At 62.9% G+C, this 230686-nt stretch carries 229 protein-coding genes, 4 pseudogenes and 2 riboswitches (2 of these 235 only partly in view); of the genes and pseudogenes, 91 read left to right on the top strand and 142 right to left on the bottom strand.

Annotated elements, in window-relative coordinates; genetic code table 11:
* Window positions 1-727, top strand: the 3' portion of a protein-coding gene (locus E5720_RS13385; protein WP_247595952.1) for an MOSC N-terminal beta barrel domain-containing protein. It extends 80 nt beyond the left edge of the window; 727 of the gene's 807 nt are visible here — the last part of the coding sequence; its start codon lies off the left edge, out of view; the stop codon is at window positions 725-727.
* On the opposite strand, the gene E5720_RS13380 is transcribed toward E5720_RS13385, so the two are convergent.
* The 5 genes from E5720_RS13380 to groL all read right to left on the bottom strand — a co-directional run bounded on the left by E5720_RS13380 (window position 687) and on the right by groL (window position 5693).
* The gene (locus E5720_RS13380; protein ID WP_136171058.1) at window positions 687-1346 is read right to left on the bottom strand and encodes a cytochrome b/b6 domain-containing protein; all 660 of its coding nucleotides are present in this window, start codon (window positions 1344-1346) and stop codon (window positions 687-689) included. The genes E5720_RS13385 and E5720_RS13380 overlap by 41 nt on opposite strands.
* Complete coding sequence (locus E5720_RS13375) at window positions 1330-2055, bottom strand: molybdopterin-dependent oxidoreductase (RefSeq protein ID WP_136171057.1); 726 nt, start codon at window positions 2053-2055, stop codon at window positions 1330-1332. Before E5720_RS13375 ends, E5720_RS13380 begins: the two co-directional genes overlap by 17 nt.
* A gap of 18 nt (window positions 2056-2073) precedes the next feature.
* Complete coding sequence (locus E5720_RS13370) at window positions 2074-2949, bottom strand: asparaginase (RefSeq protein WP_247595951.1); 876 nt, start codon at window positions 2947-2949, stop codon at window positions 2074-2076.
* Between the two features lie 46 nt (window positions 2950-2995).
* Window positions 2996-3952 carry a non-homologous end-joining DNA ligase gene (gene ligD / locus E5720_RS13365; protein ID WP_136171056.1) on the bottom strand — a complete coding sequence of 319 codons (957 nt, stop codon included), beginning with the start codon at window positions 3950-3952 and terminating at the stop codon, window positions 2996-2998.
* A 115-nt stretch (window positions 3953-4067) separates the two neighbouring features.
* Entirely contained in the window at window positions 4068-5693 is a 1626-nt protein-coding gene (gene groL / locus E5720_RS13360; protein WP_136172681.1) for a chaperonin GroEL, read from the bottom strand.
* A gap of 360 nt (window positions 5694-6053) precedes the next feature.
* Here groL and E5720_RS13355 point away from each other — a divergent pair, with 360 nt between their 5' ends.
* Window positions 6054-6401 (top strand): DoxX family protein, encoded by a 348-nt coding sequence (locus E5720_RS13355; protein WP_136171055.1) that lies wholly within the window; start codon window positions 6054-6056, stop codon window positions 6399-6401.
* A 23-nt stretch (window positions 6402-6424) separates the two neighbouring features.
* Here the strand turns inward: E5720_RS13355 and E5720_RS13350 are convergent, their stop codons facing one another.
* Window positions 6425-7099: a GPP34 family phosphoprotein gene (locus E5720_RS13350; RefSeq protein ID WP_136171054.1), complete on the bottom strand. Its 675-nt coding sequence runs from the start codon at window positions 7097-7099 to the stop codon at window positions 6425-6427.
* A 124-nt stretch (window positions 7100-7223) separates the two neighbouring features.
* The gene (locus E5720_RS13345; RefSeq protein ID WP_136171053.1) at window positions 7224-7574 is read right to left on the bottom strand and encodes a UBP-type zinc finger domain-containing protein; all 351 of its coding nucleotides are present in this window, start codon (window positions 7572-7574) and stop codon (window positions 7224-7226) included.
* Window positions 7575-7969: 395 nt separating this feature from the next.
* Between E5720_RS13345 and E5720_RS13340 the strand changes: the two genes are divergently transcribed.
* From E5720_RS13340 to E5720_RS13310, 7 genes are all read left to right on the top strand, one after another.
* Window positions 7970-8779, top strand: coding sequence for a DUF1206 domain-containing protein (locus tag E5720_RS13340; protein WP_136171052.1), 810 nt, complete (start codon window positions 7970-7972; stop codon window positions 8777-8779).
* 175 nt (window positions 8780-8954) lie between these two features.
* Entirely contained in the window at window positions 8955-9800 is an 846-nt protein-coding gene (locus tag E5720_RS13335) for a DUF559 domain-containing protein (protein WP_136171051.1), read from the top strand.
* Window positions 9801-9944: 144 nt separating this feature from the next.
* Window positions 9945-10400: an SRPBCC family protein gene (locus E5720_RS13330; protein WP_136171050.1), complete on the top strand. Its 456-nt coding sequence runs from the start codon at window positions 9945-9947 to the stop codon at window positions 10398-10400.
* Between the two features lie 75 nt (window positions 10401-10475).
* Entirely contained in the window at window positions 10476-10745 is a 270-nt protein-coding gene (locus E5720_RS13325; RefSeq protein ID WP_136171049.1) for a GlsB/YeaQ/YmgE family stress response membrane protein, read from the top strand.
* 102 nt (window positions 10746-10847) lie between these two features.
* On the top strand, window positions 10848-11564 hold the full coding sequence (locus E5720_RS13320; protein WP_136171048.1) for a phosphatidylserine decarboxylase: 717 nt from the start codon (window positions 10848-10850) through the stop codon (window positions 11562-11564).
* Window positions 11565-11575: 11 nt separating this feature from the next.
* Window positions 11576-12433, top strand: a complete 858-nt coding sequence (gene pssA / locus E5720_RS13315; protein ID WP_136171047.1) for a CDP-diacylglycerol--serine O-phosphatidyltransferase — start codon at window positions 11576-11578, stop codon at window positions 12431-12433.
* A complete protein-coding gene (locus E5720_RS13310; protein WP_136171046.1) occupies window positions 12430-14568 on the top strand; it encodes an AAA family ATPase in 2139 nt (712 codons plus the stop codon). The genes pssA and E5720_RS13310 overlap by 4 nt, the downstream gene beginning before the upstream one ends.
* A 35-nt stretch (window positions 14569-14603) precedes the next feature.
* Here E5720_RS13310 and E5720_RS13305 read toward each other — a convergent pair whose 3' ends face one another.
* Window positions 14604-15356 carry an isocitrate lyase/phosphoenolpyruvate mutase family protein gene (locus tag E5720_RS13305; protein ID WP_136171045.1) on the bottom strand — a complete coding sequence of 251 codons (753 nt, stop codon included), beginning with the start codon at window positions 15354-15356 and terminating at the stop codon, window positions 14604-14606.
* Between the two features lie 69 nt (window positions 15357-15425).
* Entirely contained in the window at window positions 15426-15785 is a 360-nt protein-coding gene (locus tag E5720_RS13300) for an NUDIX domain-containing protein (protein ID WP_247596330.1), read from the bottom strand.
* 358 nt (window positions 15786-16143) lie between these two features.
* On the opposite strand from E5720_RS13300, the gene E5720_RS13295 reads away from it, so the two are divergent.
* The 6 genes from E5720_RS13295 to mnhG are packed head-to-tail and all read left to right on the top strand — an operon-like array spanning window position 16144 to window position 22480.
* Entirely contained in the window at window positions 16144-18987 is a 2844-nt protein-coding gene (locus E5720_RS13295; protein WP_168708352.1) for a Na+/H+ antiporter subunit A, read from the top strand.
* Entirely contained in the window at window positions 18984-19619 is a 636-nt protein-coding gene (locus tag E5720_RS13290; protein WP_136171043.1) for a Na(+)/H(+) antiporter subunit C, read from the top strand. Before E5720_RS13295 ends, E5720_RS13290 begins: the two co-directional genes overlap by 4 nt.
* Window positions 19616-21244, top strand: a complete 1629-nt coding sequence (locus E5720_RS13285; RefSeq protein ID WP_136171042.1) for a Na+/H+ antiporter subunit D — start codon at window positions 19616-19618, stop codon at window positions 21242-21244. Before E5720_RS13290 ends, E5720_RS13285 begins: the two co-directional genes overlap by 4 nt.
* A gap of 5 nt (window positions 21245-21249) precedes the next feature.
* The gene (locus E5720_RS13280; RefSeq protein WP_168708427.1) at window positions 21250-21885 is read left to right on the top strand and encodes a Na+/H+ antiporter subunit E; all 636 of its coding nucleotides are present in this window, start codon (window positions 21250-21252) and stop codon (window positions 21883-21885) included.
* On the top strand, window positions 21882-22139 hold the full coding sequence (locus tag E5720_RS13275) for a monovalent cation/H+ antiporter complex subunit F (RefSeq protein ID WP_136171040.1): 258 nt from the start codon (window positions 21882-21884) through the stop codon (window positions 22137-22139). Before E5720_RS13280 ends, E5720_RS13275 begins: the two co-directional genes overlap by 4 nt.
* Window positions 22136-22480 carry a monovalent cation/H(+) antiporter subunit G gene (gene mnhG / locus E5720_RS13270; RefSeq protein WP_136171039.1) on the top strand — a complete coding sequence of 115 codons (345 nt, stop codon included), beginning with the start codon at window positions 22136-22138 and terminating at the stop codon, window positions 22478-22480. Before E5720_RS13275 ends, mnhG begins: the two co-directional genes overlap by 4 nt.
* Here mnhG and E5720_RS13265 read toward each other — a convergent pair.
* The 5 genes and pseudogenes from E5720_RS13265 to E5720_RS13245 all read right to left on the bottom strand — a co-directional run bounded on the left by E5720_RS13265 (window position 22443) and on the right by E5720_RS13245 (window position 26813).
* A complete protein-coding gene (locus E5720_RS13265) occupies window positions 22443-23780 on the bottom strand; it encodes a phosphatase PAP2 family protein (protein ID WP_168708351.1) in 1338 nt (445 codons plus the stop codon). The two genes, mnhG and E5720_RS13265, sit on opposite strands and share 38 nt — an antisense overlap.
* A gap of 46 nt (window positions 23781-23826) precedes the next feature.
* Window positions 23827-24944: pseudogene (locus E5720_RS13260) on the bottom strand (glutamate--cysteine ligase).
* A gap of 189 nt (window positions 24945-25133) precedes the next feature.
* Complete coding sequence (locus E5720_RS13255) at window positions 25134-25832, bottom strand: superoxide dismutase family protein (RefSeq protein WP_210729863.1); 699 nt, start codon at window positions 25830-25832, stop codon at window positions 25134-25136.
* 84 nt (window positions 25833-25916) lie between these two features.
* A complete protein-coding gene (locus tag E5720_RS13250) occupies window positions 25917-26450 on the bottom strand; it encodes a LytR C-terminal domain-containing protein (protein WP_210729862.1) in 534 nt (177 codons plus the stop codon).
* A gap of 33 nt (window positions 26451-26483) precedes the next feature.
* The gene (locus E5720_RS13245) at window positions 26484-26813 is read right to left on the bottom strand and encodes a DUF3263 domain-containing protein (RefSeq protein WP_136171036.1); all 330 of its coding nucleotides are present in this window, start codon (window positions 26811-26813) and stop codon (window positions 26484-26486) included.
* Between the two features lie 246 nt (window positions 26814-27059).
* On the opposite strand from E5720_RS13245, the gene E5720_RS13240 reads away from it, so the two are divergent.
* The 3 genes from E5720_RS13240 to E5720_RS13230 are packed head-to-tail and all read left to right on the top strand — an operon-like array spanning window position 27060 to window position 29440.
* Window positions 27060-27653 (top strand): peptide deformylase, encoded by a 594-nt coding sequence (locus E5720_RS13240; protein ID WP_136171035.1) that lies wholly within the window; start codon window positions 27060-27062, stop codon window positions 27651-27653.
* A 31-nt stretch (window positions 27654-27684) separates the two neighbouring features.
* Window positions 27685-28587 (top strand): GNAT family N-acetyltransferase, encoded by a 903-nt coding sequence (locus E5720_RS13235; RefSeq protein WP_136172678.1) that lies wholly within the window; start codon window positions 27685-27687, stop codon window positions 28585-28587.
* A 52-nt stretch (window positions 28588-28639) separates the two neighbouring features.
* Entirely contained in the window at window positions 28640-29440 is an 801-nt protein-coding gene (locus tag E5720_RS13230; RefSeq protein WP_136171034.1) for an exodeoxyribonuclease III, read from the top strand.
* A gap of 8 nt (window positions 29441-29448) precedes the next feature.
* Here the strand turns inward: E5720_RS13230 and E5720_RS13225 are convergent, their stop codons facing one another.
* Both E5720_RS13225 and E5720_RS13220 read right to left on the bottom strand, forming a co-directional pair.
* On the bottom strand, window positions 29449-29775 hold the full coding sequence (locus E5720_RS13225; protein ID WP_179142241.1) for a GNAT family N-acetyltransferase: 327 nt from the start codon (window positions 29773-29775) through the stop codon (window positions 29449-29451).
* 78 nt (window positions 29776-29853) lie between these two features.
* Complete coding sequence (locus E5720_RS13220; protein WP_136171033.1) at window positions 29854-30180, bottom strand: GNAT family N-acetyltransferase; 327 nt, start codon at window positions 30178-30180, stop codon at window positions 29854-29856.
* Window positions 30181-30450: 270 nt separating this feature from the next.
* Between E5720_RS13220 and thiD the strand changes: the two genes are divergently transcribed.
* Entirely contained in the window at window positions 30451-31305 is an 855-nt protein-coding gene (thiD, locus tag E5720_RS13215) for a bifunctional hydroxymethylpyrimidine kinase/phosphomethylpyrimidine kinase (RefSeq protein WP_136171032.1), read from the top strand.
* Between the two features lie 216 nt (window positions 31306-31521).
* Entirely contained in the window at window positions 31522-32937 is a 1416-nt protein-coding gene (locus tag E5720_RS13210; RefSeq protein WP_136171031.1) for an amidase family protein, read from the top strand.
* Between the two features lie 112 nt (window positions 32938-33049).
* On the opposite strand, the gene E5720_RS13205 is transcribed toward E5720_RS13210, so the two are convergent.
* The 6 genes from E5720_RS13205 to thiO form a co-directional block, all read right to left on the bottom strand.
* Window positions 33050-34528, bottom strand: coding sequence for a M28 family peptidase (locus E5720_RS13205; protein WP_136171030.1), 1479 nt, complete (start codon window positions 34526-34528; stop codon window positions 33050-33052).
* A gap of 24 nt (window positions 34529-34552) precedes the next feature.
* Window positions 34553-35350 (bottom strand): ABC transporter permease, encoded by a 798-nt coding sequence (locus E5720_RS13200; protein WP_136171029.1) that lies wholly within the window; start codon window positions 35348-35350, stop codon window positions 34553-34555.
* Window positions 35350-36312 (bottom strand): ATP-binding cassette domain-containing protein, encoded by a 963-nt coding sequence (locus tag E5720_RS13195; protein ID WP_136171028.1) that lies wholly within the window; start codon window positions 36310-36312, stop codon window positions 35350-35352. Before E5720_RS13195 ends, E5720_RS13200 begins: the two co-directional genes overlap by 1 nt.
* 83 nt (window positions 36313-36395) lie before the next feature.
* Window positions 36396-37097 carry a thiazole synthase gene (locus E5720_RS13190; protein ID WP_247596329.1) on the bottom strand — a complete coding sequence of 234 codons (702 nt, stop codon included), beginning with the start codon at window positions 37095-37097 and terminating at the stop codon, window positions 36396-36398.
* A 43-nt stretch (window positions 37098-37140) separates the two neighbouring features.
* On the bottom strand, window positions 37141-37356 hold the full coding sequence (thiS, locus tag E5720_RS13185) for a sulfur carrier protein ThiS (protein WP_136171026.1): 216 nt from the start codon (window positions 37354-37356) through the stop codon (window positions 37141-37143).
* The gene (thiO, locus tag E5720_RS13180; protein ID WP_136171025.1) at window positions 37353-38414 is read right to left on the bottom strand and encodes a glycine oxidase ThiO; all 1062 of its coding nucleotides are present in this window, start codon (window positions 38412-38414) and stop codon (window positions 37353-37355) included. The genes thiS and thiO overlap by 4 nt, the downstream gene beginning before the upstream one ends.
* Window positions 38413-38525: riboswitch (TPP riboswitch) on the bottom strand. Its footprint overlaps the gene before it by 2 nt.
* Window positions 38526-38550: 25 nt before the next feature.
* Between thiO and thiE the strand changes: the two genes are divergently transcribed.
* Window positions 38551-39243: a thiamine phosphate synthase gene (thiE, locus tag E5720_RS13175; protein WP_136171024.1), complete on the top strand. Its 693-nt coding sequence runs from the start codon at window positions 38551-38553 to the stop codon at window positions 39241-39243.
* A gap of 52 nt (window positions 39244-39295) precedes the next feature.
* Here the strand turns inward: thiE and E5720_RS13170 are convergent, their stop codons facing one another.
* Entirely contained in the window at window positions 39296-40135 is an 840-nt protein-coding gene (locus tag E5720_RS13170; RefSeq protein WP_136171023.1) for an NUDIX domain-containing protein, read from the bottom strand.
* 67 nt (window positions 40136-40202) lie between these two features.
* On the opposite strand from E5720_RS13170, the gene E5720_RS13165 reads away from it, so the two are divergent.
* The 3 genes from E5720_RS13165 to E5720_RS13155 all read left to right on the top strand — a co-directional run bounded on the left by E5720_RS13165 (window position 40203) and on the right by E5720_RS13155 (window position 44814).
* The gene (locus E5720_RS13165; protein ID WP_136171022.1) at window positions 40203-41507 is read left to right on the top strand and encodes a hypothetical protein; all 1305 of its coding nucleotides are present in this window, start codon (window positions 40203-40205) and stop codon (window positions 41505-41507) included.
* 32 nt (window positions 41508-41539) lie between these two features.
* Window positions 41540-42499, top strand: coding sequence for a glutamate ABC transporter substrate-binding protein (locus E5720_RS13160; RefSeq protein WP_136172677.1), 960 nt, complete (start codon window positions 41540-41542; stop codon window positions 42497-42499).
* Window positions 42500-42588: 89 nt separating this feature from the next.
* Window positions 42589-44814, top strand: a complete 2226-nt coding sequence (locus tag E5720_RS13155) for a serine/threonine-protein kinase (protein WP_247596328.1) — start codon at window positions 42589-42591, stop codon at window positions 44812-44814.
* Here the strand turns inward: E5720_RS13155 and E5720_RS13150 are convergent.
* Both E5720_RS13150 and pta read right to left on the bottom strand, forming a co-directional pair.
* On the bottom strand, window positions 44803-45987 hold the full coding sequence (locus E5720_RS13150; RefSeq protein WP_136171020.1) for an acetate kinase: 1185 nt from the start codon (window positions 45985-45987) through the stop codon (window positions 44803-44805). The two genes, E5720_RS13155 and E5720_RS13150, sit on opposite strands and share 12 nt — an antisense overlap.
* Window positions 45984-48059 (bottom strand): phosphate acetyltransferase, encoded by a 2076-nt coding sequence (gene pta, locus E5720_RS13145; RefSeq protein WP_136171019.1) that lies wholly within the window; start codon window positions 48057-48059, stop codon window positions 45984-45986. The genes E5720_RS13150 and pta overlap by 4 nt, the downstream gene beginning before the upstream one ends.
* Before the next feature lie 61 nt (window positions 48060-48120).
* Between pta and E5720_RS13140 the strand changes: the two genes are divergently transcribed.
* Window positions 48121-48639, top strand: coding sequence for a nitroreductase family deazaflavin-dependent oxidoreductase (locus E5720_RS13140; RefSeq protein WP_136171018.1), 519 nt, complete (start codon window positions 48121-48123; stop codon window positions 48637-48639).
* A 166-nt stretch (window positions 48640-48805) separates the two neighbouring features.
* Here the strand turns inward: E5720_RS13140 and fgd are convergent, their stop codons facing one another.
* From fgd to E5720_RS13125, 3 genes are all read right to left on the bottom strand, one after another.
* Window positions 48806-49819 (bottom strand): glucose-6-phosphate dehydrogenase (coenzyme-F420), encoded by a 1014-nt coding sequence (gene fgd, locus E5720_RS13135; protein ID WP_136171017.1) that lies wholly within the window; start codon window positions 49817-49819, stop codon window positions 48806-48808.
* A 79-nt stretch (window positions 49820-49898) separates the two neighbouring features.
* On the bottom strand, window positions 49899-50240 hold the full coding sequence (locus E5720_RS13130; RefSeq protein ID WP_136171016.1) for a DUF202 domain-containing protein: 342 nt from the start codon (window positions 50238-50240) through the stop codon (window positions 49899-49901).
* Window positions 50241-50288: 48 nt separating this feature from the next.
* Entirely contained in the window at window positions 50289-50996 is a 708-nt protein-coding gene (locus E5720_RS13125) for a GNAT family N-acetyltransferase (RefSeq protein WP_136171015.1), read from the bottom strand.
* A 174-nt stretch (window positions 50997-51170) separates the two neighbouring features.
* Here E5720_RS13125 and E5720_RS13120 point away from each other — a divergent pair, with 174 nt between their 5' ends.
* Complete coding sequence (locus tag E5720_RS13120; RefSeq protein WP_136171014.1) at window positions 51171-51377, top strand: dodecin; 207 nt, start codon at window positions 51171-51173, stop codon at window positions 51375-51377.
* Window positions 51378-51654: 277 nt separating this feature from the next.
* Here E5720_RS13120 and E5720_RS13115 read toward each other — a convergent pair.
* The 3 genes and pseudogenes from E5720_RS13115 to E5720_RS13105 all read right to left on the bottom strand — a co-directional run.
* A pseudogene (locus E5720_RS13115) lies at window positions 51655-51837 on the bottom strand (alpha/beta fold hydrolase); the annotation flags it as partial.
* A 118-nt stretch (window positions 51838-51955) separates the two neighbouring features.
* On the bottom strand, window positions 51956-52279 hold the full coding sequence (locus tag E5720_RS13110) for an SMR family transporter (protein ID WP_136171013.1): 324 nt from the start codon (window positions 52277-52279) through the stop codon (window positions 51956-51958).
* On the bottom strand, window positions 52279-52641 hold the full coding sequence (locus tag E5720_RS13105) for an SMR family transporter (protein ID WP_136171012.1): 363 nt from the start codon (window positions 52639-52641) through the stop codon (window positions 52279-52281). The genes E5720_RS13110 and E5720_RS13105 overlap by 1 nt, the downstream gene beginning before the upstream one ends.
* A gap of 330 nt (window positions 52642-52971) precedes the next feature.
* Between E5720_RS13105 and E5720_RS13100 the strand changes: the two genes are divergently transcribed.
* The 3 genes from E5720_RS13100 to E5720_RS13085 all read left to right on the top strand — a co-directional run bounded on the left by E5720_RS13100 (window position 52972) and on the right by E5720_RS13085 (window position 56456).
* Complete coding sequence (locus E5720_RS13100) at window positions 52972-54348, top strand: MFS transporter (protein ID WP_247596327.1); 1377 nt, start codon at window positions 52972-52974, stop codon at window positions 54346-54348.
* 195 nt (window positions 54349-54543) lie between these two features.
* Complete coding sequence (locus tag E5720_RS13090) at window positions 54544-55341, top strand: HAD-IIA family hydrolase (RefSeq protein WP_136171009.1); 798 nt, start codon at window positions 54544-54546, stop codon at window positions 55339-55341.
* On the top strand, window positions 55341-56456 hold the full coding sequence (locus E5720_RS13085) for an isochorismate synthase (RefSeq protein WP_136171008.1): 1116 nt from the start codon (window positions 55341-55343) through the stop codon (window positions 56454-56456). The genes E5720_RS13090 and E5720_RS13085 overlap by 1 nt, the downstream gene beginning before the upstream one ends.
* A gap of 30 nt (window positions 56457-56486) precedes the next feature.
* Here the strand turns inward: E5720_RS13085 and E5720_RS13080 are convergent, their stop codons facing one another.
* From E5720_RS13080 to E5720_RS13065, 4 genes are read right to left on the bottom strand one after another with little or no spacing between them, the layout of a single operon-like run.
* Window positions 56487-57725 carry an O-succinylhomoserine sulfhydrylase gene (locus tag E5720_RS13080; protein WP_136172676.1) on the bottom strand — a complete coding sequence of 413 codons (1239 nt, stop codon included), beginning with the start codon at window positions 57723-57725 and terminating at the stop codon, window positions 56487-56489.
* Window positions 57726-57742: 17 nt separating this feature from the next.
* A complete protein-coding gene (locus E5720_RS13075) occupies window positions 57743-58156 on the bottom strand; it encodes a rhodanese-like domain-containing protein (RefSeq protein WP_136171007.1) in 414 nt (137 codons plus the stop codon).
* A 37-nt stretch (window positions 58157-58193) separates the two neighbouring features.
* A complete protein-coding gene (locus E5720_RS13070) occupies window positions 58194-58721 on the bottom strand; it encodes a hypothetical protein (RefSeq protein WP_136171006.1) in 528 nt (175 codons plus the stop codon).
* 20 nt (window positions 58722-58741) lie between these two features.
* On the bottom strand, window positions 58742-59632 hold the full coding sequence (locus E5720_RS13065) for a TauD/TfdA family dioxygenase (protein ID WP_136171005.1): 891 nt from the start codon (window positions 59630-59632) through the stop codon (window positions 58742-58744).
* Between the two features lie 441 nt (window positions 59633-60073).
* On the opposite strand from E5720_RS13065, the gene E5720_RS13060 reads away from it, so the two are divergent.
* Window positions 60074-61459, top strand: a complete 1386-nt coding sequence (locus E5720_RS13060) for an FAD-dependent oxidoreductase (protein WP_136171004.1) — start codon at window positions 60074-60076, stop codon at window positions 61457-61459.
* A gap of 76 nt (window positions 61460-61535) precedes the next feature.
* On the opposite strand, the gene E5720_RS13055 is transcribed toward E5720_RS13060, so the two are convergent.
* Entirely contained in the window at window positions 61536-62405 is an 870-nt protein-coding gene (locus E5720_RS13055; protein ID WP_136172675.1) for an SMP-30/gluconolactonase/LRE family protein, read from the bottom strand.
* 38 nt (window positions 62406-62443) lie between these two features.
* On the opposite strand from E5720_RS13055, the gene E5720_RS13050 reads away from it, so the two are divergent.
* A complete protein-coding gene (locus tag E5720_RS13050) occupies window positions 62444-63178 on the top strand; it encodes an amidohydrolase family protein (RefSeq protein ID WP_136171003.1) in 735 nt (244 codons plus the stop codon).
* 8 nt (window positions 63179-63186) lie between these two features.
* On the opposite strand, the gene E5720_RS13045 is transcribed toward E5720_RS13050, so the two are convergent.
* The gene (locus E5720_RS13045; RefSeq protein ID WP_136171002.1) at window positions 63187-63669 is read right to left on the bottom strand and encodes a DUF456 domain-containing protein; all 483 of its coding nucleotides are present in this window, start codon (window positions 63667-63669) and stop codon (window positions 63187-63189) included.
* On the bottom strand, window positions 63666-64853 hold the full coding sequence (gene purT, locus E5720_RS13040; RefSeq protein WP_136172674.1) for a formate-dependent phosphoribosylglycinamide formyltransferase: 1188 nt from the start codon (window positions 64851-64853) through the stop codon (window positions 63666-63668). Before purT ends, E5720_RS13045 begins: the two co-directional genes overlap by 4 nt.
* Before the next feature lie 117 nt (window positions 64854-64970).
* Between purT and E5720_RS13035 the strand changes: the two genes are divergently transcribed.
* The gene (locus tag E5720_RS13035; RefSeq protein WP_136171001.1) at window positions 64971-66047 is read left to right on the top strand and encodes a CaiB/BaiF CoA-transferase family protein; all 1077 of its coding nucleotides are present in this window, start codon (window positions 64971-64973) and stop codon (window positions 66045-66047) included.
* Window positions 66048-66058: 11 nt separating this feature from the next.
* Here E5720_RS13035 and E5720_RS13030 read toward each other — a convergent pair whose 3' ends face one another.
* On the bottom strand, window positions 66059-67537 hold the full coding sequence (locus E5720_RS13030) for a PLP-dependent aminotransferase family protein (protein ID WP_136171000.1): 1479 nt from the start codon (window positions 67535-67537) through the stop codon (window positions 66059-66061).
* A gap of 75 nt (window positions 67538-67612) precedes the next feature.
* Here E5720_RS13030 and E5720_RS13025 point away from each other — a divergent pair, with 75 nt between their 5' ends.
* Complete coding sequence (locus tag E5720_RS13025; RefSeq protein ID WP_136170999.1) at window positions 67613-68131, top strand: methylated-DNA--[protein]-cysteine S-methyltransferase; 519 nt, start codon at window positions 67613-67615, stop codon at window positions 68129-68131.
* Between the two features lie 145 nt (window positions 68132-68276).
* On the opposite strand, the gene E5720_RS13020 is transcribed toward E5720_RS13025, so the two are convergent.
* From E5720_RS13020 to E5720_RS12980, 9 genes are all read right to left on the bottom strand, one after another.
* A complete protein-coding gene (locus E5720_RS13020; protein WP_136170998.1) occupies window positions 68277-68717 on the bottom strand; it encodes a hypothetical protein in 441 nt (146 codons plus the stop codon).
* A 409-nt stretch (window positions 68718-69126) separates the two neighbouring features.
* Window positions 69127-69618: a hypothetical protein gene (locus E5720_RS13015; protein WP_136170997.1), complete on the bottom strand. Its 492-nt coding sequence runs from the start codon at window positions 69616-69618 to the stop codon at window positions 69127-69129.
* A complete protein-coding gene (locus tag E5720_RS13010; RefSeq protein ID WP_136170996.1) occupies window positions 69615-70214 on the bottom strand; it encodes a signal peptidase I in 600 nt (199 codons plus the stop codon). Before E5720_RS13010 ends, E5720_RS13015 begins: the two co-directional genes overlap by 4 nt.
* Before the next feature lie 151 nt (window positions 70215-70365).
* Window positions 70366-71508 carry a hypothetical protein gene (locus tag E5720_RS13005; protein WP_136170995.1) on the bottom strand — a complete coding sequence of 381 codons (1143 nt, stop codon included), beginning with the start codon at window positions 71506-71508 and terminating at the stop codon, window positions 70366-70368.
* A complete protein-coding gene (locus E5720_RS13000; RefSeq protein ID WP_247595950.1) occupies window positions 71505-72065 on the bottom strand; it encodes a signal peptidase I in 561 nt (186 codons plus the stop codon). Before E5720_RS13000 ends, E5720_RS13005 begins: the two co-directional genes overlap by 4 nt.
* A gap of 7 nt (window positions 72066-72072) precedes the next feature.
* Window positions 72073-72702, bottom strand: a complete 630-nt coding sequence (locus tag E5720_RS12995; RefSeq protein ID WP_136170994.1) for a TasA family protein — start codon at window positions 72700-72702, stop codon at window positions 72073-72075.
* Between the two features lie 138 nt (window positions 72703-72840).
* Complete coding sequence (locus tag E5720_RS12990; RefSeq protein WP_136170993.1) at window positions 72841-73407, bottom strand: hypothetical protein; 567 nt, start codon at window positions 73405-73407, stop codon at window positions 72841-72843.
* A 118-nt stretch (window positions 73408-73525) separates the two neighbouring features.
* Entirely contained in the window at window positions 73526-74074 is a 549-nt protein-coding gene (locus tag E5720_RS12985) for an alternate-type signal peptide domain-containing protein (RefSeq protein WP_136170992.1), read from the bottom strand.
* A gap of 421 nt (window positions 74075-74495) precedes the next feature.
* Window positions 74496-75785, bottom strand: coding sequence for an adenylosuccinate synthase (locus E5720_RS12980; protein WP_136170991.1), 1290 nt, complete (start codon window positions 75783-75785; stop codon window positions 74496-74498).
* Window positions 75786-76008: 223 nt separating this feature from the next.
* Here E5720_RS12980 and E5720_RS12975 point away from each other — a divergent pair, with 223 nt between their 5' ends.
* The 3 genes from E5720_RS12975 to E5720_RS12965 are packed head-to-tail and all read left to right on the top strand — an operon-like array spanning window position 76009 to window position 77928.
* Window positions 76009-76674, top strand: a complete 666-nt coding sequence (locus E5720_RS12975; RefSeq protein WP_168708349.1) for a hypothetical protein — start codon at window positions 76009-76011, stop codon at window positions 76672-76674.
* Window positions 76671-77414, top strand: coding sequence for a site-2 protease family protein (locus E5720_RS12970; protein ID WP_136170990.1), 744 nt, complete (start codon window positions 76671-76673; stop codon window positions 77412-77414). The genes E5720_RS12975 and E5720_RS12970 overlap by 4 nt, the downstream gene beginning before the upstream one ends.
* A gap of 46 nt (window positions 77415-77460) precedes the next feature.
* Complete coding sequence (locus E5720_RS12965) at window positions 77461-77928, top strand: pyridoxamine 5'-phosphate oxidase family protein (RefSeq protein ID WP_136170989.1); 468 nt, start codon at window positions 77461-77463, stop codon at window positions 77926-77928.
* On the opposite strand, the gene E5720_RS12960 is transcribed toward E5720_RS12965, so the two are convergent.
* From E5720_RS12960 to E5720_RS12950, 3 genes are all read right to left on the bottom strand, one after another.
* Window positions 77918-78844 (bottom strand): cation diffusion facilitator family transporter, encoded by a 927-nt coding sequence (locus E5720_RS12960; RefSeq protein ID WP_136170988.1) that lies wholly within the window; start codon window positions 78842-78844, stop codon window positions 77918-77920. The two genes, E5720_RS12965 and E5720_RS12960, sit on opposite strands and share 11 nt — an antisense overlap.
* Window positions 78845-78914: 70 nt before the next feature.
* Window positions 78915-80012, bottom strand: coding sequence for an FUSC family protein (locus E5720_RS12955; RefSeq protein WP_136172671.1), 1098 nt, complete (start codon window positions 80010-80012; stop codon window positions 78915-78917).
* Window positions 80013-80049: 37 nt separating this feature from the next.
* A complete protein-coding gene (locus E5720_RS12950) occupies window positions 80050-80466 on the bottom strand; it encodes a DUF3151 domain-containing protein (RefSeq protein WP_136170987.1) in 417 nt (138 codons plus the stop codon).
* A 101-nt stretch (window positions 80467-80567) separates the two neighbouring features.
* Between E5720_RS12950 and E5720_RS12945 the strand changes: the two genes are divergently transcribed.
* Window positions 80568-81359, top strand: a complete 792-nt coding sequence (locus E5720_RS12945) for a hypothetical protein (protein WP_136170986.1) — start codon at window positions 80568-80570, stop codon at window positions 81357-81359.
* A 121-nt stretch (window positions 81360-81480) separates the two neighbouring features.
* On the opposite strand, the gene fbaA is transcribed toward E5720_RS12945, so the two are convergent.
* Window positions 81481-82521 (bottom strand): class II fructose-bisphosphate aldolase, encoded by a 1041-nt coding sequence (gene fbaA / locus E5720_RS12940; RefSeq protein ID WP_084345862.1) that lies wholly within the window; start codon window positions 82519-82521, stop codon window positions 81481-81483.
* 215 nt (window positions 82522-82736) lie between these two features.
* Here fbaA and E5720_RS12935 point away from each other — a divergent pair, with 215 nt between their 5' ends.
* Both E5720_RS12935 and E5720_RS12930 read left to right on the top strand, forming a co-directional pair.
* Window positions 82737-83465 (top strand): VTT domain-containing protein, encoded by a 729-nt coding sequence (locus E5720_RS12935; protein WP_136170985.1) that lies wholly within the window; start codon window positions 82737-82739, stop codon window positions 83463-83465.
* 51 nt (window positions 83466-83516) lie between these two features.
* A complete protein-coding gene (locus E5720_RS12930) occupies window positions 83517-84176 on the top strand; it encodes a DedA family protein (RefSeq protein ID WP_210730055.1) in 660 nt (219 codons plus the stop codon).
* 4 nt (window positions 84177-84180) lie between these two features.
* Here E5720_RS12930 and E5720_RS12925 read toward each other — a convergent pair whose 3' ends face one another.
* From E5720_RS12925 to E5720_RS12910, 4 genes are all read right to left on the bottom strand, one after another.
* Window positions 84181-85296, bottom strand: a complete 1116-nt coding sequence (locus E5720_RS12925) for a glycoside hydrolase family 76 protein (protein ID WP_136170984.1) — start codon at window positions 85294-85296, stop codon at window positions 84181-84183.
* 43 nt (window positions 85297-85339) lie between these two features.
* Complete coding sequence (locus E5720_RS12920) at window positions 85340-86014, bottom strand: RNA methyltransferase (protein ID WP_136172668.1); 675 nt, start codon at window positions 86012-86014, stop codon at window positions 85340-85342.
* Window positions 86015-86019: 5 nt separating this feature from the next.
* Window positions 86020-86634 carry a DUF6636 domain-containing protein gene (locus E5720_RS12915; RefSeq protein ID WP_210729860.1) on the bottom strand — a complete coding sequence of 205 codons (615 nt, stop codon included), beginning with the start codon at window positions 86632-86634 and terminating at the stop codon, window positions 86020-86022.
* An 84-nt stretch (window positions 86635-86718) separates the two neighbouring features.
* A complete protein-coding gene (locus E5720_RS12910; RefSeq protein WP_168708348.1) occupies window positions 86719-87507 on the bottom strand; it encodes an SDR family oxidoreductase in 789 nt (262 codons plus the stop codon).
* An 87-nt stretch (window positions 87508-87594) separates the two neighbouring features.
* Between E5720_RS12910 and E5720_RS12905 the strand changes: the two genes are divergently transcribed.
* The gene (locus E5720_RS12905; protein WP_136170983.1) at window positions 87595-88047 is read left to right on the top strand and encodes a hypothetical protein; all 453 of its coding nucleotides are present in this window, start codon (window positions 87595-87597) and stop codon (window positions 88045-88047) included.
* Here the strand turns inward: E5720_RS12905 and E5720_RS12900 are convergent.
* Window positions 88015-88683 carry a lysoplasmalogenase gene (locus E5720_RS12900; protein ID WP_136170982.1) on the bottom strand — a complete coding sequence of 223 codons (669 nt, stop codon included), beginning with the start codon at window positions 88681-88683 and terminating at the stop codon, window positions 88015-88017. The genes E5720_RS12905 and E5720_RS12900 overlap by 33 nt on opposite strands.
* A 542-nt stretch (window positions 88684-89225) precedes the next feature.
* Between E5720_RS12900 and E5720_RS12895 the strand changes: the two genes are divergently transcribed.
* Both E5720_RS12895 and E5720_RS12890 read left to right on the top strand, forming a co-directional pair.
* Window positions 89226-91013 (top strand): hypothetical protein, encoded by a 1788-nt coding sequence (locus tag E5720_RS12895; protein ID WP_136170981.1) that lies wholly within the window; start codon window positions 89226-89228, stop codon window positions 91011-91013.
* Window positions 91003-91602: a class F sortase gene (locus tag E5720_RS12890; RefSeq protein WP_136170980.1), complete on the top strand. Its 600-nt coding sequence runs from the start codon at window positions 91003-91005 to the stop codon at window positions 91600-91602. The genes E5720_RS12895 and E5720_RS12890 overlap by 11 nt, the downstream gene beginning before the upstream one ends.
* A gap of 15 nt (window positions 91603-91617) precedes the next feature.
* Here E5720_RS12890 and pyrE read toward each other — a convergent pair whose 3' ends face one another.
* From pyrE to E5720_RS12850, 8 genes are all read right to left on the bottom strand, one after another.
* The gene (gene pyrE, locus E5720_RS12885) at window positions 91618-92166 is read right to left on the bottom strand and encodes an orotate phosphoribosyltransferase (protein WP_084345867.1); all 549 of its coding nucleotides are present in this window, start codon (window positions 92164-92166) and stop codon (window positions 91618-91620) included.
* A 64-nt stretch (window positions 92167-92230) separates the two neighbouring features.
* Window positions 92231-92806, bottom strand: coding sequence for a LemA family protein (locus tag E5720_RS12880; RefSeq protein ID WP_136170979.1), 576 nt, complete (start codon window positions 92804-92806; stop codon window positions 92231-92233).
* Between the two features lie 61 nt (window positions 92807-92867).
* The gene (locus tag E5720_RS12875; RefSeq protein ID WP_210730054.1) at window positions 92868-93656 is read right to left on the bottom strand and encodes an SDR family oxidoreductase; all 789 of its coding nucleotides are present in this window, start codon (window positions 93654-93656) and stop codon (window positions 92868-92870) included.
* 103 nt (window positions 93657-93759) lie between these two features.
* Window positions 93760-94581, bottom strand: coding sequence for a hypothetical protein (locus E5720_RS12870; RefSeq protein WP_136172666.1), 822 nt, complete (start codon window positions 94579-94581; stop codon window positions 93760-93762).
* A gap of 67 nt (window positions 94582-94648) precedes the next feature.
* The gene (locus E5720_RS12865) at window positions 94649-95626 is read right to left on the bottom strand and encodes a DUF5666 domain-containing protein (protein ID WP_247595949.1); all 978 of its coding nucleotides are present in this window, start codon (window positions 95624-95626) and stop codon (window positions 94649-94651) included.
* A 76-nt stretch (window positions 95627-95702) separates the two neighbouring features.
* Window positions 95703-98249, bottom strand: a complete 2547-nt coding sequence (clpB, locus tag E5720_RS12860; protein WP_136170976.1) for an ATP-dependent chaperone ClpB — start codon at window positions 98247-98249, stop codon at window positions 95703-95705.
* Window positions 98250-98345: 96 nt separating this feature from the next.
* Window positions 98346-98969 carry a response regulator transcription factor gene (locus tag E5720_RS12855; protein WP_136170975.1) on the bottom strand — a complete coding sequence of 208 codons (624 nt, stop codon included), beginning with the start codon at window positions 98967-98969 and terminating at the stop codon, window positions 98346-98348.
* The gene (locus E5720_RS12850) at window positions 98966-100150 is read right to left on the bottom strand and encodes a sensor histidine kinase (protein WP_168708347.1); all 1185 of its coding nucleotides are present in this window, start codon (window positions 100148-100150) and stop codon (window positions 98966-98968) included. Before E5720_RS12850 ends, E5720_RS12855 begins: the two co-directional genes overlap by 4 nt.
* 155 nt (window positions 100151-100305) lie before the next feature.
* Between E5720_RS12850 and E5720_RS12845 the strand changes: the two genes are divergently transcribed.
* The 3 genes from E5720_RS12845 (at window position 100306) to E5720_RS12835 (ending at window position 103338) form a co-directional block, all read left to right on the top strand.
* Complete coding sequence (locus E5720_RS12845) at window positions 100306-101418, top strand: FtsX-like permease family protein (protein ID WP_247595948.1); 1113 nt, start codon at window positions 100306-100308, stop codon at window positions 101416-101418.
* Window positions 101415-102101 (top strand): ABC transporter ATP-binding protein, encoded by a 687-nt coding sequence (locus E5720_RS12840; RefSeq protein WP_136170974.1) that lies wholly within the window; start codon window positions 101415-101417, stop codon window positions 102099-102101. Before E5720_RS12845 ends, E5720_RS12840 begins: the two co-directional genes overlap by 4 nt.
* A gap of 73 nt (window positions 102102-102174) precedes the next feature.
* Window positions 102175-103338, top strand: coding sequence for an FAD-binding oxidoreductase (locus tag E5720_RS12835; RefSeq protein ID WP_136170973.1), 1164 nt, complete (start codon window positions 102175-102177; stop codon window positions 103336-103338).
* On the opposite strand, the gene E5720_RS12830 is transcribed toward E5720_RS12835, so the two are convergent.
* Complete coding sequence (locus tag E5720_RS12830) at window positions 103335-104894, bottom strand: acyl-CoA synthetase (RefSeq protein ID WP_136170972.1); 1560 nt, start codon at window positions 104892-104894, stop codon at window positions 103335-103337. The genes E5720_RS12835 and E5720_RS12830 overlap by 4 nt on opposite strands.
* A 22-nt stretch (window positions 104895-104916) precedes the next feature.
* Window positions 104917-105945 carry an LLM class F420-dependent oxidoreductase gene (locus E5720_RS12825; RefSeq protein WP_136170971.1) on the bottom strand — a complete coding sequence of 343 codons (1029 nt, stop codon included), beginning with the start codon at window positions 105943-105945 and terminating at the stop codon, window positions 104917-104919.
* Between the two features lie 67 nt (window positions 105946-106012).
* Between E5720_RS12825 and E5720_RS12820 the strand changes: the two genes are divergently transcribed.
* Genes E5720_RS12820 through E5720_RS12805 form a run of 4 tightly spaced genes read left to right on the top strand, consistent with a single transcriptional unit; the run spans window position 106013 to window position 110063 of the window.
* Window positions 106013-106975 (top strand): OB-fold nucleic acid binding domain-containing protein, encoded by a 963-nt coding sequence (locus E5720_RS12820; protein ID WP_136170970.1) that lies wholly within the window; start codon window positions 106013-106015, stop codon window positions 106973-106975.
* A gap of 11 nt (window positions 106976-106986) precedes the next feature.
* Window positions 106987-108036, top strand: a complete 1050-nt coding sequence (locus tag E5720_RS12815; RefSeq protein ID WP_136170969.1) for a thiolase domain-containing protein — start codon at window positions 106987-106989, stop codon at window positions 108034-108036.
* Window positions 108037-109206 (top strand): thiolase domain-containing protein, encoded by a 1170-nt coding sequence (locus tag E5720_RS12810; RefSeq protein WP_136170968.1) that lies wholly within the window; start codon window positions 108037-108039, stop codon window positions 109204-109206. It abuts the gene before it with no gap.
* The gene (locus tag E5720_RS12805) at window positions 109203-110063 is read left to right on the top strand and encodes a TIGR03619 family F420-dependent LLM class oxidoreductase (protein WP_136170967.1); all 861 of its coding nucleotides are present in this window, start codon (window positions 109203-109205) and stop codon (window positions 110061-110063) included. Before E5720_RS12810 ends, E5720_RS12805 begins: the two co-directional genes overlap by 4 nt.
* Window positions 110064-110135: 72 nt before the next feature.
* On the opposite strand, the gene E5720_RS12800 is transcribed toward E5720_RS12805, so the two are convergent.
* The gene (locus tag E5720_RS12800) at window positions 110136-111404 is read right to left on the bottom strand and encodes a cytochrome P450 (RefSeq protein ID WP_136170966.1); all 1269 of its coding nucleotides are present in this window, start codon (window positions 111402-111404) and stop codon (window positions 110136-110138) included.
* A gap of 229 nt (window positions 111405-111633) precedes the next feature.
* On the opposite strand from E5720_RS12800, the gene E5720_RS12795 reads away from it, so the two are divergent.
* The gene (locus E5720_RS12795) at window positions 111634-112764 is read left to right on the top strand and encodes a steroid 3-ketoacyl-CoA thiolase (protein WP_136170965.1); all 1131 of its coding nucleotides are present in this window, start codon (window positions 111634-111636) and stop codon (window positions 112762-112764) included.
* A 16-nt stretch (window positions 112765-112780) separates the two neighbouring features.
* On the opposite strand, the gene E5720_RS12790 is transcribed toward E5720_RS12795, so the two are convergent.
* Window positions 112781-113458 carry a hypothetical protein gene (locus tag E5720_RS12790; RefSeq protein WP_136170964.1) on the bottom strand — a complete coding sequence of 226 codons (678 nt, stop codon included), beginning with the start codon at window positions 113456-113458 and terminating at the stop codon, window positions 112781-112783.
* Between the two features lie 179 nt (window positions 113459-113637).
* The gene (locus E5720_RS12785; RefSeq protein WP_136172663.1) at window positions 113638-114057 is read right to left on the bottom strand and encodes a helix-turn-helix domain-containing protein; all 420 of its coding nucleotides are present in this window, start codon (window positions 114055-114057) and stop codon (window positions 113638-113640) included.
* A gap of 259 nt (window positions 114058-114316) precedes the next feature.
* Here E5720_RS12785 and E5720_RS12780 point away from each other — a divergent pair, with 259 nt between their 5' ends.
* Genes E5720_RS12780 through ipdC form a run of 4 tightly spaced genes read left to right on the top strand, consistent with a single transcriptional unit; the run spans window position 114317 to window position 117718 of the window.
* Window positions 114317-115081: an enoyl-CoA hydratase family protein gene (locus tag E5720_RS12780; protein ID WP_136170963.1), complete on the top strand. Its 765-nt coding sequence runs from the start codon at window positions 114317-114319 to the stop codon at window positions 115079-115081.
* The gene (locus tag E5720_RS12775; RefSeq protein WP_136170962.1) at window positions 115078-115911 is read left to right on the top strand and encodes a CoA-transferase; all 834 of its coding nucleotides are present in this window, start codon (window positions 115078-115080) and stop codon (window positions 115909-115911) included. Before E5720_RS12780 ends, E5720_RS12775 begins: the two co-directional genes overlap by 4 nt.
* On the top strand, window positions 115908-116654 hold the full coding sequence (locus tag E5720_RS12770; RefSeq protein WP_136170961.1) for a CoA-transferase: 747 nt from the start codon (window positions 115908-115910) through the stop codon (window positions 116652-116654). The genes E5720_RS12775 and E5720_RS12770 overlap by 4 nt, the downstream gene beginning before the upstream one ends.
* A complete protein-coding gene (ipdC, locus tag E5720_RS12765; RefSeq protein ID WP_136170960.1) occupies window positions 116651-117718 on the top strand; it encodes a (3aS,4S,5R,7aS)-5-hydroxy-7a-methyl-1-oxo-octahydro-1H-indene-4-carboxyl-CoA dehydrogenase in 1068 nt (355 codons plus the stop codon). The genes E5720_RS12770 and ipdC overlap by 4 nt, the downstream gene beginning before the upstream one ends.
* Before the next feature lie 56 nt (window positions 117719-117774).
* Here the strand turns inward: ipdC and E5720_RS12760 are convergent, their stop codons facing one another.
* The 3 genes from E5720_RS12760 to E5720_RS12750 form a co-directional block, all read right to left on the bottom strand.
* Complete coding sequence (locus E5720_RS12760; RefSeq protein WP_136170959.1) at window positions 117775-118053, bottom strand: DUF2277 domain-containing protein; 279 nt, start codon at window positions 118051-118053, stop codon at window positions 117775-117777.
* 33 nt (window positions 118054-118086) lie between these two features.
* A complete protein-coding gene (locus tag E5720_RS12755) occupies window positions 118087-118662 on the bottom strand; it encodes a TetR/AcrR family transcriptional regulator (protein ID WP_136170958.1) in 576 nt (191 codons plus the stop codon).
* An 89-nt stretch (window positions 118663-118751) separates the two neighbouring features.
* Window positions 118752-119861, bottom strand: a complete 1110-nt coding sequence (locus tag E5720_RS12750) for an ABC transporter permease (protein WP_247595947.1) — start codon at window positions 119859-119861, stop codon at window positions 118752-118754.
* A gap of 135 nt (window positions 119862-119996) precedes the next feature.
* Here E5720_RS12750 and E5720_RS12745 point away from each other — a divergent pair, with 135 nt between their 5' ends.
* The 3 genes from E5720_RS12745 (at window position 119997) to E5720_RS12735 (ending at window position 122488) form a co-directional block, all read left to right on the top strand.
* Window positions 119997-120599 (top strand): TetR family transcriptional regulator, encoded by a 603-nt coding sequence (locus E5720_RS12745; RefSeq protein WP_136170957.1) that lies wholly within the window; start codon window positions 119997-119999, stop codon window positions 120597-120599.
* A 223-nt stretch (window positions 120600-120822) separates the two neighbouring features.
* Window positions 120823-121047, top strand: coding sequence for a hypothetical protein (locus tag E5720_RS12740; RefSeq protein ID WP_136170956.1), 225 nt, complete (start codon window positions 120823-120825; stop codon window positions 121045-121047).
* A 52-nt stretch (window positions 121048-121099) separates the two neighbouring features.
* Window positions 121100-122488: a cytochrome P450 gene (locus tag E5720_RS12735; protein ID WP_136170955.1), complete on the top strand. Its 1389-nt coding sequence runs from the start codon at window positions 121100-121102 to the stop codon at window positions 122486-122488.
* On the opposite strand, the gene dinB is transcribed toward E5720_RS12735, so the two are convergent.
* From dinB to E5720_RS12705, 6 genes are all read right to left on the bottom strand, one after another.
* A complete protein-coding gene (gene dinB, locus E5720_RS12730) occupies window positions 122474-123655 on the bottom strand; it encodes a DNA polymerase IV (protein WP_136172661.1) in 1182 nt (393 codons plus the stop codon). The genes E5720_RS12735 and dinB overlap by 15 nt on opposite strands.
* 110 nt (window positions 123656-123765) lie before the next feature.
* On the bottom strand, window positions 123766-124914 hold the full coding sequence (locus tag E5720_RS12725; protein WP_136170954.1) for an acetyl-CoA C-acetyltransferase: 1149 nt from the start codon (window positions 124912-124914) through the stop codon (window positions 123766-123768).
* A gap of 12 nt (window positions 124915-124926) precedes the next feature.
* Window positions 124927-125556 carry a TetR/AcrR family transcriptional regulator gene (locus tag E5720_RS12720; RefSeq protein WP_247595946.1) on the bottom strand — a complete coding sequence of 210 codons (630 nt, stop codon included), beginning with the start codon at window positions 125554-125556 and terminating at the stop codon, window positions 124927-124929.
* A 46-nt stretch (window positions 125557-125602) separates the two neighbouring features.
* Window positions 125603-127468, bottom strand: coding sequence for a Na+/H+ antiporter (locus tag E5720_RS12715; protein ID WP_136170953.1), 1866 nt, complete (start codon window positions 127466-127468; stop codon window positions 125603-125605).
* 51 nt (window positions 127469-127519) lie between these two features.
* Window positions 127520-128317, bottom strand: coding sequence for an SDR family oxidoreductase (locus E5720_RS12710; protein WP_136170952.1), 798 nt, complete (start codon window positions 128315-128317; stop codon window positions 127520-127522).
* Complete coding sequence (locus tag E5720_RS12705; protein ID WP_247595945.1) at window positions 128314-129510, bottom strand: acyl-CoA dehydrogenase family protein; 1197 nt, start codon at window positions 129508-129510, stop codon at window positions 128314-128316. Before E5720_RS12705 ends, E5720_RS12710 begins: the two co-directional genes overlap by 4 nt.
* A 55-nt stretch (window positions 129511-129565) precedes the next feature.
* On the opposite strand from E5720_RS12705, the gene E5720_RS22285 reads away from it, so the two are divergent.
* Genes E5720_RS22285 through E5720_RS12685 form a run of 5 tightly spaced genes read left to right on the top strand, consistent with a single transcriptional unit; the run spans window position 129566 to window position 133723 of the window.
* The gene (locus E5720_RS22285) at window positions 129566-129700 is read left to right on the top strand and encodes a hypothetical protein (RefSeq protein ID WP_281727910.1); all 135 of its coding nucleotides are present in this window, start codon (window positions 129566-129568) and stop codon (window positions 129698-129700) included.
* The gene (locus E5720_RS12700) at window positions 129697-130533 is read left to right on the top strand and encodes an enoyl-CoA hydratase (RefSeq protein ID WP_084345462.1); all 837 of its coding nucleotides are present in this window, start codon (window positions 129697-129699) and stop codon (window positions 130531-130533) included. The genes E5720_RS22285 and E5720_RS12700 overlap by 4 nt, the downstream gene beginning before the upstream one ends.
* Window positions 130534-131676: an acyl-CoA dehydrogenase family protein gene (locus tag E5720_RS12695; RefSeq protein WP_136170950.1), complete on the top strand. Its 1143-nt coding sequence runs from the start codon at window positions 130534-130536 to the stop codon at window positions 131674-131676.
* Window positions 131673-132647: an acyl-CoA dehydrogenase family protein gene (locus E5720_RS12690; RefSeq protein WP_136170949.1), complete on the top strand. Its 975-nt coding sequence runs from the start codon at window positions 131673-131675 to the stop codon at window positions 132645-132647. The genes E5720_RS12695 and E5720_RS12690 overlap by 4 nt, the downstream gene beginning before the upstream one ends.
* Complete coding sequence (locus E5720_RS12685; RefSeq protein ID WP_210729859.1) at window positions 132644-133723, top strand: acyl-CoA dehydrogenase family protein; 1080 nt, start codon at window positions 132644-132646, stop codon at window positions 133721-133723. The genes E5720_RS12690 and E5720_RS12685 overlap by 4 nt, the downstream gene beginning before the upstream one ends.
* Window positions 133724-133823: 100 nt before the next feature.
* On the opposite strand, the gene hsaB is transcribed toward E5720_RS12685, so the two are convergent.
* The 4 genes from hsaB to hsaA are packed head-to-tail and all read right to left on the bottom strand — an operon-like array spanning window position 133824 to window position 137350.
* On the bottom strand, window positions 133824-134390 hold the full coding sequence (hsaB, locus tag E5720_RS12680; protein ID WP_136170947.1) for a 3-hydroxy-9,10-secoandrosta-1,3,5(10)-triene-9,17-dione monooxygenase reductase subunit: 567 nt from the start codon (window positions 134388-134390) through the stop codon (window positions 133824-133826).
* On the bottom strand, window positions 134391-135290 hold the full coding sequence (gene hsaC / locus E5720_RS12675; protein WP_136170946.1) for an iron-dependent extradiol dioxygenase HsaC: 900 nt from the start codon (window positions 135288-135290) through the stop codon (window positions 134391-134393).
* A gap of 3 nt (window positions 135291-135293) precedes the next feature.
* Window positions 135294-136172 carry a 4,5:9,10-diseco-3-hydroxy-5,9,17-trioxoandrosta-1(10),2-diene-4-oate hydrolase gene (gene hsaD / locus E5720_RS12670; protein ID WP_136170945.1) on the bottom strand — a complete coding sequence of 293 codons (879 nt, stop codon included), beginning with the start codon at window positions 136170-136172 and terminating at the stop codon, window positions 135294-135296.
* Window positions 136169-137350: a 3-hydroxy-9,10-secoandrosta-1,3,5(10)-triene-9,17-dione monooxygenase oxygenase subunit gene (hsaA, locus tag E5720_RS12665; RefSeq protein ID WP_247595944.1), complete on the bottom strand. Its 1182-nt coding sequence runs from the start codon at window positions 137348-137350 to the stop codon at window positions 136169-136171. Before hsaA ends, hsaD begins: the two co-directional genes overlap by 4 nt.
* Before the next feature lie 155 nt (window positions 137351-137505).
* On the opposite strand from hsaA, the gene E5720_RS12660 reads away from it, so the two are divergent.
* A complete protein-coding gene (locus tag E5720_RS12660; protein ID WP_136170944.1) occupies window positions 137506-138648 on the top strand; it encodes a Rieske 2Fe-2S domain-containing protein in 1143 nt (380 codons plus the stop codon).
* Window positions 138645-138968, top strand: a complete 324-nt coding sequence (locus E5720_RS12655) for a hypothetical protein (RefSeq protein ID WP_136170943.1) — start codon at window positions 138645-138647, stop codon at window positions 138966-138968. Before E5720_RS12660 ends, E5720_RS12655 begins: the two co-directional genes overlap by 4 nt.
* A 66-nt stretch (window positions 138969-139034) precedes the next feature.
* Here E5720_RS12655 and E5720_RS12650 read toward each other — a convergent pair whose 3' ends face one another.
* Window positions 139035-140666, bottom strand: coding sequence for an FAD-binding protein (locus tag E5720_RS12650; RefSeq protein WP_136170942.1), 1632 nt, complete (start codon window positions 140664-140666; stop codon window positions 139035-139037).
* 115 nt (window positions 140667-140781) lie between these two features.
* On the opposite strand from E5720_RS12650, the gene kstD reads away from it, so the two are divergent.
* The 6 genes from kstD to E5720_RS12620 all read left to right on the top strand — a co-directional run bounded on the left by kstD (window position 140782) and on the right by E5720_RS12620 (window position 149159).
* Complete coding sequence (gene kstD / locus E5720_RS12645; RefSeq protein WP_168708346.1) at window positions 140782-142449, top strand: 3-oxosteroid 1-dehydrogenase; 1668 nt, start codon at window positions 140782-140784, stop codon at window positions 142447-142449.
* A complete protein-coding gene (locus tag E5720_RS12640; RefSeq protein ID WP_136170940.1) occupies window positions 142446-143306 on the top strand; it encodes a MaoC/PaaZ C-terminal domain-containing protein in 861 nt (286 codons plus the stop codon). Before kstD ends, E5720_RS12640 begins: the two co-directional genes overlap by 4 nt.
* A 40-nt stretch (window positions 143307-143346) precedes the next feature.
* Window positions 143347-145080, top strand: coding sequence for a cholesterol oxidase substrate-binding domain-containing protein (locus E5720_RS12635; protein WP_136170939.1), 1734 nt, complete (start codon window positions 143347-143349; stop codon window positions 145078-145080).
* A 122-nt stretch (window positions 145081-145202) separates the two neighbouring features.
* On the top strand, window positions 145203-147506 hold the full coding sequence (locus E5720_RS12630; RefSeq protein ID WP_136170938.1) for a GGDEF domain-containing phosphodiesterase: 2304 nt from the start codon (window positions 145203-145205) through the stop codon (window positions 147504-147506).
* Window positions 147496-148140 carry a 5,6-dimethylbenzimidazole synthase gene (gene bluB / locus E5720_RS12625; RefSeq protein WP_136170937.1) on the top strand — a complete coding sequence of 215 codons (645 nt, stop codon included), beginning with the start codon at window positions 147496-147498 and terminating at the stop codon, window positions 148138-148140. The genes E5720_RS12630 and bluB overlap by 11 nt, the downstream gene beginning before the upstream one ends.
* Entirely contained in the window at window positions 148137-149159 is a 1023-nt protein-coding gene (locus E5720_RS12620; RefSeq protein ID WP_136170936.1) for a hypothetical protein, read from the top strand. The genes bluB and E5720_RS12620 overlap by 4 nt, the downstream gene beginning before the upstream one ends.
* Before the next feature lie 3 nt (window positions 149160-149162).
* On the opposite strand, the gene E5720_RS12615 is transcribed toward E5720_RS12620, so the two are convergent.
* The 9 genes and pseudogenes from E5720_RS12615 to E5720_RS12580 all read right to left on the bottom strand — a co-directional run bounded on the left by E5720_RS12615 (window position 149163) and on the right by E5720_RS12580 (window position 158177).
* Window positions 149163-149660, bottom strand: coding sequence for a DUF427 domain-containing protein (locus E5720_RS12615; RefSeq protein WP_136170935.1), 498 nt, complete (start codon window positions 149658-149660; stop codon window positions 149163-149165).
* Between the two features lie 75 nt (window positions 149661-149735).
* Complete coding sequence (locus E5720_RS12610) at window positions 149736-150431, bottom strand: DUF2637 domain-containing protein (protein ID WP_136170934.1); 696 nt, start codon at window positions 150429-150431, stop codon at window positions 149736-149738.
* A 137-nt stretch (window positions 150432-150568) separates the two neighbouring features.
* The gene (locus tag E5720_RS12605; protein ID WP_136172658.1) at window positions 150569-151063 is read right to left on the bottom strand and encodes a gluconokinase; all 495 of its coding nucleotides are present in this window, start codon (window positions 151061-151063) and stop codon (window positions 150569-150571) included.
* Window positions 151064-151238: 175 nt separating this feature from the next.
* Window positions 151239-152414 carry a lipid-transfer protein gene (locus tag E5720_RS12600; RefSeq protein WP_136170933.1) on the bottom strand — a complete coding sequence of 392 codons (1176 nt, stop codon included), beginning with the start codon at window positions 152412-152414 and terminating at the stop codon, window positions 151239-151241.
* Window positions 152411-152809 (bottom strand): MaoC family dehydratase, encoded by a 399-nt coding sequence (locus E5720_RS12595; protein ID WP_136170932.1) that lies wholly within the window; start codon window positions 152807-152809, stop codon window positions 152411-152413. Before E5720_RS12595 ends, E5720_RS12600 begins: the two co-directional genes overlap by 4 nt.
* Entirely contained in the window at window positions 152806-153726 is a 921-nt protein-coding gene (locus E5720_RS12590) for a MaoC family dehydratase N-terminal domain-containing protein (RefSeq protein ID WP_136170931.1), read from the bottom strand. The genes E5720_RS12595 and E5720_RS12590 overlap by 4 nt, the downstream gene beginning before the upstream one ends.
* Window positions 153723-154886, bottom strand: coding sequence for an acyl-CoA dehydrogenase family protein (locus E5720_RS22045; protein WP_247596326.1), 1164 nt, complete (start codon window positions 154884-154886; stop codon window positions 153723-153725). Before E5720_RS22045 ends, E5720_RS12590 begins: the two co-directional genes overlap by 4 nt.
* Window positions 154887-155027: 141 nt before the next feature.
* Window positions 155028-155825, bottom strand: a pseudogene (locus tag E5720_RS22040) (acyl-CoA dehydrogenase family protein); the annotation flags it as partial.
* A gap of 210 nt (window positions 155826-156035) precedes the next feature.
* A complete protein-coding gene (locus E5720_RS12580; RefSeq protein WP_136170929.1) occupies window positions 156036-158177 on the bottom strand; it encodes an acyl-CoA dehydrogenase in 2142 nt (713 codons plus the stop codon).
* A gap of 94 nt (window positions 158178-158271) precedes the next feature.
* Here E5720_RS12580 and kstR point away from each other — a divergent pair, with 94 nt between their 5' ends.
* The gene (gene kstR / locus E5720_RS12575) at window positions 158272-158964 is read left to right on the top strand and encodes a cholesterol catabolism transcriptional regulator KstR (protein WP_247595943.1); all 693 of its coding nucleotides are present in this window, start codon (window positions 158272-158274) and stop codon (window positions 158962-158964) included.
* Window positions 158965-159016: 52 nt separating this feature from the next.
* Entirely contained in the window at window positions 159017-161566 is a 2550-nt protein-coding gene (gene otsB, locus E5720_RS12570) for a trehalose-phosphatase (RefSeq protein ID WP_136170928.1), read from the top strand.
* An 83-nt stretch (window positions 161567-161649) separates the two neighbouring features.
* Here otsB and E5720_RS12565 read toward each other — a convergent pair whose 3' ends face one another.
* Window positions 161650-162738 (bottom strand): LacI family DNA-binding transcriptional regulator, encoded by a 1089-nt coding sequence (locus tag E5720_RS12565; RefSeq protein ID WP_168708345.1) that lies wholly within the window; start codon window positions 162736-162738, stop codon window positions 161650-161652.
* A gap of 217 nt (window positions 162739-162955) precedes the next feature.
* Here E5720_RS12565 and E5720_RS12560 point away from each other — a divergent pair, with 217 nt between their 5' ends.
* From E5720_RS12560 to E5720_RS12530, 6 genes are all read left to right on the top strand, one after another.
* On the top strand, window positions 162956-163894 hold the full coding sequence (locus E5720_RS12560; protein ID WP_136172655.1) for a zinc ABC transporter substrate-binding protein: 939 nt from the start codon (window positions 162956-162958) through the stop codon (window positions 163892-163894).
* Window positions 163895-164033: 139 nt separating this feature from the next.
* Entirely contained in the window at window positions 164034-164852 is an 819-nt protein-coding gene (locus E5720_RS12550) for a metal ABC transporter ATP-binding protein (RefSeq protein ID WP_136170927.1), read from the top strand.
* Window positions 164853-165731, top strand: coding sequence for a metal ABC transporter permease (locus E5720_RS12545; RefSeq protein WP_136170926.1), 879 nt, complete (start codon window positions 164853-164855; stop codon window positions 165729-165731).
* Between the two features lie 11 nt (window positions 165732-165742).
* Window positions 165743-166501, top strand: coding sequence for a 5-oxoprolinase subunit PxpA (locus E5720_RS12540; RefSeq protein ID WP_136170925.1), 759 nt, complete (start codon window positions 165743-165745; stop codon window positions 166499-166501).
* Window positions 166501-167103, top strand: coding sequence for an allophanate hydrolase subunit 1 (locus tag E5720_RS12535; RefSeq protein ID WP_136170924.1), 603 nt, complete (start codon window positions 166501-166503; stop codon window positions 167101-167103). The genes E5720_RS12540 and E5720_RS12535 overlap by 1 nt, the downstream gene beginning before the upstream one ends.
* Window positions 167100-167993 (top strand): biotin-dependent carboxyltransferase family protein, encoded by an 894-nt coding sequence (locus E5720_RS12530; protein ID WP_136170923.1) that lies wholly within the window; start codon window positions 167100-167102, stop codon window positions 167991-167993. The genes E5720_RS12535 and E5720_RS12530 overlap by 4 nt, the downstream gene beginning before the upstream one ends.
* Here the strand turns inward: E5720_RS12530 and rlmB are convergent.
* The 5 genes from rlmB to E5720_RS12505 all read right to left on the bottom strand — a co-directional run bounded on the left by rlmB (window position 167978) and on the right by E5720_RS12505 (window position 172029).
* Window positions 167978-168955 (bottom strand): 23S rRNA (guanosine(2251)-2'-O)-methyltransferase RlmB, encoded by a 978-nt coding sequence (gene rlmB, locus E5720_RS12525; protein ID WP_136170922.1) that lies wholly within the window; start codon window positions 168953-168955, stop codon window positions 167978-167980. The genes E5720_RS12530 and rlmB overlap by 16 nt on opposite strands.
* Window positions 168955-170370 (bottom strand): cysteine--tRNA ligase, encoded by a 1416-nt coding sequence (cysS, locus tag E5720_RS12520; protein ID WP_136170921.1) that lies wholly within the window; start codon window positions 170368-170370, stop codon window positions 168955-168957. Before cysS ends, rlmB begins: the two co-directional genes overlap by 1 nt.
* A gap of 23 nt (window positions 170371-170393) precedes the next feature.
* Entirely contained in the window at window positions 170394-170858 is a 465-nt protein-coding gene (gene ispF, locus E5720_RS12515) for a 2-C-methyl-D-erythritol 2,4-cyclodiphosphate synthase (RefSeq protein WP_136170920.1), read from the bottom strand.
* Complete coding sequence (gene ispD / locus E5720_RS12510) at window positions 170855-171463, bottom strand: 2-C-methyl-D-erythritol 4-phosphate cytidylyltransferase (RefSeq protein ID WP_247596325.1); 609 nt, start codon at window positions 171461-171463, stop codon at window positions 170855-170857. The genes ispF and ispD overlap by 4 nt, the downstream gene beginning before the upstream one ends.
* Before the next feature lie 77 nt (window positions 171464-171540).
* Entirely contained in the window at window positions 171541-172029 is a 489-nt protein-coding gene (locus E5720_RS12505) for a CarD family transcriptional regulator (RefSeq protein WP_084345496.1), read from the bottom strand.
* A gap of 357 nt (window positions 172030-172386) precedes the next feature.
* On the opposite strand from E5720_RS12505, the gene E5720_RS12500 reads away from it, so the two are divergent.
* From E5720_RS12500 to disA, 3 genes are all read left to right on the top strand, one after another.
* Entirely contained in the window at window positions 172387-173046 is a 660-nt protein-coding gene (locus E5720_RS12500) for a copper chaperone PCu(A)C (RefSeq protein ID WP_247595942.1), read from the top strand.
* A 35-nt stretch (window positions 173047-173081) separates the two neighbouring features.
* Window positions 173082-174491, top strand: a complete 1410-nt coding sequence (radA, locus tag E5720_RS12495) for a DNA repair protein RadA (RefSeq protein ID WP_136170918.1) — start codon at window positions 173082-173084, stop codon at window positions 174489-174491.
* A gap of 112 nt (window positions 174492-174603) precedes the next feature.
* Window positions 174604-175701: a DNA integrity scanning diadenylate cyclase DisA gene (disA, locus tag E5720_RS12490; RefSeq protein WP_136170917.1), complete on the top strand. Its 1098-nt coding sequence runs from the start codon at window positions 174604-174606 to the stop codon at window positions 175699-175701.
* 24 nt (window positions 175702-175725) lie between these two features.
* On the opposite strand, the gene E5720_RS12485 is transcribed toward disA, so the two are convergent.
* Together E5720_RS12485 and E5720_RS12480 are read right to left on the bottom strand one after the other, a co-directional pair.
* Entirely contained in the window at window positions 175726-176478 is a 753-nt protein-coding gene (locus tag E5720_RS12485) for a hypothetical protein (RefSeq protein WP_136170916.1), read from the bottom strand.
* A gap of 97 nt (window positions 176479-176575) precedes the next feature.
* Window positions 176576-177199 carry a carbonic anhydrase gene (locus tag E5720_RS12480; protein WP_136170915.1) on the bottom strand — a complete coding sequence of 208 codons (624 nt, stop codon included), beginning with the start codon at window positions 177197-177199 and terminating at the stop codon, window positions 176576-176578.
* Between the two features lie 68 nt (window positions 177200-177267).
* Between E5720_RS12480 and E5720_RS12475 the strand changes: the two genes are divergently transcribed.
* Entirely contained in the window at window positions 177268-178164 is an 897-nt protein-coding gene (locus E5720_RS12475; protein WP_136170914.1) for an A/G-specific adenine glycosylase, read from the top strand.
* A gap of 15 nt (window positions 178165-178179) precedes the next feature.
* On the opposite strand, the gene E5720_RS12470 is transcribed toward E5720_RS12475, so the two are convergent.
* The gene (locus E5720_RS12470) at window positions 178180-178986 is read right to left on the bottom strand and encodes an alpha/beta hydrolase (protein ID WP_136170913.1); all 807 of its coding nucleotides are present in this window, start codon (window positions 178984-178986) and stop codon (window positions 178180-178182) included.
* A gap of 5 nt (window positions 178987-178991) precedes the next feature.
* On the bottom strand, window positions 178992-179729 hold the full coding sequence (locus E5720_RS12465; protein WP_136170912.1) for an alpha/beta hydrolase: 738 nt from the start codon (window positions 179727-179729) through the stop codon (window positions 178992-178994).
* A gap of 44 nt (window positions 179730-179773) precedes the next feature.
* Here E5720_RS12465 and mhuD point away from each other — a divergent pair, with 44 nt between their 5' ends.
* Window positions 179774-180082, top strand: a complete 309-nt coding sequence (gene mhuD, locus E5720_RS12460; RefSeq protein WP_136170911.1) for a mycobilin-forming heme oxygenase MhuD — start codon at window positions 179774-179776, stop codon at window positions 180080-180082.
* Window positions 180083-180246: 164 nt separating this feature from the next.
* On the opposite strand, the pseudogene E5720_RS22035 reads toward mhuD, so the two are convergent.
* From E5720_RS22035 to ftsH, 18 genes and pseudogenes are all read right to left on the bottom strand, one after another.
* Window positions 180247-181500 (bottom strand): annotated as a pseudogene (locus tag E5720_RS22035) (bifunctional diguanylate cyclase/phosphodiesterase); the annotation flags it as partial.
* Between the two features lie 996 nt (window positions 181501-182496).
* Window positions 182497-182934 (bottom strand): OsmC family protein, encoded by a 438-nt coding sequence (locus tag E5720_RS12450; protein ID WP_084345513.1) that lies wholly within the window; start codon window positions 182932-182934, stop codon window positions 182497-182499.
* 63 nt (window positions 182935-182997) lie between these two features.
* The gene (locus tag E5720_RS12445) at window positions 182998-184587 is read right to left on the bottom strand and encodes an MFS transporter (protein ID WP_136170910.1); all 1590 of its coding nucleotides are present in this window, start codon (window positions 184585-184587) and stop codon (window positions 182998-183000) included.
* A gap of 249 nt (window positions 184588-184836) precedes the next feature.
* A complete protein-coding gene (locus E5720_RS12440; protein ID WP_136170909.1) occupies window positions 184837-187377 on the bottom strand; it encodes an ATP-dependent Clp protease ATP-binding subunit in 2541 nt (846 codons plus the stop codon).
* Between the two features lie 309 nt (window positions 187378-187686).
* Entirely contained in the window at window positions 187687-189207 is a 1521-nt protein-coding gene (gene lysS, locus E5720_RS12435; protein ID WP_136170908.1) for a lysine--tRNA ligase, read from the bottom strand.
* Between the two features lie 39 nt (window positions 189208-189246).
* The gene (locus E5720_RS12430; RefSeq protein ID WP_136170907.1) at window positions 189247-189669 is read right to left on the bottom strand and encodes a rhodanese-like domain-containing protein; all 423 of its coding nucleotides are present in this window, start codon (window positions 189667-189669) and stop codon (window positions 189247-189249) included.
* On the bottom strand, window positions 189666-190214 hold the full coding sequence (locus E5720_RS12425) for a cysteine dioxygenase family protein (RefSeq protein ID WP_136172653.1): 549 nt from the start codon (window positions 190212-190214) through the stop codon (window positions 189666-189668). Before E5720_RS12425 ends, E5720_RS12430 begins: the two co-directional genes overlap by 4 nt.
* A 147-nt stretch (window positions 190215-190361) precedes the next feature.
* On the bottom strand, window positions 190362-191162 hold the full coding sequence (locus tag E5720_RS12420; protein ID WP_136170906.1) for a type III pantothenate kinase: 801 nt from the start codon (window positions 191160-191162) through the stop codon (window positions 190362-190364).
* A 2-nt stretch (window positions 191163-191164) separates the two neighbouring features.
* Window positions 191165-191596: an aspartate 1-decarboxylase gene (gene panD, locus E5720_RS12415; protein WP_136170905.1), complete on the bottom strand. Its 432-nt coding sequence runs from the start codon at window positions 191594-191596 to the stop codon at window positions 191165-191167.
* Between the two features lie 11 nt (window positions 191597-191607).
* Window positions 191608-192510 (bottom strand): pantoate--beta-alanine ligase, encoded by a 903-nt coding sequence (gene panC, locus E5720_RS12410; RefSeq protein ID WP_136170904.1) that lies wholly within the window; start codon window positions 192508-192510, stop codon window positions 191608-191610.
* Window positions 192507-193415: a DUF2520 domain-containing protein gene (locus E5720_RS12405; RefSeq protein WP_136172652.1), complete on the bottom strand. Its 909-nt coding sequence runs from the start codon at window positions 193413-193415 to the stop codon at window positions 192507-192509. Before E5720_RS12405 ends, panC begins: the two co-directional genes overlap by 4 nt.
* 191 nt (window positions 193416-193606) lie before the next feature.
* Window positions 193607-194842, bottom strand: a complete 1236-nt coding sequence (locus E5720_RS12400) for a DUF6779 domain-containing protein (protein WP_136170903.1) — start codon at window positions 194840-194842, stop codon at window positions 193607-193609.
* Between the two features lie 100 nt (window positions 194843-194942).
* Complete coding sequence (locus tag E5720_RS12395) at window positions 194943-195410, bottom strand: DUF3180 domain-containing protein (RefSeq protein WP_136170902.1); 468 nt, start codon at window positions 195408-195410, stop codon at window positions 194943-194945.
* Complete coding sequence (folK, locus tag E5720_RS12390) at window positions 195407-195925, bottom strand: 2-amino-4-hydroxy-6-hydroxymethyldihydropteridine diphosphokinase (protein WP_136170901.1); 519 nt, start codon at window positions 195923-195925, stop codon at window positions 195407-195409. Before folK ends, E5720_RS12395 begins: the two co-directional genes overlap by 4 nt.
* Window positions 195922-196284, bottom strand: coding sequence for a dihydroneopterin aldolase (gene folB, locus E5720_RS12385; protein WP_136170900.1), 363 nt, complete (start codon window positions 196282-196284; stop codon window positions 195922-195924). The genes folK and folB overlap by 4 nt, the downstream gene beginning before the upstream one ends.
* On the bottom strand, window positions 196281-197135 hold the full coding sequence (folP, locus tag E5720_RS12380) for a dihydropteroate synthase (RefSeq protein ID WP_210729858.1): 855 nt from the start codon (window positions 197133-197135) through the stop codon (window positions 196281-196283). Before folP ends, folB begins: the two co-directional genes overlap by 4 nt.
* The gene (folE, locus tag E5720_RS12375) at window positions 197132-197737 is read right to left on the bottom strand and encodes a GTP cyclohydrolase I FolE (protein ID WP_136172650.1); all 606 of its coding nucleotides are present in this window, start codon (window positions 197735-197737) and stop codon (window positions 197132-197134) included. Before folE ends, folP begins: the two co-directional genes overlap by 4 nt.
* A 116-nt stretch (window positions 197738-197853) precedes the next feature.
* A complete protein-coding gene (ftsH, locus tag E5720_RS12370; protein WP_136170899.1) occupies window positions 197854-200535 on the bottom strand; it encodes an ATP-dependent zinc metalloprotease FtsH in 2682 nt (893 codons plus the stop codon).
* Window positions 200536-200868: 333 nt separating this feature from the next.
* On the opposite strand from ftsH, the gene E5720_RS12365 reads away from it, so the two are divergent.
* Window positions 200869-203187 (top strand): serine/threonine-protein kinase, encoded by a 2319-nt coding sequence (locus E5720_RS12365; protein WP_136170898.1) that lies wholly within the window; start codon window positions 200869-200871, stop codon window positions 203185-203187.
* Between the two features lie 230 nt (window positions 203188-203417).
* Here the strand turns inward: E5720_RS12365 and E5720_RS12360 are convergent, their stop codons facing one another.
* From E5720_RS12360 to dacB, 6 genes are all read right to left on the bottom strand, one after another.
* Window positions 203418-205574, bottom strand: a complete 2157-nt coding sequence (locus tag E5720_RS12360) for an acyl-CoA dehydrogenase (RefSeq protein WP_136170897.1) — start codon at window positions 205572-205574, stop codon at window positions 203418-203420.
* Window positions 205575-205584: 10 nt separating this feature from the next.
* Complete coding sequence (locus tag E5720_RS21700; protein ID WP_168708344.1) at window positions 205585-205737, bottom strand: hypothetical protein; 153 nt, start codon at window positions 205735-205737, stop codon at window positions 205585-205587.
* Window positions 205738-205960: 223 nt separating this feature from the next.
* Window positions 205961-206515 carry a hypoxanthine phosphoribosyltransferase gene (hpt, locus tag E5720_RS12355; protein ID WP_136172649.1) on the bottom strand — a complete coding sequence of 185 codons (555 nt, stop codon included), beginning with the start codon at window positions 206513-206515 and terminating at the stop codon, window positions 205961-205963.
* A 47-nt stretch (window positions 206516-206562) separates the two neighbouring features.
* Window positions 206563-207561, bottom strand: coding sequence for a tRNA lysidine(34) synthetase TilS (gene tilS / locus E5720_RS12350; RefSeq protein WP_136172648.1), 999 nt, complete (start codon window positions 207559-207561; stop codon window positions 206563-206565).
* A complete protein-coding gene (locus E5720_RS12345) occupies window positions 207558-208625 on the bottom strand; it encodes a zinc-dependent metalloprotease (RefSeq protein WP_136170896.1) in 1068 nt (355 codons plus the stop codon). Before E5720_RS12345 ends, tilS begins: the two co-directional genes overlap by 4 nt.
* Window positions 208622-210031, bottom strand: coding sequence for a D-alanyl-D-alanine carboxypeptidase/D-alanyl-D-alanine-endopeptidase (dacB, locus tag E5720_RS12340; RefSeq protein ID WP_136170895.1), 1410 nt, complete (start codon window positions 210029-210031; stop codon window positions 208622-208624). The genes E5720_RS12345 and dacB overlap by 4 nt, the downstream gene beginning before the upstream one ends.
* Window positions 210032-210164: 133 nt before the next feature.
* Between dacB and E5720_RS12335 the strand changes: the two genes are divergently transcribed.
* Together E5720_RS12335 and E5720_RS12330 are read left to right on the top strand one after the other, a co-directional pair.
* Window positions 210165-210656 (top strand): inorganic diphosphatase, encoded by a 492-nt coding sequence (locus E5720_RS12335; RefSeq protein ID WP_136170894.1) that lies wholly within the window; start codon window positions 210165-210167, stop codon window positions 210654-210656.
* Between the two features lie 116 nt (window positions 210657-210772).
* The gene (locus E5720_RS12330) at window positions 210773-211243 is read left to right on the top strand and encodes a PAS domain-containing protein (protein ID WP_136170893.1); all 471 of its coding nucleotides are present in this window, start codon (window positions 210773-210775) and stop codon (window positions 211241-211243) included.
* Window positions 211244-211311: 68 nt separating this feature from the next.
* On the opposite strand, the gene E5720_RS22030 is transcribed toward E5720_RS12330, so the two are convergent.
* The 4 genes from E5720_RS22030 to E5720_RS12310 all read right to left on the bottom strand — a co-directional run bounded on the left by E5720_RS22030 (window position 211312) and on the right by E5720_RS12310 (window position 213495).
* Window positions 211312-211764 (bottom strand): MarR family winged helix-turn-helix transcriptional regulator, encoded by a 453-nt coding sequence (locus E5720_RS22030; RefSeq protein WP_136170892.1) that lies wholly within the window; start codon window positions 211762-211764, stop codon window positions 211312-211314.
* 6 nt (window positions 211765-211770) lie between these two features.
* On the bottom strand, window positions 211771-212598 hold the full coding sequence (locus tag E5720_RS22025; RefSeq protein WP_136170891.1) for a crotonase/enoyl-CoA hydratase family protein: 828 nt from the start codon (window positions 212596-212598) through the stop codon (window positions 211771-211773).
* A 65-nt stretch (window positions 212599-212663) separates the two neighbouring features.
* Complete coding sequence (locus E5720_RS12315; RefSeq protein WP_136170890.1) at window positions 212664-212885, bottom strand: DUF6480 family protein; 222 nt, start codon at window positions 212883-212885, stop codon at window positions 212664-212666.
* A gap of 28 nt (window positions 212886-212913) precedes the next feature.
* Window positions 212914-213495, bottom strand: a complete 582-nt coding sequence (locus E5720_RS12310; protein WP_136172647.1) for a TetR/AcrR family transcriptional regulator — start codon at window positions 213493-213495, stop codon at window positions 212914-212916.
* Window positions 213496-213623: 128 nt separating this feature from the next.
* On the opposite strand from E5720_RS12310, the gene E5720_RS12305 reads away from it, so the two are divergent.
* Window positions 213624-214616, top strand: coding sequence for a hypothetical protein (locus tag E5720_RS12305; protein WP_136170889.1), 993 nt, complete (start codon window positions 213624-213626; stop codon window positions 214614-214616).
* A 39-nt stretch (window positions 214617-214655) separates the two neighbouring features.
* Window positions 214656-215129 carry a YbaK/EbsC family protein gene (locus tag E5720_RS12300; RefSeq protein WP_136170888.1) on the top strand — a complete coding sequence of 158 codons (474 nt, stop codon included), beginning with the start codon at window positions 214656-214658 and terminating at the stop codon, window positions 215127-215129.
* 53 nt (window positions 215130-215182) lie between these two features.
* Here the strand turns inward: E5720_RS12300 and E5720_RS12295 are convergent, their stop codons facing one another.
* Window positions 215183-215710, bottom strand: a complete 528-nt coding sequence (locus E5720_RS12295) for a hypothetical protein (protein ID WP_136170887.1) — start codon at window positions 215708-215710, stop codon at window positions 215183-215185.
* Window positions 215711-215851: 141 nt separating this feature from the next.
* A complete protein-coding gene (locus E5720_RS12290) occupies window positions 215852-217264 on the bottom strand; it encodes an aminotransferase class V-fold PLP-dependent enzyme (protein WP_136170886.1) in 1413 nt (470 codons plus the stop codon).
* Between the two features lie 54 nt (window positions 217265-217318).
* Window positions 217319-217434: riboswitch (SAM riboswitch) on the bottom strand.
* 251 nt (window positions 217435-217685) lie between these two features.
* On the opposite strand from E5720_RS12290, the gene E5720_RS12285 reads away from it, so the two are divergent.
* Complete coding sequence (locus E5720_RS12285) at window positions 217686-221585, top strand: Pls/PosA family non-ribosomal peptide synthetase (protein ID WP_136172646.1); 3900 nt, start codon at window positions 217686-217688, stop codon at window positions 221583-221585.
* Window positions 221586-221611: 26 nt separating this feature from the next.
* Window positions 221612-222925, top strand: a complete 1314-nt coding sequence (locus tag E5720_RS12280) for a M1 family metallopeptidase (protein WP_168708425.1) — start codon at window positions 221612-221614, stop codon at window positions 222923-222925.
* A gap of 114 nt (window positions 222926-223039) precedes the next feature.
* On the opposite strand, the gene E5720_RS12275 is transcribed toward E5720_RS12280, so the two are convergent.
* The 5 genes from E5720_RS12275 to E5720_RS12255 all read right to left on the bottom strand — a co-directional run bounded on the left by E5720_RS12275 (window position 223040) and on the right by E5720_RS12255 (window position 226120).
* Window positions 223040-224275, bottom strand: coding sequence for an MFS transporter (locus E5720_RS12275; protein ID WP_136170884.1), 1236 nt, complete (start codon window positions 224273-224275; stop codon window positions 223040-223042).
* Entirely contained in the window at window positions 224272-224934 is a 663-nt protein-coding gene (locus E5720_RS12270; RefSeq protein WP_247595941.1) for a GntR family transcriptional regulator, read from the bottom strand. Before E5720_RS12270 ends, E5720_RS12275 begins: the two co-directional genes overlap by 4 nt.
* Window positions 224935-224970: 36 nt before the next feature.
* The gene (locus E5720_RS12265; protein WP_136170883.1) at window positions 224971-225168 is read right to left on the bottom strand and encodes a hypothetical protein; all 198 of its coding nucleotides are present in this window, start codon (window positions 225166-225168) and stop codon (window positions 224971-224973) included.
* 130 nt (window positions 225169-225298) lie between these two features.
* Window positions 225299-225748 (bottom strand): DUF2752 domain-containing protein, encoded by a 450-nt coding sequence (locus E5720_RS12260; protein ID WP_136170882.1) that lies wholly within the window; start codon window positions 225746-225748, stop codon window positions 225299-225301.
* A gap of 18 nt (window positions 225749-225766) precedes the next feature.
* A complete protein-coding gene (locus E5720_RS12255) occupies window positions 225767-226120 on the bottom strand; it encodes a plastocyanin/azurin family copper-binding protein (protein WP_247595940.1) in 354 nt (117 codons plus the stop codon).
* An 83-nt stretch (window positions 226121-226203) separates the two neighbouring features.
* On the opposite strand from E5720_RS12255, the gene E5720_RS12250 reads away from it, so the two are divergent.
* Complete coding sequence (locus E5720_RS12250) at window positions 226204-226638, top strand: hypothetical protein (RefSeq protein ID WP_136170881.1); 435 nt, start codon at window positions 226204-226206, stop codon at window positions 226636-226638.
* Between the two features lie 126 nt (window positions 226639-226764).
* On the opposite strand, the gene E5720_RS12245 is transcribed toward E5720_RS12250, so the two are convergent.
* The 4 genes from E5720_RS12245 to E5720_RS12230 all read right to left on the bottom strand — a co-directional run.
* A complete protein-coding gene (locus tag E5720_RS12245) occupies window positions 226765-228852 on the bottom strand; it encodes an FUSC family protein (protein WP_136170880.1) in 2088 nt (695 codons plus the stop codon).
* 70 nt (window positions 228853-228922) lie between these two features.
* Window positions 228923-229615, bottom strand: a complete 693-nt coding sequence (locus E5720_RS12240; protein ID WP_136170879.1) for a (2Fe-2S)-binding protein — start codon at window positions 229613-229615, stop codon at window positions 228923-228925.
* On the bottom strand, window positions 229612-230379 hold the full coding sequence (locus E5720_RS12235) for an ABC transporter ATP-binding protein (RefSeq protein ID WP_136170878.1): 768 nt from the start codon (window positions 230377-230379) through the stop codon (window positions 229612-229614). The genes E5720_RS12240 and E5720_RS12235 overlap by 4 nt, the downstream gene beginning before the upstream one ends.
* Window positions 230376-230686, bottom strand: the end of a protein-coding gene (locus E5720_RS12230; protein ID WP_136170877.1) for an iron ABC transporter permease. It continues 778 nt past the right edge of the window; 311 of the gene's 1089 nt are visible here — the last part of the coding sequence; the start codon falls outside the window, past its right edge; its stop codon occupies window positions 230376-230378. The genes E5720_RS12235 and E5720_RS12230 overlap by 4 nt, the downstream gene beginning before the upstream one ends.

Genomic DNA, 230686 nt, shown 5'->3' with positions numbered 1-230686 from the left:
TCTCCGCACCGCGTCGATGACGTTCCGGGGACTCGAACACGATCGCGAGTTCATGATCGTGGGTGCAGACGGATCGTTCCGCAGTCAACGCAGCAATCCGGTTCTCGCCGTCGTCCACCCCTCGATCGTCGACGACGTCCTCACCCTCTCGCACGTCGATTTCGGATCGATCGCCGTCGAGGTCGATCGACATTCCCAGCTACGAGATGTCACGATGTTCGACGAACCGTTTCACGGCATCGACCAGGGCGACGACGTTGCACGCTGGCTCGGTGAGATCCTCGGCGAGGAGTGCCGGCTGGTCGGAATCACCGCGACTGCCCCGAGCTTCGCGGACAGCACCGCAGTCCACATCCTGTCCGATGCGTCGATGCGCGGCCTGAACGACCGGCTCGACGCACCGATTCCGTTCGGTCGGTTCCGGCCCAACATCCTCGTCACCGGTTGGGCCGATGCGCACCGGGAAGACCGGGTCCGCCTGGCCTCCGTCGGCACCTGCGAACTCGCGTTCGACAAGATTGCCATCCGGTGCGCCGTCACGACCGTCGAGCAGACAACCGGCATTCGGACAGGCCCCGAACCACTGCGTACCCTCGCCTCCTACCGCCGCGGCCCCACCAAGGGCGTCGTCTTCGGCGCGAAGTTCTCGGTGAACACCGTCGGTCGGGTGTCGGTCGGGGACGAGTTCACCGTTCTCGCGGAGGAATCTCGGGGTCTCGACCACTAGTCACGGGCCGCTCCGCTGCCTCGACTTCGCGAGCCCATTCCGGATGCTCGTTCTCGGCCCACGCACGCAGAACCGACCCGCCGCGCATACCGCGCATCGCTTCGGAATCCTTGAACGCGTAGAAGATGTGGCCCACTACGAGAAGCCCGAAGGCGAGAGCGAACCAATCGTGGACGAACGTCGCTCCTGTCCGCCAGTTCAGCGGACTCCACTCGGGAAAGAACATCACCGTCCCCGTGAGCAGCAGTACCAAAATCGATCCGCCACTCAACGCACCGTTGAGCTTCTGGCCGGCATTGAACTTCCCGACGCCCACTGCGCGGAGCCGAAGAGTCTTGGACCGCAACCACTTCCAGTCCTCCACGACGAACCGATCGAGGCGCTGCAGATCCCGCCGATAGGCCCGCGAGACAAGACCGAGAATCAGCGGTATCGGTATACCGAACCCTGAATAGACGTGCACCAATTCGACCAAGTGCCGATTGCCGACGAGGACCGCCAACGAACCGTTGTACAGAATCGCCGCCGTCGCGATGCATACGAGGGTCAGCGCGCCGACGGACCAGTGCACCCAACGTTCGACTCGGTGGAAGCGCAGCAGTTCAGCTCGTGGCGTCATCGTCACGTCCATTCGACGCGCCGACCCAGCCGTCTATCGAGTATCCCCGCGGCTCCCAGTAACCGGGGACCACATCCGAAGTCAACTCGATTCCGCCGAGCCATTTCAGACTCTTGTAGCCGTACATCGGTGCAACGTAGAGCCGAACTGGACCGCCATGATCATGAGTGACCGGGCCGCAGAGCATGGTGAGGGCGACGATGACGTCGTCGCGACGTGCCTGCTCGAGCGTCAGGCTCTCGGTGTACGTGCCGTCGAACGAGGTAAATCGGACTGCCGTCGCATCGGCCGTCGGCGAGGCTGCATCGAGGATCTCCGACAGGCGCACGCCGCTCCACGGGACCTGCGGAACACGCCATCCGGTCACGCATTGGAAGTCTCGCACCAGAGATGTCTGCGGCATCGCCCGCAAATCCTGTAGTCCGAGAGTGCGCGGTGTTGTAACCAAACCATCGACGGTCAATTCGTAACTGCTCTCGTCCTTGCGCGGCGCACCCGTGGTCACCGAATAGAATCGAAAGTTGTTGCCCAGCGGGATCAGGCCGACCAGTCCGGTGGGATCGTGGTTGCCGATCGGGCCCATCACGGTCGCCAGCCCATTTTGAATGGCGCCGCCGCCCAGAATTCCTGCCGCCCCGGCGACGACCAATCCGAGGAAGATGCGTCGACCTACCGGTGAACCGGGAATGTCGGGCTCGTTGCGACGCATCACTCCACTGTCCACGAATTACCTCTCACGTGTCGCTATCTGCACGGCGAGCAGAATCCGTGCCTGACCCGCTCGCAGTGGTGAGAACGCTGCGCCGGCATCGACAAGGTCCGCACCGCCCCCTCCGCCGCCGTAGCTGGGTTCGACAGAGCCGAGCGGAACCCTCGTCGTGACGACGACAGGGATCCCTGCGGCCGTGGCACGCTTCACCGCCGCCACGACCATGCTGTTCGTGTTCCCCGAACCGAGTGCCTGCAGCACGAGCCCCTGACTTCCTGCGCCGAGGTACGCATCGATGGCGACCGCATCCACCCCTGGGTACAGCGCAACGATGTCGACTCTGGTGTTCGAAATTTTCCGACGGTCGAAGACGGAGCGTTCCTGCGCCGATCCGAAAAATGCGTCCAGGTCTGATGTATGCCATTTCATCAAGCCGCGCGCAGGCAACGTTCTGCCACCGAAGGAAACGAGGACTCCCCTTCCCCTGCTACTCGGGTTCCGCACTGCTTCGATCGCTGCCGTGACGTTGTAGGGCCCATCGGGCTCGCTGTGATCCGAAGTCCGCTGCGCACCGGTGAACACCACCGGCCTCGGATCATCGTGGAACAGGTCTACGAGAAGTGCCGTCTCCTCCATGGTGTCCGTACCATGCAGAACCACGACGCCGACGCAGTCATGATCGGTCAGCGCATTCGCAACAGCGTCGGCGACGGCGTCCATGTCGGCGAAGTCGAACGCCGAGCTGTCCTTGGACAAGACCTCACGAACCTCGACATCGGCGGCCAACGAGAACCCGAGCGGATCACTGCCCGGACGGCTGATGCCGTTCTCGTCACGGCTACTGGCAATGGTTCCGCCAGTGGTCAGCAGGGCGATGTGAGACACAGAAGTCATACCTCTCGTTCGGGTGAAGGCGTGCGAGTCTTGGGTCGAGTCCGGGCTATTCCTCCGGTTCCTTCAATCCCTGCCGCTCGTCGCGTTCAGCCCATTCCAAGAGCGGGTCGATGGAGAACACGGCATCGTCGATGCCCTCGTGCAGGTCGCCCAGTTCGGCGAACCTCGCCGGGACGGTGAACATCGTGAATTCTCGCGGATCGACGTCGACTACCTCATCCCAGGAAATCGGTGTCGAGACAGTTGCTTCCGCGTTTCCACGTACCGAGTAGGCGCTCGCGATCGTGTGGTCGCGGGCATTCTGGTTGTAATCGACGAAGAGTTTCTTCGGGTCACGGTCCTTGCGCCACCAGGTGGTCGTCACGTCCTCGGGTGCCCGGTGCTCGACTTCCCGCGCGAAAGCCAGTGCGGCCCTTCGCACGTCCTTGAAACCCCAGTCCGGCTGAATCCGCACGTAGATGTGAAGACCATGTCCACCAGAGGTTTTCGGCCAGCCGACGGCTCCGAGGTCTTCCAAAACCTCGCGCACGACGCCTGCCACGCGTCGAACTCGATCGAACGGGCAGTCCGGCATCGGGTCGAGGTCGATACGCCACTCGTCGGGACTCTCGACATCCGCCCGCCGCGAGTTCCACGGATGGAACTCGACCGTCGACATCTGGACTGCCCAGGCCACATGCGCCAATTCCGTTACGCACAGTTCGTCGGCCGTCCGGTTGTAGCGCGGAAACTTCACCTGCACCGTTTCGATCCAGGGTGGTGCTCCGTTCGGCACACGCTTCTGGTGAACTTTGTCGCCGGAGAGACCGGACGGAAATCTGTGCATCATGCAGGGACGTTCCCGCAGCGCGCGGACGATCCCATCTCCGACGCTCAGGTAATAGTTCACCAAGTCGATCTTGGTCGCCCCGCTCTCGGGGAAGTACACGCGATCAGGGTTGGAGATGCGCACCGTACGTTCGCCCACCTCGAGTTCGATCGACGGTGACGCTGCGCGGGCCATGCTCGACAGCCTAGGTGCCGCTCCGCCGCATCGCTGCAGTTTCTCCGCGCACACGAAAAAGCCCGACTCCACGAGGGAGTCGGGCTTTTTCAGCGGTGAAGCGGGGGGAACGGACTCAGAAGTCCATGCCGCCCATGCCACCGGTCGGATCGCCACCGGGCGCTCCGGCCTTTTCGGGCTTGTCGGCTACGACGGCCTCGGTGGTGAGGAACAGAGCCGCGATGGACGCTGCGTTCTGCAGTGCCGAGCGGGTGACCTTGACCGGGTCGTTGATGCCTGCAGCGAGCAGGTCCTCGTACTCGTTGGTCGCGGCGTTGAGGCCGTGACCTGCGGGCAAGTTGCGGACCTTCTCAGCGACGACGCCAGGCTCGAGGCCTGCGTTGAACGCGATCTGCTTCAGCGGTGCTTCGAGGGCGACGCGAACGATGTTCACGCCGGTCGCCTCGTCGCCGTCCAGCTTGAGGGAGTCGAGTGCCGGGGACGCCTGCAGCAGCGCGACGCCACCTCCTGCAACGATGCCCTCTTCGACAGCAGCCTTGGCGTTACGCACAGCATCTTCGATGCGGTGCTTGCGCTCCTTGAGCTCGACCTCGGTTGCTGCTCCGGCCTTGATGACTGCAACGCCGCCGGCCAGCTTGGCCAGACGTTCCTGCAGCTTCTCGCGGTCGTAGTCGGAATCGGAGTTCTCGATCTCGGCACGGATCTGGCTGACGCGACCGGCGATAGCGTCGGAATCGCCCGAGCCCTCGACGATGGTGGTCTCGTCCTTGGTGATGACGACCTTGCGTGCCTGGCCGAGCAGTTCGAGTCCAGCGGTCTCCAAGGAGAGGCCGACCTCTTCGCTGATGACCTCGCCACCGGTGAGGATGGCAATGTCGGCGAGCTGTGCCTTACGACGGTCACCGAATCCGGGAGCCTTGACGGCGACGGACTTGAAGGTGCCACGAATCTTGTTCACCACGAGAGTGGAGAGAGCTTCGCCCTCGACGTCCTCGGCGATGATGACGAGCGGCTTGCCGGACTGGATAACCTTCTCCAGCAGGGGCAGCAGGTCCTTGACGGTGCTGATCTTGGAGCTGACGAGCAAGATGTACGCGTCTTCGAGGACGGCTTCCTGACGCTCTGCATCAGTGGCGAAGTACGCCGAGATGTAGCCCTTGTCGAAGCGCATGCCCTCGGTGAGCTCGAGCTGCAGGCCGAAGGTGTTGGACTCCTCGACCGTGATGACGCCTTCTTTGCCGACCTTGTCCATTGCCTCGGCGATGAGCTCACCGATGGCGGGGTCGCCCGCAGAGATACCAGCGGTAGCAGCGATCTGCTCCTTGGTGTCGATCTCCTTGGCGGAAGCGAGCAGCGACTCGGTGACGGCTGCAACAGCCTTCTCGATGCCGCGCTTGAGGCCGAGCGGGTTGGCGCCGGCTGCGACGTTACGCAGGCCTTCGCGGACCAGAGCCTGGGCGAGAACGGTGGCGGTGGTGGTGCCGTCGCCTGCGACGTCGTCAGTCTTCTTGGCGACCTCCTTGACGAGCTCGGCACCGATCTTCTCGTAGGGATCTTCGAGCTCGATCTCCTTGGCGATGGAGACACCATCGTTGGTGATCGTGGGAGCTCCCCACTTCTTTTCGAGCACGACGTTGCGACCCTTGGGTCCCAACGTCACCTTAACTGTGTCAGCGAGGGCGTTGAGGCCTCGCTCGAGGCCACGGCGTGCCTCTTCGTCGAACGCGATGATCTTGGCCATTACGAAGTGATCCTCCGGATTGGGGGTGACACATTTCTGGCCGAGTTGGGTGCCCGCGACGGACGACCAGGGGTGTCCTTGATCCCCAGCCTCACCGTGTCCCGACCTGGCACTCACGTATCGAGAGTGCCAACTGCATTTCTAGCACTCGACCATGGCGAGTGCAAGGTCGACGGGCACTGCATGGTCGATTTGCTGGCCCGACTTGCTCAGCGTTCGCTCAGGGCGCACCCGCCCAGCGTCGACGGGGACAGAAACTCATGCTCGCAACTCTCCCGCGACCACCGCCGTCGACCCTATTCTGGTTCTCGACAACGGACGCCCGGTGAGAGCTCGGGCGACACAATAGATTGGGCACCGATGTTCATTGCGACAGTCGCAGTATCGATTTTTCTCGCTGTATCGCTGACCTTCTCGGCGGTCGGAAAGTTGACCAAGAATCCGAAGGTCATCCCCATCATGGAACAGGTCGGCGTGCCTGCCGACAAGATCCCATGGCTTGCCTACCTAGAAATTCTCGGCGCGATCGGCCTGATCGTCGGACTGTTCGTCTGGCCCATCGGGGTCGCCGCCGCAGTCGGAGTGATCTTGTACTTCGTGGGCGCGGTCATCGCTCACCTCCGAGTGAAGGACAGTGGTTTCGGTCCCGCTGCATTCCTCGCCGCTGTCGCCATTGCCGCGCTGGTTCTTCGACTACTGTCTGCGTGAGCAGTCGATGGCCGGCAGGTCCGCTAGGAGCCGGTCGAAACGATGATGGGGACCATGACGGCGGCCATGACCGCGACATTGACATCCTCGACGGCCTTTCGGACCGCTGAACTGGCCCAATCGCCCTCGGCAATCTCCTTTGCGCGCTTTTTTGCTGCCTTCTTGTCCACTCCTGGTAACACCTTCGGTACGGCGTCGATGGCGGACACCAGCGAGATCAACGCCGAAATCTCGGGGGCCGGTGTCGTGCCGTCGATAATCGCGCTTCCGATCCCCTGACGCGCCCAGCTCTTGCGAGTCACCTCGCGCGCCGGCCAGGACACCGTAGGGAAGAGCCCGAGCACTTTGTCGTGACGTTCGAGAACCAGGCCCTGCTGGGCGAGCCTGGACCCCACCTCCTTGTTCAAGTTCCTCTGGAGTTTCTCGATCACCCGCTGCGGCTTCAGCCGACCGTTTCGAGCGCCGATCAAGGCATGCGCACGCGCAAGCAGGGGATCGGAGGGAGCAGGGCCACTCACCAAGAGCCGTCCTGCCTTGAAGGACTCGCCTTTCGAGGTGATGCGCACACAACCCTCGACGGCCAATTCCAGAACGACCGCACCGGCCAGCACGCGGGGAAATTTGGTGCTGTCGACGATCGGCTTACCGGTGACGTCGTCTACCAGTAGCAGAAACAGGTCCTCGGCAATCAACGTCATACGCCGAGATTACCGACCGCGTACTCATGCGACACGGCAATCATCGCCTGCAACACCGTGACGTCGACGTCGGACAACTTGTTGATAGAGGCAACCCGCGCCCGTCTCGCTCTCGGCAACCACGTCAGTTCAGCAGCTGCTGCCAGTTCGACGGCACCAGCCCAGCCGGACCGGGCGTCGATTGCTCGAGCGGATGGTGCTGCGGCTCAGCCAAATTTGGGCCGTCGTACATTTGCTCATCGGTGTAGTTGTAGAACCAGTTTTCACCGGGTTCGTAGCTACGAATGAATGGATGATCGGCACTGCCCGCATGCTTGCTCGCATGCTGGGACGGTGACGAATCGCAACAGCCGATGTGTCCGCACTGCGCACAACGCCGCAGATGAAACCACCAGCCGCCGCTTTCGGTGCACTCCTTGCAACCAGGGCCGGAGGGCGCAGCGGAAGGGTCGACATAGGGCGTTGCCTCGCTCATAGATCCTCCCACGCTGTCACTTGCCGGCAAGTATGCCGCTCGGGAAGTCGGTGCGCAGGACTTCCGGCCAGAGATCAGATCTGGCCGCGTCTTATCAAGTCGATTTCCCGTGGCGTCAGCAGCCGTTCCAACTGCTCACTCGGCCACTTACGGGGCCGCCCACTCATCCGGGCAGACTCGAGCAGTGGCACATCCGCGCTGGTACGTCGCAACATCGAATGAAGATTCACGATCGATCACTCCGTCGAACTGAATTGGCTGATTCCTCGTTTGTTCTATCGCCAGTGTTCGCCCCTTGTTACCCGTTGTGGGTGAGGCGCGCTGAGGCGTTTCGGATCCGTCGACCATGGGTAAAGTTCCGCCAAACAAGAAGTCACAATCGATCGGGGCCGTAAGTGAACAAAACCGGGGATTCATCTGCATCCGACGTCGTCGAGTCGGTGCAGAACAACGGCGCATTCGAGAAGGCCGCACGCGCCGGCCATTTCGTCAGCGGCGTGCTCCATATTCTCATCGGCTACATCGCCATCAGGTTGGCGTTCGGGCAAGGTGGAAACGCAGACCAATCCGGCGCGCTCGCCGAACTCGGCAGCAAGCCCGGCGGATCCGTCGCCCTATGGGTTGCCTTCGTCGCCTTCGTGGCATTGGCTCTGTGGCGGATCGTCGAAGCTATCGTCGGCAAGAAGTCCGACGACGATGCGGGCAGCGTGATGGACCGGTTGAAAGCCGGTGCACTTGCCGTCGTGTACATCGCCTTCGCGTGGACGACCTTCGGGTTCGCCAGCGGATCCGGCAAGTCGAGCGGCAAGCAGAACGCATCCATGACATCGGAGTTGATGGGTAATAGCTTCGGCAAGTTCGTTCTCGTCGTCGTCGGACTCGTCATCATCGGCGTCGGCGGCTATCACGTCTACAAGGGCGTATCCAAGAACTTCCTCGACGACCTCGAGGGCTACACCGGCAAAACCGTCGAGCGCCTCGGGATCGTGGGTTACTGCGCCAAAGGCATCGCCCTGATCGGTGCAGGAGCGCTCGTCGTAGCTGCGGTCTTCACCTCGGATCCGAGCAAGGCGACGGGTATGGACGGCGCGCTGAAGACCCTCGGCCAACAGCCGTTCGGTCAATTGTTGTTGATCGTGGTCGGCGTGGGCATCGCGCTGTACGGGCTGTACGCCTTCGTGCTCGCACGGTACGCACGAATGTAAAAATCCGGCTGCCGATATGGGCATGGCGTTCCCGTTGCACCTCTACCAGGCGGGATGCCGTCTCATTCGAGCGAGACCGGAACACCATGCCCGGGGTTGTCCACAATCCTGACCTTCGTCCACAAGGTTTCTGTAGCCCCAGCTCGCATCGATCGAACGCGTCCAGGCGTCGGCGATGCTCACCGCCGTGCATCCCCACGGAATCACCACCCGTAGCGAACTCCTCGCCGAGGGCATACCCAACAGCACGATCACCCGCAGATACGAACGTGTACTGCCAGGGATCTACAGCGCCGACCAGCCGACCACCATCGCGCGCTGCTACGCCGTCACCTTGTGGCAGCCGAACGCACTTCTCAGTCACCGCACAGCAGCATGGCTGTACGGGTGGATGGACGAGCATTCGATGATCGAAGCGACGCTGCCCGCGGTATCCAAGGCTCGAACCCCTTGCTGGCTCAGGATGTATCGCCGAGACCTGCCCGCATCCGATACCACCGAGGTCGTGAGGCTCCCCGTCGTCGCCCGCGAACGAACTCTGATCGATTGCATCGCCGTGATGACACCGGAAGCTGTCGCTCGAATCGTCGACGAACGCCTCGCGACAGACATCGATGCGCAAGACCTGGCCGCGAAAATTCGAAGTACCCCCAGACGCCGAGGCAACTCCCGCGCATCCGTTCAGCTTCGTAGTGCCGCGTCGGGATTCGCCTCGGAGCCCGAGCGTGTATTGAATCGCGCGCTCATCGCGTGCGGTCTCCGCCTCGCGACCAACCATTGGGTTGGCAACTACGTGTGCGACTTCGTCGACGAACTCGCACGGGTCGTCGTCGAGGTGGACGGCCGTGAGTTCCACAGCGCGCCCGAGGTGTTCAGCAAGGATCGGCGTCGGCAGAACGATCTGGTCCTCGACGGTTGGCTCGTGCTGAGATTTTCGGCATTCGATGTGATGGCGAACCCGGAAAAGACTGCGCGACAGATTGCCGGAGTGGTGCGCCGGCGCCGGCGTTCACGGAGTTGATGGGCATGGCGTTCCAGTTCCGCCCTCCCGGAACGAAATCCCGCTTGGTGTGTGCACAATCGGAACAGCATGCCCACACCCCGGTATACGATCCTGCCCAACTGCATGTGACGCCAGGTTGCACGCATCATCACGGAGGTAGATGTGAGCAAGACTCTCGAAGCCACGATCGACATCGACGCCAACCCTGAGCAGGTATGGAAAATAATCTCCGACCTGAAGCGGATGGGCGAGTGGAGTCCGCAGTGCAAGCTCATGAAGGTCTTCGGCGGCGATGTTCGACGCGGCACCACCACTCTCAACATCAACCGCAAGGGACTTCTCGTCTGGCCGACCAGGTCGAAAGTGATCGAGTTCGAACCGAACAAGAAGATCGCCTTCCGAGTCCTGGACAACAAGACGATCTGGTCGTATTCACTGACCCCGAACGGGACCGGCACCTCGGTAGTCGAAAAGCGCGAGGCGCCGAGTGGCACCACCGCGATTTCGTCGTTCCTGGTCAAGAACGTGCTCGGCGGTAGCGATCAATTCGACATCGAATTGGTCGACGGCATGAACAAATCGCTCCAGCGCATCAAAGCGGAAACCGAAAAGGGCTGACATGTTTGGTTGGTGATTCGCCTGGGAATGCTGGACGAGCACTATCCATTGCTTATTAGTAAGAGGGGGCACCATATGTTGGGCCTAGGAATAATCGGCTGGATCATCATCGGCGGTCTCGCCGGATGGATCGGCAGCAAGCTCATGAAGACCGACGCCTCGATGGGCATCATCTTGAACATCGTCGTCGGAATCATCGGTGGACTTCTCGGTGGCTGGCTACTGAAGGTATTCGGAGTCGACGTCGAAGGCGGCGGACTCATCTTCAGCTTCATCACCTGCCTGCTGGGCGCAGTCATCCTCTTGTTCCTCGTCAAGTTGGTCATGGGCCGCAGCAAGGTCTGATCGACTCACACTTACCGGCTGCCGGGGCTTCCACGTACTGTGTGAGGCCCCGGCAGTCGTCTGTGCCGAGGCCTTGGTATACCGACAGTCATAAGGAGCGAAGTGGCACGCCGTCCCACCCCGATCGGTCAACCTCCCCGAACTGGGGTCGCGCACGTCATCGACCTGGTCCGAGAGACAGTCCCGCCCCTGCACCCGGCAGGGCTTCCGTTCGTTGCAGGCCCTCTTGCAGTGGCCGTTCTCGGCCGTAAGTACAAGTGGGTGCGACTGGCCGGCCTCACCGCAGCCGGCGCTTGCGCCACATTCTTTCGGCATCCGAGCCGCGTTCCACCGAACCGCCCCGGTGTCGTTGTCGCTCCGGCGGACGGGCTGGTGACACTGGTCGATACCGCAGTGCCCCCTTCCGAACTCAGCCTGGGTAGCGATCCGGTGCCGCGCGTGAGCATCTTCCTTTCCGTCCTGGACGTACACGTGCAGCGGGTTCCGGTCGGCGGCGAGGTGCTCGGGGTCGTGCACCGCAGCGGACAGTTCAAGTCTGCTGATCTGGCCGAAGCAAGCGAGGTCAACGAGCGAAACAGCATGCATATTCGTACCGCTGCGGGCCAGGACATCGCGGTCGTGCAGATCGCCGGCCTCATCGCGAGGCGCATCATCAACAACGCCAAGATCGGCGACAAGCTCACCATCGGTGACACCTACGGTTTGATCCGATTCGGTTCGCGCGTGGACACCTATTTCCCACTGGGCACCAAGCTGCTCGTCGAGCGTGGCCAACGCGCAGTAGGCGCCGAAACTGTGCTCGCCGAGCTTTCCCAGTAAGGGTCCGGGCGATGATCACCAGACGCTCGCGGCCACCTGCCGCCGTCAGACTTCTGCCGTCGATCGTGACAATTCTCGCTCTGTGCGCAGGTCTGTCCGCGGTCAAATTCGCACTGAGCGATCAGCTGGGCGTTGCACTGGCCATGATCGGAGCGGCAGCGGTGCTCGACGCCCTGGACGGACGCATCGCGCGTCTCCTCGACGCGACGAGCAAGATCGGTGCCGAACTGGACTCACTGGCCGACGCGATCTCGTTCGGTGTTGCACCTGCGCTCGTGTTGTATGTGACGCTGCTCGACGGCAGTAGCTTCGGCTGGATCGTCGCACTGACCTACGCAGTGGCCATGGTTCTGCGTCTCGCTCGTTTCAATACCCTGTTGGACAACGACACCCCGACCTACGCCGCGGAGTACTTCACCGGTGTTCCTGCTCCGGCGGGGGCGCTCATCGTGTTGGTGCCGATTGCAGCGTTCGAAGAGTGGGGCGACGGCTGGTGGGCGTCGTTCTACGTCGTCGTCGGATGGACATTGTTCACTGCAACCCTTGCGGTGAGCCGGATTCCCACGCTCGCGCTCAAGTCAGTGTCGGTGCCTCCGCGGATGGCCGCGGCACTCCTGATCATGGTGGCGCTGACCGCTGCTGCACTGATCACCTATCCGTTGATCCTGTTGATGGTGCTCGTGTTGGTGTACCTCGCGCACATCCCGTTCGCTGTTCGCTCGCAAAGATGGGTTGCCGCGCGGCCGTACACGTGGGATGCCAAGCCGTCCGAGCGCCGGGCCGAGCGCCGGGCGATTCGACGCGCGCCCAACACCGCGCGTAAGTCCGCCGCCCGCCTGGGTCTTCGCCGGCCGCGGGGCCCGAGGTGAGTGCCCCCGAACTGGTCCTGACCGCCCGCCTGAACACTTCTGCAGCCGATGCACGCCGCGGCGTGGTGCGACTGCACCCCGAGGTGCTCGCGGCACTCGGCATTCGGGAGTGGGACGCAGTGGCGCTCATCGGATCTCGTCGGACCGCAGCGGTTGCGGGACGGGCACCGGAGGGCACCCCGCAGGGCACTGCTTTGCTCGACGACGTCACGCTGTCCAACACCGGCATCAAAGAAGATGGGTCGGTAGCCATCGCCCCGGTGACCGTCTATGGGGCGAAGTCCGTTCGACTCTCCGGGTCAGCTCTCGCCGCGGGCTCGATCTCCGATACCACCCTCCGTCAAGCACTGCTGGGCAAGATTGTGACCGTCGGCGACACGGTGTCACTGCTCCCCCGCGACTTGGGACCGGGGACCAGTTCCAGCGCTGCCACGCAAGCACTCTCGCGCACCTTCGGTGTTGCATGGACCACCGAACTGCTGACCGTCTCCGCCGTCGAACCATCCGGAGGGCCAGTGAGCGTCCAACCCAACTCCGCCGTCGGATGGGGACAGGGCCGACCACCGACGGTCCCCGAGGTGATCCCGGCGATTTCGCCCGCCGAACTGGTGGGCGTGTCGGTCCAACAGGCGAAGTTGCTCGAATGGCTTCGCCTCGCTCTCGACGAGTCCGAGTTGCTCGCCAAGCTCGGTGCATCGCCGCACCTCGGAGTTCTCGTGACCGGTCCGGCAGGCGTCGGGAAGGCAACTCTGGCGCGCGCCGTACTTTCCGGACGTACTGTCGCCGAACTCGACGGTCCTTCGATCGGCGCACTGGAAGCATCCGAGCGAGTGGATGCGGTAGCTGCTGCCACCGACAGTCTGGCAGGCAAAGGCGTACTGCTGGTCACCGATATCGACGCTCTCCTGCCCTCGCTCGCCGAGCCTGCGTCGACGCTGATCCTCGATCATCTGAGGCGGGCCGTGGCTACCGAGGGGATTGCTTTCATCGCCACCACTGCTCATCCCGAGAGCACGGACAGTCGAGTGCGCGCCCAGGATGTGTGCGACCGCCAGTTGACTTTGACCCTTCCGGACAGCGCGGTCCGCGAGGCGCTGCTGGAGCATCTACTCCGCAAAGTCCCGACAGACTCCCTCGAACTGAATGAAATAGCCTCACGGACACCAGGTTTCGTTGTCGGCGATCTAGCAGCGCTGGTGCGCGAAGCCGCGCTGCGTGCAGCGTCTCGGGCCAGCGACAACAAGAGCGACCCCGTCATCGTGCAAGCCGACCTTCTCGCCGCGCTCGATGTGATCAGACCGCTGTCACGTTCGGGCACAGAGGAACTCGCCATCGGCACCATCACCCTGGACGACGTCGGGGACATGGTGGAGACCAAACAAGCGCTGACCGAAGCGGTGCTGTGGCCGTTGCAGCATCCCGATTCTTTTGCGCGGCTGGGCATCGATCCCCCACGCGGAGTATTGCTCTACGGGCCACCCGGGTGCGGGAAGACCTTCCTCGTGCGCGCACTGGCCAGCTCCGGTCAACTCAGCGTCCACGCAGTCAAGGGCGCCGAGTTGATGGACAAGTGGGTCGGATCCTCAGAGAAGGCTGTGCGCGAGCTGTTTCAGCGCGCCCGTGACTCCGCCCCGTCGCTGATCTTCTTGGACGAGGTCGACGCGTTGGCGCCTCGACGCGGTCAGGGTTCGGACTCGGGCGTCGGCGATCGCGTCGTGGCGGCGTTGTTGACCGAGCTGGACGGCGTGGAGCCGCTGCGAGATGTGGTCGTGCTGGGTGCAACCAACCGGCCCGATCTGATCGATCCGGCTCTCCTTCGTCCAGGACGCCTCGAGCGACTGGTCTTCGTGCCGCCGCCGGATGCCGATGCTCGCAAGGACATCCTGAAGGCGTCGGGAAAGTCGGTTCCACTGGCTGCCGACGTCGATCTCGACGCGCTGGCGGAGGGGCTCGATGGTTATTCGGCTGCGGACTGCGCGGCACTCCTGCGCGAAGCAGCGTTGACCGCGATGCGTCGGTCGATGGATGCCGCCGACGTCACTGCCGCCGACGTCGAGGCTGCCCGAAAGACGGTGCGCCCCTCACTCGATGCAGCACAAGTAGCGCATTTGAAGGCCTACAGCGCCATGCGCTAGCGGGATGGCCATGTCCATCCCGCCGGCGAGGAGCCTTACTTCCAGCGCGCGAGGATTCCTTCTGCATGCTTGCCGAGCGAGGCTTGGAACAGCGGCCCGAAGCTGATGCGGCCGACACCTAGTTCGGCGAAGTGCGCCAGGTCGCCGTCCACCGGATGTGCGATCGCATTGATCGGGAGCGGCAGTTCGGATGCGAGACGCTTGTAATCGGCGTCGTTGTGGAATCCGACGGGGTAGAGCGAGTCCGCACCTGCGGCTGCAGCGAGCTTCAGTCGTGCGATGGCCCGGTCGACGCGGTCGTTTTCGTCACCGATCTGCTTGACGAACAGGTCGGTGCGGGCATTGATCACCACATGTACGTCGGTCGCGTCCGATGCAGTGCGCAGCGCGCCGACGAAATCGGCATGCTCCTGTGCTTCGCGGAGTCGCCCACCTTCACTGTGGACGGTGTCTTCGATGTTGAGGCCTACGGCGCCTGCCGAGATGAGACCGTCGATGAGCCGCTTGGGGTCCTGCCCGTAGCCTGCTTCGATATCGACGGAGAGCGGCACGTCCACGGCAGAGGTGATCTGCGAGACGCGGGTCAGCAGTTCTTCGAAGGTGATTCCTTCGTTGTCCGGCTTGCCGAGTGAGTCGGACACTGGATGACTGCCGACGGTGAGCGCGGTGAACCCGGCCGAGACGGCGAGGTTCGCAGACCATGCATCCCACACGGTCGGGAGTACGACGGGATTGCCCGGCTTATGGAGTTCGAGAAGTGCGGTGGCCTTCTGGGACAGGTTCGTCATGGGTGTGGCTCCTATACGATCGGGAGAACGTACGTTCTCGCCCCAACGTACCCGAAGGGTGGATTCCCCTCAATCGATCAAATCGAGTTCACGCATTCGGTCGAAGACCAACATCGACCCGGGTGCGACATCGGGCATCGCCGCATACTCGTCGCGGGTGAAGTACCGGATCTCCGCAATCTCGCTGGTCGCGACCGGTTCCGACGCCAACTCGGCCAGAAAGCAATTCATCCGCAAGCCGGTGCCCTGCGGGTGCCCCCAGGCCGCGCATTCGAAGACGCCGAGCAACTCCAGCGAACCGTCGAGGACGGCTGCATCGAGTTCCTCACGAACCTCCCGATGCAGCGCGTCCTCGGCGCTCTCACCTGGATCGATCTTTCCGCCTGCCATGTAGAACACCGACTTCCCTGCCGACCTGGCCTGGATCATCCGACGATCCCGCACGAACGCCAGCGCAGCAGTTCTGATCACACTTCCACTCACACTTTGCCCATCCCATTCATGCTCGCTCCACATCCAGTAGTCCCACTCATGCCATCACAAACCAGCCGTCACAGACCAGCCAGAATCTGCTGACTACAGAACTAGGGTTCCTCGAACCGTCTAGACCCTTCTGCACCGGGTAACGGCGCCACGCCCGTGCAAAGTAAGATTGGAGCCAATCCATATCGTCGGCCGCGAACGCGGCTCACGAGTGTTCCCGATAATTGCTCGACTACTCGACGCCGCCCCACGACCACCGTGTCTCCTTCTTCAGCGACACGACCCGAGACGACGGAGTGAATTTTTGCTCGCTATCTTGTTGGCGCACACGGTCGCTGCCGTGTTTGCGCCCCTTGCGGTCCGGTATTGGGGCCGCAACGCTTTCTTCCCGCTCGCACTGGTTCCGTTGGCGAGCCTCATCTGGGTATTCGCGAATTGGAATACCGAGCAGACGCTGAGCATCCAATGGGTTCCCGGACTGTCGATGAACTTCGACATGCGGTTCGACTCCCTTGCCGCGATCATGTCGCTACTGGTCCTCGGCATCGGGGCGCTGATTCTGCTCTACTGTGCGCGCTACTTCGAGGACGACGAACCTCGCCTCGGCATCTTCGCTGCGGAGATGGTCGCTTTCTCCGGCGCGATGTTCGGGCTCATCACCAGCGACAACATGTTGGTGCTGTATGTCTTTTGGGAAATCACGACAGTCCTGTCGTTCTTGCTCGTCGGCCACTACGCCGAGCGTGCCTCGTCTCGACGTGCGGCGACGCAGGCTTTGCTCGTCACCACCGCAGGCGGCCTTGCGATGCTCGTCGGCATCATCATTCTGGGTCAGGTCGCCGGAAGCTACAGCCTCTCCACCGTCATCGCCGACGCGCCCGGCGGGTGGCTTGCGGGTGTGGCCGTCGTACTGATTCTCATCGGTGCGCTCAGCAAATCGGCCATTGTTCCGATGCACTTCTGGCTGCCAGGGGCAATGGCAGCACCGACTCCGGTCAGTGGCTATCTGCATGCCGCGGCAATGGTGAAGGCCGGCATCTACCTCGTAGCTCGCATGGCCCCCGGTTTCGCAGACTCAGGGCCCTGGCGGGCGACGGTCATCTCACTCGGTCTGGTGTCGATGATCCTCGCGGGCTGGCGTGCGCTACGCGCCTTCGACCTCAAGCTCATCCTCGCATTCGGTACGGTCAGCCAACTCGGATTCCTGATGGTCCTCGTCGGGATCGGCACCGAACAAGCGATGCTCGCAGGCCTGGCCATGGTCCTGGCTCACGCCATGTTCAAAGCGACGCTCTTCATGGTCGTCGGCGTCATCGACCACACCACCGGCACACGCGATATCCGCAAGCTCGCTCACCTCGGTAAGAAGGTGCCGATACTGGCAGGCATCGCCGCACTCGCCGCAGCCAGCATGGCCGGACTGCCACCGTTCCTCGGCTTCGTCGGCAAGGAAGCGGCCCTGTCCGCAGTGATCGGCACCCCTGTTCTCGATCCGACCGTCCGCATTCTCGTCGTCACCGCCATGGTGATCGGGTCGATGCTGACGGTGACGTACAGCATCCGCTTCGTGTGGGGCGCCTTCGGCCGAAAGCAGCTCAAGCGTCCGAGCCCGGCGGTCAAGAAAATGCACCAACCCACCGCTCTCTTCCTGGCCGCTCCAGCATTCCTTGCCGTCCTCGGACTCCTCGCAGGCATCTTCTCCCCGGTCGTCGACGCCATCGTGAGCCCCTACGCTCGCACGACGCCGTCCTACGGGCAGGCGTCTTACCACCTTTCTCTGTGGCACGGATTCAATCTGCCACTCGGACTGACGGTGATCGTCGTGAGCGGTGGTGTGGCTCTGTTCATCGCACACCGAATTCTGAACCGGCTCAAGTTCGAGCATCCACCGCTCGGCAACGCCGACCGCGTCTACGACGCCGTACTCAAGGGGATGGACACGCTGTCCATCCGACTGACCGGTTCCACCCAGCGCGGATCCCTGCCGGTCACACAGGCAACCATCCTTCTCACCCTCGTGCTGCTGCCGATGATCGTGCTGGCCGTCGGGGACGTGCCGGGCCTGAACTTCAAGCTTTTCGACAACCCGCTGCAGATGGTGGTGGCACTGATCATGATCGCCGGGGCGCTCGGCGCGACAGTCATGCGAAACCGCCTCGCCAGCGTGCTCCTCGTCGGCGTCGCCGGATACGGCTGCGGCATCATCTTCGCCATCCACGGCGCTCCCGACCTGGCCCTGACACAGTTCCTCGTCGAGACACTGACCCTCGTCGTCTTCGTTCTGGTACTGCGCAAGCTGCCTGCCGAAGTCGACGACCGCGGATCTGCCGGTTGGCGCATCCCACGTGCACTGCTTTCAATCGCCGTCGGCGCCGCCGTGACGATTCTGGGCGCGTTCGCGATGAACGCCCGCAACACCGAGCCGCTGTACCTGCAACTACCGGACGCCGCCTATCTACTCGGCGACGGTAAGAACATCGTCAATGTTCTGCTGGTCGATATTCGCGCCTGGGACACCCTCGGGGAGATTTCGGTGTTGCTGGTGGCGGCCACCGGCGTCGCGAGTCTGGTGTTCCGGAACCGGCGGTTCGGAACCGCTCCACGCGTGGCCGACGCACCGGCCAGCAGTTCCGAAGGCGGATTCGGCTCGGACACGACCTGGTTGCTCGGGGGAGATCTGATCGACCCGCGGCATCGTTCACTGATTCTCGAAGTCACCACCCGCCTGGTCTTCCCGACGATCATGGTGATGTCGGTGTACTTCTTCTTCTCCGGCCACAACGCGCCGGGCGGTGGTTTCGCCGGCGGTCTGACGGCCGGTCTGGCGCTCGTACTCCGATACCTTGCCGGTGGGCGATACGAGCTGGGCGAGGCGGTGCCGATCGACGCAGGCAAGATCCTCGGCCTCGGCCTCATCTTCGCCGCGGGCACTGCCGTGACTTCCTTGTTCCTCGGCGCACCGGCATTGTCCTCTGCGACACTGGAATTGACGCTGCCGATCCTCGGTGACATCAAACTTGTCACTGCCTTGTTCTTCGATCTCGGCGTCTATCTCATCGTCGTCGGTCTCGTGCTCGACATACTGCGCAGTCTCGGCGCTCGTCTCGACGCTCAGGTGGAAACCAAGAAGCAGGTGAACGCGCGATGACCGCAAATCTCGGAATGCTGATCATCGTCGGGGTACTCGTCTCGTGCGGGGTGTATCTACTCCTCGAGCGCTCTATCACCAAGATGCTTCTCGGGCTGCTTCTGTTCGGCAACGGGGTCAACATCCTGATCCTCACCGTCGGCGGCCCCCCGGGCAACCCACCGATCGTGGGGCGCGGCACGATCATTCACGACGAGATAGCAGATCCGTTGGCGCAGGCGATGATTCTGACGGCGATCGTCATCACGATGGGCATTGCCGCGTTCGTGTTGGCGTTGGCGTACCGCTCGTTCACGCTCAATACCAAGGACGACGTCGAGAACGACCCGGAGGACACCAAGGTCTCCAAGCGTCGATCGGTCGCCGACGCACCGGACCGCGACCGTTCCGACGACCCTGTCACCGGCGAGCCCAGCTTCAGCGGCGACGCCTTCGACTCACAGGGAAACCCGATACCCATCGACGAATTGAAGAATATCGAAGATCTGGAATGTTATGAGGACCTGCACGAAGGCGATTTCGACGATGATGACGACGAACCCGAGGTGCAAGGTTTGGACGGGATCGACAGTGCCGTCAAAGATACGACCCCAGTAGAGAAAAGGACGAAAAAGAAGGGGAACGCGACATGACCCTTCCCGCGGGCACAACCGACGTTCTCACCCCTCTCCCCGTCCTCATCCCGATGATTGCTGCGGCCTTGACGCTCGTGCTCGGCCGTCGTCCACGGGCCCAGCGTTTCATTACCGTCGTCGCGCTGACCGCGGTCGTCCTGATCTCCGGTGCACTTCTCTACCTTGCCGATCGAAACGGAGCCACCGCGCTGCAGGTCGGTGGCTGGGACTCGCCCATCGGCATCTCGCTGGTGGTCGACCGATTGGCTGCGATGATGCTGGTGGTCAGCTCGATCGTGTTGCTCGCCGTGATGGTGTACTCGATCGGTCAGGGCATTCGGGACGGCAGCGAAAACCAGCCGGTGTCGATTTTCCTGCCCACCTACCTGGCGTTGACAGCAGGGATCTGCAACGCTTTCCTCGCGGGCGACCTGTTCAATCTCTATGTCGGATTCGAGGTTCTGCTCGCCGCCTCGTTCGTGCTGTTGACCCTCGGTGCCAGTGCGGACCGCGTCCGCGCCGGCGTCTCGTACGTCATGGTTTCGATGGTGTCTTCGTTGATCTTCCTAGTGGGAATCGGGCTCGTCTATGCCGCCACCGGCACGCTCAATCTTGCCCACATGGCGACGCGTCTCGAAGACATTCCCACTGGAACCAGGACTGCGATCTTCGCCGTCCTCCTCGTTGCCTTCGGGATCAAGGCCGCGGTATTCCCACTGTCGACATGGCTTCCTGATTCGTACCCGACAGCTCCGGCCCCGGTCACCGCAGTCTTCGCCGGCTTGCTCACCAAAGTCGGTGTGTACGCGATCATCCGCGCGCATACTCTGCTGTTTCCCGACGGCAGTCTCGACAATGTGCTCATGGTGTGTGGTCTGCTCACGATGCTGGTCGGTATTTTGGGCTCGATTGCCCAGAGCGACATCAAACGTCTGCTCTCGTTCACCCTCGTCAGCCACATCGGATACATGATCTTCGGTGTCGCACTGTCGACTCAGTCAGGCCTGTCCGGCTCGATCTACTATGTAGCGCACCACATTATCGTGCAGACGACGCTGTTCCTCGTAGTCGGACTCATCGAGCGTCAGGCCGGATCCTCGTCGCTACGACGGCTCGGCGGACTGGCCGCGGCGAGCCCCGTTCTTGCCATCGTCTTCCTGGTCCCGGCATTGAATCTTGGTGGAATTCCACCGTTCTCGGGTTTCATCGGCAAGGTCGCGCTACTACAGGCAGGTAGCGCAGACGGCAGTGTTCTCGCCTGGATCCTTGTCGCGGGTGGCACGGTCACCAGTTTGCTGACGCTCTACGTCATCGCTCGTGTCTGGACGAAGGCATTCTGGCGAGCGCGGGCCGACGCACCCGAAGGGGACCTGGCCGATCACAGCCCTTCGGCGCTGCTGGACGATTCGACGGATATCGCTTTCGGTGACCGCGAGGATGTCGGACGCATGCCGGCGTTCATGCTCATCCCGACGATCGGTTTGGTCATCGTCGGTTTGGCATTGACAGTGTTCGCGGGTCGGATCATCGACATCAGCGATCGCGCGGCAGCGGATCTACGAGACCGCTCGGTGTACATCGACGCGGTACTCGGAGCGGAATACGCGGGCGATCGCGCTGCCGAAGCAGCGGAGGGCAAATGAAGTACATGAATCGCTTTCTGCTCCTGCGACTCTGGACACTCGCCTGGCTGACCTCGGTGTGGATCCTGCTGTGGGGCAGCCTCTCTCCAGCAAATGTGCTCGGCGGAATCGTCGTCGGTCTCGGTATCATGCTGCTCCTGCCGCTCCCCAAGGTTCCCGTCGAGGGCCGCGTTCACGTCCTGTCGGTGTTCAAGCTCATCTGCGTATTCTTCTACTACGCAATCGCATCGAGCTTCAGTGTCGCGTGGCTGGCAGTCCGACCGAAGGCTCCTCCCATCACCGGCGTCCTGCGAGTTCGTATCGCAATCAAGTCGGATCTGGTGCTGACACTGTGCGTGGATGCCCTCAATCTCATTCCCGGAACGATGGTTCTCGAGATCGATCAGACGCGCAGGCTTGTCTACGTCCACGTCCTCGACATGGGTAGCCAAAAGGCTGTCGACGCCTTCTACCGGTCCGTTCGACTACTCGAGAAGTTGTTGATCGCTGCATTCGAGCGCGACTCCGATTGGCAGCCGAGCCCCTTGCATTTCCAGGACTACCAGCGCTATCACGGTGTTCTCGGCGATGACATCGCAACGCCGGTGGAGGCTCGAGATGACAAGCGGATCGATGACGAGAGAAAGGGCGACTGGTCATGACCGTGGTTCTCGTGATTGCAGGCGTGCTGCTGGTCTCAGCAGCCGTCATCACCACTTATCGACTTCTCGACGGCCCTGGCACCCTCGACCGCCTCGTAGCGATGGACTCGATTCTGGCGGTGTCGATGTGTGGGCTGGCCCTGTGGTCGGTCCACAGCCTCGACACCACGATCGTGCCGGCCATCGTCGCGCTATCGCTGGTGAGCTTCATCGGGTCGGTCAGTGTCGCACGATTCCGAGTGAGGGACGAATGAACGCAGTCTTCGAAGTAATTTCGGCTGTTCTGATTTTGATCGGGGCCACGCTGGCGTTCACTGCGGCGATCGGAATCGTCCGGTTTCCGGATACTCTCTCGCGCATGCATGCTGCGACCAAGCCGCAGGTCGTTGGTCTGATTCTCGTACTGACCGGCGCCGTCATCCAACTGCGCGGCAACGTCGATATCTGGATGCTCGTGCTGGTCGGCGTGTTCACCTTGGCAACCGCTCCGGTCATCGCGCACATCGTCGGACGTGTCGCCTACCGCGAGCAGCGTGGCCGCGACGGTCTGCTGGTCGTCAACGAGATGGAGCCCGACGAATCGGATCCTCGCTAGCGCTGCGTCCACCCCAGTTGGCCATCGCAGTACCAGGCGCGGCAAAGAACGTAGCGTAGAACATCACGACGACCGAGCCCATCAGCAGCAGGATCAGGGGGCCGAACAACTCGGGATACGTCGCGAACGGGACGGCCAGATAGCGGTAACTCGACAGGAGCACCAGCAAGGTCGCCGTCCCGTACGAGACCAACCGGATACGGCCCCGGTCCCAGCCTCGTTCCGGGTCACGCAGGATCGTTTCGAGAGTCAGACACAGAACGACGCCGGCGACGAGGTCGACTCCGTAGTGGTAGCCGAATCCGAGCGTCGCGGCCAGGGTGCCCACCAGCCACGTCGTGCCGCCGAGCCGAAGCCACCACGGGCCTCTGCGCGAATGAATGAACAAGCTCAATGCCCAGGCAGTGTGGAGGCTCGGCATGCAGTTGCGTGGCGTCGACGAGTCGAACGGGATCTCGGACGGCGAAGTGTCCGTCGGAACTATCGTGGGCCAGAAGTCCCCGATCTCGAAGCCCTGCCCGGCCGAACCGTAGGCGAACATCGGACCCACCACCGGAAACACGATGTAGAGGATCGGCCCGACGAGGCCGATCAGCAGAAACGTGCGCACCAGATTGTGCCTCGGCCATGGGCGTCCCGTCGCAACACCCCGTAGCTGAAAGATCGCGATGGCTATCGCGGCGACCGGTAGTTGGATGTAGATCCAATGAAGGACCGCATACGCGGGCGGGCCGAGTGCGGCAAGTACAGTGCCGACGACCCACGACGGATTACCGAGCGCGTGATCTGCCAGCTGGGCGTACTCGTCGAGTACGTTCGGCCGGACAAGAGTGGTGATCTGCAGCCAGGCGTCTCCGGCCTTCGAAGCGAGGATGAGCAAGCCGCCGAGGCACACGGATTTGATCCCATGACTGTCCCGGGCCCATACGGTGTACACCGCAAGGCCGACCAGGACTATCACTGCGCCGTTGCCGACAGAGAAGGGAAGCCCAGATTCGGCCCTGCCGACAGCGAAGACGACATCGATAGCGACCGCGAGCGACAACGACCACAATCGGACCCGGTTGTTCACACCGACGAGTCCGAGGATCAGACCGGCCCACGGTAGTGACATCGACTTGGGCGTACCGGCGATATCGTTCCAGATACTGGCGAACGGGCCGGAGAATCCGTTGCGGGCTGCAGCAAGCTGCAGTAATCCGAGGAACGCAGCTACCGCCGCCGCACCGACACCATAGAACCGTAAGGAATTCGGTACCGCCCCATGGGTGGAGCCATCCCCCTCTTCACCCGCACGCACGCCGCTAATAGTAAACGGTGAATGAACAACTACTTACAGCGAGCTGTCACGCTCGAAGATCGGCGACCAAAGACGCCACGACGGCCCTGAGATCTCCACCGGATTCTGCGGCGATCCGACGCTGCCGCTGATACGAAGCTCCCAGGCGCGGAATGTCGGCGACAGCGGCCAATTCGTCGGCGCATCCGAGACGCACCGCGGTCGGGGTGAGCTTTTCGAGTAGATCGTGCAGATCGTCGGTGACAAGTCGCTCATTGCTGTCGGCATCGAGAATGATTTCGGCGTCGAGGCCGTACCTCGCTGCCCGCCACTTGTTCTCCTGAACGTGCCACGGCGGCATCGTCGGGAGCGTTTCGCCGGCTTCGAGACGTTCGTCGAGGTTCACGATCAGACAGTGCGTCAGCGCTACCAATGCCGCGAGTTCACGTTTGGTGGCCGTACCGTCGCACACCCGTACTTCGATGGTTCCCCACTTGGGTGCTGGGCGGATGTCCCAGTGCATTCCACCGAGCTGTTCGATGACGCCGGTTTTCATCTGATCACGGACGAAGCCTTCGAACTGCCCCCAGTCCTCGAACTGGAATGGCAGTCCTGCCGTCGGAAGCTGTTGGAACATCAGCGCCCTGTTGCTTGCGTAACCGGTGTCCGAACCGGCCCAGATCGGCGACGAGGCCGATAGTGCCAACAAATGTGGATATTGCAGGAGCAGCGAGTTCAGGATCGGAAACACTTTGTCGGGTGAAGACACTCCGACGTGGACGTGCACACCCCAGATCAACATCTGACGGCCCCACCACTGGGTCCGAGCGATCAGTTCGTCGTAGCTGGGTGAGCGAGTGAGCACCTGCGTCGACCATTCTGCGAATGGGTGCGTGCCCGCGGAGAACAGATCTATGCCGAGCGGGTCCGCTGCTCGGCGAACGAGATCGAGGGATTCGCCGAGATCGTCCATGGCCTCACCGACGTTCTCGCACACTCCGGTGACGAGTTCGACGGTATTGCGCAGGAGCTCCTTGGTTACGCGTGGCGTCCGATCACCGGAGAGCTCCGTAACACCGTCCATGACTTCCTAGCCGCGTTGACCAGGTCGAGAGACTCCTTGTCCACGAGCGCGATTTCCCATTCGACGCCGAGTGTGGGGCGTGGGGAACTCTTGAAGTGGATGGCGGGAGCGGAGCCTGCGGAGCGACCGGGGAGGGCGGGAGCGGAGCCTGCGGAGCGACCGGGGAGGGCGGGAGCGGAGCCTGCGGAGCGACCGGGGAGGGCGGGAGCGGAGCCTGCGGAGCGACCGGGGAGGGCGGGAGCGGAGCCTGCGGAGCGACCGGAGTGATCGGGTGTCTTCGGGGAACTCACCTAGTCGATGACCGCACAGGCCACACGGCCGCCGGCGTCACCGGTCATCAGTGTGGTCGTGTCGGGCACCGCAGCGCCGTCGGGCAAGGTGTAGCGCGGTGGGATGTTGGCGAAGTTGTCTGCGCCGGCGTGGATGACGACCGCGCGGCCGCCGTCGACCTGTAGATCCTCGAGTGTGACGGCGTCCGTCGTGGTGACTACTTCGCCGGTTCCGTCTTCGCGGACCTGCAGTGAGGTCAAGTCGCCGCTGGATGGATGCCCGGTGCGACCGTCGACCTGGAGATGTCCGCCTGCGGACAAGAAGTCACCGGGCTCGCCGCCGGTGGGTGCTACGGAGTTCGCCTCGCATTTGCCGACGGTGTGAATGTGCAGGCCGTGGAATCCTGGTGTCAGTTTTTCGGCCTCGACGGTGATGCGGAGGTGGCTTCCCTCTTCGACGATCGAGACGGTGCCGACGTCTGCGCCGGACGCGTCCTTCAGTGATGCCTCGATATCGCCTGATCCGACGGGCGCATCTGCTGCGACGGCCTTGCCGTTCGGATCCTCTTTGCCGGTCCACACGGCGGGCGTCGTTCCGGGGACGTCGGAGGCAGTCTCGGGAGCACTGCATGCAACCAGGCCGAAGGCCGCGAGGGCTACAACGGGGGTCGCGAGGCGCCAGGTTCGGCTCACTGGCCGAGCGATACGAATCGGTGCCATGAAATTGCTCCTTCGAAGGGCAGGCTTTGCGGTTGTGTCGATCATAACTATGGCCGGTAGTACTACCTGCCCAAGGGTTGACAGTTACTCGGTCACGACGACGATGACACCTTCACCGAAACTCGACAAGGTCGTCGGTCTAGGGAATGCAGCGACGCCGAGTTGAGTCGATATTTGCTGGGCAGCGGCCTGCGCGCCCGGCGAAGTGTCGTAGTAGATGGTGGTTTGTGCGATCTGCGACTCGCTGAAATTGCCGGTCTCGGCGACATTCCAGCCTTCGGCGGTGAGCGTGGCGGCTGTTCCGGCGGCGAGACCGGATACGTTGCTGTTGTTGAGAACGCGAACTTCGACGTCGGTCGGTTCGCCGGTGGGAGTCGGCGCGGATGTGCGGGTGGCCGAGGCTGGAGGTTGCGCTGCGGCCGGGGGTCGCGCTGCGGCGGAGCTGGCGGGAGCCTGCTGCGCGGCGCTGGTCGTCGCCTGTGCCGCTGATTCCTCGGTCTCGTCCGAACCGGTCAACGACAGTGCCCCGATTGCTGCGAAGAGAATCGCCAGCGAAATCAACACCATTGCCAGAGCGCGGAGCGGAGGACCGGACGATTCCGGATTGGGACTGCTCACATTCGAAGACACTAGTTGATCGCGGCTCGGCAACTAGACTTCGAAGCCCAGTCTGCGTGCCGCGCGGGCCTTCTGCCTGCTCGCACGCAGGCGCCGCAGCCTCTTGACCAGCATGGGGTCTGCTGCGAGAGATTCAGGACGATCCACAAGTGCGTTGAGGACTTGGTAGTACCGGGTGGCGGACATGGAGAAGAGTTCCTTGATCGCCTCTTCTTTGGCGCCGGCGTACTTCCACCACTGGCGCTCGAAGGACAATATGTCGTGCTCGCGACGAGTCAGCCCGTCTGCTCCGACCTCGTTGAGATCTTCGGAGCTTTCGGATTGCGGAGCCTGGTTCGAGTCACGCGCTGCTGCGCCGTCCATCTCACTCCTCGACTTCTCTTTTACCCTCATCGCCTGCCAACGTTCAACGGGCTCGCCCGACTTTGCGTCACCCATCTGGCCTGGCAGAAGGAGGCCGAGCGAATTGCACACGTGTAGTTCGGTACTGATTCAACCATGATGGGCGTGTCACACGCCGTGTACGGTATCCGCGGCGAGTCGCATGTGCGGCACCTCTGGCTCACCGTGTGTAGGCGGCTCTGCACGCGGACACTATTCTTCTCGACCATGGCAATTCTTCCCATCCGGATCGTCGGAGATCCGGTTCTACACACCCCGACGGACGCAGTCACGCAAACACCCGCCGAGCTCGCAGACCTTATCGCGGATATGTACGAAACGCTCGACATCGCCAACGGTGTCGGCCTCGCAGCCAATCAAGTCGGCATCCCGCTGCGACTGTTCGTGTACGACTGCCCTGACGAGGGGCCCGACGGCAAGCTCGTCCGCCGAAAGGGCGAGGTGATCAACCCGGTGCTCGAGACTTCGGCCATCCCGGAGACCATGCCCGATCCCGAGGACGACGACGAAGGCTGCCTGTCGGTACCCGGCGAGCAGTACCCCACCGGGCGTGCCGACTGGGCTCGGGTCACCGGCACCGATGCGCAAGGCGCCCCAGTCGACATCGAAGGCACCGGTTTCTTCGCGCGCATGCTTCAGCACGAGGTCGGCCATCTGGATGGGTTTCTCTACGTAGACGTGCTGGTGGGCCGCAACGCTCGCGCAGCGAAGAAGGCGATCAAGCGCGCGGGCTGGGGCAAGCCGGGCCTGAGTTGGATACCGGGGACCGTCGAAGATCCGTTCGGCCACGAGGACGACTGAGTTCGTGGCCGTCACGCCCGGCACCCGCGTCATGTTGCGGTATCGACTCCCCCCGGGGTACAGCCATCCGATGACCGACGTCATCGGTGAACTGGTCGCGGCAGACGAGAAAGTCGTAGCCGTTCGGGCCGGGGACGGTCGCGTCGTGCGGGTGGCCCGCGATCGTGTCGTGGCGATGAAGGCCCTCGGTCCGCGACCGATCAGGACCTCGGAGATCAGAGCACTCGAACGTGCCGCTGCCGATGGGTGGCCGGGCCTGGAGCAGGCGTGGATCGGCGGATGGCTGCTGCGGTACGGCCGCGGGTTCACCGGCCGAGCAAACTCTGCCGTTCCAGTCGAGCCGCATGCCGACGAGTCCTCGCTCGGTGAGATCGCCGCATGGTTCCGCGACCGCGGACAGTGGCCGAAGTTGTTGTTGCCCGATCGTCTCGGCGCAGTTCCCGCCGGCTGGACAACGGGTTACGAAGTCATAGTGATGGCCGCGGACATCACCTCCCTCGTGATGCCGTCCGACTCGATATCGGTCATCACCGCCGCCCCCGACGAGGACTGGCGGAGGTTTTATCACTACCGCGGACGCGCTACCCCCGAGGATGCAATGGACGTCGTGTCGGCCGTCCGCGACGGGGTTGTCGGATTTGCGCGGATCGGCAGTTCCGCGACGGAGATACTGGCCATCGGACGTGCAGCCGTCACCACAGCCCCCGATCTTCGACGCTGGGTCGGGCTGACAGCGATCGAGGTCTCCGAGGCTCATCGACGACACGGACTCGGGACGCGCATCTGCGGTGAACTCCTTGCATGGGGAGTGGGGCAGCGAGCAACTCACGCCTATCTACAGGTGTCGACCGACAATCTCGGGGCCCTCGCGATGTACCGGGAACTCGGGTTCGTCGAGCATCACCGATATCGGTACGCCGAGCCGCCTCGATGACCTCCTGGCACACCGCTGGGCCGACGGTCGGCGCTCGGTTAGGGTGTGTGCCGTGCGACTGGCTACCTGGAATGTGAACTCTGTCCGCTCTCGGCAGGACCGAATCGTCGATTGGCTTCAACGATCCGATATCGACGTCCTGGCTATGCAGGAAACCAAATGCAAGGACGAGCAGTTTCCGTACGAACGGTTCCGTGAGATCGGGTACGAGGTCGCTCACGACGGCCTGAGCCAGTGGAACGGCGTCGCTTTGCTCTCCCGCGTCGGCTTGGAAGATGTGCAGATCGGTTTCGAGGATCAGCCCGGTTTCAGCAAGGATCCGGAGATCGAAGCGGTGCGCGAAGCTCGCGCAATCGGGGCGACGTGCGACGGCGTCCGAGTGTGGAGCCTCTACGTTCCCAACGGCCGCGATCTTGCCGATCCGCACTACACCTACAAGCTGGAATGGCTTGCCAAGCTACAGGCCGATGCCCAGGCATGGTTGTCCGCGGACCCACAGGCGCAGATCGCGTTGGTCGGAGACTGGAACATCGCCCCCACCGATGCAGACGTGTGGGATCCGGAGTTGTTCGAGGGCAAGACTCACACGTCGCGGCCCGAGCGCGCTGCATTCGAGACGTTCGTCGATGCCGGATTCGCCGAGGTCACCCGGCAGTTCACTTCCGAGCCGCGAACCTTCACCTACTGGGATTACACGCAGCTGAGGTTCCCGAAAAAACAAGGAATGCGAATCGACATGGCGCTGGCCTCCCCTGCGCTCGCGTCTCGCGTCTCCGGCGCGTCCATCGATCGCGAGGAGCGTAAGGGCAAGGGCGCCAGCGATCACGCGCCCGTCATCCTCGAAATCTCCTGACTCGAGCGTTAGGCGACCAGGTCGAGAAACTCGGGATTTCGTGCGAGGTATCGCTGGACATAGGTGCAGATCGGGACTATCCGCCATTGGCGGTCGCGTGCGGTGTTGAGCGCTCCACGGACAAGCACAGCTGCCCAGCCGCGGTCGCTGAAGTCCTCTTTGACCACGGTGTGCATGAAGGCGACGGCACCGTCGTCCGCATCTCGATACCCGAGGATTCCGACGAGTTCTTCGCCGACGAACAGGTCGAACCGATTGTGCGCGGTGTTGTCTTCGATTCGCACCGCCGCGGTGACGGCGGCCGCAGAAGTTAGGTCGATGCGACTGTGATTCATGTCACCATGAGAACAGTAGTCGGGCCGATTGGCAACGGAACCGAGTAATTCGACGCAGGCAGGGTGAAACCGTTACCTCTAGAGCGGAACGACGACGTCGGAGTAGTCGGGATTGGCGACGACGAATCTTTGCACATAAGTACAGACCGGCTTGACCTTCCAGCCGTACGATCGTGCGCTGTCGAGTGCCCTGCGAACGAGAATCGCTGCAAGGCCTTGATGTCCGAAGTCTTCCGTGACCACGGTATGCATGAACGAGACGACGCGAGCGCGAGAACCACGCTTGAACGAACCCTCGACTTCGTAGTAGCCGATAATTCCCACCAAGTCGCCATTCAGCCTCAATTCGAATCGATTCTGGTCCGTATTGATGGACACCTCTGCACTGGGGGAGCTGGCGAGCACAGGTCACCTCCTTTGCTGTGTAAGACGTGAATGAGAAATTCGAGTTGTTACTAAGATGTGACCTTCACCACTATTAAACATGCCAGTACGAGGCTTGTCACCCATTTGCGCGAACAAACCTTCGGTTACGTAGTCATGCAACGTCGTCGCAACACCCCGGCTGGTAACCGTCATATAGGCAGCCACTATTTCATTGTGAACCAACAACATTCATGACAATGGGCACATCTGCGGAGACCGTGCGGACCGTTGCCGGTACTGTCACCTCTCGTGAAGCTCCTACCGCTGACGCCCGACGGATCCACCCCCGTCCGAGCGCTGACGATCGCCGGTACCGATTCGGGCGGCGGGGCGGGTATCCAAGCCGACAGTCGGACGATGGCACTGTGCGGCGTCCACGCCTGCGTAGCCGTGGCCGCGGTCACCGTTCAGAACACCGTCGGCGTTTCCGGCTTTCACGAAATCCCACCGAGTGTCGTCGCGGATCAAGTTCGCGTCGTGGTCGGCGACATCGGAGTCAGCGCAGCGAAGACAGGAATGCTCGCCTCCACGGCCATCATCGAGGCCGTCACCGCTGTCTGTACAGAGGTAGGAATCGGGCGCGATCAGCCGGTGCCATTGCTGGTAGACCCGGTCTGCGCGTCGATGCACGGCGATCCATTGCTGCACGAGGAAGCCCTCGACGCAATCCGCACGACGCTGTTCCCCATTGCCACGATCGTCACGCCCAATCTCGATGAAATCAGGTTGATCACCGGCATCGTCGTGGTCGACGACGACTCCGCACGCCGCGCAGCCGAGGCGCTGCACAAACTGGGCGCCCAGTGGGCCCTGGTCAAAGGTGGCCATCTCCGCACTTCGGACAAGAGCACTGACATCCTGTACGACGGCGACACATTCCTCGAATTCTCCGGCCCCCGCATCGACACCGGCAACGATCACGGTGGCGGTGACACACTCGGTGCGGCTATCACCTGCGCGATGGCGCACGGTTACTCCGTGCCCGACGCCGTCGCGTTCGGCAAGGAGTGGGTCACTCGATGCCTCGAGGCGTCTTACGACCTCGGCGCGGGCCACGGCCCGGTGTCCCCGCTGTGGCGACTGCACCACACGGAGAATGCATAGATCTTCCTCGGGGACACCGCTGAGCTCGGGCGCTTTGGATAGGTCAGCGTCGCCCGCTCCACTGTTCACAGCGCTATCTCAGCCGTAGGCGCTCGTCCCGGTGGGTGAAACACGTCACTATTCGACCAATGGTTGAGATTACGGTAATCACAAGTGCGGCATCAAAATTGACTCGAGCTGCGTCGCAGGTCGCCACCTGGGCGTTCAGGAGGAAACATGCAAGAGTTGTTCGACGAGCGCGATATGACGGGGTTGGCAAAGGCGATCGCTGACAAAGAGGTCTCTGTCAGCGAAGTCGTCGAGTTCGCACTTGCTCGAATCGCCGAGCGCAACCCTGCGATCAACGCCCTTGTCGCCGAGCGCTCGGACGAGGTACGCGCCGAGGTGGCGGCCGGGCTGCCGGAGGGCCCCCTTACCGGCGTGCCGTTTGCGATAAAGGACCTCTCCACCGATGTCGCCGGGTTGCCGACGACACATGGATCTCGGCTTTTCGCCGACGCGGTGGCCAAGACCGACTCGCCGATTGTCTCTGCCTACCGACAAGCCGGAATGGCCATCGTCGGCAAGACCAACACCCCGGAATGGGGCCAGAACGCCAGCACCGAGCCAGCACTGTTCGGGCCGACACACAATCCGCACCGGCTTAGTCACTCCCCAGGCGGATCTTCGGGTGGAGCGTCGGCGGCGGTCGCCTCGGGCATGCTGCCTGCCGCGCACGCCAGCGACGGTGGCGGCTCCATACGCATCCCAGCGGCGATGACAGGGCTAGTGGGCCTCAAGCCATCGAGAGGCCGAGTCATCGGCAGTAACGTCCTCACAGCGCCCTTGTCAGTACAACACGCAGTTACACGAACCGTGCGGGACTCTGCACTGCTCCTCGACATCGTGTCCGTGCCGCAGCGCGGGGCTCCGGTGACTATCGTGCAGCCGTCCCGCCCGTATGTGCAGGAGGTGGGTGTCAACCCAGGCGTGCTACGGATCGGCACTATGACGCACTTGCCGAACGGCACACCCGCACACGCGGACTGCGCGGCGGCCGTCGACGACGTCGCGGCGCTGCTGGCGAGTTTGGGGCACCAGGTGTCCGTCGGAAAGCCGGACTTCGCGCTAGGCGATAATTCCGCTGTAATACGACAAGGAACAGCGGCGTCGATGGCGATGGCGATAGACGCCCGGCTGGAGCATCTCGGCCGAGGGCTCCGAGACGATGATCTAGAGGCCGCGGTGCGAGTGGTCTACGAACGCACGAAGTCACTCGGCGCAAGCGCGTTCCCTCTCGCCATGGAAAGACTCAGCGTCGTCGCGGAATCAGTCGGCAAATTCTTCGCTGACCATGATCTGCTGGTGACGCCGACCCTCGCTGAGCCGACACCGCCTCTCGGGCTGCTCGATGCCAGCAACATCGAGTCGATCTGGACGTACGCGGGGGCTTACAGCGCGTTCGCGAGCCCCTTCAACATCACCGGCCAGCCAGCAATCTCGCTGCCCCTGGGCCAGGACTCGACCGGTATGCCGATAGGGGTGCAGTTCGTGGCGGCGTTCGGTCGCGAGGACTTGCTGATCCGCATCGCCTCGCAGATCGAGTCTGCGCAGCCCTGGAGCATCACCCCGATGTGGCCACCAGTGAGCTGACCACAGCGCCCACGCACGGTACCGCCACACCCTCACAACATCGCACAACTAGGCACGATGCCCACCTGGGCCGGGTTCACAGAATCGGACGTAACCGAGGGTTACCCATACCTCATTCTCCTGACCGCGCCTCGGTACGTGCCGCCCCCGAGGGAACTCCGTTCGGGCCGTCGATCTCCTGCGCGAAAGTTCCGATGCCGAACGCTACAGCCGATGCATTCGAGCCCAAGGCTGTTCGGTCGATATTGGCGAGGGTGTCTTCGGCGGTGTGGTAATTCTGGTCGAACGTCTCCTCTGCCGTCCCACCCCATTTAGCCGCCTGTTCGGGCGATTTCGTCTCGTCCGCACCGCTGAACACTCCCCCGGATGGAATCCCGATGTCGATGAACGGGCCGTAATCTGAGCGGCCGTCGAAGTCGGTCCCGTCGGCGGCGATGCCCTCCTGCTGCAGACGCTCGAGAAATACCCGCTCGATCGCTTCCGATCCCGGCGGACCCGCCGGAGCGCCGACTTTGTCCGAGTTGTCGCCGTCGTAGGCGAGGTAGCCGGCGTTGTGCGAGGCAATCATGTCGAAATTCAGATACAGCGCGATTGCCGCTTCGTCCTCCTCGCTCAGCCCGTCGACATATTCGGTCGACCCGACGAGCCCAGGCTCCTCGGCCCCCCAGAACGCGAAACGTACAGCGTTGGTGATGTCCGGTTCGCTTCCCATCTTCAGGGCCGTCTCGAGAACCGCGGCCGTGCCACTGCCGTTGTCGTTGATGCCCGGCCCCTCGGGAACGCTGTCGAGGTGAGCGCCCGCGACGACGACGTTCTCGGTGCTGCCCGTCTTGGTTTGCGCAATGACGTTGCGACTCTTGGTGGTTGTAGTTTCGGTGTCGAGAGTGAGCGTCAATTCCGGCGCCGACGCCACGATCGGTCCGTCTTCGGCGCTGACGCCACCGGCGGGAATCTTCGCGATGTCGGCGCTACCGAGCGTGCCACCGTCGAGCGGTCCTGGCTCGTTGTTCACCACGATGATCGCGACAGCACCCAGCTCTGCTGCGACGGTCTGTTTCGCGCCGAACGGACACACGCCCCGGTCGACGACGACGATGGCACCGGACACCTCGAGACCGTCGTAATCTGTTGCTTCGCAACCAGGTGAACCGTCGGCCGGGGCGAGAACCACCCGTGCGGTGATGCCATTCGGCGGAGACGACGGCGAATAGGTCAGAGCGTTGACCGGCAGCTTCTGCTCACCTGCAGAGAGCCGTTGGGTATCGGCGGTGAATTGATCGAACTCGAATTCGGGTGTCTCCACCGCGAATCCGGCAGACTCGAGCTGATCGACGACATAGTCGACGCTCGCGTCGTATCCAGGAGTACCCGCTGCGCGATTGCCGTTGTTGTCGGTGGCAATTCGCTCGAGTTGTTCCAGGTGAGCGATGACGCCCTCCTCGGTGACGGCGTCGGCAAGCCCCCTGCCGTCTGCTGTCGCAACCGGGGTAGGAGCAGAGATGGCCGGTTGATCCTCATCCGAAGACGAGGAACAACCGGCCACCACGAGCATGCCTGCTGCGAAACCTGCCAGAAGGGTTGTCCGTCGCATGCATGCACCTTAACTGCACAAAGGTCAGGCGTCTCGACGATTCGTCACCAACACTGCAGCACCGAAGATGACCGCGGTGAACACGATGAAGTAGATCAGACTACCGATGGGCCCCCAGTGGAAGTCGATGCCGCTGTCCTGACCGAGGAAGTTGCTGGTGTTCGCCCACGGCAGGAACGGTTGAACCGCACGACCGAACGAGCCGAACAATCCGAACAGATTTTCGATGACCAACGGCCACAGCAGCAGTAGTGCGATAGCACCCGCCGACTGCCGAAGCAGCGCACCGACACCGACCGCGATGATGACCTGAAGGAACGCCAGAATGGCCGTGCCGTAGATGACGCGCCAGGTGCCGTCGGTGTCGAAGCTCAGCAACCTTCCGGCGTCGGACCCTGCGGTCGCCTTGGCAAGGTAGAACGCTCCGAGGCCGAGAACCAAACTGAGCAAGAAGCCGAAGACCCCGATCAGCAGGGCCTTTGACGTCAGTACTGCGGCTCGGTTCGGGATGGCCTGAAAGGTGGTCCTGATGACGCCGAAGCGGTATTCGCTGGTGACCGTCAATGCCGCCAGGATCATGAGCACCAATGCCCCGAATCCGCCGACACCGCTGCCTACCGCCTCGAACGCGGACGGAAAGAACGGTTCGAAGTCGGGCGTATCACCCTGTGCAACTTGATTGTTGTAAGAATCGATACCCAATTTGGACGTGATGCCGACGATCGCCGCCAAACCGAGTCCGAGCACGATAATGGCTATCGTGCACCACCACGGCGACTTGGTCGAGGTGATTTTGATTCGTTCCGCTGCCAGGACACCCATCAGAGTGAACCACCCATCGCTTGCTGAATGTTCGGATCTTCGGCACCTTCGCCGTGGAATTGCACATCGTGTCCGGTGAGCTTCATGAACGCTTCCTCCAACGACCCACGCTGCGAGGACAACTCGTGCAACACAATGCCGGCACGGCCGGCGATGTCACCGATCGCGTCGGTGGACGAGTCGACGACGACGAGCGAGGGCTGAAGCTCCTCTGCCGAATCCGGTTCGCGCACAGTCAATCCGGCGGAGGTCAACGCACTACGAAGCGCGTCGAGCTGCGGGCTTCGAACTCGGACCGAGGCCTCGGACGCGTGGTCGATGAAATCCTGGACCGACGAATCGAAAATCAGCTTTCCGCGACCGATCACCACCAGATTCTCTGCTGTCTGAGCCATTTCGGACAGCAGGTGACTCGAAACGAGGACCGTTCGGCCTTCGGCGGCGAGACGCTGCATGAATTTGCGAATCCAGACGATGCCTTCGGGGTCGAGACCGTTGACCGGCTCGTCGAAAAGAAGGACTTTCGGATCACCCAGAAGCGCACCGGCAAGACCGAGTCGCTGTGACATACCAAGTGAAAACCCGCCCGCATTCTTCTTCGCGACGTCGGTGAGGCCGACGAGCCGAAGCACCTCGTCCACTCGAGACTTCGCGATATCGTTGGACGCGGCCATCCACTCGAGATGTGCCCGCGCAGACCGGTTGGGATGCACCCACTTCGCATCCAGCAGCGCACCGACCGTCCGGAGCGGCTGCTTGATCTTGTTGTAGGGCTTGCCCTCGATCAGCGCCACCCCACTGGTGGGGCGGTCCAATCCGAGGATCATGCGCATGGTCGTCGACTTGCCCGCACCGTTTGGTCCGAGGAAGCCCGTGACGATGCCCGGCTTCACCGTGAAGGTCAGGTCTTCGACCGCCGTGGTGTTTCCGAACTGTTTGGTCAGTCCTTTGACTTCGATCATGGGACTCACTGTCCACTACCGAACCACCCCGGCGCATCACCCCTGAGTCGCGACCGAGGGTCATCCTTTGGGATGACGTGCAACTACATCGGTGAACTCGCCTGAGCCCAGAAACGTTTCGGTATCCGGCCGGCCCGACGGGCCTGGTAACCGGCCACGACGGCATGCTTCATCGCCGACGCCATGAGCGCAGGGTCTTGTGCCCTGGTGACCGCGGTTGCCAGCAGGACGGCATCGCAGCCGAGTTCCATCGCCAGCGCCGCGTCGCTTGCCGTGCCGATGCCCGCATCGAGGATGACGGGCACGGTCGCGGCGTCGACGATCATCTCGATGTTGTGTGGGTTCGAGATGCCGAGGCCGGTTCCGATGGGCGCGCCGAGCGGCATGACGGCGACGCAGCCGATGTCTTCGAGTCGCTTGGCCAGGACAGGGTCGTCCGTGGTGTAGGGCAGCACGTTGAATCCGTCGTCGACCAGTTGTTCTGCGGCCTTGACCAATTCGATGGCGTCGGGCAGCAGGGTTCGCTCGTCGGCGATGACCTCGAGTTTCACCCAGTCGGTCTCGAGCGCCTCACGTCCGAGTTGCGCGGTCAGTACTGCCTCCGCGGCACCGCGACATCCGGCCGTGTTCGGCAGTGGCGCGATGTTCAGCCTGCGCAACAGGTCGAGGACACCGGTGCCACCCGCGGCGTCGACGCGACGCATTGCCACGGTGGTCAATTCGGTACCGGAGGCCACGAGGGCTTCTTCGAGAACCGTGAGATTCGCCGCTCCACCGGTGCCCATGACCAGGCGCGAGTCGAACGTCCTGTCCGCGATCTTCAGCGAATCAACCACCCTGCACCGCCGTCAGCACGTCGACGGTCCAGCCTTTGCCCACCATCGTCGAATCCCAACGGCTCTTCGGGAGCACCATGCCGTCGACGGCGACGGCGATTCCCTTCGGTGGCATCGAAAGATGTTCGAGCAGTTGACGCATCGTCATCTCTTCGGTCAGGAGGTGGTCCTCGCCGTTGACGGTGACACCTATTGCCAGAGCAGTCATGGTTTCCTATCTGTGGTGAATCGGGCCGGGTCTGCGGCCTTCGCTTCGATGAGTGCGTCGTCTTCCAGTAGTGCAGCGACGGCGTCTGCGGTGATGGGCGTCAACAGGATTCCATTGCGGCCGTGGCCCGAGGCGACGATGACGCGGTCGGAGATCTTGCCGATGAGTGGCAACCCATCGGGGCTCATCGGGCGCAGGCCTGCCGCACATTCGTGAAGTTCGTATTCGCCGAGGCCCGGCAGCAACCGCTCTGCGTCGGCGATGAGGTCACGGACGCCTGCGACGGTGACCTGGGTGTCCTGACCCGATTCGTATTGTGTGGCCCCGAGAACCAATCCGTCTCCGCGCGGTACCAGGTAGATCGCGCGTCCGTGGACGCTGCCGCGGATCGTTCGGGTCGGCGCAGGTGTGGCACTGGGTCTGCGTCGTAGACGCAGTATTTCGCCTTTGACGGCCCGGACCGGTACATCGGTGAGTAGCGCGGAGGTTTGGGCGCCTGCTGCCAACACGATGCGGTCGGTCGTCAGTGCGTCGAGATCGGTGACGGTGTCGGTGGAGAATTCGACGCCGCCGCTCATCGCTGCGGTCTGCAGTGCCTCGAGCAGCATGCGGTTGTCGACGGCCAGTTCGGTGGGTGCCAGCAGGCCGAGACGAATGTTCGGTGCGAGGGAAGGTTCGAGCTCTCGGATCTGGGCCCGACCGAGGATCTCGAGCTCGTGCCCCTGCTTCCCGACCCAATCGGCAATGGTTCGCAGGTCCGTCGCGTCGGCTGCATCGAGGGCGACTGTCAGTGATCCGGTAGCGGAGAACACCGACGGGCCAGGAAGTGCTCGTGCGAATTCGGGCCACCTGGCGAGGGAATGCGCGCCGAGCTCGAGCAGTTCGTGTTCGCCCGGCCATCCCTCGGACAGCGGCGCGAGCATTCCCCCTGCCACCCATGATGCGCCGGTGCCGACCGACGGGTCGTGGAGCCGCACGGACCAGCCCTCGCGCGCAGATCGTGCGGCCACTGCCAAGCCGATCACTCCGCCACCGACCACGGAAAGGCTCTTGGGCACTTCTCACCACCTCACTCCCTGCGCCGGCATGATCCGGTTCAGGTATTGACGGTAAGGACTGGCGTGTCCACTCTCAGCCCCACGTACCTCGGGACTCCCGTGTATCGACTCTCGCCAACAGACTACCGTTGCCGGTGTGCAAAGCGATCGGATCATCCGCAACCCGGAAGCGCGTGAGCGTTTGACATCAGCTCGGCTTTATCTGTGCACCGATGCTCGACGCGAGCACGGCGATCTCGCTCAGTTCGCCGAGGCCGCACTGTCCGGTGGCGTCGACGTCATTCAACTTCGCGACAAGAACTCCGAAGGCGAGCGCACGTTCGGCCCGCTCGAAGCCAAAGACGAGCTGGCTGCGCTGGCAATTCTGTCGGCCGCCACCACACGCCACGGTGCGCTCCTCGCAGTCAACGACCGCGCCGACCTTGCCCTCGCATCGGGCGCCGACGTGCTGCATCTCGGCCAGGGCGATCTACCGGTTCACTATGCGCGCCAGATCCTCGGCCCCGACGTCGTCATCGGGCGGTCGACACAGAATCGCAGCCAGGCCGCTCTCGCTGCCATCGAGGACGGCGTCGACTATTTCGCTACCGGGCCGATCTGGGCCACACCGACCAAACCGGACCGGAAAGCAGCCGGTCTGGACCTGTTGCGCAGCACCGCGGAATCCGCTCCGACGCGGCCGTGGTTCGCCATCGGAGGGATCGACGCCGAGAACGTAAACGAAGTTCTTGCCGCGGGCGCGGATCGCATCGTCGTCGTAAGGGCCATCACCAAAGCTCGGGATCCACAGGCAGCTGCACGGGAGCTCAAGCTCGCGTTGCAGGGCTGACCTCGCGTTGCAGGGCTGACCTCGCGTTGCAGGGCTGACAGAATCCGTCTGGTCAGCCGAGCCAGCCCAGCACGATCGACGGCGAGAGCACCTGCACCGACGTCGGGAGCCGTTGCTGCAGTCCGCGGTCAGCGGTGACCAAAGCAGTGAGTGTCGTCGACGCCGCTGCCTGTGATGCGAGTTCGTCGTCCCCACTGCCGGCGGCGTGGATGACGGGGACTCTGATGTCCTCGAACTGTGCTGCTCGTGCTTCACCTTCGAGGACTGCCTCGATCCGGGTGAGCCAACCGAAGCCGACACCCGGCAGCTCGACGGTTCGCGGAAGGGTGCCCGCCAGTGAGCTCAGCAACTTGCCGGTTGCGCCGCTGCGATCGCGCCACCAACCGTCGGGCCTCGAGCCGAGTACGTTCGCGGTGTCCAGCAGAACTCGCAGCGGGCTGATGCGCAGGGAGGCCCAACTGGCGGCGAATCCCGGGTGCAGTGGAAGTTGATCGACCATGTCCTCCGGAACCCACCGAAGTTCGGTGCTCTCACCGTTCATCGTGGTGTCGAGTTGGGTGGCCGCGTCGGCGACGACAGTCGTGTAGGACCATCCGCTCGCCATCCGCGCCGTCTCGACTTCCCCGCGCACGAAGACGTTCTCGGCACCGATTCCAGCTTCCTCGTCCGCTTCACGAACAGCGGCGTGCACGTTCGTTTCGTGCGAGTCCTTTGCGCCCCCCGGCAACGCCCACGTCCCACCTTGATGGCTCCACAGCGCCCGGTGCTGCAGGAGGACCGTCGGCTCACCGTGCGGCGAGGGCGCCCGCAGTAATAGCCCAGCCGCGCCGTGCTTGCCCCAGTGCCGCGTGCCGTTCTCACCAACAACCCACCCGTCACCGTCGCCACGCATACCGACACCCTAGGTCAACCTTCCGGTAGGCGTACGGACGGTCGCTCCGGCTTATATGCTCGGTACTGTGATTGTGGTCGGCACTACGCCCTCGGCTGCCGTACCTCCTACGACGGCTGCCGTGACGTCGGAGGCCGATTCTCGACGCGAACTGCAGCGTCTGATTCGGTCCACGCCGGCGCGCATGATCGCTCTGGGACTGATACTCATCATCGCTTTCGTAGTCACCGGCACCGTTACCGCCATCTCGGTATCCGAGCGAGCCCGGACGCTCGACACGCTTCTCGTTCGGACCGAGCCACTCGCCAACTCGGCGCAGAACCTCTACGGCGCACTGTCCGTTGCCGACGCGGCTGCCTCGACTGCATTCATCGCCGGCGGGCTCGAGCCCAGGGACGTTCGCGATCGATACACCCAGGCGATCGGAAATGCCGGCACCGAATTGATCCGGGCATCCGACGGGCTCGCGGTTTCGGACGACGAAGCACGGACAGTTCTCATGGAGATCGGCGCGGGCCTGCCGGTGTATACCGGACTGGTGGAGACCGCCCGTGCCAATAATCGCAGTGGCAATCCCGTCGGTGCGGCGTACCTGGGTGAGGCGTCGACGCAGATGCAGACCTCGTTGCTGCCCCGTGCCGAACGCCTCTACGCCGAGCAGGCCGCTCGGGTATCTAACGACCAGGAACGCTTCGTCAATCCACCGTTCGTGGCGATCGGTCTCGTTGTGGTGTGCCTGATATTGCTGGTGCTCGCACAGATATACCTTTCTACCCGCACCCGCCGAAAGCTCAACGCGGGATTTCTCGGCGCCTCCCTGGCGATCTCGCTCCTACTCGGGTGGATGTTGGTGGCGGGGCTGACTTCTTCGATAGCCACCGACCGCGCGCTGAACCGCGGTGTCGCTCCGCTGCAGAAACTGACTTCCGGGTTCATCCTGGCGCAGCAGGCCCGCGCCGACGAAACACTCAACCTGATACGACGCGGTAGCACCAGAGAGTTCGACGCGGAGTTCGCGCAGAACACCGATCGTTTGACCGAACTGTTTGCCGACAATGCCGATATGACCGGGTCGGTCGCCGCGTGGAAGGCCTCGCACGAGCGGATAGATCAGGCACTCGCCGTCGGCGACTTCACTACTGCTGTCACCGTGGCCACCGGCAACGGTGTGCAGGATTCCTCGACCCAATTCCGCTTGCTCGACACGATGCTCGACAACGGAATCGACGATGCCCGTGCTGAGCTGCGCGGCAATGTGGTTCGCGCCAAGTCGGTGCTGACCGGACTTGCCTCGGGCGCGATCGTCCTCGCGATCACTGCTGCTGCAGCGGTCGGAGCAGGGCTCATTCCGAGGTTGCGTGAGTACCTGTGAAACAGTGCGTTCCCCTTCGTTTCTCGTTCGCCATCCTCGCGATCGTCGGCGCACTGATCGCGGGATGCGCAACCGAGGACGCGGTACCGGACGTCCCTGCCGTCAGCTACACCGAACCACCGCTGCCCGACGGCGCAGGACCGGTGACCGCATCTCCCGAGCCGTCGACCCCGGATCCCCAGTGCGATCGCCCCACCGCCAGTCTCCGGCCGATACCGCCCGGAGCAGCCGGTCAGAATGCCCCACCGATGCCGACCGTCGACGCGATCAAGGAACGCGGGCGGTTGATAGTCGGGCTCGATGCCGGTAGCAATCTCTTCAGCTTTCGCGACCCGATGACCGGAAAGCTCGTCGGATTCGACGTGGACATCGCGCGGGAGATCTCCCGTGACCTGTTCGGCGATCCTGATCGGGTGGATTTTCGGATAATGTCCTCCGCCGAACGGATCGAGGGACTGCAGGATTCCACGGTCGACATCGTGGTGAAAACCATGACGGTCACCTGTGCTCGCAAAGAGGACGTGTCGTTCTCCACCGTGTACTTCCAAGCGCAGCAACGTGTTCTGGCGGTCAAAGGATCGGGGATCGACGGTGTCGCCGATCTCGCGGACAAGCGGGTATGCGCGGTGGACGGTACGACGTCACTGCGAAGGCTGCAGCGCATAGTGCCGACTGCTCAGATCGTGACTGCATCGATGTGGTCGGATTGCCTTGTCGTGCTTCAACAACGCCAGGTCGATGCGATCAGCACCGACGACGCAATTCTTGCCGGTCTCGCCTCGCAGGATCCATACCTCGAGCTGGTTGGGGCCAGTTTGAGCCCTGAGCCTTACGGCGTCGGAATCAAGAAGGAGAGCGAAGACTTGGTCAGATTCGTCAACGGCACCCTCGAGCGGGTTCGGTCGGACGGCACGTGGAATCGGTTGTACGACAAGTGGCTCACGGTAATGGGTACCTCTCCGGGCCCTCCCGCGCCTATGTACGTCGACTGATCATGGGCGATCCGGATACACCTACCGGCCCGGCGACGGCTCCGGCCGCAGCACCAGATTTCACGGACCGCACCCAGGCCGTCGAGAGAATGCCTGCCTCCGACCGGACTCAGGCGGTGGAGCGGACGCCTGCATCCGTCCGCCGGTCGGATCGGACATCGGGACGTGTCAGGTCCGGCCGCACGCGCGGTACCGGGATCAGACGACGGCTCGGTGCCGGATTGGTCGAAGTTCCTCGCGTGGATCCGGTGGATCCCGCGACGGCCGTCATGCAAGACCCCACGGTTCCGCAGCGAAAAAGGTTTTGCTGGAAATGCAACGCGCCGGTCGGCCGAAGCGCCGCGGGAGAACCCGACAAGGTTGCGGGGACGTGTGCGCGCTGCGGTTCCCACTACGATTTCTCACCACTTCTCGAGGCCGGCGATCTGGTGGTCGGCCAGTACGAAGTGCAGGGATGTATCGCGCACGGCGGGCTGGGGTGGGTCTATCTGGCGATCGATCGCAATGTCAGCGATCGATGGGTGGTTCTGAAAGGTTTGCTCCATTCCAGTGACGACGAGGCGCATGCCGTTGCGGTGGCCGAGCGTCAGTTCCTCGCCGAGGTCGCACATCCGGGCGTGGTGAAGATCTACAACTTCGTCGAGCAACCGCGCGCCGACGGCACCGATATCGGTTTCATCGTCATGGAGTACGTCGGCGGACGCTCGCTTCGAGACATCTTGCCGACGCGTGACGAGCACAAACGTATGCCGGTGGAGCAAGCTATCGCCTACATCCTCGAGGTTCTGCCGGCGATGGCATATCTGCACTCCATCGGCTTGGTCTACAACGATCTCAAACCCGAGAACATCATGGTGACCGACGATCAGATCAAACTCATCGATCTCGGTGCCGTCTCGGGAATCGAAGACTTCGGATACCTGTACGGGACAGCCGGATACCAGGCTCCCGAGATCGCCAAGACCGGGCCGACCATCAGCTCCGACATCTACACTGTGGGCCGCACTCTTGCGGTCCTCACGCTGGAGATGCCATCGAGCGGGGGCAGGTACGACGCCGGTATTCCTTCCGCCGACGATCACGAGTTGTTGCGCACCTATCCGTCGTTCCATCGTTTACTGCGGCGTGCCACCAATCCCGATCCATCACAACGTTTCTCGACGGCCGAGGTGCTGGCGAGCCAGGCCACCGGGGTGTTGCGTGAAATTTTGGCATTGAAGACGGGAACCGAACGACCTGGATTGTCGACGGCGTTCAGTCCGCCTCGTACCACGTTCGGCACCGAGGAATCGGTGGGCCGAACCGACACTTACGTCGATGGAAAACTCCGGGGCGAGAAGATCAACGGCCGCGAGATCGTCACAGCGCTGCCCGTGCCTCTGGTCGATCCCGCCGACCCGAGTGCACCGTTGCTCGCCGCGTCCGTGCACAGCGAACCCCAGCAGACACTGGACTCGCTGGCGCATGCACGTCGCAACGGCATCGAGCGCTTCGCCGACGGCTCGTCCGGCGGTCTGGAGATCACGCTCGCCGAGGTCAAGGCGCACCTCGACCTAGGTGATGTCGGAGTTGCGAGTTCGGTTCTCAAACAGGTTCGCACCGACGGGAACGATCCCTGGCGGGTCGAGTGGTACGCGGGCCTCATCGGACTGCTTCGTGGCGAGTTCGGTTACGCCTCCATGCATTTCGAAAATGTTCTCGACGCACTTCCCGGGGAGCTCGCGCCGAAGATAGCCCTCGCGGCAACTGCGGAACTCATCAGGGAAGGTACCGAGAAGTTCGACACCGACGAGCGTGAGAAGTGGCGAGCGTACGCCGAGTCGTACTACCGGACAGTGTGGCGAACCAACCGCGCGATCGTCAGCTCGGCATTCGGTCTGGCGCGGCAGATGATGTATCGCGGAGATTTCGAAGGCGCGGTAGCCGCTCTCGACCAGGTACCGATCAGCTCACGCCACTACGCCGTCGCGCGGATGACCAGCGTCCTGATCATTTTGATGGATCGACCGTCGAAAGATCTGGAGGAGAAAGACTTCCGCGAGGCAGCGCGTCGCGTTGCGATGCTGCCACGCGGGGAGAGCCGTACCCTGCAGATGCGTACATTGGTGTTGGCCATGGCCGTGGACTGGGTGCGATCCGGGCACGCTGTCGCCGAGGAACGCGAGCCGATCCTCGGCTCTCCGTTCACCGAGACGGGCCTGCGCACCGGAACCGAAGCGGGGCTACGCGCTCTTGCCCGCAATGCGACCGACCGAGCCCACCGTTACACCCTGGTGGATCTGGCGAACGCCATCAGGCCGCGCTCACTGTTCTGATTGCACCAGCTGAGCGGCCGCTCGTGCGATGGCAAGTTCCTCGTTGGTCGGCACCACCAGTACCGTCACCGCTGACGCATCGGTCGAAATGACCCGAGCCTTCTTGCTGCGCAGCGTATTCCGCTCGTCATCGACTTCGATCCCGAATCCACCGAGACCGGCCAGTGCGGCCGCACGGACTGCTGCGGCATTCTCGCCAACCCCGGCAGTGAAGGTGATGGCGTCGAGTCGTCCGAGGTCGAGCATGTAGGCACCGATGTACTTACGCAGGCGATGGATGTAGACGTCGAATGCCAGGGCTGCGTCGGCATCACCGTCGTCGATGTGTTGCTGCAGTTGCCGGAAGTCGTTGACACCTGCAAGACCTTTCAGCCCCGACCGCCGATTGAGCAGCTCGTCGATGGCATCGACCTCCATGTTCGCGCTGCGACGCAGATGCATGACGACGCCTGGGTCGATGTCGCCACTTCGCGTGCCCATCACCAGACCTTCGAGTGGCGTCAGCCCCATCGAAGTGTCGATCGGTGAACCGGCCCGGATCGCCGAAGCGGATGCCCCGTTACCGAGGTGCAGAACTATCTGATTCAGATCCTCGCGCCCCAAGAACTCCGCTACCTGCTGCGACACGTACTCGTGGGAGGTGCCATGGAATCCGTACCGACGAATGTCGTGCGCTTTCGCGACGTCACGATCGATTGCATACGTCGATGCGGCCGCAGGAAGGCCGTGAAAGAACGCGGTGTCGAACACTGCGACGTGCGGCACGTTCGGCAGTTGCTGCCGCGCAACCTCGATACCGAGCACGTTGGGTGGATTGTGCAGTGGCGCAAGGTTGGACAGATCCGATATCTGCTTCAGCACATCGTCGTCGATGAGGGTAGGCCGGTAGAACACCTCGCCGCCGTGCACCACCCGGTGTCCGACGGCCATGACATCGGACCCCAGTTCTACGCCCGCGGCCGCGAGCATGTCGAAGGCGATCGCGAGACCGACCCCGTGATCGGCGATCTGCTGTGTCTTCTTGGTTTCCTCATCGAGGTAGTCCAGGGTCACGTGCCCCTCGGGTTCACCGATCTGCTCCACAAGCCCCGACGCGATGGACTCGCCGCTCACCGGGTCGAGAAGTTGGAACTTCACCGACGACGAGCCCGAGTTGACGACGAGCACACTCATTGTTCGATCTCCTGGGCTTGGATGGCAGTAATAGCAACGGTATTGACGATATCTTCCACCAGCGCGCCACGAGAGAGATCGTTCACCGGCTTGCGCAGACCCTGCAGCACCGGGCCGACAGCGATGGCACCGGCACTTCGCTGCACCGCCTTGTACGTGTTGTTCCCGGTATTGAGATCGGGGAAGATGAACACCGTCGCGCGGCCGGCCACCACGGAATTGGGAAGCTTCGACTTGGCGACCGAGGGTTCGATAGCAGCATCGTATTGAATGGGCCCCTCCACGAGCAGCTCCGGGCTCCGTTCACGGACAAGAGCAGTAGCCGCACGGACCTTGTCCACTCCGGCGCCGGTTCCGGAATCACCGGTCGAATACGACAGCATCGCCACACGCGGTTCAATACCGAATTGCGCGGACGTCTGCGCCGAGGAGATGGCGATGTCGGCCAACTGCTCGGCCGTTGGATCGGGAACGATGGCGCAATCACCGTATGCAAGAACTCGATCCGACAAACACATCAGAAAGATCGACGACACCGTGTTCACCCCTTCGGCCGTCCTGATGATCTCGAACGACGGCCTGATCGTGTGCGCGGTGGTGTGCGCGGCACCGGATACCATTCCGTCGGCAATTCCCTTGTGCACCATCATCGTTCCGAAGTAAGAGATATCGGTCATGACTTCGCGGGCACGCTCGATGGTCATGCCCTTGTGCTTGCGCAACTCGGTGTACTCCGCGGCGAACACTTCCGCGTAGTCCGAAGTTGCCGGATCGAGCACCTGCGCGTCATCCAGTTGAACGCCCAGTTCCGCGGCCCGGCGACGGATCGGCCCCTCCTCGCCGAGGAGCGTCAACTGCGCCACCCGCCGCTGCAACAAACGACCGGCCGCACGCAGAATCCGATCGTCGTTGCCCTCCGGCAACACGATGTGTTTGCGATCGGTACGGGCGCGGTGAATGAGCTGGTACTCGAACATCTGCGGGGTCGTGACCGCAGGGATGGTGAGTTCGAGGCGGTCGAGGAGCACCTTGGCGTCGACCCGCTGTTCCATCAGCGAGATCGCCGTATCGACCTTGCCCTGCGAACCCACCGCCATCCGACCACGGGTGTTAGCCGCTGCCGAAGCCGTATCGAAGGTACCCAGTCCCGTGGTCAGAATCGGAAGCCGCGGGCCCAGTCCGGCGACGAGACGCGCGATAGCCGGATGAGGGGAAATGCCGCCATTCATGATGATACCCGCGAGCGATGGAAAACCCTCTGCCTCATGCGCATTGACCATGGCCAGAAGAACGTCGGACCGGTCCGCGGGCGCGATCACCACCACACCTTCGCTCAACCGCTCGAGAATATGCTCGGCCGTCATGCCGCCGACCATGACCCGTAGCGCTTCACGGCGCAACAGCTCGGGGTCGCCGCTGTACATCTCGCCATCGATCGCCGTCAGCAATTCCGCCATCGTCGGCGCAACGAGCAACGGAACTTCCGGCAGAGTCCACGCAGGCACACCGAGCGGCTCCAGCGCGGCCGCGATCTCATCGAGCCGGTCCGGATCACATCGGTTGGCCACAATCGCTGCCAGATGCGCGTGATGCGCGCGGAGTTCGGCCTTGCACAGCTCGGCGTACTGCGCGACTTCCGCGACCGTCCTTCCCGAGCCTCGCAACGCCAACAGCACCGGGGCACCCAGATTGGCCGCAATGCGGGCGTTGAATCCCAGCTCACTCGGGCTACCGACATCGGTGTAATCGCTGCCGACGATCACGACGGCATCGCACTGTTCGGCTACGTCGTGAAACCGCGAAACTATCTCGCCCAGCGCCATATCCGGATCGGCATGTACTTCCTCGTACGTGACCCCCAGCGACTGCTCATACGTCAGATCCGCAGTGGTGTGGTCGATGAGCAGTTCGAGGATGTAGTCGGTCTCGGTGGTGGAACGCGCAATCGGCCGGAACACACCGACCCGCGCCGCCGAAGCACACAACATCTGCAGCACCCCGAGCGCAATAGTCGACTTACCGGTGTCACCCTCGGGTGAGGCGATATAGATAGAGGAAGCAGACTCGGCCATGCCAGCCAGACTAGTCGGTGCTGTATTGACACACTGTTACCCGCAGCGGGCATCATGGGTCATGACCGAATCACCATTCCCAGACGTCCGCTGGGGCAGCGAGAGCAGTATCATCCGCAAGCCCGCCATTGCATTCGCGGCAACGAAACCGGGATCGTGGGTCATCCGACACCTCGCCGGGGTGGACCGTCGACTCCTCGAACGCACCGACGGTAGGTTCACGATCCTCGGGCCCATCGCCGCACCCGTCGTATTGCTGTCCACCACCGGCTGCAAGTCCGGCAAGATTCGAAGCAGCCCACTGCTGTACTACCGGGAAGATGATCGACTCTTCGTCGTCGGCAGCAACTTCGGCCAAGATCACCACCCGGCGTGGACGTCGAACCTGCTGAAAGAGCCTCGCGCCACCGTCGCGATCGGTGGCAAACGGATCCCGGTGACAGCGACACCGGTCACCGGCGCCGAGAAGACTCGGATCTACGCCGCATTCGCCGACATCGCCCGTGCCTACAGTGAGTACCAGACCCGGACCGACCGCGATATGCGGATGTTTGCGTTGTCGGCTGACGCTGTTTCCTGACGCTGCCCCACCCACCGCTTGAATGGTCCATTCTTACGATCAGATAGCTTGAAGCGCACATTCAAGCGGCGGACGGTCAGCCCCACCCACCGCTTGAATGGTCCATTCATACGATCAGACAGCTTGAAGCGCACATTCAAGCAGTGCACATCCAAGCGGCGAACCGTCAGCCGAGCTTGCGAAGCTTCGGTGCCAAATCCTTTTCGAACAGTTCCAGGAACCGCTTCTGATCGTGTCCGGGCGCATGGAAGACCAAGTGATTGAGGCCTGCGTCGGTGTACTGCTTGACCTGTTCGACGGCGTCGTCCGGGTCGGAGGCGACGATCCAACGCTTCGCGACCTGCTCGATCGGCAGTTCGTCGGCTGCCTTCTCCATCTCGATCGGATCCTCGATCGAGTGCTTCTGCTCCGGGGTCAGTGACAGCGGCGCCCAGAACCGGCAGTTCTCCAACGCCAACTCGGGGTCGGTGTCGTAGGAAATCTTGATCTCGATCATCTTGTCGATCTCGCCCGAGTCGCGCTCGGCTTTGCCGGCGCCTTCCTCGACGGCCGGGAGCAGCTTGTCGGTGTAGAGCTCCATGCCCTTGCCCGAGGTACAGATGAAGCCGTCGCCCGCTCGTCCTGCATACCGCGCTACGACGGGTCCGCCTGCCGCGATGTAGACCGGGATTCCGCCGTCGGGGACGTCGTAGATCGATGCGCCCTTGGTGGAGTAGTAGTCGCCTTCGAAGTCGACGCGGTCCCCGAGCCACAGTTCACGCATCAGGCGCACCGACTCACGTAGCCGCGCGAACCGTTCCTTGAAGTCCGGCCATTCGCCCTTGTATCCGGTTGCGATCTCGTTGAGCGCTTCGCCGGTGCCGACACCGAGCATGATGCGTCCCGGGTAGAGGCAGCCCATGGTCGCGAAGGCCTGGGCGATGACCGACGGGTTGTAGCGGAATGTCGGCGTCAGCACTGAGGTGCCGAGCTGGATGGTCTTGGTTCGTTCGCCGACCGCGGTCATCCATGCCAACGAGAACGGTGCGTGTCCGCCTTCGTGGCGCCACGGTTGGAAGTGGTCGCTGACTGTCGCCGAGTCCATGCCGTGCGCCTCGGCGAGCACACCGAGTTCGACGAGATCCCGTGGGCCGAACTGCTCGGCCGACGCCTTGTATCCGAGCTTCAGAGCCTGTGCCACGCGCTACTCCTTCGTTAAATGTCACTAATGCCTCGATTGTGCCCTTCCCGCCGCGGCGACGAACACACCGGTCCTTCTCCTACGTGACACCGAGCACAGTGACGACTGCGGCGAGAACTGCAATGACGCCGATTCCGACGGCGAAAACCCACAGCTCTTTCGCCTCGGGCATCGGCGCTCCTCGCTCGAGGGCATGCTTGACCTGCATCCAGCGTCGTAAGCCGACGAAGGCTGCGGCCCCGCCCATCAGGATCAACGTCAAGCCGAGACCGGTACGCACCCATCCGGTACTGAAATCGGGAACCAGATGTACGACGGCGATGCCACCGGCGAGCAAGCCGAGAGCTGTGCGCATCCACGCGAGGAACGTGCGTTCGCTGGCGAGGGTGAAACGCTCGTCCGGGCGGTCGGGTTGACTCATGCCCCTATCGTGCCCCAGTCCACTTCTGTTCGAGATGGCTCAACCGAACTATGCAGGCGTGCGCGCCAAGGTCAGCAGAGATTCCTCTCGGAGGACGAACCCGATCGACAGATACAGCCTGATTGCGCCGACGTTCGCCGCCGACGCATGCAGAAACGGTGTCTCGCCGCGCTCGCGGATACCGTGCCCGACTGCGCGGACGAGCTGGGTAGCGAGCCCTCGTCCGCGATACGCCGGATCGGTGCAGACCGCGCTGATTTCGGTCCATCCCGGTGGATGCATCCGTTCGCCTGCCATGGCGACCAGCGAGCCGTTTTCGCGGATGCCCAGGTAGGTGCCGAGCTCGTACGTCCGCGGCAGGAACGGGCCGGGCTGTGTTCGGGCGATGAGGTCTTCCATGTCGGGGACGTCGCCCGCGCCGAGCCGGACGGCCTCCGGCAACGGACGGGTCTCGAGGCCACTGCCGTCGAGCTGCACGATCCCGAACTTGTCGATCAGCTCCCAGCCGTCGGGAAGGGTGTGCCCGGTACCTCGCAACGATACGACGGCGCGGGGCCCGAACAGGGTTCGTACGTCATTCCAGTCCTGCTCCTCCATCGGCGACGGGTGTCCGAGGAACGGCGCCACCTCGGGATCGAATCGCGAAACGCGTCCCAGCGTGCGTGCGAACCGCCTGTGCTCTCCGCGCAGCGACCCGACTACCGGGTTGTCGAGAGGGTGCACGCCCTGTATCTCCTCTACTACCTGTGAATTCACTCGTTCCGACCTTTCTCGTGGGACTACGACGTGCAACGTTTCCACGGGCAGTCTCCATCCCGAAAGCCGAGGAACTCCGACCGCGCGCGAAACGTAATCGGCGGTTTTGGTTTGGAACAGTCCGGAATCGGAGAACATGGGTTCAGGACGTGTTATCTAGCGAAACGAGAGAACATGAGCGACAACATCTACCGCGTGACCGAGATCGTCGGAACCTCGACGGAGAGTTCGGACGACGCCATCCGCAAGGCCATCTCCCGCGCGAACTCCACGTTGAAAAATCTCGATTGGTTCGAGGTCGTCGAGACGCGTGGACATATCGAGGACGGCGTAGTCGCTCATTTCCAGGTCATGATCAAGGTCGGCTTCAAGCTCGAGTGATCTGACTCGAGCCTGGATATCCCCGAGGACGCACGCTCGGTAGTGCGTCGTACACCTCGGGGATTTTCCGGATCAGGCCCTCCCACAGCCTTCACGACTTCCACCGCTTTCCGTGTTCGGCATGCGTCCGCCGATACGCGCCAGGGGCGAAATGTGTGTCGTAGAAGTCCAAGTCGATGTTCTGAGCCTGCAGCTACATCAGTACGTGCGCGGTAGGAACCGTGCCGAGCAGTTCCTGCGCCAGAAGCGCTCCCGCATCGCTGCTGACGAAGGCAAGCGAAGTCAGCGTCGCAGCATCGTCGCCCAGTTCACGAAGTGAGCCGAAATCTCCGCGATCGCCGGGAGAGAGTCCATGACCGCGATGATCGAGCGCCCAGACCTCGACACCGTCCGAACTCAACGAGTCCGCGAGACGGTGGTACAGACCGGAATGCTCGCCGTACCCGTGCAGAAAAACCACCGACACCCGCGGGACCTCCGCAGCCCAATGCCGGTAGTAGATCGGACCCGATGCCCCGTCGAAGAATGGCACGGCCACAACTCCGTGCACTGCCTCACGTGCGCGTCAACGGTTCGGATCAGCTCGCACCCGATCCGACTTCGATCAACAGGACACCACCGATGATGAGCGCGATTCCAGCCGTCATGATCCAGGTGAGTGGCTCCTTGAACAGCAACCGTCCGGCAATGGCCGTCAACGCAACCCCGCAGGCGGCCCAGACGCCGTACGCGACGCCGATGGCCATCCCCGCGGAGAGGGTCAGTGACAGCAGCACGAATGCGGCGAAATATCCCAGCACAACCGGGATCAGCCACAGTTTCACTCGCCCGCCTTCCGACGCTCGTAGTGACAGCGTCGCGGCAACCTCGGTGGCGATCGCACCTGCCAACAACCACCACATCAGTGGTCGATCTTGCGTGTTGCACGTCCTGAGCCGACTTCGACGAGAACCACTCCCCCGATGACGAGGACGATGCCGGTGACCATGGTGACGGTCAAGGGTTCACCGAATACGGCGGTACCGAGTATCGCGGTCAGCGCGATACCCGCTGCCGCCCAGATACCGTAGGTCTTGCCGATCGGCGCTCCGGTCCGCAGGATCATCGACAGCAGTACGAACGATGCTCCGTATCCGGCAACCACCACTGAGTACCAGGCTGGGGCATCGAGCGCTGCCTTCAAAGACAGGGACGCCGCGACCTCGGTGGTGATGGCAGCCGCCAGCAACGCCCATACCCGAGTGCTCACTTTGTTGCCTGGCATGCCGATGATGATCCCATCCACCCCGACGTACCGCCCGTATCGTCACCGCGAGCGAGACACGACGGGAAACAATCCCGCCGCCGCGCGGCACCGGCCACGCTGTTCGATCGACCGAGTTCGATCGGCCCCGGATTGACGGATTGAGTCATGTGAATTAACTTCGATCAGTCAACTGATTTAGAAATTTGTCTTCTATTACCTATATACCGCGGAGGCACGATGTCCCAACGCTCGGCCGGCGCCGCCCCCGCGATCTCTGATTCCACGAAAGGTGCCGGCACGGGTCCGATAGTCGCGGTCCTGTCGTTTGCGGGAGTCGTGGTCGCGCTCATGCAGACCTTGGTCATTCCGCTGATACCCCAACTCCCCACGCTGCTGAACACATCTGCGTCGAACGCTGCGTGGGTGATCACCGCAACGTTGCTCGCCGGAGCTGTAGCGGTTCCCATAATGGGCCGTCTCGGTGACATGTACGGCAAGCGCAGGATGCTCCTTGTCGGGCTGGCCCTGCTCGTCATCGGATCGGTCGTCGGCGCATTGAGCGCATCTGTGGTGCCACTCGTCATCGGCCGTACCTTTCAGGGTGTCGCAGCCGGTGTGATCCCCCTCGGCATCAGCGTCATGCGCGATGTCCTTCCTGCCAAGAAGCTCGCAAGTTCGATTGCCCTGATGAGCGCCTCGCTCGGCGTCGGCGGAGCCCTCGGAATACCCGCAGCCTCACTGATCGCCGAGTACGCAAGCTGGCATTATTTGTTCTGGGCGGCCGCCGCCCTAGGGGTCTTCGTCATCGGGCTGGTCATCGCAGTCGTCCCCGAATCCAAGGTCCGTACCGGTGGACGCTTCGACTTCGCCGGAGCAGCGTCCCTGTCGGCCGCGCTCATCACTTTGCTCCTGGCAATTTCCAAAGGTTCGAGTTGGGGATGGAGCAGCGCCCAGACGCTGGGCATGCTCGCTGCCTCACTCGTATCGTTCATCTTCTGGGGATGGTGGGAGCTCCGCACCGCAGAGCCGCTGGTCGACCTGCGCGTCACCGTTCGTCGGCAGGTGCTCTTCACCAACCTCGCCTCGATTTTCGTCGGATTCGCGTTCTTCGCGATGAGCTTGGTCTTTCCCCAGGTTCTTCAGCTGCCGACCTCCACGGGGTACGGGCTGGGACAGTCGATCCTCGCTGCCGGCCTTGTGATGGCTCCCTCCGGGCTGGTCATGATGCTCGTGGCGCCGATCTCCGCACACATCACCACAACGAGAGGCCCGAAAGTCACCATGATGCTGGGTGCACTCGTCATTGCCGTCGGTTACCTGCTCGGCACCCTCACGCTCAGCGCGGTGTGGCTTCTGGTCGTCATTTCGATCATTATCGGCGCCGGAATCGGTCTTGCATACGGAGCTATGCCCGCCCTCATCATGGGTGCAGTTCCCGCCTCGGAAACCGGTGCAGCCAACAGCTTCAACACGCTGATGCGTTCCCTTGGAACATCTTTCGCCAGTGCAGTGGCAGGCGTCATCCTTGCGCAGATGACCATCAGCGCCGGAGCGGTCAGCGTCCCCTCCGAAGCCGCCTTCCATGTGACGATGGCAGTCGCGGCAGGCGCTTCCATTCTGGCCTTCGTACTGTGCATCTTCATCCCGCGCTTCCAGAGTCCGACCACTTCGACGAAGGTCGAGTCGGCGGCCGAGACATTCACACCCGCCACCACAGTGAACTGACGCCTGCGCGGTCCCTGCGCGCGGAGTGCCCCGTCCTCGCGCAATGCCGACGTTTCGCAATCTCGTCGAACGAACCCTTCTGCGTATGGGGCGGGACGACCGCCCGTGAACGTGCACTCGAGCGCGTCCGAGTGCTGAGGGCCGGATAGAGCACATCTGAAGCTCTCGAACAGGCGGGTAGAGCACAATGGTGAGGTGAGCTCACCAGAGGAACCGCAGCGTTGGACCTATCTGATGGACATGGACGGCGTCCTCGTGCACGAGGACCACCTCATTCCCGGTGCCGACGTGTTCGTGGCCGAGTTGCAGTCGAACGAGATCCCGTTCGTCGTGCTGACGAACAATTCGATCCGAACTCCCCGGGATCTGCGGGCCCGTCTGGAAAGAACCGGACTGGACATTCCGGAGAAGGCGATCTGGACTTCAGCGCTGGCCACCGCCAACTTTCTGGGCAATCAACGACCGGGTGGAAGCGCATACGTCGTCGGCGAATCCGGCTTGACGACGGCACTGCACGATATCGGTTACGTCCTCACCGACTCCAATCCCGATTACGTGGTGCTCGGTGAAACCCGTACCTACTCCTTCGAAGCGATCACTACCGCAATCCGCCTGGTCGAGAAGGGCGCACGCTTCATCGCGACCAATCCCGACGCCACCGGCCCATCTCGCGACGGTTCGCTGCCCGCCACCGGATCCGTCGCCGCACTCATCACCAAGGCGACCGGGAAAGAGCCCTACTACGTGGGTAAGCCGAATGCGCTGATGATGAGGTCTGCGCTCAGGAAGATCGGCGGCCATTCCGAGAGCACCCTCATGATCGGCGACCGCATGGACACCGACATCGTGTCCGGACTCGAAGCGGGGCTGCAGACGATTCTCGTGTTGACGGGCATTTCGACGGCGGCGTCGGTGGAGCAGTACCCGTTCCGCCCGACCAAGGTCATCAACTCGGTGGCAGATCTGGTCGGTCGCACCCAGACTCCCTTCTGATGAACCGAGCTACCCCGAACCATGCCGCCGATCTGAACAGTGGCACGTTCGTGTTGTCCCGCAGCGACTACAGCGTCGAAGCCAGGGGAACCGATCGTTGTTATCCGTCCATCCAGGACGCTGTCGACGCTGTGCGCGCTGGGCACTCCGTCGTAGGGGCACTACCGTTCGATGTCGCCGACCCGGCGGCACTGGTCGAGCCGCTCGAACTGACCCGGCGGCAAGGTCCGTGGCGGCCCTCGGGGACCGTGGATCCACTGCCGAGCGTGCACATCGGTGGGCAGATCCCGTCTTCGGCGGTACACGTCGAACGGGTACGGGCGCTCGTGGATACGTTGCGAACGGGCGCCGCGCAGAAAGTGGTGCTGGCGCGGTCATTGCAGTTGCGCGCGGATGGACCGATCCCCCCACTCTCGCTTCTCGACGCGTTGGTGCGTGCAGATCGACTCGGCAACGGTTTCGCCGTCGATCTATCCGCGGCAGGCGGTGACTACTCGGGAAAATATTTGGTCGGTTCCAGCCCCGAACTGCTGGTACGACGCCACGGCACCACGGTCACCTGTCACCCGTTCGCCGGCACCGCAGCGCGTAGCGAAGATCCCCGGTTGGACGCGGAGATCGCAGCACAGTTGCAGGCGAGTACGAAAGACCAAGCCGAACACCGTTTCGTGGTCGAGGAGATCCGAGCGGCGTTGGAGCCGCTCTGCGCAAACCTCGATATCCCAGAGTCGCCGCAGCTCAGCAGCACTCCGCAGCTATGGCATCTCAGTACGCCGATCACCGGCGTTCTCCGAGACGAGGCAACAACGGCGCTCGAGGTAGCAGTCGCCCTGCATCCGACTGCCGCCGTCGCCGGTGTTCCACGCGCAGCGGCCATGGAGGCGATCGCACGCATAGAAGGAAAACGAGGCTTCTACGCCGGCACGGTCGGCTGGACGGACGGCGCCGGAAACGGCGAATGGATGGTCGCGATCAGAGGGCTCGAGCTTGCAGCAGGCGGACTCTCGGCCGTCGCAACAGCCGGCGGCGGGATCGTCGAAGCATCCGATCCCGACGCCGAACTTGCCGAAACGACTGCAAAGTTCCGGACGATTCTCGCTGCCCTGGGCCTCTGACCGAGCCGACAGTTGCATGCGGGCGAGCAGTCAGCTCAGCGCCTGCTCCAGATCTGCGATCAGGTCCACGGTGTCTTCCAGCCCGATCGAGATACGCACCACGCCGTCGGTAATACCAACCGAGGCACGACCTTCAGGGCCCATAGCGCGGTGAGTGGTCGTCGCCGGATGAGTGATGAGCGATTTCGCGTCGCCGAGATTGTTCGAGATGTCGACGATTCGTAGCGCGTCGAGGAATTCGAATGCTCGTTTCTTCCCCTCGCCCTCTGCCGCGTCGAGCTCGAATGTGATGACGGTGCCGCCACCGCTCATCTGGGACTTCGCCAGTTCGTACTGAGGGTGCGATTCGAGGTAGGGGTACTTGACCCACGACACCGCCGAATGCCCTTCGAGGAACCGCGCGATCTCCAGCGCAGCCTGCGTCGAGTGCCGCACTCGCACCGGCATCGTCTCGAGCCCCTTGAGCAGAGTCCACGCATTGAACGGACTCAGTGCAGGGCCGGTGTGGCGCATCAGCGTCTTCACCGGTCCGTCTATGTACTCGGCAGACCCGAGGATCGCGCCGCCGAGAACTCGGCCCTGGCCGTCGATGTGTTTTGTGCCCGAGTAGACCACGACGTCGGCACCCAGATCGAGGCTCTTCTGCAACAGTGGAGTCGCAAAGACGTTGTCCAACACCACAGTTGCGCCTGCGGCGTGGGCAAGCTCGGACACTCGCACGACATCGACGAGCGACTGCATCGGGTTCGACGGCGTCTCGAAGAACACGGCAGTGGTCGGAACCGACAGCGCCTCTGCCCACTGATCGTTGTCCTCGCCGTCGACGAAGACGGTCTCCACGCCCCATCGCGGCAGAATTTCGTTGCACACCACGAAGCACGATCCGAACAGACTGCGCGCCGCTACCAGTCGGTCTCCTGCTTTCAACAATGCTCCGAGCGCGGTGAACACTGCCGACATCCCGCTCGAAGTACCGAAGCACGCCTCAGCGCCCTCGATCAGCCGCAGTCGCTCCTCGAACATCTTCACGGTCGGGTTGCCGTAGCGCGAGTAGACGAAATGATCGATCTCGCCCGTGAATGCCTGCTCGGCGGCACCGGCACTTTCATAGACGAATCCGGAGGACAGGTACAGCGCCTCGGAGTTCTCGTCGAAGCCCGAGCGCATCAAACCACCGCGGACCCCCAAAGTTCCCTGACCGACACCCGTGGGCAACGGCTTCTCGAAACCGCCGCCCTTCGGGATACTCGAGCCCTGCCCGCCACTCATCCGATTCCCCGTCTCGCTCACGACTGCCTCCAAGGCAAGCCTGCCGCACGCCACCCTGTCGCGCCGCGATGACCTTCGGCGTCGGTTGCGCCCTCGAACCCGTCGAGAACGTTGTACGACGGGCCGATACCGGCAGCGGTGGCGGCGATGGCAGCCCCGATGGATCGCTGCCCGGATCGACACAGGAACACCACCGGACGGGAGCCGTCGACACCGGATTCTTTCAATTGTTCGAGGAAGTGCTCGTTGCGCGCACCATCCGGGTAGCCGACCCACTCGATGAGATGCGTCGGCCGCTCGATCGTCGAGGTGTCCGGCACGCCGACATAGTGCCATTCCGCGTGGGTACGCACATCCACCAACACTGCATCGGGATCGCTGCGAAGCAGCTCCCAGGCGGCTCGAGGGGTTATGTCACCTGCATAAGTCACGGGTCAAGCCTTCCATATTCGATGGATTCGACATCTCTCATACGTTGCACACCAGCCATTGATCGCCGGAGCGAACGAACTTCCACTGATCGTCGGCCGTGGCTCCGGACTTCGCTTCCTTCGTCGGCACCGTCGCGACGCCTCGGTCACCGTTGACCTGGTAGTCGGTAGGTACGCCGTCGACGGTGGTCTTGCCGTTCTCCTGAACGTATTCGGCCCGGTCGGACCGGTACTGGTCGTCAGTGCCGTTGATGAGCTTCGCAACCTGGTCCGAACACGTCGCCGATCGCAGCAGCTCGGCATCGCCGGTGTTCTGCGCGTCGACGAAATCGGTGATGCTGTCCGTCATCAACTGGGCCTGGGTGATGTTCTCCTCGGCAGGCGCAAACTTGGCGGATAGAAAAATAGCAGCAAGAATTGCAACCACTATCCCGGTTGCCAGCAGGAACGGCCACGCCGACGCCGGACGGCGCCCGTCTGCCTCGCTTGCCGCCTCGGAGGCGTTGTTCTGCGCTTCCTCACGAGAATCGGCCCACTGTTGTCTTCGTTCACGCCACGACGCCATACGAACAATCTTCCTTGTCTTTACGCGCCGAGGTTCGGCCGGGGTTGTCCTGTTGCGGGGCCGATCGGAATGTCACCGCGCAGGGTGATTCGGTGCATCACTCGACGCTCGGTGCCGTAGTCGCGATTTGCATAGTGCGAGGTGCTGCGGTTGTCCCACAACACGACGTCGCCGAGACGCCAGCGATGGCGGACCACATGCTCGGGCTTGGTGAGGTGCGCATAGAGAAAGTCGAGAATTCCGCGACTCTCGGCCTCGGACACACCGACGATGTGGGAGGTGAATCCCGGATTGACGAAGATGCCTTTGCGTCCGGTCTCGGGATGGACCCGAACTACCGGATGCTCGACGGGTACCAGCGCCGTCACCTCCTCGCCGTCCCAGATATTGCCCTTGCCGCCGCGGTTCTGCGCGAGGTAGTAACCGAACTCGCGGTTGCCGTCATGGACCGCAGTCAACTGATCGATCATCTGCCGCACCGGCGCCGAGAGCGATTCGTAGGCAAGCTGACTGTCGGCCCAATTGGTGTCACCGCCGTGCGGAGGTAGTACGACGGATCGCAGAATCGAACCCATCGGCGGACGCGCCATGAACGTCACGTCCGTATGCCAGACGTCGGAGAACCCGTTGTCCTGACTGTCGAGGGCATAGACCTCTTCTGCGACGTCACCGCTGTGGTGGACCGGGTGCCCGGCGGTCAACTCGCCGAGCCTACGACCGAAGTCGATCTGAGCCGAGTCGTCGAGCGATTGCCCGCGCAGCACGAGAACCTTGTGCTCGACGAGTGCCTGCCGGACCGCCAGCACCTCGAGGTCGGAAGCCGAGGCGATATCGAGTCCGAATATTTCGGCGCCGAACCGCGGACCGAGTTTGTCGAGGGTGAGGGAGACGGCCGTATCGATGGTGGTCATGACTTCCTTGTCTTCTACGCTGCGGAGTCTTCTACGCTGCGGACCGCGTCATCGGCGGGCTCAGCGAGGCTCTGACCTGGCGGATGTCTACCTGCAGTCTCTCACGCATCAGCGAGTGTGGGAGAGCAGCGACGGATCCTGGGCGGAGCCGACATGGGTGCTGGATATTCGAACGAAAGGAGAATGGCCGAAAAGGCTCACGAGTCGGGTGTGGTCACCGACAGCACATATTGGTGCAGACACGACAGAAGTCGACGGCTATCCGCCGGACCAAAAATGTCGTGTGCACAGTGCAATTCCTACCTGGAACTGGGCAATAGCGCAATTTCGAAGATTACATGCCGCTGACAGCACAGTGATGAGTACCACCGAACCAGCGAAGTGATGCCTAATTTATGCTGGGGTATCCGTACTTCCCTCGACGAAGGTAGTTCGCTGCACATGACTGATCAGACCCGTCCACTTCGCGTCGCCATCGTCGGCGCCGGACCGGCAGGCATCTACGCCGCCGACGCACTCATGAAGTCCGACTACAACATCGCCGGCAACGGCGTCAGCGTCGATCTGTTCGAACGCATGCCCGCCCCCTTCGGACTCATCCGCTACGGCGTCGCACCCGATCACCCCCGCATCAAAGGCATCATCACCGCCCTCCACAAAGTCCTCGACAAACCACAAGTCCGCCTCCTCGGCAACATCGACTACGGCACCGACATCACCTTGGACGACATGCGCCGCTTCTACGACGCCGTCATCTTCTCCACCGGCGCCAACGCCGACCGCAACCTCAACATCCCCGGCATCGACCTCGACGGCAGCTACGGCGCCGCCGACTTCGTCTCCTGGTACGACGGCCACCCCGACGTCCCCCGCACCTGGCCCCTCACAGCCGAAAAAGTCGCCGTACTCGGCGTCGGCAACGTCGCACTCGACGTCGCACGCGTCCTCGCCAAAACCGGCGACGAACTCCTCCCCACCGAAATCCCAGCCAACGTCTACGAAGGCCTCAAAACCAACAAAGCCACCGAAGTCCACGTCTTCGGACGCCGCGGACCCGCACAAGCCAAATTCACCCCCCTCGAACTCCGCGAACTCGACCACTCCACCAACATCGAAGTCATCGTCGCCCCCGAGGACATCGACTACGACGAAGGCTCCGAAGCCGCACGCCGCGGATCCAAACAAGTCGACATGGTCGCCAACACCCTCCAAGACTGGGCCATCCGCGACGTCGGCAACCGCCCCCACAAACTGTTCCTCCACTTCTTCGAATCCCCCACCGAAATCCTCGGCGAAGACGGCAAAGTCACCGGCCTACGCACCGAACGCACCGAACTCGACGGCACCGGCAACGTCAAAGGCACCGGCAAATACAACGACTGGGACGTCCAAGCGGTCTACCGCGCCGTCGGATACCTCTCCAAAAACATCGCCCAACTCCCCTTCGACGACCAAGCCGGCACCATCCCCAACGAAGCAGGCCGCGTAGTCGAATCAGCTTCTTCCCACACCGTCGTACCAGCCACCTACGTCACCGGCTGGATCAAACGCGGACCCGTCGGCCTCATCGGCCACACCAAAGGCGACGCCAACGAAACCGTCGCCAACCTCCTCGAAGACGCACCGAACCTCACCGCAGCCCCCGAACCCACCGAACAGGCCGTCACCGACTTCCTCGAAAACAAAAACGTCCCCTTCACCACCTGGGACGGCTGGTACCGCCTCGACGCCCACGAACGCAGCCTCGGCGAAACCGAAGGCCGCGAACGCATCAAAGTCGTCGAACGTGAGGACATGTTGAAGGCGTCCGAGCCGGACAAGGCCTAGCGGCAGGTGAGTGGAAATACGCCTGCACGGGCGTATTTCCATTCAACCGGGCATACCTGAATATCCGCCGCAGCCTCTATACCCGCACTGCCAGCAGTTTTCCTGCCGTCTCCACCTTGCGCTGATGCTCGTTGAAGTCGGGTGCGGCGCAGACGAACAAGGTGCGGCCGTCGTCCCCACCGAGTCCGCATGCGAAGACACCGGTATCGAATTCGAGTTGATCGATGATGCCTTTGCCGTGCGCGAGGTGAACCATACGTTGACCGAGCGCGTCGGCTACCCACAGCGTCCCGTCGGTGTCGATACAGCACCCGTCGGCGGCTACGACCAACTGCCCGAGTGCGGCAGTCACATCGCCCATGTCCGGAAGTTCGGCGAACTTCACCCAGTCACGCCGCTCTCCGAGCGATCCATCGGGACGAACCGCGAACGCACTCACGCGGTTGCCTATCGTCTCGTCGACCAGCAGTTCCCCGTCTTCGGTCATGGCCATCCCGTTGGGAAAATACAGATCTTTCGCTGCGACGTGGACGGATCCGTCGGGATCGACCCGCAGTAGATCCGCCGTCGCGGGCGTCGCGAGGTTCATCAAATCGAAGCCGAAGTTACCGACATACGCACGGCCGCGGGCGTCGACCAGCATGTCGTTGAGGTTGGCGCCGACGTACGAAGACAGATCGGCATGGACGACGAGGCTTCCGTCGTCCTCACGCCGCAGAATCTTCTGATCTCGCATCGAAACCACGAGCAACCTGCCGTCGGGAAGCCACCCGAGGCCGGAAGGCTGCTGCGGGACCTCTGCCTCGACGCGGACATCGGAGCCATCCGCCTCGGCAGAGATCACCTGCTGGCTGTAGAAGTCCGATACCCAGATGCGGCCGGCGTGCCAGCGCGGACATTCCAAGTACGTGTAGTTCTCGAGGACAACTGTCACTTCAGGTTTCATGAACGCCATCGAAACACACACCTGTCATGCTGTGAGGCGTGTTCGACGCTCACTTTCACATCATCGATCCCGCCTACCCTCTTGTCGAAAACAACGGATTCGTCCCGGAGCCGTTCACTATCGCCGACTATTCGGCCCGAATCGACGGCCTCGGCATCACCGGTGGTGCCGTGGTCAGCGCATCCTTTCAGGGCAGCGATCAGACCTTCCTGGTTGCCGCGCTGGCGGCGTTGGGACGAGGATGGGTCGGGGTGATACAACTCGCGCCCGACGCCACCGACGAGGACATCATCGCTCTCGACGGCGCAGGTGTACGTGCTCTTCGCTTGAATCTCCGGCGCGGCGCTACCGACATACAAACCCTGACCACGCAGGCGCGGCGCGCATTCGACCTCGTCGGGTGGCCCGCCGAACTGTATGTCGATGCATCCATGCTTCTCTCGCTCGAACCGATTCTGGCGAAGTTGCCCGCTGTCAGTATCGACCACCTCGGTATGTCGTCCAAAGGCCTGTCGTACCTGCTCAACCTCGTGGACCGCGGTGCGCGAGTCAAAGCAACAGGCTTCGGCAGAGTGGATCTCGACATCGTGGAGACCATGCGCCGAATTCACGCGGTCGATCCGTCGGCGCTGATGTTCGGAACCGACATGCCCGGCACGCGCGCACCGCGTCCGTTCCTCGAATCCGATCTGAACCTGATCGCCGAGGCGGTCGGTGGCGACCTACCCGCAGTTCTCGACGGCAACGCGCGCGCTTGGTATCGCGTCACCTGACCGACTCTTCAGAAGGCGAGGACGACGAAGAGCCAGACAGCGCTTGCCAACAGAGCACCCAACAGCTCCACCAGAATCGACAACCCTGCGGCCTTGGTTGCATGGACCGTGGATTGCCATGCGGCGGAATGACTTCTATGCCGCGGAAGTTCGGCGGCATAGACACCGAGCACGAATCCGACGAACAGCCCGACTACCGGGATGACGAAGAAGCCGACGATGCCGAGCAATCCGCCGAAGATCAATGATCGCGTGGGAACACCGGCATCGCGCATCCGCCTTCCTGGCCAGGTGTACTTGACGACACCGCTGACCACGAGCAATAGCGTCGCGATACCGAAGGCCATCCATGCTGCACCACCGCCGGTCAGCAGCGCCCACACCCCGATCGCCGCGAAAATCAGAATCGTACCGGGCAGAATCGGAACGACGACTCCGATCAGGCCCACTGCAATGACCAGGCCCACGAGTACTTCCGCGTAGCCGCTCACGTGACGGGGTGAACCTTTCCTGCGGCTTCGACGGCCCTGGACCGGGCGGTGGCCATGTCCGCTGCTGTCGACACCGCAACACCCATCCGCCTGCGCACGAAGCTCTCCGGCTTACCGAACAACCGAAGATCGGTTTCCGGCACGGCCAGCGCGTCCGCGACGCCTTCGAAACTGATTCCGCTCGCGTCGACACCGCCGTAGATCACCGCCGAAGCTCCGGGCGAAAGAAGCGTCGTATCCACGGGCAGTCCGAGGATGGCGCGGGCGTGCAGTTCGAATTCCGAGAAGCGTTGGGTGCGCAGGGTGACCAGGCCGGTGTCGTGTGGGCGAGGGCTTACCTCGGAGAAGTAGACGTCATCCCCCTTGACGAACAGTTCGACACCGAAGACTCCGCGCCCACCGAGTGCGGTGGTGATCCGGTCGGCGACGTCTTTCGCACGTGCCAGGGCAGCGTCGGACATCGGCTGGGGTTGCCAGGACTCGACATAGTCCCCCGCCTCCTGCAGATGACCGATCGGCTCGCAAAAAACTGTTCCCGCCACCGAGCGGATGGTCAAAAGGGTTATCTCGTAGTCGAAATCGACGAACCCTTCCACGATGACGCGACCGAGATCGACGCGGCCACCCTTCAGCGCGTACTCCCAGGCCTGTTCGACGTCCTCGGGGCCGTGCACTACAGACTGGCCCTTACCCGAGGAAGACATCACCGGCTTGATCACCGAGGGAAACCCGATGGTGGACAGCGCCTTACGTACCTCGTCGAGTGAATCCGCGAAAGCGAAAGGTGAGGTTGGTAGTCCCAGATCTTCGGCCGCGAGCCTCCGGATACCTTCACGGTTCATCGTCAACTGCGTTGCGCGCGCAGTCGGGATGACGATCGTGCGGCCACGCTGCTCCACCTCGGCGAGGGCGTCGGTGGCGATGGCTTCGATCTCGGGGACCACGAAGTCCGGTTGCTGGGCGTCGATCAGAGCCAGCAGCTCTTTCGGGTCGCTCATGTCGATGGTGAAACTGTGGTGGGCGACCTGGTGACCGGGGGCGTTGTCGTAACGATCGACGGCAATCACCTCGACCCCGAGACGCTGGAACGCGATAATGACTTCTTTACCCAGCTCACCGGCTCCGAGCAGCATCACCCGCGTGGCACCCGAGGTAAGGGGTGTGCCGATCCGTCCATATTCCATTGCCGCGCTCACCTGCCCATTATCCATACCCCGACTACTTTGACGTCCAAGCACAAGTTAACCTCCAGACACCCAGTCGGCCTGCCGAACGAGCCGACCTGATCGGAACGAGGAAATGTGTCGAGTAGCGGTGGACCACTCACGGGGCTTCGCGTCGTAGAACTTGCTGGAATCGGACCGGGGCCGCACGCGGCGCTGCTGTTGGCAGATCTCGGTGCCGACGTCGTCCGAGTGCAACGCGCCGGGCAGATCGCCGAACACGATCAGCAACTCCGTAGCCGAACGATCGTCGAAGCAAACCTCAAGGACCCTGCCGACATCGAGAAAATTCTGGGCTTGCTCGAGCGTGCCGACGTCCTGATCGAAGGCTTCCGTCCCGGCGTCACCGAGCGACTCGGCCTGGGCCCGGAGGATGTCCTCGCCCGCAACCCACGCGTGGTGTACGGCCGAATGACCGGGTGGGGACAGGAAGGTCCATGGTCCGCGGCCGCCGGCCACGACATCAACTACATCTCCGTCACCGGTGTCCTGAATGCAATCGGGCGCAAGGGCGAGCGCCCGGTGCCGCCGCTGAACATGGTCGGTGATTTCGGCGGCGGATCGATGTTCCTGATCTTCGGCATTCTGGCGGCACTGTTCGAACGCCAGACTTCGGGCAAGGGCCAGGTCGTCGACGCGGCGATGGTCGACGGCACCGCCGCACTCTCACACATGATCTGGGGCCTACGCGGCATCGGCGTCTGGTCGGACGAGCGCGGAGTCAACATGCTCGACACCGGATTTCCCTTCTACGACACCTATGAGACTTCCGACGGAAAGTACATGGCCGTCGGCGCGCTGGAACCGCAGTTCTTCGCCGAGATGCTCAGGCTGCTCGAGCTCGATCCGACCACGACCCCAGGCCAGGGCGAGCGGGACCGCTGGCCTGAGATGCGTGAACTTTTCACTGCCACCTTCAAATCCAAGACCCGCGACGAGTGGGCTGCGATTTTCGACGGTACCGACGCGTGCGTCTCGCCGGTCCTGACATTCGCCGAAGCTCCCGAGCAGCGGCACCTGAAAGATCGCGGCACGCTCATCGAGGTCGACGGCGTCACTCAGCACCGCCCGGCACCGCGTTTCTCACGTACCCCGAACGGCACCCCGACCGCTCCGCCGTCGACCGCATCGGACGTCGAGACACTCTGGCGCTGAGCCTTTTTCGTTCAGAAGACGAGCCCCGGTTGTTGACCCTCGACAGTGGGGGCCAACGCCCGGTACGCCGCCGCAGTGGCTGTGACCGCTGCGGCGAGCTCGGCCGGTTCACGGGTGTACGGCATCCGAAGGAAGCGCTCGAATGCTCCCTCTACGCCGAAGCGTGGGCCTGCTGCCAGTACCGCCCCGAACGCAGGCGCAGTCGCAGCCAACGCACTCGATACCGGCGCGGGAATCTGCAACCACAGCGACATCCCACCCGTCGAACGCCGGTAACGCCAGCCCGGAAGGTGTTCGGCGATAGCATCTTCCAAGACCCGACGGCGCTCCCGCAGTTGCGTCCTTCTGGTCTCGAGAATCGCATCCGCATCCTCGAGTAGAAAACCTGCGGCCAGTTGATCCATGATCGAGGTACCCAGATCGTGCGCGGCCCGCGAGCCCGCAAGCTGACTGATCAACGACGGATGTGCTCGAATCCATCCGATGCGCAGACCACCCCAGTACGACTTCGACGCCGAACCGATGGTGACGATATCGGTCCCGGACACCCGACCGAACGACGCGACCGGTGGTGGCGGTGGACTGTCGAGCCACAGATCCACCATCGTCTCGTCGACGATCAGCGTCATCGATGTGTCGCGGGCGATCCGCGCGAGTTCGGCACGGCCATCGGCGTCCAAGCACCTTCCCGTCGGATTGTGGAAGTCGAGGATCATGTACGCGACTTTCGCCGCGGTCTGTCTGGCCGCACTACGGACACCTTCCAGATCCCAGGCGTCGTCCTCAGGGCGTAGCGGCACCGGGACCGGGCGCGCGCCGACACGCCGAATTGCCTCCAGCGCATTGGGGTACGTCGGATGATCGATGAGCACGCGATCTCCTGGCGAGGTCAACGTGCCCAACAACAACCCCAGCGCCTGCTGCGCTCCAGAGGTGACCATGATCTGGTCGGGGGTGGTCACGAGGCCCCGCTCGGTGAACCGTCTTGCAATTGCCTCGCGCAGTACTGCGAGGCCGATCGGCTCCATGCCGTGCGTGGACAAATACGCCGGAAGTGCTTGCAGCGCTGAGCCGTACGCAGCCAGCATTGCCTCGGTCGGTGCCGCCATCGCAGCGTGGCTCATGTCCACCACAGGTCCACTCGACGACTTCGTCTGGAGGAGGATGCCGTTGGGGCGCGCCGCGTCGGGAAGGGCGACGGTGCTGCGCGCGCCCTGCTTGCTGATGAGATAGCCCTCCTCACGAAGGACTGCATACGAAGAGGTGATCGTGGTGCGACTCAGTTCGAGCGCAGCGGAGAGGTCCCGCTCACTCGGCAGACCCACCCCCAGCGGGATCCGCCCGTCGTGGATGAGGAGTCGGACGCCGTCGGCGAGCGCCCGGTACGTCGGCCGGGACGTCCGGCGCCTACTCGACCCGTCGTCGGCATCGGTGCGCCAGCGTCCTAGATCGCGCGCCAGAGACGTCGCATGGAGAACCCTCGTAGCCATCGCTCGAGTATTCGCCCACTGGCATCCGGAATCAAATCCAATGACCCATCCAGTGGACTGGTTCATACTGGAGGGGTGCCCTACGTACTCTTCGATACCGCCCTCGGGAGGTGTGGCCTGGCCTGGTCCGACACCGGCATCACCGCCGTCGGATTGCCGGAATCGGATGACGCACTAGCTGCATACCTGCATGGCTTCGGCGGCGAACCGGACGTCCCGAAGGGTGCGGCCCGGGAGGCCCTCGAACTGATCACCGCACTCCTCGACGGCAAGCAAGTCGATCTTTCTGCGATTGCAGTAGTACTCGACGTCTCGGACTTCGACAGTGCGGTCTACGCCGTCACGCGGGCCATACCGCATCATTCGACGATGACGTACGGGGCGCTCGCTGCTCGGCTCGGGCATCCTGGCGCTGCGCAGGCGGTGGGAGGCGCGTTGGGCCGTAACCCGGTGCCGATCATCATTCCGTGCCACCGCGTCCTCGGCGCTGGCCGCGAGGTCGGCGGATTCTCCGCGCCGGGCGGAGCGAGCACCAAAGAGAGGATTCTGTCGATCGAGGGTGTTGCCGGATTCGGGGAGCCCACCCTCTTCTGACCGCGATTGTACGAGAAAGTTGCGTGCGAGTGCAGTTTCAATTAATAGTCGGCTAATCGATTTCGGAAGTTTATTTTTCATTCGAATTCGATGAATCAATCCGTCGATCTCTAATGTCGAGAGGAAAAGCATCCAGCGGTATCTTTCAGGCCGGAATGGAGATTGGATTGGCGGGTATGTCGGTGGAAGACGCATTTTCTGCCTCGGAACCAGGTGGCGTCGTGTCGTCCTCGCTGCGGCCACCGATGATGAAGGCGTCCGTCTCGGGCATCCAGCCGATCGATCCGCGCTCGAACAGGTTGTAGCGCCCGTAACCCGTGGGCGTGGGCTTTTCGTTGCTGATCGGGTAACCCAGCGAGCCGTATGGGCCGCTGTGCTTCAGATAGAAGGCAAGTATCTCGCCGTGCACTTCGTGGGCGCCGCCCTCGGGGAGTGCGAACACCGTTGCGTTTCGGTATTCGAGCATTCCTCCGCCCCCGGGACCGAGCATGAAATCACCAACCTGCTCACCGATCCACGGGTGCTCGTAGGCAAAGCGATCGAATTGATAGCCGAAAACTTCGAGACCGCAGTATGTAGTGGGCATCGGCCGACCTTCCGTCGCATTACTTGCACACTATTGTGCACCTCGAGCACCGATTCGGTCAGTCGAATTAGAATAGTGCTTTTCAACTGCGGTGACCCCGGTTCGATTGGGATTCGGAGTTCGCTGGAAGTCATTCGTTCGCCGACAAGTGCACCACTCTGCAAGTCGATCGGATTCGGTGCTGTCCGGTTTCGACAACTGGTCGGGTTCGAGGGGCCGCATCGGGTCACCCGAGCCCAAACTTCACCGGAGTCGTACTCGCTGTCAGTGGAAATCAGCCCATGCACTTCCCCGCTCCTGCATCGTCGACCGTCGACCGTCGACGGGATAGAGGATCGTGTACGTGTTGATTGCTGCCGGATTACCGGGTAGCCAGCGCTACCGGTCCGGCACCGTCCACTCTGGACACTCAGAAGCTCTGAACCTCCAGTTCGGAGCACAGCTCATCGGTTCTGTTGTCCCATTGCACGACGATCGCCGTCCCCGCAGTTTCCTTCTGTGTGTCGTTTCCGGCATCGCTCACCAGGTGAACAACTGCCTCGACCAATCGCTTCTCACGGGCAGCAACAACAATCCGAGCGCACTTCGATGCCTGACTCTCGCCCACGACCGCTACTTCCAAAGTCTCTTCGAAATATGGACTCACACTGTGCCCCTGTACCGTGAGACGGCCTTCGTCATCAGTGTCGTTGAAGATGTGAAAACTCGTACTACGCCGATCTCCTGGAACCCAGCGAACATCGCTGTCGAAAAGAGAAACCGGCAAGGTCGTCGACCACGTCTCACCGTCGAGGCTGTAGCTCACCGACTGGGAAGGCCGACTCGGGCCTGCGCCGATCAACAGCACTGCTGCCAACGCTGTACACGCGGCGGCACCACACGCAATCACTCTGGCGCTCATAGCGATAACACTTCTTTCCGCTTCTTGCGATGGTCGATTCCAGCGCCGGCGAACATGCACACTGCGTACCCGGCAAGTGCGATCAGGATGACAGTCACCGTGATCTTCCGCTGTTCACCGTTGAGCCAATTGTTGACGTAACCCATATACGGCACCGAGTACCAGACTTTGCCGCGAATCTGACCGAGCTGCACTGGATCTTCGTCGTCAGCTCCATTGTTGTCGCCGCGAGTGACATACGTCGTTTCACCACCGCCGCTCTGTCGAGTTGCAACGATCCGATGGGTGACGACATCCGCTTCCCCAGAACGGATCTGGTAGGTGACGGCAGTTCCTACCACAAGCTCGTCCACCTCAGCGGGCTTGACGACCACCAAGGCTCCTGGCGGATACGTGGGCCTCATCGAACTGGTCAGGACGGTATACGGTGTGGAACCACTGATTCGCGGAATTACCACGGTGACAGCAAGAATGAACAACATCGCTGCCAACAGTAGGAAGGACACGATTCGACTGACCCACCACCACAGGCCGGTACGCGTTTCGGCCTCTTCAGCCGAAACGACCGGTATCACATCGGTGTCATCGGTGCTCATGTCTGATCCGCTCTGCACGAAACTTGACTCTGGGAAACTGAATTATCGGCCCGCTGCCGCCCTCGGTGAGCCGAAAGCACCAGGCCTCGTTGCCACGATAGTAAGAGGAGACTTCCAAGTTTCCTATTATTTCCGGGCTTCGAAAAACTCATCAGTTGGGTGTCACCGTGACCCCCTCTGCGGTGGAGGCCGATTCGAGAACAACCTGCCACTGGCCGGACGACTTCGAGATTCGCGTCTGCTTGTCGCCTTCGACGACCACCAGATCATCACCATCCCAACGCATGGCCGCATCAGGCAAGACTGCGTAGGCCAACTCGTACGTGCCCGTCGGGTCTGTGATGATCAACGCCTTGCCATTCGCAGACCGCGCCGCGCTGTAGTCGCCTGACTCAGAGGTCGAAATGGGACCGACAGTGTCGGGTGGCGTGCTTGTGGCGGGAATGGCACTGGAAGTCGGAGTCACCGGTGCCGACGTTGTCTGATCCGTCGTCGACGGCGCCGGCATGGGAGTCGGCTGATCCGATGGCGCCGGTGTGGTCTGACCCGTCGTCGATGGCGTGACGCTTGTGGTGCTCGGCGGCGCCGAACTCGTTTCAGTATCAGTATCGTTCGGGTTCTCCACTGCGGTCGCGGTGGTGGGAGCCAACTTCTCGTCGTCCATCGACGGTTGAGCGTTTCTGGCCAACGGCGTGCCGTCACCGGGGTTGAAAAGGTTCTTGGGGTAGATGTGCTCGCCTTCTCCACTGCCCCACGTCGCCCCGTTGCAGTACATGTGTTGTGCTGATCCCAGATGAAGGTACGTACCTACCCAATTGGTGCCTCTCACTCCATTGAGCACAGGCAGTATCCGCAGTGTCATATTCCTACCGAGCGCACCCAGGGCCCATACGTTGTCCTGCAGAATCTGGTAGCTGATGTTACTGCCCCGGCCCGCACCGACTCCTGCAGTCACTGTGGTGGAATATCTGAAAGTTCCGTCACGCCAGCGAACTTCGAGATAATAGCTGTATCCCGGACCAAGGTGCTTCCAGGTCACCGTGCTTCGTGGATTCGGCGCGCCGCCTTGGTCCACACAGGACACGAATTGTGATCGCGGCAGCAAGTTCGCGTCCACCGCAAGCTGTCCACTCTTCACGATCACCGAATCTGTCAATGCCGCACTGGTATCGACCGCCTGAGTAGCACCGAACACCATGAACGTGCCCACCGCCAAGGCGACCAAGGCTCGGATACGTGCGTTCTTTCGCCGGGTAGGGGCGAAACGGGAAAACGGCTGCGCAGTTCTCTTCATGTCAGCGAAACTCCCTCTTCGGCCGCTGCATCGCTGGCTTCGTTATCTGCGGACTGCTCACGGCGGCCATCGGGACGAAAGGCGACCATCAGGAGGCCACCGACGAGTACACCGCCCAGGAAGATCGCGACCGGGCTGGATAGCCAGGCCACCACGTAGCCCAGTCCGTTCACATGGAAGAACACGCGATCGGCTTCGGTGACAAAATATGGGCTGCTATCAGCCTCCTCGTTTGCATCGCCCTTGAGAGTGACCACCATGCTCCCGCCGGCCATCGGCTCGATGGCGTCTACGCGGTGCGTGATCCGCGTGCCATCGTCTTCGACACTGACGATGTCACCGAGCACCAATTGGTCGGCGGGCACCGCTTTCGCGAGGGCCAAGGCACCGGTGTGGATAGCAGGCGCCATCGAACCGGACCGAAAAACCAAGGGTTTGATACCGAACGTCAGGGAAGCTACCGCAGCGAGAACACAGATCAAGCCCGCGAGAGCGCCGACAGTCAGCGCTATCTCGCGGCCAGTGCGCCCGGCAGCGGATTCTCGTAGGGATGCCATCGTTTCCTCAGGGGTTGTTCGCTGTGAAAAGAAAATTGACCGTCGCCGACTTTCCTTGAGCTACAGGTTTGACGGTGCTGCTGTCGAGAGTCACCTGGATGCAGATATTCTCGCTGGCGGCGACGGCAAGGGGACGCGGTGTCGAAATCATGGTCCTCGACGTCGGGGAGGGTGCCAGATTCACCGCCGGATCGATAAGCGTTCCGGTGCAGATTTTCCCCGCCGCGAGGACAGAGTTGGCAACGGCAGCGGATCGATAGGCGGCAACTTTGAGGTTGGGTGCCAGCACCGAATCTGCACTGGTGGTCACGGTGGCCGTATATCTGAAGGCCACTGTGCCCTTGTTCTCGACCGGCAGCATCCCCGCGACACTGTCCCCTGGTTTCATAGCGACCATAGCCAGCGACGTCATCGTGGAGGCCTCATGCTTTCCATTGACGTTCAGAAGAATCGACCCTGCGCTGAACTTCGACGACGTCGCGGTGGCGGAGTCGGTCCACGCGGCAAGCGTGCCTACCGCACCGAGGCCTAGCACGATGCCGATGGACATCACTGCACGCGTGCGGGTTCCAGTGGTCGACGAACCCAACCGTGGGCGTGCGGGATCACCTGCGCCCGATCGGTCACGGTGAAACATTGCTCACCCCTTTCCGCCGGGTGCGGCTCGATATCTGTGCATCCACGACGATTCTGAACACCGGGCCGGGATCGTCGACCGTCGGGATGTTGTCGACGTAGCCGAGATTCGGCCAAGAGGATCGATAGTGGGCGTTCATCAGTCCTGCTTGGCTGCGACGCTGAATGTCACCGTTGATTGCGCGCCCGAGGGTGGATTGATTCCAACAGTTCCCGTCATGCACAGCACCTCGGACGCACCCGGAGAAAGTCGCCTCCACTGCCCGGCCGCCGGGAACGCCGCTCCGATCATCGGTCCGCTGTAGAGGGCCCCCACGCCGATCTTGGCTGCGGGCGGTGCCGGGCACGCGGCCTCGCTGACGACGGAAGAAACGTCGAGCCTCAACGGCATTGTCGCGCTGGATTGTATGGTGTTCTGAATTCGATAACGCATGGGGATATTCCCCTTGTTGAAAACGGTCAAAGGGGCCTGCGAATAATCACCGGGCCCCAATATGCGATTGCCTCCACCGAATGCTGCGAAGTCGAGACTCTTCGACTGGACGCCGCTGTTCCCCACCGCCAACTCGAGGCGACCGGAGGTGATGGTACCGCCGCTCACCGCCTGCGCGGATCTCCACGTGGCGCCGGTCTCCTGAGCTGACAGGAAAGTCAGCCCCAAGACCGAAGCCGCAGCGAGCGCCCACAGAAGGGGCTTCCTATTCATGGAAATCGCCTCACAATCGAGCCGTCACGCCACAGCGCGCCCGTCGTCTGTACTGATCCCAAGGCCAGTACGACGACGGACGCGGCTGCGACTAACTTGATATTCACTTCAATTCAGATCAGGGACGAACCTGATCCAAGGTGAGAGTGAAGGCGTTCAGGTCGACACTTTCGTTCTGCGCGACCAGATCAGCAGTCGCTTGATCGAAGGTGATCGTTACCGCAACAGTAATGGTCTGCGGTGACGCCGTGAGCGGAAGCGGGACTGCGGAAGCGTTGGGCAGCAACGTCCCTCCGTTCACCGATACCTCAGCGTCGAGTGCATCGGCCAGTGCTGGATCACCTGCGACGTCGGTGAAATCTGCTGTGATGCTTGCACGAAGGTTGTCTCCCGCCCAATTGACCACGTACTGGGTCGAGTACTCCAGAACGTCGCCCGGGACGATGGGGAAGCCAGCGGGATCGGCGCCGATATTCGCTGCGGGGACGACCGACGTTTCGGTCCAGTTTCCCGAACCCGGCACCAATGCGAAGTTGAGTTCACCGGAGTTGATCGTCCCGCCGCTGACCGGCTCCTCATCGCTCCACAGAGCGAAAGATCCCAAACCGCCGAGCAGCAGTACAGCTGCCGCCCCCGCGGCTATGGCGCCTTTGGTTGCTTTTTTCATATCGTAATGCCCTCTCTCGTTTGGCCCAGTGTGTAGGCCAGGTATTGGCGACCCGATTGGGTCGAGTCGGCCATAATTGGCCCTCGCAAGTGTGCGGCACTCATCGTGTCGTCAAGACTAGCCGGTTTGTTACTAATGCAAACAAAAAGACTTTAGGTTTCTTTGAACTGCGATTACTTAACAGTCGGACACCTTGTTTCAAGATAAGTCTTGGGCCAAAGGTAAAATGTTCGTCACCATTCAATCTTTAGCTTTAATTCGGCCAGACCCACAGAAAAAGTTTGGATTCGATCCGTTAAATTGGCTATTCGATTAGTGCCGAATTTTTCAAGCGTTTTCGTGATTATCGAATATTCCACGCATAAAAAAATCGGCCCCGAGAACCTGAGTTCTCGGGGCCGATAATCTGATGCTGAACAAATTAGCCGAGAATATCCCGACGCACGATGGTTTCATCCCGACCGGGACCGACACCGATGCAGGAGATGTACGCCTTGGACAATTCTTCGAGGCGAAGCACGTAGTTCTGCGCGTTGATCGGCAGTTCCTCGAACGTGCGCGCACCGGTGATGTCTTCGGACCAGCCTGGCATCTCTTCGTAGATCGGCTTGGCGTGGTGAAAATCGGTCTGTGTCATCGGCATTTCGTCGTGGCGCACACCGTCGACGTCGTAGGCAACACAAATCGGAACGGTCTCCAGACTCGAGAGCACATCCAGTTTGGTCAGGAAGTAGTCGGTGATGCCGTTCACGCGCGTTGCGTAGCGCGCGATGACGGCGTCGAACCATCCGGTACGACGCGCACGCCCGGTCGTGACACCGACCTCGCCGCCCTGCGTCGCGAGGTACTCGCCGAAGTTGTCGAACAGCTCGGTCGGGAAGGGGCCCGATCCGACGCGTGTCGTGTACGCCTTCAAGATGCCGAGCACCGTAGTGATCTTGTTGGGACCGATGCCGGACCCGACCGCTGCGCCGCCTGCCGTCGGATTCGACGAGGTCACGTACGGGTAGGTGCCATGGTCGACGTCGAGCAGAGTGCCCTGCGAGCCTTCGAGCAGGATCGTCTCACCGCGTTCGAGGGCAAGGTTCAATTCGAGTCGCGTATCGGAGATTCGGTGCTTGAAGCCCTCTGCCTGCTCGAGAACCTCGTCGACCACCTGTTGTGAGTCGAGTGCGCGCCGGTTGTAGATTTTCGACAGCACCTGGTTCTTGAACTCGAGTGCGGCCTCGACCTTCTGCGTGAGTATCTTCTCGTCGAGTACGTCGGCCGCGCGGACGCCGACTCGGGCGAACTTGTCCTGGTAGCAAGGCCCGATACCGCGTCCCGTCGTGCCGATCTTCTTGGCGCCGAGAAAGCGTTCGGTCACCTTGTCGATGGCAACGTGGTACGGCATGATCAGGTGCGCATCGGCACTGAGCAGCAGGCCAGAGGTGTCGACGCCGCGCTCTTCCAAGCCTGCCAATTCGGACAGCAGCACACCGGGGTCGACTACGACGCCGTTGCCGATCACGTTCTTCACGCCCGGCGTCAAGATGCCCGACGGAATCAAATGCAGAGCGAACTTGTCGCCGCTGGGGAGCACCACCGTGTGGCCCGCGTTGTTGCCGCCTTGGTAGCGAACGACCCACTGAAGTCGCTCGCCGAACAAATCGGTCGCTTTGCCTTTGCCCTCGTCGCCCCATTGGGCGCCGATCAGGACTATCGCCGGCATGTGCTCTCCTGGTGGTTTCTGGTGCAGTGACTTCTTGTGCAGTGGTGGCTGTTGCAGCGTGCTGCCAAGCTCACGGCAGTGCCGGGGCGTCAGTCTAGCCGAGGCAACGGCTTGCCCGTTGTGCCGCTACGGTGGTTGGCGAAAGTATGCGGAAGACTCCAGACAGTATGCGAAAGACTCGAGACAAGGCGCGGGCCGTCAACCGGCACGCCTGGGGAGCACTGTGACACCGTTCGTCCTGCAATGCGGAACTCCGCTCCTGCCGATCACGCTGACCGACGTTCCGTTGACCTCGGCTTCCAAGATTCCCACGAACGACGAATGCGACGCGTTGTTTTCGGCGGTGGGAGCAGTGTTGGATCCGCGGGTGATCGTCCTGGGTGACGACGCGTCACTGGCGGCTGTGCTGACCAGACTCATGCGGACCGAACGCCTGCACATCGAGCTGGCATTCGTCCCCGAGTCGACGACCCAGGCCTGCAGCAACTACCGGCTCGGAAGTGGCTCGAGCGCTGCGAAGGTGGCGATGACCGGCACTGCCACCCCCACGCCCCTCATTCGTGACGATGCAGGCAAGGCAATCGTAGGAAAGGCGTTGGTCGAAGGTCACGCCGGCGGTGATCTGGAGGGCGAGGCGTACGTGGACGACACAAAGCTCTTCTCGGGAACTGTGTCCGGTGTAGAAGTGATGCCGACGCCCGAGATGCCCGGCTTGAAGGGTCGCGTCATCGGCCGTCGTAGATTGTTCGCACGACGATGGACTTTCGGCCGCGCGATGCAGCTCGGGGCAAACGCCGCGCAACTGACGCGCGACGGCGTCCCGGGTGACCGTGAGGTCAAACGTTCGACGTTCTACCGCCACGACCAGGAGTGGTTGCTGGTGCGATGAAGCCGAGTCCGATATTTCTCGGGGTTGTCGCCGTCGCCGCAGCCGGCGGCGCGCTGGCATGGACAGCCGAGCCGACCTCCACGTGGGCGCGCGCGGGTGTCTTCGTGTTGGTTTTGGCCGGTTGGATCGTCTCGGTCTGCCTGCACGAGTTCGGGCACGCGTTCACTGCGTTCCGTGCCGGTGACCGCGAGGTGCAACTGCGTGGGTATCTGACTCTGAACCCGCTGAAATATTCACACCCGCTCCTGTCGGTCGTGCTCCCGATCGTCTTCATCGCCATCGGCGGAATCGGATTGCCCGGCGGTGCTGTTTACGTACGTTCGGGACTGTTTGCGCCCCGAGTGCAGCGTCGAATCGCGCTGGCCGGTCCCACCGCAAATGCACTTATTGCCGTACTGCTTTTGGTGGTAATCCGTATCTGGGGGATGAACGGCGACCACCTCGTCTTCTGGTGGGGACTCAGCTTTCTGGCATTTCTTCAAGTTATGGCCACGATTCTCAATCTGCTCCCGGTTCCGGGTCTCGACGGTTACGCCGCACTCGAGCCGTATCTGTCGTACGACACCCGCCGTGCGCTCGCGAATTTCAAGGGCTACGGAATTCTCGTTCTTGTCGCATTCCTGTTCGTCCCAGCTGTCAATTCAGCATTTTTCGGCGCGATATATTGGATATTCGGCCTGTCCGGAATTCCAGAGATCTACGCGCAGTACGGCAATTACCTCATGCGATTCTGGGCCTGAACAAATCTTGCCAAGAGGTCGAGGTCGAGCGTTGCATACTGTTTCCATGGCTACGTGGCGAAAATTCGAAAGCACGGCACCAGAGCTGGCAAAGGCCGTTTCCGCCAGGTTCGGTGCGCACAAGCATCATGTACTGGCGACGATCCGTGCAGACGGATCGCCCCGGGTAAGCGGCACCGAGGTGGAATTCCTCGACAATGGAACCTTGCGACTGGGTTCGATGCTCAATGCCCTCAAAGCGCTTGACCTACAGCGCGATCCGCGATATGCGATCCACACCAACCCCGGAGATCATTCGATGGAGGGTGGAGACGCGAAAATCTCGGGGCATGCCGTCGAACTCGTGGATCCCGAAGCGCTGCAAAAGATATTCGACGCGGCACCGCCCGAACTGTCCCCCTACAACGTCTTCGATCTCGATATCACCGAGGTCGTCCTGACGGAGGTAGTCGAGGACCAGTTGAAGATTCGACTGTGGAAGCCGGGCGCTCCGGTGCGGACCTTCACCAGGTGAGTTCGTCCTTGCACATCGCGCCCTGAGCACTCGGTTCCACCTGGACGGTTGCGTGATCGAGACCGTAGGTCGTCAGCACTGCTTTTGCGCGCTGTAGCAGCACCGAACCGGAGCCATCACACTCGAGGTGAACCGTCGCGACGTCCATACCTGTGGTGAGCGTCCAGATATGGAGATCGTGCACTCCGACGACGCCGGGAAGAGCAGCGAGATCCGCTTCGACGGCTTCGACGTCGACATGTCCGGGGCTAGCTTGCGTCAGGATGCGCAACGCGGACCCGGCCAGCTTGAGTGCACGCGGAACTACCCACAGCGAGATGAGCACACCGATGACGACGTCCGCCCACGTCCAATCGAAGACCAGCAGAAGCACACCGGCGATGAGGACGCCGACGCTGCCGACTGCATCGGCCAGCACTTCCATGTATGCACCGCGTACCGCGATACTGTCTTTGGCATCGCCGCGAATGAGAAGCATGACAACGAGATTGGCTACGAGACCGGCCGCGGCCGTCAGGATCATCGCCAACCCGGGGATGTCGGGCGCATCGCCGATTCGGCCGATGGCCTCGTACATGATGAACGCCGCGACACCGAGGAGTAGGACTGCGTTGGCAATCGCGGTGAGGACTTCGGCGCGGTGCCATCCGAAAGTCCGAGCGGCGACGGCGCTCCCCTTGCGGGCCAGCAGAAGCGCGATCAATCCCATCGACATTCCGAGCACGTCGGTGAGCATGTGGCCGGCATCTGCCAGCAGACCTAGCGAGTTGATCGACAACGCCACCGTGGCCTCGACGATGAGAAATACCACGAGGATCGCCAGCGCAATGAACATCTTGCGGATCCGACCGCTAGACGGGCCTACAGCCTGTGCGGACCCCGACATGCCATGACTGTGTCCGTGCCCCGCGCCCATGACTACCCTCCGGTCGTTCGATTCGACCTCACCATATGCGTACATACGCATATGTGCAACGGGCTGTCCCTTACAGCACGTCCGGGGTCACACTCGGCTTCTCGACGGTCGGCGGCAGCGTCGCCAGAGCCGATATCCGCTTCAGACCCGCCACCTGCAGCAGATCGACGATGATCGACCGCAACTGAGCCAACACCACCGTCGCGGACAGACCAGCATTGTCGATCAGTTCAGGTTTCGCACCGGATGCGACCGACCGCAGCGCCCGCGCCGCGTCGGCCGCGTCGGGGCGCTGCCCGGGATCGGCGAGAATCATCCGTCGCAGCACATCCACCGCTTGCGAGAGCTTCTCGACCTCGTCGACGAGTCGCGGATCGAGGATCTCGTCGTCACGCACCAACGACAACGATCGCCGTGCGAGCACCCGAATGTTGCGTACGGCATTGTCGAGCGGATCAGCTGTCTTGGCCAGACTCGCAAGACGGTTGCGTTGCCTCCAGTACAACGGTGAGATCCGCGCGATCTCTCGACCGCCCTTCAATTCACTGCGCAGAGTGTCGATATCGGACTGCGTCGCACGCGCCTTCTTCAACGCTTCCTCGATGGGCTTCGGGTCGTTGGCAACGAGACCGTCGGCCACCTTCTGCAGCACATCCGAGGCCGTTTTCAGAATCTTCGCCGCATCCTTGCGCGCCCGCCACACTGGATGAGTCGGAATCAGTGCGACGATCGCGATCGCGACGAGACCGCCGACCAACGCGTCGACCATCCGGTCGATTCCACCGGTGTTTCCGGGTGGAATGAGCGTCGCAACAAGTACGGCCGAGGAGCCTGCCTGCATCGCAAAAATCGGACCGCCGTCGAGAAACACCGCGGCCGCCATCGCGAGTGCCACGACCAGAGCGAGCTGCCAGGGGCCGCTGCCGATCGCCGAAATGATCAGGTCACCGACACCGATTCCCAGAGTGACGCCTACAACCAGTTCCGCCGAACGCCGCAACCTGGACCCCAGTGAGAGGCCGAGCGAGATGACGGCCGCAATCGGCGCGAAGAACGGAGTCGGATGTCCGACGATGTCGGTTGCGACAAACCAGGCGACACCGGCCGCCAAAGCACACTGAATGATCGGCAACAACGAAGACTGGAGCCGGAGACGCCCGCTCTTCAGCCGCGCCCTGCCCCGCTTTGCCGTCGGGCGAAAGCGATCAGCCGAGGCCGAGCGCGTCCGCAGCTTTAGGGTCGCAGTCTTCCAATAGGTCGAGGCAGCGGGCGTACTCGTCGTTCTCGCCGATATCGCGCGCAGCCTTTGCAAGAACGGCGACGCATCGGAGGAATCCTCGGTTCGGCTCATGGTTGTACGGGACCGGCCCGAACCCCTTCCATCCGTTGCGACGCAGCTGATCGAGTCCGCGGTGGTAACCGGTGCGCGCATAAGCGTAAGCGGTGATCGTCTGTCCAGCGGTCGAAGAGGCTTCCGCCAAATATGCCCACGCAATCGAGGCCGTCGGATTGTCGGCAGCCACCTTCGCTGGGTCCTCGTGATTCAGAAGAGCCGACTCTGCCTCTTCGTCTCCAGGCAAGAGCGTCGGCTGCGGTCCAAGCAGGTCACCGAAAGAAGTCATGGACCCCATTGTGCCCCGACACTCCGCGCGCGTGCGCCCACCCACCCTTCCGCTCGCTAGGCTCGTCTGCGTCGCACAGTCCGGTCAGTTGGGAGAACAGGGTGTCGGATCCGCAGGACAAGTCGAACGAGGTGGGCGAAGAGCCCGCCACCGAGGCGATTCGAAAACAAGAACCACCGGCCGCGAAGCAGCCGCCGACACAGAGGACCCCGCCTCCTCGAGCTCCCGATCCGGCCGAAGCGGAAACCACCGCTCTTGCCAAGGTGCATCCGGCCACCGGACAGCCCCACCCGGCGCCGTCGACCCTTCAGCCCGCCGGCGCCACGCCGGCTGCCCGACCAACGGCGGCACCGCGACGCATCCCCGCGCGTGGTGAGCTCTCGCAGCCGCAGGTACAGCCCAAACGCATCGAACCGACGCCGAGCACTCCGTCCCGGAAGTCCGGGAGCAGAAAATGGATCGCCGCACTCGTGGGCGCTGTGGTCTTGATCGTCGCTATCGGTGTCGCGGGTTTCGCCTACCTCTCGCGCGACGACGAGGGCAGTTCGGTCGATGCGCAGATCAGAACGTCGATCCAATCGTTCACGCAAGCATTGAGCACCGGCGATCTGGCGACTCTCCGCAGCGCCTCATGTGGCGAACTTGCCACCTTCTACCGCGATATTCCGGACGCCGATTTCGCCGACGTCCACCGCATTGCCGTCGAGCAGGGCAATGTTCCGGTCGTGGAAAGCATCGACGCCGTTCAGGTGACCGGCGACACCGCGATCGCGCAGGTTCTTGCGCATACTGCGGCCAATCCCGCCGACACTTCACCCCGCACCTTCGACCTACGCCGTGACGGCGATGTGTGGAAAGTCTGCAGCCCGAGCAGCCCCGCACCCCCGGAGTAGCCCCTCCCTCCTGATCACGCAGTGGCAGCCCTGCATCACGCAGTGGCAGTCCTGCATCGCGCCCAGCACTCGGCCCCGCAACGAAAGCACGTTGCGGGGCCGAGTCGGTCGAGAAAGGGTCTTATCCGGCGGAGACGCTGCGGCCGGCGGACTTCAGGTCGTTGCACGCCTCGATGACGCGAGCGGTCATCCCTGCTTCGGCTTTCTTCAGGTAACTGCGGGGGTCGTAGGCCTTCTTGTTGCCGACCTCTCCGTCGACCTTCAGGACGCCGTCGTAGTTGCTGAAGAAGTGCCCGGCGATCGGCCGACTGAATGCGTACTGAGTATCGGTGTCGACGTTCATCTTCACGACGCCGTAACCGAGTGCCTCTTCGATCTCACTCTTCGCCGAGCCCGATCCACCGTGAAAGACGAAGTCGAACGGCTTGGAACCCTCGGCAAGACCAAGGTGCTCCGACGCGACCTTCTGGCCGTCGGCGAGCACCGAAGGCTTCAGCTTGACGTTGCCCGGCTTGTAGACGCCGTGCACGTTGCCGAACGTTGCCGCGAGCAGGTAGCGCGATCCCGCGTCGCCGGCACCGAGGGCTTCGACGGTCTTGAGGAAATCCTCGTTCGAGGTGTAGAGCTTGTCGTTGATCTCGGCCTCGACGCCGTCTTCTTCGCCGCCGACGACGCCGATTTCGATCTCGAGGATGATGCGTGCTGCCGCGGAAAGGGCGAGCAGTTCCTTGGCGATCTCGAGGTTCTCATCGATTGCGATCGCAGAACCGTCCCACATGTGCGACTGGAAGAGCGGGTTCTTGCCTGCGTCGACGCGCTCCTGGGACAGGGCGATCAGCGGACGCACGTAGGTGTCGAGCTTGTCCTTCGGGCAGTGATCGGTGTGTAGCGCGATGGTGACGTCGTATCGCGCTGCGATCACATGAGCGAACTCGGCCAGGGCGGCCGCGCCGGTGACCATGTCCTTGATCCCGAGGCCCGACGCGAACTCGGCGCCGCCCGTCGAGAACTGAATGATGCCGTCGCTACCTGCGTCGGCGAAGCCTTTGATGGCGGCATTGACGGACTCGGAACCTACGCAGTTGATAGCCGGAAATGCGAATTGGTGTTCCTTCGCCCGGCCAAGCATCTCGGCGTAGACCTCGGGAGTTGCGATCGGCACGGCGGATTCCTCCATGTAAAGAGTCGATCGGCGAGCGCTCACGCGTAGCGGCGCGCGCCGTGTGTCCTCTGCAGTATGGCAACTCATCGACGCTGTGTCGCCCGGGACCCACCGCAGGGGCTCTGAAATCGATCACGCCCAATCTGGCAGCCCTTATCCGGTGGTCGAAACCTGTTGTTCAGGTTCTCCCAGGTTCGGCCGGTAGTGTGAGCGCCGTGAGTTTGAATGCCGCCTCGGAATCCGTGACGACCAACCTGGCTTTGCTGCCTGGGTTCCTCGATCCGGTCAACCTGCTCAATTCGTTCGGCGCCTGGGTGTTGGTCGGATTGCTGCTAGTCGTTTTCATCGAGTCGGGGTTGCTGTTTCCCCTGCTACCCGGTGATTCGCTGCTGTTCACAGCAGGGCTGATCGCAGCCTCGAAGTCGACGGACATCGAGCCGTTCGCACCGATTTGGCTCTTGCTGATTCTGATTCCCATCGCCGCGATCCTCGGTGACCAAGTGGGATTCCTCATCGGTTCCAAGGGCGGTACCGCCCTCTTCAAATCGAACGACGCGCGCTTCTTCAAGAAGAAATACATCGACGAGTCGCATGCCTTCTTCGAAAAGCACGGGCCGATCACCATCATTCTGGCGCGCTTCGTTCCGATCGTTCGCACGTTTGCCCCCGTCGTCGCGGGTGCGTCGAAGATGAAGTACTCACTGTTCCTGACCTACAACGTCGTCGGAGGCATCCTCTGGGGTGCAGGTGTGACGATGCTCGGCTACCTGCTCGGCCAGATCGATTTCATTCGCGAGCACGTCGACATCATCTTCATCATCATCGTTCTCGTCTCGGTGCTGCCGATCGTCGTCGAGGTCGGCAAACGGATGATCAAGGCACGCAAGACTCCGTTGGCCGAAGCGACCGAGTCGATCGAATCGCAGCGGGACGCCACTTCCTGACATGGTGCGTCGCGCATGATCGGCCAGATCAACGTCCAAGCTTCCGAGACGATGACGGCGATGGGCAGTTTCGGACCGCTCACCACTGCCGGTCCCCTTGTCGTATGGACCATCGTCGTCGCATTCGTGTTCCTCGAATGCGCTCTCATCATCGGCCTGTTCCTTCCCGGTGACTCGATGCTCGTCACCGCAGGCATCGTCATGGCCACACACTCTTCCGGAGTCGGCCATATCTGGGCGCTGTCGGTGGGCGCGATGATCGCCGCGATCGCGGGTAACCAAGCCGGCTACGTAATCGGCCACCGCACCGGCTCCAAACTCGTCGCACGCAAAGACGGCAAGTATCTCAACACGAAGAACCTGCACAAAGTGAACGTCCTGCTGGAAAAGCACGGTTTCTGGGCGGTACTCGTGGCTCGCTGGATTCCATGGGTCCGCACGCTGTGCCCGATGGTCGCAGGCGCAGCAAACATGAACCATCGCAAATACACGATCGCCAGCACCCTGGGCGCCATCATCTGGGCGCCGGTACTGCTGCTCATCGGCTTCTATTTCGGCAGCTTCATCGAGCAGGTCCCATGGCTACTACCGGCGGTGTTGATCGCGATGATCGTTGCGCTCGTACTAGGTACCGCACTCGGCATCTGGCAGTACCGCAAAGAGATGGCCCGGCCGACGGAAATCGTAGAGGTGGAAGAGGTTCACGAGTAGGCCTTCACTCGCGGAAGCCGGACGCGGAGACGACGTGGGCGGCTTCCATCAACATCCACCCACTGAGTTGGACCGATAGATCCCGCTCGGGAATCCTGGACGAGCGAACGGTCCCACCGGTGAACGTGGCAATGGAATGCCCAGACCCGGGCAGGCGCGCCTCCTTGTTCCAGGCGGCACCGAACAGCGGATGGTCCTCGACCTCGAGTCGGTTCTCCCACGCGGCCTTCGCCGATGCAAGAACGATCGACGCCGCCAGCGAGCGAGCCTGTTCGTCCTCGTCGCACTCGCCGGGGAGCGTCGTGGCGACGAAAGCGAGGTTGCGCGCCAAAATGCCGTCGAACAGACCGCCGTCACCGCCACCCCCGCCCACGATCACCAGATCCCGGCACAGGTGCGTCTCGACGGCGGCAACCAGCGCGTGAACGCGTGCGCGATGCCGCGGCGCGTCGAGACGAACTGACAATTCGGTCTCGACTCCGAGCACGACGCCCTGGCAGTAGCTGAACACCGCACGATCGAGCTCGCCGCCCGTGCGAATGCCGTCGAGGATCAGGCCCGTCACCGGGTCGCGGAGATGCGCGTCCATCCAGTCAGCCATGGCCTGTGCGCGCCAGAGCCGACCGGTGCGGGCCAGCAGTATCGACGCAGGCCCGTTCGCCGGAGTGTTGTAGAAATCATCACCCTTACGCCACGGTATTCCGCCGCCCTTCTTCGGCGCCCAGGCGTCGAACAACTCCAATTCGATCGTATGGATCGCCGACCGATTGTCGACAGCGTGCAACCGCTGCGATCGCTCCAGCGCAAGGCCGAGCCATGCCATGTCGTCGTAATAGTTGTTGGTCCATCCGGTGATGTTCCGAATCCGATGTGCGCGAGCAATTTTGGACAGCTTCCTGCGACGCTTGACAGTGGGCGCGCGAGTAGTCGCGTCGACAGCACAATCCAGCAAGTGCGCCTGCCACCAGTAATGCCAACGTCCGAACAGTCGTTCACGCCGGACGGGGGGCCACGCCACCACTCCTAAAGCGGTACCGGGCAGTCCCCACAATCGACGTACGTGGCGCGCGTAGACAGCCCCCTCCGCCGCGTCCGCACGCTGCGACCATTGCTCCTGCATGCCCCGATCCTGCCATTACGCGCAAGAAGAGTGACACAAGGAGTCAGGTCCACGCCGAAGACAAGTCCGCATGCTGCCGAATCCAGGAATGCATGGCGATACCCGCAGCCACTCCGGCGTTGATACTTCGAGTCGAGCCGAACTGGGCGATGGACACCGTCATCGCGGCGGCGCCACGGGCTTCCTCCGTCACTCCCGGGCCCTCCTGACCGAACAACAGCACGCAGTCACGCGGCAGAACCGCCGTTTCCAGCGGCACCGACCCCGGGGTGTTGTCCACGGCGACAACGGTCAGCGCGTTCACTCGGGCGAACTCGAGTAAGTCAGCGACCGTGGCGTGGTGGTGAATGTGTTGATAGCGATCGGTAACCATCGCACCCCGCCGATTCCACCGTCGACGACCGACGATGTGAACTGCCTGCGCAGCAAAAGCATTGGCCGTCCGGACCACAGTGCCGATGTTGGCGTCGTTCGCGAAATTCTCGATCGCGACGTGAAGACTGTGCCGACGATTGTCGATGTCCGCAACGATCGCCTCGCGTGTCCAATAGCGATAGGCGTCGACGACATTGCGTCGATCTCCGTTGTCGAGCAGCTCGGCGTCGTAACGAGCATCGGTAGGCCGCGGTGCTGTGTACTCCTCGACCCACGGACCGACGCCGTTGGGGGCTTCACCCCACTCCGTCGGGCCGGCATCGGCAGCGACTCCGGATTCCATGTCGCTCAAAAGGTTTCGTTACCGTCGGCAGCAATGCGGAAACCGTGACCGGTCTCGTCGTTGTTGCAGGAGATCCCGTCGGCGGCAGAAATGCACGTGTAACCGTCGCCGACGATCTGTTGACCCACCTCGAGCGGCGGATCGACCGTCGCACCACCCGAGGTGTACACCGCGCCACCGGAGCACATGAACTCGGCTGCCCCTTCATTGGTGACGCGAATCCCGTTGCCCCAGCTGATCATGCATGACTCGGGCCGCGGTGGAACGGGCGTGGTCGTGCCTTGACAGCCTGCCTCAGTCCGCGAAGGAAGAGTGACGATTCCGCATTGGAACTGCCCGTCCGGCGAACTGAAATAGTAGGCGCCCTGCAGCGGTGCATACGTAGTCTGTGGCATCGGCATCGGCATCGGCGGCGGAGCAGGCTCGGTCGTCGTGGGAAGCGGCGCCTCGGTAGTGGTGACTGGAACAGGTGCGACCGTCGTAGTAGTGGTAGCGGCGGGCGCACTCGTCGTACTAGGCGGCGAGGTTGCGGCCACCTCTGCACCGGACTCACTGCCACATGCCGTCAACATTGCCGACACTGCCAGAACTGCCGCTGCTGCAAGACGCTTGTCCACCATGAAATACCCCGACCCCGCTCTCGCTGACCTGTTTCGCAGTGCGACCCTAACCGGCGCACCGAGACAAGCGCTGTGGGGGTGGGGTCAGGTGTGGCTCAGACGACGGTTGATCTCACGCGTCAGCCATGCAGGCGAGAATCGTGAGCCGATCGACATCGCCTTGGACTGCAACCCCACCGGAAAATGAACCTTGTGCAGTAGGCGCTTCGACGGCCGGGTGGCGTCGAAGATCGCTTCGGAGACGTCGTCGGCCGTCAGCTTGATCCCGAGCGAACTGGTGGTGCCCGTGGACACACCCTTGGTCATCGCGGTCTGCACGAACAGCGGCCACATCGCTTTCACCGAGATGTCGAACTCCGCCCATTCGAGGTCCAGGGCCTCGGTGATACCGCGAACCGCGAACTTCGTCGCGCCGTAGGTGGCAAGTTCGGGTTGGCCGTAGATCGCTGATGCGGAACAAAGGTTGACGACCTGCGCACCGGGGGTGGCCTTCAGATACGGGAAGGCTGCCAGAGTGCCATAGACGACGCCGTTCAAGTTGATGTCGATCTGACGCTTGTGCACGGCGAGCGGTATCTCTTCGAATTTTCCTGCGACGAGGATGCCCGCATTGTTGACCAGGACGTCGAGTCGCCCGCCGGACTCCGCGTCGAATTCGGTCAGGCGATCCGCCCACTGAACCGGGTCGGTGACGTCGAGAACTCCCGTCACGACTCGGCCACCGGCCGCAGCGATCTCCTTGCTCAGCGACGCCAATCCGGTTCCGTCGATGTCATAGGCCCCGACGAGGTATCCCGAGCGGGCGAATCTCAACGCGGTGGACCGTCCGATACCGGCTGCAGCGCCGGTGATGAACACAGTTGGAGTAGACACAACGACAGGATAGGGGTTACCGGGATTATCGGTAACCCCTTGGACAGATTTCGGGACTACTCTTAATGGGTCGTCGAGGAGATTTCGGTGAATCACGAAAAAGTTCTGCGCTCGGTTGCCTTCGTCGCTGTCGGCTACCTCATCGTGTTGATCATCTGGGCCGGCTTGCTGCGATCGCATACACCGCCCGGGACTCTTCCCTACCAAATTGTCGGTCTGGTTGCCGGATTCGGTACGGCGCTCGGGTTGGCCATGATGGTCGCCAACCGCCCTACTGCCGAACAGCGACGTCTGGCCAAGAATGGCGTCGAAGGCTGGGCGACGGTCGAGGCGAGTCGAAGGCTCGACGAAAGGTCGATGGAACTCGACTTGGCGTTCACCGTTCCCGGTTCGGATTCCTACGTCGGCAGAATCGTCTATTCGATACCCCCGTCGGAGACTGCGCGATTCGAAACCGGTCGAACCCTGCCGATCATGGTCGACCCGACAAACCACCACCGCGTACTGCTACTGCCTGTTGAATCCTTCGACGAGAAGTAGCTGAGCTGCCGAGTACGTGGCCAGAATTGCACCTTCGACGATCCGGCGAGACACCGTGCTCGAAAGATAGAGCCGCCGGTACACGATCAACGCGTCGGAAACGGTGAACAGAATTCCGCCCAGCGCCTGCCAGGAACGCGGATCGGAATTCGGCACCACGACGCCGGCAAATACATCCGCTCCTGCAGCGGATGCTGGATCTGCCGCCAACGTCGACATAGCTGCCAGAGTCACGCCGTATGCGGCCAACCCCGGAGCCACCTCCGGTGACTTTCTTACCAACTGTGTCGACGCCACCGCCCACCCGGTGACGCGCGGTACGGCAGCGGTAACGGTCGGTCGATTGCCTGCCGAAGCGAGAAGGACGCAATAGCAACCCTGCATCACGGCGAAAGCTCCGGCTCCGCGCAGAATTTTGGAATCGTCATCCGGATCGATCAGTAGAACGTCCCCGACTGTTGCGGCCGCGAGCGCTACCCCGAGGACCGGCGAGAAGCGGCGCATCCCGAGTGCGAGCGCAGGGACGAGGAGTGGCTTGGCCGCCCGGTGCAGAGTCTCGTTTCCGGTGATCGCACCGATCACCGTCGCGACGGCAGCCGAACCGAATGCAACCCGTGAGAACGTCGTTCGTTTCATCGGACTTGTTTCCTCCATCGTCGGTTGAGCTGAGCAGATATGTGATGCCGACCTTGAATGCTCGATCGCAGGCCCAGGGTTGTCATGGTGATAGTTGGACGCGCGAGAGAACACGTGGGGATTACGATGCGCCGAAAGCATGCAGAGCACGCCGGGACGCCCCGGTCACCTCATCTTGCCGAGCGGAACCCACTGGTTCGCCGCTCGGACGGCACTCAGCCCACCATAAAGACCACCGACTTCACCCTGCTGATCCTGATGCTGCCGGTAGCTGCGCGGATCGGCATGTCCACCCTCGCCGCCGCATCTACGAGGTACGGAAATCACAGTCGACCATCGCCGCAGCTCAGCCACCCAAACCACTTCAGTCACAGACGTCCCACACGTAACACTTCGATAACCAAACCGGAAGTAAAGCTTTGAAGACCGTCAGGTCCGTTACGGTCTTGGAACGCTCGTATGCATGTCTCACTAACCTAAATTCCGTGTCGGGGCGGAAATACAGCGGCTCAGACCGCTACCGACTGAAGGGCTCCACATATATGTCGCACAAATCGATCTCTCGGTCTCGGCGTGCCCGCATTGCCGCGGCCGGCGCGGTAGTCGCAATGTCGTTGACGGTCGCCGCACCCGGCATCGCCTACGCCCAGGACGATTCGACTACACCTCCCAGCGTCAGCGAAGAGACGACACCGACCGACGAAACGGCCCCGGATACCGGCGAGAGCGCATCCGAGAGCGTGGTGCCCAACGCCGCCGTTCCTGCGGCCAACGAGGGTGACGCCGCCGAGGTCGGACCGATCGTTCCTCTCGAGGCACCGTCCGCCGAGCGCCCACTGCCTCAGGTCACGGCCGGCGTAGTCATCAACGAAGACGGCACCGCGACAATCGACGTCACCGTCGTCCCGCAGCTCTCCGAAGCGGAGAAGAAGGCGCTCGCCGACGCCGAGATCGCCAGCAAGGCCGCCGCGGAAGCCTCGGTCGCCGCCCAGACTCGCTACGACGCAGCCGTCGCCGCAGCAGCAGCCTCGAACACCGCCGCAGCCAAAGCCGAGCTCGATGCCGCAGGCGCCGCACTGAGCGCGACCGACGCGACGAAGGCAGCGGAAGCGGCCAACATTGCCAGCATCGCCGCCTCCGCCGCAGCCACCGCAGCCAAGAACGACAAAGCAACGTTGGATGCCAAGGTTACCGAAACGAAGACTGCCGCTGATAAAGCGAAGACAGAAGCCGCGGCCGCCGAGAAGAAGGCAACCGACCTAGAGGCCGCCGCAGCCGCAGCCGGTGACCCCGACGCCGTCGCAGCCGCCGCCGAAGCACGGGCAGAGGCCGACGCGAAAGCAGAAATCGCGTTGACTGCACAAGCCGACTTCGACAAGTCGACGACGGAATTGCGCGAGTCCGTGGCCGCCGTCGAAGAAGCGTTCAAGAAGTTCAACCTCGCGAAGGTGACCGCAGCAGTCCGCGCGGCAGTGGCTACCGCAGCCCGCTCGGCGTCACTGGCCGTCGAGGCCAGAGCGACTGCAGAAGCGTCTGCCGCTGCAGACGCCAGAGCAACAGAACTCGAAGCCGCCGCTGGGGCGAGCTCGGACGAGGCCGCTGCGGCAACCAAGGCCGCCGAGGAAGCACGGGCCGCCGCAACCAAGGCCGCGGCAGATCTGAAGACAGCGGAGGCCGAAGCAACAGCTGCAGCCGAAGCTGCCGCAACCGCCGGTGACAACGTCGCCGATCTGGAAGCAAAAGCGACCGCAGCAGCCGCTGCGCTCACCAAGGCAAGAGCAGACGCCACCGCCGCGACGGAGAAGGCCGACGCGCTCGCAGCCACCGCGGCCACCGCGGAAGCAGACGCAAAGACCAAAGCCGAGGCAGTGACCGCAGCGAAGGCCGAGGCTGCAACGGCCAAGACCGCCGCCGAGACCGCAGCCAAGGCCGAAGCAGACCTGAAGAAGAAGGCCGCCGACCTCGCCGCCAGTGGCCCGAAGCTCAGCTTGACCATCAACCTGGGCGGCACCGCTCACGACGAGGTCGACAGCACCAAGGTCGACGAGACCACCGTGGTCGTCGATGAGACCGGCGTCGAACTGATCGGTGTCTTCAACGAGGACGGTTCCTTCACAGTCGCCGACTACTTCACCACGAACGACCAGGGCGTCATGACGGTTGCCGGTGAATTGCCTGCCGTCGATCTTGCACTGGGCGATTCGGCGTCGAGCGGTTCTTCCGACTCCAACACTCTTCCGGCGATCCTTGCCGGTGTCGGAGTCGTCGCCGTGGCCGCGGTCGGTGGCGGACTGTACCTGCGTCGCCGCAACGGTGCCGATGCTTCGTAGATCCATCTGGGTTACTACCGCGGCCCTGCTCATCGCTGTATCCGGTTGCGCAAGTGACGGTTCCGACGTGATCAGCCCCAGCGGGGAGTCGGTGGAGGCGCAGATTTCTGCGCCTTCACCGACTGCCGCGGTCGTCGATCCGGCCCAGCCCGACGCCATCGAACTGCGATCGTCCGACGGCGTCACCTACATGAGCAGCCCGGTCAATCCCGACGGCCTCTTCCGCGGAGGAGACAGCGGGCAGGTACTGAATCCTGTCGACGAGCGACCTGCATGGTGGGCCGAGAGCGGGCTACCGGGGACCGATGCGCAACAGACCGTAGTGGTTGTGGGCCACAACTATTCGAAGAAGGACGCACCTTTCAAGGCGCTCGGCGTCGCACAGCCGGGCGACCGAGTCGTACTCGATACCCCCAACGGGGTTCTCGAGTACGCAGTGGAAAGCGTCGGCCCACTGCCGAAGGGTTCACTACTGGGCGACAACGACCTTCGCCGCTCGGTGCCGGGAAGGTTGATCCTCGCGAACTGCGACGTGCGCGGCGGCGAACCGACGAACGACAACTTCATCGTGGTGGCGCAGTTGCAATAGCTGAAAACCGAGGCCCTACAGCCCTAGATCTCCCAGTCCGAGGAGCGAACGATACTCGAGCCCCTCGGCGGCAATGACGTCGTCCGCACCAGTTGCCCTGTCCACCACGGTGGCAACTCCGACGACCGTCGCACCCGCCTCCCGCAGCGCAGCGACGGCAGTAAGTGGCGAATTGCCGGTGGTTGTGGTGTCTTCGACAACCAACACGCGCTTGCCGACAATGTCGGGTCCTTCGATCTGGCGCTGCATTCCGTGCGCCTTCGCAGCCTTCCGCACGACGAACGCGTCGATCGGACGACCCGGCGCATGCATGACTGCGAACGCAACGGGATCGGCGCCCATCGTCAACCCGCCGACCGAGTCGAAATCCCAATCCGCGACCAGTTCGCGCATCAACGAACCGATCAGCGCGCTCGCTCGGTGGTGGAGCGTCGCACGGCGTAGGTCGACGTAGTAGTCGGCCTCTTTCCCCGAGGACAACGTCACCTTGCCGTGGACGATGGCAAGTTCACGTACGAGCCCGGCCAGTTCGGCCCGCTCGGCATTGTCGGCGCTGATGGCCATGGAGAAATCCCTTCGGTCGTCTCCGAAGAATCTACCGACTCCGCGTCGCTCGACCGACAGAGGATCAGGCAAGCTGCGCGGGCAAGTCCTCCGGTTGTTCACCGGCCGACGCGGCATGCTCGACGAACGGTTCCGGATCCGGCACCTTCAACGCTTTCGCTACCAGCCTCGACGGAAAAGTCGTACGCGCCAGCGAGAGTCGATATGCGTTGTCGTTGTACACCCGCACTGCGCCTGCGATCCGCTTCTCGGTCGTCTCCAGATCCCCGGCGGGACCTTGGAAGGCCCAACTGGTCTTGAGCGTGGGATGCATGTCCGATTCCGCGAGCACCGAGTGCACTGCGGCGGACAGCGCATTCTCCGCGGCAGCCTGTGTGTTGAGACCCAGTTCGCGCTCGCGGACCGCTTTGGACCACGATCGAGCACCGACCAGGGCACGAACTGTTTTCGGATCGAGCCCCGAGGACTCGACGGCAGCGATGAACGGCTCCAGCTGAACGTGACGGCGATCGAGTTCGACGGTCACGAGATATCGACTCGCCGCGGTACGCGAGGTATAGCGGCGAACCCGCCGTTCGAGGCTCGCCGTGTAGGCAAGGAGAACGAGTACGAGGATCGCAAGAACCACAAAAACAGTCACGAGGTATGAATTTATCGGTGTTCGGCCCGACACGCCCGCAGGCTCGCCCGCGTCGCGCGAATTAGGTCCGTCCGCGTCCTCGCCCGACAAGGTTGGTCAGCTTCCGGACCGCACTTTTGGGCACCTTGCTGCCGACGGCCGTCAGTACTTTGTACTGTGCGCCAGGAATGCTGATGACCTTGCCCTTGTCCAGATCCTTCATAGAGGTCTGCACGACCTGCTCGACGCTCAACCACATGAATCTCGGGATCGAGGACATTTCGATACCCGCCCGCTGATGGAACTCGGTCTTGATGAAACCAGGGCACAGGGCTTGGATCTGAACACCGGTGCCGGCGAGACCACCGGACAATCCTTCGGAGAACGAGATGACGTATGCCTTCGACGCCGAGTAGGTGGAGCCTCGTCCGGCCAACAAGCCGGCAACACTCGCAACGTTGATCACTGTGCCCTTGGCCGCGGCAACCATCGACGGAAGCGCTGCTCGGGTGAAGTGCATGACGGAGGTGACATTGACGTCCAACTGCGACTGCAGCAGTTCGGGGTCCGCGGTCCAGAATTCACCCGAGGTACCGAAGCCCGCGTTGTTGACCAGATACTCGACGCCCAGTTCCAAACGCGCGATCACGGCCTCACGCCCAGCCGAGGTTGCCAGATCCGCGGCAATGATCTCCGAGTTCGCACCGAATCCGACGCGCAGATCGTCGGCGAGGGCTCGCAGCTTCAACTCGTTGCGAGCGACGAGCACGAGGTCGTAGCCACGCGATGCCAGATGACGTGCAAATTCGCCGCCGAGTCCCGAAGTAGGACCGGTGACTAGCGCGACGGGGCGCGATGCGGGTGCGGACACAGGTTCGATCGACTCAGCAGTCATAGACGTGAAGGCTATCTGCTCGACGCCACTTGATGGCGTCTTGAAAGAACCCGGCGTCGTTCCGATCGATCATCGGTCCTCAGGACTCGCGTCGACGCCGTTCTGCATCGCGATTGATCGGGGTCGGGCCACTCGGGCGTCGCGGCGGGTCCACGGGTGCGGATACGGGCGGGCGCGGAGCCTGCCGGGCGGCGGGTGTGGGTGCGGGTGCGGGTGCCTGCGGACGGTTCGGCGCATGCCCGCCCGCGTCGATGTCGGGGCGGCGACGCGGCACGTCGGGTCGGGGGGCTGCCTGGCGGTTCCGGACGGGCGGCAGCACGTGGAGAAGTCCCGACAGTCTGGCCACGGCGTCGATAGCGGCGTCCCAATCACGACCCGTGCTGCTCAGCGGCACCGACCCCAGCGCCCATTCGCTTTCGCTCCACAGCAACGACACGTGTGCCGGGACGGACTCGGTGAAGGCCGCCATGCGCTGGTCGCAGACCCGGCGAGCGATTTCGATATCGGTGGCGAACACGACGCGCGGGCCGATCGCCCCGAGCAACTGCATGTCCTTCTCACGCGGAGGCGGAGTCGACTTGAGACGAAGATCGATATCGACGTCGGACCCGACGGGACGCTTGACTGCCACGATGGTCGAAGTCTCCTCGACGTCGAACAGCACGAACTTCTCGCCCCTGCGCACGCCTCGGACGACGTCGAGAGCAATCGCATCGTCGAGTTTGGCCAGCGCCGCCCGATGGAAGTGCGAGATCAGTTGATCATCCGTCGGGGCGTACGTATAGCCCTGGGCCTTCGCCCACATCTGTCGAACTCGCCCGAGCTGGTCGCGGCGCGATCGATCGACATAGAGAAGGGCGACCGCACCCGCGAGCGCAATCACTGCTAGTCCGAACCACATTACCGTCATCGGTGATCACCTTATAGCGTGCTGGTTGGGGTGCCTGCGTCGATGGAGCCGGGAGGGTTCAGCCACCGAATTTGGGCACTTCGATGATGACCTCGGCCGTGATGGAACCGCCTTCGACAGGTGCCCCATTGACGACGACCAAGGATCCGACCTTCAAATCGGAGAGGTCGAATCCCGAGAGGGAGATGACTTCGGTTTTCGGGGTCGTAGTCACCGTGACCGGAGCTCCGTCGACACCGTTGATCGAGATGGTGGCGCCGTCGATCGCGGTGATGGTTCCGACCGCAGCACCGGCCCCACCGAGGACCTCCGGAATCCCACCGGGCACGAGTCCACCGGGCGCCGAAGGAACGACGGGCGCGCGACCCGGTGTACTGGGCAGCGGCGCCGAACTCTGAGGCAGCGTCCTGGTGATTCCGGGCGACGCAGTGACCTCGGAATCGGAAGACCGGTTGGTGAGAAAGAGAATACCGGCGAGTATCACGACGGCAAGGACTGCCAGTGCAAGGAGAGCAACGAGCCACTTGTTGGACGAATCACCGCCGGAACCACCCGAAGATTTGTCTCCCTCGACCGGCGTCTCCCCCGTGTAACCGGGAGGCTGACCATACTGCTCCGGGTTCACCGCGTACTGCTGGTTGGCGGCGTACTGCTGGTTGGGGTCGTACGGGGGCATGGCCTGAGTCGGGTTCGGCTGCTGTTGATAGGGCTGCCCGTACCCCTGAACCTGTGACTGTGGAAAGCCGAACTGCTGAGTGGGCTGATCCGGATACGGTTGACCCGTCGGATAAGGCTGTGAACCTGGGTAGGGCTGTGAACCTGGGTAGGGCTGTGTACCTGGGTAAGGCTCACCCGGTGGATAAGGCTGGGAGTCCGGGTACTGCTGATACTGCTGACCACCCTGGTTTTGCTGGCGTTGCCAGACCTCGGTGGGCTGATCGTTCTCGGATCCCTCGGGCGGCGGGTTCGCGGTGCCATCTGCCCAGGACCGATCGCTGCCCTGCGGCCGATCACGCGGCTCATCCGGATTCGTCATGTTCACGAGGGTACGTCCGAAGTAGGGCCCACCGGAAAGTATCCGGTCGGCCCTCCTTCCATCAGCGAAGCGTCCGTCAGCTCAGGATCAGCTGATCCCCGTCGGGATTCACGTCCACCGAGACGGCGTCGCCGTCGCGAACCTTGCCCGCCAACAGCAGCTTGGCAAGCTGATCGCCGATTGCCTGCTGGGTCAGCCTGCGCAGTGGACGAGCCCCGTACATGGGGTCGTAGCCGCGCGACGCCAGCCACATCTTCGCCGCCGGAGAAACCTCCAGCGTCAATCGTCGAGCAGCAAGACGCTTGGCCAATTGGCCGAGCTGGATGTCGACGATCGACTCGAGCTGTTCCTCGGACAAAGCGTCGAACACGACGACGTCGTCGAGGCGGTTGACGAACTCCGGCTTGAACGCTCGACGGACCGCATCCATGACCTGATCCTTGTCACCACCTGCCCCGAGATTCGAGGTGAGGATCAATATGGTGTTGCGGAAGTCGACCGTGCGGCCCTGGCCGTCGGTCAACCTGCCCTCGTCGAGCACGGCGAGCAGGATGTCGAAGACGTCCGGGTGCGCCTTCTCGACCTCGTCGAACAGCACGACGGTGTACGGACGCCTGCGGACTGCTTCGGTGAGCTGCCCACCTGCTTCGTAACCGACGTAACCCGGAGGTGCGCCGACCAGTCGCGCCACAGCGTGCTTCTCGCTGTACTCGCTCATGTCGATGCGAACCATTGCGCGTTCGTCGTCGAAGAGGAAGTCCGCGAGCGCTTTCGCGAGCTCGGTCTTGCCGACGCCAGTCGGACCGAGGAACAGGAACGATCCTGTCGGACGGTTCGGATCGGCGACCCCGGCGCGTGCTCGCCGGACCGCGTCGGACACCGCTTGGACGGCATCTTTCTGGCCGACGACACGCTTACCCAACTCGTCTTCCATGCGCAGCAACTTCGCTGTCTCACCCTCGAGCATCCGGCCTGCGGGAATTCCGGTCCAGACCGCGACGACATCGGCGACGTCGTCCGGGCCGACCTCTTCCTTGAGCATGAGCCCTTCCTGTGCGGGCGTCGACTCGGTCTTGGCTGCGAGCTCTTTCTCGAGAGTCGGGATCCTGCCGTAGCGCAACTCCGCGGCCTTGCCTAGATCGCCGTCGCGCTCGGCGCGTTCGGATTCACCGCGCAGGTTCTCGAGCTCTTCTTTGAGAACACGCACGGAGTCGATGGCCGTTTTCTCGTTCTGCCAGCGGGTGCTCAACTGGTTGAGCTTCTCCTGGGAGTCCGCCAACTCCGCACGTAGCTTCTCGAGCCGAGCTTTCGACGCGTCGTCGGTTTCCTTCTCGAGTGCCATCTCTTCGATCTCGAGCCGACGAACCGACCGTTCCACCTCGTCGATTTCGACGGGTCGCGAGTCGATTTCCATGCGCAGCCTCGACGCAGCCTCGTCGACCAGGTCGATTGCCTTGTCCGGTAGGAACCGTGCGGTGATGTAGCGGTCGCTCAATGTGGCGGCAGCAACGAGAGCCGAGTCGGTGATGCGAACGCCGTGGTGCACCTCGTACCGTTCCTTGAGGCCACGCAAAATTCCGACGGTGTCCTCGACCGAGGGTTCGCCGACGTAGACCTGCTGGAATCGACGTTCGAGGGCGGCATCCTTTTCGATGTACTTGCGGTACTCCTCGAGTGTCGTGGCTCCGACGAGTCGCAGTTCACCGCGGGCGAGCATCGGCTTGATCATGTTGCCGGCGTCCATTGCGGACTCACCGCTCGCGCCTGCGCCGACGATGGTGTGCAGCTCGTCGATGAAGGTGATGATCTGTCCGGCCGAGTTCTTGATGTCGTCGAGTACGGCCTTGAGCCGCTCCTCGAACTCACCGCGGAACTTGGCGCCCGCGACCATCGAGCCGAGGTCGAGCGACACCACGGTCTTGCCCTTCAGGCTTTCCGGCACGTCGCCGGCGATGATCCGCTGCGCAAGTCCCTCCACGATGGCTGTCTTGCCGACACCGGGCTCGCCGATGAGGACGGGATTGTTCTTGGTACGGCGCGAGAGGACCTGGACGACGCGCCTGATCTCGGTGTCGCGGCCGATGACCGGATCGAGCTTGCCTTCGCGAGCCTGAGCAGTCAGATCGGTGCTGTACTTTTCGAGGGCCTGGTAGGTGCTCTCGGGATCGGCGCTGGTGACGCGCGCACTCCCCCGGACGGCCTGGAATGCGTCACGCAGCTCGTTGGCGCCCGCACCGTGGCCGGTGAGGAGGTTGGCGACATCGGAACCACCGGTCGCGAGGCCGACCATCAGATGTTCGGTGGAGACGTACTCGTCGTCCAGTTCGGTCGCCAGTGCCTGTGCTGCGGTGATGGCCGCAAGCGCCTCACGTCCGAGCTGCGGAGTGGTTGTCGAGCCTGTAGCGGAGGGCAGGCGGTCGACCAATTTTTGTGCTTCGGTACGCACTGCAATCGGGTCGACACCGACGGCCTTCAACAGGGGCGAGGCGATGCCGTCCGTTTGGTCCAGCAACGCCACCAACAAATGCGACGGGCGAATATCCGGGTTTCCCGCTGCGGACGCGGCTTGCAGAGCGGCACTGAGCGCGGCCTGCGTTTTCGTTGTGGGGGTGAAGCTGTCCACTGGTCACCTACTTTCTCGACTGAGCGTTTCGTGTGTCGCTGGATGTAACACTACTCAAGTTGAGTCTGTTCCGCTCAAGTTCGCTGATGCGCTCTTTCAGCGGCGCATCAGCCCGCGAGAAGTCGCGGCGGCAACCGCCGAGGTCCGCGAATCCACGCCCAACTTGGTGTAGATGTGCGCGAGGTGAGACTTGACCGTGGCTTGACTCAAGAACAATTTCTGACTGATCTGCAGGTTGGAGAGGCCGTCTGCCACCAACCCCAGTACCTCGATCTCCCGCAGAGTCAGCGCGTTGTCCGGCGTCCTCATCCGGTCCATCAGTCGTGAGGCGATCGAGGGTGCGAGCGCGGACTTGCCCGATGCCGCGGTGCGAACCGCAGCCGCGAGCTCCTCGGGGGGTGCATCCTTCAGCAGATAGCCCGCTGCCCCTGCCTCGATCGCGGCAAGGATGTCCGCGTCGGTGTCATAGGTCGTCAGCACCAACACATGCGGCCCGTTCGGGCGAGCACTGATCACCGCGATAGCTTCGGCACCGTGCATTCCGGGTCCGAACTGCAGGTCCATCAGCACCACGTCCACATCGAGCTCGGCGGACACTTCGATCGCTTCCTCGGCGGTCCGTGCCTCGGCGATCACCTGAAAGTCGGGTTCGGTCTCCAATACGGCCCGCAACCCGGCGCGCACAACCGGGTGATCGTCTGCCAGCAGAAGGCGAATCATGCTCGCACCTCCAACGACAAAGTGACGGCGATAGCGGTGCCCTCGCCGGGGGCGGTCTCCACCACCATCGTCCCGTTCAACGAGCGGGCTCGCGCGCGCATCCCCGGTAGCCCGAATCCTCGATCTGTGCGCGGTGGAAGCGCATCGGGATCGAAACCCACTCCGTCGTCGACGACATCGAGGGCGACCTCGGTGTCCATATAGCTCAGCGTCACCGCCACTCGGTCGGCATTACTGTGCTGAACGGCGTTGGCGAGGGCAGATTGCGCGATCCGAAGCAATGCGACCTCGTGCGCGATCGGCAGCGGAACCGGTGTGCCGGACAGCGTCCAATCGACTACCGGTCCACCTGTATGAAAGGCATTGGCGCACACGCGTTCCAAAGCTGCGGACAACGAACTGTTCTCGAGGTCGGGTGGGGTCAGGGCTCGAACGAAACGCCGCGCTTCCTCCAGATTGCTCACTGCCGTCTCCCGTGCATGGACGACGTGTTCTCGCGCTTCGTCCGGCCGTTCGGGGAGCATTCGTTCCGACGCACGCAGCAGTAACTGGATACTCGACAGACCCTGAGCCAAGGTGTCGTGAATTTCGCGGGCGAGACGCTCGCGCTCTGCGAGGGCCCCTGCCGAGTGCTCGGCCACTGCCAGTTCTCCGCGGGTCGCAGTGAGCTCCTCGATGAGCCTGCGCCGCTGTTCACTCTCGCGGTAAAGAGCGTCGTAGCCGAACACCACTGCAACGGCGACCGTCGCTCCGAGCGCCGGTCCGATGACGACTCCGACAGTGAGTGCACCTTGATGCCAGGAGAAACCACCGATTGCCGCGATCGTCGTCGCCACAACTGCGGTCAGCCCCCATTTGGGGGACAGCAGGTGTAATTGCAGAAAGTAGAGCGGAAACGCGACGTAGACGGCCTCCGGACTCAACACGAGCAACGCGATCCACAGGACACCTACCGCTACCAACCACTGCGCGGCCGCCGATCGAGAGGTCCGTGCCCTCGGCCACAACGCACCTGCCGTGTACACCGCGCCGAGAAGCACCGCGATGACGACAATCGCGACCACGTGCGGCGCATCGTCCAGAACCGCTCGCACGATCGAAAGCGCAACCAATGCGACGAACATCAGATGGAGGCAGCCGCGTAGTACGCGACCGAGTGGGGTGAGCGACGACGGATCCATAGATACCCCAGCTTATCGAGTTCGACCCCGAAACTGCATCGTCCGAAAGGTGTAGCGGGCCCTCCCCCTAACGGCTTCACCTATGCAGTCTGCCGGTCGATGCCGTCCACACCGATTCCGACCAGAGTTGATCTCAGTCACCGGGACCCGATTCGGTGGCACGCAAGGAGAGGCAAAAAGTCGTGTTCGTCGCCTGGAGAGATCTACTGTTCGCCAAGGGGCGGTTCGCCCTGATGGGTACCGTCATCATCCTGATCACCATGTTGGTCGGCCTGTTGTCCGGGCTCACTGCAGGGCTCGGTAAGGAAAGCACGTCGGCCATTACCGGCTTGTCCGCGGACCGTCTGGCATTTTCCCAACCTGCCGAGGGTAAGTCGGTGTCGTTCACCGACTCCAAAGTCACAGAATCCATGTGGCAACAATGGTCGAGCGTCGATGGGGTCGACCGAGCCGATCCACTCGGCATCACCACCACCAAGGCCGAGGCCGGTGAGCACAGCGCTGCAATCTCTGCGTTCGGCGTACAGCAAGGCTCGGCCCTGGCACCGGAATCGGACCGCATAGTTCCCGGAACTGCCGTGCTGTCGACTTCCGCAGCCGACGAGCTCGACGTGAGCACCGGCGACGACTTCAGCCTCGGTGGGCAGCGTCTGACCGTCGCAGCGATCGATGGCGACGCGTCCTACAGCCACACCCCGGTGATTTTCATGGACCTGGCAGCTTGGCAGACTCTGACCGGCGGCTCGTCCACCGGCCCTCTGTCGGCCACCGTGATCGGCTTGACCACCAGCGGCGACACTGCAGACCTGGCCGCAGCCGACACTCAGATCGGCACCGACACCGTGACCACGTCCGATGCCAAATCTGCAATCGGTTCCTACACCTCGGAAAATGGTTCGCTGCAGCTGATGCGCGCTTTCATGTTCGCAATATCAGCCCTGGTCATCGGTGCATTCTTCACCGTGTGGACCATCCAACGCACCGGTGACGTCGCCGTACTCAAAGCCCTCGGCGCGTCCACCGGCTACCTGTTGCGAGATGCGCTCGGCCAAGCAGTCGTACTTCTGGTCGCAGGCACTGCAATCGGAACCGCACTGGCCGCCGGCGTCGGAGCGCTGGTCGGCGGGACAGTCCCGTTCGTACTCGATATCGGCACGGTGGCACTGCCCGCACTGGTCATCATCATCCTCGGCGCGATGGGCGCCGGGTTGTCCATCAACCGCATCACCTCGGTTGACCCACTTACTGCACTCGGGAGCGCACGATGAGCTTGAACCTGACCGACATCACTCTGACCTACCCTGACGGCGCCGGACGCCTGACCGCCTTGGACAGCGTCGACTTGACCGTCGAAAAGGGCACGATGACAGCGATTATCGGACCGTCCGGCTCCGGGAAGTCCAGTCTGCTCGCCGTCGCCGCAACCTTGATCACGCCAGATCATGGTCAGGTTGTCATCGATGGAGTATCGACGAAGTCGCTTTCCCGCGGCGACTTGACCACTCTGCGCCGCAACAAGGTCGGCATGGTTTTCCAACAACCGAACCTGCTTGCCTCGCTGACCGCAGCCGAGCAGCTACAGGTCATCGCACACATCAACGGTGACTCTCCGCGGGCTGCGAAAGAAAAAGCGTTGGCGTTGCTCGACTCCGTCGGGCTGAGCAAGGAAGCCGACAAGCGACCGAACCAACTTTCCGGTGGTCAACGTCAGCGGGTCAACATCGTCAGAGCCATGATGAACGACCCCGCGGTGTTGCTCGTCGACGAGCCCACCAGCGCGCTGGACCGAGAACGCGGTGCGGCAATCTTGGACCTCATCACCACCCTGACGCACCGAAACGCGACCGCTACAGTGGTCGTCACACACGACCACTCTCATCTATCCGCCATGGACAATGTCGTCGAAATCATCGACGGAGTTCTGCGGACCTCGGTGAAGAGCGGCGCCTGATCGAGGAGAGGTCGACTATCGTCACCTCCGTTCGTCTATTTTGGTAGGCGGCTACTGGGACGGAGGTTGGTTCATGCAGGACGAGCGAACTACTGCCCTGATCCGGGCCGGTTTCAAATCGGTGCAGTCCGCCGAGGATGGTCCGGATCGGTTGGCTCGCTCCTTTTTTGCGCACCTGTTCGCACAGAATCCGGACTTCCGGACGCTCTTTCCGGTCTCGATGGATCAACTTCGTCGCCATTTCGTTCTTGCGCTGGGCTACATATTCGACAACCTCGACAAGACGGACCGGGTCGAACCGTTTCTGGAGCAGCTCGGACGCGATCACCGAAAGCATGCAATCACCGGCTCGCACTTTCGTGCAGGGCAGTCCGCGCTCATTGCAGCCTTCCGTGGTTTCGTAGGTAACGAGGTGTGGACCGAGGAAGTCGAAGCGGCCTGGACCGACACGCTCGATGCAGTGAGCCGCAGCATGGCGGTAGCAGCGGACAACGACGAATTGCCTCCGTACTGGGGTGCAACCGTCGTCGAGCACCACCGAATACTCGACGATCTGGCGATCATTCGACTGAAGGTCGACGAGCCGATTCCCTACTACCCGGGCCAGTACGTCAGCGTTCGGATTCCACAGCGCCCCAATCTGTGGCGATACCTTTCACCGGCGATACCGAGTAATCCGCAGGGGGAGATAGAATTTCACGTTCGTCGCGTCTCGGGAGGATGGGTCAGTCCGGCCATGGTCTCCGAGGTGTCGGTCGGCGACAGATGGGCGATAAGCCCTCCGCTCGGCGGCATGTCGATCGATCGAAACAGCCCCGAGGACGTGCTGATGATTGCCGGCGGAACCGGTATCGCGCCGCTACGAGCGCAGATCATGGACATGGCATTGCGCAGCACCAACCCACGCGTTCATCTGTTCGTCAGCGGCGTGTACCCATGCGATCTGTACGACATCGAAACGCTGTGGCAGATTTCGCTGTCGAATCCATGGCTGACGGTGATTCCGGTAACCGAGGATTACGAAGACCCATGGTGGCACTCCGGTCCGACGCGTGAACTGCCGTGGGGAATGCACCGTCAACTCTACGGTCAGATCAGCACTGTAGTAACGCAATTCGGATCATGGGCAGATCGACAGATTCAGATATCCGGGTCTCCCTCGATGGTGCGTACGACCATGTACGCACTGCGCAGAAACGGTACGCCGATGGAGCACGTGCAGCACGATCCGCTCTAGATGTTGCTGCGCCCCTGCCAGTACGGATCCCGCAGTGTGCGCTTGTACAACTTTCCGTTCGGATCTCTGGGCAGCTGGGCTGCGTAGTCCACGGACTTCGGCAGCTTGAACTTGGCCAAACGCTCACCCGCGAATGCCATGATCTCCTCGGTGAGTTCGTCACTGGGCTCGACACCCGACTCCGGCTGTACGACGGCTTTGATCTCCTCACCCCAATCCACATGGGGTACACCGAATACCGCGATATCGGCGATCTTGGGGTGGTTGATCATCTCACCCTCGATCTCTGCGGGGTAGATGTTGACTCCCCCGGAGATGATCATGTCGGACTTACGATCACACAGGAAGAGATACCCGTCCTCGTCGACGTAGCCGATGTCGCCGAGCGTGAAAAGGTCACCCACTCGCGCTTCCGCGGTCTTCTTCTCGTCGTGGTGATATTCGAAACTGGAGCCACCCATCCGCATGTAGATCTGCCCCGGCTCACCCACCGAAAGTTCGCTTCCGTCGTCGCCGAGCACCTTGACCACGGAGTTGGGCCATGCAGTGCCCACCGATCCAGGTTTGCGCAACCATGCTTCGCCCGAGATGACGGTCCCACCGCCCTCCGTTGCTGCGTAGTACTCGGTCACCACAGGCCCCCACCACTCGAGCATGCGTCGCTTGACCTCGAGCGGGCACGGCGCAGCACCGTGGATCATGAAGCGGAGCGAGGACACGTCGTACTGCGCTCGCGTGGCTTCCGGTAACGCCAGTAAGCGGTGGAACTGTGTCGGGACCATATGGCTGTGCGTGACGCGGTGGCGGTCGATCAAGGCGAGCATCTCTTCCGGATCCCACCGATCCATCAGGATTACTTTCTGCCCCAATTGAATCGAAATAACTACGAAGTTGAGAACAGCCGTGTGATACAACGGCGACCCGCAGATATGCACGTGATCGTCGAAGGGCTTGATCCCGAAGATTCCGAAGAAGCCACTCGATGCGAGTGGCACCTGGTCGGGGTCGGCGCCGGTGAGCGGGCGCCTGACACCTTTCGGCTTTCCTGTCGTTCCCGAGGTGTAGAGCATCGGCCCACCCAGGGTGCGGATCTCCGGCCGTTCCTCGGACTCGCCGAGATCCTGCAGGGGGGTGAAACCGTCGATGGCGCCAACGGAAAACCGGCCTTCGACCCCGGATTCCTCGGCGGCGAAAGTCGCTGCTTCCGCGAAACGATCCGATGCAACAAAGGCTTTCGCCTCACTGTCCTTCAATATGTACGCAACCTCGGGTCCGGTGAGGTGCCAATTGACGGCGACGATGTACAACCCGGTCTGCAAGGCCGCGAAATAGAACGCGACGAGGTCGGCACTGTTGTGCAACATCATCACGACGCTGTCACCGGGCCGGAGACCAATATCGTGGAGGCCGCGTCCGTATTTGTTTGCTGTGGAGGCCAACTCGCCGAAACTATGTTCGCCGCCGATCGGATCCACCAGGGCGATTCGATCCGGTTCCTCGGCGGCGATGTTCCACAATCCACCGCCTCGAGTCTGCGTATTGGTGTCGACGGTCATAGCTCCCAATCTAGAACGCGTTCTACCCCTTGAGCAAGGACCCGAGTTCATGTACTCGATCTGCAGTATCTGCCGTCACCAGAAGCATCGTGACGCCCGCATCCTCCCACCGCTTCACCTCTTCGCGGACGTAATCGGCATTTCCGATGATCATAGTTTCGGCAACCATCTCGTCGGGCACCATCGCTGCGGCCTCGTCCTTACGCCCGGACTGATAGAGCTTGCCGATTTCGCCGACTTCGTTGTCGTAACCCATTCGGTTGTACACCTGGGCGTGAAAGTTCAATTCCGGCGCGCCCATGCCTCCCACATACAGCGCGATGGTCGGCTTGAGCCGTGCGATGGTGGCAACTCGATCGTCGGTGAGCACTACCTGGCAGGTGGCAGCAACCTCGAAATCGGCCCGGCTGCGTCGCGCACCCGGGCGTGCGAACCCCTCGTCGAGCCACCCGTTGTACATCGATGCAAGCCGCGGCGAATAGTAGATTGCCAGCCAACCGTCGGCGATCTCCGCGGCGAGGGCAATGTTCTTGGGGCCTTCTGCACCCAGCCAGATCGGCAGATCCGCGCGCAGCGGATGCGTGATCGGCTTGAGCGGCTTGCCCATTCCCGTTCCGTCTAGAGGCAGCGGATAATGCGGGCCAGCACTGGTCACCGGCGCTTCGCGGGTGAGAACCTGCCGCACGATGTCGACGTATTCCCGAGTACGAGCCAGGGGTTTGGCGAACGGTTGCCCGTACCACCCCTCGACAACCTGGGGACCCGAGACGCCCAGACCCAGGATCGCCCGCCCTCCACTCAGGTGGTCCAGCGTCAAGGCGTGCATGGCGCAATTCGTCGGTGTACGAGCAGACAACTGCGCAACCGAAGTTCCGAGCTGCACCGATTTCGTCCGCGCACCCCACCACGCCAACGGAGTGAACGCGTCCGAACCCCAGGATTCGGCGGCGAAGATGGCGTCGAAGCCGGCGGCCTCGGCCGCGTCGACCAGTTCTCCGGCACCGGAAGGAGGCTGTGCACCCCAGTATCCGAGCTGCAATCCGAGCTTCATTCGCGAGCCTTCCCGTAGCGCGGCCTTGCCACCATAATGAGAACCTGTTCTACTGAAAAATGTGACTATGGTGAGTACACCACTCAGCGCGCCCTTGAACAACGCCTTCGACTACACCCGCTCTGTCGGGCCTACCATCGGGGCATTTTTGACGGGCCTGCGCCGCAAGCAAATAATCGGCGGACGAGGAAGCGACGGGCGGGTGTACGTACCCCCACCCGAATACGACTCCGTCACAAAAGAACCCGTCACCGACTTCGTCGACGTCGGTTCCACAGGCACCGTAACTTCTTGGTCCTGGGTAGAGACTCCCTACGACGACCACCCTCTCGATCGACCTTTCGCCTTTGCGCTGATCCAGCTCGACGGCGCCGATACCTCACTCCTTCATGCCGTCGACGCAGAGTCCTCGGATCGGATGTCCACCGGAATGCGCGTCCGCGCCCGATGGGCGCAGGACCGCACCGGCGACATTCACGATGTCGTGTGCTTCGAACCTGCCGAGCGAGCGGAAGAGTCCGGACCGGAACCCGAAAATGCGTCCGGGGAACCCGTCGAGATGATCACCACCCCCGTCCGCCTCGAGTACACCCACACTGCCTCGGCCGAGGAAAGCTACTACCTCCGTGGTCTCGCCGAAGGGCGCTTCATCGGGGGTCGGACAGATTCCGCCGGCAAGGTCTACGTCCCGCCGCGTGGCGCGAGCCCGACGGACGGTCGGCCGACGACGGAGAAGGTCGAACTACCCGATCACGGCATCATGACGACCTACTGCATCGTCAATGTGCCGTTCAAGGGCCAGAAGATCAAGCCCCCGTACATTGCGGCATATGTACTTCTCGACGGCGCCGACATTCCGTTTCAGCATTTGATTCTCGAATGCGATCCAGCGGAAGTTCGGATGGGAATGCGGGTCGAGGCCAAGTGGAAGCCGCGCGAGGAATGGGGTTACACGCTCGAGAACATCGAGTACTTCCGGCCGACGGGTGAACCCGACGCCGAGTACGACACCTACAAGCACCACCTCTGAGGGGCGAGAGCATGACCGATATCGCAGTGGTGGGCTTCGCACAGGCACCGAATGTCGCACAGACGGCGGGTACCACCAACGGCGTCGAGATGCTGGTTCCATGTTTCCAGCAACTTTACGCCGAGTTGGGAATCACGAAGTCCGACATCGACTTCTGGTGCTCGGGTTCTTCCGACTACCTGGCCGGCCGAGCATTTTCTTTCATTTCCGCTATCGACGCCATCGGTGCGGTCCCGCCGATCAACGAGTCTCACGTCGAGATGGATGCGGCATGGGCACTGTACGAGGCCTGGGTCAAACTGATGACGGGCGAGGTCGAGACAGCGCTGGTGTACGGCTTCGGAAAGTCGTCGGCGGGAACTTTGGCAAAAATCCTTGCGATGCAACTCGATCCCTATCTAGTGGCTCCGCTGTGGCCGGACTCGTTGTCCATCGCCGGACTCCAGGCGCGTGCCGGGATCGACGCCGGGAAGTGGGACGCGCGAGCAATGGCCGAGGTCGCCGTCCGCAACCGTGCCAACGCGCATCCGTTGGCACAGTTGTCCGGCAACCTCGACATCGAGAAATTGCTGCAGGCGGACTACATCGCCGATCCCCTGCGCGCACACGATTGCGCGCCGGTGACCGACGGAGCATCGGCGATCGTCCTCGCTGCGGGTGATCGTGCGCGTTCTCTCCGCGAAAACCCAGCATGGATAAGCGGAATCGAGCATCTGATCGACTCACCGAACTTCGGGGCACGGGATCTGACGACGGCCCCGTCGGCATACAACGCCGCCGTGAAAGCGTCGGGCGGTGATCTTGCCGGCATCGAACTGGCCGAACTACACGCACCGTTCACCCATCAGGAACTGATTCTGTCCGACTGGCTCCCCGAGACCGCGACGATCAATCCGTCCGGTGGCACGCTGGTGGGGAACCCGATGTTCTCCGCCGGGCTCGAACGAATCGGCCATGCGGCGTCGAGGATCTTCGACGGCAGTGCCGGTCGGGTTCTCGCGCATGCAACGAGCGGCCCACTGCTACAACAAAACTTGGTTGCCGTCATGGAGGGAAGATAAGTGAGCAAGCAACCCGCTGCGGTACTGGGTACCGGCCAGACTCACTATGTCGCCAAGCGACACGACGTCTCGATGTCAGGACTCGTGCGCGAGGCGATCGACCGCGCGATGATCGATGCCGAAGTGTCGTGGGACGACATCGATGCGGTCGTCATCGGTAAGGCGCCCGACCTGTTCGAGGGCGTCATGATGCCCGAGTTGTTCATGGCCGACGCCATCGGCGCCACCGGCAAGCCGCTCCTGCGCGTCCACACTGCCGGTTCGGTGGGTGGCTCGACGGCCATCGTGGCGTCGTCGTTGGTGCAGTCGGGCGTACACAAACGTGTTCTCGCCGTAGCTTGGGAGAAGCAATCGGAGAGCAATGCCATGTGGGCCCTGTCGATTCCGGTGCCCTTCAATATGCCCGTCGGTGCAGGCGCCGGGGGATACTTTGCGCCGCATATCCGCTCGTACATCCGCCGTTCGAGTGCACCCGAGCACATCGGCGCGATGGTGGCGGTGAAGGACCGGCTCAACGGGAGCCGGAATCCCTACGCACACCTCAAGCACCCGGACATCACACTGGAATCGGTTCAGGCGTCACAGATGCTGTGGGACCCCATCCGTTACGACGAAACGTGCCCGTCGTCCGATGGGGCCTGCGCGGTGGTGATCGGCGACGAGGCTACTGCCCACGCACGCGAGGCGGACGGCAAGAAGGTCGCCTGGATCCACGCTACGTCGATGCGCACCGAGCCGACGACGTTCGCCGGTCGTGACCAGGTCAATCCGCAGGCGGGCAGGGATGCGGCTGCGGCACTGTGGAAAGCAGCAGGAATCACCGATCCCCTCGAAGAGATCGACGTCGCTGAAATCTATGTTCCGTTCTCGTGGTTCGAACCGATGTGGCTCGAGAACCTCGGATTCGTACCGGAGGGTCAGGGATGGAAACTGACCGAGGCAGGCGATACCGCCATGGGCGGTAAGCTCCCGGTCAACTGCTCCGGCGGCGTTCTGTCGTCCAACCCCATCGGGGCGTCGGGAATGATCAGGTTTGCCGAGGCCGCAATGCAGGTTATGCACCGCGCGGGCGACCACCAGGTGGACAATGCCAAGAAAGCCCTCGGCCACGCCTACGGCGGAGGGTCCCAATATTTCTCGATGTGGGTCGTAGGGAGCGAACAGCTATGAAGTACACGGTCGGTATTGCAATGACACCGCTACACGAACTGCCGGCACTGGCGAAGACGGCCGAGGAGTGCGGGTTTTCCTCGATCGCGCTGCCGGATTCGCTGTTCTACATGGAAACCCAGTCGACGGACTATCCGTATACACCTGATGGCTCACGAATGTGGAATGCCGAGACCCCCTGGGTCGATCCGCTCATCGCGGCGGCAGCGATGGGCGCGGTGACCTCGACCATCGAGTTCTATACCCAGGTCCTCAAGCTCGGGTCTCGCAACCCGGTTCTGCTTGCCCGCCAGGTAGGTTCGGTTGCTGCACTGACCGACAACCGGTTCGGATTCGGTGTCGGGATCGGCTGGGCTCCTGAGGAATTCGAATGGTGTGGGGCGCCGTACGCCAAGCGTGGCAAACGAGTCGACGAGATGATCGAGGTCATCAAGGCGATCCTCGACGGCGGCATGGTGGAGTACCACGGAGAGTTCTTCGATTTCGACAAGCTTCAGATGAGTCCGGCACCGACGAAGCCGGTTCCGTTCTATGTCGGCGGGCACAGCGATGTGGCGCTACGACGCGCCGCTCGGGTGGGTGACGGGTGGACATCGGCGATGATCAAGTTCGACGATCTGGTCGCAGTCATCGCCCGCCTGCGCGAACTCCGAGAGGAGTACGGCACGGCCGACAAACCGTTCGAGATCCAGACCGTGTGCATCGACCGCTTCGGTAAGGACGGTTACGCCGAACTCGAAGATGCCGGTGTCACCGACATCATCTCGGTGCCGTGGATATTCGACGGCATCGGATTCGACGGTCCGCTGGAAGCGAAGCAGGACTCGCTTCGGAAGTTCGCGGAGAAGTTCATTTAGACGCCCTACACATACGAGAGCGGCGGTACGTCTTTCGAAAGACGTACCGCCGCTTTCGTGTTGGCTACCGGGCTAGTGCGGGACTGGGCAGCCGCCCTTGTAGTCGACCTGAAATTCCTTGACTCCGTTGAGCCATCCCGAACGCAGTCGACGTGGATCGCCGAGCTTGGAGATGTCGGGAATATGGTCGGCGATCGCGTTGAACATCAGGTTGATCTCCATCCGCGCGAGATTCGCCCCGATGCAGTAGTGGGCACCGTGGCCACCGAATCCGAGGTGCGGGTTCGGGTCTCGTAGAATGTCGAACTTGTACGGGTCCTCGAAGACATCTTCGTCGAAGTTCGCGGAGCCGTAGAACATCACGACTCGCTCACCGGCCTTGATCGTGGTGCCGTTCAGGTCGAAATCCTGAGTGGCGGTGCGCTGGAAGGAGGTGACCGGCGTTGCATAACGGACGACTTCGTCAGCCGTGGTGTCCGGGCGCTCCTTCTTGTACAACTCCCACTGCTCAGGATTGTCGATGAACGCGCCCATCCCGTGGGTGAGCGCATTGCGGGTGGTCTCGTTGCCCGCGACGGCAAGGATGATCACGAAGAATCCGAATTCCTCGGGTGCGAGGTGATCACCGTCGATGTCGGCGTTGATCAGGGTGGTGATGATGTCGTCTTTGGGGCACTTGCGGCGTTCGTCCGCGATGCCATAGGCGTACCCGAGGATCTGGGTCGACGCCTCGACCGGGTCGATGTCGAACTCCGGATCGTCGTACGCGGTCATCTCGTTGGACCAATCGAATATCTTCTTGCGATCCTCCTGCGGAATCCCGAGCAGATCGGCGATGGCCTGCAACGGCAGCTCCGAGGCGATTTCGGTGACGAAGTCACCGGTCGGATTCTCTGCCGCCTTCTTGACGATCTCCTGCGCACGACGCTCGAGCTCGTCGTGCAGGCCACCGATCGCCCGCGGGGTGAATCCCTTGGCGACGATCTTGCGGGTCTTGGTGTGCTGGGGAGCGTCCTGGTTGATCATCACGAAGCGCTGCAGTTCGATCTGCTCACGCGTGATGTCGTCGTTGAATCGCGGCATCGCGGTGTTCTCGAAGCTCGAGAACACGTCGCTGCGTTTGGAGATCTCTTTGATCTCGGCATGCTTGGTTACGACCCAGTATCCGTCGTCGTCGAATCCACCGACGTTGCGCGGCTGGGGGCACCACCAGATTGGAGCCGTCTTGCGAAGCTCGGCGAACTCTTCGACCGGTATCCTCTGTTCGTAGATACTGGGATCGGTCGGGTCGAAGCCCTCCGGCAAATCGGGACGGATGAGGTCCTGATGTAGGTCTGTCACTTGCTCTCCTGACAGTTTCTCGGGTCAACGCACAGGCTGCGGTTCTGTTCGGGGCGCCGAGCAGGCTGCGCTCCTGCTCGGAGCCACTTTGTACGGCCGCGCTCTTATGGAACACGTTCTAGCTTTATTCAAACACAAGGGGTCGAGATAGGGAAGAAGATACGGTCAACCGCCATTAACAGTAAGATGGAACCTGTTCTACTTTCGAATGAAGAGAGAGGAGCCCGCAGTGGGCAATCCCGTTATCGTCGAGGCCGTCCGTACACCGATCGGCAAGCGAGGTGGATGGCTGTCGGGTCTGCACGCTGCCGAATTGCTCGGCCTTGCCCAGACCGGCGCAATCGAGCGGCTCGGTATCGCCCCCGAGTTGGTCCAGCAAGTCATCGGCGGATGCGTCACCCAGGCGGGTGAACAATCGAACAACATCACCAGGACTGCATGGCTTCACGCGGGCCTGCCTTGGCAGAGCGGTGCGATGACGATCGATGCTCAGTGCGGGTCGGCGCAACAGGCCAACCATTTGATCGCCGGGTTGATCTCGATCGGGGCCATCGATACCGGAATGGCCTGCGGTGTAGAAGCCATGAGCCGCGTTCCCCTGGGTGCCAACGTCGGCGAGAACGCGGGACCGAGACGGCCGGACTCGTGGAGCATCGACATGCCGAATCAGTTCGAAGCCGCAGAGCGGATAGCGCGACGCCGCGGAATCAACCGAGCTGACCTCGAAGCCCTCGGCGTTCGGTCGCAGGCCCTCGCGAAAGCGGCATGGGAGGAGGGGCGCTTCGACCGGGAAGTCATGTCGGTGCAGGTCGGAGACGAGACTGTGAGCCGGGATCAGGGCTTGCGTGACACGACTGCGGAATCGCTGGCGAAGTTGAAGCCCGTGATGGACGGCGGAATGCACACGGCAGGTACCTCTTCACAGATTTCCGACGGCGCCGCTGCGGTCATTCTGATGGATGAGGACCGCGCCAAAGCGCTTGGGTTGACCCCTCGTGCCCGCATCGTCTCGCAGTGCTTGGTCGGAGCGGAGCCCGAGTTCCACCTCGACGGTCCGGTGCAGGCCACCGCGCGGGTGCTCGAGCAGAGCGGGATGAAGATCGGCGACCTGGACCTGTTCGAGGTCAATGAGGCGTTCGCTTCGGTTCTGTTGTCCTGGGCCTCGGTACACAAGCCCGATATGGACAAGGTCAATGTCAACGGTGGCGCCTTGGCAATTGGTCACCCCGTCGGCAGCACCGGTTCGCGACTGATCACCACTGCGCTGCACGAGCTCGAGCGTCGCAACGGTTCGACAGCATTGATCACCATGTGCGCAGGTGGGGCATTGTCCACCGGCACCATCATCGAACGGATCTGAACCTCTCAGTTCGAGGTCACAGTTGGCTCGGCGGCTTTTTCGTGTCGGGCAGCGCCACATCGTCGCTGCTCGGCGCGAGCCAAGGAATCCAAGTTTCGGTGATCAAGCGCCCGTCTCCGGTGAGAATTGCGTCGGGGTCGGGATCCACGAGCACCGGATATGCAGTGGTGGCGCCGAGTTCGATGTTCTTTACGAGCTTGCCGTTCTCGAGCGTGTAGCGGACCGGCACTCGGAAGGACTCGGCGTCGAACGCCCACGGCGCGCCGACGTAAATTTTGCCTCTGCCCATCTCGTCCAGTGCCGTCACCGATCCATCGACTTCCACCCGCAGTGCCCAGTCGGCGGGGAGTTCGACGTCGAATTCGAATCGGGTTGGCGCATCCGGTCCGGCCAACTGGATCATCAGTAACGCGCCCTGACCCGGCTTTCGTGACGGGACGATGATGTCGAAGGAGCCGAACGGGTAGAACACGGAGTCGAACGGTCCACTGACGGCGTTGTCGATTCCAGCTGCGCACGCCATCCTCAGACGGACCGCTGCGGCGCCGTCTTCGGAGTGCAGAGTTACCCACTCGGACGGATGCGGAGCAGGTCGGCCATCCGGGGTGTAGGACAACACTGCGCGGAGGAGGGGCTGCTCGATGGCGAGGCCACCGTCGAGCGCATCGAACGATTCACTGCGATCGTCAGTCAATGTACTACTGCCCTTCAACGCCTCGCCAGCACTATCGACGGCGAACCGGCGACTGAACCATCCCTTGTTGAGGATTCAAGCGCATCAGCTACTTTTCAGCAACCCCCAAGTTTTCAGAATAGCTGCTAGCGGCCATGCCCAATCGACGAATCTGCGTCCGAATGTGTGAAGGAACCGCCCTATTCGGTGCTGTCCGGCGGAATCTCCGGAAGACCCTCACTGGCTCGCAACTTTTCCGCCATCGAACTCAGGAGATTTTGCGACTCCTCGGACAGGTCGAAAGCCCTGGTCGACAGCCTCCGTAGGCCGTAGCCTTTCAGTTGCGCGAGAAGCTCGAGATCGTGATCGACTTTGGCGGCGTAGATGTCGTTGAAGAAGTAGTCCGGTTTGACCTTGAAGAAGCGAGCCAGTGCGGCAACCGTTTCATCCGACGGGTTGTTGCGTTGACCGGATCGAAGCTGCGAAATGTACGGCTTGGAAATTTGATGTCCGCTGCCGGCGAGCGCGTCGGCAACTTCGGCATTGGTGTGGGGCCTGCGGCCAGGGGGATGCACGATGCTGAAGAGCTTGTTCAGACGTGCCGCGAAGCCGATGGACATCGGGGACATTTCATCCTTCCGGATCGGAGAGGCACCGCCCGCGTGAGGCGCCGTAACGATAACGAAAAGGTAACTCTATACCCGGTAGATGGCTGTTTCCCGCTGATCGACAGACATGTTGATCTTGTAATTCGGCGAAAACCGCGGAAGCGACCCTTTCGAGCAGGGCCCTGGACTGTCGAGAAGACCGATATCGCCGTCTTCGTGTTAACCTACCAAGCACTTGCTTGTTTTTCGCTTACGTGAGGATCCTTGATCAATGGCAATCACTTCGAGCACCACCGACGGAATCACCGTCGTCACGGTCGACTACCCACCCGTCAACGCGTATCCGACACAGGGATGGTTCGACTTCGCGGACATAGTCACCGCAGCTAGCCGCGACGAGAACACACGCGTCGTGGTCGTGCGAGCGGAGAACCGCGGGTTCTGCGCGGGCGTCGATATCAAGGAGTTCGCGCGCGACTCCGGACACGGACGCCTCATCGACGCCAACCGGGGATGCGCCGCCGCATTCGCAGCGGTCTACGACTGCGCGGTACCGGTCATCAGCGCCGTGCAGGGATTCTGCCTCGGCGGGGGCATCGGGATCGTCGGTAACTCCGACATCATCGTTGCTTCCGACGACGCAACCTTCGGACTCCCCGAGGTCGACCGCGGCGCCCTGGGTGCGGCGACGCACCTCTCCCGACTCGTCCCACAGCACCTCATGCGTGCGCTGTTCTTCACCGCGTCCACCATCACCGCGCAGCAGTTGGAGCACCACGGCTCGGTCTACCGAGTGGTTCCGCGAGCGGAACTGGACGATACGGCCTTGGAAATCGCACGCGATATCGCGGCCAAGGACCCGCGGGTGATCCGAGCCGCGAAGGAAGCACTCAACGGTATCGATCTGCAGCCGGTACACAGAAGCTACCGCTACGAGCAGGGCTTCACCTTCGAACTGAACCTGTCGGGAGCCGCCGACGAGATCCGCGCATCGTTCGAGGACGATCTCGCACGTGCCAAAGGAGCAGCAAAATGACAGCAATGCGCAACAAAGTGATTACCGCCGACGACGTCGCGGGCCGGCTGAAGAGCGGCATGACGATCGGCATCGGTGGCTGGGGATCGCGTCGTAAGCCGATGGCTCTGATCCAGGCGATCCTCCGCTCGGACCTGACCGATCTGACTGTCGTCAGCTTCGGCGGACCGGACGTCGGCTTGCTCTGTGCAGCAGGGAAATTGAAGAAGCTCTACTTCGGCTTCGTCTCTCTCGACTCGATTCCGTACGACCCGTACTTCTCCGCAGCCCGCACGGCCGGAGCGATCGAGATCCGCGAGCTCGACGAGGGCATGGTCAACACCGGCCTCCAGGCTGCTGCACAGCGACTGCCGTTCCTGCCGATGCGTGCCGGTCTCGGTTCCGATGTGCCGAAGTACTTCCCCGAGTTGAAGACCGTTGTCTCGCCGTACGACGATGCCAGCGAACTCATCGCGATGCCTGCTCTCGAACTCGACGCCGCGCTGGTTCACCTGAACCTCGCCGACGCCCACGGCAACGCCGCATACCTCGGCCCTGACCCGTACTTCGACGACTTGTTCTGCCTTGCTGCCGAACAGCGTTTCGTCTCCGTCGAACGCATCGTCGATACCGCAGACCTCGTCGCGAGCGCTCCCCCGCAGGCCCTCCTGCTGAACCGAATGATGGTCGACGGCGTAGTGGAGGCACCGGGCGGTGCTGGATTCACCTCGTGTGTGCCTGATTACGGTCGTGACGAAGAACTCCAGAAACAGTATGCGGAGGCAGCGTCCGAACCCGACGGGTGGAAGCGCTTCGCTCAGCTGACAAATCAGGAAGGGGCGTCCGCATGAGCGGCATAGACATCACCCGGGCGGACATCTGTGCAGTTGCATGCGCGGATATGTTCGCAGGCGCAGGCGAGATCATGGCAAGCCCGATGGGCCTCATGCCCAGCATCGGCGCCCGCCTGGCCAAACTCACCACCGAGCCCGACCTACTCCTCTCCGACGGAGAGGCGTACCTCATGGCCGACACACCGGCACTCGGTGCCACCGGCGCGATCGAGGGATGGATCCCGTACCGGAAGGTATTCGACGTCGTCGCCAGCGGTCGACGTCATGTCGTGATGGGCGCCAACCAGATCGACCGGTTCGGCAACCAGAATATTTCTCACTTCGGCCCGCACGACAAGCCGACGCGACAGATGTTCGGCTCCCGCGGCGCCCCCGGCAACACGATCAATCACCGCACCAGTTACTGGATTGCGCGGCACTCGGCACGTGTCTTCACCGAGACCGTCGATCTGGTGTCCGGTGTCGGTTACGACCGCGTCACCGACAACGCAGGGTTCGCCCACCACGATCTGCACCGGGTCGTCACCAACCTGGGCGTATTCGACTTCTCCGGCGAGAACCACGCGATGCGCCTGCTCTCGGTGCATCCAGGAGTCACCGTCGACGAGGTGCTCGAGAACACCGGATTCGAACTCGACACTGCCGATGTCACCGACTCCAGGCTCCCCACCGACGAGGAGATGACCCTGCTCGGCGTCATCGATCCCAAGGGGTCGCGTAGCCGCGAGGTCAAGGGATGAGCGGTCTTCGCACGCCGCTGACCGAACTGGTCGGTATCGAACACCCCGTCGTTCAGACCGGTATGGGCTGGGTTGCCGGGCCGCGCCTGGTCGCGGCTACCGCCAACGCCGGTGGCCTCGGCATCCTGGCGTCGGCGACGATGACCTACGCCGAACTCGAAGCGGCAGTGGCGAAAACGAAGACGTTGACCGACAAGCCCTTCGGCGTCAACATCCGTGCAGATGCCACCGACGCTCGTCAACGCATCGATCTCCTGATTCGGGAGAACGTGCGTGTCGCATCCTTCGCACTGGCACCCAAGGAAGAACTCATCGCGCTGCTCAAAAAGGCAGGTGTAGTAGTAATTCCATCGATCGGTGCAGCCAAGCACGCCAAGAAGGTTGCAGCCTGGGGCGCCGATGCAGTCATCGTTCAGGGCGGCGAAGGCGGCGGTCACACCGGACCGGTCGCGACGACGCTTCTGCTCCCGTCGGTGCTCGACGCCGTCGACATCCCCGTGGTGGCGGCAGGCGGCTTCTACGACGGCCGCGGCCTCGCTGCGGCCCTGGCCTACGGCGCAGCGGGTGTTGCGATGGGTACCCGATTCCTGTTGACGCAGGAGAGCACGGTCCCTGATTCGGTCAAGCAGGAATACCTCAAACGTGGTCTGCAGGACACGACGGTCTCGCGACGCGTCGACGGCATGCCGCACCGGGTGCTCAACACCGAATTGGTGACGAGCCTCGAGCAGTCGAACCCCGCTCGTGGCCTGTTCGCCGCTGTCGGTAATGCTGTCAAGTTCAAGTCGATGACCGGTATGACGTGGTCGAATCTCGCCCGCGACGGAATTGCGATGCGCCGAAGCAGCGATCGGACGTGGCAGCAGATCATCATGGCTGCGAACACCCCGATGCTGCTCAAGGCAGGCTTGGTCGATGGCGATACACGTGCTGGTGTGTTGGCTTCGGGTCAGGTTGTCGGAATGATCGAAGACCTGCCGACCTGTGCCGAGTTGATCTCCTCGATCGTCGAGGACGCGGTGCGTCGTATCGACGACATCCAGAAGTTCACGACCGTTAGCTGATCAACCTTCTGTCACCGCCCTCCACCGATATCGCCACCTGCCAGACCAGCCGAGAGCTAGGAAGCGGAAGCCTTCGCGGCAATCCGCGCCTGGACCTCGGGCCTGCGCAGGGGCGGGACGGTGGGGGGCGGTTGACGTCTGTCGGGCAGCGCGTCGAGCAGTCGGTGCGTCGTGGCGGTCACCTCCGCGACGGCCTGCTCGAATGCCTCCCGGGTGGCGTCGGACGTCTTCTGGACGCCACTGATCTTGCGAACGTACTGTCTTGCCGCGGCCTCGATCTCATCGTCCGTGGCGTGCGGTTCGAGCCCGCGCAGGGTCGTGATGTTTCGGCACATAGCCGCCACGATAGTCCTGGTCGTGCGATCCTTCTAGAGCCTGAGTAGTCCCTCGAGCGCCCGTAGGCACAGTGCGCGCACATCTTCTTCGGAGATGGTCCGGCGGTCCATCCAGTCGAGGCATACAGCCCGCACGAACGACACCCATCCCCGTAGCGCCATTCTGAGAACCTCGTCCTCTCGGACCTCCGGGGGAAGGGCGGCAAGGATGCGATCCTGCTGCACCCCGAGTTCGGCCGTCACCATCGCCTGAATCTCGGTGTCTCCGGACATCGCCCCTCGGTTGACCGCGCGGACCCCGTGTTCGTGGGCGAGTACGTAACCGATATATGCATCGAGCCCCGCTGCTACCTGCTCGGTGATCGGGAGCGAGGTATCGGGGGCTGTCATCTCGAGAATCCGTGCCGACTCGACGCGAATGATCTCGGCGAAGAAGTCACGCTTCGAGGAAAAGTAGTGGTACATCAAGCCGCGTGAGACCCCTGCGAGGTCGGCGACCTCCTCGATCCACACGTCTTCGTACGGCCGCTCGGCAAACAGTCGGGACCCGATGTCGAGCAATTGTGCGCGTCGCAGATCAGGTGACAGGCGTTTACGTGGGCTGGACATCGTGTTCGCGATGTTACTCGGCAGCACTTCGAGACAAAGATGGACGTGGACTCCGCCAGATGCTGGAAGAGTCCACGTCCATTGTCGGGTCAGTGTGCGGCGTGCGCCGCAACATCCTTCGACGTCTTCTTGGGCCGGTGGGTGAAGACCAGCAGTGCCACGGTGAGGACGAGCCATCCGCCCAGGATGAACAGTCCCTTGTCGACGCCGGTACTACCGAAGTAAACGATGGAACGGGCCGCATCCATCGCCCCTGAGCCGATCCAGAAGTTGCTGACACCCGACCAGAATCCGGGAAGGAAGTCGACCGGGACAGCCGCACCTGCGCTGGGGAAGTTCAGGAAGATCATGAGGAGCATCACCACCATGATCGCGGCATGGCCGAATACCTTGTTGGCCAGAATACTGACCAGCCCGACGGTGAAGGTATAGGTGAAGATCACCGCGAGCATCGCCAGGTTCTCCACGAACGAAGCTGCGTAGAACCCCACGAATATCGACGACACGAGGTACGACAACGCGAGACCGATGACGGACATCGCAGCGAGAATTCCAAGCTTGGGTCGCATCCGCATGGCCGGGGCAACCTGCGCGAGGACGGTGATCGTCAGGTAGCCGATGATCGTGGACACCACGAGCAGGTAGAACAACGCTTGGCCGGTGGGGTCATCGGGTGCGAGCGGCGCGTGATCGACGATGTTCGCCGGTTGTCCCTGGGCGGCGGCAAGTGGTTGGGTCAACCCCTCGACTGCTTGCACGAGCACCGGGCCCTCGGCGGAGGCGACGTGCACGGTCATAGGTGAACCCAGTTCGATGACGCCGGCAATCTCGCGGGCTTGCAGGCTTTCGATCGCTGCAGCGGTGTCTGTCGATGTCTGGAGGTCGAATTTGCCCTCGACTTTGCTCGCGAGTTGATCGACGAGTGCGGTGGTGGAGGACTCCGGACCGGTGACCACTATTTCCACATTCCGGGGTGTCGGATTGTGGAAGGCGCTCACATAGCAGAGCGCGAACATCACGGCGAAGAAGATCGGAAACACCATCGCTTCGACGACGGAGCGCCACGCGGTGCGACTTTCCCCGGCGGCGGGCGCCGATGCTTGGGAATGCTCCAAAATATGAGCGGGTGCGATGGCTTCGGTGTCGGCCCCTAAGGCCTGATCCCAGTCGGGATGCCGGTGGTCACTGGAGTTTGGCATGCGCAACAGACCTTTCAGTTCAAATGTCAACGATGATGACAAGCCACAAGTCAACAGTGTTGACTGTTGTTTGTCAACACTGTTGACTATGATTGGTGGCAAGTGGTTGATCGAACCGAACGAAGGATGCAAAGCATGCTGGCCGAGATCTCAGACGAGGGTGCCCGGTCGGGTACCGCCCACAACCGCCGAGCCGTACAAGCAGCCGCGGCGCAACTGTTCGCCGAACAAGGCTTTGCCGCCACCGGGGTCCGCGACATCGCCAGACACGCCGGCGTGGATCCTGCTCTGGTCATTCGATACTTCGGCTCCAAGGAAAAGCTCTTCGTTCGCACGATGACGATGTCCGACGCGTTCGTAGAGGTCATGAAAGGCCCACTCGACGAATTAGGCAGCGCCCTGGTCGATTTCGTGGTCCGTAGAACACGTCAGCGACAGGTGGGCACCTCGGCTGCCGTCTACGCAGCACTCGTTCGCGCATCCGACCGCCCAGTGGTTCGCGAACACCTGCAGGAAGCGATCGAGCAGATGATCATTGCACCACTCGCTCCGCGGCTTTCCGGGGGCGACGCCGAGTTGCGTGCCCATCTGCTCGCAGCTCAGCTATCCGGACTGATGACCGCCCTTTACGTCGTCGAAAGCCCGTGGCTGCTCGCCGCATCTACCGATACCATCGTCGAAAGCTACGGCGACGCACTACAAACCGTCATCGATGGCGAGCCGCGCCACCGAGGGTAGGCACATCCCAACACCTCCACCGCCTACCGGGATGCTCTGGCCACGATCTATCCCGTTGCATACAAGTTGAAGTCCCTCAGCAAGAACGAGCTCGACCGCGACTACACCGTGATGCCACTCGAAGCGCTCTGATGGTCGAGCGATATGGATTCGTTCACTTCGGCTCGGGACAAGTCCCAATGGGACTCGACGGTGATGATCATGACCCCGGACTGGATCACCGATGATCACTTCGACGCGGCGCACCGTCGAACGAAAGGGTGGCGCGCCTGCCCTCCCCTCGCTTCGGCGCGAAACACTCAGCGAGGGGAGGGCAGGCAAGCACCACGAGGTCTGCCTCAGCGACGTACGCCGCACCGCCCCGGACAAGCTGAAGACGCTCCTGCGCCAGCCCGTCGCCCAGGCCTGCTTTGCTTCTCCGAGCGAGAAGTTGACACCGATTCAGTAGCGAGTAGGTTCACTGTTGTATTCGAGTTCAGTAGTGAATCGAGAGGCTCAGCATGGTCATCGACGTCGACGTGGCGACGCACGCACTTCCGCACCCGAGCAGGCGCCTCCCGTTCCTCGGTGATGTCCTCGGAGTACATGCATCGACGCCCGTTCAGGATTCGATAGCCCTTGCCGAGAAGCTGGGCCCGATCTTCGAACGAGTGGTCATGGGGCGCCAATACGTGATGGTCTCCGGCGCCGACCTGGCTGGGGAGTTGTGTGACGAGCATCGGTTCGTCAAACACATATCCCCCGCTATCGTGGGCTTGCGCTCGATCGGAGGGGATGCTCTGTTCACTGCACATTCGGACGAGCCGAACTGGCAGAAGGCACACGATCTACTCCGGCCGGCCTTCACCCAGCCCGCAATGCGCAGCTACCACCACATCATGGTCGACGTCGCAGCCGATCTCACGGCGCACTGGCGCTCGCACACCAAGGTCGATGTGTCCGCCGACATGACCAAGCTGACCCTCGACACCATCGGCAGAACCGGATTCAGCTATGGGTTCGACTCGTTCAACCGCGACAAGCCGCATCCTTTCGTCGACGCGATGGTCGGGGTCCTCTCACACAATCAGCGACGCGAAATCGTGCCGATCCCATGGTTGGCCGACATCGTTTTTCGCACAGCCGACCGCAGGAACGAACGCGACAAGCATTACATCGCAACCCTTCTCGACGACATCGTGCGCACTCGCCGCGACGCCGGCACGTCCGGTCGAGGCGATCTCCTCGACATCATGCTCGATGCTGCGCGTGACGCCGACAATCCCAATGCCCTGAGCGAGATCAACATTCGCCAGCAGATCGTGACGTTCCTGATCGCCGGCCACGAAACCACCTCGGGCGCGCTGTCTTTCGCTCTGCACTACCTCTCGCAGCACCCCGAAATTCTCGAGGCCGCGCGCGCCGAAGTCGACGCGGTATGGGGTTCACAGACCCCGGAGTTCGAGCAGGTCCCCAAGCTCCGCCTGGTTCGACGCATCCTCGACGAGAGTTTGCGGCTCTGGCCGACTGCGCCTGCATTCGCCCGTGAAGCGCGCGAAGACACCTCGATCGGCGGTATCCATTCGATGAAAAAGGGCGATTGGGCGTTCGTTCTCATTCCGGGTCTGCACCGAGACCCGGTCTGGGGCGAAAACCCAGACGCCTTCGACCCCGATCGGTTCCTTTCCGCCAATGTTCGGTCACGGCCGGGGCACGTCTACAAGCCGTGGGGTACGGGTGAACGCGCATGCATCGGTCGGCAGTTCGCCATTCATGAGGCAGTGCTCGTTCTCGGAACCATACTGCAGCAGTTCGACATTCGAGCCGACCCCGACTACCACCTGAAGATCGAGGAACGACTGACGCTGATGCCGAAGAACTTCGAGCTGACGGTGTCAGTCCGGAAGTAGCGGAACCGAGGAACCGAAGTTGCGACCCAGCAATACTCCCCTGGTCAGAGCGCCCTTACCGAATTTGGTGTGGACGCCGTCGAGCGCCATATCGAGGGCAGAAGCACTCGGAGCATCTTGGGGTCGATCGAACTGCAGCTCGAGTTGCTCGGTGCCCGTACGTTCGATATTGGACACCGTGATGCCCACCAGCGTGATCCCACGCTCGGCGATCAGAGACGCTGCGTCCTGCAGAAGCGTCAGTGCCGCGTCGAGAATGGCCTGGGTGTCAGCCGTCGTACGGTCCAGTGTGTGGGAACGTGTGATGCGGGTGAAGTCACCGAACCGTACGCTCAAAACCACTGTGCGGCCGGTGCGTTCAGCGGCACGCATCCGCTGCGTCACTCGATCCACCAGGGCGATGAGGGAAGCCTTCACCTCCGCCGACGACGTCGGGCCGCTCCCGAGTGCGTGCTGCGCACCGATGGAACTGCGCCCCCGATACGTCTGCACCTGTCGCGGATCGCGATTGTTGGCGAGCGAATGCAGATGATGCCCCGCGCCTTTACCGAGAATCGACACGATGGAGGCTTCGCTGTGGGCGGCGATGTCACCGATGGTCACGATGTCGAACGCATGGAGCTTGTCGGCGGTGACCTTACCGACGCCCCATAGCCGCTCGATCTTCAGCGGATGAAGGAACTCGAGCTCACGGCCGGGCGGAACCAACAGCAACCCGTCGGGCTTTCCGACCGCGCTGGCTACTTTTGCCAGAAACTTGGTACAGGCGATACCGACGGTGATGGGCAGGCCGACCTGCTCCTTGACCTCTCGCCGCAGTCTTTCGGCGATCCGAACCGGAGTGCCTCTGATCTTGCCCAACCCACCGACTTCGAGGAACGCCTCGTCGACGGAAATGCCCTCCACGAGCGGAGTGGTGTTTCTGAAGATCTCGAATACGGCCCGGCTCGCTTCGGTGTACGCGTCCATGCGAGGGGCAACGAAAATTGCGTGCGGACACAGCGCCCGGGCTCGAGCGCCACTCATGGGCGTCCGGACACCGAATGCTTTGGCCTCGTAGCTGGCGGCGAGCACGACCCCACCGCCGACCAGCACCGGTTTGCCTCGAAGGCGTGGGTCGTCTCGCTGCTCTACCGACGCATAGAAAGAGTCCAGATCGGCATGCATGATGCTGGCTTCAGCACTGCCCGCCGGGGCGTCGGGGGCGAACTCGGTCACGACCACAGGGTCGCACACAGGTCCGACATTCGACCCGACGCCGGCGCGTTACGCGAGAATCAGAGCCGTTCGATGATCGTGACGTTGGCGGTACCGCCGCCCTCACAGACGGTCTGCAGGCCGTAACGGCCACCGGTACGTTCGAGTTCGCACAACATGGTGGCAAAGAGCTTTGCCCCCGTCGCGCCGAGTGGGTGCCCGAGAGCGATCGCACCACCGTTGATGTTGACCCGGGCCGGATCAGCGCCGGTCTCCTTCAGCCACGCCAGGACTACGGGAGCGAACGCCTCGTTGATTTCCACGACGTCGATATCGTCGATCGACAGGCCGGCCTTCTCCAGTGCGTGCTTGGTGGCCGTGATCGGCGCACTCAGCATGAAGATCGGGTCGGCACCGCGGGCGCTGAGGTGATGGATCCGGGCGCGCGGGGTGAGTCCGTGTGCCTCGACTGCTGCTGCGGAGGCCACGAGAGTCGCGCTCGCTCCGTCGCAGATCTGGCTGGCGAGGGCCGCGGTGAGCCGTCCACCCTCGGTGAGGGGCTTGAGCGAAGCCATCTTTTCGAGAGTCGTCTCACGCGGGCACTCGTCGACCATGAAGTCGCCGACGCCGACGATCTCGCGATCGAATCGCCCTTCGGCTATGGCGTGCCGAGCGCGCTCATGGCTGGCCAGAGCGAACTGCTCCATGTCTTCACGCGTGACGTCCCACTTCTCGGCAATGAGTTCGGCGCCGCGGAACTGCGACACTTCCTGCTGGCCGTAGCGGTGTTCCCAGCCTTTGGACCCACTGAACGGGGTCTCGAAGCCGTACTGCTGTCCCACGACCATCGCTGCCGCGATCGGGATCTGTGTCATGTTCTGTACGCCACCGGCGACGATCAGATCCGACGTCCCACTCATGACGGCCTGTGCGGCGAAGTGAATTGCTTGCTGGCTCGAGCCGCACTGACGATCGACGGTGACCCCGGGCACTTCCTCCGGGAATCCGGCCGCCAACCAGGCCGTGCGCGCGATGTTTCCAGCTTGCCCACCGATGGCGTCGACGCAACCGAAAATGACGTCGTCGATCTGGGGCGGATCGATCGAGGACCGGTCCATCAGGGAACGCAGGACGCTCGCACCGAGATCGGCGGGGTGCGTCTCGGCGAGGGAACCGCCGCGCTTACCGACCGGAGTTCGAACAGCGTCGATTATGTAGGCCTCGGGCATGGGAAGACTCTCCTAGGTTGACGCCGTGCGGGATCGTGTGACGGACTTGGGAGTGCTCGACAATCCGTCGAGCACGATGGCGAGATACTGCTGCGCGACGGCTTCCGCGGTGAGCTTGCCACCCGGGCGATACCACCGGACTGCCACCCACACTGTGTCGCGCATGAATCGGTAGACGAGTTCGACGTCGACATCCGGCCGAAAACTGCCGTCTGCGATACCGCGCTCGACCACACCGTTCCAGAGTTCATGAAACTCACTGTTACGACCGGTGATGTACTCGAAGCGTTCGGTGCCGACGAGGTGCTTGGCCTCGTCCTGATAGATCGCGACGGCCGAATGCGAGCGGTCGATCGCCTCGAACGACGCCACTACGAGGCCTTCCAGGGTTTCCCGCGGACCCAATCCCTCTGCCACGATCTTGTGGTAGCTGTCGAAGAGTTCGTCGAGGAACCCCCGCAGAATCTCGTCGACCATCGACTCCTTGGAGTCGAAGTGGTGATAAAGACTTCCGGAGAGGATCCCTGCAGCGTCGGCAATGTCACGGACCGTCGTTGCACGCATGCCACGTTCGGCAAAGAGCGTCGCGGCGAGCTCGAGCAGCTCTCCGCGTCGTCCTACGGCTTTGGGGGTTCGGGGCACGAGCACACTATACCAACCAAGCACTTGCTTTGCATACGTGCATGGGTCAGGCCGTCAGGTGATGCACGAAGCACCATCGCCAGTTCTCCCCAGGCTCGGCGGACTCCATGACGGGGTGGCCCGTCTCTCTGAAGTGTGCCGTGGCGTGCTGACGGGCCGAGGAGTCGCAGCACCCGATGTGTCCACAATTCAGGCAGGCGCGGAGTGCAACCCATTCCGTCCCGTCGCGAACGCACTCGTGGCACGTGCCGTCGGTGTGCGTCTGCGCTTCCGGATACCGGTCGAGATCCTCGCATGTGACTCCTGGATGGCCACGCAGTTCGTTCGACGCTCGAATGTCTCGACGCGACTCGCTCGCCGCGTCGATCATCGATTCCTCGACGTCGAGCATCCCCAGCACTTCGCCGATGACCTCGGACGGCACGGTTCCCGAACTGCGGATCTCGAGAATTCGCTCGCGTTCGGCCTTGATCATGGTCACCCGGACGCGGGCGTACAGCTCGCTGGGCGTCTCCTGATCAGCGGTGGTGCCGAGTCGCTCCCATGCTGCGTAGTTACGCTCCTCCACGCGTTGACGAACGAGTGTGTCGATGTCGTGAGGGTCCTCGTATTCGAGCTTGTCGAGCGCGGCGTACCCCGCTTTCGACGCCTGCTGCAGCAGGGTGGCGCGTGCCAACGCGTCACCCATCGGATCAGGTGACGGGACCTTCAGTCGCCGGGCGAGCAGCGGAAGCGACAGTCCTTGAAGGAACAGAGTCCCGGCCACGACCGTGAACGCAACGAGAAGCAGCACTTCTCGATCCTGGGTTCCCAACGGAATGATGAAGGCGGCGGCGAGCGTGACGACCCCGCGCATCCCGGCCCAGCCGATGAGCAGCGTGTATCGCCACGATGGGACCGTCCCGGTCGTGGGATCGGCGCCCGGGCGTACCAGGGCATAGCGGGAGACGAACACCCAGAAGATTCGGATCACGATGACGCCTACGAGGGTGGCCGTGCACACCGACGCGATGGTCAGGGGTGAGAGCGAACTCTTGGCTACATCGCGCACGATCCACGACGCCTGTAGGCCGATCAGCAGGAAGACTGCATTCTCGAGGATGAAGGCGATGGTTCGCCAGTTGATGCGCTCCGCGATCCGGGATTGCGCCGACTGCAGAATCGGGGCTTCGTGCCCGAGCAACAGCCCGGCGACGACGACTGCCAGAACACCGGAGGCATGAATCTCCTCGGCCAGGAGATACGCAGCGAACGGGACGACGAACGAAATTGCGGTGTCCAGCACCGGATTGGTCAGTCTGCGCCGCACCTTGGCGACGACGTAGAACGTCACCAGGCCGACTGCAACGCCGCCGCCTGCCGCGATGACGAAGTCGAGTCCGATCCGGCCGGCATTCACCGAATTACTCAGCGCATAGATTGCCGTGCTCAGCGCGACGAGGGCAGTCGCGTCGTTGAGCAGCGACTCACCTTCGAGGATCGTCACTATCTGACGAGGCAGGCCGATTCTGCGTCCGATGGCGGAGGCAGCGACCGCATCCGGTGGTGCGACGACTGCGCCGATCGCGAGCGCTGCAGGCCAGGAGATATCCGGCAGGATGACGTGCACGATTGCGCCGACACCGATCGCCGTGACGGCAACCAGCACCACCGACAGTAGAAGGATCGATCGGCGGTTGGCGTTTATATCGACCAGCGAGGACTGGATCGCCGTCGCATAGAGCAGGGGCGGAAGCAGCCCGAGCAATACCACCTCGGGTTCGAGGTGGATCTCCGGCATTCCCGGCGCGTAGGACGCCGCGACCCCTACCACGATCAGCAGTAGGGGCGGCGGAACGCCCAGTCGCTCGGCCAGGCCCGCGACGGTGAGTACACCGACCGCGAGGGCTACGAGAAAGACAGCGATCTCCATAGCCAGTCATTGTCCCCGCACTCTCGCCGGCGGCGAAGTGAGGGACCCGTCTCAGCCGCGCTGGCTGGAGACGGACACCACCTCACCGGTCAAGTAGCTCGAGTAGTCGCTGGCCAGCATCGCGATGGTTGCTGCGATTTCCCACGGTTCCGCAGCGCGGCCGAAGGCTTCGTCCGCAGACAGTTGGTCGAGAAGATCCTCGGAGGTCACCTTGGCGAGGAACGCGTGCTTTGCGATGCTCGGTGCGACGGCATTGATCCGCACTCCGAATTCGGCTGCTTCGACGGCGGAGCAGCGGGTCAGCGCCATGACGCCGGCTTTCGCGGCGGCGTAGTGAGCCTGTCCCTTCTGCGCGCGCCAGCCGAGGACGCTTGCATTGTTGACGATGACGCCACCGTGACCGGCAGTACGGAAGTACCGCAATGCCTCTCGCGTGCAGCGGAATGTGCCGTTCAGCGTGATGTCGAGTACCCGATCCCACTGCTCGTCGGTCATGTCCACGACGGGAACTTCGCCACCGAGACCTGCATTGTTGACGAGGATGTCGATGCGGCCCATCCGCTCGGCGGCCGTGTCGATGAGGTTGCGTACTTGTTCGGTGCTCGATACATCGCACACCGCGGACTCGACTCGGGCGTCGGGGAACTGCTCCGCCAAGCTCTCGCGGGTGGCGTCGAGCCTGCGCTCGTGCCAGTCGGAGACGAGGACGTCTCCACCTTCGGCGAGTATCCGACGTGCGGTTGCCGAGCCGATGCCGGTTCCGGCCGCGGCGGTCACGACGGCGACCCGGCCGACGAGTAGTCCGTGGCCGGAGATCTCGGCCGGTGGGGTGGACAGTGGTCCGGTCATGGACGCGCCTCTCGGGGTAGGCCGAGCACTCGCTCGGAGATGATGTTGCGCTGCACTTCGTTCGATCCGCCGTAGATGGTGTCGGCGCGAGTGAAGAGGTACAGGCGTTGCAGGTTGGTCAGTTCTTCTTCGTAAGTCAGTGAATTCGCACCGAGCACATCCATGGCGAGTTCACCGAGTCCTCGATGCCAGTTGGCCCACAAGAGCTTCGAGACCGATGCCTCGCCGCCGCTCGTGCCGGCGTCGACGGTTGCCAGGGTGCGCAAGGCGTGCGCTCGCATCACCGACAGTCCGATCCTCGCCCGTGCGAGGCGGTCGCTCAGAATCGGGTCCGCGGCCGACCCGTTGCGCTGGGCAATTTCCTCGATACCGTCGAGTTCGCGGGCGAAACCGACCTGTTGCCCGAGCGTGGATACTCCGCGCTCGAAGGTCAGCGTTCCCATGGCAATCCGCCACCCGTCTCCGGGTTCGCCGACGACGAGGTCCGCTTCGGTCCGGGCGTCCTCGAAGAACACTTCGTTGAACTCGGACGTTCCGGTCAACTGGTTGATGGGTCGAACGGTTACCCCGGGTTGGTCCATGGGAACGAGCAGATACGACAGTCCGGCGTGCCGCTTGGATCCTGGCTCGGTCCGAGTAAGGACGAAACACCAGTCGGCGACGTGCGCCAGCGAAGTCCAGATCTTCTGGCCGTTGATCACCCAGCCCTGGTCATCGAGGCGCGCCGTCGTGGAGACGTTTGCGAGATCCGAGCCTGCACCGGGCTCCGAGTAGCCCTGGCACCAGAGTTCGGAGACCGTATTGATGCCGGGAAGGAAGCGCTTCTTCTGCTCCTCGGTGCCGAACGCGATGAGCGTCGGGCCCAGCAGTTCCTCGCCGACGTGGCTTACGCGGGCGGGCGCATCGGCCTTGGCGTACTCCTCGTGGAAGATCAGCTGCTGATCCAGCGTCGCCGCCCGTCCGCCGTATTCCTCCGGCCAGCCGAGGCACGTCCATCCGGAAGCCGCAAGGTGGCGATCCCACGCAAGCCGCTCTTCGAAGGCCTCATGCTCCCGCCCGGGTCCACCCAGCCCACGTAAGGCTGCGTACTCCCCGTTCAGATTCTCTGCCAACCATTGTCGAACCTCGGCGGCGAACTCCACATCGGACGCACCCGAGATACCTTGCCGAACCTGCCCCTGGCTTCCATCCACTTCAGTAGGATAACCTACCAAGCACTTGCTTGTTAACGAACCGCCCGAGGAGATCATGACTACGGAACCGAGCATCGGCCCGGACCCACTCCGACGTGCGGCCGGGCCGACCCCGATCAACAATCGTTACAAGTGTTACGAGGCCCCCGGCAAGGCCTCCCGGATCGAACTAGGTAAGGAAATCCGATGAGCGAACCCGTGACATACGAAGTTGTGGACAAGATCGCGACGGTGACGTTGAACAGGCCCGAGTACCGCAATGCGCAGAACTCGGCAATGACGTACGCACTCGACGCCGCGTTCACCCGCGCGACCGAGGACCCCGATGTCGCGGTGATCATTCTGGCGGGCAACGGCAAACACTTCAGCGCCGGACACGACATCGGTACCCCCGAACGCGACGTGGACGTCCACTTCGAGAACAAGGCGGTCATGTGGTGGGACCACATCGATCGAGTCGGCGGCGACCAGCGTTTCGCTCGCGAGATGGAGGTCTATCTCGGAATGTGCCGCCGCTGGCGCGAAATCCCGAAGCCGATCATCGCTTCGGTGCAGGGCGCCTGCATCGCCGGCGGACTGATGCTCGCGTGGGTGTGCGATCTGATCGTGGCCTCCGACGATGCATTCTTCTCCGACCCCGTTGTGCGCATGGGCATCCCGGGAGTGGAGTACTTCGCGCATCCGTGGGTACTCGGCACCCGTGCCGCCAAGGAAATCCTGTACACCGGCGACCGCTTCTCGGCACAGCGCGCCTACGAGTGGGGCATGGTTTCGCGCGTCGTACCGCGAGATGACCTGGAGTCGGAGACCCGCGCTCTCGCCGGACGCATCTCGGCAATGCCGCAGTTCGGACTTGCGTTGACCAAGAAGGCCGTCAACCAGTGCGAGGACCAGATGGGAATGCGCGCAGGCATGGACTCGGTATTCGGTCTCCACCACTTTGCGCATGCACACAATGCCGAGGTCGACACCGACTCCCTCGGCGGCATGAACGCCAAGACGATGAAGGAGAAGGGCAAGTAAATGGATCTCGATCTCGATGACTCCACAATTGCGTTCCGCGACAGCGTGCGCGAGTTTCTCGCCGAAAACATCCCCGCGGAGCCGCTCGCCTCGATGGACACGGCAGAGGGCTTCGAGCAGCATCGGCAGTGGGAGAACACCCTCGCCGACGCCCGCCTCTCCGTCGTCTCATGGCCGAGTGCACTCGGTGGCCGTGACGCTTCGTTGCTGGAATGGGTAATTTTCGAGGAGGAGTACTACGCCGCCGGCGCCCCGGGGCGCGTCGCGCAGAACGGAATCTTCCTGCTCGCTCCGACGCTGTTCGAGTACGGAACCGACGAACAGCGCGAGCGTTTCCTTCCGCGTATGGGACGCGGCGACGACATTTGGGCACAGGCTTGGTCCGAGCCCGAGGCCGGCAGTGACCTTGCTGGTATCCGGTCGAGCGCCAAGCAGGTCGAGGGCGGCTGGGTCCTGAACGGTCAAAAGACCTGGAGTTCACGCGCGAGCTTCGCGGACTGGGGCTTCGGTCTGTTCCGCAGCGATCCCGAAGCGCAGCGCCACCGCGGCCTGACATACGTGATGTTCCCGCTGACCGCCGAAGGCGTCACGGTGCGTCCGATCCCGCAGCTCGACGGTGAGGCCGGTTTCGCCGAGATCTTCTTCGAAGATGTCTTCGTTCCGGACGCCGACGTCATCGGGCAACCGAACGACGGATGGCGCGTTGCCATGAGCACCTCGAGCAACGAACGCGGACTCTCCCTGCGCAGCCCCGGAAGGTTCACTGCCGCAGCGGATCGCTTGATCGAGCATTGGAAAAAGAATTCCGATGCGGTGGCGAACTCGAACACGACCGATCGCGTCGTCGACGCATGGATCGGGGCGCGTGCCTACCGCCTGCACACCTTCGGCACGGTGACGCGCCTGCAGGAAGGCGGAGCACTCGGTGCAGAGTCCTCGGTCAACAAGATCTTCTGGTCCGAACTCGACGTAGCACTGCACGAGACCGCACTCGACCTACTCGGCGACGACGGCGAGCTCGACGGCTCCTGGCAGGACGGCTACCTTTTCTCTCTCTCCGGCCCGATCTACGCGGGTACCAACGAGATTCAACGCAACATCGTTGCCGAGCGTCTGCTCGGCCTTCCTAAGGCGGACCGATGAGATTCGCACTGTCCACTGAACAACAAGACTTCGCATCCAGTCTGCGTGAACAGCTCGCCGGTTCGGCCGGGGCAGTTCGAGCCTGGAGCCGCGACGAACTCGAACCAGGCCGCAAGTTACTGCGCGGACTCGCCGACACCGGCGTCACCGGGTTGACCATCGAGGAAAATCACGGCGGTCTCGGCGCACATCCGGTCGACCTCGTCGTCGGATTCATCGAGATCGGACGCGCAGCAGCGCCCGGCCCTCTGATCGAATCCGTCGCGGTGGCGCCGACACTGCTCGCACCGTTCGGCGATCTCGCCGAGAAATGGCTTCCCGGGATTGCCGACGGAACTTCGCTTGCGTCCGTGGCAAGTCCTCGCGCCCTGGACGCAGACGTCTGCGACCTCGTGCTGCGCGTGAACGGATCGCGGATCGAGCAGGTGCAGGCAGGGACTCGTCGCAATTCCGTCGACACTGCCCGCAGGCTGTTCGAGGTTACCGACGGCTCGACGTTGGTCGAGGACCCCGCCGTGGCACAGGCCTGGGATCGCGCGTTCGATCTGGCAGCGTTGGCCTGTTCTGCGCAGCTTCTCGGACTCGGCCGCCATCTGGTGGATACGACCACCGAGTACGCCAAGGGCCGTGTGCAGTTCGGCAAGCCCATCGGCTCCTTCCAGGCGATCAAGCACCAGTTGGCCGACGCACTCATCGGTCTCGAAATGGCGATGCCGCTCATCTACGGCGCTGCTATCTCCATCGCCGACGGCAGCGAGGACGCATCCCGTGACGTCTCGGCCGCGAAGGTCGCCAGTTCCGAGGCTGCCTACCGCGCGTCGCGCGTCGCACTCCAGGTGCACGGCGCGATCGGCTACACCGCCGAGTACGACCTGTCGCTCTGGCTGACGAAGACACGGGCCCTGTACACCGCATGGGGAACCGTCGCTGCTCACCGCGCACGGATCGCACGCGCTCTGGCCGCCGTATGAACGGGGTAGGCGTATTCACCGAAGAGCAGAACGATCTGCGGGTCATGATCAGATCGCTGCTCGACAAGCGCTCGGACATGCGCGCCGCGATCGACACCGACCGCGGCTACCAGGAGCCGCTGTGGCAGCAATTGTGCGAGGTCGGCATTGCCTCACTGGCAATTCCGGAGGAGTTCGGCGGCGCCGGATTCGGGGCCATCGAATCGCACGTGGTGCTCGAGGAGCTGGGTAGATCCCTGACGCCGTCGCCGATGCTCGGTTCGGTCGTACTCGCAGGCCAGGCACTGCTCGTGTCCGGCGACCACGAGGCCTGTGAGCGTTTGCTCCCCGGCATAGCCGAGGGCAGTTCCATTGCAGCGCTCTGCTGGGCCGGTTCGGTATGGAGTGACGACGACGTCCCGGTGACCGTCACCGACGGAACTCTCACCGGTGTGGCGGAGTACGTCCTCGACGGTCTGTATGCCGATGTCCTCGTCGTCGCTGCCTCGGCCGACGGCACGGTATCGCTGTACGAGGTGGACCCGTCCGCCGCAGGTGTCACCCGTCGCAACACTCCGACGATGGACCCCACGCGTCGACTGAGCACCGTCGAGTTCGCCGGCGTCACCGGGCGCAAGATCGACACCGCGCCCGATACGCTCGCCAAAGTTCGCGATATCGCTTGTACCGCACTGTCTGCCGATCAAATCGGTGCTGCTGCGGCAAGCCTGGATATGACCGTGGAATACAGTCGCACCCGGGTACAGTTCGGGCGCCCGATCGGAAGTTTCCAGGCACTCAAGCACCGCATGGCGGATATGTACGTGTTGCTAGAGAGCGCAAAGTCGGTGTCGTACGCAGCTGCGCGGTCACTAGCCGAGCAGCTTCCATCGGCCCACGACGATGCGGGTGTGGCGAAAGTGCACTGCTCCGAAGCACTCTCGCACATCGCCGCAGACTCGATACAGATTCACGGTGGCATCGCGATCACCTGGGAGCACGACGCGCACCTGTACTTCAAACGGGCACACGGCTCTTCACAGCTGTTCGGGCGACCGAGCGAGTACGTGAACCGATACGCGCCTGCGGCTGTGTAATCGGACCCGTCGCCGACAGAGCCGGCGCGGCGAGGAGATTCAGCGAACGAAAAAAATCGCCCCGGGTATGCCCGGGGCGATTTTTTCGTCGTGACTCGAATTACAACCACGTGTCCGGAGACGACGCGGTAAGGAATGCTTCGAGATCGTCCCGCCATGGTGCGGGAACGGTCTTGTCCGGTTCGATACCGGTGTACTGGCCGCGGTAGAAGAGCAACGGACGCTCACCGGTGATCTCGCCGAGCGAGTGGACCCGACCGATGGCGATGTAGTGGTCACCACCATCGAGAACCGACTCCACCGTGCAATCTATATGCGCGAGCGAGCCTGCCAGAATGGGCGAGCCCAGTTCCGACGCGCTCCACTCGACACCGGCGAATTTGTCCGGCTCACGAGATCCGAAACGTGCACACGTGTCCTGCTGCTCTTCGCCCAGGACATTGACCGCAAATTTTCCGCTTCGTTCGATCGCAGCCCATGACCTGGAACCCTTCGTAGGGCAGAACAAGACGAGAGGTGGATCGAGCGACAGCGCGGCGAACGACTGGCAGGCGAAGCCCACCGGGACGTCCTCGTCGACCGTAGTGATGATCGTGATCCCGGTACAGAACTGCCCGAGAACCGTCCGGAACGTCCGCGGTTCGAAGTTCGCCACAGCTTCACTCACCTATCTGATTCCCACCGAGAAATCGTGTCCCCACAAGCTCACGGCCGTACTTTCGCGGGCAACCCACTTCTCGTCTTCGACCTGTCTTCCTTCGCAACCGAATTCGATGTCGAATCCGCCAGGAGTCTTCATGTAGAAGGACAGCATCAAATCGTTGACGTGACGTCCCAGCGTAGCGGACATCGGGACCTTCTTGCGCAGTGCACGGTCGAGTCCGAGCCCGACGTCATCGGAGTTTTCGACCTCGATCATCAGATGCACGATTCCACTGGGGGTCGGCATCGGTAGGAACGCCAAGCTGTGGTGCCGGGGATTGCACCCGAAGAATCGCAACCATCCGGGATCGCCGTCGGCGGGCCGACCCATCATCTGCGGAGGCAGACGCATCGAATCGCGAAGCCGGAAGCCGAGGACATCACGGTAGAACCGCAGTGACGCGTCGTCGTCGTCGGTGGAGAGCACGACGTGGCCCAGGCCCTGTTCGCCGGTGACGAAGGTATGGCCGTACGGGCTGACGACGCGCCGATGTTCGAGAGCCGCCCCATGGAATGCCTCGAGGGTGTTCCCCGACGGGTCCTCGAACACGATCAACTCGTCTACTCGACGGTCCTGAATCTGCTCGGCAGTACCCTCCTTGTAGGGAACACCGGCATTGTCCAGGGAACTTCGAATGCTCTGCAGCTCGGCAGCATTTGCAGTTTCCCAACCGGATACGAGCAGTCGGTCCTTCTCACCCGGAACGATGACGAGCCGGGCAGGGAAGTCGTCCATACGTAGGTAGAGCGCGCCCGGGGTGACACCTTTGCCCTCGACCATGCCGAGCACCTTGAGCCCGTACTCGCGCCACGCGTTCATGTCGGTGGCCTCGATACGCATGTATGCCAGAGATCGGATACCCATCTCTCAGCTCCCCTCGGTAAGAAATGCAGCGGTCAAACGATTGAATTCCTCGGCCATTTCAACCTGGGCCCAGTGCCCGCATCGACCGAACACGTGCAACTGCGCACGCGGAATCGTCTTGAGTGCCACCAGTGCGCCGTCTATCGGATTGACGCGGTCCTCACGGCCCCAGATCAGCAGCACAGGCTGGCGTAACTTGTATGCCTCACGCCAGAGCATGCCCTTCTCGAAATCGGCGCCGGCGAACGACTTCCCCATGGCACGCATCGCGGCGATGGACTCCGGCGTCGATGCGGCGGCGTAGCGCTGCTCGAGTAACTCTTCGGTGATCAGCGACTGGTCGAACACCATCACTTTGAGGAACGCCTCGAGCTTTTCCTTCGACGGCCCCGGCGGAGCACTGAAGTTGCCGAGATGCTTGACGCCCTCTGTCGGGTCTGGGGCGAACAGGTTGATGCTCAACCCTCCAGGCCCCATGAGCACCAATCTGCCTGCACTGGAGGGAAAATCGAGCGCGAATCGCACCGCGGTGCCGCCACCGAGAGAATTTCCGAGCAGGTGGGCTCTCTCGATTCCGAGATGATCCAGCAAATCCTTGAGCGCAGACGACGAGTGCACGAAGTACTGCGGATGGTCGATCGGCTTGTCGGACAACCCGAATCCAGGCTGGTCGACGCACAGTACGTGGAACTGCTCCGCGAGCACCGGAATGTTGGCCGCGAAATTCGACCATCCCGACGCGCCCGGTCCACCGCCATGCAGCAGCACGATCGTCGTATCGTTCCCGACGCCCGCCTCGTGGTAGTGAAGTTTCATGTCCGGACGAATCTGCGCGAACTTCGACGTCGATTCGTAGGTGATCTCCTGCGTGGCCACGGTCATACCATCGTGTCCTTGAGCGGGAGGCCGAACTCGCCACCACCGAACATCTGGTATGCGCGTTCCGGATCGTTTGCAGCATGCACTCGGCCCGCATGAGCATCTCGCCAGAAGCGTTGCAGCGGAGCATCGTTCTGCAGCGCCGTCGCACCTGCGCTCTCGAACAGAAGGTCGATCGAGGCGACGGATCGACCGGTCGCACGCACCTGATCGCGGCGTGCTCGGAGCCGTAGTTCGATCGGCACTTCCTGACCTGCCTTCAGCAGTGCGTACTCTTCGGCGACGTTGCCCGACAACTGACGCCACGCGGCATCGATGTCGCTGCTGGCCTCGGCGATACGCACCTTCGCGAAGGGATCGTCCTTACCGGTCTCACCGACGAACGCCTTGCGCACACGCTTGCCCTGATGCTCGACGTGCGCGGCGTACGCGCCTTCCGCCATTCCGACGATCGGCGCGGAAATGGTGGTCGGGTGAATCGTCCCCCACGGCATCTTGTAGACCGGAGCGGTGTTGCGCTCGAGTCCTTCGGCGGTGTGATCGTTCATCTTTCCGAAGCTCAACACACGGTGGGACGGAACGAACTGCTCCTCGACCACCACAGTGTTGCTCCCGGTTCCACGCAATCCGACGACATTCCAGACGTCGTCGATGCGGTAGTCCTCACGCGGGATGAGGAATGTCACGAAGTCGACGGGTCGACCATCCTTGATGACGGGCCCGCCGAGCATCGCCCAGGTCGCGTGATCGCAGCCCGAGGACCACTGCCACGCGCCGGATACTCGGTATCCGCCTTCCACGACGGCGCCTGCGCCCATCGGTGCGTACGAAGAGGAGATCCGAACGTCGGTGTCCTGTCCCCACACATCTTCCTGCGCTTGCTGGGGGAACAGTGCGAGGTGCCAGTTGTGCACTCCGATGATCGAGGAGACCCAACCGGTGGATCCGCAGGCACTCGCGATCATTTTCACTGCGGTGTAGAACAACTCGGGGTTTTCTTCGTAGCCGCCCCACTGCGCCGGCTGCAGCAAACGGAAGAAGCCTGTCTCCTGGAGGGCTTTCACCGACTCGTCGGGTAGACGTCGCAGATCTTCGGTCTCCTGCGCGCGCTCGCGCAGAGTGGGCAGTAAGGCGTCGATTCGGTCTAACACCTCGTGGCGGGCGATCGGCTCCTGCGTCACAATTGACTCCTACCTTCTCAATGGTTTCCTAGCAAGACTAGAACACGTTCTCTCATGTGTCGAGAACTCTTTTACGCGCTTTCACTAGCCATTTCTACGGCAATTCTATAACGTGTTCTAGTAGTAACAGCTCGAGTAGACCGTGAGGGGTTCACATGGCAAAGATCCGAGAGATCGACGTCGGCAATACACCGACCCGCTTCGCACGTGGGTGGCATTGCCTCGGCCTCACCACAACGTTCACCGACGGCAAACCGCACTCCATCGAGGCTTTCGGCACCAAACTTGTCGTCTTCGCTGATTCGGCCGGGAAAATCGTCGTGCTCGACGGTTACTGCCGTCATATGGGCGGTGACCTGACTCAGGGAACGGTGAAGGGTGATGAGATCGCCTGTCCGTTCCACGACTGGCGATGGGGCGCGAACGGCAAATGTGCGCAGATTCCGTATGCGAGGCGTGTCCCACCGCTGGCGCGTACGAGGACCTGGACGACATTGGATCAGAACGGCCAGCTGTTCATCTGGAACGATGCCGAAGGTAATCCGCCTCCCGAGGAGGTCACGATCCCACGGATCGAGGGTGCCTACAGCGACGACTGGACCGACTGGACCTGGAACTCGATGGTCATCGAGGGTGCCAACTGCCGCGAGATCGTCGACAATGTCGTCGACATGGCGCACTTCTTCTACATTCACTACGCCTTCCCGACGTACTTCAAGAATGTATTCGAAGGCCATATAGCCTCGCAGTACCTCAACACCAAGGGCCGGCCGGACATCGGAATGGCGTCCCAGTACGGCGGCGACACGCTCCTCAAGTCCGAAGCCGCCTACTACGGCCCCTCGTACATGATCAATCCGTTGATGAACAGTTACGGCGGGTTCGAGGTCGAGAGTGTACTGATCAACTGCCACTACCCGATCGATCAGAATTCGTTCGTGTTGCAGTGGGGCATCACCGTCAAGAAGCCAGCAGGCATGAACGACAAGACCTCGATCAAACTTGCGGAGAAGTTCACCGAGGGAATCAGCGCCGGATTCTTACAGGACGTCGAGATCTGGAAGAACAAGACCAAGATCGACAACCCGTTGCTCTGCGAGGAGGACGGCCCTGTCTATCAGTTGCGCCGTTGGTACGACCAGTTCTACGTCGACGTCGCCGATGTCGACGACAAGATGACCGGCCGGTTCGAGTTCGAGGTCGACACCTCCAAGGCGAACGAAGCCTGGCAGGTAGAGGTCGACGAGAATCTCGCTCGCCAGAAGGCAGACAAGTCCGAGAACGCCGAAGTGTCATGAGCCTGAGCTGGGCCAAGGCACCGGACTTCGCGCAGGATCCGGAGCGAATCGAGGAGATTCACGCGCAGACCGTGCGCGACAAGGAAAACTATCTCGATTCGTCTCTCGCACCGGTGGAATGTCGAGCATGTGGAACTAGCGTCCTGGTACGCAAGAACAGTTCCAAGCAGACCTCGGTGCAGTGGACCACCAGACCTGCCGATACTTGCCCGGTGTTTCGTGATGCAGGGAACTCGGCCACGCAGGACTCGTGCCCACGCATGCAGGACAGCATCGACCATGCAGTGATGGAAGGGATTCTGTCAGTCCCCTCCGACTAGGCAGTTCCGGCCGTGTAGGGGCCCAGCGACGCTGGGCCCCTACACCTCTCTCACAACACTTCTAGCTCACATCGCTTCGAAGTCGACCCCGCGGTCATCGCTTGACGAAACCAGCGCGTGTGCTCCTGCCCGACGGCCCGAGAAGACACAGTCCGCGAGCGAGAGTCCGCTGACGTACGAATTCGAACACAGTCCGACAGCAGTGCGGCCTGCAGCGAACAATCCTGGAATGACCACTCCACGCGTATCTTTCACGCCTCCGGTGTTCTCATCGACGATGAGCCCACCGAGGGTGATCATCGGGCACGGATTCATCATCTTCGCAATCGTCGAGCCGCCAGGAATACCCGCGTCGAAGAGCGTGAACGGCGCTACGACGACGGGACGTCGGAAGTCTTCGTGCTTGCCCATTGGATCTACGGTTCCCGACGCGATGGCCTCGTTGTGTCGGTCCACTGTCTCCCGCAGTCCCGTGGGGTCGAGGCCGGCAGCGCGCGCCGCTTCTTCGATCGTGTTTCCACGCACAGCGGTGCGCATCAGCCCGGCATTCTGGACTCGTTGGAACCACATCGCCTGCTTCGGCAGTTGCGCTTTGGCGTCTCGCACCAGATCCGCATCGGCCAGCAACCAGCCACGACCACCACCCTTTTCGACGATGGCGTGACCGAGAGCTGCGCCGTAACGAGATTCGTCGACCATCCGCTCACCAGCCCGATCGACGAGTAGGGAGCCGAGGAACGGGACAGCGGGAACGATGAACCGCCAGGCCGAGATGTTGGCCAGCTTTGCCGTCCCAGCGTCGATGTCGGTGGCCAAGCCGATGCCGCTGCCGTCGTCGCCGGCCGTTCCGAGTGCAATTCCACCGGTGTATTTCGGTGCATGCGTCTTCATCATCGTGCGGTTCGCGGCGAATCCACCTGCGCTGAGGATGACCCCTCCACGTGCTTGGATGCGGACGAGACGGCCGTACTTTTTCTCGATCCGAGCTAGTCGGCGCTCGAGCAGGTACCGAAGCTGTGGGGCGTAGATGCCCGGCTTCGCGGAGAGTAAGCCGATCCTTTTGTGAGCCAGCCGGATTCGAGCGGGGGCATCCTTCAACGTCCGACACTCGATGCCTACGACTCGGCCATCTTCGACGACGAGCGAGACCGCGCGAGTTTGCGGTATCAACTGCACACCCGCGTCCTGCGCAGATTTCGCCATGGGACCGTACAACATCTTCCCCGAGGTGCCTTTGCCCTTGGCCCGATGTCCACGCGGTGCAGGCGTAGCCACCTCTCGGAATTCCCCCGCAGCCTCACTGCCCGAGTAGTACAGGTAGTGACGATTGGTCGGATACGAAGTCTTGTAAGGACATAGCGACGCTTCGAACGGCACACCGTGATGAGAGAGCCACTCGATCATCTCCGGGCTCTGATCGCAGAACTTGCGCAGGGTGGCCGGACCGACGGCGTCGCCGACCTCCTTGGTCAGGTACGCGAACATCTGGTCGGGGCTGTCCTCGACTCCGGCTTGCCCCTGAATGGACGTGCCACCGCCGGCGTAGACGACTCCCCCCGAGATCGTGCTGGCACCGCCCCCGGCGTACCGATCGAGTGCGATGACGGAACTGCCCGCGGCGACGGCCTCGAGCGCAGCCGCTGCCCCTGCCACACCGAAGCCGACGACTACGACGTCGGCGTGTAAATCCCAGGTCACTTGAAACCTCCTGAACACGAACTGCAACGTGTTTTTGTTCTTGAATCGATTTTCATCAATTCTTCCTGGCAGAAAGCATGGACTGACACCCACATCATTCTATAACGTGTTCTACATGAACAAGCAGGAATACGACATCGTCGTGGTCGGTAGCGGCGCGGGCGGAATGACGGCTGCGCTCACCGCGGCACATCGGGGACTCAGCGTCGTCGTCATCGAGAAGGCAGCAAAGTTCGGCGGATCCACCGCCCGGTCGGGTGGCGGGGTGTGGGTCCCTAACAACGAAGTACTCGAACGAGACGGCGTCGACGACACCCCGGAGGCCGCGCGCGACTACTTGCACGCGATCATCGGCGACGTCGTGTCGAAAGAACGCATCGACACCTATCTCGAGCGCGGACCCGAGATGCTGAGCTTCGTGCTGAAGAACTCACCGCTGAAAATGCAGTGGGTTCCGGGATACTCGGACTACTACCCGGAGGCACCCGGCGGACGGGTCGGCGGACGATCGGTGGAACCGACGCCGTTCGACTCGACCTGTTTGGGGTCCGAGGTGAAGAATCTCGAACCCGACTACGGCAAGGCACCGCTCAACGTGGTGATCACTCAAGCGGACTACCGTGCGATCAACCTTCTGCGACGCCACCCGAGTGGACTGGCCCGCGTGATGCGCGTCGGCATGCGCTGGATGGGAGCCAAGCTCACCGGCAAGCATCTACTCGGCCGCGGCCAAGCGCTGTCCGCCGGATTGCGCGCCGGCCTCCTCGACGCCAACGTGCCGGTGCTCCTCGAGACTCCCATGACGGATTTCCACGTCGAGGACGGCCGTGTAGTGGGCGTCGTCGTGGCCGGTTCCGGCTCGGTCATCAGAGCCAAACTGGGCGTCGTGCTGGCGTCGGGCGGTTTCGAGCACAACGCGGAAATGCGTAAGAAGTACCAGCGTCAGCCGATCGGGACCGAATGGACAGTCGGCGCCGCGGCGAACACCGGCGACGGCATCACGGCAGGCCAAAAGCTGGGCGCAGCAGTGGATTTGATGGACGACGCCTGGTGGGGGCCGTCCATTCCACTCACCGGTGGCCCGTGGTTCTGTATCGCCGAGCGCACGCTGCCCGGCGGCATCATGGTCAATACCGCAGGAAAGCGGTTCCTCAACGAGGCGGCACCGTACGTCGAGGCCGTGCACATGATGTACGGCGGCGAGTACGGCATCGGTGAGGGTCCCGGCGAGAACATCCCGACGTGGATGATCATCGACCAGCGCTACCGCGATCGCTATATCTTCGCGGGACTGACGCCGAAGAAGCGGTTCCCGTCTCGCTGGTTGGAGTCCGGCGTCGTGGTCAAGGCCGGCACCGTTGCCGAACTGGCCGAGAAGACCGGAATGCCGGTCGAGCAGCTCACCGCGACCGTCGAGCGTTTCAACGGTTTCGCCCGCAGCGGAGTCGACGAGGACTTCCATCGCGGCGACAGCGGTTACGACAAGTACTACGGAGACCGGACCAACAAGCCGAACCCGAGTCTCGGCGTGATCGACAAGCCGCCCTACTACGCCGTCAAGATGGTGCCGGGCGATCTGGGCACCAAGGGCGGACTCGTCACCGACGCCGATGCACGAGTACTACGCGAGGACGGAAGCGTCATCGAAGGCTTGTATGCAATCGGCAACGCCAGCGCGCCGGTCATGGGCCACACCTACGCAGGTCCTGGCGCAACCATCGGACCCGCGATGACCTTCGGCTACCTGGCTGTTCTCGACATGGCGCGCAGGGCGTCACAGTGAGCATCGATCCCGATCTCGCGATCGGCGCCGAGCTACCGGCGGAAGAGTTTTCATGGACTGCGAACGACGTGCAGACCTTTCATCTGGCGATCGGGGCCGGCGGGTCCCCCACCGACCCTCGCGAGCTTCGCTACCTGGACGACGCCAAACCACAGGTACTCCCGACCTTCGCGACAGTGGCAGCCACCTTCCACGAGGTCGAAGCACCCAGGGTTCGGTTCCCCGGTGTCGACATCGACCTCGCCAAGGTTGTGCACGGCAGCCAGGGGGTGACCGTCTCCGGTCCCATTCCTGCTGTCGGACAGGCTCGGACGATCACTCGCATCACCGATATCTGGGACAAGGGCAGCGCAGCGGTCATAGTCCAGGAGAAGATCACCACCTCGCTCGACGGCACGGAATTGTGGCGGGCGCGGTCATCGATCTTCGCCCGCGGTGAAGGCGGCTTCGGGGGCGAAAGAGGACCGTCCAACAAAACCGTCCTACCCGAACGGGCGCCGGACGCCGAAACTTCGATAGCGATTCTGCCGCAGCAGGCGTTGATGTACCGCATGTGCGGCGATCGCAATCCACTGCACTCGGATCCCAAGTTCGCCTCCGCTGCAGGGTTTCCCAACCCGATTCTCCACGGACTGTGCACATACTCGATGGTGTGCAAGGCCGTCACCGACACTGTCCTCGACGGTAATGCCGACGCAATCGGCAGTTTCGACGCCAGGTTCGCAGGCGTCGTCTACCCTGGCGAGACCTTGACCTGCCGTATCTGGCTCGAAGGCGGTAGATATCTGATCAGCGTCACCGTTCCCGCACGAGAGAACGCTCCGGCCCTCGCCGATGTCATATTGACAACCCTCTAGCCCCCTTTCATATCTTCGACACGACGGAGTATCCAGCATTATGTCCAGTCTGAATCGCCGAAAATTCATCGCCGCAGGCGCGGGCGCACTTGCGGTGGCATCCGTGATGCGCGCTGCCCCGGCTGGTGCCGTGCCTTTCGGCAGTCCTGAAAGCACCATCCCGGCACCCCCGAACTTTCCGTCGGGGATTCCGCTCTACCAGCAGCGCTATCAGAACTGGTCGAAGGAGATCATTCTCGACGCCATCTGGACCTGCTCACCGGCCACACCGGACGATGTTGTCCGACTGGCGAACTGGGCCCACGAGAACTCGTATCGCATCAGGCCGCGGGGCGCGATGCACGGGTGGACACCGTTGACGATCGTCAACGGCGAAAATCTCGATCGCGTCGTGCTGGTCGATACGATGGTTCATCTGAACGGGATTGCGGTCGACCCCGCAGATTCGGATCGTCCCGCAACGGTGACCGCCGGCGCCGGCGCGACCCTGGAAGCAATCCTTCAGCAACTCGAGAACAACGGTCTCGGCTGGGTCAGTGTGCCCGCGCCAGGGGTGCTGTCCATCGCAGGTGCGCTGGCCGTCGATGCCCACGGTGCTGCGATTCCGGCTGCAGGGGAGATCCCGGTACCCGGCACCACGTACGGTTCGTTGAGCAATCTGGTGACCGCACTCACCGCCGTGGTCTGGGACGGTGACGCCTATGCTTTGCGCTCTTTCGATCGTTCCGACCCGGAGATCACGCCACTGCTGGCACACCTGGGTCGTGTGTTCCTGACCTCGGTCACGCTGATGGCCGGTGCCAATCCGCGTATGCGCTGCCAGAGTTATACCGACATCGGTTGGCGCGAACTGTTCGGCGAAGCAAGTGCACCGGGACGGACGTTCGAGAGCTTTCTGAATCAAACCGGTCGTGTCGAGGCCATCTGGTATCCGTTCACCGAGAACCCCTGGCTGAAAGTGTGGTCGATCTGCCCCGAAAAGCCTTTGACTGCACGCGAGGTGACCGGCCCGTACAACTACATCTTCTCCGATAATCTGCCCGAGCTCGCGTCTGACCTGATCGGACAGCTGACTGCCGGAATAACCTCCATCGCACCGGCTTTCGGACAGTTCTTCTACACCGCCACCGTCGGTGGATTGGCTGCGACAGGTTCGAGCGACTTGTGGGGATGGGCGAAGAACGTCCAGTTCTACATCAAGCCCAGCACTCTCCTGTTGACCGAAGGCGGCGGCGCGGTCATCACCAAGCGGAGCAACGTTGCACGGGTTATTCACGACTTCACCGTCTGGTTCGAACAGCGGGTGTCCTACTACCAGTCGATCGGGCAGTTCCCGATCAACGGCCCTGTCGAAATCCGCTGCTGTGGAATGGACGCGGAGTCGGACCTCCTCGTCGATTCTGCCGGGCCGCCGACGATCTCGGCGATGCGTCCGCGACCCGATCATCCCGACTGGGACACCGCGATATGGCTCAACGTGCTCGGCGTCCCCGGCACCCCGGGCATGTTCGCGTTCTATCGCGAGATGGAACAGTGGATGCGCTCGCATTACACGGGCGACTGGGCGACCTTCCGTCCCGAATGGTCCAAAGGATGGGCGTTCAGCACCGAACTGCCATACAAGGATGCCGACGTGATCGAGAACATCATCCCCGCGACCTACCGCGAGGGTGTTCCCGCAAATGAGAATTGGGACACCGCCCGGGCGACCTACAACGATCTCGATCCACACCGGATCTACTCGAATTCGTTCATCGATCAATTGCTTCCCTGAGTCGAACGTCTCACCACCCCGGCTTCCCACATTCTGCGTTCGAAGTGATTCGAGTTGCGAAGTGTGGGAAGTTGGGCAGCGACGAGAAACCGACGACACGACGCCATGGAAGGATTCACCGGGTGAAATGGTGGTTGTATCCGATAGTGGCGTCGGCCGCATGCATCGGTTACTTCTTGGCCCCGGCTGGCACCCCGTCCAATGTGCTGTATGTCGGTATCGGGTTGTCTGCGGTGATCGCCGTACTCGTAGGCATTGTGGTGAATCGCCCAGAATCCCGCGCGGCATGGTGTGTGATCGCGCTCGGCACCACGATGTGGTTGACGGGGGACGTCGCGTTCTTCTGGATCGAGCATGTCGACGGCCAACTGCCGGTCCCATCGTATGCCGACGCCATCTACCTTCTCGGCTACCCACTGTTCGCGTTCGGACTCTTCCTTCTGGTGCGTCAGGGCTGGCGACGAGGCGAGTTCGGACACGTTGCCAACAGTGTGATCGTCATGATCGCGTTCGGCCTCGTCCTGTGGGTGTTCGTCATCCCGGTCGACGGCGTCAACGTATCGACCATCCCGGGCATGGCTACCATCGCCTATCCGGCGATGGACGTTCTCGTGCTTGGGCTTCTTGTCCATTTTCTCGGCACCTTCCAATGGCAGAGCACATCGTTTCGACTTCTGGCTGCATCGGTCGCGGTCACTCTGGCTACCGACACCACGATGCGTGTCGGTTCGGCCGAGGTGCCGACGATGGCCCCGAATGTCACCGTCGCCGGGTATGTCGTCTGCTATGTCCTACTCGGAACCGCTGCCCTTCATCCGTCGATGAGATACCTGACTGTCCCGCATGTTAAGCGCGGACCTCCGGGCACTCTCGCTGCCTCGTTCAGCACACCCACCGCCATCGTTCTGACGCTGGCTGCCATCACACCGGGCGCAGTCATGGCCATTCTTCTCGGCCGCGGAACGCCCGTCACCGAATGGGGTTGGGTCGTCGTACTGTGTGCGACGGTGCTTGTCACCCTCGTGTTCGTCAGAGTTACCGAGCTACTGCGGCTGCTACGCCGACAGACAGACACTCTGCGGGCGGCTGCCGAGACCGATCATCTGACCGGAACACGTAATCGTCGGGGGTTGGAAGAGTGGATCGACACCAGTGACGGCCCCCTCGCTCTGCTGTTGCTCGACATAGATCGATTCAAGGAAGTCAACGACACTTTCGGGCACGCGGTCGGCGACGACGTGCTTCGCGCCGTCGCCGACCGACTTGCCTGCGTTGTCGGCCCCGGTGGAGTACTCGCCCGACTCGGAGCGGACGAGTTCGCCGTTGCGCTCGCCCTGGAAGCCACACCTTCCGAGGCTGTGGCCGCAGCCCACGGGATGCATGCATCGCTGTCCTGCCCCATCAGTGTCGGAGGCGCGACGTTGCTCGTGGAGGCGAGCATCGGTATTGCGCTGAGCGACCGAGTCGTCGAGAGGACCGGCGAACCTACTTCCGCAGGCGACGAACTGTGCGGTGCGCGCTCCGACGGCTTGGTCCACCGATCCAATCTGGCGATGCAATCCGCGAAAATGGCGCAACCACGTATCGCAAGCTACGACCCGTCGATGTCTCGCGACAGCAGCCGCCAATTGCATCTGCTCAGTGAGCTCACCACCGCGATCGACGCCCGCGAACTCGAGCTCTACTACCAACTTCAAGTAAATCTCGACTCGATGGAGGCCACCGGGGTCGAAGCGCTTCTCCGCTGGAACCACCCTGTCGAAGGCATCATCCAACCCGACCAGTTCCTCCCGATGGCCGAGCACACCGGACTGATCAGGCCGCTGGCCAACTTCGTCCTGAGTGAGGCATTGGCCCACCGCAAGGAGTGGAGCGAAGCAGGGGTGGAGCTCAACGTCTCGGTCAACATCTCCACACGCAATCTTCTCGACAGCACTCTCGTCGAGCAGGTTCGACGCTCACTCGCCGCAACCGGAGCCGCGCCCGAGAATTTGACCATCGAGATTACCGAAACGTCGTCGATGGCTGATCCACCTGTTGCAATCGCGTCACTGTCGGGCCTCCGCAGGCTCGGAGTCACGCTTGCTATCGACGACTACGGCACCGGTTACAGCGCACTCGCCTACCTGCAGCGGCTTCCCGTGCAGCAATTGAAGATCGACAAGACCTTCGTCAGCGACATGGCACGCGATCAGGCTCACGGCATCATCGTCAGATCCACGATCGATCTGGCCCGCACCCTCGGGCTGACGATCACGGCCGAGGGCGTAGAGGACGCCGCCACCCTGCTCGAGTTACGTAGGCTTTCTTGTACGACCGCTCAGGGATACTTTGTGGGACGCCCCGTTCCTGCACATCGGGTTCCCGATTCGGTCGCGGAGTCGAACGCCAAACTGAAGGAATATACGAAGACATATGAACGATGACGACAATCCGATGTCGGTGTACACGGCCATCGCAATGCGGCGCGACGTGCGCGCAGAGTTCGACGGCAGCTCGGTCGACGACGAGGTATTGCAGCGAATCCTGAGCGCCGCACACAAGGCGCCGAGCGTCGGCAACACCCAACCGTGGGACTTCGTCGTCATCCAGAACCCCGACACGCTCGCCACCTTCGCCGCGCACGTGGCACAGAAGCGACGCGCGTTCGCCGACTCGCTGCCGCCCGAACGCAAAGGTACCTTCGATCCCATTCGCATCGAAGGAATCGAAACGAGCGGCACCGGCGTCGTGGTTACCTATGACCCGACCCGCGGAGGACAACATATTCTCGGACGCGCGAGCGTCGAGGACACCGGCTTGTTCTCAGCCGTCCTTGCCATCCAAAACCTGTGGCTGGCTGCGATCTCCGAACGAATCGGAGTCGGATGGGTGTCCTTCTACGAAGAGGACTACCTGAAAGACCTGCTGGGAATCCCGGACCCGATCCGGCCGATCGCCTGGTTGTGTGTCGGCCCGGTCACCGAGTTCGCCGAGACTCCCGATCTGGAACGTTTCGGATGGCGCCATCGACGCCCACTCGTCGAGGCAGTGCACTACGAGAAGTTCGGCGGCGCGTGAAGCATCTTCTCGTTGCTGTTGCCGTACTCGCACTGGTGACGGGGTGTGCCGGTGAGGACAACGACAAGCCTGCAGCCACGACGCCCGCCGCAGAGCCTGCCGAAGCGCCCTCGGCACAGACACCGGTGGGAGTGGTGACGCCACTCGCGGGCGCGCCGGAGGGAATCGTCGTCACCACTTCGGGTGTCGCCGCCGTCGGCGTTCGAGAGCCCGACGGCATTCGGCTGGTCGACGCGACCACCGGCGTCGAGCGTTCGTTCGTACCGACAATCGGCGCACCCAGACACCTGTCCCTCGCCGGACCTGATGGACCGGTGCTCGCACCGCTCGAAGCAAGCGACGAGCTACTCGTCGTCGATCCCGAGAACGGCAATGTCCTCAGCACTGTGCAGGGAGTCGGAAGACAACCGCACGATGCCGTCACCACCTCCGACGGGACCACCGTCGTCACCAACGAGATGGGCGGCGGCGTCGTGTTCATTCGCGACGGCGTGGTGACGGCCTCGCTACCGGCAGGACCGGTTCAACCCGGTGGCCTTGCCGCCGTCGGGGAATACGCCGCGGTCGCCGACGTTCAGGGCAACGGCGTGTGGATCTACAGCGGACCCGATCAGGAGCTCGTGGCGCAGGCGCCGCTCGGGACCAAATTGACCCACGCCACCGCACTCGGTGGAGACCTTGCCGCGTTCGCCGACACCGACGGTGGTGCGGTGTTCATCGAGAGAATCGATCCGCAGGTGAGCGAGGTTTCTCGCATCGAAGCACCCGGCAATCCCTACGGACTCGCGTACGACCCGCAGCGAAAGTTGCTGCTGATCACGCTGACCGAATCGAACATTTTGCGCGTCGTCGACGTCGCAGACCCGGCGGCTCCGCGGCCGATCGTCGACCTTCCGACCGTGCGGCAAGCCAATTCGGTTGCAGTCGATACACGTTCGGGCGACGTGCTGGTGACGGGAAGCAATCCCGGTGACGAATCCAGCCTGCAGATCATCCCCGCCGACGCTCTCACACCCTGAAAATCACCAACCCCAGCTACCGGGGATCCCTTTGAACGGACCCACCACCTCGCTCGTGATCCAGCCTTCGTAGAAGCCGCCCTCCTGAGGCGTCACGCGTTCGCCGTCGACCTCGCATTCCAACCGCGAAGGCGAGAACGCCAGATGCCCGGTGATCGGCAGAAACGACGCCGTCGGCTCCTCGTAACTCCACGCGGCACCATCGCTCACCGAGTTGGCACCGTGGACGGTCCAGTACGTCGCTGCACCCTTCCACTCACAATGCGTCGAGCGGGCAGCGGAGGGCGAGAGCGCCTCGGCGGCAACATCATCACGAGGGACATACCAGGTCGGTGGGTGCGAAGTCTCGAGCACTCGCCACGCATCACGAGTCTCGGCGATCAGCGTCCCACCGAAGCGCACCGTGATCAATCGATTCGAATGCTCCAACCGAGGTGGTCTCGGATAATCCCACACTGATTCTTGCCCTGGGCCGGGAACCTGCGGCATTACCTTGCTCATCCCTCGATAGTGCCACTGCACCGCCGTGAGGTCACTTCGGTGCTGCACATCCGGACGCGATCAGGGGAATCTCGGTCAGGGGGCATCGACCGGGTAGAGGTCCTCGATGCGATCCCCGTCGAGGATCCACCTGTCGACACTGTCCAGAGGCTCTGCGCTGCTCACATCTTCGATGCCGTCCGATAACTCGACGCCCTGTGGTTCAGCACCGCGCTGTGATTCGGCTATCGGATCGGTATTTTCCGGAGTGGCGTGGACGACGGGAATCGGAGGAGACTGCGGCAAGTCCGGACCGACCGACTCGACGTCTCGTGCCGCGGTCTTTTCGGGTTGCACGGCGGCGACCGGTCCGGGTTGAGTCGACGGGATTCGTACGAGTATTCCCAGTCCGTGGGTGGCAGCGAGCAAGCTGACCGGTGCGACGGTGGCGATTGCAGCGGACAGCGCGGGATGCAGGGTTCCAGTATTGGAAGTGAAGGCGTGCAGTGCATTTGCGCCGATACTGACCAAGGCGGCGATGACGAGCACCCACCAGAAGAAGCGTCTGCCGCTACGCTGATCTGCGAATTGAGCAAGTGCGATGACAGAAATAGTGGCCTGCAGGATTGTGCCGTCGACGATGACCGGCCACAACCACGACAGATTTCGTGGCACTCCGGCCATGGTCGCCAAATCCCACAGTGCGGCGAAACTCAATACGAACGACGCGATGCCGATGACAGTGGTGATGACGACGGCGCTGACGAGTGTCACACGCAGGACCTTGTTCATGAGTGCACATGATGCAGTACGCCTCCGACATAGTCGGACCGATGCTGTGGGCGCGGTTGTTCGGAAGGAAAGCAGGAAGACGATGACGGCGATGTGTCAGGAGGCGCGAGCAGATCGCCCGGTCGACGCTGCTTCTCTCAGTCGGTCCGGCGAATGTCGAGTTCGGCGATGATCCGAGCGGCGATCTCTTCAGCAGGTGGACCGACGTCGACGAGAAGTGCATTCTCATCCGATCCGATCGGCTCCAGCGTGGAGAATTGGGAATCGAGAAGCTCACGCGGCATGAAGTGGTCCGTCCGAACGTTAATCCGGTCGCCGAGTTGCGTCCTGGTTCCGACGAGATGAACGAAGACGACCTGCCCTTCGGATCCGTGCGCGAGCACGCCGCGGTAGCTCCGTTTCAGTGCGGAACAGGTGACGATTCCAGGTTCGCCGCGGCGAGTATGCGATCTGATCCAGTCTGCGATCATGTCCAGCCACGGCAGCCGGTCCTCGTCGGTCAGCGCGACTCCGGACGCCATCTTCGCGACATTCGACGCCGGATGCAGGTCGTCGCCTTCCTGGAAGTCCCAGGAGAGTGTTCGCGCAAGGACGCCGGCCACTGTGGACTTGCCCGACCCCGACACACCCATGATCACCAGAACCGGATGTGCGCCGCCGGTGGAGTTCGTCAAAACAGATCACCACCCTCCCCACATGCAATGTGGGTTCGAGGGTGGTGATCTGTTACGCCGTCACAATCCATGTATTCGAGTTTTCCACGACAGCGGTACCCGACTATTTGCGCATCGACTCCTCGACGAACCGCTACTGAGTTCGGGAGAGGATGAGCCCCGAGGTTGGCACACCGGTGCCTGCAGTAACGAGCACATTCTCCACATCCGGAACCGGGTTGACCGAAGTCCCGCGAATCTGCCTGACGCCCTCGGCAATTCCGTTCATCCCGTGGATGTACGCCTCGCCGAGCTGACCACCGTGAGTGTTCAGCGGCAGCCGTCCGCCGAGTTCGATGGCACCGTCGGCGATGAAGTCACGGGCCTCGCCGCGCTTGCAGAACCCGAGTTCTTCGAGCTGCATCAATACGAACGGCGTGAAGTGGTCGTACAAGACCGCCGTCTGCATGTCCTTCGGGGTGAGACCGGACTGCGCCCACAATTGATCTCCGACCAGACCCATCTCAGGCAGACCTGTCATCGCATCGCGGTAGTAGCTGGTCATGATGTATTGGTCCGGGCCACTTCCCTGCGCTGCCGCAGTGATGACGGCGGCCGGATTGGGCAGGTCCTTCGCCCTCTCCGGCGATGTCACGACGATCGCAATTCCGCCGTCGGACTCCTGGCAGCAATCGAGAAGGTGCAGCGGTTCGGCTATCCAGCGTGAATTCTGGTGATCCTCCAACGTGATCGGCTTGCCGTAGAAGAACGCAGCCGGATTGTTCGCCGCGTGTTTACGGTCGGCGACGGCAACGCGGCCGAAGTCCTCGCTTGTCGCGCCGTAGACATGCATGTACCGTCGCGCCACCATCGCCACGAACGACGCGGGTGTACCGAGCCCCTGCGGGTACGCCCATCCAGCGTCGACACCCGAGGATGTCGGTGCCGCAGCGAGATGCGGAGCAACCTGACCGAAGCGTGAGCCGGAGCGCTCGTTGAATGCCCGATACGCGACGACGACATCAGCGACTCCGGTGGCAACTGCCATCGCCGCCTGCTGAACGGTGGCACACGCTGCGCCACCGCCGTAATGAATTCGGCTGAAGAACTTCAGGTTCGGGATTCCGACGGCCCGTGCAACAGCGATCTCGGTATTGGTATCCATCGTGAACGACGTCAGACCGTCGACGTCGGCGGGCGTCAAACCCGCATCCGTCAGTGCGGCCTCCACTGCCTCGGCGGCCAGGCGAAGTTCGCTTCGCCCTGAGTCCTTGGAGAAATCCGTGGCACCGATTCCAACGATCGCCGCCTTGCCCGACAAACCGCTCATGCCGACCTCCCCATTACCAGTTTTACCTGTGCCACGATGTGATCACCGAGAGCGTCGGAGCCGGTCACCTCGACCGTCACTTCACCGTCGGTGACAGCAGATACCTTCCCGCGCAGCGTCAAAGTGTCGTAGGCGTACCAGGGAACCCCCAGCCGCAGACCGATCGAGCGGAAGACCGCAGTCGGGCCCGCCCAGTCGGTCACGAAACGCTGCACCAAACCGGTGTCGGTAAGAATATTGACGAAGATATCTTTGGAACCGCGCTCGATCGCCTTGTCGCGGTCATGGTGGACATCTTGAAAGTCTCTGGTGGCCAACGCCGTCGAGACTACGAAAGTCGGATCGGCGAAAATTTCCAGTTCGGGCAGTTCGTCACCTACCTGCGCTGCAATCATCGAATCGCCTTCCAAGCGGGGAGTGTGAAGTTCTCGTCGATGCGGAGGAATTCGACCTCGACAGGCAATCCGACCTCGACCTCGGACGGTTCGATTCCGCGTAGCTCACCGAGTACGCGGACTCCCTCGTCGAGTTCGACGAGAGCGACCACGAAAGGCAGTGTGCGCCCGGGCACTTTGGGTGCGTGGTGGACGACGAAGCTGAACACCGTGCCCGTCCCGCGAGCGACCACGTAGTCGATCGGCTCAGTCTTGTCCTGCCAGATCGCCGGAATCGGTGGATGGCGCAGCGAGCCGTCCTCGACCCGCTGAATGCGCAGTTCGCCTACTCGTGCTCCCTCCCAGAAGAACTCGGTCTCCTGGGATACGACCGGACGAATCGCCTCCGACACGTCTTCGGCGACCGGCTTGGCTTCCGGTGCGAACTTGAGCACCCGGAAGACCATTTCGGCGACGGCCTCATCACCCACGTACCAGATGTTGCGCGTGGTGACGAACCAGCCGAGACCGAGACCGGTCTTCTTCGGACCGACGACATTGTCGAGTTTCGTAGTGACCGTCACTTCTTCGCCGAGCTCGAGATAACGGTGATAGGTCTGGTCACAATTGGTCGCCACGACAGAGGTGAATCCGGCGTCGTCGAGTATGCCCATCATCAGCCCGAGCGGGTCATCGGACGAACGCGTGTAATGCAATCCGCCCATCGTCCACACCTGTGCCATGGCAGGAGGCGCGACGACGCCCTGGTGCCCAGCCGCTCGAGCAGCGCCGGCATCGACGTAGATGGGGTTCGCGTCGCCGATCGCTTCGACCCAGTTGTTGATCATCGGTTGGTTGATCGGGTCCCGCCCAGCGCGAGGCGCGCATTCCCCCGCTGCCGCAATACGATCCGCTGCTTCGCTGATCGATTCGCTCATCGCACGACCCTGGGCAGTCCGAGGCCGGACGTTGCGATCAGTTCACGCATCACTTCGTTCACGCCTCCACCGAACGTGATGACCACGTTGCGCTTGACCTGCTTGTCCAGCCAGTCCATGAGCTTGGCAGTGTCGGGGTCGAGAGGATTTCCGTGTCGCCCGATCAGCTCCTCGGCAAGCCGCCCAACACGCTGGATCCGTTCGGTGGCAAACACTTTGGTAGCCGAAGCATCGGCAACGTCGACCGCATCCGCAGTGGACGAAGCGATCTGCCAGTTCAGCAGCTCGTTGATCCGGAACGTGGCATGGATTTCGCCGAGAGCGCGTCGCACATCGGGCTCGTCGAGTACCCCGTGCTTCTGCGCCCACCCGCGCAAGTGCACGTACAGACCGTCGATTTTACCGGCGGGTCCGAGCATGACGCGCTCGTGGTTGAGCTGAGTGGTGATCAGACGCCAACCGGCGTTCTCTTCCCCCACCAGCATGTCGACGGGGACCCGCACATCGTTGTAGTACGTCGCGTTGACGTGGTGTGCACCATCGAGGGTGATGATCGGCGTCCACGTGTATCCGGGGTCGGTGGTGTCGACGATGAGCATGGAGATGCCGCGGTGACGCGAATCCGCCGGCCCCGTGCGCACAGCGAGCCAGACGTAGTCCGCGTCGTGACCGCCCGTGGTGAAAATCTTCTGTCCGTTGACGATGTACTCGTCACCGTCGCGCACCGCAGTGGTGCGCAGCGAGGCGAGGTCGGTTCCCGCCTCTGGTTCGGTGTAACCGATCGCGAAATGCACCTCACCGGCGAGGATCGACTTGAGGAACTTGTCCTTCTGGACCTCGGTTCCATACTTCTGCAAGGTCGGGCCGACAGTTTGCAAGGTCACCGCAGGGAGCGGAATGTCAGCGCGCGCAGCCTCGTTCACGAAGATCGACTGCTCGACATCACCGAACCCGTGGCCACCGAACTCCTCGGGCCAACCGACTCCGAGCCATCCGTCGGTGCCCATCTGTTGGATGATCGCGCGAGAAGACTTGCCGTGCCGCTCGGTCATCATGATCTGCGCGTCCTCGTCGCTGACGAGATCGGCGAAATACGTTCGCAGCGTTCGCTGTAGCTCCTGCTGCTCTGCGGTCAACTCGACGAATGGAGACTCGTCCATTGCCTCGGACGACGCCGCCACCGAGTCGAGTACGTCCTCGCGCTGAATCGAGGCGCCCACCAGATCGAGTCGGTAGGAGGCGCCACCGACGAGACGCGCGAGATCCTTTGCAGCCGAATAGTATCGGTGCATCGGATACGTGACGTCCACGCCGATGCCGCCGTGCAGATGATGACACGCCTGCATGGCCGCAGGCAGCTCCGCGGCAATCCAATACGCGAGCACATCGGAGTCGCCCGGCCGGCTCGGGTTCTCTTGCGAGGCCTGCCACACCGCCGAGACAGCAGCGACATGAATGGTCCGAGCCGTCACATATACGTCGGCGATCTCGCCTGCAACGGCCTGAAATGTTGCCAGCGGCTTACCGAACTGATGACGGCTCGCCAGGTGCGAAGCGGTGAGTGCCGCTGCGCCCGCAGCCAGCCCGTCGGCGACTGCGCCGATGGCCGCGATCGCGATGCGGTAGAGATCGGCAATATTTTCGGTGACGAATTGTCCCGGTGCCGAATCGAATTCGATCGCGTACTCGGGGTCGCCACTCGACGACGGGGTCGGTACGAGCCGAACACCCTCCGCGGAGGGGTCGACCAATACGACACCTGCGGAAGTCGGCACCAGGATGCGGTACGCCTGCTCGGCATACGGAACGGCGATCTTCGTCCCGGTTACTCGCATGAGATCGCCGTCGGGAACGGCTTTCGTCTTCGGTTCCGCGGGGAAAGGCGAACCGGGTTCCATGAGCGCCGCCGTCAGAATGCGACCCGAGCCGACGGTGTCACGGATGAGAGCCGGCTCGGCAAGCCGGGTGAGTGGGATGATCCCGAAGCCGAGCGTCGCAAGTGCCGGTCCGACTGCCGCGGCCTTGCCGAGCTCGGTCAGAACCGTCGCCGCTTCCGGCAATCCGAGTCCGTCGCCGCCGAGATCCTCGGGCAGCACCATCTGGAACAGGCCTGCCTCGGACAGCGCCGTCCACAATGCTTCGGGCTCGGAGTCGCGAGCGAGCAATCCGGAGATCATCTCGGCGACCGTCGATTGATTGGAGTTTCTTGTGAAGTCCACGTCTTGATCCTGCCTAAAGGAGATGAACCGAAGAGATATTCGGTAGAACCTGTTCTATTTTTAACACCATCGGTACGGATATACCAGCAGTCAGCGCGGCAGACCGAGAATCCTCTCGGCAGCGACGGTCAGCAGAATCTGTGAGGTACCGCCCGCAATCGACAAGCAGCGAGTCAGCAGCATCTCTTTCGCCAGTGGTCCCTCGATGACCCCTGCCTGACCTGAAACCTCCAACGCGAATTCCGCGAGATCCTGCCGGTGACGCACGCCGACGAGCTTGCGGACGGAGGATTCTGCGCCGGGATCCTGCCCACCGAGTCGCCGAAGCGTCGAGCGGAACTCGAGCAGGGAACCCACCAGCCCGTTCGCAACGAGCCCGCCCAGCGCATTCGCGACACCGGGATCGGTGCTGGACGACGTCGCCTCGACGACATCCTCGAGTGCTGAACCGAGCGTCGAGCCGCTGCTCATCGCAACCCGCTCGTTGGCGAGGGTGGTCCTGGCAAGCTTCCAGCCGCTGTTCAGATCTCCGACGAGGCAATCGTCCGGAACGAAGACGTCATCTAGGAATACCTCGTTGAACACGGCGTCACCGGTAATTTCCTTCAGCGGCTCGATACGAATACCGGGCGAGGTCATATCGAGGACGAAGTAGCTGATTCCCTTGTGCTTAGGGACGTCACGGTCGGTGCGGGCAAGGCAGATTCCCCAGTCGGCCTGCTGAGCGAGCGATGTCCAAATCTTGTGGCCCTTGAGCTTCCAGCCTCCATCGACTTTCGTCGCCGTGGTCCGCAATGCCGCCAGATCGGAGCCGGCCTCCGGCTCGCTGAACAGTTGGCACCAGCGAATGTCCCCATGCAGTGTCGGGCCCGCGAAACGCTCGATCTGCTCGGCGGTTCCGTGTTCGAGAATCGTCGGAACAGCCCACCAGCCGATGACCAGATCAGGAATCTCGAGACCTGCCGCAGCCATCTCCTCCGCGTAGAGAAGTTGCTCCGCTGCACTGGCGTCCCGGCCGTGAGGTTGCGGCCAATGCGCGGCAGCAAGCCCCGACTCGGCCAGCGTGCGGCGAGAATCCTCCGCCTCTGCCACCGCGCGTACCTCCGCGCGAACATCCTCACGTCGATTCTCGGCCTCACCGAGGTCGACGCTCAGATGGCGTCGAACGCCGGCGCGGGTCAGGTCCGTCACGCGCATCCGCCAACGAGACGTACCGCCGAGCAACTGCCGGATGGACAGGGCGCGCCGCAGATAGAAATGCGCGTCGTGCTCCCACGTGTATCCGACACCGCCGAGGATCTGGATCGCGTCCTTGGCGTTGTCCACTGCAGCATCGAGAGCGATCGAGGCAGCCACAGCGGCAGCCAGTGGGTGTTCCGCTGCCGCGGAGTCCACTGCCACCGCAGCGTCCCATGCGGCGGCGCGCGTCTTCTCCACCCGGCACAGCATTTCGGCGCACAGATGCTTGATCGCCTGGAAACTGCCGATCGGTGCACCGAACTGCTCGCGCATCTTGGCGTGCTCGACAGCGGTACGCAGCGCCCACCCGGCTACGCCTGCGGCATCCGCGGCAGCGAGAGTGGCCGCCAGATCGAGAACGTACGACGTCGAGACGTCGGAAAGGACCGAATCCGGATCCACGGCGACATCCTGCAGCGTCAGCCGGGCTACCGGAACACTGCGATCGACGCCGAGCAACGATTCGATCTTCAGACCCGGCGTCTCGATTCCGAGCATGCACCAGACCGTCTCGCCGTCGACCGCTGCGGGCAACAGCACGCCGACGCCGTCCGCCGCCCCGAAGGCGATGTCCACGGTGCCGTCGAGGACCAAAGTGTCGCCGTCGCGGCGAGCTGCGACCGGCGCCTCGGAGAGCACTACTGCGCAGGGAAGTCTGCCTTCACAGAGGTCGGCACCCCACCGCGTCGCTGCAGGGCCCCCGTTCCTGCCGACCACGAGAGCTGCCAGCGCCGTCGAGAGCAACGGGCCACCGACCAAAGCTGTCGACGTTTCCTCGAGCATCGCCGCGAGGTCCGCGACCGTGCCGCCGACGCCGCCCACAGACTCGGGAACGGCAACGGAGAAAACGCCCAGTTCAGCGAGTCCGCGCCAGTGCGAGCGCCACCCCGACTGCTCGTCGGCGCGTAATGTTCGCATGGGATCGGCAGTGGCGGCCCACGACCGAATCGACTGTTGGACGTCGCGCTGATCGTCGGTGGTGGCAATTGTCACAATACTGTTCCCTACTCTTCATGATGACTTTTTTGTCTAGAACGTGTTCTAATACGGTAGCTGGTTCAGAGTCAAGGTGCGAAGGACAACGTCGATGACCACATCTTCTCGGTCGCGATCGGTGAACAACGTCGACAAGAACAGGGGAACGGCCGTGAAAGAAACCAACACGGCTACACCGTTGCGTTCCGTCGGCGTCCTCACCGACGACGACCTGAGTTCCAACGCTCAACGCGAACGCCGGAAGCGAATACTCGATTCGACCTTGGCTCTCGCATCCAAAGGTGGTTACGAAGCCGTTCAGATGCGGGCCGTCGCAGAGCGTGCCGACGTCGCAGTCGGAACGCTGTATCGATACTTTCCGTCCAAGGTCCATCTGCTGGTTTCGGCTCTCTCCCGTGAATTCGAAAAGATCGACTCCCGTCGCAAGCTTCCTCCCGGCCAAACGCCGCAGGAGCGGATGCATCTCATTCTCGGGCAGATCACACGCGCGATGCAACGTGATCCTTTACTCACCGAAGCGATGACTCGCGCCTTCATGTTCGCGGACGCCTCCGCTGCTGCCGAGGTGGATCAGGTCGGCCGATTGATGGACCGACTGTTCGCCAAAGCGATGAGCGACGGCGATCCAACGGAACTGCAGCTCAGCATCGCTCGCGTCATCAGCGACGTCTGGCTGTCCAATCTCGTGGCGTGGTTGACCCGCCGTTCGTCTGCCACCGACGTCGCCGCTCGACTCGAACTGACCGTCGATCTGCTACTCGGAGACTCCGAGCCCCTCTACTGAGCGTGCGCGTCCGAGTGAGCCACATCGGCTCGCATCGCCTAGGTTCGTTCACGTGACTGCTTCGGATCTACCGGTTGAACTTCGCCGCGCTCTCATGGCCGTGGCCCGAACGCCTCGACTGCTCGTCGCCTCCGACTACGACGGGACGATGGCCCCCATCGTGTCCGATCCGTCGAAGGCGTTTCCGCATGCCGAGTCCGTGAGCGCTATGCGCGGGTTGGCGAGTCTTGCCGCAACGAAGGCTGCCGTCATCTCAGGTCGCGCCCTCCGCGATTTGGCCACACTGTCCAGGCTCCCCGCCGAGGTCCAACTCGTCGGCAGCCACGGCAGCGAATTCGACGTCGGATTCATCAATGCAATCGACGACACGGCCAAACGACTTCTGCAGGACATCGCCGAGGAGATGACCTCGATCGCCGCGCGATTCTCCGGCGTCACCGTCGAAACAAAGCCCGCGAGTGCTGCGCTACATGTCCGGAACGCCGACTCGGCCGATGCGGATGCCGCGCTGGTTGCCGTGCGCGAAGGCATCGCGCTACGCGAAGGCGTGCAGGTGACCGAGGGTAAGTCCGTCATCGAACTCGCTGTCATCGTCACCGACAAGGGCGACGCCCTCGATATCCTCCGGCATCAGGAGGGCGCGACAGCTGCGGTTTTCTTCGGCGACGATGTCACCGATGAGAAGGCCTTCACCCGCCTGCACGGCCCCGACGTCGGCGTCAAGATCGGCCCCGGTGACAGTCTCGCCGAGTTCCACATCGACAGCACCGAGCAGGTATCACTCGCACTGGCCTTCCTACTCGAAGAGCGTCGCCGGTGGCTCTCCGGTGCCGATGCTCCTCGCATCGAACGACTCACGATGCTCGCCAGCCCCAATGCCGTCGCGCTGGTGACTCCCGACGCGAACCTGACATGGCTCTGCCACCCCGAACCGGACTCGGCAGCGATTTTCGCGCACCTCCTCGGTGGCAACGAGGCCGGTCACTTCAGCATCGGCCCCAAGCGCACTGCCTTGCCGCTGAGCCAGCAGTACGTCGACGGCACCATGACCGTCCAGACCAAATGGTCGAGCCTGCAGGTCACCGACTACCTCCCGCACGACGTCGCAATCGGGCAGACCTCGCTCACGCGCGTCGTCACCGGCAAAGCCACCGCAATCGTGACGTTCGCACCGCGACCCGAATTCGGCAAAGTGTGGGTTCAGCTCGAACCCGAGGAGGACGGACTTCGAATCTCCGGCACCGCAGAGCCGATGGTCCTGCGCAGTCCCGGCGTGAAATGGAACGTCGTCTCCGATGGCGCGCAACAGACCGCGCATGCCGAGATCGACCCGACCGGTGGACCCGTCGTCCTCGAATTACGTTTGGGCTGCGAGGATCTCGGTCCCTCTGCGCTACCGGAACCGGAGCGCCGGGAACAGGCCGAGGCCTACTGGAAGGACTGGGTCGATGCCCTGAATCTGCCGCCACTCAAACCGGATTTGATGAAACGATCCGCCCTGACGCTCCGCGGACTCGTTCACGCCGACTCCGGCTCGATCATGGCGGCCGCGACCACGTCGCTACCCGAAGAGATCGGCGGCGTGCGCAACTGGGACTACCGCTACTGCTGGCTGCGCGATGCGGCACTCACCGCTTCCGCGCTGGTCAACCTCGGCTCGACGACCGAAGCCGAGGGATACCTCGGATGGATCCACGAGGTCCTGAAGTCCGTGCCTGGCCCCGAACGACTACATCCGCTGTACACGATCCGTGGTCTCGGTCTGCCGTCCGAGGCCGTCATCGACGAGCTTCCCGGATACGCCGGCTCGCGCCCGGTCCGCGTCGGCAACGCAGCCAACCAGCAAGTCCAACTCGATGTGTTCGGGCCGATCGTCGACCTCGTCTCTTCCCTCGCGCATGCCCGCCAGTCTCGGGGCCTGGCCGGGAAAGAGGCCTTGTCCGACGACGATTGGAGTCTGGTCCGCTCGATGGTCGAGGCTGTGGAGCGCCGATGGGACGAACCCGACCACGGTATCTGGGAGATCCGCGGGACACCCCGCCACCACGTGTACTCCAAGGTCATGGGCTGGATGACCATCGATCGGGCGCTCACCCTCGCCGCCTCGTTCGGTCGGGAAACCGAACCGAGCTGGGCCGGTCTGCGCGAGCAGATCCATGCCGAGGTCATCGACAAGGGTTGGAACGAAGAAGTCCGGTCCTTCACCGCAGCCTACGAAGGCACCGACCTCGATGCGGCGACCCTGCACATCGGGCTCTCCGGGCTGATCGATCCGTCCGACCCTCGGTTCGCGGCGACCGTGACGGCGACCGAAGCCGAACTGCGTAGCGGGTCGACCGTGTACCGCTACCACCACGACGACGGATTGCCCGGCGGCGAGGGTGGATTTCATCTGTGCGCGGCGTGGCTGGTCGAGGCATACCTGCTCATCGGGCAGCGATCAGAAGCCGAGGCCCTGTTCGCCCAACTCGTCAGTGCAGCCGGTCCGACCGGTCTGCTCAGTGAGGAATACGACCCCGTCGCCGAACGCTCACTGGGCAACCATCCCCAGGCCTACAGCCACCTCGGTCTGCTCAGGTGTGCGAGTTTGCTCAGCGCCTGAGTGGGCCCGCAATCGCTTTGCCCGCAATCGCTTGAGTGGTCCACTCATACGATCTGTCAGCATGAAGTGGCCATTCAAGCGGTCTAGGCGGGCGGTGGAGCCGCCGTACGGCCTTTGACCAATTCGGTCGGTAAGAACTCGGCCGCCATGATGCCCGACTGCGAGGTGGAGAGCAGGAGCGCACCTGCACGTCGCCCCTTCTCCTCGGCATCCTGACGAACGGTGGTGACGTTCTCGCGGATTGCATCTTCCACGCCGTCGAAGCCGGTAATGGTGAGCTGACCCGGAACGTCGATGCCTGCGACCTTCGCGAAGTTGAGTGCGCCGAGAGCGAGGACATCGGTGGTGCAGAGCAGTGCGGTGGCCTCACGGTTGGCTTGTAGCGCCTGAGCTGCAGCGGAGTGGCCGGAGCGGGTGGTGTGTTCGAATCGCTCCACGACGGTGAGCGATTCCGGATCGAGGCCGCTGTCCTTCATCGCGTCCTTCACCCCTGCTATCCGCTCCCGTTGGACATGGAAGTGGCTTCCAGCGAGCCGGGCGGGCGGTACGACGCCGTCGCGACGGTCGCGTCCGAGTCTCATACAGAGAACGGCGATGTGGCGGTGTCCGAGGGCGATGATCTGCTCGGCGATCATTTTCATCGCGGCACGATCGTCGATGGCTACGAGTGCGGCCTCCGGCACTCCGCGTGGTTGGTCGCAGATGACAATCGGTAGGTGCCGCTCGCGGACGGCCATCAAGTAAGGGTCGTCGTCGGCGACTGAATAGACGACGAAGCCGTCGACCCCTGCTTGTTGCACGACGGCGGCGGCCGCAGTCTCATCTCGATCGGGCCCTGCAGGAATGAGGAGCAGGCCTTGGCCTGCAGCTTCGCAGGATTCGGCGAGCCCGGCCAGGAACGCCATGGCGGCAGGGTCCCGGAAGGAGTAGCTGAGCGCCTCGGTAAGTACGAGGCCGACTGCGCCCGCCTTACGAGTGCGAAGCGAGCGAGCGAGCGGGTCCGGTCCTGCGTATCCGCGCCGTTTGGCTGCCATGAGAACGCGCTCGCGAAGTTCGGGTGAGAGCTGGTCGGGCCGGTTGTAGGCGTTCGACACTGTGGTGCGCGACACCTTCAGGTCGGCAGCGATGGAGGCCAATGTGGCGGGGCGGCGCGGCTCGCTCGACCTGGACATATGGGGACGTTAGCCGGAGAAGGGTGCTGCAGTGAAATTCGGCGACCGGGTACCCGATTCGATCGAGAACCGCCGAATCGCTAGAGTACAACGGTAACCATTTCCAACAAGGCGAATATTTCGCTTCCGTAAGCTTCCACTCAAGGGGTCACCAGTGCGACAATTCGCCCGCTCGACTACCGCTCTCGTAGGGCTCACCTGCGCCGCCGCACTGGCCATGACCGCATGCAGTTCGGAGACGAGCACATCCAACTCTTCGGCGCCTGCCACCGCGATCGACGGCCCGATCACAATCGTGGCCTCGACCAACGTGTGGGGCAGCGTCGCGCAATCCGTCGCGGGAGACCTCGCTTCGGTGGAATCGATCATCGCCGACCCGTCGGCGGATCCGCACTCCTACGAGGCCAGCGCCGGCGATGCCGCGAAGGTGGCCGAGGCGTCGCTCGTCGTATACAACGGTGGCGGATACGACGAGTTCATCGAGGACATCCTCGGCTCGGAGGGAAAGAACGTGCCTTCGGTCAACGCGTACGACCTCGTCGGTTCAGGCCATACACACGACGACGAAGAATCGACCCCGAACGGCTCCGAAAACTCCACGGACGGTCACGGCCATAACCACGGCGACGCCAACGAGCACGTCTGGTTCGACGCGGAGGTTGCCGCATCCACCGCGGAGTCGATCGCCGACAAGCTCGGCCGGCTCGACCCCGACAACGCCGCCCAGTACACCGCGAACGCCGAAACGTTCCATGATCAGGTCCATCGCATCACCGACGTGACGAACAAGATCGCCGTCGATCATGCCAATGCACCTGTCGCACAGACGGAACCGATCGCGCATTACCTGATCGAAGAGTCCGACCTCGACGATCGAACACCCGAGGACTTCAAGAACGCCATCGAAGCGGGCAACGACCCGTCGCCCGCGTCCATCGCGGCTACTCGCGACCTGTTGACGTCGAAGTCCGTCCGGGTCCTCGTCTACAACATCCAGACGCAGGACGCTGTCACCCAGGACATCCGCTCCACCGCCGAGGCCGCCGGAATCCCCGTCGTCGAGGTGACCGAGACGCTGCCCGAGGGCAAGACCTACATCGAGTGGCAGACGCAGGCAGCGGAGGATCTCGAATCTGCGCTGGCGTCGGCGTCCTGAGCATGACGACCCTGGAAACCGGGAGTGGAGCCCGCGGAACGACCCTGGAAACCAGGAGTGGAGCCCGCGGAACGACCCCGGAAACCGGGAGTGGAGCCCGCGGAGCGGCTGTATGGCCAGGGCTGGAAAGCTGTAGTTCATGCCTGCTGTAGAACTGCGCGATGCCGGACTGGCGTTCGGGGAGCGCACGTTGTGGCGGAACCTCGATCTCACGGTGGAGAGCGGTGAGTTCGTAGCTGTCCTCGGACCGAACGGTTCGGGTAAGACTTCGCTTCTGAAGGTGCTGCTCGGCCAGAACCATTTGACTTCGGGGACTGCTGCAATTGCGGGTGAGCCTGTCCGCAAAGGCCAGTCCGGTGTCGGTTACATCCCGCAGCAGCGCAGTATCGACGACGGCTTGCCGCTGCGTGGGCGTGATCTCGTCGGTCTCGGCTGGGACGGCCATCGTTGGGGGCTCGGTCTTCGCGGCATGCGTGAGCGCACACGTGTCGTGCAGCATGCGATCGACCAGGTCGACGCGAATGCTTTCGCTGGTGCGCCGGTCGGGACGATGTCGGGAGGCGAGCAGCAGCGTTTACGTATCGCCCAGGCGCTGGTCGGCAATCCGACGGTGTTGCTGTGCGACGAGCCTCTACTCAGCCTCGATTTGGCGAATCAAGGTCTCGTGTCCGGTCTCATCGATCGGCGACGGCGGGAGCACGACACGGCGGTGCTGTTCGTGACGCACGAGATCAATCCGATTCTGCCGTTGGTGGACCGCATCGTCTACATCGTCGACGGCAAGTTCCGTATCGGCGCACCTGCTGATGTCATGACGACCGAAGTGCTCTCGGAGTTGTACGGAACCGAGGTGGAAGTTCTGAAGGTGCGCGGGCGGCTCGTCGTCGTCGGCACCGGAGATTCCATCGACGCTCTCGGCTCTGCGGGTGCGCACCATCCACCGACCGAGGATCTCTGAATGAACGAGAAAGTGGTCGACGCCCTCTCCAAGATCTTCGACTTCAGTACGACGGCGAACTTGTTGAGCTACGACTTCGTACAGCAGGCACTCCTCGCGGCGGCCATTCTCGGTCTGCTCTCCGGTGCGCTCGGTCCGCTGATCGTCAGTAGACAGTGGGCGTTCGCGGTGCACGGTTCGAGTGAATTGTCGTTGACCGGCGCGTCGGCGGCTTTGCTCGTCGGTATCACCGTCGGGCTCGGAGCAATAATCGGCTCGGTCGTCGCCGCGGTGATGTTCGCCTTGCTCGGCTCCAAAGCTCGGGATCGCGACTCGGTGATCGGTGTCATCATGTCGTTCGGGCTTGGATTGTCGGTGTTGTTCATCTGGCTGTATCCGGGTAGAACCGGCACGAGCTTCTCGCTTCTGATCGGTCAGATCGTCGGCGTAGGGCAGAGCGGAATTCAGCTTCTGTTGGTGTGCGCGGTGTTGGTCCTCGTCGTGCTCGCGGTCGTCTACCGTCCACTGTTGTTCGCCAGCACCGACCCGGAGGTTGCGCTGGCACGCGGCGTCCCGGTCCGTGGGCTCGCCGTCGTGTTCGCAGTTCTGGTAGGAGTCGCGTGTGCGCTCGGCGTTCAGATCGTCGGGGCGCTGCTCGTGTTGTCGTTGCTCATCACGCCCGCGGCCGCTGCCGCGCGTGTGACTGCGAGCCCGCTGAAGGCGACGCTGTTGTCCATTCTGTTCGCCGAGATCGCCGCCGTGGGCGGCATTCTGCTCTCGCTCGCACCTGGTGTTCCCGTGTCGACATTCGTCACGACCATCTCGTTCGTCATTTACCTCATCTGCCGCGCGGTGGGGTCTCGCCGAAAGGCCGACTCCGGTCGCATCGTTGTCGCCTAGACTCGAAGCCGATGACGTCCATCGATATCAACTCAGACCTCGGCGAGAGCTTCGGAACGTGGAAGCTCGGTAACGACGATGCAATGCTGGCGGTGGTGACCAGTGCCAATATTGCATGTGGTTTCCATGCGGGTGACCCACAGACGATCCTGGCGACCTGCCGTGCTGCGGCCGACAGGGCGGTCCGTATCGGTGCTCAGGTCGGTTATCGCGACCTGGCCGGTTTCGGCCGACGCTTCATCGACATCGAACCTGCTGATCTGACTGCCGACGTGCTGTACCAGATGGGGGCCCTCGACGGGCTCAGCCAGGCAGCCGGTTCCGCCATCGCCTACGTCAAACCACACGGCGCGCTGTACAACGCCATCGTCACGCATCGGGACCAGGCGAAAGCTGTAGTCGACGCCGTCCTAATCTACGATCCGACGCTCCCCGTCCTCGGTTTGGCAGGCTCGGTGTTCCTCGAGGAGGCCGAGGCTGCCGGTTTGCGGACCGTGTCGGAGGCCTTCGCCGACCGTGCGTACACAACTGCTGGTGAGTTGGTGTCCCGGCGCGAGGCCGGCGCCGTCCTGTCCGATCCTGCGGTGGTCGCAGCGCGCATCCTCCAACTGGTTCGGGAGGGAACGGTGGAGTCGATCGACGGCAGCAGCGTCGCCGTCTCCGCGGAATCGGTGTGTGTGCACGGAGACTCTCCAGGCGCGGTCGACATCGCCATCGCAGTCCGAAAGATACTGTCCGACAACGGTATCGAGATCTCACCCTTCATCTGATGATCGTCCGAGATGCAGGTGAACATGCCGTACTGATCGAGTACGGCGACCTCCGCGAGACGATGGCCTTCTTCCGTTCACTGCACGCGACGGCCCCCGTCGACGTCGAGGACCTGGTCCCGGCCGCGCGGACAGTTCTGGTGCGATTCCGGGGTCAGAAAGAACGGATCGTGACGTGGATTCGTTCGGTCGAACCAGTGGCAGAGGACAGTGAAGCGAAGGCCGACGCGGTGACGATTGCGGTCAGCTACGACGGTCCGGATCTCGAAGATGTCGCCAGACACACCGGTCTGTCGACGCCGGAAGTCGTGGCAGCGCACACGGGTCGCATCTGGACCGTCGCATTCGGCGGGTTCGCACCTGGGTTCGGCTATCTCGTCGGCCCCGACGACCGCCTGCATGTTCCTCGACGCTTCGAACCTCGCACCTCGGTCCCTGCAGGTTCGGTCGGACTTGCCGGCGAGTTCTCCGGAATCTACCCACGCAGTTCTCCAGGTGGATGGCAGTTGATCGGGACCACCGATGCGGTCTTGTGGGACGAGGGCGGCTCGCCCCCTGCGCGGCTACAGCCCGGTACGAAGGTCAGGTTCCAGCAGTCGTGAAAGCCGTCGAGATACTACGTCCAGGGCCACTGTGCACCGTGCAGGATCGAGGCCGCCCCGGTCACGCGTCGATCGGCGTCGGAAGATCCGGCGCCGCCGACCTCCGCTCGCACGACGCTGCCAACAGGTTGGTGGGCAACACTGTCGACGCTGCAACACTCGAGGCAACGATGGGCGGCGTGCTGATTCGCATGCAGGGATCGGTCGCCGTAGCGGTCACCGGCGCTTCGGGCAGGATCACCGTCAACGGCATCGCCGGGGCGATGTACAACACGCTGTATCTGTCCGACGGAGACGAATTGTCAGTGGCCACACCGACTTCGGGACTCCGCAGCTATATCGCTGTACGCGGCGGATTCGACGTCGCCACGGTTCTCGGGAGCAGGTCCACCGACACTCTGTCGGGGCTGGGTCCGGCGCCACTGACGGAAGGTGACGTCCTCGCGATCGGTGATGCGCAGTCACATTGGCCTGCAACGGAATTGGCACCACCCCCGGACCGAACCGGGCACATCGAAGTGTCGGTGAACCTCGGTCCGCGCCAGGACTGGTTCACCTCCGAGGCACTCCATGTCCTGGCGAGCCAAATTTGGACCGCAACCAGCGAATCGAATCGCGTCGGGGTCAAGCTCGACGGTCGGACGCCGCTGGAACGAGCGTGGACCGACGAGCTACTCAGCGAGGGCATGGTTCCCGGCGCCCTCCAGGTTCCACCGAACGGCAAGCCCGTCCTCTTCCTCGCCGATCACCCGGTGACGGGCGGGTATCCCGTCATCGCCGTCGTTCGAGACACCGATCTTCCATCGATCGGACAACTGCGGCCCGGGGACTCGATACGGTTCCGAGTGCACCAGCCCCGATGGGGCGTCCCGTCCTACCGACGACGCTGACGTGCGATGTCGGCCAACACAACGCCCGCTGCCACCGAAGCGTTCAGCGATTCGACCGGACCTGCCATCGGGATGGACAGAATCGAATCACAGGTTTCGCGAACCAGACGCGAGAGACCCTTGCCTTCGGATCCGACAACCACAGCCAGTGGGCCGGTGCCGTCGAATTCGTCGAGCGTGGTGTCGCCCTCGGCGTCGAGACCGATGATGGTGACACCCTTGGACTGCCAATCCTTCAACGTCCGGGTCAGGTTGGTGGCGCGGGCAACCTGGAGTCGCGCCGCAGCACCTGCGCTGGTGCGCCAGGCGACGGCCGAGACACTGGCGCTACGCCGCTGCGGGATGACGACGCCGTGTCCACCGAACGCCGCCACCGAGCGCACAACCGCACCGAGGTTCCGAGGGTCGGTGATGTTGTCGAGAGCGACCAGAAGTGCCGGTTCCTGGTGCGAGCGAGCCGTACTGATCAAGTCATCCGGGTGGGCGTATCGATACGGCGGAACCTGCAAAGCGAGACCCTGATGCAGACCGTTCGCGCTCAGCTTGTCGAGATCCGAACGTGGAACCTCGAGAATGGAGATACCGGCGTCGGCTGCGCGCTGGACGCTTTCCTTCAGCCGCTCGTCACTGTCGGTGCCGACGGCAACCCACAGGGCCGTCGCCGGAACTCCCGCGCGAAGGCACTCAACGACGGGGTTGCGACCCAGCACGACCTCTGGACCGTCGTCGTTCTTCCGAGTCGGGACCCGAGTGCTGCGACCACGACTGTCGCCACGGTTCTGAGCGGACTTCTCCGCCATCTTGGCGCGACGTGAAGCTGGATGCTTGGTGCGCTCCTCAGCGGGCGGCGTGGCGCCGCGGCCTTCGAGACCTCGGCGCCGATTTCCGCCGGAGCCCGCGACCTGACCTTTCTTGGTGCCGGTCTTGCGTATCGCGCCGCGCCTACTTGAATTGCCTGCCATCACTGCCCTGCTTCGTCGTTACTGCGTGTTGCCCCGACGGACCATTCCGGCCCGTTGGGGGTATCTGTCACGTCTATGCCTGCCTTGGCGAGGCGATCTCGAATCGCGTCCGCGGCCGGCCAGTCCTTGTCCACCTTGGCTTGTGCTCGACGCTGCAACTCTGCGTCGACAAGCACTCCCAGGGCCCCTTCGAGTGCGTCGGTGTCGCCGGATCCGCCAGCCCAGTGCGGATCCAGCGGATCCACACCCAGAATCGAGAGCATCGCACGCACCTGCCCGGCATGCTCGACGGCGGATTCGAGGTCTCCGCCTTCGAGCGCGCTGTTGCCCGCCCGCACCGTCGCGTGTAGCTCGGCGAGCGCCTTGGGGACTCCCAGGTCGTCGTCCAGCGCGGCGGCGAAGCCGTCGGTCCAGGTGCCGAGTGGTACATCTCCCGCTCGCTCGACCGTACGTTTGACGAATCCTTCGATTCCTCGATAGGTCACCGCTGCCGTCTGCAGCGCATTGTCGGAGTATTCGAGCATCGAACGGTAGTGCGCGCCACCGAGGTAATACCTCAGTTCCTGCGGTCGCACGTGCTGGAGAACATTGGGGACCGACAGAACGTTGCCGAGCGATTTCGACATCTTCTCGCCGCCCATCGTGACCCAGCCGTTGTGCAACCAGTATCGACTGAACCCGTCGCCGGCCGCTTTGCTCTGCGCACGCTCGTTCTCGTGGTGCGGGAACACCAGATCGAGACCACCGCAATGAATATCGAAGTCGGGCCCGAGGTATGCCTCGGCCATGGCCGAGCACTCGAGGTGCCATCCGGGGCGTCCACGTCCCCATGGTGTCGGCCACGACGGCTCGCCGGGCTTCGCTGCTTTCCACAGCGTGAAGTCTCGGGGATCACGCTTACCCTCGGCGACGCTCTCGCCCTGATGTACGTCGTCGAGTTTGTGCCCGGACAGCGCCCCATAACTCGGGAAGCTCACCACGTCGAAGTACACGTCACCGGCGGAGGCGTATGCGTGCCCGGATGCGATCAATCTGTCGATCAACTCCACCATCTGGGTGATGTGTCCGGTTGCTCGCGGCTCGACCGACGGCGGTAGCACCCCGAGTTGGTCGTAGGCCCACGCGAAGGATCGCTCGAACGTCGCGGCCCACTCCCACCACGGCCGTCCAGCGTCGCGCGCCTTGTTCAAAATTTTGTCGTCGATGTCGGTGACATTGCGGACGAAAGCGACGTCGACCTCGTGGGCGAGGAGCCACCTGCGAAGGACGTCGAACGCGACACCGCTACGAACGTGGCCGATATGAGGCTCACCTTGGACCGTCGCCCCACACAGGTACACCGACGCATGGCCAGGGACCAAGGGGATGAATTCCCGCAAGGCCCTCGTCTCGGTGTCGTAAAGGTGAAGGGTCACGACTCGCCATGCTACCGGGGGATTTACTCACTCATGACAAGTGCCGTCGCGACGGCGGCAATTCCTTCGCCTCGTCCCGTCAATCCCAATCCGTCGGTGGTGGTCGCAGACACCGAAACGGGGGCTCCGAGAATCGCTGACAATCTCTCCTGCGCCTCCACGCGGCGCGGCCCGATCTTCGGTCGATTTCCGATGATCTGGACTGCGGCGTTACCGATACCGAAGCCGTGTTCGGCAAGAAGGCGACGCACCTCGGTCAGCATTGCTGCACCGCTGACGCCGTCCCACTCGGGTCGCCCCGTCCCGAAAACCGAGCCGAGATCACCGAGACCTGCTGCGGACAGCAGCGCATCACACAGCGCGTGGGCGGCGACGTCACCGTCCGAGTGGCCTTCGAGCCCGTCACCGTCCTCGAACAGCAGGCCTGCGAGCCAACACGGCCGCCCGACCTGGATCGGGTGCACGTCTGTTCCGATGCCGACTCTCATGCAGTCTCCTGTGCGGTGATCGCCTCTGCGAGCAAAAGGTCGTGTGGAGTGGTGATCTTGAATGCGAGCAATTCACCGGTGATCGTGTGCACTGTCTCACCGAGACGCTCCACCAGGCCTGCGTCGTCGGTCGCGGAGTCCGTGGATTCGGCGTAGGCGCGGATCAACAGGTCGGCACGAAATCCCTGTGGGGTCTGAATTGCTCGGAGTGAGCTCCGATCGGGGGTCCCGACCACGGCGCCCATGAGATCGACCGACTTGACGGTGTCGGTTACCGGTACTGCGGGCACGACGGCACCACGTCCAGCGCGCACCGCGGCGACCACCCGTGCAACCAGGGTGGGCGGAGTCAGCGCGCGCGCCGCATCGTGAACCAGCACGATGGCTGCGTCTCCGGCGACCGCGAGACCGCAACGCACCGAATCGGTACGTTCATGTGCCCCTTCGACCACCGTGACGGTAGGTCCGAGGAGCTCACACGTGTGCTCGACCAGATCGGCCGGCACGATCACAACAATTCGGTCGACGGCGCCTGACGCTGTCAGACCGTCGACCGAATGTTGCAGAAGGGTTTTACCCTTCAAAGTCACATACGCTTTCGGCATTCCTTGTCGGAGCCGAACGCCCTGGCCCGCCGCCGGTACGAGCGCGACGACCGGGCCAGCATGCACACTGGTCACACCTAGGAGGCTGCGGCCAGAACTTCGTCGAGAATGATGTCGGCCTTGGCCTCATCCGTTCCCTCGGCGAGCGCAAGCTCTCCGACCAGAATCTGACGCGCCTTGGCCAGCATGCGCTTCTCGCCTGCAGACAGGCCGCGATCCTGCTCACGACGCCAGAGATCACGAACAACCTCGGCAACCTTGTTGACGTCACCGGAAGCGAGCTTCTCGAGGTTCGCCTTGTAGCGTCGAGACCAGTTGGTGGGCTCTTCCGTGTGCGGTGCCCGAAGCACCTGGAAGACCTTGTCCAGACCTTCTTGACCTACGACGTCACGAACACCGACATACTCGGCATTGTCCGCAGGAACTCGAACAGTGAGATCACCTTGCGCAACTTTGAGAACCAGGTACTCTCTCGGTTCACCCTTGATGGTGCGGGTTTCTATCGCTTCGATTAACGCCGCTCCGTGATGGGGGTAAACGACGGTCTCTCCGACCTTGAAAATCATGTGTCCCGTGCCCCTTTCGATTTTGCCAGTTTACCACGCGCTCAGATCAACGGCGCAGGTCAGGGGCACAACGCAGTCTTTTCAGGGGTTGACAGCCGCCGGTTAACGTGTATCCGCAGCCCCCCAGGTAGGTATTCCGACGTCCTCCGTCAAGGTGGTCCAAGTAACAGCAATCGCCGGTCAACACGCCGGTCGGAGCCCGATACCGCACGTTCCGGACGCCCCAGAGGTCTACCCTCGAAAGCTGACTACTACTCTGCCTAGTGGACCTGGAGCTACCGGCCCAGGCTCGGCAAAGGCACTGGCCCGGAACCGCATCGGCACCCCCGACACACCGGCACAACTGGAGGACGACCCGTGACTGTGTTCAACGCTGCGACCACGCACCGAAAGACCCGCCTGTGGGCAACCGCTCTCGCGGCAGGCGCAGCACTGACTCTGACTGCCTGCGGCTCCGGCCAAATTTCACAGACCGCCCAGCAGGTCTCGGCTGTCAACGGAAACTTCGCCGATGTCGGCGACATCTCACTGCGCAATGTGCATGTGGTGTACCCGCAGACCGAGGAGTACTCGATCAAGCCAGGCGGCAAAGTCGAACTCGGCTTCATCGCCGTCAACAACAGCACCACGACCCCCGATCGCCTCACACGGATCTCCACGACAGCGGCGTCCTCGGTGACGGTCGGCAAGGAGCCTGGCGGAACCGAGATTGCACCGTCGACCGCCCTCGGCGCCGGAGCCCCCGCGGGCACCGAGCTCGATGAGGAGCTGATCCCATTGCAGCAGATCGTCGTCGAGCTCAACAGTATCGGCGAGGAAGTTCGCCCAGGCCTCACGGTTCCTGTCACGTTCACGTTCGAGAAAGCCGGTGACGTCGAGGTTCTCGTCCCCGTCGATGCAGGCCAGGTTCTTCCGCGCGACGTCTCGACGAAGTCGCCCATCGAAGCCGAGGCACACAGCGCCGAGAACAGCGTCGTGGGGACTCAGGTCGAGGAAGGCGCCGACGGCAACAACTGACGTTTCTGTCGGTACCGTCCTCTAGCCTTCTCCGCGTGGCCAAACTGAAGACGAACTACCGATGTTCGGCCTGCAGACACTCCGTGGCCAAATGGGTAGGCCGATGCCCGGACTGCGGTAGCTGGGGATCGATGGACGAGGCGCCCGTGCTGACTCCGGTTGCGAGCAGACCGGGCGCATCCGGTCTCGGCGCCGGCAACACCAGGTCGTCGACCACCGCAATGATCCCGACTTCGCCCGCGACGGCACTTACGCAGGTCAGTAGCAGTACTGCACAGGCAAATTCGACCGGTATCCCGGAGTTCGACCGCGTACTCGGCGGGGGGCTCGTCCCTGGTTCCGTAGTACTCCTCGCCGGTGAGCCCGGGGTGGGCAAGTCGACGCTGCTCCTCGAGGTGGTGCACCGCTGGGCCCGCACCGGCGAAGACCGGCGCGCGCTCTACGTCACGGGCGAAGAATCCGCCGGACAAGTTCGGTTGCGTGCAGACCGGACGGGCGCGGTCCACGAACGCGTCTTCCTCGCCGCAGAATCCGATCTTGCGACGGTGTTCGGCCACGTGGAGCAGGTCGCACCGAGTCTGCTGATCGTCGATTCGGTCCAGACGATGCTTGCCGCGGACGTCGACGGAGTCATCGGCGGTGTCACCCAGGTCCGCGCGATCACCAGTGCACTCACGTCCCTGGCGAAAACGACCGGCATCGCGGTCCTCCTGATCGGTCACGTCACCAAGGACGGGGCCGTCGCGGGTCCCCGTTCACTCGAGCACCTGGTCGACGTAGTTCTCCACTTCGAAGGCGACAAGCACTCCACTCTCCGCATGATCCGCGGAGTCAAGAATCGCTTCGGTGCTTCCGACGAAGTTGGGTGCTTCGAACTACGAGATACCGGCATCGAGGGCATCACCGATCCGTCGGGCCTGTTCCTGCATCACCGCACCGATGCGGTGCCCGGCACGGCAGTGACTGTCACCATGGACGGTAAGCGTCCGTTGCTCGCCGAAGTGCAGGCACTCGTCGTCGATACGCACATGCCTTCCCCACGCCGAGCGGTCAGCGGCCTCGACCATGCCCGAGTAGCCATGATTCTGGCCGTCCTGGAGCGACGCTGCGGGGTGAAAGTGGCCCGGAGCGAGGTGTATGCCGCAACGATCGGCGGGATGCGTACCAGCGAACCTGCTGTCGACCTGGCGCTCGCGGTGGCAGTGGCGTCTGCCGTGACGGATCGTCCGATACCCACAGGGGTGGTCATCCTCGGTGAGGTCGGGTTGGCGGGAGAAGTCCGTCGGGTCTCAGGGCTGGGTCGACGCTTGGCCGAAGCGGCACGGCTCGGTTTCACCCACGCCATCACCCCCGAACACGACGACACCGTGCCGAAGGGAATCGAGGTACGCACCGTCACCAATCTTGGCGAGGCACTCGATTACGCACATATGCGGACGGTTTGATCAACTCCAGTAACCTCTAGCTGCGAGACTGTGAGACACCACTGTTGTAGAAGTAGTGCCGATGCAGCCGAAAAGCCGTTGTGGAAGCAAATGCTGGGACGAGGGGACGAACGTGGACGAGAACGCACGCGATGCCAGTGCATCCCCGGCGCTACGTGAAACCATCGCCCGGTTGGCACCGGGCACGGCCCTGCGCGACGGGCTGGAACGAATACTTCGAGGCCGTACCGGCGGTCTCATAGTCCTCGGTTACGACGACGAAGTCGAGAAGATCTGCGACGGCGGATTCGAACTCGATGTCGAGTTCGCGCCTACCAGGCTGCGTGAACTCTCCAAGATGGACGGCGCCGTCGTGCTGTCCACGGACGGCAAACGAATCGTCCGCTCCAACGTGCAGCTTGTGCCGGATCACAAGATTCCTACAGTCGAATCAGGAACGCGGCACCGCGCTGCCGAACGTACCGCCATGGAGACCGGATATCCGGTCGTCTCGGTAAGCCAGTCGATGAGCATCGTCAGCGTCTACGTAGCCGGAGTTCGACATGTCATCGAAGGCTCGGCGACCATCCTCTCGCGTGCAAATCAGGCCGTAGCCACGCTCGAGCGCTACAAGCAGCGTCTCGACGACAACACCCGTCAGCTCTCGGTCGTGGAAATCGAGGACTTCGTCACCCTGCGTGACGCACTCACGGTCGCTCAGCGTTTGGAGATGGTTCGCCGGGTCTCGGTCGAAATCGAACAGAACGTCCTCGAACTCGGCACCGACGGTAGGCAGCTGGCGCTGCAGCTCGAGGAACTACTGGGCGACAACGACGTCGACCGTCAGCTCATCGTTCGTGACTACCTTGCCGGTCCTGAACCGTCGACGACGGCAGCCGTGGAGAAGGCGTTGGCTGCTCTCGACAAATTGACCGATGTCGATCTACTCGACCTCACCACGCTCGCACGCGCATTCGGCTACCCGGCGACCATAGAAGCACTGGACACTCCGATGAGCCCACGTGGATACCGCGTCCTCACCCGGGTACCGCGGCTGCAGTTCAGCCAGATCCATCGACTCGTCGTCTCGTTCGGCACGCTGCAGGGGCTTCTTGCAGCTACAGCGGCAGACCTACAGTCGGTCGACGGCATCGGCGGACTGTGGGCGCGCCATATTCGTGAAGGGCTTTCACGTCTGGCGGAGTCGTCCATCGCGGGCCCGTTCGACTGATCGGACCCGCATGCACCGGCCGGATCAGGTCATGTTGAATGGCTCGGGAGAGCTACGCAGCTCACCGAGTTGAGCGATCACCTTGTACGAGCCGACGCCGACAGGTATCCGCTCCTCTCCACAGCCGGGAACCGAATTGGTACCGGACCACTTGACGGTGAACCCTGCCTGCTCGCCGGGCTTGAACGTCCGCAGGTCGGATTGCGCGTCGGGAAAGCAATCGGTGTTGGACCAGATCCGCAGATCGTCGAGCGTGTACACGAGCGCCTGCTGCAGGCCTGCACCCACGTCGCGCTGGCACTCGAGGGAACTGATGTTGGTGATGACGACGGTGAAGCCGGGCTCTTCGCCGACCTTGTACGACGCTTTGTCCGGCGTCGCCTTGATGGCGAGGCTTTGATCCGAGCACTGGTTGCTCGGGACGGCAGCTGCCCCGGCCGGCTTGGAGGCCGTCGTGGACGCTCCACTGCTCGTAGACCTGCCACTTCCGGAACCACCGGATGCGGACCCACCGGATGCCGATGCGCCGGATCCAGCACCCGAACCTGCCGAGGATGCACCCGATTCCTTGGCTGCGGCGGAGGCACTCGGCGTTGCGTCCGGACCCGGAGACGTCACGACACCTGCCGGCTCTGCCTGCGGCGGCTCTTCGTTGCTACCACTGAGCGAGGAGATGAACCACACGATCAAACCGAGCACCACGACAGCCGCACCGATGGCGAGTGCGCGACGACGCCAATAGATTTCGGGAGGCAACGGCCCACTTGGTTCCAACACAGACCAACCGTATGCGTTACGCAGCTACGATTCTCTGAAGCGCCTGCGGCGTGTCGCCTTGTAGGTCACGAAGAAACCGTCTGATCGACGAACAAGCTCAGGGAAGCTCGCCGATATCACCGATTACCCCGCGCAAGCGAGCGTTGCCTTCGGACAACTGATAGGTCAGGCCGACGATGGCAACTTCCCCGGCGTCGACCTTCTCCGCGATGATCCGCGACCGCTGCATCAACAGATTGCCGGTCTCCTCGACGTGCCTTGCCTCGAAATCGTCGACGTTGGAGTAGCCGTCACGGCGGGCTGACAGCACGGACGGGGTGACGCGTTCGACGAGGTCACGAATGTAGCCGCCGGGGATGTCACCGGTGTCCAACGCGTCGAGAGTTGCTTTGACTGCCCCGCAGCCATCGTGGCCGAGCACGACGATGAGCGGCACATCGAGAATCGCCACACCGTATTCGATCGAGCCGAGGACGGAGGAATCGATGACGTGGCCTGCGGTTCGGACGACGAACATGTCGCCGAGGCCCTGGTCGAAGATGATCTCGGCGGCGACCCGGGAGTCCGCGCAACCGAAGAGCACGGCGCGTGGGTGCTGCTCCTCGGCGAGACGGGCACGGTCCTCGATACCCTGGCTCGGGTGCAGAGATTCGCCTGCGATGAACCGCTGGTTACCCTCTCGAAGAGACTTCCAGGCGGTTATCGGATTCGTCGAAGGCATAGGCACCATTGTGCACCGATCCCGCTGTTACCGGCGAGTCGGATACCGAAGAACCCGAGGAGACAAGCGTGCCGATCAGTCCAGTTGCACTTCTCGGGTGGTTCGACACCGAGGAGCGCGACCTGCCGTGGCGACGGCCAGGTGTCAGCGCTTGGCAGATTCTGATGAGCGAAATCATGCTGCAGCAGACGCCTGTATCCCGCGTTGCTCCGATCTGGGAAGAGTGGGTCGCACGGTGGCCCGTCCCGTCGGCGATGGCGGCATCTTCGCAAGCCGATGTCCTGCGCGCATGGGGCAAGTTGGGCTATCCGCGTCGGGCGTTGCGTTTACATCAGTGCGCGGGAGTGTTGACCACCGAGCACGGCGACGCCGTGCCGCAGGACGTCGAGACGCTGCTGTCGTTGCCGGGCATCGGTGCGTACACGGCTCGCGCTGTCGCATGCTTCGCGTACGGCCGGCGAGTCCCCGTCGTCGACACCAATGTTCGACGCGTCGTCGCTCGGGCAGTGCACGGCGCTGCGGAACCGGGCAACCCGTCGACGACACGGGATCTCGCCGACGTCGAGGCGTTGCTTCCCGCGGGGAACGCGCGCGCGGCCAGGTATTCGGCAGCACTGATGGAATTGGGCGCGTTGATCTGCACCGCCAAGAATCCTGCCTGCCTGCTGTGCCCGTTACCCGAGTGCTCGTGGATCGAAGCGGGCCGCCCTGCATACACCGGGCCCGCCAAGAAAGTGCAGAAGTTCGCGGGCACCGACCGGCAGGTCCGCGGGAAACTGATGTCGGTTCTACGTGAAACCGACGGTCCGGTGGATCGGGCTCGGTTGGACGTCGTGTGGCTCAGCGATCCCGGGCAACGCGATCGCGCCTTGGACTCCCTGCTCGTGGACGGCCTGATCGAGCAGACGGCGGCTGGGCTTTTCGCTCTGGCTGGTGATGCGGGGTCCCCGACCGGTCTCGGATAGCCGGTGACCCGTATGTCAGCGCAAGAAGTCGATGAGCACTTCGTTGACCTTCTCGGGACGCTCGAGGTAGCCGAAGTGTCCGGTGTCCGGGATCTCCTCGTACCGAGCGTCCGGAATCGCCTGCGCGACTTCGCGGCTCAGATGGACGGGGATGAGCCGGTCGTCGGCGAATCCCACCACGAGGGTCTTGGCTGCAATCGTGCGATATGCGGTGAGTCGTTCGGATCCGGCACGCATTTCGAGGCCGATCTGCGCTCGCTTACCCGCCGATCTGCTGCCGCCGGAGAACTCCATGACGGCGAGCCAGTCACCGATCGCCGCCTCGTCGCGCAGGGTTTTCGGTGCAAAATTGTTCATTGCGGTGATTGCCGCGCGGTAGGTCGCCGGGAGTGTGATGCTCGCGTCGTACAGATCTTTTTCGCCCTGGGCCATTGCCTTCTGCATCGTCGAGGAACGGCCGTACGTCGCCATCATGACTGCGTGCGAGACGAGGTCCGGCCGCGCCAACGCGAGTTCCTGGGTGACACGCGCGCCCATCGACGTTCCGACGACTCGTGCCGGTGCTGCGCCCACGTGCTCGATCAACGCGGCGGTGTCAGCCACCAGATCGTCGAGCACCATGCCGGCGCCGCACTCCGACGACGGCGCTATCCCTCGGTTGTCGAACGTGAGGACCTGAAAGCCTGCCTTCACCAGTGCCGGCACCTGGTGCGTCTGCCATACCCGCCCCGGGCTCCCCGATCCCATCACCAAAACGACGAGCGGGCCGGTACCTTTGACGTCGAAGTTGATATCGATTCCATTGAGCTTCACCAGGGACATTCGCGTCATCGTAGTTGTCGGAGGAACACTTCCACAGCTGCGCGGTAGAGCTCGGGCTGCTCATCGTGCACGAGATGCGCCGCCCCTGGAATCAGTACGTAGCTCGACTTGGCGTTCCTCTCGTGCATCCGACGCATTTGCCCCGGAGGTGTGATTCCGGACGCACCCTCGATCAGCAACGACGGAGCGGTGACGGATTCCCATTCGTTCCAGAAGTGCCTCGTACCCCACTCCTGCGAGATTGCCTCGAACGTCGATACGTCACCGTGGAGATACCAGCCGTCGTCTCGACGCTGGAAGGAATCCAGAAAGTACTGCCCTGCGACGTCACCGAAGAACTCACGTACCGCCGATTCGGTCACGAACGGCTGTGGCCACCGACGAATGAGTGCAGCCCAATCATCGGCCGTGCGCCCGCGGAAGTCCGGTGCGATGTCCTCGACGACCAATCCTGCCACCAGATCGGGTCTCGCCGCCGCGAGACACCAGCCGTGCAGCGAACCCATCGAATGTCCGATGACGACACATTCCCCGATTTGCTCCACATGAGCGGTCAGGTCCTCGACGAACGCCTCGGTATCGATCCCGCGCGGAGTGGGCCTGCCGTGCCCCGGCGCGTCGTAGGTGTAGACGTGGCCGAACGCACGCAGCCACGGCACTTGGCGTCGCCACGTTCGCGCGCTACCCATCAACCCGTGCAACAGCAAGATCGGTCGCCCGTCCCCACCCTCGTCGTGCAGCATCGTCACGACTGTAGCTTTCCGTGCGACCGAGTAGCCTCTCGGTCATGGCTGTCGTGAAGATAAATGCAATCGAAGTTCCCGAGGGTGCAGGCGCGGAATTGGAGAAGCGTTTCGCGGCCCGCGCGGGCGCTGTCGAAGGTTCGCCAGGTTTTCTCGGCTTCCAACTTCTGCGCCCGGTCAAGGGTGAAACCCGCTACTTCGTGGTGACGCAATGGGAGAGCGAGGAGGCATTCCAGGCGTGGTCGGCGGGCCCATCCAGGGCAGCGCATTCGGGCGAGCGCGCCAAGCCCGTCGCCTCTGGAGCATCGTTACTCGAATTCGAAGTAGTCCTGGACGTCGCAGCCAAGTCCTGACGTCCCGTCGGAGTGCCCGTTGTCGGTAATAGTTCCTGCGACGCGGTGCCACCGAGCTCGCGTTCGATGCGAGCGATCGATTCCGCTAATTCTTCGGCCGGCACCGGGCGTCCGATATGGAAGCCCTGCGCGCCGTCACACCCGAGTGCGCGAAGTCGATTCAACGTGTCCTCGTCCTCGACCCCCTCCGACACCACGCTCATTCCGAGACTGCGTGCCAGGTCGATCGTCGACCGCACGATCGAGGCGTTGATGGGCTGGCTGTTCATCGCCGTCACGAACGACTTGTCGATCTTCAGAGTCTGAACGGGCAGCGAACGTAAATATGCGAGCGAGCTGTATCCGGTCCCGTAGTCGTCGATTGCAATGGTCACACCCAGATCGCGCAGCGCGACAAGGGAATCGACCGACCGACGTGTATCGGTCATTGCCGAGGTCTCCGTCACTTCGAATTCCACGGCAGCCGGAGGCAGATCGTGACGCTGGAGTGCCCGTTCAACCTGCCCGACGAGCGTGGGGTCGATCAAATTCCGGACCGAGAGATTGATCGCGACCCGAATGTTGGATCCGTTGCGGCGCAGTGCACTACAGCATGCCAGTGCATCCTCGAGGACATAGGCGGTGATTGCGGGCAGCATGCCGGTGCGCTCGGCATCTGGAAGAAACGACGAGGGGGCGATCAAACCCTCTCGTGGATGCTGCCAACGAATGAGCGCTTCGACGCCGGTCACCGATCCGGATCCGAGATCGAGACAGGGTTGAAAGAAGACTGTGAGCTGGCGTTCGCTCAGCGCTGTCTTCAATTCCCCCAGCAAACGCATCTGCTCATGGCGATCGCAGTCCATGGAGGGTGCGTACACCGATAGTCGAGTGTGCTCGTGCTTGGCCGACGTCAATGCCACGTGCGCATGTTGCAACAATCCTTGGGCGTCGACACCGGGTTGATCGGCGGACAAGGCCATTCCGACCGTGGCCTCGAGCGCGACGTTGATATCGGTGACGAACATGGTGCGATTCACCGCACGTTGAAAGTGCTCGGCGCACCGAGACGGCGACAGCTCCATCGAGTCTGCGGGGACGGATACGACGAACTGATCGCCACCCAATCTTCCGACGACCGCATCCACGACGGCTGCCGAGACCAATCGGTCCCCGATCTCCCGCAGCACCCGATCGCCGACGGCATAGCCGAACGTCTCGTTGACGTGGGCGAACCTGTCGATGTCCACGACCATCACCACAATCCCCGCCTCGCCTGCGGACTGAATCGACAGGTCGAGGAGCTCACCGAGGTGGGTGCGATTCGCAAGCCCGGTGACGGGATCGGATATGGCCGCACGGGTCAGCGCGGCAGCCTGCCTGCAGAGCACCCGCAGGAAACACGCTATCCGGGCCGCCGCAAGCGCAATGATCACCATCGTGGAGCCGAGTACAACCCAACCCCACTCGGCCGCTGGAAGCCCGCGCGCCAATTGCACTGCCATCACCGTGGGAGCCATCAGTATCGCCAACCCCAACCCGACCAGGCGGGTGCGATCGAGCACGAAGTGCGATTTGGGACCCTGACGGGGTTTCCATGCACGAGAAGGCGGATACAAGGCCACCGATCCGGCGAGGACGAACCCAGCGAGCCAGCAGGCCTGCACGACGGCCGAGTCGCGCACCTCGACGCTGACGGCGACACGCGAAATCCAGGTACCCGCGAAGAAGAAAAGGAACGCGCAAGCAGCCAGTGCGAACGGTGCCTTCCGTGCCCTTTTCGAGAGCAGCAGAATCACCATCAGCGATACGAGAAAACCGTCGGCTCCGGCGTAGACGATGGCCTGCCAGTGATTGACGAACGAAGTCATGTCCAGACTTGTTTCCACTCGCGCCGAGATGACAACTATCCATGTCGCCAGTGCGACACCGATGGCGACGATCGCTCCCTCTAGGACGTCCTCCACCCGGAACGCTCGCGCGTTGCCCACCCGAAACAGCAGTAGCCCGACGATGAGCGCCAGATGGCCACCGACCCAAAGAACATCTGCCCAGGACATCATCATCGTGTGACGCGGGTTGCCGACGAGATTGCCCAAACCCCACGCAAGCAGGCCTACAACCCACAGTGTCCAGCTGACGCCGTTCACCGACCGATTCATCCGGGCGCCGAAGACGACGAAGGCCAATGCCACCGCCATCAGCACGCCATTGGCGATCGAGCGCGGAAGGCCCGCGGGCAGTAGGAGGTACAACCCCGTGCCCGACAACCCCACCAGCAGAAACCACGACCAGCGCATTCTTTTCAGAGCGTCCCCTTGTCCACCGACTACAGCCGTGCCCGACACCGAGTAGAAACGGTCCAACAATGGACATTCGGAGCGAGCACCTCAGCGGATTGGTTGGATCTCATCTTTGGTGGAGCCCGATGGAAATCAGGATTCGAGCGCAGCATCCAACGTGATGTCGACCCCGGTCAGTGCCTTGCTCACCGGACAGGTTTCCTTCGCGGCCTGCGCAGCCTTCGCGAAACCATCGGCATCGAGACCGTCGACTTCGGCTCGGACGGTGAGCTTGATCCCGGTGAGCTTGAAGCCCGGCGTATCCGGTCCGAGCGAGACCTCCGCAGTCACGTCGAGGCTCTGCGGAGTACCGCCCGCCTCGGCGATCACGGCCGACAGTTGCATCGCATAACAAGCCGAATGCGCTGCAGCTATGAGCTCCTCCGGACTCGTCGTGCCATCGGCGTTTTCAGCCGCGCGCTTGGGGAAGGACACGTCGAATGTCGCAGCACCCGAACTGGTCAACTCGACCTGACCCGACCCTTTCTCCAAGGTTCCGTTCCAGGCCGTGCGTGAAGTGCGTGTAGGCATCGCTTTTCGACTCCTCGTTCGATACAGGCTCGGATGAGCCCGGAGAATCCTAGGCTAACCGGGTCAGTCGATCGGCGTTGCAGATCGACCCTCGTCGATCGAATGATATTGAGCGAGAAGCTTTTTCTCTTCGTCACGACCCGGAAAAGCGAAAAAGACCAGAACAGTGCCGACCAGAACCACGATTATCGCCGCGGCATAAGACATTTGATCGCCGTCGAGAAAAGCTTGTTTGGCTGCGCCGATGATCTGATCGGCGTACTGCGGATAGCTGCTCGCCAAATCAGTTGCCGACGAAAACGACTTGGTGAGAATCGACTGAGTTTCCGCGCTGATGCTGGCCGCATCCGGCGAACTCGAAATCTGCGAGGCCAACGATGCCGCATACCCAGCGGTGAGCAGCGCACCCAATGTCGATTGCATGATCGCTCCGCCGAGATCGCGTTGAAGATCCGCTGTTCCCGAGGCCATGCCGGCGCGATCGACCGGCACCGAGCCGGTCAACGAACGCGAGGCCGGTGTGCCTGCAAGCCCGACTCCGACGCCGAGCAGCACGTAACTGATCGCCACCACAGCATAGGAGACGTCTTCCTTCCATGTCAGCCACGCCATCACCAATCCGAGAACGATGAAGAGGTAGCCGAGCAGCAAGGTGAATCGCGACCCCCTGCGCTCCACCAACTTCGCCGACTGCGGAGCCACCAACACCATCGCGACGGCCGCAGGTAGCGTCGACGCACCAGCGGCAAGCGTCGAGTAACCGAGAACGTTCTGCAGAAACTGTTGGCCGACGAAGATGACACCCATCAGCGAACCGAACACGATGATCCCGGCCAGGGCCGCTACCCAGAATATTCTCCGCCGCGCGATTTTCAGATCGAACAGCGGAAACGACGTGCGACTCTGCCGGAGGAGAAATACCGCCCCCGCTGCAAGAGCAATCGCACCCAGCCCGAGTGCGACGGCTCCCATACCGTCCACCGGCGCAAAATTGATGCTGAGCACCAGCGCTGCAATGAACACGACCGATACGATCCCGCCGAGATTGTCCACCGGATCGGTCGTCTCGTTCACATGCCCAGGCACGAAGGCAGCTGCCAGAACCAGGGCGAGTAACGCCAGCGGCGACGTCACCAGGAAGACCGATCCCCATTCGAACTTCTCCAGCAACGCCCCGGACAACAGTGGTCCGAGCGCCGACATGGCGCCTCCGAGAGCCGACCACAAGGCGATTGCTTTCGTGCGCGAAGCACCGGACCACAACGCAGTGATCAGTGCCAGGGTCGTCGGGTAGGCCATGCCTGCGGCCACACCACCGAGCAACCTGGCACCGAACAGGATCTCGAAATTGGGAGCGAAACCGGCGATGACACAGGCTGGTATCGACAACCCCATTCCTAGAACCAACAACAGTTTGCGCCCATAGCGGTCCCCGAGAGCACCGAGATAGAGGACCGAACCAGCGAGGCCGAGCGAATACGCGACCGCGATCAGATTGAGCTGCGTCTGACTGGCGTCGAAGTCTCTACCGATTTCCGGCAGTGCGACGTTGGCGACCGCCAAATTCAGGTTTGCGACGGAAGCAACGAGGATGAGGACGAACAGAACCAAGCCGGCCCGCGCGGGCGCTGTGTGCCTGTCGAGAGTAGTCACGCACTCAGTAGAACCCAGCGTTGCGTCCTCCGCCTCACCCCCTGCGTGCGAATCCGTCGGTTACGCAGCCGCTTGAATGTCACATCGAAGACATCAGATCGTATGAGTGGACCATTGAAGCGGTGGGCTCGGGCGGAGCGGGCGAAGCGGTGGGGAGGGGCGAACCCGCAGTCCGCAGACGACAAAGCGGGCCGCACCCCTTTCGGAGCACGGCCCGCTGGGCCGAAACTACTGAGTCGAAGCTACCGACTAGTCGCTGTCGCTGTCGCCGGTGGCCTTGGCCAGGTCGACGGGCAGTTCGTCAGGGACACTGATCGGCTTCTTCTCGCCGCGGAACGTGAACTTCGCGTCCTCGCCCGAGCCTTCGCCATCCCAGTTCTCGACGTCGACCAGGATGATCTGGCCGGCTTCGACCTCGCCGAACAGGATCTTCTCCGACAACGCGTCCTCGATCTCGCGCTGGATGGTGCGACGCAGTGGCCGCGCTCCCAGTACCGGGTCGAATCCACGCTTGGCCAGCAGGGACTTGGCCTTCTCGGTGACCTCGAGCGACATGTCCTTGTTCTTGAGCGCACCTTCGACTCGGTTGAGCATGAGGTCGACCATCTGGACGATCTCGTCCTTGGTGAGCTGGTGGAACACGACGATGTCGTCGATACGGTTGAGGAACTCCGGGCGGAAGTGCTTCTTCAGCTCGTCGTTGACCTTGAGCTTCATCCGCTCGTAGTTCGATCCGGTGCCTTCACCCGAGGAGAAGCCGAGACCAACGGCCTTCGAGATGTCCGAGGTACCGAGGTTAGAGGTGAAGATCAGCACGGTGTTCTTGAAGTCGACCGTGCGTCCCTGGCCGTCGGTGAGACGACCATCTTCGAGCACCTGCAGGAGCGTGTTGTAGATCTCCTGGTGTGCCTTCTCGATCTCGTCGAACAGGACGACGGAGAACGGCTTGCGGCGAACCTTTTCGGTGAGCTGGCCGCCCTCTTCGTACCCGACGTAGCCGGGAGGAGCACCGAACAGCCGCGACGCGGTGAAGCGATCGTGGAACTCGCCCATGTCGATCTGGATGAGGGCGTCGTCCTCGCCGAACAGGAAGTTCGCCAGTGCCTTCGACAGCTCGGTCTTACCGACACCGGACGGGCCGGCGAAGATGAACGAGCCCGACGGACGCTTCGGATCCTTCAGTCCTGCACGAGTACGACGGATTGCCTTCGAGACGGCCTTGACTGCCTCTACCTGGCCGATGATCCGCTTGTGCAGTTCATCTTCCATGCGGAGCAGACGAGTGGTCTCTTCCTCGGTGAGCTTGAACACGGGGATGCCGGTCCAGTTTCCGAGGACCTCGGCGATCTCGTTGTCGTCGACCTCGGCGACCACGTCGAGGTCACCGCTACGCCACTGCTTCTCACGCTCGGCGCGCTGGGAGACGAGCTGCTTCTCCTTGTCGCGCAGGTTTGCAGCCTTCTCGAAGTCCTGCGCGTCGATCGCGGACTCCTTCTCCCGACGTGCGTCGGCGATCTTGTCGTCGAACTCGCGCAGGTCTGGTGGAGCAGTCATTCGACGGATGCGCATCCGCGCGCCGGCCTCGTCGATCAGGTCGATCGCCTTGTCCGGCAGGAATCGATCATTGATGTAACGATCAGCCAACGTGGCAGCTGCGACGAGAGCACCGTCGGTGATGGAGACGCGGTGATGCGCCTCGTACCGATCGCGAAGACCCTTCAGGATCTCGATGGTGTGCTCGACGTTCGGCTCGCCGACCTGGACCGGCTGGAAACGACGCTCGAGAGCGGCATCCTTCTCGATGTACTTTCGGTACTCGTCGAGAGTGGTGGCACCGATGGTCTGCAGCTCACCGCGAGCGAGCTTCGGCTTGAGGATCGAGGCCGCGTCGATAGCACCCTCGGCCGCACCGGCACCCACCAAAGTGTGCAGTTCGTCGATGAACAGGATGATGTCGCCGCGGGTGTTGATCTCCTTGAGAACCTTCTTCAGGCGCTCTTCGAAGTCACCGCGGTATCGGCTACCGGCAACCAACGAACCGAGGTCGAGGGAGTAGAGCTGCTTGTCCTTGAGTGTCTCGGGGACCTCACCGTTGACGATCGCCTGAGCCAGGCCCTCGACAACAGCGGTCTTACCCACACCGGGCTCACCGATCAGAACAGGGTTGTTCTTCGTACGACGGCTCAGCACCTGCATGACGCGCTCGATTTCCTTCGCGCGACCGATGACCGGGTCCAATTTGCCTTCGAGTGCAGCCTGGGTCAGGTTGCGACCGAACTGATCGAGAACCAGCGACGTCGACGGCGTACCTGCATCGCCGCGTCCACTACCACTCTCGGACGGTTCCTTGCCCTGGTAACCGGAGAGCAGCTGGATGACCTGCTGACGCACCCGGTTCAGGTCGGCTCCGAGCTTGACCAGTACCTGTGCCGCGACGCCTTCGCCTTCGCGGATCAGACCCAGCAGGATGTGCTCGGTGCCGATGTAGTTGTGGCCGAGCTGCAGTGCTTCACGCAGACTGAGCTCGAGTACTTTCTTGGCGCGCGGGGTGAACGGGATATGACCGGACGGAGCCTGCTGGCCCTGACCGATGATCTCCTCGACCTGGCTGCGGACTCCTTCAAGGGAGATACCCAGCGACTCCAGAGACTTCGCTGCGACGCCCTCACCCTCGTGGATGAGGCCGAGCAGGATGTGTTCCGTGCCGATGTAGTTGTGGTTGAGCATCCGGGCTTCTTCTTGAGCCAGGACGACAACACGCCGCGCGCGATCGGTGAACCTCTCGAACATCGCTCTCCCTCACTTCTCGGTGGGTGGTAGCACTCCGCCCACCAGGTCTTCTAGCACCACGGTATTTGGTTAATCGGGTTCGCCGGCATTTGAAGGTAAGTCTCACGTAGATGCCGAAAGGTATCCACGCCTCCAGCCTTACTCTAGTTGGCCGGAGGTTCACTTGCCGACCCTCGACCCCCTCTACAGGTCATCTCTGATCTGTAGCGACGGACCTATGTGCCTGCTTACTGTTCATAACGCACCGTCGGGGCAATTCGTTTCCCCTCGAGTGTCCGCTGTTGGCGAACAATAAACTTTGCTCGCAAGTCAGCCCTGAGACGGCTTCACGATCGGAAACAGAATGGTCTCTCGGATACCTAGCCCTGTCAGCGCCATGAGGAGCCTGTCGATTCCCATACCTGTGCCCGTGGTCGGAGGCATGCCCTGCTCCATCGCGGCCAGGAAGTCCTCGTCGAGAACCATGGCCTCGTCATCGCCGGCCGCAGCCTGACGTGCTTGATCTTCGAAACGCTCCCGCTGGATGACCGGGTCGACCAGTTCGGAGTAACCCGTCGCCAGTTCGAACCCGCGGATGTAGAGATCCCACTTCTCGGTGACGCCCGGCTTGCTTCGGTGCTGACGAGTCAGCGGAGACGTCTCGACGGGGAAGTCGCGAACGAAGGTCGGCGCGAACAAATCGTTACCGATCTGGTTCTCCCACAACTCCTCGACGAGCTTGCCGTGACCGTAGATCGACTTGCCGTCCTTGAGTGGCACGTCGACTCCGATCTTCTCAGCGAGGGCCAAGAGTTCCTCGACCGTGGTATCGGGCGTCACGACGATGCCGAGTGCCTCCGACAGGGACGGGTACATCTCGAGTGTCGTCCACTCACCGCTCATGTCGTAGGTCGTGCCGTCGGGCAGCAGGATCACCTGCGTTCCGAGCGCGGCCTCGGCAACCTCTTGGATGAGCTCACGGGTCATCTTCGCCGAGTCGTCGTAGGTTCCGTACGCCTCGTAGGTTTCGAGCATCGCGAATTCGGGAGAGTGCGAGGAGTCGGCACCTTCGTTACGGAAGTTGCGGTTGATCTCGAAAACCTTCTCGATGCCGCCCACGACGCAGCGCTTGAGAAACAGTTCGGGTGCGATACGGAGAAACAGGTCGGTATCGAGTGTATTGGAATGAGTGACGAAGGGACGAGCGGCAGCGCCACCATGCAAGGTCTGCAGCATCGGGGTCTCGACTTCGAGGAAGCCCCGTCGCTCCAGTGCGTTGCGCAGTTCGCGTACGACGGCGATGCGCTTGCGGGCGACCACGCGGGCTTCCGGGCGCGTGATCAGATCCAGGTATCGCTGCCGGATACGCGTCTCTTCGTTCAATTCCTTGTGCGCCACCGGGAGCGGCCGGAGAGCCTTCGAGGCGATCTCCCACGAATCGGCCATCACGCTGAGCTCGCCGCGACGGGAGCTGATGACCTCGCCGTGTACGAAGACGAAGTCACCGAGATCGACGTCCGACTTCCACGCCGCCAAAGCATCCTCACCGACACCCGCGAGGCTGATCATTGCCTGGAGTTGAGTTCCGTCGCCTTCCTGGAGAGTGGCGAAACACAACTTTCCGGTGTTGCGGACGAAAATTACGCGACCGGCGACTCCGACGAGCACGCCAGTCTTCGCATCAGCTTCGAGGTTCGAGTACCGGTCACGAATCTCGAGCAACGTGTGCGTCCGCGCTACGGACACTGGGTACGCCTCACGTCCCTGTTCGAGCAACCGGTCCCGCTTGGCGCGACGGATCCGAATCTGTTCCGGAGTGTCGTCGGCAGTGGAGGAAGCTGAATCAGTCACAGACGCACACTTTATCTGTCGAACCCCACAACAGGAGAATCAGTGCGCACTGACGGCCTTTGCCTCACGGACGGCGTGCTTGGCTTTGGTCAGCACGCCGAGCAGCCCGGCTGACTTCAGTGCCTGATATCCGCCGACGAGGTCGCTGGCCTTCGTGAGCCCCAAATCCTGCAACGACGCCGCGGCGAGGCTGGAGGTGTAACCCTCGGAGCAGATGACGATCCACTCGACGTCGTGATCGACTGCGACTGAGAGCCGGGCATCACTCGTCGGATCCAGGCGCCACTCCAGCACGTTGCGCTCGATGGCAAGCGCGCCGGGCAGCGTGCCCTCGACGGCACGTTGGGCCTGAGGCCGAATGTCGACGACGATGGCACCACGCGCAATCGCGTCGCGCAGCTCGAAGACGGTGGTGCGCTCGATGCGGCTGCGCGCCTGATCCAACATTTCGACGATCGTCATTTCGATGCACCTTCGGGTTCGTCGGTCAGCTCGGTACGGGTTCTTCGGAGCGAGGAGTGCTCGGTGACTTCGTAGTAGGACATTGCTGTCAGCGGTGGCGAGTACGCGTGAACGCTGAGGGTCGGGCCGCGCGCGGTGTCGTCCGGTGCGTGCACGACGTCGTGGACCCATCCGAGCGGGAACGACGCTTGATCCCCAGCATCGAGGTGCCGAATCTTCAGTTCATTTCCAGCCCAACGAGATTCGACGAGGGAGCCACTGAGGACGGTCAAAGCGCCGATCGAGCCCGCGTGATCATGAAGTTCGGTGGACCTGTCCGGTACCCAGCTTATGAGCCAGACGTCCAGGTCGTCGTCGGCGTGCAAACGAGTCGCCCAGCGTTCTTCGGTCGGCCAGAGACCGCTCTCGGGCAAGATGTCGTCGAATCGGCCGTCCAGCACGTCCGAAGCGCCCTGATCGGTGATGCGCAGTAAGTCATGCGGCCTGAGCCGAGTAGGTAGAGAAAGTTGAGGCGCGGAACGGGCGCGGCTGGACGAAGAGCGCACCGGTGAGGAAGTAAAGACAGGTGTGGAAAGCACGGGGAGTACTCCAGAGTCGATGTTTGAACGAGGCAGCGATCAGCCTCGACAACACTCCTGGGGTCCCATGCACGTCATCACGAGAAATATTGTTACACACCCCGCCCGCTAGCGCTAGCGCATGCGTCGTTTCGCAAGATTGCGCTCGTAGACCAGTCGCAGGCCCTCGAGCGTCAGGTCGGGCTCGTGATGCTCGATTGCACTGCTCTCCCCCATGATGAGCGGGGCACTGGCGCCGGTACCGATCACGGCCACCTCCGGACCGGAGAAGTCGGCGAGTTCACCACGGATGCGGGCGATCAACCCATCGACCAATCCGGCGAACCCGAACACGGCACCGGACTGCATGCATTCGACGGTATTCTTCCCGACCACCGAGCGGGGCCGCACCAATTCGATCTCCCGTAATGCTGCCGATCTGGAAGACATTGCCGCAGTGGAGATCTCCAATCCGGGCGCAATGGCACCGCCGAGGAATTCGCCTTTGGCAGAGACGACATCGACACAGGTGGTGGTGCCGAAATCGACCACGATGCAGGCGCTACCGTACAAATCGTGCGCCGCAAGGGTGTTGACGATCCGATCGGCGCCGACCTCCTTGGGATTGTCGACCAACAGCGGAACACCCGTTCGCACACCAGGTTCGACGACGACGTGCGGAATGTGCTCCCAGTAACGGGTCAGCATCGTCCGCATTTCCCGCAGCACCGAAGGGACGGTCGACAGGGCACTCACACCGGTGATCTGGTCGACGTCGTCGCCGAGAAGGCCGCGGAGCATCAATGCCAGCTCGTCCGCCGTTATTCGCGAATCCGTACGCATTCGCCAATCACGCAACAACTTCGCGTGATCACCACTGCCACTGAACAGGCCGAGTGTCATCGATGTGTTGCGAATGTCGATCGCAAGCAGCATCTTTACACCAGTACGGAATCGGCACGGAGCGTGCGAGGGGTGATCAGACCCGAACCCTCGGGTGCATATGCAGGGTCACTACCGAGTTCTACGGGATTGTTCTTCTCGTCGACGAACACCACGCGGGGTGCGTAATCCTTGCATTCCTGCTCGTTCATCACGCCGTAGGCAATGATAATGACGAGATCACCAGGATCGACCAGATGTGCTGCAGCACCGTTGATGCCGATCACCCCACTGCCACGCTCGCCGGTGATGACATAGGTTTCCAACCGTGCGCCGTTGTCGATGTCGACGATGGTCACCTGCTCACCTTCGAGCAGATCGGCCGCCTCCATCAGGTCCTGGTCCACGGTCACCGAACCTACGTAGTGCAGGTCCGCGTGGGTTACGGTCGCGCGATGAATCTTGGACTTCATCATTGTGCGAAACATGTTCTATCCCTTCAATTCTTCGGGTCGTCGGGGTATTCGAGAAAGCCGGTCCCGACAGCGACACCGACGTTGTCGATGAGTCGGGTGGTGCCCAGCGTGGCGGCCACGAGAAGTCGACCGTCACCACGCTCGGGAGCAGGTCCGAGATCGACACCTCGAAGTTCGAGATAGTCGACCTTCACCTCGGGCACCGCCGCGAGCACTTCGCCCGCAGTAGCCAGAATCACTTCGGCTCCGCCCGCTGCGGCGTGAGCCCCGGCTACCAGCGCCGCCGACAATGCCATGGCTGCCGAACGCTGGGCGTCGTCGAGATAGCGATTGCGAGAAGACAGTGCAAGACCGTCCTGCTCGCGCACGGTGGGGACACCGAAGATCTTCACGTCGAAGTTCAGATCTCGCACCAACTGTCGGATCAACGTCAACTGCTGGTAATCCTTCTCACCGAAGAACGCTGCATGCGGGGAGGTGATCTGCAACAGCTTGGTCACCACGGTGAGCATCCCGGCGAAATGCGTCGGCCGGCTTGCACCCTCCATCTCGCTGCCGAGTGGACCGGGGAGCACTGTCGTACGTGGCCCGGCCGGGTACATATCCGACACCGAAGGGGCGAAGACGATCTCGACTCCTTCGCTTGCCAGCAACTCCACGTCCGCGTCGAGGGTGCGTGGATAGGCGTCGAGGTCTTCCCCTTCGCCGAACTGCAAGGGGTTCACGAAGATCGACACGAACACCACTGCCCCGGTGCGTTTGGCCTGCCGAACCAAATGGATGTGCCCGGCGTGCAGCGCGCCCATGGTCGGCACCAGCGCTATCTGCCTGCCGACACCGCGTAGTGCCTTCGACACCGCGGAGACGACAGTCGGATCGTGATGAACTGTCAACTCCCCCGCCTTGTAGCTACCTGCCAGGGTCATAACTCGCCTTCCAAAATCTCGATGAGTTCGGGCTTCGATCCCATGCGTTGGGCGGATCTGAGCGAAAGCGCACGGTATCCCGCTGCAATCGCGGGATCGACGTCGCTGAGCACGTCCAGATGCTTCTGCACGGCGGCAACGTCGCCGCGCGCCACCGGCCCGGTCAAAGCGCTCTGACCGTGGCGCAACGCGTTGTCCAACGCAGCTCGCACGAGCGGACCCAGCACCCGCTGCGCTGCTTCGGGTTCGGAATCGATCCCGGGAAAGCCTGGACCGTCGAGTGCGACTCGCAACGCGTCGACGGCATCGGCAACCAGAGTGACCAGGTGATTGGACCCGTGAGCCAACGCTGCGTGGTAGAGCGCCCGATTCTCTTCCGAAACATGGACCGGTTCACCACCGAGTTCCAGAACCAATGCTTGCGCGACGGCATAACCGATCTCGTCCGCTGCGGTGATTCCGAAGCATGCAGCGGCCAGGCGATCGGTGTCCTCGGGCCCGCCGGTGAATGTCATGGCCGGGTGAATGGCCAACGGTATCGCACCTTGCGCGGCCAACGGGGCGAGGATGCCGATGCCATTCGCGCCGGAGGTGTGCACCACGAGCTTTCCCCGGGCAACGACACCGGTTGCCGCCAACCCTGCAGCGATCGATGCCAACTCGTTGTCCGGAACGGCCAGGATCAACAACTCGGCACGCCTGGCAACCTCGTCGACAGGCAATATCTGCGAATCCGGCAGGCGCGTGCGTACTCGCTCCTTGGACTCTTCCGATACCGCAGCACAACCGAACACGACATGCCCGACGCGCTCGAGAGCCTCGCCGAGTGCGGTACCCACCCGTCCTGCGGAGACGATACCTACGGTCAAACGCGCAGGTGCCGGGTCGGCAGAGCTTGGGGGTATTCCGCGGGTACCACTCCTGAACTCAGGTGAGGTCACCGAAACTTCCTCTCGTTCGTTCCAGTCCCGCTCGGCGGGTACCAGACGTCCTGAACGAAGGATAGCGGCACCGGGATTCCTCGGGCCACGGCCTGAGCAGTGATCTATTTCACCCTTCGGTACCGCGTCCAGCGTTCGGACGAGATGTCAGCAGGTCAGTCGGCACGGCGTCGATGACGACGTGCGCTCGGCTCGGTGTCGCTGGATTTCATTCCTGCCATGATCTCGGCCACCGAACGACCATTGGAGTGCGCACCCGCGCCATCACCATCCGGCTCGGCTCGACGCCGTCGCCTCGGAAGGTCGGGAGCCGGCTCCGAATCTTCGTGACTTCCCACGTCCTCGGTGTTCGAGTCGGGCGCAGGTGCCATAGCTTCCTCGGGAACCGGTGCGGGTTGTTCAGTCGACTCCGGAACAACCTCCGGCTCGAACACCCGGCTCGCGTACGGCAGCTGGCTCGAAGACGGCTGGCGGCTCGAAGACGGCTGGCTCGAAGACGGCTGCGAACTCGCGCCCGAAACCTGGGCTGCCGCGAGCGGTTCTTCGGCTTCGACGGCCTTCGTCCGATCGGACGAATAGCCGACGGGCTCACTCACCAGCGGTGGTGTCGGAGTCGGTGAGTGCGGTGGTGTGGGTACCCGTCTACCGCTGCCCTCGGATCGCGATTCTGCGCGAGGGGCCGGCTGGCTCGGCACATAGCCCCCGTTGGGCACAGAACCCACGCCGGGCATGTCCTCGCTACCGATGGGGACGTCGGGATAGAGCACCGAGGTCTCGGCTGTGACGGGCTCGTCGTACGGCGTTCCAAGTCCGGGCACGGGGGCATTCGGGCCCTCGGTGCTCGGGGAAGAGGACTGCGAAGATTTGCCGGGAACGAACAAACCGGAAGGTGCCGGCTGGTAGCTGGCGTAGCTGCGACCGCCGAGCTCCTGCACGCGCGTCGCGTCGGCCCGCAGCGCCACCCGTTCAGTGGGCAGGTTGCCGTCGAACAGTAGTTGCAGGTTGTTGCGTAGGTGAGCCAGTTCTGCTCGAAGAGCCGCGATCTCGCTGGTCTCGACGGCCACCTCGCTCCGGACGCGAGATTCCACGCCGAGTTCGTACTCCCGCCGAGCCGAAATCTCACGGGCGAGTTGGAGCTCGTACACAGTCTGAAGATCCTTGGCCCGGGTTTGGTCGGCCACTGCTTCGCGGCGATACTTCGTCATCGCGAACGCACCGATGATCGCGGCCCACAACGCTGAGACCAAGCCCACACGCAGCCACTGCACATTTTCGCTGAACAACATCAACATGCTGGCGATGATGCCGAATACGACCAGCGCTGCAATGAAAAGCTGGCTCGCACTCCGCCGTTGACGGCGTGACGCTTTCGCGCGAGTCGGTTCGGTCATGACGTCCAGGGTAGCTGGCGAACCGTCGACAAACGGGGAAGCCGGACTATGCTCGTCAGCTTCGGTGATAACGATCCGGCGCCGGGGACGATAAATGCCGTCAACGTTCGGGCCTGTCACCGGAGTCGGTCGGGGTCCTGCAGCAACGTTCGAGCCACAGGGCCGCGCCCACCACAGCCACTGCAGCAACGAGCCCGACGATGACGCCCGCTCGGTCCGAGGACGCGGCGCGCACCGACGACGCGAGCGGGACGATGTGTAGCAGGAATCCCAGCCACACACCGGCAGCTGCTGCGCCGACCAGCGCAGATGCCTTGGCCAGGGCCAACGCTCGTGCCGCGGTGATTGGATGGAGCTGGTTCGGCCCGTCGCCGACCTGCAGTTTCTCGATGCGCGATCGGATCACGAAGCCGAGCACCGTTTCGGCGATCGCGACGACGTAGAGCGATGCGCCGGCGAACACATGAACCGGTGGTAGCGATCCGTAGAACGATCGCACGAGCAGCCAGGTTGCGAGAGCCGCGAATCCGGCGAGGCCGACAAGATCTCTGATTCTCGTGGCCGTCATGGAGCGGTGTTCGGTGTGTGCAGTGTCATCTCCGTGCGGTGAACGCCCGCCCGTTCTTCCTCGCTCAGCGATTCGATCCATTCGCCCACCGACCGAGCCTCCCCCGACACTTCGAGCGACGCCCCGGGGTCGACCTCGAGCCAAGGCAACAGGACGAATGCTCGCTGGTGTGCTCGAGGATGCGGAAGAAGCAGCTGTGGATCGCTACTGGAAATGTCGTCACACGTGATGATGTCGACGTCGAGACTTCGCGGTCCCCAACGCTCGACCCGTATGCGGTCCGCTGCTTTTTCCAGTTCACGAGCGACCTCGAGCCAGTCGTACGGGCCCCGTTGTTCATCGTCCGCTACGACGATGGCATTGAGAAAGTCCTGCTGTTCGACGCCTCCCCACGGCACCGACGAGTACACCGAGGACACCGCAACGACGCGGTCGCCGAGCGCGGACGTCACCGAACGCAGATGTCCATACGAGTCGCCGACGTTGCTGCCGATCGACAGCACCGCGCGCGTCACCGACGACTCCGCGAAGCGACTACAGCCACATCGTCGAAGGCGAGTGGGATCGGTGCGGAAGGTTTGTGCAACACCACCTCGACTGCATCGACGCGCGTGTCCGCCATGACTCCGTCGGCGATTTCGGCTGCGACGGTTTCGATGAGGTCCCGCGCCGGACCTGCGATGATCGCCGCTGCCGCTTCCGCAAGCTCGCCGTAGTGCAGCGTGTTCACCAGATCGTCCGTCGCGGCAGCAGGGCGCAGATCCATCCAGACGGTGATGTCGACGACGAAATCCTGACCGTCACGTTTCTCGAAGTCGAAGACTCCGTGGTTGCCGCGAATCCTCAACCCGCGCAACTCGATTCGATCACTCATTTTGCCAGCCCCCGCCATGCTTTCACTACTGCTACCGCGTCCAGTGAGGCCTGGGCGTCGTGAACGCGAACACCCCACGCTCCTCCTGCAACCGCAAGCGCCGACACGACCGCTGTTGCGACCTCACGTCCGTCGGGCGGTCTCGGTTCACCGTCGGATTCGAGAAGTGTGCCGAGAAAACGTTTACGCGACGCGCCGATCAGAATCGGCATGCCGAGTTCGACGAACGTCGGTAGCGCTCGCAGCAGTTCCCAGTTGTGCTCGGCGTTCTTCGCGAAACCGAGACCCGGATCGAGGATGATGGCAGCCGGATCCACACCAGCGGCTACGGCACGGTCGACTTGCTCGAGCAGTTCGCGTCGAACATCGGTGACCACGTCGTCGTAATGCGCGACTGCGCCACTGTCCTGATGAGCGGCCTCGCCACTGGGTCCGTAATCGGCGGCCGAGCGCCAATGCATGAGAATCCACGGCAGACCGGCATCGGCGACCACCGACGCCATCGCAGGATCTGCGCGACCTCCGGAGACGTCGTTGACGATCGATACCCCTGCTTCGATCGCCGCCGCCGCTACCGATGCCCGCATGGTGTCGACGCTGGTGGCGATGCCACGCGCCGACAGTTCTGCGATGACGGGCACAACTCGTCGCGCCTCGACGGCAGGGTCGATCCGATCGGCACCCGGACGCGTGGATTCACCGCCGACGTCGACGATGTCGACGCCTGTCCGGTGCAGTTTCGTTCCGTGTGCAACGGCAGCGTCGACGTCCAGGTACCGCCCCCCGTCGGAGAACGAGTCGGCGGTCACGTTGAGGACGCCCATGACGACGGGCGCGACGGGCAAGGTCATTTGCGCAGGATGAGATCCAACGCTTCGGACCGAGACGCGGCAGAAGATTGGAACAAGCCCCGCACAGCCGACGTCGTCGTACTCGCTCCGGGCTTGCGGATGCCACGCATAGCCATGCACAGGTGCTCTGCCTCGATGACGACGATCGCGCCGCGTGGGCTCAGCTTGCGCATCACTGCGTCGGCAACCTGACTGGTCAGACGTTCCTGAACCTGTGGCCGTTTGGCATAGAGGTCTACCACTCGTGCCAGCTTCGAGAGGCCTGTCACCTTGCCGTTGCTACCGGGGATGTACCCGACGTGCGCAACTCCATGGAACGAGACGAGATGATGCTCGCACGTGGAGAACATGGGGATGTCGCGGACGAGAACCAATTCCTGGTGGCCTTCGTCGAACGTCGTGTTCAGTACATCGTCCGGGTCGGTGTAGAGGCCCCCGAAGATCTCCTTGTACGCGCGCGCGACGCGGGCGGGAGTCTCGAGCAGCCCCGGCCGATCCGGGTCTTCTCCGACTGCAATGAGCAGTTCGCGCACTGCGGCCTCAGCGCGCGGTTGATCGAACGCGTTTCCGGTTGCCACTGCGACGAACTCGTCGCCGGGGATTACCCCGTCTTGATCGATCTGCCTGACTGACACTGAGCTTGTACCTCCGGTTGCGGGGCGCCGATGCCCCGAGGTTTGACAGTCAGCCTATCCGGCGGCACCTCGGGCCGACCGAACTAGTGCTGTCCGTTAGGACCTTCCCAGCGTTGCGTGCGAGGGCCCTCGTTCTGGTCGCCGTCCGGATTCGGGGTCTCCCAGGGTGGATTCGGTTCTTCGTTTCCACCGCCACGAACGGCGTCATCCGGCAGGGCTCCGTTCAAAGGATCCCATCGCGGGGCTTCCTGACTCTGAGACTCCGGTTCCCGGTATTCGGGCTGGCGGTTGTCGGGCTGGCGGTTGTCGGGCTGGCGGTACTCCGGGGGCTGATATTGCGGCGGCTGATAGGAGGGGTCGGTGTAGCGATTGCCCTCCGAATAGCCTGCTGGAGGTCCACCTGGAACGGGACCGAGCGGATCTCGCGGTGGCCAGCCGGGGGCGGACCATCCGGCAGGGGCCCCGTAGTCGGGACGCGAACTCTTCGGCGGCTCCGGCTTGCGATACGACCCACCGTTGTAGGGCGCGCCGTCATTGTGTACTCCGGTGGAGGGTGCACCACCGTTGTACGCGCCCCCGTTGTACGGTCCGCCGTTGTACGGGCTGCTGTTCTGGGCGCCACCGTTCTGGGCGCCACCGTTGTACGGGCTACCGCCGTTGTTCCCGGCTGGGTTGTTACCCGCTGGAGTGTTCCCTGCTGTGGGCGCACCGTTGGCGTAGCCACCGCTGTAATTGCCCGGGCCGCCCTTGGAAAGCTGCGGCGGACCTGCATACGTGGGCTGCGGGAACTGTTGTGGAGGAACAACCTTCGGGGCGACAGGCTCTGGCGGCCAGGGCTCACCGCGCTCGGCAGCGAGTTCGCGTGGTGTTTTGACCGGCGGCTTGTCGGAGGGAATCCGCTCACCGAAGTCGTTGAACAGTGTGATGCGCGGACGCTTGACGACACTGTGGAAGATCTTCTCGAGGTCCTTGCGCTTGAGCGTCTCGCGCTCGAGCAGTTCCGTTGCAAGAATATCGAGAACGTCGCGGTATTCGTTGAGGATGGCCCACGCCTCGGTGTGCGCGGCTTCGATCAGATTGCGCACTTCCTCGTCGATCTCCCGTGCGACCTCGTGCGAGAAGTCGGACTGCATGCCCATCGAGCGACCGAGGAACGGATCGCCCTGCTCCTGCCCGTAACGGACTGCGCCGAGCTTGCTGCTCATGCCGTATTCGGTGACCATTGCCCGCGCGATCTTGGTGGCCTGGTCGATATCGGAGGAAGCACCGGTGGTCGGCTCGTGGAAAACGAGCTCTTCGGCTGCGCGACCACCCATTGCCATGACCAGACGTGCAATCATCTCGGACCGCGTCATGAGGCCCTTGTCGTCCTCGGGCACCGTCATGGCGTGGCCACCGGTTCTACCGCGAGCGAGGATCGTCACCTTGTACACGGGCTCGATATCGGGCATCGCCCACGCCGCGAGCGTGTGCCCGCCCTCGTGGTAGGCGGTGATCTTCTTCTCGTGCTCACTGATGATCCGGCTCTTGCGGCGGGGTCCACCGACGACTCGATCCACTGACTCCTCGAGAGCGACCTCGGTGATGACCGTGCCGTTCTCTCGTGCTGTCAGCAAAGCTGCTTCGTTGATGACGTTCGCCAGATCTGCACCGGACATGCCGACCGTGCGTTTCGCGAGGCCTTCGAGATCGGCGTCGTGTGCCACCGGCTTGCCCGCCGAGTGGACGGCCAGGATCGCGCGTCGACCAGCGAGATCGGGGACCCCGACGGGGATCTGACGGTCGAAGCGACCCGGACGTAGAAGAGCCGGATCGAGAATGTCGGGTCGGTTGGTGGCAGCGATGAGGATGACCCCGGTGCGCTCACCGAAGCCGTCCATTTCGACCAGCAGCTGGTTGAGAGTCTGCTCGCGCTCGTCGTGGCCGCCGCCCATGCCCGCACCACGCTGGCGTCCGACGGCGTCGATCTCGTCCACGAAAATGATGCAGGGGCTGTTCTGCTTGGCCTGTTCGAACAGGTCGCGCACACGAGAGGCACCCACGCCGACGAACATTTCGACGAAGTCCGAACCGGAGATCGTGAAGAACGGCACCCCTGCTTCACCGGCAACTGCTCGTGCAAGGAGAGTCTTGCCTGTTCCTGGAGGGCCGTACAGCAGCACGCCACGTGGGATCTTCGCCCCGAGGGCCTGGTAGCGAGCCGGATTCTGGAGGAAATCCTTGATCTCGTACAGCTCTTCGACGGCCTCGTCGGCACCCGCGACGTCCTGGAACGTCGTCTTGGGCATGTCCTTGGTGAGCTGCTTGGCTTTCGACTTACCGAAGCCCATCACGCCACCACGACCGCCGCCCTGCATACGGCTCATGAAGAACACGAAAATGCCGAGCAGAATGACCATCGGGAGAAGGAAGAGCAGCAGTGAGCTGAACCAGCTGTCCTGGGACACCACAGTGTTGTAGCTCTTCAGCCCGTCCTGGCCGACCTTGTCGAAGATTTGCTCCGATGCAGAGGTCGGGTACTTGGCGAGGATCTTCGTCTCGCCGTCGGTTGCGTCGCTACCGGACTTGAGGTCCAGACGTATCTGCTGCTCACGATCATCGATCTGAGCTGTGTCGACGTTCTTGGAATCGAGCTGCGCTATCGCCACTGACGTGTCGACAGTCTTCCACCCGCGTGTGTCGTTTCCGAAGTAGCTGAAGGCAGCGATCACCATCAGGACGCCGAAAACGATGGCCAGGTTCCGTATAACTGTCTTCCGATTCATACAGCTTCAGCCGAGACGGCCTCGTCCTTTCCAGTCTTCTCCAGTACGCAGACTCCGGCCGCGCACCGGATGATCCAGGTTACCGCGAACGGCAACCGACTGCCCCAGGTGCATCACGTGCACAAACGGGCCGACAACACTGCTGCATCGCACAACGCATCTCCCCCTTCAACGTCTCCCCTGCCCCACAGGTTCCCCACCACAGTCTTGTTGTCCGGACCTACCGCTTTCGGCAGAGGACAGCGACGTTGGAGGGTCTATTCTGTCAAAGTGCAGCCAGGCTCGGACAGAGTCACCCTGAATTCGGATGGTGTCACAACCTATCCGGACGGCATGGCAGTGCCAGAGCACGCCGATGGGGCAGCTGAGCTGCTGAGAGCCGCCTGGCGAACGAGTACTTCGACGGCTGATCCACGGGCGCCCGACCTTGCCGAATTCTTACCCGATTCGACAACTCTGCGGCATCGGTGGCTCGTAGCGCTCATCTCGGTCGACCTCCAGGAGCGCTGGTTACGTGCGCACTCACCCAAGCGACTGCGGGACTACTGCACCGAATTCGACCTCGCCGAGGCTCAGCTTCCGGTGGGATTGATCTACGAGGAATTCTGCGTGCGACGTCAGAGCGGGGACTCGGTATCGCCGTCCCACTACGTCGCGGAATATCCGGTGCAGGCAGCGGCGCTGGCCGAATTGCTCAACGTCGTACCGGGGGAAACCACCGAGCTTTCCTCGGCTGAGCCCGGGTGGGAGCCGGAGTCGGAGCTCGATGCCACCCAGGTGGAACCCACGACCGCCGACATGACGGGAACCGCATCCGCCGGGCTGGAATGGACCCGCCCCGGATCCCAGGACGAACTCGAGGACCTCGACGTCGGCGATCGGTTGGACGATTTCGACTTGCTGATGGGCCTCGGCCGTGGCGCTTTCGCACGGGTGTTTCTGTCCAGGCAGCGCTCGATGCAACGAATCGTGGCGGTGAAGATTTCCGAGGACCGCGGGACCGAACCGCAGACTTTGGCACAGCTCGACCACGACTACATCGTTCGGGTGTTCGATCAACGTGTTCTCCGGGACCGCGGGCTGCGTCTGCTGTACATGCAGTATGTGCCTGGAGGCACCCTGCTCAATGTGCTCGGAAGGGTCCGGGCGAGTCGAGAAGCCGACCGCTGCGGACGGCTACTTCTCGACAGCGTCGACGCCTCGCTCGCCGAAAAAGGCGGTCTTCGACCCACCGACTCGACTGTGCGAGAACAGATTTCGACTCTGTCATGGCCGGAGACGGTGGCGTGGATCGGCCGCCGACTGGCGGATGCACTGGACTACGCGGGCGAACGCGGTGTATTGCATCGCGATATCAAGCCGGCGAATGTGTTGTTGACCGCCGAGGGCGTCCCCAAATTGGCCGACTTCAACATCAGCTTCAGCGGCACCGTGGCAGGGGACAGCCCGGTCTCCTATTTCGGCGGGTCACTGAGCTATATGTCGCCGGAACAATTGGAGGCCTGCCATCCCGGCAGGCCAGGGCGCGCCGAAGATCTCGACACGCGCAGCGATCTGTATTCGCTCGCGGTGGTGCTGTGGGAACTGTTGACCGGCCACAAACCGTTCCCCGACCTCGAAGACTCCGCGGCGGGTGACCATACGGCTATCGACGGCCTACTCGGGGCGCGCCGGGGCGGAGTCGCAGCACAGGCACTGTCCGAACTGCCGCAAGACTGTCCGGCGACGCTGCGACGCATCCTTGTCAAATGCCTCTCTCCCGATCGGGACGATCGCTGGGGCACCGGCCAGGAAATGGCTCAGCAATTCGACCTGTGCCTCGACGCTCGCGCACGCAACCTAGTCGACCCACCGCCCACCAGCGCGCGCGTGAGACTTCGGCGACACACCGTTCCCGTCATGACCCTCGCGATCGGCGTTCCCAATGCCGTCGCTGCGTTCTACAACTACCAGCACAACAAGGCACTGATCATCAGCGACCTCGCCCCCGAGACGCAGGAAAGATTCGGGATCGTCGCGACGGCCATCAACGGCATGGTCTGGCCCCTGGGGCTGGTGTTGATTCTCTGGTTCTGCCGTCGAGTACTCGCAGTTCCGCATGCATTGCGGACCGGAAAGATCGTTCCGGAAGAGCGATTGGCCCAAGCACGAGCAGACACGCTCTCGGCCGCGGGCCGAGTGGTCGCGGTATGCCTTGGGCTGTGGGTCGTTGCAGGTATCGCATTTCCGGTGTCCCTGCAGTTCGCCGCCGGTTCGGTGCCGACGGAAGCGTACGTGCACTTCATCGCATCGCTCGTAGTCTGCGGCGCGATGGCAACCGCCTACCCGTTCTTTCTGGTCTCACTGTTCACCGTTCGATGCCTGTACCCCTCGCTGCTTCCCTACGGCCGTGCAGGGAGCGGGGACGCCTCACGACTGCACACGTTGCAGCGCCGTAGCGTCGGTTTTCTGACCGTCGCCGCGTCGATTCCGCTGATCGCCGTAGGTGGCCTGACCTTCGTTCCTACCGCGGACATCCCCAACATCATCGACGTCGTACGGATCGTCTGCGTGGGCGGAATTTTGGCATTCGTCGCGTCGTACTCGATTTTCCGGCTGATCGAGGGCGATCTGAACGCGCTGCTGCGAGCCGTCTCCCGCAGGTCTCGCTAGCCTTGACCAAGCCCGGTATCACACGGGTCAACGCCAGTAACTTGACACCGCCGCGTCCATTGCAGTCGCGTAGACAGAGATCCTGACCGGGTATTTCGGTCAGGACCTCTGCCGCGTTGACAGCTAGCCCAGCAGGCTGGCCGAGGGTTCGAAGCGCTCGCCGTACTTGGCGGCGGGCCCCTGCGCGCGAGCCGACGTGGACGTGGACGTGATCATCACCGAGGACAAGGTCAGCGCAGGGACTGCTCGCGGGGCAGACCCAGGATCAACTCGGCGATCTGATTGCGCAGGACCTCCGAGGTACCCCCGGCGAGGGTGCTGTAGCGCGCATACAGGAAGCTGCGCTGCAGCTCGTTCAGCGCCTTCGCCTCCAGCGCGCCGGCCTCGCCGGCCACCGCGAGGCTCACGGTCGCCAGGCGCTGTGTGTGCTCGCTGCCGACCAGCTTGAGCACCGCACCCTCGGGCCCGGACGCGCCGCCGCGCACGGCCTGCTCAGCGATGCGGCGGGTGAGCGCCGCCAACGCGAGATCCTCCGCGACGAGGTCCGCGATCGACTGGTCCAGCCCGGCGTCACCGCGCACTGCGGCGTACAGCGCAAACAGGTCGTAGGACAGGTCGAGGCCGAGTCGGTCGCGCCCGATGGTCACGCGCTCGTTGCCCAGAGCCGAGCGAGCCACGCCCCAGCCGCCGTCGACCGCTCCCAGGACATCCTCGTCGGCGACGAAGACGTCGTCGAAGAACACCTCGGCGAACAGTTCGACGCCCCGACTGTCCTGGATCGGCCGGACGGTGAGCCCCGGCGCGGCCATGTCGATCAGCATCATGGAGATGCCCTTGTGCTTGGCCGCGTCCGGGTTGGTCCGAATGGTCGCCATACCATGTGTCGACGTGTGCCCGCCGCTGGTCCAGGTCTTCTGGCCGTTGACGATCCAGCCGCCCTCCGCCCGCTTGGCCTTGGTGGTCACGCCCGCGGCGTCCGAGCCCGCGCCGGGCTCGCTGAACAGCTGGCACCACGTGATCTTGCCCAGCAGGCTGGTGCGCACATAGCGGTCGAGCTGCTCCTGCGTGCCATGGTCTACAACTGTGCGCAGCACCCACTCGCCGATGCCGTACTCCGGCCGCTCCTGCCCACGCAGCTCCTCATCGAGCACCAACTGCTCGACGGCGCCGGCGCCCCGGCCCCAGGGCCGGGGCCAGTGCGCGATGGCGTAACCGGAGTCCACGAACAGCTCGCGCCGCTCGGCCCCGGCCGCCGAGCCCAACTGCGCGACGAACTCCCGAGCTTGCGCGCGGTGGCCCTCCGCCTCGGGCGGCAGGTCGATGCCGGACTCACGGCGCACGCCCGCGGCGGTCGCGGCGGCGATCTCGCGACGCGCGGCGACGACGCTGAACATCATGCTCAGCACTCCGGCGCGACGCATGTACAGGTGCGCGTCGTGCTCGCGGGTATAGCCGATGGCGCCATGCACCTGGACGTTCTGCTCGGCGGCGCTTACCGCGGCGGGCAGCGCGGTCACGACCGCGGCCGCGGCCGCGAGGCTGCGCTGCTCCGGGGCGCCTGCCAGGATGCCGGCCGCGTCCCAGGCCTGAGCCATGCTCAGTTGTTGATCGACGAGGACGTTCGCCAGGATGTGCTTGATCGCCTGGAAGGACCCGATGGCCCGGCCGAAGGCCTGTCGCTGCTTCGCGTAGTCCACAGCCATGTTCTGGCAGGCGCGTGTCACGCCCGTCGCCTCCGCGGCCGCCAAGACACGGCCGATGGCCTGGGCCAGCTCCGCGGCGCCCGGCAGCTCCATCCGCGGCTGCACGGGGCCATCCGCACTGATGAACGCGACGCTGCGCGTCGGGTCCATACTCTCCGCGTCCACGCTGCCCAGCTGCACGCGGTCGAAGGCCAGCACGTCCGCGCCGACCGTCAGCAGGATCAGATCCGCCTCCATGCCGCCCAGCACCTGGACCGGACCGGCGAGTCGGAACGCCCCGTCCGCGTCGCGCGAGGCGAGCCCCTCCGGCACGGAACCAACCGCGCCGACGACGGTGCCGTCGGCGAGCCCCGGCAGCGACAGCTGCTGCTGCTCGGGGGTGCCGATCGCGGCGAGCAGCGCCGAGGCCCAGACTGTCGGTAGGACCGGACCCGGGGCCAGCACTGCCGCGAGCTCCTCGACGACCACCGCGGCCTCGCTCATACCCATGCCCGCCCCGCCGACGTCCTCAGGGAGATGGATGCCGAGCCACCCGAGCTCGGCATATCTCGCCCAGTCGCCCGGCAGGTCCAAAGTCGGACTCTCCAGCCGGGCGCGGGTCTGCTCGAGGGCGTCCGTGCGGCGGTAGTAGTCATTGATTGATTCAGCCAGCGAAAGCTGGTCCTCGGTAAGCGCGATAGCCATATTGCGGACATTACTGTAAGGCTGGGGTGAGGTTGGACACGTCGTAGGCGCAGGCGTGGGCGTGGGCGTAGGCAGGCACCGTCAGTGGGCAAAATTCGCAGACCAACTTGCTCGTCTGCTCGCGGCCGTCCCCCTCGCCGTCGATCCGGTGTTCCCCGTCCATCGCACGACAGCAATGTCCGAAGTTCTTCCTTCGCGATGTACGCCGAAAATATCTGCGCCCTGGGATCCCGAGTAGCGACGTCGTCTTCACATCCTAGTGAAACCGTTGTCCGACATACGTTCCCGCGCTCGAAATAGTTCCAGCTCTGTCAGCACCTGCTCGACCGGACGGCACTCCTCGTGGCGGTTGGCTACCGGAATGAAAGCGTGAGACCAGGCCGGTTTCAGCCGCCGTACACCTTCGGGTGGAGAGTTCCGATGTACGGCAGATCGCGGTACCGCTCGTTGTAGTCGAGTCCGTATCCGACGACGAATTCGTTGGGAATGTCGAAACCCACGTTCGCGACCTCGATGTCCACCTTGATTGCGTCGGGCTTGCGGAGCAGTGTCACCACCGACAACGAGGCCGGGTTACGAGTGGCGAGGTTGCGCATGAGCCAAGACAGTGTCAGACCCGAATCGATGATGTCCTCGACGATGAGTACGTTACGTCCGCTGATGTCGCGGTCGAGGTCCTTGAGAATCCGAACCACCCCGGAAGAGGACGTCGACGAGCCGTACGAGCTGACCGCCATGAACTCGAGCTGAGTCGGAATCGGGAGCGCGCGAGCAAAATCCGTCATGAACATGACGGCACCCTTGAGGACACCGACCAGGAGAAGGTCGCCTTCTGGCGCGCCCTGCGGATAGCGCTCGGCAATCTCGTTGGCAAGCTCGATCGTACGAGTCTTGATCTGCTCCTCGGAGATGAGAATCGATTCGATATCGCCCTCGTACACGGCGCTTCCCTTCAATTGTTTCTCGTACCTTCACAACTCTTGCAGATTCAAGCACCGCCGTTTCGCAGGCTCCACTCTTGCTCGAGCACCAGACTGCCACGTCGACGCGCGACCACCAACCTGGCGTCGGACGCCCCCGAACGGACGGCAACCCCGCCCTGCCCGCGCCAGTGTCCGACGAGATCGTCGATCAGCCGTAACTGCTTGTCCGACAGCGCCTTCACACCACTCCGCAGCAACCACAATCGCAACGCCCGACGACGCAGCGCAGCGGGGACCGACGTGAGGGTCATCACGTCCACTTCGGGTTCGGCGAAGTTCTCCCGCACCAAGGTCTCGGCCATGGCGTCGAGAACCATGAGGTCTTCACGAAGCTGCGTAGCCGTGCGAGCAAGAGCCGTTGCGACGCCACCACCGAGCGCATCTTCTAGCAGCGGCAGAATCTCGTGTCGAAGCCGGACGCGAGTGAAATCGGTGTCGGTGTTGTGTGGATCCTCGAACGGCGTCAACCCCAACTCGGCGCACGCTTGCCGGGTTACTGCTCGCCGAACCCCCAGAAGTGGTCGGCCCCATGGCCCATCGATCGGGGACATACCGGCGATCGATCGCGGCCCGGAGCCCCGCGAGAGTCCGAGCAGAACGGTCTCCGCTTGATCGTCGAGAGTGTGAGCGAGGAGGACCGTGGCGACGCCTCGGTGCCGGTCCAATGCCTCGTATCGCGCGCGACGAGCCGCGGCCTCCATTCCACCCGAGCCGCCCACGGTCACCGTCAGCACCGACGCGTCCACGCACCCGAGCTGCAGTGCCGTCGCTGCGGCCGTTGCTGCAACCGTGGCCGAGCCCTGTTGTAACCCGTGGTCGACGACGAGTGCTCGGACGTCCGTGGCCTCCGCGGCCACTGCAGCGGTCAGCGCAAGCGAATCGGCACCGCCGGACAGTGCGAGGACCACTGGGCCCGGGCTCGACGCGAGCCACCGACGAACTGCCTGCCGCAGCTCGAGGATTGCAGGCTTCTCCGGCAGCGCCACCCCGGTACGCCGCGTCATCGAAGTACGCGGGCGATCCACCGGTCGGGGTCCTCGATCTCGTCGAGCAGCGGCAACGTGCTGGCGTCGGTCCAGATGATGTTGAACTGCTCCATGCCGACCCTGCCGACGACGTGGTCGACGAACGATTTGCCTCGCACGTACTGCGCCATCTTCGCGTCCATCCCGAGCAGTGCTCTGATGACGCGTTGAAGTGGGTTCGTCTTTCGCCGACGCCTGCGCTCGAACGCCTGTCGGATCTGCAGGACCGAGGGCACCACTGCCGGCCCGACTGCGTCCATGACGTGATCGGCGTGACCCTCGAGGAGCGTCCCGAGAACGAGGAGCCGATCGATCGCTTCCCGCTGGGCCGGGGCTTGCGTTGCGCGCAGCAGCCCGACGATGCCTGCGTCCTCTGCTTTGTTCGACTGCTTGCGGTTCTTCAGCGCGCTCGTCAATCTCGTGGCGAACTCACCGATCGGTTCGTCGACACCGTCGGACAGCACTGCGACGGAACTGCGCATGTAGTCGCCCAACCACGGTGCCGAGGAGAACTGAACTCGATGTGTCACCTCGTGCAGGCATACCCACAGCCGGAAGTCGCTGGGCGGCACTCGCAACGCCCGCTCGACGGCGACGATATTCGGTGCGACGAGCAGGAGCGTCCCGTGCTCACCGGTGAACGGGTCGTACTGACCGAGAATTGCGCTGGACAGGAACGCGAGCATCGCGCCTGCTTGCAGACCCGCGGGTTTACCGCCGAGCAGGCCGGTCGGAGGTTCTGCATCGGTGTCGCCGGTCAGGTGTTTCATCGATGCCGCTGCTGCGTCGATCCACCCTGCCCGATCGACGACGAGTGCCTGCGGTACCGGAAGTCCGTCGGCGAGACCGGTCGTTTCACGTACTGGTCCTTCGGCACGAACCGAGGCCTCCGACAACTCGGCGACGACCGCTTCAGCGGTGTATCGGGAGATCGACGGTTCTTTCGGCGCCAATTTGGCACCGGTCTTCGCGGCCAGCGCCCAATCCACGGACCCACGAAAGCCTGCTGCGTTGCCTTCGGTGTCCGCTGCGTCGTTCGTCATCGGCAACCACACAGTCTGAGAGTAGCCGCCACGGCGTCGAGCGCAGGTCTGCTGACTTCGGGTGGTCGGTCGTTGGACATCAACGCGAACGTCAACGTCCGGCCGTCCATGTCCACTACGTACCCGGCGAGAGCACTTGCGGTCGACAAGGTGCCGGTCTTGGCCCTCACCCAGCCTGCTCCGACGCGTTCGGCGCTGGCGTATCGATCCGACAGCGTTCCGGTGGAGCCGGCTACCGGGAGGTAGTCGAGCATCGGGCGGAGTTCGGGTTTGCCCGATCCTGCGGCCGAAGTCAGTATCTGATCGAGCAGTCTGGCCGGAATCACCCCGTCGACCGACAGTCCGCTCGAATCGTGCAGCTCGAGTCCGGACATGTCGTACCCGGCGGCGAAAAGTGTCTGCTCGATCGAATCGACGGCACCGGTAAAGGAAGGCTGTGCATTGGTCTCGATGGCGATCTCGCGCCCGATGGCTTCTGCGAGGACGTTGTCCGAACGGCCCATCATCTGACCGAGACGATCACGAAGAGGTGCAGATTGGACACTCGCCACCTGATCGGCACCGGGTGGCGCCGCACCGATCGACACCCGAGCCGAGTCGAGCCCCAGGCCCCGGGCCAGCGCGCGTCCGGCATCGAGAGCCGGTTCGACGCTTCGGGGCGACTCGTCTTCCAGCGGATCCGATCTACCGCCGTCGATCATGATCGGTTCGATAGGCGTGATGTAACCGGCCGCGATATCAGGAGCAAACCATCCCTGTGCCATCGTCGGACCGCTGTAGATGGACGTGTCGACGACGATTCTGTCGACCGGTGTACCGGATTTGGATATCTGCTCCACCAGATCGTCTATACGCGCCGAGCCTGAGTAGAAGCTTTCGCTACCCAGGGGACGAGCGGTGATCGTCGGGTCGCCTGCAGCCACGATGACGATCTCACCAGCGGATTGTCCCTTCACCACCCGGGTGGTGACGCGATGTTCCGGAGACAGCGCAAGCATCGCCGCGCCTGCCGTCAAAACCTTGGTCGTCGATGCGGGGGTCATCGGGGTGTCCGGGTCCGAGGACCACAGCACCTCCCCTGTGACGGCGTCGGCGACAGACCCGGTGAACGCGCCGAGATCTGGTGACGCGACCACCGGCGCGAGCGCGGCAGCGATACCAGCGATGGAGGGTGCAGGTGAGATGTCCGATATCGGCGCGATGGTCGGTACGAGCATTACCGGGTCCGGCTCGGGCGCGAGATGCACCTCTGAGTTCGTATCGGATTCGCGCGGGACGATGGCCGCAATTGCTGTTCCGCCCGCCGCAACGACCGACACCGCGACGAGAATCAGAAGAATGCGGGTTCTCCGGCGCCGCCTCCCAGCGGTAGGACCGAGATTTCGCTTGGTCAACCTGGCCAACATTCCTCCATCGGTGTCTTCGTTCTTCCCGTTGCCAGTTTCTCCAACAGTATCCTCGGGTCCGGTACGCTGACCCCGCCACCATCGTGCGTCACTCGAGACGCAAGACGAGAACAAAGAAGAGCGAGGGCAGCACGTGTCGTTCGACGTCACCATCGAGATCCCCAAGGGTCAGCGAAACAAGTACGAAATCGATCACGTTTCCGGTCGGATTCGTCTCGACCGCTACCTTTACACGGCGATGGGTTACCCGGCCGACTACGGCTTCATCGAGAACACTCTCGGTGAGGACGGCGATCCGCTCGATGCTTTCGTCCTCCTCCCGGAATCCGTTTTCCCCGGAGTCATCGTCGAGGCCCGCCCAGTGGCAATGTTCAAAATGGTGGACGAGGCCGGTGGCGACGACAAGGTCCTGTGTGTGCCCGCAGGCGACTCACGCTGGGACCACATCCAAGACCTCAGCGATGTCTCGACATTCGAACTGGACGCGATCAAGCACTTCTTCGTCCACTACAAGGATCTCGAGCCCAACAAGCACGTCACGGCCGCGGACTGGGTAGGCCGGGCCGAGGCAGAAGCCGAGATCGCTGCATCGTTCAAACGTTTGGCAGACAATCCAGAGCACTGACAACCTTTCGACACCTGCAGTTCCGTACTTGAACGTTCCCGACAGGGGAAGTGTTTGCGCTTCCCCTGCGGTACGCAGCACAGCATGGTTCGATCGACGCACTAGTGGGGAGATTTATGAGCGAAAGCAATTCCGTCGATTCGTCCGCAGATACGGGCGAGCGTCGTAAGAACAGACAAGTCAGCTTCGTCTCCGATGCGGGACAATTTCCGGAGCTGCCGGTGACGGTCGTTCTCGACCGCATACCCGTGCCGATTCTCGCCGTCGATCCGAGTGGCGCGATCGTGTTTGCGAACGAAGCCTTCGACGAACTTTTCGGTACCGAAGAATCGGCTCGTGCGGACTTTCATTTGCACGACATCTTTCCCGATCAGGCTCCCGAGGGAGTCAACGTCGCCGACATGTTCTTGACGACGGTTGCCACGCGGGCCGATTCGCTGTGGCGCATGACCGACAAGACCGGCGATGTGGTGCAGGTTCGGGCCAGCAAGTCGATTCTTCGTCGAGCCGAGGACACGGTCGTCCTCGTCGCGCTGGAGGACTTCACCGATCAGCTCTGGAACGACCCCAAAAGCGCGCTGCGCTGACACCTGGTCTTCATGCCTCGCTCCGGGAAGCCGGAGACGGAGACATGACCGACCTGTGAGTTCTGCCGTCACGAGCCTTTGGACGCATCCACTCTGGATCGCTCGTAGTCGGTCAGAAATCTGTCCAGCAGTTCGACCAATGACGCGCGATCGTCGTTCGACCAGTCTTCGATGATCTTGCCGATATGCGCGGTCCGACGCAGCTGAATTCGATGGACTACCTGCTTGCCCGACTCTGTGACCGCGAGGGCGAACGCCCTGCCGTCGCTCTCGTCGCGAACACGTTCGACGTGCCCACGGTCGACGAGCTGGGCGACTTGCCTGCTTACCGTCGACGGGTCCGAGTTGACCAGTGCCGCCAGCTCACTGGACCGCATCGGGCCGTCGCGAAGCAATCGAAACAAGCACACGAATGCTGCTCCGTCGACGCCACCGGACTCTTCGGTAAGCTGCGCAATCCGGCGGTCCCGTGCGCGCTGCAGACGCACCAGCTGGGTACCGATTTCTTCGGCGTAATCCACGGTGGGTCAGCTTCCGGAGAACTCTGCCGGGCGCTTCTCGAACACTGCTGTGATCGCCTCGGTCAAATCGTTGGAGGCAAGGAAAGCAGCGTTCCAGGCAGCTACGAATCGCAGACCGGCGTCGACATCGGCTGCCCGTGAGTTGTCCAGGACCTCCTTGACGCCCTGCACCACCAGAGGCGGGTTGGCGGCAATCTCTGCTGCTGTGGCCCGAGCACCGGCGATCAGCGCATCGTGGTCCTCGAACACGTCGTTGACCAGTCCGATCTTCTCGGCGCGAGCGGCGTCGATGTCTTTGCCCGTCAATGCGAGTTCGCGAAGGTGACCGTCGCCGATGATAGCGGGCAATCGCGCGAGCGAACCCATGTCGGCGACGATGGCGACCCGCACTTCCCGCACACTGAACTTGGCGTCGGAGCTGGCGTACCTGATGTCAGCGGCACTGATGAGATCGAGGCCGCCGCCGATGCACCAGCCGTGCACGGCTGCAACGACTGGCTTGCGGCAGTCGGCAACGGCGTTGGTGGCCAACTGCATCCGCTTGATCGTGTTGTGGAATGCGGTGCGCGGACCGGCGAGGGCCTTGTCTGCCATCAGCGGCGCGAACTCACCTGCCATGGAAGCCAGGTCGAGACCGAAAGTGAAGTGCTTGCCCGAGCCGACTAGGAGGATTGCGCGTACGTCGGGATCAGCGTCGAGCTGCGCGAAAACCAGGGGACATTCGTTCCAGAAGTCAGGGCCCATCGCATTACCCTTGCCAGGACCGATCAGGGTAACTACCGCCACATGGTCGGCGACTTCGACGGAAAACGCATTCCAGATTTGTTCCTTCATGCCGCTGAGCCTAGCGGGCCGCCCGCTCTGGCCGACTAGTCCAGCGGGCCGCCCGCTCTCACCTACTAGTAGAGACCGAAGATTCGACCGATCAGCCCAGCGGCGACGATGATCACCACCAGCCCGATGAGCCCGAGAAACACGATGGGCAATGCCAACCCTCGTTGCGGTGGTTCGTGCTGCGGACCACCGACGCTGGATTCCGCCGGTGGCGTATCCCCGGGCTGAACACCGCCGCCTGGTTCCAATCCTGCGGTTTCGTTCGGGTCGGGGTTCTGAGCACTCATGTGGGTCGGGTACCCGATGAAATGCGCTTCAATCTTGCTCGGTCGCCCGGGCAATCGCTCCTGCGAAGAGTTCGGTGATCGCTGCACCGATGGTTCGTTCATCGATCTCGTCTGGATCGACGGAATGCTCGACGGACAGTCCGGAGATCAGTGCCAGCAGTGACGTCGCGACTTCTCGCGCATCGAGGGTGTCCGTTACGCCCCACGTCTCGGCTTTGGCCGAGATCAGGGTGGCGAGTTCTTCTCGTAGGAGTCGACGCTCGTGTCGGTAGCTTTCCGCCAACTTCGGGTCTCGAGCTGCATGGATGCCGAACTCGGTCACCAGCAGTGGCCACCGGGGCTCGGCGACGATCCACGATGCGATGGCGCTACCACCTGCTCCGGCGGCGTCGCCGGGGCCGAGGTCGGAGACGTCGTCGACGACTCGTGCGGCGAGTTCGAGCGAACGGCGCGAGAGCAGCTCGGCGAACAATGCCTGCTTGGAGTCGAAATTGGAGTAGACGGCGCCCTTGGTGAACCCGGCCCGTCTGGCGATGTCCTGGAGTTTGGCCGCCGCGAATCCGTGTTCGGTGAACTCGTCGGCTGCGGCGTCGAGCAGCCGCTCACGCACGTTCTCGCGTCCAGGCCTGGCCGTCGGCATCTGTGTCGACAACCACTCGTCTTGACCATCAACCATCATGATACCTAGAGTATTCAATACCTTAGGTATTCACAATTTTTCGAGAGGGAGTTCCATCCATGCGCAAAGTTGTCTGGCTAGCGGCCGGAGTGCTGATACTCCAACTCGGCTTCATCCTCAGCTACGTCGCGGCTTTCCATCAGCCCGAACCTCGTGAGATTCCGATCGCGGTCGTAGCCGAGCAAGGACTCCCTGCCGGAGTGGACTCCGACACAGCCGACAAGCTCAACGCCATCGACGGCACTCCCCTCGATGCTCGAACTGCTGCCAGCACGGGTGATGCACGCGCAATGATCCGCAACCGAGAGGTGCTGGGCGCCTACGTTCTGAGCCCGACGGGCACCGACACACTCATCACCGCCAGCGCCGCAGGCAGTTCCATCGCCAGCTCGCTCGAGGCAATCTTCACCAAGGTCGACCAGAGTCAGAACCGCACCTTCGTCGTCCGCGACGATATTCCCGTGAGTATCCACGACAACCGCGGATTGTCCGGCTTCTACCTTTCCGTCGGCTGGGTCGTCGGCGGATACCTCCTCGCGGCGGCAATCGGGCTCCTCATCGGCGCACCCAAGTCGCTACGTGAAGCTTCGGCTCAATTCGGGGTAATCGTCGGCTATTCGATCCTGTCCGGAATCCTCGGTGCGTTCATCACCACGCATGTTGTCGGAACGTTCGCCGGCCACTGGTTCCCTCTCGCCCTGCTGGGGACCGCCGTGGTTCTGGCCACAGCACTGTTCACGCTGGGGCTACGCGCTGCGGTGGGTATTGCCGCGGTGCCGATCGCGATCATCGTGTTCGTCATTCTCGGAAACCCCAGCGCTGGAGGCGCATTCGGTCCGAACGTACTTCCCGAATTCTATTCGGCAGTCGGCCGCTGGATCACCCCGGGTGTCGGCACCGAAGGCGTTCGGAGCATCGTCTACTTCTCCGGCACCGGCCTGGGACAACCAGCCCTGGCACTCGTCCTGTACACGGTGATCGGACTCGCCCTGTTCTTCGGCTTCACCTACCGCAGACAACAGAAATCTTCGAACCTCCCGGTCGACGCCTAGTACGAGGCACAGACTGCCTTTTGGCAATACGCTTGCCTCATGCACCGGCTTCTTCACCCGAACGCAGCCCACGTCGCGGACGTCCTGATCTCACGTGGACATCACGGGGTGGTCGTCACCGCACCCGTGCCGACAGTGACCGCCGACGCCGCCGCCGAATCTCTCGGCGCCAACGTCGGCGCGATCGTGAAGTCACTGGTGTTTCTGCTCGACGACGACCCAGTGTTACTGCTTGTCTCCGGTGCTCACCGCGTAAATCTGGATCGGACAGGCCGGCGACTGGAGGGCACCTTGTCGCAAGCTTCGCTCGAACTGGTCAAGCACTGCACCGGTCAACCGATCGGAGGCATCGCACCGGTGGGTCACCCGACGAATCTGCCCACATACGTCGACGAGCAACTGGCCGAGTACCCCGAATTATGGGCTGCTGCAGGACATCCGAACACGATCTTTCGCACAACCTATTCGGAACTGCTACGCATCACTGCCGGACTCACCCTGTCTATGAGATGACACCAGAGGCTGCGGGGACATGAAAACAGATGCGGAGCGAGTAATAGTGCGAGCTACGAGGCGAGCACGTGCGAGGCAGGTCGAACTCCGGTGGCTCCCTCCACCTTCGACGCCGAGAACGCAACGCCACGATCTTCCAGCCACGGCACGACGCCGTATGCGACCTTGCCGAAATTCGCTTCCCGGGGACCCACTGCGATCAGGGTGACGCCATCGGCGACGTCAGCAGCTTTCACATCGGCTATCAAACCTGCCAGCCCGACGGGTGTACCGATATAACGAATCGAGGCCGGGACTACCGGAGCGTCGAGTCCGGCAAACTCGCGACGGGCAGTGCGTGCGTCGTCCGCAATGTGAATCTCGATATCGAGGAACACGGCCACATCGTCGGCGTCCTTGCCCGACGCGACGGCCTCGCCGCGTAGCCGAGTACGCAGATTCTGCGCTTCCCGCAGGTCTTCGGCCTGAATTCTCACCATCTCCGAAGTCGGAGTCGTGTCGGTGAGCTCGGTCCACTGACCCAACAGGTCGAGGGCCACCCGGATGGGGCGAGCGTGGGCGATATCGGAACTGTGCGACATGCGATCGTGTCCTTCGTACAAGGCAAGGGATGCGGCTTCTGTATGGGGTCTAACCCGAGCGCCTACAAGATCCGGACGCTGTCCGGCACAAATCGACGTACCTGTCGCACCAGCGACGGTTGCGCCACAAGACAATTGCTGTCATATTTCGATGCTAACCGCTTCAGCCTGCGATGGGGATTCGTCCCACTCAGCGGCACCTGACTCCCCGGAGGCGCTCACCGGCACCGTGGCAGGAACACAGGGAGATCCGACTCCCGCCTTCCCGTCCACCAGATCGGGGAAGGGACGAGGATCTGGCACCGGGTTCCACCATCCCTCCTTCTCCTCGTACGTCCACGAAGCACCCTCGTACACGAGCTTCGTTATGGCTCCGAGCAGGCGATCGACGTCGGCACTGGAGCTTCCAAGGCCGAGGCTCGCACGCACTGCCCCGCCGGGACGACCGAGGCGCGCAAGAAGGGGGTGCGCACAGAATTTGCCATCTCGAACACCGATGCCATGCTCGGCCGACAGGTAGGCAGCGATCTCACCTGGCCCGAAGCCGTCGATGGCGAATGTGACGATCCCCACAGTATCCGGAGAGTCGTTCCACACTTCGAGCAAGCGCACGCCGGGGGTTGCCGTCAGTCCGGTGCGCAATCGGTCCGACAGAGCACGCTCGTGTTCGACGGATCCCGACCTCTCGTGCTCGGTGAGGGCCTCGCACGCCGCAGCCACTGCGGCGACGCCGAGGACGTTGGGCGTGCCGGCTTCATGACGCGCGGGCGAGCGCGCCCATGCAGTGGATTCCACGCTCACACTGTGCACAGCACCGCCACCCGCAAGGTACGGCTGAGCCGCATCGAGCCAATCGCGACGACCCACGAGCACACCTGCGCCGTGCGGGGCATACAGCTTGTGGCCGGAGAAGGCGAGGTAGTCGATGCCGAGGTCGCTGATGTCGATCCGCCGATGCGGTACCAACTGGGCGCCGTCGACGAGTATGCGGGCACCGTACCGATGAGCCAGTTCTGCGAGTTCGCGAATGGGCAACACCTCACCGGTGACATTCGAGGCGCCCGTGATAGCAAGCAACGCAGCAGGTTTCGTGGCGAGCTCGACCTCGATGCGCGCCACTGTCTCAGCGAGGGTGTCGGCGGCAACGACGACACGACGGTTCCGCCACGGCAATAGATTTGCGTGGTGCTCGATGTCGAGCACCACAGTCTCACCGGGCACGCACCGCGCCAGCAGATTGAGCGAGTCGGTAGTGTTCCTGGTGAAGATCGTCACCGAATCACTCTGTGCAACAACAAAATTTGACACAGTCCCGCGAGCCTTCTCGTACGCCGCCGTCGACACGCGCGAGGCATAACCCGCGCCGCGGTGCACACTCGAGTAATAGGGCAGCAACTCGACGATACGATCGGTCACCGCGGCGAGAGCAGGAGCACTGGCGGCGTAGTCGAAATTCGCATAAGTGCAGGTAGTGCCGTCGACCAGCGGGACCTGAAGGTCTGCCCCACTGACCACGGCGAACGGTGCGCACGAGCTTTCGAGAACAGCAGTCATGACAAATATCCCCTTGTACATCAAGGGACCCGAGACATCGAAGAAGAATGATCGAGTCCGCGCTTGCCGCGCCGGTATTCCGGCGTCAGCCAGGTCGTCACCCGGAGCACCCCACCGCGGAGGAGGGTTGCCGACCAGCAAGCCGGGGCTCGATGCTGGTACTCATGACCTGTGAAGAGGATGGCAAACGGTCGACGAGGTTGTCAACCCCTCCGGTAGGAAATCGCGTCTCCAGCCGCTCCGAAGCCGTATCCCGAGTAGAATTCGCGCGGTGTCGAGCCTCACCGATCCATCCGTCCGTTCACCTTCCGGCCACCCGAACATGAGATAACGACCATCGAGGTTCACTAGCAATTCGGTAACCAACAAGAAGAAGGACACCCCGTTTTCTGTGCAACCACAATCGGATTCGGCCCCCGAACTGCCTTCGAGCGACGTACCCCCCGATTTTTTACGCTCCGCGCACGCGCCCGAGCAGCGCACGTTGATCGATATTCTCCGCGCCACAGCAGAGCAATACCCTGACGCACCCGCAATCGACGACGGCACCGTCGCGGTGTCCTACAGCGAATTGCTCGTAGACATCGACGAGGGATCACAGTGGCTGTATCGAGCCGGTGTTCGCCGCGGCGATCGCGTCGGAATCCGGATGCCGTCGGGATCCTTCGCCCTGTACGTCGCCATTCTGTCGATTCTCAACGCGGGGGCGGCCTACGTGCCCGTCGACGCGGACGACCCCGACGAGCGCGCCGAACTCGTATTCGGCGAGGCCCAGGTCACCGCGGTGGTGACCGCGAACGGAATCGTTGCCGGTACAGCCGAAAAGAACACAGCACCCGCCTCGGACGTCGGCGCCCCGACAACCGAGGACGACGCCTGGGTCATCTTCACTTCCGGTTCGACCGGGACCCCGAAGGGGGTGGCCGTGAGCCACCGTAGCGCGGCGGCCTTCGTCGACGCAGAAGCACGCATGTTCATGCAGGACGATCCACTCGGCCCCGGCGATCGTGTGCTGGCGGGTCTGTCGGTGGCGTTCGACGCTTCGTGCGAGGAAATGTGGCTCGCCTGGCGTCACGGCGCCGCACTGGTGCCCGCGCCGCGATCGCTCGTGCGCAGCGGCCTGGACCTGGGTCCGTGGCTCGTCTCGCGCGACATCACCGTCGTGTCGACGGTTCCCACTCTGGCGGCCCTGTGGCCTGCCGTTGCCCTCGAAGCGGTTCGGTTGCTCATCTTCGGCGGCGAGGCCTGCCCACCCGAGTTGGCCGAGCGTCTCGCCGTGGACGGGCGCGAGGTGTGGAACACCTACGGTCCGACCGAGGCGACCGTCGTCGCCTGCGCATCGATCATGGACGGCAAGGGTCCGGTGCGCATCGGCCTACCGCTCGACGGCTGGGATCTCGCGGTCGTCGATGCTGCAGGCAAGCCAGTAGCCGTCGGAGAAGTCGGTGAACTGGTGATCGGAGGTGTCGGGCTCGCCCGCTATCTCGACCCCGAGAAGGACGCCGAAAAGTACGCGCCCATGCCCACGCTCGGCTGGGAGCGCGCGTACCGCAGCGGAGACCTCGTCGAACTCGAGCTCGAAGGTCTCCTTTTCCAGGGCCGCGCCGACGATCAGATCAAGCTCGGCGGGCGACGCATCGAACTCGGCGAGATCGACAACGCACTACAGGCCCTCCCCGGTGTTGCCGGCGCTGCCGCGGCAATTCGCACCACCGGCGCGGGCAACTCGGTACTCATCGGTTATCTGTCCAGCACCGACCCGGACTTCGATCTCGACGCCGCGCGCACCCTGCTCGCCCAGCAACTTCCGTCGGCGCTCGTTCCGCGGCTCACCCTCGTCGATGAGCTGCCGACCCGGACGTCGGGCAAGGTGGATCGAAACGCGCTCCCGTGGCCACTTCCCGGCATGGGCGAACAGTCCGGGCTCGGCGGAACGGCGGGATGGGTTGCCGAACTGTGGACCGAAATTCTCGGCGCTCAGGTCTCCGACGACAACGCCGACTTCTTCCAGAACGGTGGCGGATCGTTGTCCGCCGCGCAGTTGGTGACAGCGCTTCGTCAGCGTTTTCCCGAGGTCACCGTCGCGCAGTTGTACGACCATCCGCGGCTCGGCTCACTCGCCCGCATGCTCGACGACCTTGCACCGCCGGTCGACGTCGTTCCGCGTGAAGTCATCCCGACACCGCGTCGGGCGCAGTGGATCCAGATCGCCGCAACGGTGCCGCTGACCACGCTTACCGGTCTGCAGTGGGTCACCTGGCTCGGCATTCTCGCCAACGTCATGTCATGGTTCGCCGACGTGCCATGGGCGCCGACGGTGTCCTGGTGGTGGCTCCTGGTCGCGTTCCTGCTGTTCATCACGCCGGTCGGCCGGATGGCGATCTCGGTCGTCGGCTCACGCCTTCTGCTGACCGGAGTGAAACCGGGCGCCTACGACCGCGGCGGCAGCGTGCATCTGCGCCTGTGGACGGCAACGCGCCTCACCGATGCCAGCGGCGCCTCCAACCTGTCCGGCGCGCCGTGGATGGTCTACTACGCCCGAGCACTCGGCGCGAAGATCGGTAAGGGCGTCGACCTGCACACCATGCCTCCGGTGACGGGAATGCTCGAACTCGGCGACGGCTGCTCGGTCGAACCCGAGGTGGACCTCACCGGTCACTGGATCGACGGCGACATCGTCTACATCGGCGGCATCAGGATCGGTGCGGGGGCAACCGTCGGCGCTCGATCGACGCTTCTACCAGGCACTTCGGTCGGCAAGAACGCCGTCGTGACCGCCGGTTCCGCCGTCGTCGGACGCGTCAAAGCCGGCCAGATGTGGGCCGGCTCCCCCGCCACGAAAATCGGCAAGGCCGAGCACCCGTGGCCCGAGGAAACACCACCTCGCGCGACCCGGTGGATCGTGGCCTACGGCGTCGCGTCCCTGTTCCTGTCAGGTATGGCGATCTTCTCCATCGGCGTCTCGTTGGTACTGATGGGCTGGTGGCTGCACACTGCGACGACGTTGCTCGGCGCACTCGGCCGCGGCGTACTGCTGCTACCTGTCGCCACGATGGTCTCCCTCGCGACGTTCGCGCTCATCACGGTGGCCGCGGTGCGTCTGTGCAGCATCGGCCTGACCGAGGGCTATCACCCGGTTCGCAGCCGAATCGGCTTTCAGGTGTGGGCAACGGAACGACTCATGGACTCCGCGCGCACCTTCCTGTTCCCGCTCTACGCCAGCTTGTTGACGCCGGGATGGCTGCGACTTCTCGGCGCGAAGATCGGCAAGGACGTAGAGGCCTCGACCGTGCTGATGATTCCGAAATTCACCACCGTCGCAGACGGTGCATTCCTCGCCGACGACACGATGATCGCCAGCTACGAACTCGGCGGCGGCTGGATGCGCCTCGGGGATGCCAAGGTCGGCAAGCGGGCGTTCCTCGGCAACTCCGGCATGACGGGTCCGGGACGCACAGTCCCGAAGAACGGCCTCGTCGCCGTACTGTCGGCTACCCCGGACAAGGCGAAATCCGGATCGTCCTGGCTCGGCAGCCCACCCGTGCGGTTGCGTCGCACCTCCGGAAAGACCGACTCCTCGCGCACGTTCGATCCGCCGACCAAGCTGAAGATCGCTCGGGCATTCGTCGAGACCTGCCGACTGATTCCGGTGGTCGTGACATTCGCGATCGGCCTGGGAGTGCTGTTCGGTCTCTTCGCACTGGCCGACAGTCATGGGTACTGGCTTGCCGCGCTACTCAGCGGAGTCGTACTGCTCATTGCCGGTGCCGTCGCCGCTACGGTGTCCGCGCTGGCGAAGTGGGCCTGGGTCGGCCGTATAGACAAGGTGGAACACCCATTGTGGAGCTCGTTCGTGTGGCGCAACGAAGTGTCCGACACGTTCGTCGAAACCGTCGCGGCCCCGTGGTTCGCGCGGGCAGCAGAAGGCACAGCCGTGCTCAACATGTGGCTTCGTTGGCTCGGCGCGGACATCGGCCATGGAGTCTGGTGTGAAACATACTGGCTACCGGAAGCCGATCTTGTGACACTTGCCGACGGTGCAACAGTCAACCGTGGGTGCGTTGTGCAGACGCACCTGTTCCATGATCGGATCATGTCCATGGACAGCGTCACCCTCGGACGAGGAGCCACATTGGGGCAGCATTGCGTCGCACTGCCTGCCGCAGGAATCGGCGACGGCGCTACCGTCGGGCCGGCGTCTCTGGTGATGCGCGGCGATACCGTGCCTGCGCACACGCGGTGGCAGGGTAACCCGATCGCGCCGTGGGCGAAGGGCGATCCGTACCGCCGGATCACTGCGGCGGCCGAGGCGACGCTGTGAAACCGGGTTCGAAGACGGTGACTCCGATGTTCGACCTCGACGCCAACGATGCGCCGATCGACCCGTACCTGCCCGAGAGCGGCAACCGCGGCTATCGGGTCTCGCGGTACGAGTTGGATCTCGAGTACAAGGTCGACAGCAATCGATTGACCGGAACAGCGCAGATCACTGCAGTCACCACCGCGACCATCGCCAAGTTCGCGCTCGATCTCGGGCCTGCACTGCGGGTGTCCAAGGTGTCGGTCAACGGGTCCCGCTCGGTGAAGTTCTCACGCCAGCGCGGCAAGTTGAAGATCACGATGGCCAAACCGATTCTCTCGGGTGGGGCGCTCGTCGTCACCGTGCACTACGGCGGAATCCCCAAGCCCATCAGCAGTTTCTGGGGTGAAGTCGGCTGGGACGAACTCGCCGAAGGCGCCATCGTCGCGAGCCAACCCAACGGCGCCGCATCCTGGTTTCCCTGCGACGACCATCCGGGATCCAAAGCGAGCTTCGGCATCACGATCACCACGGACTCGCCCTACTACGCGGTGGCCAACGGAACTTTGGTGCGCAAGCAGACTCGGGCGAGCCGCACGACCTGGGTGTACGAGCAACCCGAGCCGATGGCGACGTACCTTGCCACCATTCAGATAGGTCACTACGAAAAGCGCGTCACCAGCACCGAGCCCGTGCCGATAGAGGCGATCATTCCTCCACGGCTGCGTCGGCACTACGATCACGATTTCGGCCGTCAAGCCCAGATGATGGAGACCTTCGTACGCCTGTACGGCCCGTACCCGTTCTCCGCCTACACCGTTGTCGTCACCGATGACGAACTGGAAATTCCGATCGAGGCGCAAGGCATTTCGATCTTCGGCGCCAACCATTGTTCGGGTGATCGACACTCCGAACGCCTTGTCGCACACGAGCTTGCGCATCAATGGTTCGGCAACAGCCTCACACTCGGAACCTGGGCGGACATCTGGCTCCACGAAGGCTTCGCGTGCTACTCCGAATGGATCTGGGTCGAAAACTCCGGTGGCACAAGCGCTCACGACAAGGCACAGCGCGCATACGCCATCCAGCAGACATTGCCGAAGGATCTGATACTCGGCGATCCAGGCAAGGCCAAGCTGTTCGATGATCGGGTCTACAAGCGTGGCGCGCTGGCATTGCATTCACTGCGGCGAACCGTCGGTGACGAGCGGTTCTTCGCGCTGATTCAGCTGTGGACCAAAGATTATCGCTATTCGACGGTATCGAGCCAGGACTTCATCGACCTGGCCTCGCGCTTCGGTTGCCCGCGAACCCTCTGGGACAGCTGGCTCTATCAGGCGGAGCTGCCGGCGCTTCCGTAGGCTCCGGCGCCGCCGACGCCGACGCAAATTACTCCGCTATTCGGAATCCGTACCCCCTGCAGGGGGTACGGATTCCGAATGGGGGAGTAAATCGCCGGACCCCGCTCACGAAACTCAGGGAAGGTGCGCTCTCGAACGAGCACGAATGAACACCCAGCAAAGCGCGGCGAGAACCGAACCGAAGACGAAGATGGCGGGATAGGTCACGACCCCGGGCCATTGCTCGGTGAGCGCAGACAGAATCGCCGGAATCGCGAACCCCAGGTACGTGAGTGAATAGAACACAGCGGTCAGTCCGGCGAGATCATCGGGGCCGGCAATACGTTGCACCTCTTGCAATCCGGAGACCAACGCCATGCCGTAACCGCAACCGAGCACTGCCGCTGCGATGAGAGCGGCGGCGATCGTCAATACCGACGCGGCCCACGCTGCGAGCAACATCCCGAAGACCAGAATGGCGAGTGCAACGAGTGCGCCTCTGGCGTGGGTCGGCGTGTCGATCCTGCGGCCGACCGCCTGGATGGCGAAGCCGGAGCCGAGCGCGATCACCGACATCAGTGCCGATAGTGCGATGGGGTAACCCCCACTGCTGTCGGCCATCAACGACGGCAGCACCGCGTACGCGACACTCGCGGCACCGAACACCCACGGCGCCAACGGAACGACGACCAGCAGAAATCTGCGATGCGACGCCGCGGGGATCAACAGATCTTTGCGAAGCGGTTCACGATCCACCGGCGGCACGGCAGCGCGCGTCTCCGGCACCGAAGCCATACCGATCCCCGCGAGGACGCAGATGCCCACATGAACGAGGTACGCGAGGTGCGTCGGCCAAGGCGCCCACTGGGCCAGGATGCCCGCGACGCCTGCACCGAGCGCGAAACCTGCGGTCAGACTCATCGCTGCGCGACGTGCTCCCGCACCGGCTGCGGACGAAGGGTCCAGGGCGGTAAGCTCTTTCACCCAACTGCCTCCGACAGCCATCCCGATACCGAGAGCGACTCCGCTGAGAACCCGGCCGCTGAACAGCACGCCTGCGCTGTCGGCGCCGAGCGAGATGAGAATCGATCCGGCAGCGGCCACGGCCGTCGCGGGCAACATCACCGGCCGTCGACCCAGCCGGTCGGACAGCGGCCCGCAGATGAGCAGCGCCGGCACAATCCCGATGACATACGCGAACAGGAACAAATCGACCGTGACGGCGGAGAAGCCGTGCTCGAGCCGGTACATCACCAGAAGTGGGGTGAATTCGTTTCCGCCCCAAGCGACGGCGAACATACCTGCCGCGACGAGTAGCCAACGCGCAGAACCGACCTTGGTGACGTTCGACCCGGTGGAGAGTGCGATCATCGCCGACCATCCTCGGTCAATCCATGTACCCGGTTCATATGTTGCTCGACCGCATCAGCGAAACCGTCGACGTCGCCTGCTTCGATAAGGTCGGTGAGCTCGCCGTGATCGTCGACGATCCGCGAGATCTGCCCGGGATCGCGGATGAGCGAATGCGCCGTCATCCGTCGTTGGCGCTCGCGAAGACCTGTGTAGAACTCGTCGAGAAGTGGGTTGCCGCCTGCACGCACTATCAGCCGGTGAAAGTCTGCGTCGGCAGCGCTGAATTCGGCTGCCGTGCCCGTCTCGACAAGGCCACGTTGACGCTCGAGGTTGCTGCGCAGATCAGCGAGAAGTTCGGTTCGGGCCCGTTTGTCACCGACGACAGCGCGAACGCTCGCAGTCTCGACGATCCAGCGTGCCGAGACGATATGTTCGGCCTCCCCGGGCGCGATCGGCACCACGAGTGCCCCTCGCTTGGGATAGAGCCGCATCCACCCTTCGACCTGAAGTCGGAGGAAGGCCTCGCGGACCGGAGTCCGGCTCACGTCCATGCGAGCGGCGATGTCACCTTCGCTGACCAGCTCGCCGCCGGGGAGTTCACCGGTAACGATGAGCTCCTTGACGGTCAGGTAAGCCTGCTCCGATGCCGATGTCGGGTTCGATGCGAGGATAGACACAACATAGATACTAGATGCCGGTGCCGTCCCACCTCGTCACGGGACCCAGTACTTCATCGCCAGCTCCTCCACCAACGGATCGTTCTCGGCCACCTCGTCCAATGCCGCGAGGTCGTCGCTGATCGACACCAGCCGCGGATTGTCGCCCTCGGCCCGGTCGAGGTCCGTGTCACCGTCATCTGTGAGCTGACCGATCAATTTCACTCGCAGACGCGCCTTCAGCGAATCGCTCATTCGTCCTCGCCCTTCTTGAACACGCGCCGGGCAGTCGGAATGAGCGCCACCAGTGCCCCTATGAGAACCACGACCGAAAACACTTCGAGCCACATGCGCTTACTCCTTCGGGAAGACCAAGAGCGGACAACTACGACGCCGGCGCGAGCCAACTGCCGACTGGGATGTTGCGCAGAATCGTGAACGCCAGTACGACGGCGACACTCGCGACGAACAGCCACGTCGGCGGGCGCCGGCTGCGTAAGACCGTTCCGCGGGCACGTGCGCGCAGCCACACGCCCCACACCACGACACCCACGGCGACGAGTCCGACGGCCAGCGCGTTCGTAGTCAGGGCGGAGTAGAGGTCACCGCGCACCAGGTCACCGAGGGCCCGCGTCGTGCCACACCCCGGACACCACAACCCGGTGACGGCATGGATCGGGCACGGAAGATAAGTCGACGTCCGTGGGTCCCGGACGTACAACAAAGCCCCGGCCGCGACGGCAAGACCGCCGACAGTCAGCGGCGCTCTTGTCCCCCTACGCAGATCGAGTGAGATCACCTGTTCCACGATATCGGTGATGCGAGCCCAGGTCATCCGACCAACTACTACAACTCAGCCCTGAACGACAACGGTTCCCATCATGTCCGGGTGCGGGGTGCAGTGATACGTGTACGTTCCCGGCTCGGTGAACTTGTGGGTGAACGTATTCGAGGTCATCAGCGGGCTACGGAACGACTTGTCATCGGCGACGACGTCGTGCGTGATGCCACCGTCGTCGAACACCCAGGTCACCGTGTCGCCGACGCCGACGGTGATGCTCGAAGGCGAGTAGGTGCGGTCTTTCACCGTCACCTGGTTCGCCACCGACGCCGGAGCTTGTTCGGGTTCAGGGGACGAACAGCCGATCAGAGATGCGAAGACGAATGCCGATGCGATACACCCTGAGATGGCCCTCGAAGTTTTCACTACACCGAGGCTACCGGCAGGTGGGTGGTCCTGAGCTCGGGTAACATCATCGCGGAAGTTCACCCCTGCGAGAGGCACCACCCATGACCGAGCGACGCGGCCGCAGCAGCGCAGCTGCCCTGTTCTCCCTCCTGTTCGTCCTCGTCGCTTCACTGATGGGGTCGGCCACCGCGCAAGCAGCGCCTGCACGCTTCGTGCCTGCAGGGGAGATCAGCCCAACCGTCGGCTTCGATCCGGCAGGGGTTCTCCAATGGCGGCTCGATCAGGTGTTCATCAACCAACCGATCTTCGTCCGGGTCGATCCCGCACTCCCCGGCTTGACCGACTTCTCCCTCAACAACTGGTGCAACTGCGCCATCAACTGGTTCAACAACACCACCCAGGTAGGTGGCGTCGCATTCCCCGGACCGCTGGACACCGGGCCGATCCGCACCGGATCTGGTGATGTCTCCGCGTGGACCGACATCCCGGGCGGCTGGACGATCGTCCGCGGCAACGGTCACTGGTGGGTTCCTTAGATTCTCGGAGCTATCGGAACACCGGCTCGCGGAGATAGCCGCCGTCCTCGACCCCCGGAGGAATCGCGAGGACCGCAGACCCGATAGTGGTTGTCCACTCGTCGAGCGCATCACGGGCGTCCACCGTCAGCCGCGGCTGAGAGCTTCCCCCATCGTGCGATTCAAGGTACCCAGCGCGCGGACCGCGCTACGCACGGATCCAGAGGTGGTCTTGGACTCGAGCATGACGTCGTGGGCGGAAGTCTCGGTGAGTTTCTCCGGCGGCTCGACGTGTTCACCCGCGAGGGCTCGTTTGACGTCGCCGATCGTAGATTTCGTGACTTCCGCGGCCTCCCGAATCGCCAACGTCGTTGCCTCGGACGGTCTCGATTCCGGTTCGGCGCGTGCTGCGCCGACTCCGGCTCTGGCGAGTGCATGTCCGGATCGGTTGCTGACCGCCATGATCCGCAGCAACCGCTTGGTGCCCCTGCGAGTGCGGGTGGTCGGGCCCAGCTCCAGCGGTTTTCCTGCCGTCATGAGCTCTTTCAACGCGTTGTCGAGCTTGCGTACGTCGGCGACGAGGTTCGTCGCACTTCCGGGTTCGACGACGGAATCGATACTCGAGTCGATGATCGTCGACATCCGGTCGAGGTAATTCTCGACCTTCGTCACCAGCGTCGATCGTGTTCCGGTGGAGAAGACGAAATACGCCGACGCGATGCCGACCAGCCCTCCCGCGGCGGTTTCGTAGATTCGTAGTTCGAGCACCTCGAGACTGAAGGTTCCGAGAAGGCCGTACAACATCGCAAGCATCACTGTGATGAAGAACGAGAGCAGCGCGTAGGCAACGGTGACGAGGTAGAACGCACAGAACACGCATACGACCAGTAGTACGAGTTGGAGTGGTCGATCAGGTCCGACAAGGGCGGACAACACCACTCCAGCAAGAACTCCGGCGATGGTTCCGACGACTCGATGGCTGGCACGGGAGAGGATCTCACCGCGCGTCGATGCTCCGGTGAACACCAGGAACGCTGTCAGGACTGCCCAGTACCAGCGATCGGGCGAGATGAGCTCGCCGAGAATCGTTGCAGCACTGGTGGCTACAGCAACCTGAATGGCGGCCTTCGTGCTGGGATTCAGACCAGCGGATTCATCGCCGTCGGTAACGGGGTCGGCGACATCCTCCTTTTTCTCCACTGGGGATTTTGGATCCTCGAGCAACGCATTGCTGGTGATGTTTTGGATTGCAATGTGGGCCTGCACAGCTCGCATAGCAACCGCCGTAGCGATTCCTGCCTTGGTCGACGGGTCCGCCTTGTCGGCCGCCGCCGTAGCGAGACGTCGCGCCGCACGCAGTTGATTTTCCGATGGGTTGTTCTGCAGGCTCGAACCGAGGGCGGTCGTAGCCTCACCGAGCGGTTCCGGCCATGGCTCGTTCGAATCGAGCGCCCAGAGTGCACTCACCAACTGTTCGGTGGCGATCTGCGCATCGAAGATTCGTAGTGAGAGGTCGTCGCTGGTGACGCTGAAAAGTTGGGCCGCGTCGTTGTGGTCGAGCCAGTCGTCGATCATCAGGGCGGTGCGGCCGAGCCGGTCCAGCTTCTTGCGCAATGTCACGAGATCACGCTCGCTCCGGTTCGACGCGACCTCGAGCACATCTATCGACGCAGCCCGAAGTGCGCGCACAAGCCTTCGCAGTTCGACCCCTGGCCGCTCTGGGAGGATCACCGTCCGAACGAGCAGCGATATCGCGACACCGCACGCGATCGATACCAAGAAAATTGGAATCTGGCTTGGCTGCGCACGCAGGAAAAGGGCAAAAAAATAGCAGATGAAGGCCACCATGCCCAGGGCAGTTCCTCGTGGGCCGTACCGCCTGACCCAAACGGCGGCGAAAAGCACGATGATGAATCCGACATCGGCAACCGGGCCGAACTGCGACAGGATCGCCGAGAGCGAGACTGCAGCGGCGGCCGGGAAGAACAGCAGCAGGGTGGTGACGACGCGGCTGCGCTGGTCCTTGTCCTTCACCGCCGCAGCCGACTGCATCGCAACGACGGAGCCCAACAGCGCGACCGTGATCGGTTGACCGACCAGATTCGACGCCGGTAGAAGAAATGCAATGGCGAGAACCAAGGTCAGCGTCGTTGCCGTTGCACTGCGCAGCCGAAGCCTGCCGGGGTCGGAGACGGCAAGAAAACGCGACGTCTCGTGCAAGAAACGAACTGCCATCCACCGATTATGCGGCCCCGCCTACATTGGCCGCACAATCGGTGGACAGTGTGGTCGTATCGCTCGAGCTCTAGTAGCGGGCGGCTCGTTCGAGTCCACGCCGACGATCCGCCGGCGTTCGTCGAGGGCAGCTGGTGCATTTGTCGGCTCCCGCGGTCTCGTACAAAAGGCAGCACGAGCAGCGCTGGGTGAACCGGCGGCCCCCCACGTCGACAAATCTCGGCGACGGCAGCGTTTCCTGCATATTCGCGATCAACGACATAGCGAAGCGACTGCCGACGGTTCTGTCGCCGAGCGCGGCCCCCACGTCGAGGCTGCGGTTGGCGATCGAGTCCGTGGCAATTGCCCACAATGCCCGTCGACGTGCGCCCGAGGCCTCGGCGAGTACGTCGATAATGCCCGCGAACGTTGCGTCCAGTGCGGGTGCCAGTTGCTCGGTCGAGATGGTCCGCTCGGTTCTCACCCCACCCAGGTAGCCGTTGGGCCGCAGGAAGCAGTGTGCGGTATCGAGGCTTGGATCTGCGGCCTCATCGGTCACCATCGCGGTGGCGACAGCAACGAAGGCGAGCGTCGAGCTCGCCGAATACCACCACAGGGTGCCGTTGACCCGATCGTCGACGCAGTTCCACCGCACTCCGGTGTCGACGACGCGAGCCCGTATCCAGTCGGCGTCGAGCATCAACGACGCGGGAAGATCGAACGGCCCTTCGAGGTATTCACCGAACCCTGGTATTCGCGCCGCGGCACGCGCATAGACGCTCATGCCAGCCCGTGTACGTCGATGACGGGCCTCGGATGGGTACGGACCGTCGCGCGAATGCCGAACACCTCCGCCAGCAACGTGTCGGTCAGAACCTCGGGAGTCGGGCCCGAAGCGACGACGGATCCGCCGTCGAGAACCGCCAGCGAGGAGCAGTACTCGACGGCCAGACGCAGATCGTGCACAGTGATGACGATAGCGAGCCCGTCGGCAGCCAGGTCGGCAATGGCGCTCATGACTATGAGTTGGTGGCGCAGATCGAGATGGTTGGTCGGCTCGTCGAGCAGCAGAATTCGTGGCTGTTGAGCCAGTGCGCGGGCAATGGAAACGCGTTGCCGCTCACCGCCGGACAATGCCCCGACGTCACGGTCGGCCAGACCGAACAACTCCAACCGGCGCAGGCAGGATGTCACTACCTCGTCGTCGGATGCGGTCGGGGGCGAGAACCAACCGCGGTGCGGCACCCTCCCGAGCGCGACCGATTCTCGGACCGTCAGTCCGACGGACGCCTCGGGTTCCTGCGATGCGACGCCGACGGTCCGCGCGAGTTCCGCGCGCTTCATCGACCGTGCGTCGATATGGTCGACGAGGACGGACCCGGACGCCGGTGTCAACGCCCGGTAGCAGCAGCGCAGCGCCGTGGTCTTACCTGATCCGTTGGGTCCGACGAGTCCCAGAATTTCCCCGGGACGGACACTGAAATTAATGCCGTGCAACACTTCTCGCGATCCGAGCCGGGCAGTGACCTCGTGTATCGACAGAGTCATCGCTGGGCCCTTCCGTACTGACGAGAGAGCATGAACACGAAGATCGGTGCGCCGACCAGTGCGGTGACCACTCCGACCGGCACCTCGGTGCTGCTGGAAACCGATCGTGCAAGTGTGTCTGCCCCTACCAACGCGATCGCCCCGAGCATGGCCGCCACAGGAAGCAGTCTGATGGCCCTGGTACCGACGATGTATCCCGCGAGATGAGGTACGAGCAAACCCACGAAACCGATTCCGCCACCGACGGATACGGCAGCACCGGCAAGCATCGAGACGGCCAGGAGCTGAAGTACACGGAATCGCTGCA

Origin of the sequence: Rhodococcus sp. PAMC28707, assembly GCF_004795915.1 — a bacterium.
Lineage (GTDB): Bacteria > Actinomycetota > Actinomycetes > Mycobacteriales > Mycobacteriaceae > Rhodococcoides.
Note: the sequence above shows the minus strand (reverse complement) of the source record. Positions and strands in the feature narration are given on the sequence as shown.

Coding starts and splice junctions, on each gene's coding strand:
- thiS (WP_136171026.1), bottom strand. CDS start 37,356: ATGACTGCTCTGGCAATAGGTGTCACCGTCAACGGCGAGGACCACCTC.
- E5720_RS12950 (WP_136170987.1), bottom strand. CDS start 80,466: ATGACTTCTTTCGGTGACCTGCTTGGACCGCAGCCGACGCTCTTGCCT.
- E5720_RS12785 (WP_136172663.1), bottom strand. CDS start 114,057: ATGTCCATCGGCTTCGCGGCACGTCTGAACAAGCTCTTCAGCATCGTG.
- E5720_RS12315 (WP_136170890.1), bottom strand. CDS start 212,885: ATGAGTGCTCAGAACCCCGACCCGAACGAAACCGCAGGATTGGAACCA.
- E5720_RS12780 (WP_136170963.1), top strand. CDS start 114,317: ATGGCAATCACTTCGAGCACCACCGACGGAATCACCGTCGTCACGGTC.
- ipdC (WP_136170960.1), top strand. CDS start 116,651: ATGAGCGGTCTTCGCACGCCGCTGACCGAACTGGTCGGTATCGAACAC.
- E5720_RS13055 (WP_136172675.1), bottom strand. CDS start 62,405: ATGAAACCTGAAGTGACAGTTGTCCTCGAGAACTACACGTACTTGGAA.
- E5720_RS13070 (WP_136171006.1), bottom strand. CDS start 58,721: ATGGCGTCGTGGCGTGAACGAAGACAACAGTGGGCCGATTCTCGTGAG.
- E5720_RS13105 (WP_136171012.1), bottom strand. CDS start 52,641: ATGCCAGGCAACAAAGTGAGCACTCGGGTATGGGCGTTGCTGGCGGCT.
- E5720_RS12420 (WP_136170906.1), bottom strand. CDS start 191,162: ATGCTGCTTGCGATCGACATTCGCAACACATCGATGACACTCGGCCTG.
- E5720_RS13005 (WP_136170995.1), bottom strand. CDS start 71,508: ATGAAGAGAACTGCGCAGCCGTTTTCCCGTTTCGCCCCTACCCGGCGA.
- E5720_RS12850 (WP_168708347.1), bottom strand. CDS start 100,150: ATGGATCCGTCGTCGCTCACCCCACTCGGTCGCGTACTACGCGGCTGC.
- mhuD (WP_136170911.1), top strand. CDS start 179,774: ATGGCTGTCGTGAAGATAAATGCAATCGAAGTTCCCGAGGGTGCAGGC.
- E5720_RS13110 (WP_136171013.1), bottom strand. CDS start 52,279: ATGTGGTGGTTGTTGGCAGGTGCGATCGCCACCGAGGTTGCCGCGACG.
- E5720_RS13370 (WP_247595951.1), bottom strand. CDS start 2,949: ATGACTTCTGTGTCTCACATCGCCCTGCTGACCACTGGCGGAACCATT.
- E5720_RS12930 (WP_210730055.1), top strand. CDS start 83,517: ATGACGGCGATGGGCAGTTTCGGACCGCTCACCACTGCCGGTCCCCTT.
- panD (WP_136170905.1), bottom strand. CDS start 191,596: ATGTTTCGCACAATGATGAAGTCCAAGATTCATCGCGCGACCGTAACC.
- E5720_RS12305 (WP_136170889.1), top strand. CDS start 213,624: ATGCGCAAAGTTGTCTGGCTAGCGGCCGGAGTGCTGATACTCCAACTC.
- E5720_RS13030 (WP_136171000.1), bottom strand. CDS start 67,537: ATGGCTACGAGGGTTCTCCATGCGACGTCTCTGGCGCGCGATCTAGGA.
- E5720_RS13380 (WP_136171058.1), bottom strand. CDS start 1,346: ATGACGCCACGAGCTGAACTGCTGCGCTTCCACCGAGTCGAACGTTGG.
- E5720_RS12235 (WP_136170878.1), bottom strand. CDS start 230,379: ATGACTCTGTCGATACACGAGGTCACTGCCCGGCTCGGATCGCGAGAA.
- E5720_RS12595 (WP_136170932.1), bottom strand. CDS start 152,809: ATGATTGCAGCGCAGGTAGGTGACGAACTGCCCGAACTGGAAATTTTC.
- kstR (WP_247595943.1), top strand. CDS start 158,272: ATGACCACATCTTCTCGGTCGCGATCGGTGAACAACGTCGACAAGAAC.
- E5720_RS12275 (WP_136170884.1), bottom strand. CDS start 224,275: ATGATCGCACTCTCCACCGGGTCGAACGTCACCAAGGTCGGTTCTGCG.
- E5720_RS12280 (WP_168708425.1), top strand. CDS start 221,612: ATGTTCGACCTCGACGCCAACGATGCGCCGATCGACCCGTACCTGCCC.
- E5720_RS12840 (WP_136170974.1), top strand. CDS start 101,415: ATGAGCTTGAACCTGACCGACATCACTCTGACCTACCCTGACGGCGCC.
- E5720_RS12330 (WP_136170893.1), top strand. CDS start 210,773: ATGAGCGAAAGCAATTCCGTCGATTCGTCCGCAGATACGGGCGAGCGT.
- E5720_RS12835 (WP_136170973.1), top strand. CDS start 102,175: ATGCAGGACGAGCGAACTACTGCCCTGATCCGGGCCGGTTTCAAATCG.
- E5720_RS12895 (WP_136170981.1), top strand. CDS start 89,226: ATGTCGCACAAATCGATCTCTCGGTCTCGGCGTGCCCGCATTGCCGCG.
- E5720_RS12540 (WP_136170925.1), top strand. CDS start 165,743: ATGACGTCCATCGATATCAACTCAGACCTCGGCGAGAGCTTCGGAACG.
- E5720_RS12545 (WP_136170926.1), top strand. CDS start 164,853: ATGAACGAGAAAGTGGTCGACGCCCTCTCCAAGATCTTCGACTTCAGT.
- E5720_RS13280 (WP_168708427.1), top strand. CDS start 21,250: ATGAATCGCTTTCTGCTCCTGCGACTCTGGACACTCGCCTGGCTGACC.
- E5720_RS12360 (WP_136170897.1), bottom strand. CDS start 205,574: ATGGCTATCGCGCTTACCGAGGACCAGCTTTCGCTGGCTGAATCAATC.
- E5720_RS12965 (WP_136170989.1), top strand. CDS start 77,461: ATGGCTACGTGGCGAAAATTCGAAAGCACGGCACCAGAGCTGGCAAAG.
- E5720_RS13020 (WP_136170998.1), bottom strand. CDS start 68,717: ATGCCCACTACATACTGCGGTCTCGAAGTTTTCGGCTATCAATTCGAT.
- ligD (WP_136171056.1), bottom strand. CDS start 3,952: ATGGCCCGCGCAGCGTCACCGTCGATCGAACTCGAGGTGGGCGAACGT.
- E5720_RS12565 (WP_168708345.1), bottom strand. CDS start 162,738: ATGTCCAGGTCGAGCGAGCCGCGCCGCCCCGCCACATTGGCCTCCATC.
- E5720_RS12260 (WP_136170882.1), bottom strand. CDS start 225,748: ATGACCTGGGCTCGCATCACCGATATCGTGGAACAGGTGATCTCACTC.
- E5720_RS12660 (WP_136170944.1), top strand. CDS start 137,506: ATGGCAAAGATCCGAGAGATCGACGTCGGCAATACACCGACCCGCTTC.
- E5720_RS22285 (WP_281727910.1), top strand. CDS start 129,566: ATGACTACGGAACCGAGCATCGGCCCGGACCCACTCCGACGTGCGGCC.
- tilS (WP_136172648.1), bottom strand. CDS start 207,561: ATGACGCGGCGTACCGGGGTGGCGCTGCCGGAGAAGCCTGCAATCCTC.
- E5720_RS12635 (WP_136170939.1), top strand. CDS start 143,347: ATGTCCAGTCTGAATCGCCGAAAATTCATCGCCGCAGGCGCGGGCGCA.
- groL (WP_136172681.1), bottom strand. CDS start 5,693: ATGGCCAAGATCATCGCGTTCGACGAAGAGGCACGCCGTGGCCTCGAG.
- E5720_RS13065 (WP_136171005.1), bottom strand. CDS start 59,632: ATGACCACCATCGATACGGCCGTCTCCCTCACCCTCGACAAACTCGGT.
- E5720_RS22025 (WP_136170891.1), bottom strand. CDS start 212,598: ATGAAGGAACAAATCTGGAATGCGTTTTCCGTCGAAGTCGCCGACCAT.
- ftsH (WP_136170899.1), bottom strand. CDS start 200,535: ATGAATCGGAAGACAGTTATACGGAACCTGGCCATCGTTTTCGGCGTC.
- E5720_RS12970 (WP_136170990.1), top strand. CDS start 76,671: ATGAAGCCGAGTCCGATATTTCTCGGGGTTGTCGCCGTCGCCGCAGCC.
- E5720_RS12300 (WP_136170888.1), top strand. CDS start 214,656: ATGCACCGGCTTCTTCACCCGAACGCAGCCCACGTCGCGGACGTCCTG.
- E5720_RS12915 (WP_210729860.1), bottom strand. CDS start 86,634: ATGGTGGACAAGCGTCTTGCAGCAGCGGCAGTTCTGGCAGTGTCGGCA.
- E5720_RS13255 (WP_210729863.1), bottom strand. CDS start 25,832: ATGGCACCGATTCGTATCGCTCGGCCAGTGAGCCGAACCTGGCGCCTC.
- hsaD (WP_136170945.1), bottom strand. CDS start 136,172: ATGACCGTGGCCACGCAGGAGATCACCTACGAATCGACGTCGAAGTTC.
- E5720_RS13200 (WP_136171029.1), bottom strand. CDS start 35,350: ATGGGTGTCCTGGCAGCGGAACGAATCAAAATCACCTCGACCAAGTCG.
- E5720_RS12560 (WP_136172655.1), top strand. CDS start 162,956: ATGACCGCATGCAGTTCGGAGACGAGCACATCCAACTCTTCGGCGCCT.
- E5720_RS12900 (WP_136170982.1), bottom strand. CDS start 88,683: ATGAAACGAACGACGTTCTCACGGGTTGCATTCGGTTCGGCTGCCGTC.
- E5720_RS12480 (WP_136170915.1), bottom strand. CDS start 177,199: ATGCCTTCGACGAATCCGATAACCGCCTGGAAGTCTCTTCGAGAGGGT.
- folB (WP_136170900.1), bottom strand. CDS start 196,284: ATGAGTGATCGAATCGAGTTGCGCGGGTTGAGGATTCGCGGCAACCAC.
- hsaC (WP_136170946.1), bottom strand. CDS start 135,290: ATGGGTATCCGATCTCTGGCATACATGCGTATCGAGGCCACCGACATG.
- E5720_RS12725 (WP_136170954.1), bottom strand. CDS start 124,914: ATGCCCGAGGCCTACATAATCGACGCTGTTCGAACTCCGGTCGGTAAG.
- E5720_RS12655 (WP_136170943.1), top strand. CDS start 138,645: ATGAGCCTGAGCTGGGCCAAGGCACCGGACTTCGCGCAGGATCCGGAG.
- pta (WP_136171019.1), bottom strand. CDS start 48,059: ATGGCCGAGTCTGCTTCCTCTATCTATATCGCCTCACCCGAGGGTGAC.
- pyrE (WP_084345867.1), bottom strand. CDS start 92,166: ATGGCCATCAGCGCCGACAATGCCGAGCGGGCCGAACTGGCCGGGCTC.
- E5720_RS12925 (WP_136170984.1), bottom strand. CDS start 85,296: ATGCAGGAGCAATGGTCGCAGCGTGCGGACGCGGCGGAGGGGGCTGTC.
- E5720_RS13300 (WP_247596330.1), bottom strand. CDS start 15,785: ATGATCCAGGCCAGGTCGGCAGGGAAGTCGGTGTTCTACATGGCAGGC.
- E5720_RS22045 (WP_247596326.1), bottom strand. CDS start 154,886: ATGGACGAGTCTCCATTCGTCGAGTTGACCGCAGAGCAGCAGGAGCTA.
- E5720_RS12920 (WP_136172668.1), bottom strand. CDS start 86,014: ATGGAATCCGGAGTCGCTGCCGATGCCGGCCCGACGGAGTGGGGTGAA.
- E5720_RS12710 (WP_136170952.1), bottom strand. CDS start 128,317: ATGACCGGACCACTGTCCACCCCACCGGCCGAGATCTCCGGCCACGGA.
- E5720_RS13140 (WP_136171018.1), top strand. CDS start 48,121: ATGACCGAATCACCATTCCCAGACGTCCGCTGGGGCAGCGAGAGCAGT.
- E5720_RS12770 (WP_136170961.1), top strand. CDS start 115,908: ATGAGCGGCATAGACATCACCCGGGCGGACATCTGTGCAGTTGCATGC.
- E5720_RS13335 (WP_136171051.1), top strand. CDS start 8,955: ATGCTCACCGCCGTGCATCCCCACGGAATCACCACCCGTAGCGAACTC.
- E5720_RS12430 (WP_136170907.1), bottom strand. CDS start 189,669: ATGACGATCGTCGAAATGTTGGATCAGGCGCGCAGCCGCATCGAGCGC.
- E5720_RS12870 (WP_136172666.1), bottom strand. CDS start 94,581: ATGTGGTTCGGACTAGCAGTGATTGCGCTCGCGGGTGCGGTCGCCCTT.
- E5720_RS12345 (WP_136170896.1), bottom strand. CDS start 208,625: ATGACGAACGACGCAGCGGACACCGAAGGCAACGCAGCAGGCTTTCGT.
- E5720_RS13285 (WP_136171042.1), top strand. CDS start 19,616: ATGACCCTTCCCGCGGGCACAACCGACGTTCTCACCCCTCTCCCCGTC.
- E5720_RS13205 (WP_136171030.1), bottom strand. CDS start 34,528: ATGCGACGGACAACCCTTCTGGCAGGTTTCGCAGCAGGCATGCTCGTG.
- E5720_RS12440 (WP_136170909.1), bottom strand. CDS start 187,377: ATGTTCGAGAGGTTCACCGATCGCGCGCGGCGTGTTGTCGTCCTGGCT.
- E5720_RS13150 (WP_136171020.1), bottom strand. CDS start 45,987: ATGAGTGTGCTCGTCGTCAACTCGGGCTCGTCGTCGGTGAAGTTCCAA.
- E5720_RS13120 (WP_136171014.1), top strand. CDS start 51,171: ATGAGCGACAACATCTACCGCGTGACCGAGATCGTCGGAACCTCGACG.
- E5720_RS13085 (WP_136171008.1), top strand. CDS start 55,341: ATGAACCGAGCTACCCCGAACCATGCCGCCGATCTGAACAGTGGCACG.
- E5720_RS12755 (WP_136170958.1), bottom strand. CDS start 118,662: ATGTCCAGCCCACGTAAACGCCTGTCACCTGATCTGCGACGCGCACAA.
- E5720_RS12825 (WP_136170971.1), bottom strand. CDS start 105,945: ATGAAGCTCGGATTGCAGCTCGGATACTGGGGTGCACAGCCTCCTTCC.
- E5720_RS12250 (WP_136170881.1), top strand. CDS start 226,204: ATGACCGAGCGACGCGGCCGCAGCAGCGCAGCTGCCCTGTTCTCCCTC.
- E5720_RS13275 (WP_136171040.1), top strand. CDS start 21,882: ATGACCGTGGTTCTCGTGATTGCAGGCGTGCTGCTGGTCTCAGCAGCC.
- ispD (WP_247596325.1), bottom strand. CDS start 171,463: ATGCCGAAAGCGTATGTGACTTTGAAGGGTAAAACCCTTCTGCAACAT.
- E5720_RS12295 (WP_136170887.1), bottom strand. CDS start 215,710: ATGTCGCACAGTTCCGATATCGCCCACGCTCGCCCCATCCGGGTGGCC.
- E5720_RS12990 (WP_136170993.1), bottom strand. CDS start 73,407: ATGAATAGGAAGCCCCTTCTGTGGGCGCTCGCTGCGGCTTCGGTCTTG.
- E5720_RS12740 (WP_136170956.1), top strand. CDS start 120,823: ATGATCACTTCGACGCGGCGCACCGTCGAACGAAAGGGTGGCGCGCCT.
- E5720_RS13355 (WP_136171055.1), top strand. CDS start 6,054: ATGTTCATTGCGACAGTCGCAGTATCGATTTTTCTCGCTGTATCGCTG.
- E5720_RS13010 (WP_136170996.1), bottom strand. CDS start 70,214: ATGAGCACCGATGACACCGATGTGATACCGGTCGTTTCGGCTGAAGAG.
- E5720_RS12690 (WP_136170949.1), top strand. CDS start 131,673: ATGAGATTCGCACTGTCCACTGAACAACAAGACTTCGCATCCAGTCTG.
- E5720_RS12590 (WP_136170931.1), bottom strand. CDS start 153,726: ATGAGCGAATCGATCAGCGAAGCAGCGGATCGTATTGCGGCAGCGGGG.
- E5720_RS13190 (WP_247596329.1), bottom strand. CDS start 37,097: ATGGGCACCGGTGGAGCGGCGAATCTCACGGTTCTCGAAGAAGCCCTC.
- E5720_RS12865 (WP_247595949.1), bottom strand. CDS start 95,626: ATGACGAATCCGGATGAGCCGCGTGATCGGCCGCAGGGCAGCGATCGG.
- E5720_RS13325 (WP_136171049.1), top strand. CDS start 10,476: ATGTTGGGCCTAGGAATAATCGGCTGGATCATCATCGGCGGTCTCGCC.
- E5720_RS13210 (WP_136171031.1), top strand. CDS start 31,522: ATGCAAGAGTTGTTCGACGAGCGCGATATGACGGGGTTGGCAAAGGCG.
- E5720_RS12240 (WP_136170879.1), bottom strand. CDS start 229,615: ATGAGCGTCTATGCGCGTGCCGCGGCGCGAATACCAGGGTTCGGTGAA.
- E5720_RS13245 (WP_136171036.1), bottom strand. CDS start 26,813: ATGGACGGCGCAGCAGCGCGTGACTCGAACCAGGCTCCGCAATCCGAA.
- E5720_RS12745 (WP_136170957.1), top strand. CDS start 119,997: ATGCTGGCCGAGATCTCAGACGAGGGTGCCCGGTCGGGTACCGCCCAC.
- kstD (WP_168708346.1), top strand. CDS start 140,782: ATGAACAAGCAGGAATACGACATCGTCGTGGTCGGTAGCGGCGCGGGC.
- E5720_RS12890 (WP_136170980.1), top strand. CDS start 91,003: ATGCTTCGTAGATCCATCTGGGTTACTACCGCGGCCCTGCTCATCGCT.
- bluB (WP_136170937.1), top strand. CDS start 147,496: ATGAACGATGACGACAATCCGATGTCGGTGTACACGGCCATCGCAATG.
- E5720_RS13375 (WP_136171057.1), bottom strand. CDS start 2,055: ATGCGTCGCAACGAGCCCGACATTCCCGGTTCACCGGTAGGTCGACGC.
- E5720_RS12820 (WP_136170970.1), top strand. CDS start 106,013: ATGGTGAGTACACCACTCAGCGCGCCCTTGAACAACGCCTTCGACTAC.
- E5720_RS13060 (WP_136171004.1), top strand. CDS start 60,074: ATGACTGATCAGACCCGTCCACTTCGCGTCGCCATCGTCGGCGCCGGA.
- E5720_RS12695 (WP_136170950.1), top strand. CDS start 130,534: ATGGATCTCGATCTCGATGACTCCACAATTGCGTTCCGCGACAGCGTG.
- E5720_RS12960 (WP_136170988.1), bottom strand. CDS start 78,844: ATGGGCGCGGGGCACGGACACAGTCATGGCATGTCGGGGTCCGCACAG.
- folP (WP_210729858.1), bottom strand. CDS start 197,135: ATGACCTTGCCCGTCGCGCCCGTCGTCATGGGCGTCCTCAACGTGACC.
- E5720_RS12535 (WP_136170924.1), top strand. CDS start 166,501: ATGATCGTCCGAGATGCAGGTGAACATGCCGTACTGATCGAGTACGGC.
- E5720_RS13305 (WP_136171045.1), bottom strand. CDS start 15,356: ATGACGAACCTGTCCCAGAAGGCCACCGCACTTCTCGAACTCCATAAG.
- E5720_RS12985 (WP_136170992.1), bottom strand. CDS start 74,074: ATGAAAAAAGCAACCAAAGGCGCCATAGCCGCGGGGGCGGCAGCTGTA.
- E5720_RS12470 (WP_136170913.1), bottom strand. CDS start 178,986: ATGTCCCTGGTGAAGCTCAATGGAATCGATATCAACTTCGACGTCAAA.
- dacB (WP_136170895.1), bottom strand. CDS start 210,031: ATGTTGGCCAGGTTGACCAAGCGAAATCTCGGTCCTACCGCTGGGAGG.
- E5720_RS12700 (WP_084345462.1), top strand. CDS start 129,697: ATGAGCGAACCCGTGACATACGAAGTTGTGGACAAGATCGCGACGGTG.
- pssA (WP_136171047.1), top strand. CDS start 11,576: ATGATCACCAGACGCTCGCGGCCACCTGCCGCCGTCAGACTTCTGCCG.
- E5720_RS12715 (WP_136170953.1), bottom strand. CDS start 127,468: ATGGAGATCGCTGTCTTTCTCGTAGCCCTCGCGGTCGGTGTACTCACC.
- E5720_RS12995 (WP_136170994.1), bottom strand. CDS start 72,702: ATGTTTCACCGTGACCGATCGGGCGCAGGTGATCCCGCACGCCCACGG.
- E5720_RS12245 (WP_136170880.1), bottom strand. CDS start 228,852: ATGGCAGTTCGTTTCTTGCACGAGACGTCGCGTTTTCTTGCCGTCTCC.
- E5720_RS12450 (WP_084345513.1), bottom strand. CDS start 182,934: ATGCCTACACGCACTTCACGCACGGCCTGGAACGGAACCTTGGAGAAA.
- E5720_RS13225 (WP_179142241.1), bottom strand. CDS start 29,775: ATGAATCACAGTCGCATCGACCTAACTTCTGCGGCCGCCGTCACCGCG.
- E5720_RS13000 (WP_247595950.1), bottom strand. CDS start 72,065: ATGGCATCCCTACGAGAATCCGCTGCCGGGCGCACTGGCCGCGAGATA.
- panC (WP_136170904.1), bottom strand. CDS start 192,510: ATGACCCTGGCAGGTAGCTACAAGGCGGGGGAGTTGACAGTTCATCAC.
- E5720_RS13155 (WP_247596328.1), top strand. CDS start 42,589: ATGCCTGCCTCCGACCGGACTCAGGCGGTGGAGCGGACGCCTGCATCC.
- E5720_RS12685 (WP_210729859.1), top strand. CDS start 132,644: ATGAACGGGGTAGGCGTATTCACCGAAGAGCAGAACGATCTGCGGGTC.
- E5720_RS21700 (WP_168708344.1), bottom strand. CDS start 205,737: ATGGACGGGGAACACCGGATCGACGGCGAGGGGGACGGCCGCGAGCAG.
- E5720_RS13100 (WP_247596327.1), top strand. CDS start 52,972: ATGCAGACCTTGGTCATTCCGCTGATACCCCAACTCCCCACGCTGCTG.
- E5720_RS13345 (WP_136171053.1), bottom strand. CDS start 7,574: ATGAGCGAGGCAACGCCCTATGTCGACCCTTCCGCTGCGCCCTCCGGC.
- E5720_RS12735 (WP_136170955.1), top strand. CDS start 121,100: ATGGTCATCGACGTCGACGTGGCGACGCACGCACTTCCGCACCCGAGC.
- E5720_RS12265 (WP_136170883.1), bottom strand. CDS start 225,168: ATGAGCGATTCGCTGAAGGCGCGTCTGCGAGTGAAATTGATCGGTCAG.
- E5720_RS12830 (WP_136170972.1), bottom strand. CDS start 104,894: ATGACCGTCGACACCAATACGCAGACTCGAGGCGGTGGATTGTGGAAC.
- dinB (WP_136172661.1), bottom strand. CDS start 123,655: ATGCATGCCGATCTGGACTCTTTCTATGCGTCGGTAGAGCAGCGAGAC.
- E5720_RS12505 (WP_084345496.1), bottom strand. CDS start 172,029: ATGATTTTCAAGGTCGGAGAGACCGTCGTTTACCCCCATCACGGAGCG.
- E5720_RS12365 (WP_136170898.1), top strand. CDS start 200,869: ATGGCAGTGCCAGAGCACGCCGATGGGGCAGCTGAGCTGCTGAGAGCC.
- ispF (WP_136170920.1), bottom strand. CDS start 170,858: ATGAGAGTCGGCATCGGAACAGACGTGCACCCGATCCAGGTCGGGCGG.
- E5720_RS13080 (WP_136172676.1), bottom strand. CDS start 57,725: ATGAGTGGCGGGCAGGGCTCGAGTATCCCGAAGGGCGGCGGTTTCGAG.
- E5720_RS13240 (WP_136171035.1), top strand. CDS start 27,060: ATGGCAATTCTTCCCATCCGGATCGTCGGAGATCCGGTTCTACACACC.
- E5720_RS12980 (WP_136170991.1), bottom strand. CDS start 75,785: ATGCCGGCGATAGTCCTGATCGGCGCCCAATGGGGCGACGAGGGCAAA.
- E5720_RS12805 (WP_136170967.1), top strand. CDS start 109,203: ATGAAGTACACGGTCGGTATTGCAATGACACCGCTACACGAACTGCCG.
- mnhG (WP_136171039.1), top strand. CDS start 22,136: ATGAACGCAGTCTTCGAAGTAATTTCGGCTGTTCTGATTTTGATCGGG.
- E5720_RS12855 (WP_136170975.1), bottom strand. CDS start 98,969: ATGATTCGCCTTCTGCTGGCAGACGATCACCCGGTTGTGCGCGCCGGG.
- E5720_RS13015 (WP_136170997.1), bottom strand. CDS start 69,618: ATGAGCGCCAGAGTGATTGCGTGTGGTGCCGCCGCGTGTACAGCGTTG.
- E5720_RS12550 (WP_136170927.1), top strand. CDS start 164,034: ATGCCTGCTGTAGAACTGCGCGATGCCGGACTGGCGTTCGGGGAGCGC.
- E5720_RS12815 (WP_136170969.1), top strand. CDS start 106,987: ATGACCGATATCGCAGTGGTGGGCTTCGCACAGGCACCGAATGTCGCA.
- E5720_RS13195 (WP_136171028.1), bottom strand. CDS start 36,312: ATGATCGAAGTCAAAGGACTGACCAAACAGTTCGGAAACACCACGGCG.
- E5720_RS12760 (WP_136170959.1), bottom strand. CDS start 118,053: ATGTGCCGAAACATCACGACCCTGCGCGGGCTCGAACCGCACGCCACG.
- purT (WP_136172674.1), bottom strand. CDS start 64,853: ATGGAATATGGACGGATCGGCACACCCCTTACCTCGGGTGCCACGCGG.
- E5720_RS12290 (WP_136170886.1), bottom strand. CDS start 217,264: ATGACTGCTGTTCTCGAAAGCTCGTGCGCACCGTTCGCCGTGGTCAGT.
- E5720_RS13235 (WP_136172678.1), top strand. CDS start 27,685: ATGTTGCGGTATCGACTCCCCCCGGGGTACAGCCATCCGATGACCGAC.
- E5720_RS12600 (WP_136170933.1), bottom strand. CDS start 152,414: ATGAGCGGTTTGTCGGGCAAGGCGGCGATCGTTGGAATCGGTGCCACG.
- E5720_RS12605 (WP_136172658.1), bottom strand. CDS start 151,063: ATGGGTGTGTCGGGGTCGGGCAAGTCCACAGTGGCCGGCGTCCTTGCG.
- E5720_RS12615 (WP_136170935.1), bottom strand. CDS start 149,660: ATGAGCAAGGTAATGCCGCAGGTTCCCGGCCCAGGGCAAGAATCAGTG.
- E5720_RS12400 (WP_136170903.1), bottom strand. CDS start 194,842: ATGACCGAACCGACTCGCGCGAAAGCGTCACGCCGTCAACGGCGGAGT.
- E5720_RS12775 (WP_136170962.1), top strand. CDS start 115,078: ATGACAGCAATGCGCAACAAAGTGATTACCGCCGACGACGTCGCGGGC.
- E5720_RS12395 (WP_136170902.1), bottom strand. CDS start 195,410: ATGACGGCCACGAGAATCAGAGATCTTGTCGGCCTCGCCGGATTCGCG.
- E5720_RS12610 (WP_136170934.1), bottom strand. CDS start 150,431: ATGAACAAGGTCCTGCGTGTGACACTCGTCAGCGCCGTCGTCATCACC.
- E5720_RS12750 (WP_247595947.1), bottom strand. CDS start 119,861: ATGCCAAACTCCAGTGACCACCGGCATCCCGACTGGGATCAGGCCTTA.
- E5720_RS13170 (WP_136171023.1), bottom strand. CDS start 40,135: ATGCGTGGCGACGGTGACGGGTGGGTTGTTGGTGAGAACGGCACGCGG.
- E5720_RS13290 (WP_136171043.1), top strand. CDS start 18,984: ATGACCGCAAATCTCGGAATGCTGATCATCGTCGGGGTACTCGTCTCG.
- E5720_RS12465 (WP_136170912.1), bottom strand. CDS start 179,729: ATGCTGCACGACGAGGGTGGGGACGGGCGACCGATCTTGCTGTTGCAC.
- E5720_RS13350 (WP_136171054.1), bottom strand. CDS start 7,099: ATGACGTTGATTGCCGAGGACCTGTTTCTGCTACTGGTAGACGACGTC.
- E5720_RS13130 (WP_136171016.1), bottom strand. CDS start 50,240: ATGAGTCAACCCGACCGCCCGGACGAGCGTTTCACCCTCGCCAGCGAA.
- rlmB (WP_136170922.1), bottom strand. CDS start 168,955: ATGGCAGGCAATTCAAGTAGGCGCGGCGCGATACGCAAGACCGGCACC.